A 199634-nucleotide genomic window follows, 5' to 3' on the forward strand; every position below is an offset into this window, starting at 1 on the left:
CGGTGCTCGCGATCGTGGGCGCGGGCACGTTGGCGATCCAGTCCCAGGGTGACCCGGCCAACGCGGAATACCGCGAGGCCAACATGTACCACGCGGTTTTCGACTCCATTGTGGACGGAAAGCACGACACGAAGGCCGACCTCGCCGCGCTCGGACTGCCGGAGTCGTTCGAGCAGTACGTCGGCACCGGCTGGTGGGGCGAGCGCGCGGCCTGGCACGACCCGCTTTACCCGCAGTACAAGGACAAAATCAGCCGCCGCAACGTGCTGCACTACTACGCGACACACCCGGCGCGGACGGCGGAAATCCTGCAGCAGGGCGGAGTCGACGCGCTCACCGCGCGTCCGGAAAACCTCGGCAGCTTCGGCGAACTGTCCGGACAGCCTCGGCTGGCCAAGGAATACCGGGTGCCGGTGTTCTCCGGGCTGGCCGCGCTGATCGCGCCGCTCGGGTTGTTCGCGCTGGTGCCGATTTGGGTGCTCGTCGGCTGGGCCGGGGTGCGCGCGTTCCGCCGGAATCGGCGCGAGTACGGGATTGTCGCGTTCCTGCTGGTGTTCTTCGCGGCAGGACAACTGGGACTGTCCGCGTTGGGCGAAGGCATTGAAGGCGTGAAGCACCAACTGCTGACGCTGTTCCCGACCGTGCTGGCGGTGGTGTTCGCGGTCCTCAGCCTGCTCCCCCGTAAGGAAACCGCACCGGAGCGCACTGAGGACCCGAGCGCCGAGGAAATCCCGGCCGCGGTCTAGGAATCAGCCCGCCTGCGAGGCGAGCCGCTCCTCCCGGTCGGCGGTGGCCAGCGCGTCCAGCACGCCGTCGAGTTCGCCGTCCAGAACCTGATCCAGGTTGTACGCCTTGTAATTCACCCGGTGATCCGAAATCCGGTTCTCCGGGAAGTTGTACGTCCGCACCCGCTCCGAACGGTCCACCGTCCGCACCTGCGAACGACGCGCGTCCGACGCCTTCGCCGCCGCCTCTTCCTCAGCGACCTGCTGAAGCCGCGCCTGCAGCACCTGCAGCGCCCGCGCGCGGTTCTGGATCTGCGACTTCTCGTTCTGGCACGACACGACGATCCCGGTCGGCAGGTGCGTGATCCGCACGGCCGAGTCGGTGGTGTTGACGCTCTGCCCGCCGGGGCCCGAGGACCGGAACACGTCGATGCGCAGGTCGTTCGGGTCGATTTCGACCTCGACCTCTTCCGGTTCCGGGTAAATCAGCACGCCGGACGCGGACGTGTGGATCCGGCCCTGCGATTCGGTGGCCGGCACGCGCTGCACACGGTGCACGCCGCCCTCGAACTTCAGCCTCGCCCACACGCCTTCGACGTCCGCGGTCTTGCTCTTGAGCGACAGCGTGACGTCCTTGTAGCCGCCGAGGTCCGACTCCGTCGAGTCGAGCACCTCGGCCTTCCAGTTGTGCCGTTCGGCGTAGCGCAGGTACATCCGCAGCAGGTCGCCGGCGAACAGCGCGGATTCCTCGCCGCCTTCGCCGGATTTGATCTCCATGACGACGTCGGAGCCGTCGTACGGGTCGCGCGGCAGGAGAAGTTCGGTGAGTTTCGCTTCGAGCTGCGGGATTTTCGCCGCCAGCTCGTCGGCCTCGGCGGCGAACGCCGCGTCCTCGGTCGCGAGTTCCTTGGCCGCGGAAAGATCGTCGCGGGTCTCGTCCAGTTCGCGCACCGCGCGCACGACCGGGCTCAGCTCGGCGTAGCGGCGGCCCAGTTTCCGGGCACGGGCCTGGTCTGCGTGCACCGCGGGGTCGGCGAGCTGCTGTTCCAGCTGCGCGTGCTCGTCGAGCAGCCCCTTGAGCGAACTCGAATCCACTTCGCCGTCTCCCTCTCGCGCACAAGCCCGGACAGAACGACGGCGCCCACCCGGGCGTGCGGGTGGGCGCCGTCGGACAAGCTACTTGGCGTCGGTCTTCTGCTGACGCTTGCCGTAGCGCTTCTCGAACCGGGCAACCCGGCCACCGGTGTCCATGATCTTCTGCTTGCCGGTGTAGAAGGGGTGGCAGTTCGAGCAGATCTCGACGTGGATCTGACCCGACTCCTTCGTGCTGCGGGTGACGAAGTTGTTCCCGCAGTTGCACGTGACGGTCGTGGTCACGTATTCGGGGTGAATACCGCTCTTCATGGTGTCCTCTCTCGTTGGCCCCGGGTCCCCAGTGCGGGGTGAACCGGTGCCGGACTTCAGCGGGTCATTCTGCCAGACGCGCTGGCAAGGGCTTCAACACACCCCGGTGACCAGGTATTCCACGGTCCGCCGCGACGGTGGGTAGTGAAGGACATTCGCATTGTACGGATTTTGTACCTGATGGCGTGAAGCTGGCCGAGTTCGTGAATCGCTCACTTACTGGAGGTCCGGACATGCGCACGACCGACCTGCTCACCCGGCTCGCGAAGCCGGCCGCGGTGCTGGCACTGGCCGCTTCCGCCGCGGTCTTCGCGCCCGCCGCGAATGCCGCCGACGGGATCACGACGGCGGACGTGAACCCCGCCGCGGGCACGTTCTCGGAGGTGTCCGAGGCGAACCTGACCGGTGCCGCGGACGGCACCCCGGCCGGTGCTGTCGCTTGGTACAAGGCGCACGCCGGAAGCACCGGGTGGGAGCACTACTGCGAGAAGGCCGCGGAGAATTCTTACGGCACCACGGGGGTTTGGGCGTCCGCCAACGCACATTGGAACGGGGCCAGCCCGAAGCACACCAGCGGCAAGCCGCCCGCCGGTTCGTTCGTGTACTGGAACATCAGCGCCTACGGCCACGTCGGCATCGCGGACGGCAACGGCGGTTTCTACGCCACCAGCGTCGGCGGCAAGATCGGCCACGGCAGCTCGACGAGCTACTTCAACAACTACCGCGGCTGGACTCCCGCCGCTGTCCCCCGCCACTGAGCTTTCTCCCCGCGCCACCTCCCCGGTGCGGGGAGAAAAGTCCGTGAAGGGCTCCTTGAGGGAATCTGATTCCCTCAAGGAGCCCTTCACGGACCAAAAGCGACCGGCCCGCCCCCGAGGTGATGGGGGCGGGCCGGTCGCGTGAAGCGAGACTCAGTCGTCGTCTCCGCCGCCGAGGGCGGTCTTCGAGACCTGCATCAGGAATTCGATGTTGGTCTTCGTCTTGCGCAGACGCGAGATCAACAGGTCGATGGCCTGCTGCGAGTCCAGCGCGTGCAGCACGCGGTGCAGCTTGTGCGTGACCGCGAGCTCGTCCGGCGAGAGCAGCAGCTCTTCCTTGCGGGTGCCGGACGGGTTGACGTCCACCGCCGGGAACACGCGGCGCTCGGAGATCTTGCGGTCCAGCTTGAGCTCCGCGTTGCCGGTGCCCTTGAACTCCTCGAAGATCACCGTGTCCATCGTGGACCCGGTCTCCACCATCGCGGTCGCGAAGATGGTGAGCGAGCCGCCGTTCTCGATGTTGCGCGCGGCGCCGAGGAAACGCTTCGGCGGGTACAGCGCGGTCGAGTCGACACCACCGGACAGGATCCGGCCGGACGCCGGCGCGGCCAGGTTGTAGGCCCGGCCCAGACGGGTGATCGAGTCGAGCAGGACGACCACGTCGTGGCCCATTTCGACCAGGCGCTTGGCCCGTTCGATGGACAGCTCGGCGACCGAGGTGTGGTCGGACGGCGGGCGGTCGAAGGTGGAGGCGATGACCTCGCCCTTCACCGACCGCTGCATGTCGGTGACCTCTTCCGGACGCTCGTCGACCAGCACGACCATGAGGTGCGCCTCAGGGTTGTTCGTGGTGATCGCGTTCGCGATGTCCTGCATGATCGTGGTCTTGCCCGCCTTGGGCGGGGACACGATCAGTGCACGCTGGCCCTTGCCGACCGGCATGATCAGGTCGATCACGCGGGTGGTGAGCTTGTGCGGCTCGGTCTCGAGGCGCAGCCGCTCGTTCGGGTACAGCGGGGTCAGCTTGGTGAAGTCGGGACGGCGCTTGGCCTCGTCCGGCTCAAGGCCGTTGATCGAGTCGACGCGCACCAGCGGGTTGAACTTCTGCCGCTGCTGCTCGCCCTCGCGCGGCTGGCGCACGACACCGGTGATCGCGTCGCCGCGGCGCAGGCCGAACTTGCGGACCAGCGACAGCGACACGTACACGTCGTTCGGCCCGGCCAGGTAGCCCGAGGTGCGCACGAACGCGTAGTTGTCGAGCACGTCCAGGATGCCGGCGACCGGCAGCAGGACGTCGTCCTCGCGGATCTCGGTGTCCGGCGCGCCGCCCTCGCGCTGGCCGCCGCCGCTGCCCCGGCGGCGACGGTCGCGGAAGCGACGGCCGCGACGGCCGCCTTCCTCGTCGTCGTCCTGCGGGCCGTTGTTCCGGTTGTCCCGGTTATCGCGGTTGTCCTGCTGGTTCCGCTGCCGGTTGTCGCGGCTGTCCTGGCGGTTGTCCTGACCGCCTCGGCTGTCCTGACCGCCTCGGTTGTCGCGGTTGCCGTCGCGGTTGTCCTGACCGCCGCGGTTGTCCCGGTTGGCGTCGCGGTTGTCGCGGCCGCCGTTGTCCCGGTTATCGCGGTTGTCCCGGTTGTTGTCGCGGTTGCCGCCCTGGCGGTCGCCGCGCTGGTCGCGCTGGCCGTCGCCCCGGTTGGCGCCGCCGCGGCGACGGCGGTTGCGGCCGCCTTCCTCGGACTGGCCGTCGGACTGCTGGCCCTCGGAGCGGTCGTGGCGCTCCGGGCGCTCCTGCGCGGACGGCTTCCCGTCCTGCGCGGTCTCCGCCTTCGGGGCCTCGGCCTGGGGAGCCTCCGCCTGGACCGGCTCGGCCTTGGGCTCCGCCTTGGGAGCGTCCGCCTTCGGCGCGTCGGCCTTGGCCCGGCGCGCGGGCTTCTCGGCCTTCTCCGCCTTGACCGGCTCGCCGACGCCGTCGAGCGGCAGCGTCTCGGCCGTCGCGGCGGCGCGCTTCTTGCTCTTGCCCTGGCGCTCGCGGATCGCGGCGATCAGGTCCCCCTTGCGCATGCCGGTGGTCTCGCCCACACCCAGTTCGCCCGCCAGCTGGCGGAGCTCGGCGATGACCATTCCGGACAGGCCCCCGGTGCGGCGCTTCGGAGCGGCCGCGGCCCCATTGGTCTCAGCGGCCGCGGCGGGGGTCTCCACGTCGCCGCTCAACAGATCGGTGTTGCTCACACATGTCCTTCCTGACCGATCCACGTTCCAGGTGGATCAGCGGACTGCCGCCGGTAGCGAGACGGCTTCTGCCTCCGATGCGGACGGCTCGCGCCCAGCCGTGCGAGACACAGCGAAGCGCCGCCAGCACAGGGTGTTTGCCCCCTCCGGACGGAGAAAGCGGAATTCGGCACCGCCGGAACCGGAAACCCGCCTGCGTCCCTCCGCCTCCCGCGTGCCGGGCGGTGCGGAATGGGCGGATCGACGAAGGATGCGGACCGGAGCCGCCGCTAAGGGCGAACAGGCCCGGCATCGGGTGCGGAAACGCACGGTGATCGAACGCCCCCGAGGGTAGACCGCGCCCTGTCCGGGTGCAACAACCACCCCCCGCGTGGCGCACGCTGCCGCCCGGCCTGTGACCAGGTCGTCACCTGGCCACAACCTGCACTCCATCGCGGTCCACCGGCAATTCGGCGACGTCGAAGCCCGTAACGTCCACGCCGGGCGGGAGTATTCCCGTCAGAGTGAGAGCGAGCACAGTCGGCCCGGCCCCGGAGATGGTCGCGGGCACGCCCTGGGCACGCAGCGTGCGCACCAATTCGGTGCTCGCCGGGTACGCCTCGGCGCGGTAATCCTGGTGCAACCGGTCCTCGGTGGCCGCCATCAGCAGTTCGGGCCGCTCGGTGACGGCCAGCACGGCGAGCGCCGCCCGTCCCGCGCTGTGCGCCGCGTCGGCGTGCGGCACCTGCGCCGGCAGGAGTCCGCGCGTCGTGTTGGTGGACGATTTCTCCGCGGGCACCGCGACCACCGGCCGGATCGCCGCGTTCGGCTCCACGCGCTCGGCGCGGAACCGGCCTTCCTCGGACCACGCCACCACGAGCCCGCCGAACAGGCTCGCCGCCGCGTTGTCCGCGTGTCCCTCGAACTCGGCTGCGAGCTGGAGCGCGTCCACGTCGAGCGGACGCTCCGCCAGCGCGTAGCCCAGCGCCACGCCGGTCACCACCGCGGCCGCCGACGACCCGAGGCCGCGCGCGTGCGGAATGCTGTTGTGGCAACGAAGGTGCAGGCCCGGGAGCCGGACGTCCAGATGCTCGCAAGCCCGCCGGAGCGCGCGGACCACCAGATGGGATTCGTCGGTCGGCACGTCCTCGACGCCGCCCGCTCCCGCGTCGAGCACCTCGATCTTCAGGCCGCCCTCGGTGACCTGCAGGTCGACCACGTCGTAGCGGGCCAGCGCCAGCCCGAGCGCGTCGAATCCCGGGCCGAGGTTGGCCGTCGACGCCGGGACCGTCGCGCGGAACGCGGGCAGCGCCGTCATCGGAGGTCCAGCGCCGCCGCCACGGCCGTCGGGTCGACCGCGAGCGGTTCCACCTCGACGTTGCCTTCCAGCGCCGTCGCCGGGTCCTTCAGGCCGTGCCCGGTGACGGTGCAGACGACCTTCGAGCCCTTCGGCAGCCGTCCGTCCGCCGCGGTGGCGAGCAGGCCCGCCACGCTCGTCGCGGACGCGGGCTCCACGAAGACGCCCTCGCGGCGGGCCAGCAGCCGGTACGCCTCAAGGATCTTCTCGTCGGTGATCGCTTCGAAGAGACCGTTGGATTCGGCGCGCGCGTGCACCGCGCCGTCCCACGAAGCCGGGCTGCCGATGCGGATCGCGGTCGCGATGGTGTCCGGGTCGGAGACCGGTTCGCCGTGCACCAGCGGCGCGGCGCCGGCGGCCTGGAAACCGAACATCCGCGGGGTGTTCTTGACCACACCGTCGGCCGCGTACTCCGAATAGCCCTTCCAGTACGCGGTGATGTTGCCCGCGTTGCCGACCGGGAGGCAGTGCACGTCCGGGGCTTCGCCGAGCACGTCGCAGATCTCGAACGCCGCGGTCTTCTGCCCGGCGATGCGCACCGGGTTGACCGAGTTGACCAAGGTGACCGGATAGTCCGCCGCGGTCTTGCGGGCGAGTTCGAGGCAATCGTCGAAGTTGCCGTCGACCTGGAGGATCCGCGCGCCGTGCAGCACCGCCTGGGCGAGCTTGCCCATCGCGATCTTGCCCTGGGGCACCAGCACCGCGCAGGTGAGCCCGGCCCGCGCGGCGTACGCGGCGGCCGAGGCCGAGGTGTTGCCGGTGGACGCGCAGATCACCGCTTTGAGGCCGCTGGCCAGCGCGTGCGTGATCGCCACGGTCATCCCGCGGTCCTTGAACGAGCCGGTCGGGTTCGCGCCCTCGACCTTCAGGTACACCTCGGAGCCAGTCAGCTCCGACAGGTGCGCGGCGGGCAGCAGCGGGGTGTTGCCCTCGCCGAGCGTGACCACGTGCGCCCCGTCGGGGACCGGAATCCGGTCGCGGTACGCCTCGATAATCCCCGGCCACGCACTCATGCTGCCGCCTCGATTCGGAGTTTCACCAAGCACATCAGCGAGGCGGAAGCATGAATATCCATGGTTCGCTTGCAAGCTGCGCTCACTGGTCTTCGCCTTCCACGCGCATCACACTGACAACCTCGTGCACCACATCGAGTTTCGCGATTTCGTCCACAGTGGACTGCAAAGCCGCGTCGGGCGCAAGATGAGTGACCACGACGAGGCTCGCCGTGTCGTTCGCGTCGCGCTGGCGCACCGCGGCGATGCTCACGCCGTGCGCGGCAAACGCTTGCGCCACCTGGGCGAGCACACCCGCGCGGTCCGCGACGTCGAGGCTCACGTGGTAGCGGGTCGGCGTCTGGCCCATCGGCCGCACCGGCAGCGCGGCGTGCGCCGATTCGCGAGGGCCGCGGCCGCCGAGCACCTGGTTGCGCGCCACCGCGACGAGGTCGCCGAGCACCGCGCTGGCGGTCGGCGCACCGCCGGCGCCCTGGCCGTAGAACATCAACTCGCCGGCCGCGTCCGCCTCGACATACACCGCGTTGAACGCGCCGCCGACGCCGGCCAGCTGGTGGCTGCGCGGAATCATCACCGGGTGCACGCGGGCGGACACCGATTCCGCACCGTCGTCCGCCGTCACCCGTTCGCAAATCGCCAACAGCTTCACCGTGCGGCCAAGCGTGCGCGCGGCGGCCAGATCGGACGCCGTGACGTCCGCGATGCCTTCGCGGTGCACGTCTTTCGCGGTGACCCGGGAGTGGAAGGCCAGCGAGGCAAGGATCGCGGCCTTCGACGCGGCGTCGTAGCCGTCGACGTCCGCCGTCGGGTCCGCTTCCGCGTAGCCCAGGCGGCTCGCCTCGTCGAGCGTTTCGGCGTAGCCCGCGCCGGTGGCGTCCATCGCGGAGAGGATGTAGTTGGTGGTGCCGTTGACGATCCCCATCACGCGGGTGATCCGGTCGCCCGCCAGCGATTCGCGCAGCGGGCGCAGCAGCGGGATGGCCCCGGCCACGGCGGCTTCGAAATACAAGTCGACGCCTGCCGCGTCGGCCGCCTCGAACAGTTCGGCCGAATGCTCGGCGAGCAGCGCCTTGTTGGCGGTGACCACGGATTTGCCCGCGTTCAGCGCGGTGAGCAGCCAGCTGCGCACCGGGTCGATCCCGCCGACCAGCTCGACCACGACGTCGACGTCGTCCCGCGCCACGAGCGCGGCAGCGTCGTCGGTCAGCAGTTCGGCGGGCAGTTCCGGGTGCTTGTCCGGGCGCCGGACCGCGATGCCGACCAGTTCCACCGGCGCGCCCGCGCGGGCGGCCAGCTCGCTGGCCTCTTCGGTGAGCAGCCGGGCGACCTCGCTGCCGACCGTGCCGCAGCCGAGCATCGCGACCCGGATGGGCGCGCGGTCCGCAGGAGACGGGCTTTTCGGAGACAGGCTTTTCGGAGACACAGTGGACACTTCTCAAACCTCCAGGCGCAGCATGTCGTCCGTCGTCTCCCTGCGCAGCAGCAGCCGGGCGGCGCCGTTGCGCACGGCGACCACCGCGGGCCGCGGCAGCCGGTTGTAGCCACTGGCCATCGCGTAGCAGTAGGCGCCGGTCGCCGCGACGGCCAGCAGGTCGCCGGGAGCCAGCGTGTCTGGCAGCCAGCAGTCTCGGACGACGATGTCGCCGGACTCACAGTGTTTTCCCACCACGCGAGACAACGCCGGGGTCACCGGCTCGTCGCCGTCGGAGGCGGACCGCGAAACCACGCGGCAGTCGTACACCGCGTCGTAGAGCGCCGTGCGGATGTTGTCGCTCATGCCGCCGTCGACGCTGACGTACCGGCGGGCGGTCTCGTCGCCGAGCGCGACGTCCTTGATCGTGCCGACTTCGTACAGCGTGAACGTGCCCGGACCGGCGATCGCGCGGCCCGGTTCGCCCGCGATGCGCGGCACCGGAAGCTCGGCGTACGCGCATTCCTTGCGGACGATCTCGCGGATCTGCGTGATCATCTGCGAGGGCGGCGGCGGGTTGTCCTTTTCGGTGTAGGCGATACCGAAACCGCCGCCGAGGTCGACGACGTTCATCTGCTCCAGCAGTTCCGGGCCGTGCTCCTTGGCCAGTTCCGCGAGCAGGCCGACGACGCGGCGCGCGGCCACCTCGAACCCGTCGGCGTCGAAGATCTGCGAACCGATGTGGCTGTGCAGGCCGATCAGCTTCAGCGACGGCGCGTTCAGCACCCGGCGCACCGCCTCGGCGGCATCGCCGGAAGCCAGCGAGAAACCGAACTTCTGGTCCTCGTGCGCGGTCGCGATGAACTCGTGGGTGTGCGCCTCGACGCCGACGGTCACCCGGACGAGCACCTTCTGCTCGACCTCGTGCGCGGCGGCGATTTCGGCGAGCCTGGCGATCTCGTAGTACGAGTCGACCACCACGGTGCCGACGCCGGCTTCGACGGCCGCGTCCAGTTCGGCGACCGATTTGTTGTTGCCGTGGAACGTGATCCGCTCCACCGGGAAGTTCGCGCGCTGCGCGACGGCCAGTTCGCCGCCGCTGCAGACGTCGAGGCTCAGCCCCTGCTCGGCCACCCAGCGGGCGACCTCCACGGACAGGAACGCCTTCGACGCGTAGTGCACGAGCGCCGGGTCGTCGAACGCCTCGGCGTAGTCGGCGCAGCGGGACTTGAAGTCCGCCTCGTCGACTACGAACAGCGGCGTGCCGTACGTCTGCGCGAGGTCGCGCACGTCGACGCCAGCGATCCGCACGACGCCGTCGGCGGCGCGGTAAACGTTGCGCGGCCACACTTTCGCGGGCAGCTGGTCGAGTTCGACCGCACTCGCGGGCGGGAACCCGGAGGCGTCGGCATGGGGGTAGACGTCGGCGTGGCGGGGGCCCGCGGGGTGCGCCATTGTTTACATCCGTTCCGGAGCGGAGACACCGAGCAGCGACAGGCCGTTCGCCAGTACCTGGCGCGCGGCTTCGCACAGAGCGAGCCGGGCGTACGTGAGGGGGGTGGCCTCCTCGTCGCCCTGCGGGAGGACCCGGCCCACGGTGTAGAACTTGTGGTACGCGCCGGCCAGTTCCTCGAGGTAGCGGGCCACGCGATGCGGTTCGCGCATCTCCGCCGCCCGCCGCACCACCGCCGGGAATTCGCCGATGGTGCGGATCAGGTCGCCTTCTGCAGGCAGGGTGAGCAGTCCGAAATCGACGTCGGTGCCGGACTCGCCGGACCCGTCGGCCTTGAGCCCGAGGTCCGCCGCGCCGCGCCGCAGCGACGACAGCCGGGCGTGCGCGTACTGCACGTAGTAGACCGGGTTGTCGTTGGAATGCTTGCGCAGCAAGTCCAAATCGATGTCCAAAGAGGAATCGACGGAGTAGCGGATCAGCTCGTAGCGGGCCGGGTCGACGCCGACCGCCTCCACCAGGTCCTCGAGCGTGATCACGGTGCCCGCGCGCTTGGACATCCGCACCGGCTTGCCGTCGCTGACCAGGTTCACCATCTGGCCGATCAGCACCTCGACCGTGCCCGGGTCGTCGCCGAACGCCGCGGCGGCCGCCTTGAGCCGCGCGATGTAGCCGTGGTGGTCCGCGCCGAGCATGTAGATGCACAGGTCGAAGCCGCGGTTGCGCTTGTCCTTGAAGTAGGCGAGGTCGCCCGCGATGTAAGCCGGGTTGCCGTCCTTCTTGAGGACGACCCGGTCCTTGTCGTCGCCGTACTCGCTGGACTTCAGCCACCAGGCGCCGTCGGCGAAGTAGAGGTTGCCGGAGTCCTTGAGCTGCTGCACCGCCGCGTCGACCGCGCCGGATTCGTGCAGCGAGTTCTCGTGGAAGTAGACGTCGAAATCGGTGCCGAACTCGTGCAGGCTCTGCTTGATCTGGCTGAACATCAGCTCGATGCCGATGCGCCGGAAAGTCTCGTGCCGCTCGGTTTCGGGCAGGCTCAGCGCGCTCGGCTCGGCCTTGATCACCTCGGCCGCGATGTCGCTGATGTACCCGCCCGCGTAGCCGTCCTCCGGCGCGGGCTCGCCCTTCGCGGCGGCGATCAGCGAGCGCACGAAGCGGTCGATCTGCGCGCCGGCGTCGTTGAAGTAGTACTCGCGGGTGACGTCCGCGCCCTGCGCGCCGAGCACCCGGCCCAGCGCGTCGCCGACCGCGGCCCAGCGCGTGCCGCCGAGGTGGATCGGACCGGTCGGGTTCGCGGAGACGAACTCCAGGTTGATCCGGGTCCCGGCCAGCGCGTCGCCCCGGCCGTAGGCCGCGCCCGCGGCCAGCACCTGGCGCACGACCTCGCCTTGGGCGTCCGCGGCGAGCCGGAAGTTGAGGAAGCCCGGCCCGGCGACCTCGGCCGCGCTCACGCCGTCCGTCCCCGCGACGACCTCCGCGAGCGCCTCGGCGAACTCGCGCGGCTTCAGCCCGGCTTTCTTGGCCACCTGCAGCGCGAGGTTGGTCGCGTAGTCTCCGTGGTCCGGGTTGCGCGGGCGTTCGATGGTCACGGTCTCCGGCAGCACGGCGGCGTCGACGCCGCGTGCGGCGAGGACCTGCTCGGCGGAGCTGCGGACCAGATCGGCGAGAGCGGCGGGAGTCACTCGCCGGATTCTAGGTGCGCTTCGGCCGCGCGGTCGCGGCGGTACAGGCTGGCGAGACGGCGGGCACACCGGAGGCGGATGTTCCGCTCGCCGGGGCGCCTCGCGGGTGTTCACGGTGATCGCACGCGCGGTCTCTACACTGGTCTACCGGCAGGGGTCCGTCCGGCTCCCTCCCCCGCTCTCACGAGGAGATCTCGGCAATCATGGCCAACGGGACCACCAAGAAGAAGGGCTCGGGCGCGTCCGCGGTCAAGGCGGCGAAGAACCGCTCGGTCGTCGCGGGCAAGCGCACGCCCTGGGGCACCATCATCGGCGTCGTCGTGGTGGTCGCCCTGCTGGCCGGCGTCATCGTCTACTACCTGCAGGCCTCCGCGCCCAAGCGCGACCAGGCCTCCCGGGACGAGGCCGCCGCCGCCTTCGCGCCGACCGCGAGCAATCCGGACCCGTCGAAGAAGATCCCCGGCGTGATCACCAAGCAGTACACCGGTTCGGTGCACATCCTGCCCACCGAACGGGTGGCCTACGACCAGAGCCCGCCGTTCGGCGGCCCGCACGACGGGTACTGGGCCACCTGCACCGGCGTCGTCTACCCGACCGCGGTGCGCAACGAGAACATGGTGCACTCGCTCGAGCACGGCACCGTGTGGATCGCCTACAACCCGGACCAGGTCAAGGGCGACCAGCTGCCGCTGCTCGAGGCGCGGGTCAAGGGCAAGCCGTACACGATGATGTCGCCCTACCCCGGCCTGGACAAGCCGATCTCGCTGCAGTCGTGGGGCCACCAGCTGAAGCTGGACAGCGCCGACGACCCGCGCATCGACCAGTTCATCGCCGCGCTGCGCACCAACCCGAACGGCGTGTACCCGGAGATCGGCGCCTCGTGCGACGCGCTCGGCAAGGGCATGTTCGACCCGAGCAACCCGCCAAAGTTCGACCCGAGCAAGCCGGGCAAGGACGCGAAGCCGATGGACTACAAGGGCAGCACCGGGGCCCAGAACGAGCAGCAGCCGGGCATGCCGGGAACGCCGCCGGCCGGGCAGTGACCGTGGGCCGCTCCGAAAACCACGCTGACCAGGCGGAGTCGGGCGGCGTCGAAGCCGTCCCGTCCTCCGCCGAGAGCGCCGAAGCCGCCGAGTCCGCTCCGGCGGAGCGGACCGGCTGGTCCCGGTGGGTGGTCATCGGCGGCACGCTCATCGCCGTGCTGCTGGTCGGAGCCGCGATCGGCGTCTTCGCGACGCGGCTCACCGACGGCAGCGACGCCGTGCCCGCGACGCCGGGCACGGGTTCGGTCGAGGTCGGCTTCGCCCAGGACATGTCGGTGCACCACCTGCAGGCGGTCACCATGGCCGGCTGGGCGCGCGACCACTCCACCGACCCGGAGGTCCGCCAGCTCGCGTTCGACATCGAGCGCACGCAGAACGAGCAGATCGGGCGGATGAAGGGCTGGCTCATGCTGTGGGACCAGCCGGAGCAGACGACCGGCGCGTACATGAAGTGGATGACCGAGCCGATGGGCCACGCGGGCATGCAGATGCCGACCAGCAGCGCGGCGGGCGGCGCGCCGATGCCGGGCATGGCCACCGACGCGGAGATCGCGAAGCTGCGCACGCTGTCCGGCCGCGCGCTGGACGTCGACTTCCTTCAGCTGATGCTGCGCCACCACCAGGGCGGTGTCGCGATGGCCGAGTACGCGCAGGACCACACGTCCAACAACGCGGTGAAAGCGTTGTGCCGCAGCATGTTGGTGTCTCAGGGCGCGGAAATGGACCAGATGAAGCTCATGCTGAAGGGGCGGAACGCGCAGCCGCTGCCCGCACCCTGACGCTCCTCGAAACCCTCCCAAAAGCTCGTGAGCGCCTCAGCCGCTCACGAGCTTTTGTATGTGGGTCGCGCCAGTTCCTTGATGTCGCCCAGCGTTCCCCACTCGTCGCGGCCCAGCCGGGACAGCGGGCGCAGCCGGTCGATCAGCGGGTGGTCGCCATCGAGGACGTCCTCGTTGACCACGAGGTGCACGACCCGGCCGAACACCACTGTCGAACGGCCGAAACCGACCGTGCTGTGCAGTTCGCATTCGAACGCCACCGGCGATTCCGCCACCCGCGGCGGGCGGACCTTGAGGCTCGGTTCGCGGGTCAGCCCAGCCTCGTCGAATTCGCTCAGTTCCGGCGGGAAATCCGCACCGGTCGCGTTGATCTGCTCGAACAACGGCTCGGGTGCGAGGTTGACTACGAACTCACCCGTCGACTCGACGTTGCGCAGGGTGTCCTTCCGCCCGACCGACGTGAACTGCAGGACCGCGGGCGCGGCCGAGGCGACGGTGAAGAACGAATGCGGCGCGAGGTTGTCGACCCCGGCTCGCGAGGTGCTCGACACCCAGGCGATCGGCCGCGGCACGACGGTCGCGGTCATGAGGTGGTAGAACGCGTTCGGGGCCAGCTGTGCGGGGTCGAAGTCCTTGCGCATGGTCTCCGGTCTACCAGGACAGCTCCGCGCATCTGCGGGCGCATTGCGGTCCTTCGACCTGAAGCGTCGCGTGTTTGATCTCGTAGCGGACCGACAGCAGGTCTTGCGCCTTGGTGAGCACAGTGGACTGTTCGGCGTCGGCCTTCACCGTCAAGTGCGCGGAGGCGACCTCCATGCCCGAGGTCAGCGTCCAGACGTGCAGGTCGTGCACGTCCGCGACCCCTGGCAGCGCGGCGAGTTCGGTGCTGATCTCGCCGACGTCCACCCCGGCGGGCGCGTGCTGGAAGAGGATCCGCAGCGCGCGGCGGGCGAGCGTCCAGGTGCGCGGCAGGACGAACAATCCGATGGCGACACCGATGATCGGGTCGGCGTAGCGCCAGCCGGTGGTGAGCGTGATCGCACCGCTGAGCAGCACGCCGACCGAGCCGATGAGGTCAGCCAGCACCTCGAGGTACGCGCCGCGGACGTTCAGGCTTTCCTTCGCGCCCGAACGCAGCACCAGGAAGGACACGATGTTCGCGACGAGACCGGCCGCGGCGGCGAGCAGCACCGGAAGACCGGGCACCTCCGGCGGGTCCGCGATCCGCCCGATCGCCTCGACCGCCACATACCCGGCGACGCCGAACAGCAGCACCGCATTGGCAAGCGCGGCAAGGACTTCCGCCCGGTACATGCCGAACGTGCGGCTGGGCGTCGGCCCGCTGCGGCGCGCGAGCACGATCGCGGCGAGCGCCATTCCGACGCCGAGGACGTCGGTGAACATGTGCGCGGCGTCGGAGATCAGCGCGAGCGAGCCGGTGGCGAAACCGACGACGAATTCCAGCACCATGAACCCGGCACCGACCGCGAGAGCGATCAGCAGCGCGCGGACGTAGCGGCCGGACGCGCTCGCCGGAGCGGCGGTGTGCCCGTGGCCGTGCCCGTGTCCCATCGCTCGCCTCCCAAGTTTCGGTGTCGAGAGGAATATATAGTGACATGCGCATATGTGCAATACAGGGTAGCCTAACTTCACTCTAATGCCTGGTGAAGGGTTTCTCCCAGCCCTGTTCCGCGAGGTGGGAAAGCTCAGCGCACGAGCCGGAAGAACCCGCGGATCTGCTCGACGAGCGAGGCCGGTTGTTCCATCGCCGCGAAGTGCCCGCCGCGAGGCAGCCGCTCGAACCAGCGCAGGTCGGTGTACTTCAGCTCCGCCTGCCGCCGCGACGGGCGGATGATGTCGCGCGGGTAGACGGAGACGCCGGACGGCGCCGTGACCAGATCGCCGAAGCTGCGGTAGCTCTCCCAGTACAGCCGCGCGGACGACGTCGCCGAGGCAGTGAACCAGTACGCCGAGATCGCGTCGAGGAGTTGCTGCCGAGTGACGGCGTCCTCGGGGTGCCCGTTGTTGTCGGTCCAGGCCCAGAACTTTTCGGCGATCCAGGCCGCCTGCCCCGCGGGCGAGTCGGTGAGGCCGTAGCCGAGCGTTTGCGGACGCGTGCCCTGCTGGCCCGAATACCCCTGGCCGGTGCGCCGGAACTCGGCCGCCGCCCGCAGGCCTTCGCGCTCCTCGTCGGTCTCGTCCTCGAATCGGCCCGGTGGCGCGGCCGCCATGTTGACGTGCACCCCCGCGACCCGCCCCCGCGCCACCTCGCCGAGCGCCCCCGAAACCGCCGAACCCCAGTCGCCGCCCTGCGCGCCGTAGCGGTCGTAGCCGAGCGAGACCATCAACTGGTCCCAGGCCTTGGCGATTTTCTGGACGCCCCAACCGGCTTCATTCGGCTTGTCGCTCCAGCCGTACCCCGGCAACGAAGGCGCCACGACATGAAACGCGTCCGCCGGGTCGCCTCCGTGCGCCCGCGGATCGGTCAGCGGGCCGAGGATGTCGAGGAATTCGAGCACCGAACCGGGCCAGCCGTGCGTGATCACCAGCGGGAACGCGTCCGGCTCCGGAGAACGGAGGTGGACGAAGTGAATCCCGAGCCCGTCGATCTCCTGCCGGAACTGCGGGAAGACGTTGAGCCGGCCGGCGAACCCGAAGTCGTAGTCCTCCGCCCAGCTGCGGCACAGCTCCTGGGCGTAAGCGAGCGGCAGCCCCTGCGACCAGTCGCCGACGGTCTCCGCCTCCGGCCACCTCGTGCGTCGCAACCGCGCCCGCACGTCCTCGATGTCCTGCTCAGCCACCCTGACCTGGAACGGCTCGGCGCGCACCGCCGCCTCCCTCCGTGTCGACGGTTCGACGCTACCGCGCTAAGCACCCTCTGTGCGCGGTCGTGAGGGGGCATGCGCTAGGCTTTGTTCAGTTCGCGCAAGCGAGCCCTCGTAGCTCAGGGGATAGAGCACTGCCCTCCGGAGGCAGGTGTCGCAGGTTCGAATCCTGCCGAGGGCACAGTACTGGCCGATACTCGAAACACCTTCACGGTGCGGGTATCGGCCAATTTCGTGTCCGCCGGACGACCTCACGCCGGGTGGATGAGGCGGCTTTCGTAGGCGAAGATCACCGCCTGGATCCGGTCGCGGAGTTCGAGTTTGTGCAGGATCCGCCCCAGGTGGGATTTCACGGTGGCCTCCGCAAGGTGCAGGGCGGCGGCGATCTCCGCGTTGGACCGGCCGGAGCCCACCTGGACGAGCACCTCGCGCTCGCGGGCGCTGAGCCTGCTCAGCCGTTCGTCGCGGGCGGTGGCGCCGGTTTCGGGGAGGTGGGGGCGGAATTTCTCCAGCAGGCGGCGGGTGATGCGCGGGGAGACGACCGCGTCGCCGGCGGCCACGGTGCGGATCGCGGCGAGGAGTTCCTCGGGCCTGGTGTTCTTGAGCAGGAAGCCCGAGGCTCCGGCTTTGAGCCCGGCGAAGGCGTACTCGTCCAGGTCGAAGGTGGTCAGGATCAGCACCCTGGTCCGCGGACAGCTTCGGAGGATCTGCCGGGTCGCCTCGATTCCGTCGGTCACGGGCATGCGGACGTCCATGAGGACGACATCGGGGCTCAGGTCCGCGGCCAGGCGAATGGCGTCGGCGCCGTTCGCGGCTTCGCCGACTGGTTCCAGGTCCGGCTGGGCGTCCACCACCATGCTGAATGCCATGCGCAGCAACGCTTCGTCGTCGGCGATCAGGATGCGGATCGTCATGCGGACTCCGCTGGGCTGCCGAAGACGAGACGGGTGTGCACGCCCCAACCGCCGCTGGGGAGCGGTCCGGCCAGCACTGTCCCGCCGTAGACGGCGGAACGTTCGCGCATGCCGGTGATGCCGTTGCCGGAGCGGGAGGCGGGGGAAACTGGCGGGCCGGTGTCTGTGACGTCCACGGTGACGGTGTCGGCGGCGCATGCGATCCGGACTTTTGCGTGGGTGCCGGTGGGGGTGTGTTTGAGAGTGTTGGTCAAGGCTTCCTGGACCAAGCGGTAGACGGTCAGTTGCGCGGTGGCGGGGATGTGCGCGTGGCTGCCGTCGATGTCGAGTTCGGTGGGGAGCCCGGCGGCGCACATCTGGCCGGCGAGGGTCTCCAGTTGCGCGATGCCGGGCAGCGGGTGGCGTGCCGCGTCCGGTTCGTCGGAGCGCAGGACGCCGAGCGAACGCCGCATGTCAGTCAGTGCCTGCCTGCCGGTTTCGGAGACCTGGAGCATCGCGGTGGTCGCTTTGGCCGGCGACGAATGCTGCGCGTAGACGGCGGCATCGGTGAGCGCGACCATGACGGACAGGTTGTGCGTGACGATGTCGTGCATCTCCCTGGTGATCCGGGCCCGTTCCTCAGCGACGGCCCGTTCCCGCACGGCTTCCAGGTAGGCGCGCGCGGTCCGGTTGTTCACCCCGAGGACGGCCGCGGCGACGACCATCGCGGTGAGTGCGGCGAACGGGGTCAGGAACGCACCGTCGCTCGCCCAGCGCAGGCAGGCGAGGACGGCCCCGATCTCCACCACGACAACAGCGACGAGCGTGACGCGCTTGCCCGCGTTCGCGGCCACTGTGTAGAGCGCCACCAGCAGTGCGATGTCCGCGGGCAGTTGGACTCCCACCAGCCATTGGACAGCGGCCGCGAGCGCCACCGCGCCGAACACCGCGAGCGGGGCCCGGCGTCGCCACACCAAAGGCAACGCGAGTGCGACGGTGAGCGCGGCGGCCACCGGCAACTCCGCGGGTGCCCACATGGTCAAGACGTGAAGCAGGAGAAGCGCGGGCAGCAGCGAATCCCATGCTGTGGTCTTCACAACGCAAGAGTAGGCCGACGGCTCGCCGCGCACATGCGCCTGCGGTCTGACCGAGGCGGACCGGATTGCGACTGCAGAAGGAGTCTCGATACCTCCTGTGGTCGTAGCCCGGCCGCTGTTCCCGGGTGCCGATTGCCACTGGAGACGGCACGGGAATCGCGCCCGGAGAGCGATGTGGCGGCACGGGCCCGGCACCGAATATGGCGAGATGAACCTGTCCCCGCTGGAAATCCTGACGTTGCTCGGTGCCGTCGCGCTGGTGGTCGCGCGCTGGCTGCCCTCCGCTGCTCGCCCGCGCGTCACCGTCGCGGCGGGAGTGGTGTTCCTGCTGTCCGCGATCGTGCTGTGCGTGACCGGGATCCGCTGGCAGCTGTTGCCGGTGCTGGCGGGTGGTGCCGTCGCCGCGCCGTTCGCTTTCTCCCCGCTGGTACGAAGCCGCGCTCGGCGGGCTCGTTGGTGGCTGGCGTTGCCGGGATCGCTGGCCTGTGTCTGCCTGATCGCCACCGGCCCCGTGACGGCGTGGGCCTTTCCCGTCCCCGTCTTCCCCACGCCTTCCGGCGGCTTCGCGATCGGCACCCGGGTGCTGCAGTGGACCGACCCGGACCGCCCCGAGACCTTCACCGCCGATCCGCACGACCGGCGCACGGTCGTCGCCCAGCTCTGGTACCCCGCGCAGAACAGCCCAGCTGACGTACAGCGTGCCCAATACCTCGGACGCACGGAAAACGAAGCGCGCACCGTCTCCGAAGCACTCGCCGGCGGAGTCGGCCTGCCGGGTTTCCTGTTCGACGGTGTTCCGCGCGCCCGTACGCACGCGATTCCCGACGCCCCGGTGGCCGTCCAAGGAGGACGGTTCCCGATTGTGCTGTTCTCGCCGGGGTCCAGCGGAGTGCGCACGCAGAACACCGCGTGGGCAGAGGAAATCGCCAGCCACGGTTACGTGGTCGTCGCGCTCGACCACCCGTACGACTCCGCCGCCGTCGTGCTCGCCGACGGCCGGACGATCACCAGCGCGACCGTCTCCACCGGCGACCGCGAGGAGGACGACCGGCTGGGCGCAGACTGGACCGCGATCCGAGCCGCCGACCTCAGCTTCGCGCTGACCCGGCTGGAGGGCCTCAGCGCAGACCCGCTGACCGGACGCCTGGACACCGGCCGGGTCGCCGTGACCGGGCATTCCATGGGCGGTGCCGCCGCACTGCAGGCAGCCAGGCGGGACCATCGCTTCGCCGCCGTCGTCAACCTGGACGGTTACCCTCGCGGTCCTCTGTCGCCCGGCCTCGATCAGCCGACGCTCGCACTCACCCAGACCGTCACCCCGGCTACCGATCCGCGCTACCTGCCTCAGCTCACCGAGGTGCTCACGCGCGGCACGGCGACGAACTACCGGCTCACCGTCCCCGGCGCCGCGCACCTCACCTTTACGGACGGCCCGTTGTATTTGCCGCCGGTGCCGTCGATCGTCGGCTCGCTGGGGCGCGCCGAGGGCCCGCGTGTGGTCGCCGCTGCCAGTTTGGCGTTTCTGGATTCGGTGCTGCGTAAGGGATCCAGCGATCTGGTGGGCGCTTTGTCTGCCTACGGCGAGGTTAGCGTGTTTCGCCATGGCCGATGACCGGCTCGTCGCGTCCTCCCGCTGCGCGGGGAGCGATTCGGCGGCTATCACCGCGAGCAACCGTTCAAGCTCGTCGCTGCGACCGTGCTCGGACAGCATCGCGGCCTCAGCTCGCGCGAGATAGCCAGCGTTCTCCTCGCCGCGGATGAAACCGAGGTCGCGCTGCCGGATTTGCTCGGTCATCGGCTCGCGATCGAGGAGCGCCGTCAAGAACGGCCAGCCGTCGTCGGCGAGACGGGCGGCCATGTCGCGCACGGCGACTGCGCTGTCCCGTCGTCCGGTGATCTCCCACCACACGTCGCTGCCGGGCCGCGTGCCGGTGGAGTGCAACCGTTTGAGGTAGAGGCCCAGCCTCTCGGCGATCGGCTTCGGCAGGCGGCCAAAAGTGCGTTCTTGCCAACAGCACGCAGGGCCTCGCGAAGCGCGATCTGGGCGGTCACAAAGCCGAACATGACAGACCGCTGTCCCGCCAGCTACGACGAACGGCGGTTGTCCCCCGCCCCGCCACCAGGTATTTCTATTTTTACAACGTTGTAACGAGTGGAGGCTGGTCTCCGTGCCGCTGAACCGCAGACACTTCGTCGCCGGGACCGTCGCCACTCTGCTCGCCACGGCGTCCGCCGGGACCGCTGAGGCCGGGCGCAGACGCGGCGGGTTTTACAGACCGAACGCGGCCCCGCTCTCCCCCACCGCGTTCCTCAAACTCCCGCCCGGCGCGGTCAAGCCGCGGGGATGGCTCGCCGGCCAACTGCGGCTCCAGCTCGACGGCCTCTGCGGCCACTACCCCGAGACGTCGCACTTCCTCGACTTCGACACCACCGGCTGGGTGCATCCCGAACGCGGCGGCTGGGAGGAGCTGCCGTACTGGCTGCGCGGGTACGTCGACCTCGCCATCGTGACCGGGGACGGCACCGCGCTGGCCTCCGCCCGTCGATGGATCGACGCGATCCTCGCCACCCAGCAGGCCGACGGCTTCTTCGGCCCGAGCGAACTGCGCACCAAGTTCCGGGGCGGACCGCACTTCTGGCCGTACCTGCCGATGATCCAGGCGCTGCGATCCTGGCAGGAGTACTCCGGCGACGGGCGAATCATCCCGCTGCTGAGCCGATTTTTCCGGTACATGAACGCGCAAAGCACCGACATCTTCGACGCGGACTGGCTGAACATGCGCTGGGGCGACGGCCTCGACAGTATCTTCTGGCTGTTCAATCGCACCGGCGACACGTTCCTCCTCGACCTCGCCGACAAGATCCACCGCTACGGGGCGAATTGGGTCGGCAATCTGCCGAGCCTGCACAACGTCAATGTGGCACAGGGATTCCGTGAGCCCGCGCAGTACGCGCTGCGGTCCGGCGACGCGAAGCTGATCCAAGCGTCCTATCAGGACTATGCCCAGATCATGGCTGTCTACGGCCAATTCGCCGGCGGCGGGTTCGCCGGGGACGAGAACGCTCGGCCAGGATACGGCGACCCGAGGCAGGGCTTCGAAACCTGCGGAATCGTCGAGTTCATGGCCAGCCATCAGCTGCTCACCCGGCTGACCGGGGACCCGGTGTGGGCCGACCGCTGCGAGGATCTCGCTTTCAATTCCCTTCCTGCCGCGCTCGATCCGGCTGGGCGCGCGGTGCATTACATCACCAGCGCGAACAGCATTGATCTCGACAACGTGCCCAAGACCGAAGGCCAGTTCCAGAACGGCTTCGCGATGCAGGCCTATCTTCCCGCCGTCGACCAGTACCGCTGTTGCCCGCACAACTACGGCATGGGCTGGCCGTATTTCACTGAGGAACTCTGGCTGGCCACTCCAGACAACGGTCTCGCGGCGTCGATGTACTCGGCGAGCAGCGTCACGGCGAAGGTCGGCGACGGCACTTCCGTGACTGTCGACGAGGACACCGCGTATCCGTTCTCGGAGACAATCACCTTCACCGTCCGGGCACCGAAACCGCTGAATTTTCCTTGGTACTTCCGGATTCCGGCCTGGTGCTCGACGCCGCGGCTCACCGTCGGAGGCGCACCGGTCGCGGTTCCGGCCGGGCCGACGTACGCGAAAATCCAGCGGGTATGGCGAAACGGTGACGTCGTCACGTTAACGCTGCCGCAGCGAACCTCCGTGCGAACCTGGCCCTCGAACCATGATTCGTTGTCAGTCGATCACGGTCCGCTGACGTACTCGCTGCAGATCGGCGAACAGTACGAACAGCTCGGCGGTTCCGCGCAGTTCCCGGAATACGCCGTGCACGCGACCACGCCTTGGAATTACGGCCTGGTCGGCGACGCTTCGGCGATGACGTTCGCCGCTGCCGGCGGACCGTTGCCGGACAACCCATTCACGCCGGACACCACGCCGGTCCGGATCACTGCGCCCGCCCGGAAAATCGCCGAATGGACCGCGGACGACCAGCATGTCGTGACCCCGTTGCAGCCGTCGCCAGCGCGCAGTACGGCGGAGGTCGAGTCGGTGACGTTGATCCCGATGGGCGCGGCGCGGCTGCGGATCACGTCCTTCCCGACAGCCGCACCTGACGGCACTCCGTGGTTGCCTGGCGGCGGCGGGGCCGGGTTCCGGATCGCGAATCTCAACTCCGGCAAAGTACTCGGGGTAGACCGGATGTCCACTGCAGACAGTGCACAGGTGGTGCAGTACACCGACAACAGCACCGCGGACCACCTCTGGCACCTGGTCCCCAACGGCGACGGCTGGTACCGGATCCGCAACCACAACTCGGCCAAGGTGCTCGGCGTCGATCTGATGTCCACCGCGGACAGCGCGCAGGTCGTCCAGTACACCGACAATGGCACCGCGGATCATCTCTGGCAGCTGATCGACAACGGCGACGGCTGGTTCCGGATCGTCAACCGCAACTCCGGCAAGGTGCTCAGCGTCGACCGGATGTCCACTGCGGACAGTGCCCGAGTGGTCCAGTACACCGACAACGGGACCGCCGATCATCTGTGGCAGCTAGTGCCGGACGGCCAGATCCGGATCGAGAACCAGAATTCGGCGAAGGTGCTCGGCGTCGACCGGATGTCGACCGCCGACAGCGCGCGGGTCGTCCAGTTCGGCGACACCGGCACCGCCGATCACCTGTGGACCTTCGAAGCGGCCGGAGGCTGGCTGCGGATCCGCAACGTCAACTCGGGCAAGGTGCTCGGCGTGGACCTGATGTCCACTACGGACAGCGCGATCGTGGTGCAGTACGCCGACAACGGCACTCCAGACCATGACTGGCGGCTGCTCGACGACGGCAGCGGCTGGTTCCGGGTCGTCAACCGCAACTCCGGCAAGGTACTCGGAGTGGACCGCATGTCCACTGCGGACAGTGCACAGGTCGTGCAGTTCAGCGACAACGGGACCGCGGACCATCGGTGGAGGTTGCGCTAGACCGGCCGGTCGGCCTTCCCGCTTTCGGCGACCCGCAGCAACGCCTTCCCGATCACCGCTGCCTCCTCGTCGCTGACGTGCGCCGAGAAGTGCCGTTCGATGCTTCGCAGGTAGACCGGCGCGGTCTTGCGCAGCGCGCGGACGCCCTCGTCGGTGATCACCGCCCAGCTGACCCGGCGGTCGTCCGGCTCCGGACGCTTCGTCACCAGCTCGGCGCGCACCATCTCGTCGACCAGCCGGCTCACCCGCGTCCGGCTGAGCACCACCCGGTCGGCGACCTCCGCCATCCGCAGCCCCTTCTTGCCGGCCGCGTTCAGTTCCAGCAGGACGTCGTACCAGGCCAAGGGCACGGTGCCGCCTCGTTGCACGTCGGTTTCGATGGCTCGCACCGCGGCGCTGTGCGCGAGCAGCATCGCCCGCCATGCCTCGAGGCCGATCTTCGGGTCGCTCACGCCTCCAGTGTAGGTCATTGCGTGCGGGCGCACCTAATGCGTAGAGTGCGTGCGTACGCACTTAAATTCTCCGAGGAGGACCGATGGTCCAGCCCATCACGCGGGACGAGGTCAAGCGGCGGATCGACGCCGGATCGGCGATCGTCGTCGAGGCCCTGCCCGCTGACTACTACGCGAAGGCGCACCTGCCCGGCGCGCTCAACCTGCCGGTGGACGACGTCGAGAAGCTCGCCCCCGTTCTGTTGCCGCACAAGGATTCCGCAGTGATCGTCTACTGTGCCGACTCGCCCTGCCAGAACTCGGGCACTGTCGCGAAGCATCTGTCGAAGCTCGGATACACCCAGGTTTTCGACTACGACGAGGGCAAAGCCGACTGGATCGCGGCCGGACTGCCGACCGAATCCGGCAATTGAAACCCTGGAACAGAAGGGACTGGAACACGACATGACAGACGCAACCCGCATGGTCGCCGGAAGGGAACTTCCCGCCGCGGGGACCTGGAAGGTCGACCCCGGGCACGCCGAAGTCGGTTTCGTGGGCAGACATTTCCTGCTCACCAAGGTCCGCGGCAGGTTCACCGGCGTGGACGCCACGCTGGAAATCGGCGAGCGGATCGAAGACACCACTGTCCGCGCGGTCATCGAGATGGCCACTGTGGACAGTGGAGATCAGACCCGGGACGACCATCTCCGGTCCGGCGATTTCTTCGACGTGGAACAGCACCCGCGAGCCACGTTCGAATCGGTTTCGGTCACGGTGGACGGCAGCACCGCGACCATGGTCGGAAACCTGACCATCAAGGAAGTCTCGCGTCCGGTCACCCTAGCCGTGGAGTATGTCGGGCACGCGCGCGATCCGTGGGGAAACGATCGCGCGGTGTTCTCCGCTCGCGGCAAGATCAACCGCGAGGATTGGGGACTGGTCTGGAACATGGTTCTGGAGTCGGGCGGCCTGCTCGTGTCGAAGGAAATCGAACTCGTGCTGGAGATCGAGGCGATCCGCGCCTCCTGATCGGGGCTCGCTCCATCGGAACCCGTGAAATGGCCGGGTTGGCTTCATCGCCAGCCCGGCCAGGCGGGGATCAGCTCACGTCGGCCAGCACCGCGGCAGCAAGCTCGAACTGCTCCCGCGCCGCCTCTTCCTCACCCCGAGCTTGCCGACAAGCACCCAACCGGTTCCGGACCTCGATCTCCGCCCACGGCGACATCTGGTCGGTCAACGCGCCCAGCGCACGCAGATGATACGAGAGCGCGAGATCCAGGCTCCCCGATTCCTGCTCCGCGGTGCCAAGCCTCGACAGCGAACTCAGCAGCAACAGCCGGTCGTCGACCCGCTCCGCCAATTCGACCGCCTCGCGCAAGGATTCCGCCGCTTCCGCGGACCGGCCCAGATGCAGCCGGACGCTCCCGATGTGGCTGGAAACCCGGCCCAGCATCGCCGGATTTCCCGTCGAGACCGCGACTTCCCGCGATTCGGCGAAACAGGCGAGCGAGAGTTCGTATTCGCCCTGCTTGAATTGCACGTAGCCAAGCCCGGACACTGCCCGCTCGACCAGCCAGTCGTCGGCTGCCTCGACTGCCAGCGTTCTAGCCTCGGTCAGCACCCGTTCCGCTTCGTCCAGCGGTCCGGCGAGCATCGTGACCATTCCCAGTCCGCACAGACCCCGCGCCGTTTCCCGGCGGTCGCCGTTTTCCCGGCTGATCCGCAGTCCTTCCTCGCACCAGTACCGAGCCTGGGCGGAATCGCCCAGCGCGAGATGCGCCCAGCCGAGCCCGAACCGCAGCGCCGTCGTCATCCGCCGGTCCGCCACGTTGTCCACTTCGGACAGGGCAACTTCCAGCAGGGCAACACATTCGCGATAACGGATGCGCCGCACGAGGTAGTCGACGGCGCCCTCGGCGATCCAGCACGCATAGTCCGGGTGGCCCGCGGCGACCGCGGACGAGACCACTTCCACCAGGTCGCCCGCCTGGTCCAGCCAGGCCGAAGCGTCCACCAGTCCGGCGAACGGCGAATCAGCGAGTTCCGGGCCGCTGGGGAAACCGGGTTCGCCCCATTCGCTCGCCGCGCGACAGGCGTGCAGGTACACCCCGAGCCCGCTGGCGACGTCGGGTTCGTCCGCGGCGAGGCGACGTGCGTAGACGGCGACCAGGTCGTGCATCCGGTACCGCCCCGCGGCGGGCGCCTGCACGAGGTTGGCGTCGACCAGGTCCTCCAGCATGCTTTCCGCCTCGCGCCGGGAGCAGCCGAGCATCGCGGCGAGCACCAGTTCGTCGAACTCGGGCACGGGCGCGCGGCCCAGCGCGCGGAAGGCGCACTGCGCGTCAGCCGGAAGCTGGTCGCAGGACAGCCGGAACGCGGCCTCGACGCTGCGTTCCTCGGCGGTCAGTTCGCCGAGCCGTCCGGTGTCGTCGGCGAGCCGGTCGGCCAGGTCGCGGAAGGTCCACATCGGACGGTTCTGCAGCCGTGCTCCCGCGATGCGCAGGGCGAGCGGAAGCCGTCCGCACAGGCTGGCCAGTTCGCGTACGGCCTCGCGTTCCCGGCCCGCACGAGCAGGCCCGACGATCCGGCTCAGCAAGCCGGTCGCGGCCTCGGACGTCAACGGCCCCAAGGAAATCCGGCGTTCAACGTCCAACCCGGACAGCCGGCGGCGGCTGGTGATCAGCACCCGGTTCCCGGTTCCGCCCGGCAGCAGCGGACGGACCTGCTCGGCGCTGACGGCGTCGTCCAGCACCAGCACCAAGCGCAGCGGAGCGGTCGCGGCGCGCCAGTTCGCGGACAGTTCGTCCAGGTCGTCCGGAATGTGCTGATCGTTGACGCCCGCCGAACGCAGCAACCGGCGCACCACCCGCACCGGCGCGAGCGGAGCCCGGCTGGTGCTGTGCCCGTGCAGCCCGACGAACAGGCAGCCGTCGGGATGTTCCTCGCGCAACAGCTGGGCCGCGCGCACCGCCAGCGCCGTCTTCCCGGCCCCGGGCACCCCGTCCACCGCGGACACCGCGCTGCCCGGCGAGGCGAGCCGGGCCAGTTCGTCGTCGCGGCCGGCCAGCTCGCCGACGTCGTGCGGCAGCTCGTCCCGGATCCTGGGCAGCGCGGCCGGTCGCGTCGCGACACCGAGTGCGCCGTCGTCGCCGCGCAGCACCGCTTCGTGCACGCGCCGCAGGTCTTCGCTGGGTTCGAGCCCCAGCTCATCGAGCATCCGGGCGCGGAACTCGCGCCAAGCGTCGAGCGCGTCGGTCTGCCGGCCGGCGCCGTAGAAGGCCCGCATGAGCAAGCCGGTCAGCGGTTCGCGATCCGGGTGCTCGGCGAGCAGCGCCGACACCTCGCCGATCGCCGATTCGTAGTCCCCCATCCGGATCAGCGCGTCCGTCCGGCCTTCGACCAGCCCGACACGGCGTTCGGCGAACCGGCGCCGCTCGCGTTCGGCGAACGGACCGGGCAGCCCGGCCAGCGGAACGCCCTCGTAGAAAGCCAGTGCCTGGCCGTATCCCTCCGCGGCCGCGGCGAGCACTCCGGACGCCGCCGCTTTCTTCGCGCGAGCGGCGATTTCCTCGACCCGCACGGCGTCCACCCCGACGCCCGCCCCGGCGAACCGGTAACCGCCAGGGTCCGTCCGCAGCACCGATTTCGCGTCCGCGCCGGCCGCGGCCAGGGCCTTCCGCAGCTGGTAGACGTAGCCGGGCACGCCGTCGCTCTCCGGAGGATGCTCGCCCCACACCCGGTCGACCAGCTCGGCCCGGCTGACCGTCACGTCCGGCCGCAGGAGCAGCGCGACCAGCATCGTCTTCCGCAGCACCGGCCCGAGTTCCAGCGGCTGCCCGCCGTACCAGCCGCGGACCGGTCCGAGCACGGCGAACTCCAGCCGGGACCCGGGCTCGCGCTCCGCCCCTGCCCGGCCGGTTCGCGCGGCACCCGATGACATACCGGGAGTTTAATGCAGCTCTTTCCGAGGCCCGGTGGATCCGCATGGTGTTCCTCGCCTCTTTGCCACGCCGGGGACAAGCCGCGGGCGCTCGATGCCGAGCAGCGGTGCGGCTACCCCTTGGCAGCCCATTCTTCCCGCGTCAACGCGTACTCGACCTCACCATGTTCGGTGCCCGGCAACGGATCGTCGAAGTGGACGTGGAACGTGCGTACGTAAGTCAGGCCCGCGCGTTCCATCACCCGCCGCGACGGGGTGTTCACGGCCATCGTCTGCGCCCACACCCGCCGCATGCCGAGTTCGGTGAATCCTTTGTGGATCACCGCCCGCGCGCCTTCCGTCGCGTATCCGCGGCCCCAGGACCCCGCCAGCAGCCGATAGCCGAGTTCCAGCTCCGCGGTGCTGCCGTCCTCCGGCGGATCCAGCGAAATCCAGCCGACGAACTCGCCGGTCGCCCGCTCGATCGCCGCCCACCGCCCGGCCGGCCCGCGTTCGTAATCGCCGAGGATCCCGGGCAGCACTTTCTGCTCGATCTCGGCGCGGGGCGTCGGCTCACCGGTGAGAAACCGCATCACCCGCGGGTCGCTGTCGAGCCCGACCAGGTTCTCGACGTCGGCTTCGGTGAACCGCCGCAACAGCAACCGATCCGTCTCCAGAAATTTCACCCGACCACCAATCCGGCCGCCGTCGCGATCCGGTCGCGAGATTCCAGCAGCCTGGTCCTGAGCTTCGGCAAATCCACTCCCAGCAGCCGGCCGTCCCGCTTGACCGCCTTTCCCCCGACGAAGACGCTGTCCACCAACCCCGCATGCGCGGCGGAGACCACTGTGGACACCGGATCGTTGACCGGAAACACCGACAGATCCTCCGCGTCGAGGAGGATCAGATCCGCGTCCTTCCCGACGCTGATGCTCCCCGCCCGGTCTCCCCGCCCACACGTCCGAGCACCGTCCACAGTGGCGAATTCGAGTACATCGCGCGCGACAAGGCCGCCGTCGAGGCCGCGCTGCGCGGCGAACGCCGTGCGCATAGCCGAAAACATGTCACCCCCAGCCGACGGACAGTCGTCAATGGACAACGACGGCCGGATCCCAGCCGCCAGCAGACGTCCGGTTTCCGGCCACCCGAACCCCATCTTCAGCTCGACGTCCGGGCTGATCGTCACCGAACAGCCCGCGTCCGCGAGGATCGCCAGCTGAGCGTCGGTGAGACCGTTGCCGTGAACTATCGTCGTCCGGTCGTCAAGCAGTTTTAGTTCGCGCATCTCGAGAATCGAGTCACGAACCGAGCGGTGGATGTGCACGCTCACCCTGAGCCCGAGTTCCCGCGCCAACGCGACATCGGCGGCCACGGTGTCCATTGTGGTCAAGATCGGCCCGCGCAGCCCGAAGGCCATTTCGTCACCGGTCAGCCGTTTCCGCACTCGGGCCGTGTCGGCCGGGTCCATCGCGCTGTAACAGAAGATCGACCTTCCGGGAGCCTCCTGAAGCGCGTCGATCGCCGCGTCGGCGTTCTCCGGCAGGTCGGAACAGTGGAACCAGTCGAGCATCGTCGTCACGCCCGAGTTCAGCGCTTCGAGCCGTCCCAGCAGATTGCCGAGATACACGTCCTCCGGCCGATAGTGCGGCCTGAGCCTGCCGTGCATGGTTTCGCGGTATTCGGCGAACGTCCAGTCCGCGCCAAGCCCGCGAAACGCCGTCTGCCAGGTGTGCCGATGAGTGTCCACGAACCCCGGCAGCACGATCTTGCCCGCCGCGTCGACGACCTCGGCGTCGGCTCGGATCGCGGGACCGACCGCCGCGATCCGCCCGTCCTCGATCAGCACGTCCCCGCGCGGGAGATCCCCGATCGCCGGATCGAGACTGACCACGATCCCGTTCTGGAGCAACGTCCGCATGATCCCTCCCCAGAGTTGATGCATCAACTGTAGTTGATGAGTCAACTCCCCAGGTACGATTCCCGCTCATGACCCCCGACGACTGGGAACTGTGGAACGCCTGGGTGCGCGCGCAACGCCTGCTCACGCGCGAACTGGACCGCGGACTGCAGCGGGAATGCGGCATCTCGAAGGCCGAGTTCAGCGTCCTCGTGACCCTGTGGCGCACCCCCGGCCACGAAGCGCGCGTCGCCGACCTGGTCGAAAATCTCGGCTGGGAGAAAAGCCGGGTCTCGCACCAGCTGACCAGGATGGAGTCGCGCGACCTGGTCGCCCCGACGCGCAGCGAACGCAGCGGCCGGCGCACCGGAATCAGCCTCACCGCCCACGGCCGTTCGGTGATTCAGGAGGCCTTGGTGGTCCACGGCAGCAACATCCGCCGCCACTTCCTGGATGGATTGACCTCCACCCAGGCCGAAGCCATTCGATCGTGGGCCGAGGGGACGATCGCGCGGATCGAGCCGGGCGGATGACGGGACGCTACCGTGTTCCGAAGATGACTACAGGTATCCGAAAGGTTGATGCCGGATGAGCGACGCACCGGGCAAAGCAGCGTCGCCGGCCGCGGACCGGACGCTGACCGTGCTGGAGGCCCTCGTGCGGGCCGAGGAGCCGCTGACGCTGACCGCGCTCGCGAAGGCCGCCGGGGTGCCGCTCGCCACCTGCGCGTCTATCGCGTACACGCTGGAGCAGCGGGGGTATGCCGTGCGGCGGGTCGTCGGACGGAGCCACTTCTGGCGGCCCACCCTGCGTCTCTACGGTTTGGCTATCGAACTGGTCCGGAAAGTCGACCTGCCTTCCCTGGTCCGAGCCGACTTGCGGCGGCTTGCGGAAAGCCTCGGGATGCCCGCGCATGTGGGGATCCTGGAGGACGCTTCGATCGTTTATGTGGCCAAGGCTTCTACGCCTGGGTTCGTGCAGTTCGATACCTACCGCGGGAAGGTTGCCCCGTTCGACCTCACCGCGCTCGGCCGGGCGATCGCTGCGCATCTTCCTGAGGCTGAGCTGAAGCCGTTGCTATCGCGGCTTTCGCGCGGGGTCGGGCCTAAGGCTGCCGCTCCTGACGCGGGCCAGTTTTTGGCCTTGCTGGCGAAAGTGCGGGCGGATGGGTACGCGGTGGAGAGCGAGGAGGAGCAGGCGGAGATCGCTTGCCTTGCTGCGCCGTTTTTTGACGCCGAGGGGGCAGTCGCCGGGGCTGTGGGGGTGACGGGGTTTGCGCGGCAGTTGGTTGGGGAGAAGAGGAAAGCTGCGGCGCGGGGCGTGGTGCAGGTGGGACAGGAGGTCTCTCGGCGGCTGGGGTTTGCGGTGTGAGCGTTCACCGGAGGCGGCTCTCCGCGGCACGTCAACAGCGGGGAGGCTGCCCGTTCGGCGCACCGCCGGCCAAGACTTGAACCATCGCCTGCTCCAGCCTCTCCCGTTCCCCCGCGTCAACCTCTAAGTCAATGCTCTGCCGGACCGGCAAGCCGAGGACGCTTGCCGCTTCTTCGCTGAGCGTTACCTTTACAGTGCTTCCGTCAAGCACGAATCCAATGATCCCGCCGTAGCACGTCGCGCCGTCTTCGGTCATTAAACAGTACGTGTCTTGCCCCAGTTCCACGTCCTGCTGGGAGAACTCGCCGAGCTGCCGTTGGATTAGAATACTTCTTCCCGATCCGTCGGCTTCTTCACCGAGGCCGACCGTGAGAATCTCGGACTCCTCGTCCAAGTGCACCACAGCCGATCTTGCCGTCCGCAAGCCTTCCTCCGATCACCGCCCGTGCCGCCCAAGATCATAACTCGCGAATGAATCTATTACCAGCGATCAACCCGTCGAGGCAGGACAGGAAGTCGCCGCCAAGCTCGCCGAATGCATCGTCAAAACCGCCGAACCAGCGACCGTCTTTCCCGGCCAATACGAGCAGGTGGCCTCGGCTGGCCTCCCCTACCGGCACCAACGCAGTCCCCGCGCGACCAGCGTAGATGGCGACCCACCGCGGGTCGAAATGCTCGATCAGCCGAGCCACGGACAACTGGAGGTCATCCGGGAAGCCGCCGCTCCTCGTCCAGCGCATGCTGAGTCCAGAGTATTCCCGGAGAAACTCGATCGCGCCAGGGAATACACCAATTCCAGCCCGCCCCAGGGCATGCACACAACCTGAAACGTCCACCTCACGGCCAGGAGTCCAGCCAGCTTTCTTCAGAAATTCTATCGAAGGCCGCTCGCCCATTTTTCACAGTTCCCCGGGCTTGCGCTGAACACCTTCCAGCGCCTCCCCCGCTAAATCTTTACCGTCATAGCTTCGCGCCGCCTTTTCCACTCGCCGCTGGAAGCGCTCGTCAGGCTCCCTGACATCCGCCCACGCCGGCGATTTATGGACAAGCAGTTTAGCCTCACCGAGCGACATTCCAGCAATCCTCGACACCACATCCATGCAGCCACCCTTAGGGCAGCCCATTGTGCGCAGCTCAGCTATCAACTCGTCGAGCTCAACACCCTGACCGAGCAAACGTCGCGCATCCTCGTCGTACTCGTAGAAGTCGATCTCTCTCATTTCAAAAAATCTGCCGCCTGCCATCGCCGCGTCCTACCTCTTGCCGCCGATGCAGGCGGAGACTGTCGCCGGAGCGGTCGGAGCGGAAAGCGAAAGCCCGGCGTTCCTTCACTCTTGCGCGTCAAATTTTCGAGCCGCTTTTTCTACTCGCCGGTGGAAGCGCTCGTCAGACCTCCGCACATCGGCCCACGCTGCCGAGTTATGGACAAGCAGTTTAGCCTCATTGACCGGCATTTCGGCAATCCTCGCCACGACATCGATGCAGCCGATCTTAGGGCATCCCATGCCGCGCAGTCCGGCTATCAGCTCTTCAAGAGAAGATCCTTGGCTGAGCAACCGCCGCGCACCATCGTCGTACTCATAGAAGTCGATTTCCCTCATTTCGTACAATCCGTCATCCGCCATCGCTTGCCCCTCATCTCTGTTCCGAAAATCGCGTCCCCCTTCGGGTAGACCACGAAATCCGACAATTCAATCGTCTTCTCTACGGTTTCGACAGTCGCCGTCACCGCTACGTCCCCCACATCAGCGCTGAAGATTTTATGGTACTGGTCATACCCCAAAACCGGACTCCGAGGACTCCTGCCCGCCGGAGCCTCCTCTCATCGGCGCTCCGGCGGCGGCAGGCTGGCGAGCAAAGACTCGGAGACTGACATGGACAACGGGCGGCGAGCGATTGTTCGCCATCACGCGGCCAGCCAACGGTTCGGAGCCCGCGTTGCGGGTGCTGAAGGATCCGACTGACCGGTAAGCCTGATCCGCACGTCCACGGCCCGGCCGCAGCCCCACCTGCGGCCGGGCCGCTTCTTGCCGTCCGGTCAACGGCATTGCTTCTCCTTCCTCGATCGACTATCTTTCTGAATCAGGAAGACTTCTACGAAATACCGGAAGATAGGCCAACCGGAGTATCGGGGAGACGTCGTGGGCGCACTGTTGCGCTGGGCGGAGGCCGACCGCGCCACGGTGCGCGGGGTGCTGTCCGAGGCGCTTGTCTTGGTGCCCATCGGCGCGACCGAGCAGCATGGGCCGCATTTGCCTACTGGCACGGACGCGTTTCTCGCGGCTGCCGTGTGCGAGCGCGCGGCCGAGGTGGCGGCGCCTCGGGCTGAGCGGGCGTTGTTGCTTGCGCCGCCGATTCCGTACGGGGCTTCAGATCACCATCTTCCCTTCAACGGCACGCTTTCTCTTTCGGCCCAGACCTTGTTGCACGTGCTTGACGACCTGGCGCGGTCGATCGCGGTCCAAGGCGGGCGGCGGATGGTGATCGTCAACGGGCACGGGGGCAACGTCGGCGTCTGCCACGCGTTCGCGGGAGCGGCGTCGACCCGGCATGGGCTTGCGGTGGCGCATACCGATTACTGGCGGGTTCTCGAAACCGAGGACATCGTTCCTGGGCATGCCGGCGAGTTCGAGACCTCGATGATGTTGGCGGTCCGCGGGGAGCTGGTTCAGGAGACGACTGCACGGGAGAAGCCGCCGCAGACTCGAGTGTCTGATGTGGACATCCATTCCGGACAGGTCTGGCAGGAGATTGACGGGTACACCGACCAGCCCGAGTTAGCCACGGAGAGTCAGGGGCACAGGTGGTTCGAGCGGATCGCCAATGGGCTCGCGGACCGGTTTGTGGCGCTGGCGAAGGTGTTGTGAAGCCATGATCGTGGACGTGCACACGCACACTCCGACCCACCAGGCCACGGTGCCGGAGGACGAGCGGCGCGTTTACGACGGGTGGCGGACCGACCGGGCTGTGGTTACCACGAATTCCTGGGACGACTACGACAAGGCCACTGAGGCGGCCGATCTGTCCATTGTGTTCAACATCGCGGTCGAGAAGCCGGAAGAGGCCACGGGGTTGCCGTATCGGGCGGAGGACACCAATACCGCCACGGCGGCGTTCGTGACAGCCGATCCGGAGCGGCGGATTGGGTTCATGTCGGTGAATCCGACCACGCTCGACGTCTTCGAAGAGGCTGACCGGTGTCGCGAACTGGGGCTGGTCGGGGTGAAACTCGGGCCGAACTATCAGAATTTCGACCCGCTGTCCCAGCCGGCGCTGGACTTTTACGGCTACTGCGAGCGGAACGGGTTGCCGATCTTGTTCCATCAGGGCGCGTCGCCGATTCGGCAGGCGCCGCTGCGGTACACGTATCCGCTGGTCACGGACGAGGTCGCGTTGCAGTTCCCGGAACTCCGGATTGTCATGGCGCACATGGGACATCCATGGGGTCGCGAGACGGTGGTGACCATCCGCAAGCATCCGCACGTGTACGCCGACGTCTCCTCGATCTATCTCCGGCCGTGGGTCTGTTACGAATCCCTGCTCGCGGCGCAGGAGTGGGGCGTGCCGCACAAGCTTCTCCTTGGCTCGGACTTTCCGATCGCCACTACCGCGGAGGCGATGGCGGGGATCCGGCGGGTCAACGACATCGTCGAGGGCACCAGGCTGCCCAAGATTTCCCCGGAGTTGATCGAGCGAGTCATTCACGCGGACGCGGTCGCCGCACTCGGCCTGGAGAGGAAACCGCGATGACGCCGATCCGGGGAGTGTCTCCCGTTCTCGAAGTGCCTTTTACCGATGACGGCGAGATCGACGTTTCCGGCTTTCGGCGCGTGATCCGGCATGTGCTCGGGACCGGAGTCGGCAGCGTGATGTTCCCGGGGTTCGCGTCGGAGTTCTACAAGCTGGCGGAGGACGAAAGGCAGACCCTGACTGAGGTGTTGCTGGCGGAGACCGCGCCACGGGCGGACGTCTTGGCCATCGTCGCGGTCCAGGACCATGCGACCCGGCTCGCGGTGAAGCGGGCTGCCGAGGCGGTGGCGGCGGGCGCTGATTTGATCAATCTTTTGCCGCCGCATTATTTGCAACCCTCCAGGAAGGCGTTGGTCAAGCACATTCGGGAGGTGCTTGACGCGGTGGCGCCGACTCCGGTGGTGTTGCAGTACGCGCCTGCGGAGACCGGCACCAGTCTTGACGCGGACGTCCTTCGCAAGATCGCGGCCAAGCACGCCAATCTGCAGCTGGTCAAGGTCGAATCCAGCCCGCCGGGGCCGTTGATCGCCGAGCTGGCCGCCGGGGATCCGCCGATTCCGGCGGTCGAGGGGTACGCGGGAGTGCAGTTGCCGGACGCGATCCGGCGCGGGGCCGTCGGGACACAGCCGGGATGTTCGTTCACCGAGATCTACGTGGAGATCTGGCGACGGTTCGAGAACGGCGACGACGCGGGCGGGGACGAGTTGCACCGCAGGCTGCTGCCCTACATTTCGTATTGGATGCTCGACACTGAGCGGATCATCGCGACGGAGAAGCTGATTTCGGTACGCCGCGGGTTCTTCGCCAGCCCGTACTGTCGCGCGCCCGCGCATCGGCTGGACGCCGAGGACATCCGGATGATCGACCGGTTTCTCGAGGAGTTCCGGGAGTTCCTGTGAATACGGTCGAAGACGTCGAGGTCGCCGCGATCAGTCCGGTCGTGCGGCCGGAACTCGTCGTGGCCGGGGCGCGCGGGACACATGATCATTCCGACTTCCTGCTGGTCCGGGTGACCACTTCGGACGAGACAACCGGGCTCGGCGAAGTCAGCGCGACGCTTCAGTGGAGCGGCGAAGACGCTGGTACGGCGGAGTATCTCATCAGAAAGGCGCTCGCACCGGCGATCCTCGGCCAGCCGCTCGTCCCGGTCGCCAGCCTTGAGCGGCGCATGGACGACGCGGCGGCCGGTGCGCCGTTTACCAAGGCGGGGATCTCGACGGCGTTGTGGGACGCGTACGCGCGCACGCTCGGCGTCCCGCTCGCAACCGCGCTCGGTGGTCCATTAAGGACCGAGGTACCGGTGAAGTGCTCCCTCAGCGGCAGCGGGCAAAGACTCCGCGACGTCTACCACGCAGCCTTCGATGCAGGTTTTCGCAGCTATAAGCTGAAAATCGGTTTCGATCCCGAAGAGGATTCCCGCCGTCTCGCCGATGCTCGCGCGCTCGTCGGGGCGGACACGTTCCTCGGTCTGGACGCGAACGGCGGCTACCGGCCTGCGGACGCGGCGAGAGCGGTCGCGTTGATGCGCGCCCAGGATCCCGCCTTTCTCGAGCAACCGGTCGCACCAGGGGATCTCGCCGGGATGCGAAGCCTGCGCGGACACGGACTGTCCATTGTGGCGGATGAAAGCGTGTTCGGCGTGGACGATCTCGTGTCAGTGATCCGAGCCGAAGCCGCGGACGCGGTCAGCCTGTACATCGGCAAGGCGGGCGGACCTGGTCGCGTGGTTTCGATGGCGCACCTCGCCAACGCGTTCGGGCTGGACGTCGTGCTCGGGTCCAATGGGGAGCTGGGCATTGGCGCGGCGGCGCAGTTGCACGCCGCGTGTGCCGCTCCGGGGCTGTCGGCCCGGATTCCCTCCGACATCATCGGCGCGCACTATTACGAGCGCGACATCCTCAAGACGCCGTTGGACAGCGACAGCCAGAAGGTCCGGCTCGGCGACGCACCCGGCCTCGGCGTCGAGGTGACCGACGACGTCGCCGCGGGGTTCAGAAGCGTCCGGTGAACCGGTCGAGCACGTTCGCGGTCACCGCGGAGACGCCGTCGTCCACCAGCACCGCGGACGTCCAGGTGATCGAGCCGACCGAAAAGACCTCGCCCCCGCTGGCCGTGCTGTACCAAGCGATCTCGCCGCCGCCGTCACCAGGGTTGAGGCCGCGCGCGATTACTTGAGTCCCTTGTGGACTGTACGGGCCGGTCTTGTCGGTTTCGTGGCCGGAAGCACCACCTGGACAACGTTCGTGCAGGCTCCGAACTCCGAACAAGTCCCCTTTGTCCAGTCCGGTACCGCGGAAAGCCCAGTGGCCGGGGTCGATCACTTCGTACGGCGCGCCGGTCATCGCACCAGCACTGGTGAACACGACGCCGAACAGCTCCGACGTCGGCCGGAACGTGCGGTGCATCCGGCTCTCGTACGGACCGGTTTCGATGGCCTGGGTACGGAATTGCAGCGCGTCAGCGGCGAAGGCCACTTCGCAGTCGGCGACGTTCCCGCCGAAGTTGGCCAGCTTCCCGCCGCGATCGTGCACCCACGAGTAGACGGCGGAGTACATCTCGCGGGACCAATATTCCGGATGCGTGCTCAGGACCAGCGCACGGTAACTGTCGAGAGGCAGGGTGCCGTCGTGCAGGTGTGCGTCGGAATAGAGGTCGTATTCGTAGCCGTTGCGCTCCAGCCAGCTGAGCAGTCGCCATTCCGCGGCGGCGAGGTGGCACGGCTGCCTGCCGCGGATCGGGTCCTCCGGCTGGACTTCGGCCTTGAGTTGGTTCAGCGGCTCCGGGCGTTCAAAGGACAGCGGCGGGTACGCGTCGTCGGGCAGCGCATGCTCGCTGAAGCTCGATTCGAGATAGCGGGGCATTTCCAAGCGGGGTACCAAAACTGGCACGGTCGGCAGCCCGGAAGCGTTGATGTAATTGCTGCGGCCGCCGAAGTTGTTGTAGGCGTTCCATGTGTTCGTGGAGGCGACTACGGCGATCGGCGCGGCCGGCTGGCGCGGCGCGACCACCCAAGGGAACGAGAATCGGGCGCCGGACTCGCCTTCGACGTGAAAGTAGTACAGTCCGCTGCGATCCGGAGCCGTGACGTACTGGCGGTGCGACGGATCGACGTAGCCTTTTTCGTTGAACCGCACGCCGGTTTGCGTGTAGTCACCGTCCGGCGTCACCTGCACCGTGGCGCGCGGGGCGTGTTCGTCGAACCAGCCGATCAGCGCCGTCTCCTCGGCCTCCGCGCCGTGTCGCCACAGGCTCAGCCGGTACGGCTCGGGGCTGTGGATCCGGAACTCTCCCTCGTCGCCGCCGCGGGCCCATTTCGGCCAGATATAGCCGAAAATCCGGTCGGACAGCAGCCGGAACTGGTGCGGTTCGCCGGATCCGAGTCCGACGTCGACGTGTTTGGCTCCGTAGCCGTCCTTGGCGAGGGTGACGCGATAAACGCCGGGCGAGAGGTCGGCGTGGATCGCGCCGGTCGCGGTGGAGCGGGCGGTCCAGTGCGCATCGCGGTCGCTGATCTCGACGGTCACGTCCGGCAAGGCGAGATAGCGTTCGTCGCTGACATATCCCAGCAAGGTCATACCGTCGCGGCTTTCGGTTCGACGGCTGGCTCCGGCAACGGTTGCCCGGAACGTTCGGGCAACATCAGCATCGCGACCGCGCTGAGCACGCAGCCGGCGATCACGTAGATGCCGACGCCCCACACCGCACCGGTCGCGCCGACCAGCCACGCGCTGAGGTACGGCGCGAACCCGCCGCCGAACACCGCAGTGAGTTGATATCCCAGGTTGACGCCGGTGACGCGCGAGCGGGTGTCGAACAGCTCGGACAGAATCGTCTGGGACAGCGCGGACATCGCCATCACGAACACCGAGAAGCCGAGCACCATCGCGACCGCCACGAGGACCGGGTTCTTCGTCTCGAACAACCAGAACACCGGGAAGATCGCCGCGGCGAGCCCGGCGCAGCCGCCGAGGAACACCGGTTTCCGGCCGATCCGGTCCGACAACGCACCCCAGGTCGGCGCGAGAATGATCTGCGCTCCGGCGGCGACCATTGTCGCGGTGAGTGCCACTGACGCGGGCATGCCGAGATCTTTTTTGATGTACGAAGCGCCATACGTGGTGATCACGTAGCCGCCGATGCTGTTGGCGAAACCGAACAGAACGCCGTAGATCAAATTGCGCGGACGGCGCAGCACGGCAACCAGCGGAATGCGCGCGCTGGGATCCTTCTTGCGGGCGCGCTCGAACTCCGGTGTTTCGCCCACCCGCAGCCGGATGACCAAGCCCGCGACCAGCAGCACGAAGCTCAGCAGAAACGGGATCCGCCAGCCCCAGGCCAGGAAATCCCGGTCGGGAAGCATCGCGAACAACGCCATCAAACCGGAGGAAATGAGCAGCGCCACGCCTGCCCCGGAAAGGAGCAACGCACCGTAGAGACCGCGTTTGCGCGGCGGGGCGTGCTCGACGGCCAGCGAGATCGCGCCGCCCATTTCTCCGCCCGTCGAAAACCCCTGCAGCAACCGCAGGATGACGAGCAGAATCGGGGCCGCGACGCCGATCTGGCGGTATCCGGGCAGCGCGCCGATGAGAATCGTGGCGATCCCCATCAGCACGATGGTGAGGATCAAGGCGATCTTCCGGCCGAACCGGTCCGCGATGTGGCCGATCACGACGCCGCCGACCGGGCGCAGCACGAACCCGACGGCGAAGGTGGCGAACGACGACAACTGCCCGGTGAGCGGGTCCGCGGACGGGAAGAACACGGCCGGGAACACGACGGCGGCGGCTAGGCCGAACAGGTAATAGTCGTAGTACTCGAGCAGCGTGCCGATACTGGAAGCCAGCACCGCGGACCGGCGCGCCGAACGAGGCGGGGCCGAGCCGGAGTCGTCCGAGTGAGAGCTGTCCGCGCCCATGACGCCCGCACCTCCTGATCCGATGGCGGATCAAGGCCGGTCGACCTCGACCCGACAACCCCCGAATCACGCATTTTCGAGATACCGTAGATACGTCTTCTATTTCGGAAAGATTAGTCTATGCTGGCGGCGTCGGACAAGGGGAATCTCGGGCGGGCGCCGGCGGGTTTCCGCAGCGCGCGGCGGGCCGCCGGGCCGTGGAGGGGTCGTCCATGACGTTGAGCCGTCGTCGTCTTTTGCAGTTGTCCGCGGTCGCCGCGGGCACGGCCGTGGTCGGGACTGCAACCGCGGCGGAGGCGGCCGAAAGGGAACCGGACTGGGCCGCGTTGCGCAGGCGGCTGCACGGCGCGCTGCTGCAGCGAAATCACGCTGGCTACGAGGAAATCCGCCCGCCGTTCAACATCCTTTACGACGACCGCTACCCGCCGGCGATCGCCCGGTGCGTCGACACCGACGATGTCCGGAAGTGCCTTGAGTTCGCCGCGGAAAACACAATCCCGTTCGCGGCTCGCAGCGGCGGCCACAGTTATGTCGCATATTCCACTCCGGGCGACGGATTGGTCGCGGACCTCAAGCTGATGAACCGCGTGGAGGTGCGCCGGAACGGCACCGCGGTCGTCGGCCCCGGCACGCGGCTGATCGACGTCTATCACGCGCTGGCCGCCGAAGGCCGCGCGCTGCCGGGCGGAACCTGCGGTTCGGTCGGCATCGCCGGGCTCGCGCTCGGCGGCGGAATCGGCGTGCTGATGCGGAAATACGGGCTCACGTGCGACCACCTGGCCGGCGCGAAAGTGGTGACGCCGCGCGATCTGCGGGTGCGTTCGGTCGACCCGGGTTCGGACCTCGGCTGGGCGCTCACCGGCGGAGGCGGCGGGAACTTCGGCGTCACCACCGAATTCACCTTCCGCACGGTGCCCGCGCCGCCGCGGGTCACGGTGTTCGTGGTGAACTTCCCCGAGGGATCCGGCACCGACGTTTACGGGGCCTGGCAGGACTGGATCACCGCCGTGCCAAGGGAATTCTGGTCGAATATCTCGGTGCTCGGCGGCCCGAACCCGGCCGCGGGCGTGCCCGGCTGCCTCCTCGGCGGCGAGCGGCAGGCGCGCGAACTCATCGCCGATCTGGAACGCCGCGCCGGGGTCAAGGGCACCGTCAGCGGTTTCCAGGAGACCGATTATCTGGGTGCGATGGATTTCTGGTCCGGAAACCTGGGGCGGCGTCGATTCATGGCCGCTTCTCGAGTCCTGGCACGGAAAGCTGATCCGGCACAGATGAGCGCGCTCGTCACCGGCGAGACCAAGATCGCGCTGGAAGTGAATCCGCTCGACGCCGCGGTTTCCGACGTCCGCCCCACCGACACCGCGTTCGCCCACCGCGGCGTTTTCGGCGACGTGCAGGTTTATCTGTCCGCCGACCCGGACGTCGACCGGGAGACCGCGAAGCACGAAGTGAACGACGTCCAGGCGCGACTGGCGAAATTCGCCACCGGCGGCGCGTATGTCAACTACATCAACGACGACCAAAAGGACTGGGCCACCGCGTACTACGGGGTGAATCTCGGGACGCTCCGGGCGGTAGCGGCGAAGTACGACCCGAGTGGGGTGCTCGCGTTCGAGCAGGGTCTCTCGCCGCGCCCGGTGTGAGAAGCCGGTCTGCGGCCGGCGCAGGACTCCGGCCGCAGACCGGCGGGCTAGGCGGCGACCTGCAGGATCCAGGTGACGCCGAAGCGGTCCCGGAGCATGCCGAACCCCGGAGCCCACTGGGACGGGCCGAACGCCTCGATGACCGTCGCGTCCTCGGACAGCTTCTTCCAGAACTCGCCGACCTCGTCGACGGAATCGCCGCTGACGGACAGGAAGAACTTCTCCGTGGTCATGGTCATCCCGTTCTCGCGAGTGGTCTCGCCGACCGGCGCGGCGGCGGCGAGGCCGGAGACGTCGTAGGCCATCACCCGGAACCCGTTCTCGCCGACGACCTGACCGAACACCACGCGGTCCGCGCCGGGCGCGTCCTTCGGCATGCCGAAATCGCCGTAGGTCGCGACCCGGAGGTCCCCGCCGAACACCGACCGGTAGAACTCGAGCGCCTCCCTGGCCTCGCCCCGGAAATTCAAGTGGGCGACGGCGTGCACTGCCATGATTTCGACTCCTCGATTCGAGCGCCGGACTCGTTCCCGCGCTGGAACCGAGACTCGCAGCAGTAGCGGTCAGGCAGTGGCCGCTACTTCCGGCATGATCGAAACCATGCGAAAGGTGACCGACGACGAGCGACGGGACCGCATCGGGCTGCGGCACGCATTGGCGACCGCCGCGCCTGGAGTGGAGGCCGCCGTATGCGCGGTCACGTGTTTGCACGCGACCGAGGCCAGCAGCATCTACCTGTCCGCGTACGCCCGGGCCCGCGCCGACCGGGAGTCCATTTCGGACGCATTGTTCGGCCGGCGCACGGTGGTGCGCCAGCTGGCGATGCGGCGGACTGTGTTCGCGTTCCCGGTCGATTTATTCGCTGCGGCAAGGGGAAGCGCATCGGCTCGCGTCGTCCGGCAACTGACCGCACGGCTGGCGAAGGATGCCGAACTGGCTGGGATCGACGATGGTCCGGCTTGGGTCGCCAACCGGTGCGCCGAGGCTCTCGCGGCGATCCGCGAAGAACCCGGCACCGCTTCCCAGCTACGCGCCCGGGTTCCCTCGCTAAGCACACGGATCGCCGCTGAAGGACGGCCCACGGTTCTCGCCCCTGTTGGGTCGCGCGTCCTTTCCGTGCTCGCAGCCGGCGGTTCGGTCGTGCGCGGGGACAACGCCGGTCGCTGGCAGGCGTCGCGTCCAGTGTGGACGGCGGTTGAGCAATGGCTCGGCGAGGATCCGGGTGTGCTGGACGAACGGGAGGGCTACCGGGAGCTGGTGCGGCGGTGGCTGTGGTCGTTCGGGCCGGGGACCGAGGACGATCTGGTGTGGTGGCTCGGCGCGACGAAAACCGCAGTCCGCCGGGCGCTGGACGACGTCGGCGCGACGCCCGCCCTGCTGGAGGACGGAACCCCGGCGTGGCTGCATCCCGACGACGAGGAGGAGGTCCGCCTCGACGGCGACTGGGCGGCGCTCCTCCCGACCCTCGACCCGACGACCATGGGCTGGCGCCGCCGCGACTTCTACCTCGGCGACCATGGACCGCACCTCTTCGACGGCGCGGGCAACGCCGGTCCGACCGCTTGGTGGAACGGGCGGATCGTCGGGACGTGGACGCAGCAGCCGGACGGCGTCGTGGAGATGGTGCCGATCGATCCGTTGCCACGGACCGCGGCGAGGGCGCTGGATGAGGAGGCCGCGAAGCTCACCGCCTGGTTCGACGGTGAGGTGGTGGCGACCGGTTACGTGCCGCCGCTGGTTCAGGGTCGGGTCAGTCGCGGCGGCGGAGCTTCGGGTCGGTAAGCGACGGCGGGGCATACGACACGTCGATCGGGCCCACATCGGCGCCCGGCGCGACGATCTCGTCGATCCGGTCCAGGACATCGTCGTCCAGCCGGGTCTCGGCACCGGCCAGCAGGTCGTCGAGCTGCGGCAATGTCCGAGGGCCGAGGATCGCGGACGTCACGGCGGGATGGTTGACCGCGAACGCCAGCGCCAGATGCGTCAGCGAAAGCCCGGCTTCCTCAGCCACCTTCGCGAATTGCTCGACCGCCGCGTGTTTGCGCTCGTCGCTCATGTGCCGTGGCACGAAACGCAGCTGCGCTTCCCGGAGCCGCTCGCCGCCGGGCCGGTAGCGACCGGTCAGCAGGCCCATCGCGAGCGGACTCCACACCAGGACACCCATGCCGTACCGGTCGCACACCGGCAGGATTTCGCTCTCGATCCCCCGGTTGAGCAGCGAGTACGTCGGCTGCTCGGTCCGCAGCCGGGCCAGCCCCGCGCGTTGCGACACCCATTGGGCTTCGACGATCTCGGACGCCGGGAAGTTCGAGGACCCGACGGCGCGCACCTTCCCGCTGCGCACCAGGTCGGTCAGCGCGGAGAGGGTTTCCTCCAGATCGGTGTCCGGGTCGGGATGGTGGAGCTGGTAGAGGTCGAGGTGGTCGGTTCGCAAGCGCCGCAACGACTGTTCCACCTCCGCGACGATCCAGCGCCGGGAGCTTCCGCCACGGCCCGGGCCCATCGAGCCGTTGACCTTCGTGGCCACCACGACCTCGTCGCGGCGGCCTTTCAACGCCGCGCCAAGGATCTCCTCGGACTCCCCGCCTGGTCCGTAAACGTCGGCGGTGTCAACGAAGTTGATCCCCGCGTCGAGCGCCCGGTGCACCATCCGGACGCACTCGTCGTGATCGGGGTTGCCGATCTTCCCGAATTTCATCGTGCCTAGGCAGTAGGCGCTGACCTTGATCCCGGTCCGCCCCAAAAGCCGCATCTGCATGTGCCGGTTACCTTTCCTGAGCAACGCCACGGTGGCAGGGGAAGCGGCCAGGAAGTGTCCGCTACCGCGCAGAATCTGCGAAGGTGCTCAGGTGACCGACGTCGTGCTACCGCCCCGAATCCGACGCGGAGACCGGGTACGGCTTGTCTCTCCGGCGAGCTGGCCGACTTAACGAGGCCTACCTCGATCCCGGCGTGCGCGCGGTCATCGCGACCCGCGGCGGGGTCGGGGCGTACCGGATCGCGGACGGGATCTTTCGCGGCCGTGCGCGCGGATCCCAAGCCGCTCATGGGGTTCAGCGGCTGCTGTTCGAGACCGAACCCACGACGCTGCGCCGCGACCCGGATTCGCTCACCGCCGCGGTCTCGTTTCCCGGCACCGCTCCGCTGTCAGTCCCGCTCGAAGCTGGACGCGGACACGCTCGCCGTCGGACCGGCGGTCAGCTAGGACCCCCAGCTCAGATGCCGGAAGTGCAGCCCGTTCTTCGACTCCTGCCATTCCCCGACGGTGTCCGGTTCGCGGCCGATCTCCGGCGCGTAGACGTCGCCCTCGAAGGACTCTCGGAGTTCGGTCACCTCGATCCGGTCGGCGAACGGCAGCGACTCCTGATAAATCCGCGCGCCGCCCATCACCCATACGTCACCGTCGGCGGCCGCAAACGCTTGCTCCAGGCCGGGGAACGTTTCCGCGCCGTCCTGCGGCGTGCGGGACACCACGAGGTTCCGCCGTCCCGGCAGCGGCCGGACGCGCTCCGGCAGCGACTCCCACGTGCGCCGTCCCATCAGCACCGTCGCGCCCGCGGTCACGGTGCGGAAGTGCTTCATGTCCTCCGGGATGTGCCACGGCAAGGCGTTGTCGCGGCCGATCACACGGTTCGCCGACTGCGCCCAGATGAGTCCGATCATCAGACGGCCACCGGAGCCTTGATGCCGGGATGCGGGTCGTAGCCCTCCAGCGAGATGTCCTCGTAGCGGTACTCGAACAGGCTCTCGGCCGGCTTCAGGCTCAGCGACGGGAATGGCCGCGCGTCCCGGGAAAGCTGCTTGCGCACCTGCTCGACGTGGTTGTCGTAGATGTGGCAGTCCCCGCCGGTCCAGACGAAATCGCCGACGCGCAGACCGACCTGGTCGGCGATCATGTGCGTCAGCAGGGCGTAGCTCGCGATGTTGAACGGGACGCCGAGGAAGAGGTCGGCGCTGCGCTGGTAGAGCTGGCAGGACAGTTCGCCGTTGGCCACGTAGAACTGGAAGAACGCGTGGCACGGCGGCAGCGCCATCTGCGGGATGTCCCCGACATTCCACGCCGACACGATGATCCGCCGCGAATCCGGGTTCTCGCGCAGAGTGCGCAGGACCTCGCTGATCTGGTCGACCTGCCCGCCGTCGGGCGTCGGCCAGGACCGCCACTGGACTCCGTAGACCGGGCCGAGGTCGCCGTCCGGGGCGGCCCATTCGTCCCAGATCGTGACGCCGTGGTCACGCAGCCAGGTGACGTTCGAGTCGCCGCGCAGGAACCACAGCAATTCGTACGCGATGGAGCGGAAGTGCACCTTTTTCGTGGTGATCAGCGGGAATCCGTCGGCCAGCCGGTAGCGCAGCTGGTGCCCGAAAATCGACCGGGTGCCCGTACCGGTGCGATCCCCCTTCCGGGCTCCCGTGTCGAGCACGTGCTGAAGCAGGTCTTCGTACTGCGTGTCCGGCATGGCTGCCGATGTTAGTCGAGACAGCGCCGTGTCAGCCGGATATCAGCCGCGGCGGTGACGCTGGTCGCACCACCACCCAGAGGGGGATCTTGATGACACGCCCGCCCGGCCTGCCGCTCGACCGCGACGCAGGCCCGTTCGCCCCGCCGTCCGCCATCACCCGGCTGCGGGAGATCCGGCCGGTGAGCCCGCTGAAGTTCCCGGACGGGCACGACGGCTGGCTGGTCACCGGCTACGACGCGGTCCGCCAGGCACTGGCCGACCCGCGGTTCAGCTCGCGCCAGGACCTCGGCCCGCTGCATGTGCCCTACGAAACGCCGAACATGTCCGAGACGCTGGACGCGCCCGTCGCGTCGCCCCAGACGCCGGGCGGGTTCGTCACGATGGACCCGCCGGACCACGCCCGGCTGCGCAGGAAGCTCACCGGCACGTTCACCGTCAACCGGATGAAACGGCTCGAGGAGCACATCACCGAAATCGTGGAGCGCCAGCTCGACCATCTCGCGGATCTCACGCCGCCAGTCGATCTGGTTGCGGAATTCGCGCTTCCGGTGCCGTCGCTGGTCATCTGCGAAATGCTGGGCGTCCCGTATTCCGACCGCGACATGTTCCAGAAGAACATCGCGCAATTCATGATCCGGGACCAGAGCATCGAGGACAAGACAATCGCCTGGACGGAGATCAATTCGTATCTCCGAACACTCGCGGCAGGCAAGCGCGCGAACCCCGGCTCCGACATCCTGTCCGACCTGGCCCACGACGACGACGTGAGCCTCGAGGAACTCGTCGGGATCGGCTTCCTGCTGCTGCTCGCCGGACACGAGACGACGGCGAACGTGCTCGCGCTCGGCACTTTCGCCCTGCTGGAAAACCCGGAGCAACTGGACGCGCTGCGCGCCGATCCGGATCTGATCCCCGGCGCGGTCGAGGAATTGATGCGCTATCTCGCGGTGGTCGACGTCCTGTTCCGCTACGCGTCCGAAGAACTCGAACTCGGCGGCGAAAAGATCCCCAAAGGGTCGACCGTTCTCATTTCGATCCTGGCCGCCAATCGCGATCCTTCGCATTTTCCCGAAGGCGATGCCCTCGACGTCGAGCGGAATGCCCGCACACATCTGTCTTTCGGCCACGGCGTGCACCAATGCCTCGGCCAGCAGCTCGCCCGGATCGAAATGCGTGCCGGATTCGCCAGACTGCTGCGCCGCTTCCCGACGCTCGCGCTCGCCGTCCCGCCGAGCGACGTGCCGCTGCGGACCGCCATGAACATCTACGGCGTTCACGAGCTGCCCGTGACCTGGTGAAACCGCATCGTCAACGGATCAGTTGACGCATTCGACGTCAACCTATACGTTGACGAACATGACCGACTCCGTGCAGGCGATGGCGACCAGGTACTTCCGGCAACGCGAAAACCCGTTCCTCAGCGAACTGGTGCGCACCGCGAGATCCGGGCGCCACCCCGGCGAAGACCTCAGCGCCGAGAACGCGGCGGGGGCGTTGCACCTGGTCCCGGACGTCCGAGACGACCTGGACCGGGCGGAGGTCACGCTGATCGAATCGGTTCTCGACCGCGGCTGGACCTGGGAACAGCTGGGGGCGGAGTACGGCAACCGGTCCAAACAGGCGATGCAGCAGCACTATCGGCGGCGCGGCGGGACCCGTTCCTGGCCGCCGAGGGAACGCCCGCCGCGCACCGAATCGCCGCACCGGCTGACCGACGAGGACCTCGACCCGGCCGACGTGGCGAACGTGCGCGAGGCGATCAGCGCCCTGCTCGCCACCGCGCACGACGTCGCCGAAACCCACACCGTCGACGGGGTGTGGACCGCGGGCGAACCGATCCTGGAGGAGATCTCGACGATCGGGCTGGATCCGTTGCCCCGCTTGGAAGTCGCGTGCCGCGCAGCGGCCGGGGCCATCTCGGACATGGTCGTCGCGGGATGGGAACGCCGCGATCCGGGACGGGAGGAGCGGCGGCGGCAGTCGTGGACGGTGCGGCTCGAGGACGAGATGCGGGACATGGCGTCCTGGCTCGACCGGGACCCGCAAGGACGGCTCCTCCCCCGCGTCGACCGCCCGCTGACCGTCGGGACGACCACCGCCGTACGGGCGGACCACGTCGAAATCGCCGCCGAGGACGTCGAGCAGGTGCAGGAGTCGATCAGCCTGACCCTCGACCGGCTCGAAGCCCACCGAGCGGTGTTCGACCAGGTCATCGACGAACTGCGGCGACGGCAGGCCGAACTGTCCTGAGTGGATTCACCGGGACTGCGGCCACTTGTCCCACGGCCGCTCCTTGTCCTTCGCGAACGGTACGTCCGAGAGCAGCCCGCGCGGGATGAGCACCAGCGCTTCGCCCGCGAAGCTGACCCCGATCGCGAGCTGATGCGGCCGCGCCTGTTCGTGCATGCCGAATTTCACTGCCAGCACAGTGAATCCGATCGACACGGCCACGCCGAGCACGAACAGCGCGAGGCTCGATTTCCGGTAGCGCTGCCACAACTCGCCCTTCTTCGCATACAGCCGGATCGTCGCACCGCGCGCCGCGCCGAAGGCGAGACCGACCGCGCAACTGCCGACGATCCACCACACGTCAGTGCCGGTCAGCCCGTTGAACCCAACCACGCCCGCGCCGCCGATGGCGATCAGCACCACCGGCGGCGCGACGGTGTCACGCCAGTTCAACGGCTCCCCGAGCATCCGGAACACCAGCATCACCACGGCGCCGACGACCAAGCTCACGAGCACCCACCCGCTCATCGCGGATCCCCCTCCGCCAAACGCCTGACCTCGTGAGTGCTCGCGCCGGTTAGAACCGGCACCGTCACGCACGAGCCCCAGCACCCCGTATTTAGCACCTTCATGCTAAATCCATCGTGGCACCACCGTGCTATAAACGCAACCATGCCCAAGATCGTGGTCCCGGAGGACCGGCGGAAGGCCGTGAGCGAAGCCGCGGTCCGGGTCGTCCGCCGCTGCGGCGTCGAGGGCGCGACGCTCGGCAACGTGGCCAAGGAAGCAGGCCTCGCGATCGGGTCGATCCGGCATTACTTCGCCGACCACGAGGCGATGATGCTCTTCACCATGGACCAGCTCGGCCGCCGGATCGGCGAGCGCGTCGCGGTCCGCGCGGACCTGCTCCTCAAGGCGAACACCGACCGCCGGACGCTGGTCGAAGACCTGCTCTCCGAGTTCCTCCCGCTCGACGACGACCGCCGGGACGAGGCGGTCGCGTGGCTGGCGTTCACCGTCGCCGCGCGCACCCGGCCGGCGTTCCGCGCGAGCGCCGACGCCCAGCACCAATACCTGCGCGACCTGATCACCCGGATCCTGCGCGAGGCCGCCGCGCTCGGCAGGCTCTCCGAGGAACTGGACCTGACCGTCGAGTCGGTCCGGCTTTCCGCATTGCTCGACGGATTGACCATGCAAGCGGTGCTGCACCCGGAATCGACGCCCCCGGAATTGCTCCGGAAAGCGCTGCGGCAAAGCCTGCCGTAATCCCGGTTCCCTTGTGGGCCAACATCCCCGCAGCGCGATTCATCGGGTGTGAACGCGCTGTGAATATTGCGAATTACCTGTCGCCGCGACGCGCGAAACCGCGGCGGTGCTAGCCGTTTCCCCGCGCAACCGGCTGTGAACACTCACACCGCGTGCCGGGGCCGTTGCTCTGCGGGAACGAGCGAGCACACAGTGATGCTCGGCCGGGTCACCCCGGCAAGCTCCCTTCCCCGTCTGGCACAAGGAGATTCGATGGATTACCGACCCACCCGGCGGACAGTCCGGATTACGGTGGCGACCGGGGCAGCCGCGCTTGCCGTGGCACTGCTGCCGGGCACCGCGCTGGCCCAGTCGACCAACGACGCGAATCAGCCGAACGGCCTCATCAAGACCGCCACGCACACCCAGGTGCGCGAAGTGCAGCCGCTCGGCGGGCACCTGAACCGCGCGGCGCTGCCCGCGTCGAAGCAGCTCACGTACAACCAGCAGGTACAGGAAAACGACCAGTGGTGCTGGGCCGCGGACGGCTCCAGCATCGAGCAGTCCCAAGGCGGCACCGCCTCGCAGGCCGATTTCTGCGCGGCGGGCAAGGGAACCCAGTCCGGGTACTGCCCGAACGAAGGCGGGCAGATCTCGGAGATCGTGCAGGGCTTCCAGGGCACCGGATTCTCCGCGGAGAGCGCCAACGGGCCGATCAGCTACGACTCGGTCCAGAACCAGGTCAACTCCGGAATTCTCAACCTGACCGGGATCTACTGGACCTCCGGCGGCGGGCACGCCGAGGTGATCTACGGATACGACAGCGCCAACAACTCGATCATGGTCGGCGACCCGTGGCCCAGCTACGAGCGCTACCAGACCTGGGACTACACCCAGTACCAGAGCAACGCCCAGTTCACCTGGAACGACACCATCGTCAACATCAAGAAGGGCTGACGAGCCGCCATGGGTGAGATCTGCCGGAAGTTCGCCGCCGGCGCGGCGATCGCGGTCGCGGCGCTCCTGTCCGCCGGTCCCGCCGAGGCCGCCGGGGCCTCGTGGGTCGCGCTGCCGTCGGAGCAGGACGTCGCGGCCGCGGTCAAAGCCGCGGAAACGGCGCGCGCGATCAGTTTCGCCACGTCGAACTTCCGGCAGGTCGGCCACGGCGAGCCCGGCCGGATCACGGTCGGGCACAAGGGAATCCCGGTCTACACGCTCAATCCCGACTTCGTCGCGGCGAAGCCGGGAGCCCCGGCCGGAGTGCTGCGGTCGATCGCGGTGACGGCCACCTCGGCCACCGGCGCGAAAGCCACCCTCCGCGCCGCGCCCGACCACGCCGCGCCGAGCGGCTGGTCGGTCGGGAACGTGTTGTCCGGCAACGACGAGGAGACGCTCAGCGCCCGGCTGCGCCCGGGTTCGGTGCTGCTGAACGAACCGCAGATCAACGGCTGGTACGACCTCGGCCGCGACGGCGTCGTGCTCCTGCAGGCCAGCCTTCCCCAGTCGCCGGTCGGCCAGTTCACGCCGATCGCCGACTACGAGCAGCAGGTGCATTCCCGCTACGCCGACAAACTGCCCGGCTCGAATTACCAGCGCGGCGGCGGAATCGGGTTCAAGCAGACCCTCCAGCGCGACACCGGGCCCGCCGGTTCGCTGACCGTCGGGCTGATCGTGCTCGGCTCCGCGGTGGCGGCGGGCGGCGCGTTCCTGTTGTGGCGCTGGACGAAACGGCGGATCAGTCCCAAATGAGATCGACCCCGGCGATGCCTACGCCGAGTTCCTCGAAGTAGGCGCTGACCGTGTTCCCCGGCCCGCAGAACAGCGGCTCGCGGACGAGCAGCTCCAGGTCTTCCCTGGGCCGGACGGTCCGCAGGCAGCGCGCGGGCAGCGCGGCCGGGTCGAAGCGCAGCCGCAGCAGGTACGCCGACATGCGGGAGCGCACGACCCGGTGGAAACTCCCCGGCCGGACCGAGGCGGCGGGACGCAGCGTGAACCCGAACGTGTGCGTCTCCCCCTCGGCGAGGCCGCGGTCGAAGAGCACCTCGAACACCATCCCCGCCGAGCGCATGCTGCGCCGCACCCGCCCGACCCGGCAGCCGTCGACCGCGATGATCTCCGTCGCCGTGACGTCGCTGCCGTCCTCGTCCTGGTGCGTGACCAGGAAACTGTCCGGACCGGATCTTCGGGCCCGCACCACCATGGTCGACGAGATCTCCTCGGTCCGGCCTTCCGCACCGAGGGTCAGCACGTCGACGACCGTCGCGACGTCCAGGTCGGCGTTCTCCTCGACGCCGGGCGTTCCGCTCAGCTCGTCACGCAGCGCAAACGTTTCCGCCCAGCTCTGCTGGAGTTCCGGCAGCGACGGCCTGCGGTCGGCGTCCGCGGTCCGATGCGGCCCGATCAGCACGACCAGGCTGTCCGGCGGCAGGTTCAGCACCGACTCCAGAGCGCGCACGACGTCGAGCGACCGTGGCGCGGACGGACTGCGCAGGCCGCGCTGCCAGTAACTCAGCGTGGACTCCGCGACCGAAACCCCATGCGCGGCAAGGTGCGCGCGAAGCCGCGAAAGGGACAGCCCGCGCCGGTCGACGGCCTCGGACAACGCGCGGTGAAACGGGCCGGACCGGACTGTTCGCGACGACCACCGGACCGCCAAGCTCTGCTGCTGCATCTGGCTTCCCCTGCTCGTGCCGAATAGCTGTTCAGCATGAGCAGTTCGTGACCGGGCAACAACCGCCCATGGTCGAGAATCGGACATTTCCCCCGGCCTGGGGAGGCTCAGCCGTCCTCGAGTGTCCGCCAGATGCCCGCCAGAAGGCGCAGCTGCTCGTCGTCCAGCCGGTCGAAGAACAGCGTCCGCAGGTCTTCGTGATGCCGGCGGCGGGCTTTGCGGATCAGCGCGCGGCCCTGCGCGGTCAAAACGGCGTCGAAGCTGCGGGCGTCCACGGCCGATTGGCGGCGTTCGATGAGACCACGGCTGACGAGGCGGTCGGCCAGCCGGGTGAAGCCGCCGGTGGACATCAGCCGGCGCTGAGCGAGGTCAGTCATCCGCATGCCCGCGTCGCCGGCCTCGGCCAACAGGGCTAGCACGCTGTACTCCGCCATGCTCACGTTCAGCGGCGCGAGCCCGTCCGCCAGCGCGCGCCACAGCCGCTCGTGCGTGAAGAGGAATCCGCTCCACGCCTCCTGCTCCAGGTCTCGCAGCCCGTCGCTCGCCATGGCGACACGGTAGCCGGGACCCGGCAAACGGGTGACCACGGCTGCCTCCGGAAATAGTTGTCTGCGCAGACAGGTTAATTCCGGCAGGCTCGGCCGCGAGGCGCGACCGGGCGCCGGAAAGGAGCACCGACCATGGCTGAACTGCGGACCGCCCAGGCCACTGAAGCGCGGCCGTTCGAAATCGGCATCCTGACCTTCGGAGAACTCACCCAAGACCCGGTTTCCGGGGCGCTCCCCTCGCCGCGGCAGCGGGCGCGCGAAACGATCGAGCAGGCGCAGCTCGCTGACCAGGTCGGACTGGACGTCTTCGGCGTCGGCGAGCACCACCGCACCGACTTCGTCGGGTCCGCGCCCACGATCCTGCTCGCCGCGGCGGCCGAGCGCACCGAGCGGATCCGGCTGACCAGCGCGGTGACCGTGCTGAGTTCCGAGGACCCGGTGCGGGTGTGGGAGCAGTTCGCGACCATCGACCTGCTGTCCGCGGGTCGCGCCGAGATCATCGCGGGCCGCGGCTCGTACACCGAGTCCTTCCCGCTCTTCGGCTACGACCTCGCCGATTACGCCGATCTCTTCCGCGAGAAGCTCGACCTCCTGCTGGCGATTCGCGAGCAGAACCCGTTGACCTGGAAGGGAAAGTTCCGCGCGCCACTCGATGCCGCCGACATCGCGCCGCGTGCCGACGGCCTGCCGATCTGGGTGGGCGTCGGCGGATCCGCGGCCTCGGCGGTCAGCACCGGGCGACGCGGACTGCCGATGGCGATGGCGTTGCTGCTGGGACCGTTGACGCAGCACGAGCAGACCGCCGCGCTTTACCGGCAGGCGGCGCGGGAAGCCGGGCACGATCCGGCGTCGATCAGCATCAACGTGCACGGGTATGTCGGGCGCACCAGCCAGGAAGCACGCGAGACCATGTATCCCTACTTCGCGCAGGGCATGCTGGAGAACAACCATCAGCGCGGCGAAGGGATGCGGCTGCCCCGGTCCGCCTTTGACGCGCAGGCCTCGCCCGGATCGGGGCTGCTGGCGGGAAGTTCGGCGGAGCTGATCGAGAAACTGCTTGCCTACCATGAGTTTTACGGTCTGAACCGGGTCTTGGTCCAGCTCGGTTTCGGCGGAATGCCGCAGAAGGAACATCTCGCGGCGATCGAACGGCTCGGCACCGAGGTCGCTCCGGTCGTGCGGCGGGAGATCGCGTCGTGAGCGGGCTGCGAGCGGCGGTCGTCAACGGGAGCCCGAGCCAGCCGTCCAAGACGATGGGACTGGTGGACGTCATCCTGGAAACCCTCGGCGAGCTGGTCCCCATGACGACGACCCGGATCGACGTCTACCGGCTGGGACTTGCCGGATCGATCGAGCGCGCGGACGTGCCGCCGGACGTCGAGGCCGCGTTGCGGACCGCCGAAAAAGCCGACCTGCTGATCGCGGCGACCCCCGTGTTCCGCGGCTCGTATCCCGGGATGTTCAAGCAGTTCTTCGATCTCGTCGACCAGTACGCGCTCGTCGACAAACCCGTCCTGCTGGCCGCGACCGGCGGCGGCGATCATCACGCGCTGGTGCTGGAACACGCGCTGCGGCCGTTGTTCGGATTCTTCCAGGCCCTGACGCTGCCGGTCGCGATCTTCGCTTCCGGCGGGGACTTCGACGGAACCGTGCTGTTGAATCCTCGCGTGCACGGGCGGATTCAGATCGCGGCCGAGTCCGCGGTCCGGTTCCTTCCGGTTCCTGCCTGAGCCCGAGTTCCCGGCGGCAGGAACGGCAGCAACGCAGCCAGTAAGGCTTCTGCCGTTCCGCCGCCGTTCAGCACGAGCAGTTCGCGACCGCCGTTCCTGGTCGGCAACCAGACATTTCCCCCGAGCCACCGGATGCCGCCACCCCTGCAGCGCACAGTCCGCGAACGCCGTCGCGTACTGTCCACCTGCGGCAATCCGCAGGCCCTGGCCAATTTGACACTGATACTTTTCACCTGTCAGTCTAGACTGACAGCTTGGACGAGGGGGTGGAACCTGACCAGCGAAGAGCTCCTCACCGTGCTCGCGGCGATCGGGCACACCCAGCGGCTGCGCATCATCGCGGAGCTGGCGAAGGGCCGCGTGCACGTCAGCGAGCTGGCCCGTCGGCTCGAGCTGTCCCGCCCACTGCTCTACATGCATCTCGAACGCCTGCAGAAGGCCGCCCTCGTCACCGGCAGTCTCGAACTGTCCGAGGACGGCAAAGCGATGAAGTACTTCGAGATCAAGCCCTTCGAGCTGACCCTTGACGTGGACACCATCGTCGCCGCGTTGGCCGAGGACGAGCACGACGGCGGAATGCCGGAAGGATCGGACGAGGTGAAGGGGGTGAGCACATGAGCGGCGGGTTGACAGCCCTCGCCATCGTGCTGGTGTCCATCGGGGGAGTCACCGCGAGCGTGGTGTCTTACTTCCGGTTGCAAAGACATCGGGCCGATGCGGTGGCACTGGCGGGGTATCGCAAACTCGCGCAGCAGGCGATCGCCAATCAGCAGGCGATCGAAACCCGGCTGACGCAGCTCGACGACAGGCTCTCGGAGGTAGAAAAGCTCCTCCGGAGCGTGGGGTGACCGCGACGGCGGACCGGCTGCGAACGCACCGCAATCCGTTCCGCACCCTCTTTTCGGCCAGCCCGTGGACAGCCACCGCCTACCTGCTCAGCTATGTGCCGGCGGGCACGGTCCTGTTCTGCGGGGCGACGGTCGTGCTGGTCGTCGCCTACGCCGCGAACATCACCTGGCTCGGCCTGCCGCTGCTGGTCGGAGCGGCCGGAATCGTCCGCGGCTGCGCGGAAATCGAACGCGCCCGGACCGCCCTTGTCGCCCCGCGCATCGAGGCGCGCTACCGGATCGTCCACGGCTCTGGAGTCTTCACGCAGATGAAGACCCGCTGGACCGACCCCGCGACCCTGCGCGACTGCGCTTATCTCGTCCTGCTCTACCCGGTTCTCCTGCTGCTGGACAGTGCCACGCTGCTGATCTGGCTCACCTCGATCGGCCTGATCACCGTTCCGCTGTGGTACTGGGCGATTCCGCAACAGACGGGCACCCCGCACGGTCTGATCGGCACCGGGTCCGGTGGCGTGTGGATCGGCGACCTGGCCAGCGCATTGCTTGTCGCCGCAGGAGCTTTCCTGCTCTCGACGGCAACTGTGTATCTGGTCATCGGCAGCGCCAAGCTTCATCTCAAGATCGCCCGCGCGATGCTCGGCAAGCCCGCGGACCCGCTCGCCGCGGCCCGGCGCATGCTGGCCGAACCGGGACCGCTGCCCGCGTTGCCAACCCGGTAGTCATCTTCGGCCTTTCTTTATTTGCGAATGACACAAGGTCGACGCCGAGGGATCATCTTCGGCGGGTCTGCCTTGCCGCATAAGGCTTTCCGCTCGGAGGGCCGACGGGCGGCCGCACGCACCCGCGGCGCGAGAAGGCCACCAACTGGCCCGGCCGAGCAACGCGAGCAGCGACGGCAGGATGAGGATCCGGACCACGACCGCGTCCAGCAGGACTCCGGTGGCCAGCGCGAAACCGGTCTGTTTGAGTTCCAGCAGGTGCAGCAGTACGAAGCTGACGAAAACCGACACCATGACGACCGCGGCGCTGGTGACCACGCTTGCCGAGCCGACAATGCCGCGCGAAACCGCCTGTCGCGTCGGCACTCCGTCGAGCACCGCTTCCCGGATCCGGCTGACCACGAAGATCTGATAGTCCATCGACAGGCCGAAAAGGATCACCACGAGGAACAACGGCACCCTGGACCCGATGAAGCCCACCGATTCGAACCCGAGCAGATTCTCCGCCCAATGGCCCTGGAACACCAGGACCAGCAGACCGAACGCCGCGGTCGCCGACAGCATCGTCAGCACGGTGCCGATGAACGCGATCACGAGCGAGCGGAACGCCACCAAGGTCATCAAGAACGACACCAGCAGAACGAAGCCGAGCACCCATGGCAATTGCTCGTCCTGATGCCGGACGTAGTCCTCGTTCTGCGCCACGTCCCCGGATACCCCGTACTCCGCCCCGGGCAGCCCGGCGAACGCCGCCGGCACGAACTGCCCGCGCAGCTGGTGCAAAGCCGCTGTCGCCTGCGGACTGCTGACGTTGTACGGCGTGCCGAGGTGGAGCGTGCCGGTCTTGCCGTCCGCGGACACCGCGATATTCGGGTTGTCGTTGCCCGCGAACAACGGGTTGTCCCGCACCGACGAGGCCAGGGAGTCCAGCGCGCCCTGGATTTGCTCACGTGTCGCGGTACCGGAGCGGACGGCGATCGAGTTGGTCGCGCGCTCGCTCGGGAACGCCTGGTTCACCCGGTCCGCCACCTGCAACGAGGGAATACTCCGGGAGTAAGTGTCATCGCCGGGCACACCGAGCTTCATTCCCAGCGCGGGCAGCGACAGCAACAGCATGCCGCCCACCGACAGGAGCAAGGTCAATCCGGGACGGCGCATCGCGGGTCGCAGCAACGCAGTCCACAGCCGGTGCTGCTCGCCGGTCCGGGCGCGCTTGCGGCGCCAGCGCAGCCGGCGGTCGACCCTGGTCCCGAGTTTGGCCAGCACCGCGGGCAGCACGGTCAGCGAACTGACCATCGCGACCATGATGACGATGACCGTGCCCGCGGCCAGCGACGAGAAAATCACGTCGTCGGCGAAGAACAAGCAGGCGGTCGAGGCGATGACGGCGAAGCCTGACATCACCACGGCGCGGCCGGACGTGGCCGCAGCCAGTTCGATCGCACGTTCGGCAGTGATCCGTCCTCCGGACGCTTCTCGCTCCTCGCGTTCTCGTTTGAGGTAAAACAGCGCGTAGTCCACGCCGACGGCCATTCCCATCATCAAGATGACCTGAGCGCCGACCCCGGCATCCGGGAAGATGTGCGAGACCAGGCCGTAAAGCCCGGTGGCGCCGGCGATCGACGTGATCGCCAGCAGCACCGGCACGCCTGCGGCCAGCACCGAACCGAACACCAGCAGCAGGATCACGAGCGTCACCGGCAGGGTGATCGCCTCCGACAACGCGAGATCGGAGCCGCGCTGGTCGTTGAGCCCCTTGCCGGTGGAGCCTTTCCCGCTTTCCTCGACCCGCAGCGCGGGATTCGCTTTCTGCACCTCCGCGGTCTGCGCGAGCAGCGGTTCGACGTAGAGAGACGCGTCCCGCTGGTCGCCCTTCATGGTCACCTTCACCATGACGGCGTTCCCGTCCGGGGCGACCTGGGGCGGTGCGACCGAAGCGACTTCCGGCAGCACGCGCATCCGGCTGGTCACCTCGGCGGCGGCCGCGTCGGCGGCAGTGCGGTCGAGCGGCCCCTGGTTCGACGTGATCAGCACGTTCTCGACCGCGACCGGGTTGAGCCCGCCGTCGTCGGCGATCTGCTCCATCTTCCCGGCCTCGCCGACGCGAAAGTCGGCGCTGGTGGCGCTGTGCGTGCCGATCATGCTGCCGGCCGCGAAGCACAATGCCACGAAGACGACCCAGCCGATGATGGCCCGCCACGGGTGCGCCGCGCTCCATCTCGCCGCCCGCATGGTGAATGTCCGTTCATGCACGGTCGCCATCCCCTTCTCGTTCCCTGACGAATCCCCTGGTCAGCCACCTGTAAGTTTACAATGACAGATGACAGTCCATGACGTCAAATGAAACATGCGACCGTAGTGCGTAGGCAAGGTGCGGCCGGCGATCACCCCGGCGACCAGGCTGAGCTACCGGCGATCGAGAGGATCGCGGCTCAGGACGCGAAGTAAGCCGTCGCGAACTCCGTCAATCGTTGTGCCGCAGCGGAAAGATAGGTATCCGCACGCTGCACCACCGTCAATGTCCGGTAGCAATCCGGGACATCCAGTCGCAGCCCGACGGCCGTCTCGTCCTTGGCTGCCTGTCGGGCGACCTCCGGTACCAAACCGATCCCCAGCCCGCTCGCGATCAGTTGTCCGGTCGCGCCGGGTTCGTCGCTCTCGCAGGAGTAGTGGGGTTCCAGGCCCGCCTCGGCGAAGAGGCGGTCGGCCAGGGTGCGCGGCCAGTAGCCGGGCCGGGTGGTGACCATGGGCTCGTTCTCAAGGTCCGCCATGCGCACGCGTTTGCGGCCCGCGAGCCGGTGCGTGCTGGGTACGGCTAGCAGCACCTCCTCGCGCAGCAGTTCCCGTGCTTGCAGGCCGGGTTGCAGCAGTGGCTGCGAGGCGAAGCACAGATCTACCTCGCCCGCGCACAGCTGCTGCGCCATGGTTTCCGCGGAGGATTGGTACAGCCGCAGCTCGATGCCGGGGTACTCCGCGCGGAAGGCGCTCATCAGACCGGTGAGCGTGAGCAGGGTTTCCGACGCGACGGCGACCCGCCCGTGCTCCAGGCCGGACAGGTCGACGAGCTCTTGGCGGGCGTCGTCGAGTTCGCGCAGGGCCCGGTCGACGCGGCGCAGGAACGTGGTGCCGAAGTGGTTGAGCCGCAGCCCCCGCCCGGCCCGTTCGAACAGCGGCACGCCGAGATCCGCCTCCAGCCGCGCGATCGCCCGGCTCAGCGACGGCTGCGCGATGTGCAGTTCGGCCGCCGCCTGGCTGAGGTGGCCGCGGTAGGCGACCGCCTGGAAGTAGCGCAGTTGCAGCAGGTCCATCTCATAGCTCCAGGGTCATGAGTATATGCCGAATTTGGTCTTGGACGGCATGAGAAAGGCAGCTTAGCGTCTGGTCGGGGGAAGAGTTACGCGCACAAGGGGGAACAGTGACCGAAGCGGCCCTTACACGCGGGCGGACATTGCTGGTGGTGATGCGGGTGTTCGTGACGCTCCACGCCGTCGCGATCCTCGGTCAGCCGGTGTTCGCCGGGCGGTATCTGATCGGCGATTACGGCATGCTGGCGATGCACGAACTCGGCGCGAACATCGTGTCGACGGTCGCGCTGGCGCAGCTCGTGCCTGCCGCGCTGTACTGGTGGCGGGGCGGCGTCCAGTGGCCGTTCTGGGCGAGCCTGCTGCTGGCCGCCGGCGAAACCGCGCAGTACTTCGCGGGTCAGGCAGGTGCTCTTGACCTGCACATTCCGCTCGGCGTCGCGCTGGTCGCGATCGCGCTCGGGACGTTGTTCGGCATCTGGCGGACCGGAGCGCGGCGATGAGCGGGATGTCGCGACGCCGGTTTCTCGGATTGGCGGGCGGTGCCGGAGTGGTGCTCACGGCTGGGTTCGTCACCCCGCGACTGTTCCGGACTGCTGCCGCCACCGGTGAGCTGTTAACCAGCGAAGTGCCGCTGCCGCAACCGTTTCAGGTTCCGCTTCCGCTCCCGCCCGTGCTGAAGCCGGTGTCCCGGGACGGCGGCGTCGACCGGTACGAGATCGTCCAGCGGGCGAGCACCGCGGAGATCCTGCCCGGACTGCGTACGCCGATTTGGGGCTATCAAGGCACTTTCCCCGGCCCGACGATCGAATCCCGCAGCGGTCGGACCACAATCGTCCGGCACCGCAACGAGCTTCCGGTGCCGACGGTCGTGCACCTGCACGGCGGACGCACGCCACCGGAGTCCGACGGATACGCCACCGATCTCGTCCTTCCCGCCGACGGCCGGTATCTGGCCGGTGCCGGGCACGGCCATGCGGGGATGACCGATCCGGACGCCGTCGTCACCACTGGCACCCGCGAGTACACGTATCCGTTGCGGCAGAAGGCCGCGATGCTCTGGTATCACGACCACCGGATGGATTTCACCGGCCCAGCGGTGTATCGCGGGCTCGCCGGGCTGCACATCGTCCGCGACGCCGAGGAAGACGCCTTGCCGCTGCCGCGCGGCGAGCGGGAGATCCCGCTGATGATCACCGACCGCGCGTTCGCTGAAGACGGATCGATGCGTTACCCGTCGCTCGACCCTTCTTTGCGAACCGTGCCCGGCGTCGAAGATGCTTACGCCGCAGGGGTTCTGGGTGACGTGCTGCTGGTGAACGGAGCACCCTGGCCGGTCGCGGAAGTGTCGGCGACCCGGTATCGGCTGCGCTTCCTCAACGGTTCCAATGCCCGCCGCTACGATCTCGCGCTCGACCCGCCGCCCCAGAGCGGACCCGCGTTCACGCAAATCGGTTCGGACCAAGGGTTGCTCGACGCCCCGCGCGGGCACGAACATCTGCCGATCGCGCCCGCCGAACGATACGACATGGTGGTCGACTTCGGTGCCTATCCGGTCGGCACCGAGGTGACACTGGTCAACCGTCTCGGCACCGGGACCACCGCGCAGGTCATGCGCTTCCGTGTCGTCCGCCGAGCCAAGGACGACAGCCGAATCCCGGCCGAACTGTCCGAAGTGGAGCGACTTGACCGGGCACAAGCGACAGTGACGCGCGAGTTCGCTTTCCGAAGTGGACAGTTCAACGGCAGGCACGGCTGGACCATCGGCGGCGAGGCCTTCAGCCCGACGAAGATCGCCGCCCGGCCGAAGCTCGGCGACGTCGAGATCTGGCGCTTCATCGCGGATCTGCACCATCCGATCCACCTGCACCTGGTGCACTTCCAGGTGCTTTCCCGCGGCGGCAAGGATCCCGCTCCGCACGACGCGGGCCGAAAGGACACTGTGGACCTTCAGCCCGGCGAAGCGGTCGAGGTGATCGCCCGGTTCGACGGCTATCGCGGGCGGTACATGTTCCATTGCCACAACGCCGAGCACGAGGACATGGGAATGATGGCCACGTTCAAGACCGTCTAGCAGGTGGCACGGTCACCGCGAACTCCGGCCGTTGGGCGTTCTCGTCACCGTGACCCCGCGCGGGCATCTTCCTACGCTGACCTCGACGGTTTCCTCTTCGATTCTGGAGGTACGGCAATGAGCTCCACAGCCCGATTGGCCGGTGCGGCGCTGGGGCTGTCCGCGGTGCTGGCCCTGACCGGCCAGACCGCCGCGACGGCCTCGCCCAGACCGGCGGCGAATTCGGTGACGTGCAATTCCGGTCCGCTGCAAGTGAAGTTCTCCGAGTTCCCCGGCTCCCCGCCGAACGTGTTCTGGTCGCTCGGCGTCTTTTGTTCCGCTCCGGCGCAAATCTCCCTGTCGTCCCGATTGACGACGGGGTTCGGCACGCTGGCCTTCGGCACCAATCCCAGTGCGTTCACCCAGCTGCTGTTCACCACCTCGCCCGGCAACAAGTCCGTGTCGGTCCCGACGGGCTTCCCGGTGGAAGCGCTGGCTTCGGCCACGATCGCCAACCGCACCGGAGGCATCGTGACCATCGCCGGCTCCGCGGGCGGAAATTGCACCCGGAACAATTCGGTGCAGGTGACGTGCAATTACGCCAGCGGTTTCTTCCGTCCCTGACCGGGAGGAGACGTCGAGTGCCGACGGCCGCGGCACTCGGCGTCACTGGCGCGCGGACAGCGCGGCGAGAGCCAAGTGCAGCAAATGCAGTTCGTGATATCCGCTCACCGACAGCCCGGTGCGCTGCTCGATGTGCCGGAGCCTGCGATCGAGAGGGTTGGGGTGAACGTGCAGCGCGGCGGCCACCCGCCGGCGGTCGGCGTTGCCGAGCACCCAGCCGCGCAAGGTCTCCACGAGCACCGGCGAATCGGCCAGCGGCGCGACCATTCCGGACAACCTCGTCGCGAGGTCCCGATCGGCCGACACCAGCCGATCCGCCAGCACATGCGACAAGTCGTAAAATCCGGCCGGATAGCCGCGACCGCGCACCAGCAGCCAGACTGTCACCGCTTCCCGGAAGGCAGCGAGAAGTTCCTGCGTGCGTCCCTTGGCCAACACCACCTGGACACCCGGGCCAAGCGCGCCGAGAGCCGGGACCAGCGAGTGTTCCGGCACCCGGATCCCTGATCCGTCGAAGACGGGCAAGGGATGCAGCAGAATGACGAAATTCTTGCGCCCCACCGCTAACGCACCGCTTTCGAGCAGTGCCCGCTCAAGCCGGGCGAGCTTGCCCGCGGTGTCGCCGTGCGAATCCGCGGGCGACACCAAAGCAACCAGATGCGCCGGAGCCCGCGAGCCCACCGCGGCGGCCGAACCGCTCAGCAGACCGCGGATCACCTGTTCCCGGTACCGCCCGGTTTCCGCTTGTTGCTGATGCCAGTCGAAGAACGCGCCCAGTTCGGCGTCCTCGGCCAGCGGGCCCAGCTGAGCCGACCACATCACCAGCGGCATCAGCGTGGCGCGGTCGGTCACCGACGCTTCGGCGAGCGCGATCCGCATCGCGGCGGTGTAGCTCGTGGTGACGCCGAGCCGCAGCGAATCCGCGGAAAACCCTCCGTCGGCCACTGTCTTCCCGAACTTTTCGTACGGGGAAAGGGTTTCCGCCTCGACAATCTGGTCCGCCCGCGTACAGTCGAAGGCGAGGTCCGCGCCGAACCGGATGAGTTCGATCGAGCGCGGGATCAGCGCGAGCGCCCCTGGCCCGTGCACGGCCATCGTGGCGTTCAGCTCGGTGCGCACCCCGGTCAGCACCCGGGGCAGCAGCCGTTCCAGAACAGCCCTGGTTTCTCCGCTTCGCATGGCGACGGTTTCCTTGACGGCGAGGTGCGCCCAGCATAGCGGCTGAGCCGGTCGCGCCGGAGCTCATTGGTCCAAACCCACAACCGGACGCGACGACGAAAAGCGAGCACGACGACCAGCAGCCTGCTGCCCGCGCTGAGAAGAACGGGGGTCCGGCCGAGCGGATTGCGCAACGCCCGAAGCATCGCGCCAGCCAAACAGCATATTCCGCAACAGACCTGGCTGACCAGCATGCTGAGCGACATGGTGCCGTCCTCCGGCCAGCCCGTTCCGCCACCGAGGCGGTCAAGCTGATCCGGCTCGGGAGGGACCGGTCCCGAGTGCTCAGGCAGACGCCAGCCGATACCCGGCTCGGAAGGGACCGGTCCCGAATGTTCAGGCAGACGCCAGCCGATACCCGGCCCCGGCGACCGTCTCGATCACCGGCGGGAGTCCCAGTTTCCGGCGCAACGTCATCACCGTGACCCGCACCGTGTTCGTGAACGGATCGGCGTGCTCGTCCCACGCCTTCTCCAGCAACTGCTCCGCACTCACCACCGTCCCGTCCGCGCGCATCAGGACCTCCAGCACCGCGAATTCCTTGGGCGACAGCGGCAAAAACCGGCCATCACGCGACGCCTGATGCCGCGGCAGATCCAGCACCAGCCCCGCCGCCTCCAGCACCGGCGGCAACGCCGGACGCGCCCGGCGGGCCAGCGCGTGCACCCTGGCGACCAGCTCCGCGAAGACGAACGGCTTGGTCAGGTAGTCGTCCGCGCCCAGGTTCAGTCCTTCGATGCGATCGGTGACGTCGGCGGCCGAGGTGAGCATCAAGACCCGCGTCTCGCCGCCCGCGCCGACGATCGCCGCGCACACCTCGTCCCCGTGGACGGTCGGCAGGTCCCGGTCCAGAACGACGACGTCATAGGCGTGCACGGCGACGCGTTCGAGCGCTTCGCCGCCGTCATAGCAGACGTCCACCGCGAGGGAATGGCGGCGCAGCCCCTCGGCGATCGAATCAGCCAGGAGCGGCTCGTCCTCGACAATCAGTACCCGCATTCGATCATCATGCCCTGAACGGCGATAAAGGCGAGATAAGGATCAAGCCGGCAGCCGGACGTCGACGGTCAGCCCGCCGTTCGGGTTGGCCCGCGCGGACACCTCCCCGTCGTGCGCGCGAGCGACAGAACGCACGATCGACAACCCGAGACCCGAGTGATCCGCCGCACCGGTCCGATCCGGCTTCCCGCGCCGGAACGGCTCGAACAGACCCGCGACGGCACTTTCGTCCACATTGGACCCCGAGTTCCGCACGCTCAACGCGGGGGTCGCACCGATCGTGACCGACACCCAGCCATCCGGAACGTTGTAGCTGATCGCATTGCTCACCAGATTCAGCACCAACCGCTCAAGCAGCACCGCATCGCCGATCACCGTCCGCGCGCGTAACCGGGTTTCGACCGTGACGCCAGCGTCTTTCGCCTGAGCAGCAGTGAGCTTCACGACCGAACGGACCACTTTGTCCAGCCGCACCGGTGCCCGCGCGCTGAGTCCGCGATCGCTGCGCGCGAGCACCAGCAGTCCCTCGATCAGCCGTTCGCTGCGTTCGTTGGTCTGCAGCAAATGCGCGCCCAGTTTGGTCAGCACCGGCCCGGCGTCGGGGTTTTCCAACGCGACTTCGATCAGCGTGCGCTGCACCGCGAGCGGCGTGCGCAACTCGTGCGAAGCGTTGGCCACAAAACGTTTCTGGCTGTCGAACGAACCGGCGAGACGGTCCAGCATGCTGTCGAAGGTGTCGGCGAGTTCCTTGAGTTCGTCGCGCGGGCCGTCGAGATTGATCCGCTGATCGAGCTTTCCGGCTTCGAGCCGTCGCGCGGTCGAGGTGATGGTGTGCAACGGCCGCAGCGCGCGGCCGGCCATGAACCAGCCGAACAGCAACGCCAGCGCTGCCGTGACCACCAGTGCGATCGCCGAGGCGAGGACCAAAGTGGACATTGTCGAGCTGCGGTAATCGGTGAGCACCGCCGTGGCCACCCGCTCCGCCGAAGCCGAAGCGGCATCCGCCGGGACCGCGCTCCAGGTCGCTGCTGGCAGCGGCTCGGCGGCCATCGCCTGGCCGAGTTTCAGCGAGACCCCGTCGCCGAGATACTGCGCGGGCGCGGGAAGTTCGTTGCTGACGACGATGTAGGTCACCACTACCAGCACGATTCCGGCCAGCAGGAAGAACCCGCCGTACAGCGCGGTGAGCCGGGTCCGCACGGACAGCCGCAGCGGCCCCCGGCGCGCGCCGGCGCTCTTCTCGGCCACGGATCCTCCCAGGTCGTCGCTGCTGAGGAGTCTGTCGGATCCGGGCATAAAGAGAGGATAAACAAGATCGCTTAACGGGCCTGTATCGCCGCGTCGGTACTACTGGGCCACCGGCGGGAACCGCCCGCTCGAGCGAAGGAGAATCCGATGCGGAAAGCACGTCTGGCGGCTGTCGGGGCCGGACTGGCGCTGACGCTGCTCACCGGGTGCTCGTCCGGGGACACCACGCCGCAGGTGCCGTCGATCTCCAGCCCGAAGGCCAGTTCGGAACCAGGAGCCGCCGCGGGGAAAGCGGATCCCGCCGCGGACCGGGACGCGATGCGCAACTACGCGAAATGCATGCGCGAGCACGGCGTCGACACGCCGGATCCGGGCGAGAACGAAGCTCCGACCATCAACTTGTCCAACGATCCCAAGACCACGGCGGCGCTCGATGCCTGCAAGAAGCTGCTGCCCGGCGGCGGCGTGCCGAAGAAGCTGACCCCCGAGGAGTTGGACAAGGCGCGCAAGGACGCCAAATGCATGCGCGAGCACGGCGTCGACATGCCGGATCCTGACGCGGAGGGCGGCGCGCGGGCGCTGCCGATGAAGGACGACGGAACCAAATTCGAGGAATCGCTCAAGGCGTGCGGAATGGGAATGGCCGGAAAGTGAGCGGAAAACGAGCACGCTGGTTCATCGCCGCGGGAGCGACCGTCGTCGTGGTCGGCACTACCTCGGCGGTCGTACTGACGCATGTCGCCTCCGGCGGCGAACCGGCCGCGGCGGCGAAGCCGGTGGCGACTGCCGAAGTGACCAAATCGGACTTGAAGGAAGAGGAGAACGCGACCGGAAAGCTCGGCTACGGCAAGGAATCCACGCTGAGCGGCAGGAAGAACGGCACGGTGACCTGGCTGCCCGCGCGCGGCGACGTACTTGCCCGCGGCAAGACGGCGTACACAGTGGACGCCAAACCCGTGCCGCTGTTTTACGGAAGCCTGCCGTTCTATCGCGCGCTGAACGACGGCGTGGACAAGGGCCCGGACGTCAAGGAGCTTGAGGAGAACCTGAAAGCGTTGGGGTACGGCGGTTTCGGGACGCCGGACGAGAAGTTCACCGCAGCGACCGCGACCGCGCTCAAACGCTGGCAGAAATCGCTCGGCCGGGAACAGACCGGGTCGTTCGATCCGGCTGACGTCCTGCTCGCTCCCGGCGAGATCCGGGTGTCGGCGGTGACCGGACAGCTCGGCGGCCCGGGAGCGGGCGAGGTCTTCAAGTACACCGGCACGGCACGCGTCGTGGAAGCCGAATTGGACGCGACCAAGCAGAGCGTCGCGGTCAAGGGCGCGAAGGTATCCGTCTCCCTCGATGGCCGCACGCTGACCGGCACCATCACCGACGTCGGCAACACCACCGCGGAAGACAAGGAAAACGGCAAGGCCAAGGTCACCGTCCAGATCCGGATGGACGACCCGGCCGTCACCGGCGACGTCATCGACGTCCCGGTCTCCGTGCGGTTCACCAAACAGGTCCACCGGGACGTGCTGGTGGTCCCGGTCGGCGCGCTGGTCGCGCTCGCCGAGGGCGGGTACGCCGTCGAGGTCGACGAGCAGGGCAAGCGGCGGCTGATCGGGGTCGAGACCGGGCTGTTCTCCGGCGGCCAGGTCGAGGTCAAGGCAGCCGGGCTGCACGCGGGCCAGCGGGTGGTGACCACGTCATGATCCCCGTCCTTGCCGCGTACCAGGTGTCGCGCACCTACGGCGGGAACGTGCCCGCGCTGCGGAAGGTCTCACTGTCCTTTTCGGACGGCGAGATGGCCGCGATCGTCGGGCCGTCCGGCTCGGGCAAATCCACGCTGCTGCAACTGATGGGCACGCTCGACCGGCCGACCGAGGGCCGGATCGAGATCCGCGGGCACGACGTCGCCCAGCTGTCCGACCGCAAACTCGCCGCGCTGCGCTCGCGGTGGATCGGGTTCGTCTTCCAGCAGTTCTTCCTCGACGACGGCGAAACCGCGGCGGGCAACGTGTGCGGCGGCCTGCTCTACAGCGGAGTCCCGAAGCGAAAACGCCGCGCGAGAGCGCTGGAGGCGCTCGACCGAGTCGGACTCGGCCATCGGGCCAGTCACCTGCCGGGCGAACTCTCCGGCGGCGAACGGCAGCGGGTCGCGATCGCACGCGCGGTCGTGAACACGCCGCCGATCCTGCTCGCCGACGAACCCACCGGAAACCTCGACACCGGAAACGGCGCGGCGGTGCTGTCCTTGCTCGCGGAACTCAACGCCTCCGGCACCACGGTCGTGCTCATCACGCACGACCGGGAGATCGCCGCCGGAATGCCCCGGCGGATCGAGATCCTCGACGGGGAACTGCGGCTCGACACCGGTGCGGCCGATCTCGCGGGAGCAGCACAATGATCGCGCCGCCCAGCCCGAACCGGCTCGGTCCCGCCGACCTGATTTCCCTTGGCGCACATGGCATGCGCACGCGCCCGCTGCGCGCGATGCTGTCCGCGCTCGGCATCGCCATCGGCGTCGCGGCGATGGTCGCGGTACTCGCCATTCCGGCCTCCGCGGACCAGGCGCTGCAGGACAAGCTCGCCGCGATGGGCACCAACCTGCTGCGCGCCGAAGCCGGTCAGACCCTCATGGGCGGTTCGGCGAAGCTGCCGGACTCGGCGGTGCCGATGGTGCGGCGGATCGCGCCGGTCGAGGGCGCGGTGGAGGTCGGCAAGGTCAACGCCAAGGTGTACCGCAACGACCGGGTCGGCAAGGACGATTCGGCGGGCGTCTCGGTGTTCGCCGCGCGGCCGGATCTGCTGCCGCTGCTCGGCGGCAAGGTCCGGACGGGAACGTTCCTCAGCCCGGCGAACCAGCGGTTCCCGGCCGTCGTCCTCGGCTCGGAAGCGGCGTCGCGGCTGGGGATCGACCGCCTCGATCCGGCCCGGCCGCCGCAGATCCTGATCGGCTCGTCCTGGTTCAGCGTCGCCGGGATTCTCGCCCCGATGCCGCTCGCACCGGAGGTCGAACGGTCGGTGCTGATCGGCTGGGACGTCGCCAAACAGGTCTTCGGCTTCGACGGCCACCCGAGCACGGTGTATCTGCGCGCACGGGAGTCGCAGGTCAACGCGGTGCGCTCGGTGCTCGCCGCGACGATCAACCCGGCCGCGCCGAACGAGGTGGCGATCGACCGGCCGTCCGACGCGCTCGCCGCGCAGCAGCTGACGAAGAACACCTACGGCGCGCTGTTCCTCGGCCTCGGCGGGGTGGCGCTGCTCGTCGGCGGCGTCGGCGTGGCGAACACGATGGTGATCTCGGTGCTGGAACGCCGGCGCGAGATCGGGCTGCGCCGCGCGCTCGGCGCGACCAGAGGCCAGATCCGCGGGCAGTTCCTCGCTGAATCGGTGCTGCTGTCCGGATTGGGCGGGCTCGTCGGCGTAGTCCTCGGGGTCGGCGCGACGGCGGGCTACGCGCTCAGCCAGGGCTGGCCAGCGGTGCTGCCGCCGGTCGCGCTCGCCGGCGGGGTGGCGGTCTCGGCCGCGGTCGGCGCGATCGCCGGGGCGTATCCGGCGATGCGAGCCGCGCGGCTTCCCCCGGCCCAGGCCCTCGCCTGAGTTCTCGGGCGGCCCGCACGGCCGCGTGAACGCCACCCGGTCGTGCGGGCAATTATCAACACTGGACTCCCGTCTAGTGCTATGGTTCAACTACGGTTACAAGTACTAACGTTCGATTGAGTTCTTAACTAACGCTGGCTGCCGAGGTACCGCAGGCGCCACCGCGGCTCGGCAGCGCGGGGGATCGATCCCGCGCGCCGAATCGCGGATCCTCGGCGGAGGCGGAGAACGCGGCGCTGCCGCCGGGAACGACTGGTCTGTGAGCTGACATGAGCGCATTGCCCGAACGAGTGGCGATCATCGCCAACGACCCGATCAGCGGCGAGGGCGCCGCCGCCTACCTGCGCGCCGCGCCGCGCTACGCCGTGATGGCTCCCGCCGAGGTCCCGCGCGCGGACGTGCTGCTGGTGATCGTGCCGGAGGTCCGCGAGAAAACCCTGCTCGACCTGGCGCGGATCCGCCGGACCACGCTCGCGCCGGACGTGCGCGCGGTGCTGGTCGCGGACCGGATCGAGAAGGCCGAACTGGGCAGGCTCGGCGGCTTCGGCCTGTCCGCGGTGCTGTACCGCGGTTCCGCGACCCGCGAGAAAATCCTCGACGCGCTGGCCGCCCGGGTGCCGGCGGCCGAGCCGGAGGAGGTCCGCGCGACCAGGCTGACGAACGAGTTCCGCGCCAGCGAGGGCGAGGCCCGCTATCCGCGGGGTTTCCTCGACCGGCACCGGCTGCAGAGCCGCGAGGTGGAAATCCTCGGCCTGCTCGCGGACGGCTTCGGCACGGTCGAAATCGCCGACCGGATGGCGTATTCGGAGCGGACGATCAAGAACATCATCAGCACCCTGCTGGTGCGGTTCGATCTGCGGAACCGTTCGCACGCGGTCGCGTATGCGCTGCGCACCGGCATCATCTGAGGCGTCTCAGATCGCGCCGTGGCGGAGTGCGTAGGCGACCGCGTGCGTCCGGTTGCGCAGGTCCAGCCGCTGCGACAGATCGTGGATGACCTTCTTCACCGCACGCTCGGAGAAGTTGATTTTCTCGGCGGTTTCGGCGGTGTCGAGACCGTCGGCCAGCAGGCGCAGCACATCGATTTCCCGTTGGGTCAGACCGGAACTGTGCTTCGGACGAGGATCCACCGGGCGGCGACAATGGCTGAGCAGCGTGCCCAGCGCCGCCGGAGGCAGGATTCCGCCGCCGCGAGAAGCGGTCAGCACCGCCGCGGCCAGCTGCTCGCTCGACGTGCGCTCGCGGTTCAGCAAGGCGACCACGTTGCACTCCACCGCCGTCAGCACCGCCGCGCCCGCGGTCTCCTCGTCGACGAGCAGAACGACCGGAGCGTCCACAGTGGCCTTCAGCCCGCGCAACGCCGATGTCGCCTCCACCGACAACAGCTCGGCCGCGACGATGATCACGTCCACCTCGTCGGCGACGACGGAAAACTCGGGCCTCGCCTGTAGCCAGCTCCGGATCCCCGTGTCGGTAAGCGGATCCGACGCGTGAATCAGCACCCGGACCGTTTCCTCGTGCACCGCCGCCCCGTTCATCCCACTCCCCCCCTGCCGCCGGTCCTCCCGGATTGCCGAATCTAGGGCCCCGGCGGGACGACCGGCGATCCCGCGCGGGGTAAAGATCAGGTACAGCCAGCTGTACCGCCCATGGTCCCGCGATACTGGGGAGGACGAAAGGACGCCGATGGCACGGACGGGACGCCGCCCCGGGCAGACCGAAACGCGCGAGGCCATTCTGGCCGCCGCGCGGGACCTGTTCGGCCGGAACGGGTACGAGGGCGCGACGATCCGCGCGATCGCCGCCGAGGCGGGGGTGAATCCCGCGCTCGTGCACCATTTCTTCGGCAGCAAGGACCAGGTGTTCGCGACCGCGCTGCACCTTCCGGCCGACCCCGGCGTCGTGGTCGCCGCGATCCTCGACGGCCCGCGCGCCGAGGTCGGCGAACGGCTCGTGCGGCTGTTCCTGACGCTCTGGGAAACGCCGGACTCGCGCGACGCGTTCTTCGGCCTGCTGCGTTCGGTCGCCACCACCGAACAGGCCGCGGACATGCTGCGCGGCTTCATCCAGGGCGCGCTGCTGGACAAAATCGCCGACGCCCTCGACATCCCGCCGCTGCGGGTCACCGGCATCGCCGCCCAGCTCGTCGGGCTCGCCATGGTCCGCTACGTCATCCAGGTCGGCCCCCTCGCCCAGGCCAGCCACGACGACGTCCTCGCGTTGATCGCGCCCGCCGTGCAGCAGTACGTCGACCGGCCCTGACCTGCGTCTCTCCGCTCCGGCGGAAGTCCGTGAAGGGCCCCTTGAGGGAATTAGATTCCCTCAAGGGGCCCTTCACGGACCTTGGCACGGGCAGGCCTCGCCACCTGCTTGACAGGGAAATTCCGCGCGCGCAGAATTAAACACATGACTAATTCCGCGGTGGTCATCGACGGCCTGCGGGTCGTCCGGGGTGGCCGGGATGTGCTGCGCGACGTGAGCTTCCGCGTCGAGGCCGGTTCGGTCACCGGGCTGCTCGGGCCGAGCGGCTGCGGGAAAACCACGCTGATGCGCGCTGTCGTCGGCGTGCAGCTGACGCACGGCGGCGCGGTGACCGTGCTCGGCGAACCGGCCGGAAGCCGGCGCCTGCGCAAGCGAATCGGGTACTCCACGCAGGCGCCGGCGGTCTACGCCGACCTCACGGTCACCGAAGCCCTGCGCTACTTCGCCTCGGTACTGGGCGCGCCGTCCCGGTCGGTCAAAGACGCGATCGAACAGGTCGGCCTCGGTTCGCACGCCGACGCGCTGGTCGGCAGGCTCTCCGGCGGCCAGCGCAGCCGGGCCAGCCTCGCCGTCGCACTGCTCGGCAAACCCGAACTGCTCGTGCTCGACGAGCCGACCGTCGGGCTGGATCCGTTGCTGCGCGAGCATTTGTGGAACCTTTTCCACCGGCTCGCCGCCGAGGGCACCACGCTTCTCGTGTCCAGCCACGTCATGGACGAAGCAGCGCGCTGCACCCGGTTGCTGCTGATGCGCGACGGTGCGCTGCTCGCCGACGATTCGCCGGATGCCCTGCGCGCGGCCACCGGCGAGCAAGACCTCGAACGCGCGTTCCTGCACCTGGTGAAGGCTCAGCGATGACTGTCTCGATCACTCTCGCCACCACCCGCCGGATTCTCGCCCAGCTGCGACACGATCCGCGCACCGTCGTCATGCTCATTCTCGTGCCGACGCTGCTGATGTTGTTGCTGCGCTTCGTGTTCAACTCGGCCGAAGTGTTCAGCCGGATCGCGCCCGCGCTGCTCGGCGTGTTCCCGTTCGTGATCATGTTCCTGATCGCCTCGATCACCACCCTGCGCGAGCGCACCGCGGGCACCCTGGAGCGGCTGATGACGATGCCGCTGCGGAAATTCGACCTGCTCGCCGGGTACGCGCTGGCATTCGGGCTGGTCGCGGTGCTTCAGGTGGCGGTCGCGGCGGCGGTCAGCCTGTGGTGGCTCGGGCTGACGGTGGCCGGTTCGGTGTGGTCGCTGCTGCTGATCACCGCGCTCGACGCGTTGCTGGGGATGGCGCTGGGCCTGTTCGTGAGCGCGTTCGCGACGAGCGAGTTCCAGGCCGTGCAGTTCATGCCGCTGTTCGTGCTGCCGCAAACGTTGCTGTGCGGGCTTTTCCAGCCGCGCGACGAGATGGGCTGGGTGCTGCACTGGCTGTCGGATGTGATGCCGTTGTCCTACGCCGTCGAAGCGCTGACTCAGGTGACGCACAGCGCGGAGTGGACGATGACGTTGACCCGCAACATTCTTATCGTTCTGGGATGCGCGGTACTGGCGCTGGGCCTTGGTGCGGCGACACTGCGCCGCCGTACGCCTTAGAGACGGCTCGCCGCTGCCTCGTAGGCCGCGCGGTTGCGGTTGAGCCATTTCGCGAAGTACTGGTCGGACTGGGAGTAGATGTATCCGGGCGGGACAAACAAAACGGCGAAGACCACGAAGGTGCCGAGCCCGATGATCGCCAGCTTCAGCTCAGCGTCTGGCGGCGGCGAGGACATAAAGGACAGTCCACAGACGACAGCAGCCAAGAGTCCCATTCCCGCTGCAGCAAAGAAAGCCCCGCGCACATTCCCCGGCGTACGACCGGCGGGCGGACGCGAATCGGGGTTCACCGCACGTTCGGTCGCGGGCCTGCCGCGCCAGATCAACACTCCGCCGAGCCACAGCACCGCGAAGAAAACGCCGCCGCCCGCCAGGCTGAAACCTCCCGCGGCGGAATGGGCCAGCACCCCGACCAGGAGCCCGCTGACACCGAAGAGCCCGGCGAGGCTGGCCGTCATCACCCGGTAGACCCGCCTTGTGGTGACGATCGCCTGCAGCCGGACGGTGTAGTCGCGCAGCCGTTGTTCGGGAGTGTCCGCGACCGCGCGAACCTGATATCCGCTCACGGCTTCCGCACGAAACCGGCCGCGCGGAGCTGCTCGGTCTCGCGGATGTCGAGGTGGGTGCGCACCCCGTTCCCCACGGTGGTGTCTCCGTTCAGCACGCCGAGCGCGATGATCACGAAACCGAGCGTGCGGATCAGCATCGCCCAGCCCGCCTTGCCGAGCCCGATCCGGCCGCCGTCGCGGAGCCGGACCAGGCGGATCCCGTTGAACAGCGCGCCGAGGCCGCGGCCGTTGCCGTAGAACCAGCCGTACAGCAGGGGCACCACGATCAGCCCCGCCACCCCGATCACGCTCGCCCCGACGGCGGCGTCGAAGGCGTTCGACTTGAAGTAGTACGCCGCCGCCGCGCCCGCGGAGACGCCGATGACCAGCAGGAAGTCGACCAGCCAGGCCCAGAGCGTGGAAGCGGTGCGCGCCTCGACGTACAGCTCGCCGTTCTCGAACGCACGGATCCGCGCCGCCGCGCCCTTGCCGAGGACGGGTTCGGCCTGCGTGCGGAGGCGGGCCATGACGTCTTGCTCAGTCTTCACGCCACTCTCGACGCCGCGCGCGAGCCACGGGTTCCCCCGGCGGGCGTAAATCACCCTCGGCTCAGGCGAAGCTGTAATCCTCCAGCGGGAACCGAGCCGCCTCCCGGTGCGCGCTGATCGTCGACGTCGGCCGCAGCAGGGTCGCCTCGCCGTGCTGGTTGAAGTAGTAGCTGTTGGCGGTCGCGCACTGGCCGAGCGCGAACACCGAGTGCCCGACCTTGTGTTTCATCCGGCCGAGGAATTCGTCGTTCGCCCGCTGGGTCACCTCGAATACGTCCGAGCCGCGGGCGCGCATTCCCTTGAACAGCCGGTCGAGGTGCTTCATCTGGCATTCGATGGTCGTGAAGTACGACAGCCCGCTGTAGGAATACGGGCTGTTGAGCGAAACCAGGTTCGGGAACCCGGGCACGGTCACGCCCTCGTACGCCTGGAACCGGTTGTCCCGCCACCATTTCCCGAGGTTCTTGCCGTCGCGGCCGATGATCTCGATCGCCGGGAAGTTCACGTCCCACAGGTTGAAGCCGGTGGCCAGCACGAGCGTGTCGATCTCGGTGCGCTTGCCGTCCGCGGTGACGATCCCGGTCTCGTCGATCCGCTCGATGCTGGTGGTTTCCAAGTGCACGTGCGGGCGGGTGAAGGCCGGGAAATAGTCGTTGGAGAACGTCGGCCGTTTGCAGCCGAAGGAGTAGTCCGGGGTGAGCTTGCGGCGCAGTTCGGGGTCGCGGACCTGGCGGTACAGGTGCGCGCGGCACCAGCGTTCGGCGATCCGGTTGGCTCCGCGGAACTGCTTGTACTGCACGACGCCGGAGATCATCATCAGCTCCAGCACCGAACTGCCCGCCAGCCGCACCGCGCGCTGCACCAGCGGCAGCTTCGCGAACGCCTGCTGCAGCGGCTTCGGCACGGCGTAGTCCGGCTTCGGGCTGACCCAGATCGGCGTGCGCTGGTAGACGGTCAGTTCCGCGGCGACCTTGGCGATTTCCGGGATGAGCTGCACGGCCGTCGCGCCGGTGCCGATCACCGCGGCGCGTTTGCCGGCGAGGTCGTAGCTGTCGTCCCACGCCGTGGTGTGGATGACCTTGCCCGCGAACCGGTCGATGCCCTCGATGTCCGGCATCTTCGGCTGCGACAGGAAGCCGGTGGCGGTGAGCAGGTACTTCGCGGTGACCGTCTCGCCGCCTTCGATGCTGACGCGCCAGCTGGAGCCGTCCCAGGTCGCGCCGGTCACCACCGTGCCGAAGCGCATCGAGCTCCGCAGGCCGTACTTGTCCGCGACGTGTTCGGCGTACTTCTTCAGCTCCGCACCCGGCGCGAACAGCCGCGACCAGTACGGATTGGGTTCGAACGAGTACGAGTAGGTGGACGACGGGATGTCGACGGCCAGCCCCGGGTAGCGGTTGACGTGCCAGGTCCCGCCGAGATCGTCCTCGCGGTCGAGAATCAGCAGGTCGCGGTAGCCGAGGCGGCGGAGCTGGATCGCCGCTCCCATCCCGCCGAAGCCCGCGCCGACGATGACTGCGTCGTACTGCGCGTCCATGTCCGACCTCTCGTCCGGAATTACTTGTCAGTAACGGAACGGTATGTCACTTCGGCGGGCTTGGCAATACACTGCAGTGCGTGACAGCCCAGGAGAGCGCCCGCACCACCCGAGCCGAGCGCAAGAAGCAGGAACTGCGCCGCGAGATCATCGACGCCGCCTTCGACTGCTTCGCCGACCTCGGCTACCACGCCACCGGCATCTCCGACATCGCCACGAAGCTCGGCATCGGGCACGGCACCTTCTACCGCTACTTCCAGAACAAGCGCGACATCGTCGACCACGTCATCGACGACCTGGTCGCCCGCATCGTCACCGCGCTCACCGCGGAGAACGCGCCGGACGCGGTGTCCACTTTGGACGCCTACCGCGAGCAGACCGCCCGGATCGGCGACGCTCTCGCGCAGATCTTCGGCGAGGACCCGCGCGTCCCGCGACTGCTGCTGTTCGAAGCCGCCGGTATCGACAAAGCGATGGCGGCGCGGGTGCTGGACTTCTTCGAGCTGGCTACCGAGCTGACCGCGGCGTATCTGTCGCACGGCGTGGAACTCGGCTACCTGCGCGCGGATCTCGACGTCGACAACAGCGCGCGGGCGATCAACGGAATGATCCTGGCGTCGGCGATCGCGTCGCTGCGCAACCCGGATCCCGACGAACAACGCCGGCTCAGCGAGGCCGTGCGGCGGATGATGTACGACGGGATCGCGGCTAGTCGAGAGTGATGCCGGTCAGCTTGTCGGGGTTGCGCACGAAGCACAGCGTCGACACGCCCGCCTCGCTCGCTCGGACCGTGACGGTGGTCGTCGCCTTGCCGTCCTGCAGGAAAACCGCGCCGGCGCTGCCGTTGATGAGGGCGGGCACGATCGTCACCTCCTCCATGGTGGAGATTCCCAGGAGGAACTGCGCGATGCGATCGGGTCCGTACAACGGCTTGCGCGCGGCCAGCACCTTGCCGCCGCCGTCGGAGTACAGCACCGCGTCCGGCGCGATCAACGCGGCGACCTTGTCGATCTCCCCGGACAGCACCGCTTCGGCGAGCTTCGCCAGTGCCTCGGCGTCGCGATTTCCCTGATCCGGCAAGGAATCGCCGATCGCCGAGGTCACCGCTCGTTGCGCGCGCGAGACGAGCTGCCGGGCCGCCGCGGGCGTCGTCTCCAGCACCTCGGCGACAGACAGGTAGTCGACGTCGAGGACCTTCCGCAGGACATACGCCGCAGCCTGCTCAGGGGTCAACGTGCTCAGCACGAAGTCGAGCGCCTGGCCCAGACCGTCGCGATGCAGCACCTCCCACTCCGGCGAATCCCCCTCGACCACCGGATCCGGCAGCCAGGGACCGGGGTAATTCTCGCGCCGGCGCCGCTGCGCGCGGACCACGTTGAGCGCCAGCCGCGACACCATCACCGACAGAAACGCGTGCGGGGTGCGGACCGTGTCGAGATCGACGCGGGACCAGGTCTCCCACGCGTCCTGCACGACGTCCTCCGCGTCGTAACGCGACCCGGTGATGTGGAAGGCGGCGGCGAGCATCGTCGACCGATGCGCGGTGAAGACGTCGCCGTGATCCATGCCGGCCAAGTCTAGGCGCCCGCCGGCCACGAGTAGCGGCCCGCCCGATCCCGCTCCTGCGTCAGCCATCGCACGGTCATCCGGCAGATCGTCTCCTTCACGAGCCCGCCTGCCCGGCCGTCGATCGCGAGCGCGCGTTCGGTGTCGTCCGAATGCAGGAACTGGACCCGGCCGCGTCCGCTGCCGAGATCCGTGCACTGGAGCACGTATCCCATCCGGAACGGTTTCCCGGCCCGTCCTTCGCGGCGCGCGGAGATGACGTCGGCGACATGGGCCCCCATCGGCAACGCCGTCGCGCACGCGGCTCGGAAGGAGCTGTGCACGGCGTCGCCCGCGCCGAGGATGTTCGGATGTCCGGGCACGGTCAGCTGCTCGTCCACCAGCAACCGGCCGAATTCGTCCACCGGGAGTCCCGAATCGGCGGCGAGGCTCGGCACGGTGAACCCGGTGGTGTCCACGACGAGCCCGTCGAGTTCGGCCGGGTCTACGCGGCCGACCTCGATCTCGACCCCTTGCTTGGCGAGAAACCGCAGGTGCGCCTGGATCGCGCGCCGGGTCGGAGCGGTGGAGACCAGCTTGACCGCACGCCCGGCCTCGCGGAGCGCTCCGGCGAGTTCGACCCCGGTCAGGCCCGCGCCGACGATGGTGACCGGAGCGTCCGGCGCCTCCGCGAGGGCGGCACGGAGCCGCTCGGTTTCGTGCTCGGAGACGATCCGGTAGGTGCCGTTTTGGTCGCTGGCCCCGGATCCGACCGCGTAGACGAGGGTGTCGTAGGGCAGGTTTTCGCCGGAGGCGAGCTGGACCTTGTCGTCGCCGATCTTGATCGCGGTGTCTGGGACGACCTCGACAGCGGGGTTGAGCACGGTGCCGAAGTCGAGCCGGGCGTTTTCCCGGAGGCCGGGTGCCACTCGGTGAAGCCGGATTCGCTCGACGAACCACGGATTCGGCGCGACCAGGACCACTTCCACACCGCGTCCGGCGAGCCGGTTCGCGGCCATGACCCCGGCGTATCCCGCGCCGAGCACTGTCGTCGTCATGCTGTCCTCCTCCGCTTTGGGGTCTTTCAGCGGATGGACACCGGCTGCGGAAAATCTGTGACAGCTTCAGATCCGCAAAGTCAGGTAGGTGCTGTTCGGGTCGTCCCGGTAGCTTCCGAACGGTGCGCACGGCGCGAAGCCCGCTCGCGTGTACAAGGCTCGGGCCGGGGCGAAGAAGTCCATGCTGCCGGTTTCCAGGGAGACGCGCTCGATGCCGCGGTCTTTGGCGTCCCGGAGCAGATGGTCCAGGAGCGTGCGAGCGATGCCTTGCCCGCGGCGGGCGGGGTCGGTGCGCATGCTTTTCAGCTCTTCGTGCCGCGGCTCCAGCGTCGCCAGTGCGGCGGTGCCGACGAGGTGCCGGTCGTCCCGGACAGTCCAGAGCCGGACGTGGGGACGCTGGAGCGCGGTCAGGTCGAGGGCATGCCTGCTCTCGGCTGGGGAGGTGGGCGCGAGGTCGTCCAAGTGTGCTTGCAAGAACCGCCGGAGCTGCGGGTCCGCGAAGTCGGCACGCTCGATCAGCAGGGACATGGCCCCAGACTGCCTTGCGGATGTTTCACCGCTGTTACCTCGCGCCCTCCGACCTTAAAGCTCCAATCGCGGCCAGGAAGCCGTGTCGCGCAACAACTGCCGGTCGTGTGTGGCCACCACCACTGCAGCGGGAGTCGACTGCAGGGCTGCGGTCAGCTCGTCGACCAGCGTTGCCGACAGATGGTTCGTCGGCTCGTCCAGCAGCAGCACCTGCGGCCTCGCGGCCAGCACCAGCGCCAGATCCAGCCGCCGCCGGGCTCCGGTCGACAGTTCGGCGATCGGACGGTGCCGGTCGTACCCGCTGAGCAGGCCCGGGTCGGCCGAGCCCGGGAACCGTTGTTCGAGCAGCTCGGCTGGCGTGCGGCGCGCGGGAAGGTCGGATTCCTGGCCCAGCCAGCCGATCCGTACCGACCTCGCGTGCGTGACCGTGCCCGACGTCGGCTCCAGTGCCCCGGCCAGCACCGCCAGCAACGTCGACTTCCCCGCTCCGTTCGGGCCGGTGACGACGAGCCGGTCCGCGCCGCCGAGGGCCAGGTCGACCGGGCTGTCCAGCCGCCCGGCGACAGTCACCCCGGCCGCCCGCAGCGCGACGGTTCCTTGGTGCTGCGGCAGTTCCGGCATGACGAACCGCGCCGGTGGCGGCGGAACAGCCACCACGTGCGCGCTCAGGTCCTCCTGCCGGCGATGGACAGCGCGCACCAAGCCGGGCGCACGGGTCGCGCGGGTGTGCTTGCCGTGGCCCTTTTCCGGACGCCAGTTGTCGCGCAATCGGTTCTGTGCGGCGGAAAGGTCGTCCGACAGCCGCTGCCGTTCCGCGAGTTGCTCGGCGTGCAGCGCCTCCCATCGGGCCCGTTCGGCCTGCCGAGCCTCGACGTACGCCGAATAACCGCCGCCGTAGCCGCGCGGACGGCCGTCGCTCGACGGGTCGAGGTCCAGTACCGAGGTCGCGACGTCGGCGAGCAACGCGCGGTCGTGGCTGACCAGCACGACCACACCCGGGTAAGCGCGCAGCCGCTCGGTGAGGTGCGCGAGACCGGAGGCGTCGAGGTGGTTGGTCGGTTCGTCCAGCAGCAGCACGGAATGCCCGGCGCCGAGCAGGCACGCCAACCGCACTCGATGCCGTTGCCCGACCGAGAGTGTCCCGAGTGGACGGTTTCGATCGTCGACCGCGTTCAGCGCGGCCAGCGAAACCTCGACTCGCCGGTCCGCGTCCCAGGCGTCGAGAGCTTCGGCGTCCGAGAGAGCGGCGGCGAACGCGTCGTCCGCGCCGGGTCGTCCTTCCGCAAGCGCGGTCGTCGCGGCTTCCAAGCAGGCCAATGCGTTCCGTACCGTAGCCAGCTCAAGATCGATCAGATCGCCGACGGTTTCCTGGTCTCCCAACGGAATCTGCTGATCGGCGACCCCGATCGTGCCCGCGCGGCGAACCTCGCCGCGGTCGACCGGCTGAGCCCCAGCCAGCACGCGCAACAGAGTGGTCTTGCCGCGCCCGTTCTCGCCGACGATGGCGACCCGGTCGCCTGCCGCGGCGATCAGGTCGACCCCAGTGAGCACCGGACGGGCGCCGAAGGAGACGTGGACGTCGGACAGCCGGACGTGCGCCGTGCGCACGAGCGCAGGCGAAAGCGGAGATGTCATGAGGGAATGCCTCCGAAGAAAAGTGATGAACAGCAAGGACGAGGGCCGGTGCCGCGAACGTGTGCGGTACCGGTGGAGGCGGTGATCCCTCAGAGGTAGAGCTGGTGCTGTATCACGATCGCCAGGATAAAGATCTTCCCGGCGGCGCGCATCCGAATTTCACGCCGCGAGCGACGGGAGTTTCGCGGCGGTGCCGGGATCGGCGGGCAAGCAGGCGAACAGCTTCCGGCCGGTGTCGTCCATGGTGGACAGCTTGACGTAGTCGAAGGCGAGCACCCCGGCCCGCGGATGGTCGAACACCCGCCGGTTCCCGGCGAACGGCGCGACGTCGTGGGCGGCCCACCACTCGCCGAACTCCGGGCTCGCCTCGCGCAGCGCCCGCACCAGCTCGGCCGCACGCGAATCCTCGGCCCGGTGGGCGGCGTCGGCACGGTACTGCGCGAGGAGATTCCGGGCCTGCCCCGGCCAGTCGACCAGCAGCGTGCGGATCCGCGGCACGGCGAACACCAGCCACAGCAGGTTCCGTTCGGCATCGGGCACCAGCGCCGGATCGCCGATCAACGCGGCCTCGGCGCGGTTCCACGCCACGAAGTCCCAATGCGCGTTGAGCACGTACGCCGGATTCGGGTCCAGTGCGTCGACCATGCCCTGCAGGGTCTGCGGAGCGGACTCCGGCACGCGGTCCGACGGTTCCTCGGCTAGGGCGAAGAGATGCTGCCGCTCCGTCTCGGAAAGCCGCAATTCCCGGGCAAGGCTTGCCAACACCTGTCGGCTGACAGTGATGTCCCGCGCCTGCTCGAGCCACGTGTACCAGGTGACGCTGACCCCGGCCAGCTGCGCGAGTTCCTCCCGGCGCAGCCCCGGCGCGCGCCGCCGCGGCCCGGCCGGAAGACCGACCTCGGCCGGAGTGAGCCGGTCGCGCCGCGAACGCAGGAAGTCCGCGAGAGCGCGTCGGCGTGCCGCGGATGACATGCGTTCCTCTCCGGTCCGGGTAGTGGTGATACCAGCATATTCGCCCGCTACCCCCGCGCCCGGCCCGCTGCCGACGATCAAGACATGCACACCGTTGTTCCCCGTACCCCGTGGCGCACGCTCTCGATCCTGCTCATCGGCGTCTTCATGGCTGTCCTGGACACGTTCATCGTGTTCGTCGCCGCACCCGCGATCCGAGCCGACCTCGGCGCCTCGCCCGCCGAACTCCAGTTGCTGCTCGCCGGCTACCAGCTCGCGTACGCCGTCGCGCTGATCACCTTCGCGCGGCTCGGCGATCTCCGCGGCCGCAAGCCGGTGTTCCTGGCCGGGCTGCTGCTGTTCACCGCCTCCTCGGCCGCGTGCGCCGCCGCGCCGGGAGCTGGTTGGCTGGTCGCCGCGCGGTTCGTGCAAGGACTCGGTGTCGCGGCGATGTTCCCGCAGGTGCTCGCGATGATCCACGTCGTGGTCCCCGGCCCGCGCCGGCCGCGCGCGTTCGCCGTGCTCGGCGCGGTCATCGGACTGTCCGGCGTCACCGGCCAGCTGCTGGGCGGGGTGCTGGTGACCGCGAATCTCTTCGGCAGTCCGTGGCGGCCGATCTTCTGGGTCAACGTCCCCGTCGGGCTGAGCGCCCTCGTTCTCGCCGCCCGGTTCCTGCCCCGGACCCCGCCGAACCGCACCGCCAGGCTGGACCTGCGCGGCACCGCGGTGCTGACCGTCGCCCTCACCCTGCTCGTCGTGCCGCTCATCACCGGACGGGAAGCGGGCTGGCCGCTGTGGTCCTGGTGCAGCCTCGCCGGAGGCACACTCGCGATGGCGGTTTTCGCCGCAGTCGAACGCCGGGTGCCCGCACCGCTGGTTCGCCCGGGATTGGCGCGGCAGCGGGAATTCAGCCTCGGCATGGGCCTCGTACTGCTCACCTACGCCGGGATCAACTCGTTCTTCCTCGTGCTTTCCCTTGCCCTGCAAGACGGTCTCGGCCTCAGCCCGCTCGGCGCCGCGCTGACGTACCTGCCCTTCGCCGCCGCCTTCCTCGCGATGAGCCTCCTCGGCGACCGCGTGCCCCGAGCGCCGCTGACCGGCGCGGCGACCGCCGGGGTCGGCTACGCCGTCCTGATCACGCTATCGGCCACTCTTGGCACCGGCTGGTCTTTTGTCCCCGCACTGGCGCTCATCGGCGCAGGTCAGGGCCTGCTCGTGCCGCCGCTGCTGAACCACGTCCTGGCCGCCGTCCCGCACGCAGACGCCGGGATGGCTTCCGGCGTGCTCGCGACCGGCCAGCAAATCGGCGGAGCACTGGGCGTCGCGGTGATCGGCGCGATTTACTACTCCGCGCTCGACGGGACGCCGCTGCACGCGCTCGCGCTCGCGTGCGGCGGAATTCTGGCTCTCACCGCCGGAGCAATAGTGGTTCTTCGGCTGCTGCCGTCGCGCCGATGAATGCTCGAACCCCCAGCACGATCGGGAGCGGAGTGCCGGTCTCAGCGAACCGGTCGAGAGTCAGACCGGCGTCGAGGAACCCGTTCAGCAGTTCGGGCAGCGGCCAGTGCGTGGCACCGACCTTGTCGCGAATTCCCTGATCAGTCCACGATTCCTTGGTCCAGTGCCCGTCGAGATAGCCAGGGCGGACGACCACCGCGGCCGGATCGCTGCGGTCGGCGAATCCTCCGCAGAAGCACGGATGGACACCGACGTGCACGAACACTCCGCCCGGCCGCAGCACTCTGGCCACCTCGCGCAACACGGCGAAGTACGCGGGCATGTCGGTGTGCACCAGCACCGAGACAACTGCGTCGACGCTGCGGTCCCGAACCGGCAACCGCGCGGCGTCGGCTTGCGCGATCGGCAGCCGCGCGCGGGCGTGCCACAGCATTCCGCCGGACAGGTCAACGCCGACCGGCGTCCAGCCCAGCTCCCGCACCGAGTCAGCGTGCACGCCAGTGCCGCAGCCAAGCTCCAGGCACACGCCGCTGCCCTCGCCGAGAAGAGCCCGCAACGCGTCGGCACCGGGGTTCACCGGCTGGGCGCGAAGAAACTCCTCCTCGTACCAATCCGCGATCTCGTCATAGGCCGCCACCGCTCCAGTGCACCACCGAACCGCGCCTGGCCGCCACCGATTACGCGTTAGGCGAAGAAACCTTGCGTGCACAGAGAATCGTGTCGTGCAATTCTCCGCCAGGAACCTTTCTGGTCCGGCTCTCGGCGACCGTGATCACCCACTGCTCGGCGTCCAGACCGATGTCGTGGACAGTGATCGTCGACTCCGGCGGATGCAACTCCCCATGGTGATGCCCCACCACCAGCAACGTCCCGCCCGGCGCGACCCATTCCGCCAACCGCTCGAACAGCGGGCCGGCAGCGTGCACGTAATGCGTGGCGACCAGCTCGAACTGTCCTTCCGGAGACCATTTCAGCAGGTCAGCACACACCCACTCGACCGCGCTCGACCGTTCCCGCGCGTGCCGCAGCACCTCCTCCGACAGGTCGACCGCCGTCACCTGCCAGCCGTTCTCGGCGAGCCAGACGGCCTCGTTGCCTTCCCCGCAGCCGGCGTCCAGCGCGCGTCCGGGCGGGAGTTTCCCCGCTTCCTCGACGAGCCTCGGATGCGGCCCAAGCCGCGCGTGCCCGGCGGCTCCGGCCCAGTGCTCGTCCCAATAGGACTGATCGAATGCATGCGGCACAAGGAGTTCCTTTCCTGCTTCCTTTTTCCAGCTTGCAAACCCTCCGGCAGGACTGGCAAGAAATCTTGCCAATCTGTCAAACTCGGAAGATGGACGACGACCAGGCATTGGACGCAGTCGGCCCGCGGCTGCGCGAGCTGCGCCGGAAACGGGAGGTCACGCTGGCCGAACTGGCCGCGCGGACCGGCATCGCTGCCAGCACGCTGTCGCGACTGGAGTCCGGCAACCGGCGGCCCACCCTGGAGCAACTGCTGCCGCTGGCCCGCGCGCACGGCGTGACGCTCGACGAACTCGTCGACGCCCCGCAGACCGGCGATCCGCGCATCCACCTCCGCCCGATCAGCTGCGCCGACGGCCTGACGATCCTGCCGTTGACGCGCCGCCCGGGCGGGATCCAGGCGTACAAATTCATCCAGCCCGGACAACGGAAACCGCAGGAACCCGATCCCAAAACACACGAGGGTTACGAGTGGACTTATGTCCTTAATGGACAGTTACGGCTGGTGCTCGGCGAGCACGACATGACGCTTTCGCCCGGCGAGGCAGCGGAATTCGACACCCGGGTGCCGCACTGGTTCGGCGCGGCTTCGGCGGAACCGGTCGAGTACCTGTGCCTGATCGGACGGCAGGGGCAGCGCGCGCACGTCCGGGCGGCGCCTAAGGCGTGACCGACGCGGGCAGCCCGAAAGCCGGGAAATGGTCCGCGCCGAGGAACGACGTGAGCTCGCAGATCAGGCCGCCGCGCAGGGTCAGGACGGTGATCGACCACGCCTCGTGCGGGAGAGCCGCCGAACCGCCGAGGTAGAACGCCACCGCGGGCTGGGCGTTCGCGCTGATCGGCCGGAACCGCCAGCTCGGGCAGCGCGTCATCGGGACCTGAACGGCGAACTCCACCACCGCGGCACGGCCGTGGTACCAGTGCGGCAACGGCGGCATCGACCAGGTGACGTCCTCGGTCAGCAGGCTCACCAGGCCCTCTACATCACCGCTGGTGAGGGCGGTTGCGAAGCCGGTCACCAGTTTCTGGAGGCGAGCGTCGCCGAGGGTGCGGAGCGTCTGCTGCTGAGTCCGGGCGGGGACGTGGGCCGAGATGGTCCGGCGGGCGCGGGCCAGGGCGGAGTTCACCGAGGTCACCGACGTTTCCATCATCGCGGCGATCTCGGCGGCGGAGAACCCGAGGACGTCGAACAGCAGCAGCGCCGCCCGCTGATTGCCCGGCAAATGGCGGCACGCGGCGACGAAAGCCAGCTCGATCGCCTCGCGTTGCTCGTAACTGGCCTCGGGGAAATCGGGGTACGGGCCCAGCCAGGCCACGTCGGTACGCGCAGCCTCGAACATCACCTGCTCGCTCGACGGGCCCAGGTCAACCGGCAGCGCGCGGCGGCCGCGTTGCTCGATGAGGTCCAGACAGGTGCGCGTGGCGACCGTGTACAGCCAGGTGCGCAGCGCACTGCGGCCCTCGAACCCGGGCAACCCACGCCACGCTCGCAGCAGCGCCTCCTGCACGGCGTCGTCGGCGTCGTGGATCGAGCCGAGCATCCGGTAACAGTGCGCACGCAGTTCCGCACGCAACGGGGCCACTTCTCGGGTGAACGCGGCTTCTGAAGAAAATTCCCCCACGACCGACGATTCTGCCGCATCCAGCCGGTCTCACCTGGCAACCGCTACCGAGGAGAACCGGAATGACCGCCACCTGGCCGCAGATCCACGCCGAACGCGCCGCGCTGGCCGACGACCTCGCCGACGCCCGATGGGACACGCCTTCGCTGTGCGAAGGGCTCTCCGTCCGGGAGGTGCTGGCCCACCTCACCGCGGGTGCGTCGCTCACGCCGTTGCGCTGGATGGCGGGCGTGCTCCGCTGCCGGTTCGACTTCGACAGGCAGGTCGCGATGCGCTTGGCCGAGCACCTCGGCGACAGCCCGGCCGACACGTTGGCCCGCTTCCGCCGCGTCGTCACGAGCACGACCAAACCGCCGCTGCCCGTCGTGGCGATGCTCAGCGAGACGGTCGTGCACGGCGAGGACATCCGCCGCCCGCTCGGCATCCGCTACGAGTATCCGCTCGACACTCTCACCACGGTGGCCCGCTACTACCTCGGTTCCGACCTCGTCGTGCTCGCCAAAGGGCGTGTCCAGGGCCTCCGTCTCGAGGCGACCGACAGTGACTTTTCCGGCGGCTCGGGACCCCTCGTGTCCGGCCCGACGCTCGCGCTGACCATGGCCATGACCGGCCGTTCCGCGTTCCTGGACGAGTTGGACGGCGACGGCGTCGAGGTACTGCGGCAGCGCTGACAGGCTTGCACTCCGCTGGCAAGAGTTCTATAACAGTAGAGACAGTTATAGAACTCTAAGGAGCTGCTCATGCGCACCCCACCCCAGGAAGGACGCTTCGGGGAGTACGGCGGGCGCTGGGTGCCGGAATCCCTGGTACCCGCCTGCTTCGAAGTCGCCGACGCGTTCGAGAAAGCCTGGGTCGACCCCGGCTTCCGCGAGCAGCTCCAGACGATGCTCGCCCGGCACGTCGGCCGGCCCACGCCGCTGACGCCCGCCGAGCGGTTGTCCGCCGAACTCGGCGTGCGCGTCGCGCTGAAGCGGGAAGACCTCACGCACACCGGATCGCACAAGATCAACAACGCGGTCGGCCAGGCGCTGCTCGCGCGGCGGATGGGCAAGCAGCGGCTGATCGCCGAGACCGGGGCCGGAATGCACGGCGTCGCGACGGCCACCGCGGGCGCGCTGCTCGACCTGCCGGTCACCGTGTTCATGGGCGAACAGGACGTCGAACGCCAGTCGCACAACGTGTTCCGCATGCGCTACCTCGGCGCGGAGGTGGTCCCGGTCCGCTCCGGAAGCCGCACGCTGAAGGACGCCACCAGCGAGGCGATGCGGCACTGGGTCAGTTCGACCGAGGAGGCGCACTACTGCCTCGGCTCCGTCGTCGGGCCGCATCCGTACCCGTGGATGGTGCGGGAATTCCAGCGCGTGATCGGCGAGGAAGCCCGCGAGCAGTACGCGGCGACCCCGGATTTCGTCGTCGCGTGCGTCGGCGGCGGATCCAACGCGGCGGGCACTTTCGCGGGATTCGCCGACACCAGCGCGCGGCTGGTCGGGGTGGAGGCAGTCGGCGGATCGGGCGCGACGTCCGGCCAGGCCGGGGTGCTGCACGGTTCGCGATCGCTGTTCCTGCAGGACGAGCACGGGCAGATCCTCGAAGCCCATTCGATCGCGGCCGGGCTGGACTACCCCGGCGTCGGGCCGGAGCACGCGCACCTGCGCGACCTCGGGCGGGCTCGGTACGTCGCGGTCAACGACGAAGCAGCGATCGCCGCGGCGGCGCAATTGGCTCGTACTGAAGGGATCATCCCGGCGCTCGAATCCGCGCACGCGCTCGCCTGGGTGGCCGAAGCCGCTGGTACACCGGATCTTCCGGCCGGCTCGACGGTCCTGCTCACCCTGTCCGGCCGCGGCGACAAGGACATCGCCACGCTCATCGCCCGTTCCGAGGAGGCGACCGCATGAAGACCGGCCGCAAAATCCTGATGCCGTACATCACCGGCGGAATCAATCCACAGTGGACGGAGTATCTTCCGGCGCTGGTCGAAGCCGGTGCGGACGCGATCGAAGTCGGCATCCCGTTCTCCGACCCGACTTTGGACGGTGTGACCATCCAGGAATCGTCGAATGTCGCCCTCGCCAACGGAACGACTCCGCAGAGTGTCCTCAACGCACTGCGCGAGACCACAGTGGACGTTCCGATCATCGTGAGCACCTATGCCAACTTGGCTGTCCGCAAAGGTTTCTGCGCACAGCTGAAAGAAGCCGGAGTGCAAGGTCTGATCGTGCCGGATCTCCCATTGGAAGAAGTGCCCGCGATCGAGGACGGGATCGAGTTGGCACTGCTGGTCTCCCCCGCGACGCCCACCGACCGCGCGCACGAGATCGCCGCCAGGAGCCAAGGTTTCGTCTACGCCGTCTCGTCCATGGGCACCACCGGCGAACGCGACCATCTCCCTGCCTCCGCGATCGACCTGGCCACCCGGCTGAAGGCCGTTACCGACCTGCCGGTCCTGGTCGGCTTCGGCATCTCCCAGCCGGCACACGCCACCGAGGCCGCGCGCGTGGCCGACGGCGTGATCGTGGGCGCGGCGATCATGCGGCGCGTGCTCGACGGCGCTGGTCCGGCGCGGGTCGGCGAGTACGTCGCGACCCTGCGAGCCGCGCTGGACTAGAATCCGCAGGTCAAGCCAGAACTGGACCAGAACGGACGCGCATGGCCCGATACCGAGCGATCGCCGCGGATCTCGCCGCGAAGATCCGTGCCGGGGAGTACGCGCCCGGCGAGGCCCTGCCGCCGCAGCGGGAGCTCAGCGCGTCCTACGGCGTCACGCTCATGACGCTCCGGCAAGCGCTGCGCGAACTCAGCGACGAAGCCCTGATCGTGCAACAACCCGGCCGCGGCACCTTCGTGGCGCCGACACCGGCCTCGTACCAGCTGGGTTCCTTGCGCAGCTTCACCGAGGACCTGCGCGATCAGGGTTACGTCGTGCGTACCGAAGTCGTCAGCCAGGCAGTACGGCGGCTGCCCGCTCGCATCGCGGCACGACTGCAGGCCCGCGCTACCGATTCCGGCCTGCGCCTTGAGCGGGTACGCGAGTTCGGCGGCCGCCGGGCGATCCATCAGGTGTCGTGGATCGCTCCCCCGCACGGAGAACGCTTGCGGGACACGGATTTCACCACAGTCTCGCTCTATACCGCACTGTCCGAACTGGACGTCGTGGTCGACCGGGCCGCCGAAACCATCCGCCCGGACGCCCTCGACGACAAACTCGCCCGCCTCCTCGACGAACCCGTCACCACTCCGGTGCTGGTCAGCGAGCGCACCACCAGCACCCCGGACGGCACGATCATCGTCATCGACCGCGCGACCATTCTCGGCAGCATGATGCACATCAGCACCGAACGCGCCGCCGACCGGCTGTCACTGCGCTGGGGCGCCGGAAGCTGAATCACGGTGTCCATGCGCCAAAACGGCCAGGTGCAACGAAAGCCGAGTGTCCGGATTAGACAGATCCGCCCCAAGCAACCGCTCCACCGTCGCCAACCGCGAATACGCCGCCGGACGACTCAAATTCACCGCCTTCGCGAACTCTGTCATCGAATAGCCCGCTTCGACAAACGCCCGCAACGTCGCGAACGCCCGGCTGGCCCGCGGTTCCGGCAACGTCAGCAACGGCCGCAACTGAGCCTCGGTGAACTCGTGCAACCGCGGATGTTCCCGCAACCACCACAACAATCCGCGCACGCCCAAGTCGCCAGCCCGCCGAAGTCCAGGCGCGCCAGGCGATTCGACATCCGCGACATGCACCGCCTCCTGCAGCGCCGCTGGTAATTCGCCAAGCCGGCGCACCGGCCCGGCCGCTCCGAAAGCCGCCGCCAGCCCAGCCGGAACACCGGCGACCACGCGCTCCAGCAACGCTTTCTCCGCAGCCGCCGAAGAACACGGGAATACCGCGGCCACCCGGCCCTCGGCCAGCACGCCGCCGATCCCGTCGCTGGTCAGCACGGCATCCAGCAACGCCAGCTCCTGCCCGGCGCGAGCCGGACGGCACACCAGTACCGCGTAGTACGCCGCCGAAGCCAGCCCTAACGCCCGAGCCCGCGCGCGGACCGAGCCCTCGTCCGCGCCATGCAGCAGATCCCGCAGCAAATCGCCCTGCGCCTCGATTTCCACCGACAGCGGCGAGCGTTCCAGCAGCTTCCCGACGGTCAGCGCCTCGGCCGCGCGTTCGAGCACCATCCACGCTGAGGGTTGCTCCGCCGACCTCGCGGGCACCACCAGCCGACCCCAGCGTTCGCGCGGCGGGCCGACCGGCGTGCACAGCCACCCCTCCGGACCGCCGGCCTCGGTCGCGGCGCGAAACGGGACTCGCCGGGACCGCGCCGGCCAATCACGCAGCAGCGATTCCGCCGAACCGACGCCGGCGAACGCGAGCGCTCGATGCGTCCGGTCCTCCAGCACGACCGGCAGCCCGATCAAGTCCGCCGCGTGCGCGAGGACCGCGTCCGGTGCCTGCGAAGCCGAACCGACCGTGCTGAACGCCTCGTGCGCGCGCTCGGCCAGCCGCAACCGTTCGTAATGCGCGTTGACGATCCGGGCGTGCACGATCTCGGTCACCTCGATGAAGCGGACCGTGCTGCGCAGCTCCACCAGCGGAAACCGGGCCGCCCGAGCGGCCTGCACCAACCCGCTGGGCAACGCCTTCGGCTGCTCCCACGGGTCCACGACCAGCCCGATCGCACCGGCGTCCCGCAGCGAACGCACGTACGCCACCGGGTCGAAGCCCGGCTCGGCGAACGCCCTCCCGATCGAGAGCACCAGAACGTCGCTGGTCAGCGTCCCGGCGACGTCGCTCAGCTCGCTCACGTGCACCGACCGCACCGGCACGTCGACCGCGTCCGCGGCCGAGCGCACGACCGGCGCCCCGGCGGCCATCACGGGCAGCTCGAGGACGTCTCGCAGGGTCAGGTCCACGACCGCAGCATAACCCGACGAAATGTAAAGCCAGCGGTCAACAATGTGACGATTCGTCGGTTACCCACGACCCGTCCGGGAGGGACCCTCAGAGGGCGAAGACCAGGAAGAAAGGTGGCTCGATGAGCGATTCCGTGCCGACGCTGTCCCAGTGGATCGCCGGCGGCGAGGCAGCAGGCGCGCCGGACGGCTACGGGGACGTCACGAACCCGGCGACCGGGAAGGTCACCGCGCGCGTACCGCTCGGTTCGGCCGCGGACGCCGAGGCCGCGATCGCCGCCGCGAAGGCCGCGTTCCCCGCGTGGCGCAAGACCTCGCTGGCCAAGCGCAGCCGGGTGCTGTTCCGGTTCCGCGAACTGCTCGACGCGCGATCGTCCGAACTCGCCGCGATCATCACCGCCGAACACGGCAAGGTGCTGTCCGACGCGGCGGGCGAGGTCGCGCGCGGCCTGGAGGTCGTCGAGTTCGCCTGCGGGATCCCGCAATTGCTCAAGGGCGCGGCGACGGCCAACGCGTCCACCGACATCGACGTCACGTCGCTGCGCGAACCGCTCGGCCCGGTCGCGATCATCTCGCCGTTCAACTTCCCCGCCATGGTCCCGATGTGGTTCTTCCCGATCGCGATCGCGGCCGGGAACACCGTCGTGCTGAAGCCGTCGGAGAAGGTGCCGACCGCCGCGAACTGGCTCGCCGAACTGTGGCGCGAAGCGGGTCTGCCCGAAGGCGTGTTCAACGTGTTGCACGGCAACAAAACCGCAGTCGACGCCCTCCTGCACAGCCCGGACATCGAAGCGGTCTCGTTCGTCGGCTCGACCCCGATCGCGCAGTACGTCTACGAGACCGGCACCGCGAACGGCAAGCGCGTCCAGGCGCTCGGCGGCGCGAAGAACCACATGGTGGTGCTGCCCGACGCCGACCTCGACCTGGTAGCCGACCAGGCAGTCAGCGCCGGTTTCGGATCCGCGGGCGAGCGCTGCATGGCGGTGTCGGTGGTGGTCGCGGTGGGCGACGTCGCCGACGCGCTGGTGCCGCGCATCGCCGACCGCGCGAAGACCCTGGTGACCGGCGACGGCACCCGCGGCTGCGACATGGGCCCGCTGGTCACCGAAGCGGCGAAGGACCGGGTGTCCGGCTACATCGCCGCCGGTGCCGAAGCAGGCGCGACGCTGGTGCTGGACGGCCGCGAGGGCGAGTTCGACGCGGACGGCAACGGATTCTTCGTCGGCCCCACGGTGTTCGACAACGTCCGCCCGGACATGCCGATCTACACCGACGAGATCTTCGGCCCGGTGCTTTCGGTGGTGCGAGTGGAGACGTTCGCCGACGCGATCGAGCTGATCAACGCCGGTCCGTACGGCAACGGCGCGGCGATCTTCACCAACGACGGCGGCGCAGCCCGCCGGTTCTCCGCCGACGTCGAGGCGGGCATGGTCGGCGTGAACGTCCCGGTGCCGGTCCCGGTGGCCTACCACTCGTTCGGCGGCCGGAAGAACTCGCTGTTCGGCGACACCCACGCGCACGGCGGCGAGGGCGTGCACTTCTTCACCCGCGCCAAGGTCGTCACCACCCGCTGGCCGGGCCCCGAGCAGGGCGGCCTCGACCTCGGTTTCCCGCAGAACGTCTGAGAGGGATCTGCAATGGACACTCAGTCGGCAGCAGCCCGGCACCTGTGGATGCACTTCTCCCGCATGGGGAATTACCAGGACTCGCCGGTCCCGGTGATCACCCGCGGCGAGGGCGTGCACGTGTGGGACGACCGCGGCCGTCGGATCCTCGACGGATTGGCCGGGCTTTTCGTCGTGCAGGCCGGGCACGGTCGCCGCGAACTCGTGGAAGTCGCCGCACAGCAGGCGAACGAGCTGGCGTACTTCCCGATTTGGGGCTATGCCACGAAACCGGCGGCGGAACTGGCCGAGCGGCTCGCGCATCTCGCACCGGGCGACCTTAACCGGGTCTTCTTCACCACCGGCGGCGGCGAGGCGGTCGAGTCCGCGTGGAAGGTCGCGAAGCAGTACTTCAAGCTGACCGGAAAACCCGGCAAGCACAAGGTGATCAGCCGCGCGGTGGCCTACCACGGCACGCCGCACGGCGCGCTCGCGATCACCGGCCTGCCCGCGATGAAGAAAGACTTCGAACCGCTCGCGCCCGGCGGCTTCCGTGTGCCGAACACCAACCTGTACCGGCATCCGGAGTTCGCCGACGACCTCGAGGCGTTCGGCCGCTGGGCCGCGGACCGGATCGAGGAGGCGATCCTGTTCGAGGGCGCGGACACGGTCGCCGCGGTCGTGCTCGAACCGGTCCAGAACTCCGGCGGCTGCCTCACGCCGCCGCCCGGATACTTCGAGCGGGTGCGGGAAATCTGCGACCGGCACGACGTGCTCCTGGTCGCCGACGAGGTGATCTGCGCGTTCGGCAGGCACGGCACGACGTTCGCCAGCGAGAAGTTCGGCCTCCAGCCGGACCTGCTGACCTGCGCCAAGGGGCTGAGCTCCGGCTACAGCCCGATCGCCGCGCTGATCGCGTCGGACCGGGTGATGGAGCCCTTCCTCGGCGGAGGAGTCGCCTTCCCGCACGGCTACACCTTCGGCGGGCACCCGGTGTCGGCCGCGGTCGCGCTCGCGAACCTCGACCTGATGGAACGGGAAGGGCTCAACCAGCGCGTACTGGACAATCAGGGCGCGTTCGAATCGACCCTGGGCAAGCTGCTGGACCTGCCGATCGTCGGCGACGTCCGCGGCGACGGCTACTTCTGGGCCGTCGAACTGGTCAAGGACAAGGCGACCCGCGAGACGTTCAACGCCGACGAACGGGAACGCCTCGTCCGCGGCTTCCTGCCGGGCGCGCTGTTCGACCGCGGCCTCTACTGCCGTCCGGACGACCGGGGCGACGTGGTCGTCCAGTTCGCCCCGCCGCTGATCGCCGGGCAGGCGGAATTCGACGAAATGGAACAAATCCTGCGGGATGCGCTGCTGGAGGCGCAAAAACTCGTCTGAGCCAGCTGGCGAGGGAGGAGGCCGGGACCGTCTGGTCCCGGTCTTCTTCCGTGCCGTCGCTTATCATGAGCGCCAAGGAATCCTGACCGCGAGGCGGCGCGCATGCCCGAGCACGAACCCGGCCTCGACCGCCGGCTGGCCGACGCCATCGAGCGGCTCGGGAACGGCCTGCGCGCGCTTTCCCAGCGCAGCGCCCGCACGCGGGGCCTTTCGCCGCTGCAACAACAGGCGGTGCTGTCCCTGTCGCGCCACCCCGCGCCGCGCCGCGAGGTGAACGCACTGGCCGCGGAATTCGACGTGACCACGCCGACGATGTCCGACGCGGTCAGCGCCCTGGAACGCAAGGAACTCCTCACGCGCTCACCCGGCTCGGACGGCCGGCGCCGCCTGCTGACTTTGACCGACCGCGGCTTTGCAGCCGCTGCCTCGCTGTCGGCATGGGATCAGCAACTGGTGGCGTCGCTGGCCGGGGTACCGGAGCCGGATCGGGCCACGACACTGAATACGTTGTTGCGGGTGATCGCGGACCTGCAGCGCGGCGGTGCGATCAGCGTGGCCCGGGTGTGCACGACGTGCCGATTCTTCGGACGGAACGAGCATGCCGATCCGAGGGCTCCGCACCACTGCCATTTGATGCGGAAACCGTTGGCACTGAACGAATTGCGCACCGATTGCCCGGAACACGAGCAGGCGTCCGCCTGACCTCCCGCGCCATAAGCCGGATCCGCGTCGACGCAGTTGTCGTTATTCCGCTCGACCGAGCAGCTATTCCCATCGAGTCAATTAGCGTTTCCGACCCCGCCGACGACCGTCCGCTCAATTCCGAACACCCGCGTCAGAACTGTCAGAAGCTGAAGATCTTCCAGTCAGTCCTCGCTGTCGCGCACCACAAGCGCGATCTGCACCCGGTTCACCACGCCCAGCTTCGCGAAGAGGCTGCTCGTATGCGCCTTCACCGTCGCCACGCTGATGTGCAGCCGTTCCCCGACCTCGGCGTTCGACAGCCCCTCCGCGATCGCCCGCGCGGTGTCCCGTTCGCGTTCGGTCAACGCGGCCAGCCGCGCCCGCGCCGCCTCCCGCGCGGTACGCCGGGTCTCCGACGACTGCGGCCCCATCGCCGCGGTGATCAACCTGCTGGTGGCCGCCGGGGACAGCGCCGGATTCCCGTCGGCGACCGTGCGCACCGCGGCCAGGATGTCCGGCGGCGGGGTGTCCTTGAGCACGAACCCGAGCGCCCCGGCGCGCAGTGCGCCGAGCACCATCTCGTCGGAGTCGAAGGTGGTCAGCACCAGGATCCGCGGCGGGTCCGGCCAGCCGAGGATGGCTTCGGTCGCGCTCAGGCCGTCGCGGCCGGGCATCCGCACGTCCATCAGCACGACGTCCGGCCGGATCCGGCGGACCTCGGCGATCGCGGCGTCGCCGTCCGCGGCCTCGCCGGCGACCTCCAAGTCGGCTTCGCCGTCGAGCATGAGCCGCAACGACATCCGCACCAGCTGATCGTCGTCGACGATCACGACCCGCACCCGGTCCACTCACTCGCTCCCTTCGCCGCGGGCAGGCCACGGCAGCCACGCGGTCAGCACGAACCCGCCGCCCGGGTCCGCGTGATGGTCAAGTTCACCACCGGCGAGCTCGACCCGCTCGGACAGCCCCAGCAACCCGAACCCGGCCGACGGCGGCGGCTTCTCTCCCCACGCCGCCCCCGAATCCCGCACAGTCACGCGCAGGCCGTCGCCCTCCCCGCCCTCCACCGTGACACGCACTTCCGCGCCAGGTGCGTGTTTCCCGGCGTTGGTCAGTCCTTCTTGGACAATCCGGTACACCGTCCGCGCAAGCAGATCCGGCGGCGTACCGATGGATTCCGGGGTGTACGCGACGTTGACCCCCAGCGCCCGAGCATCCGCGACCAGCGCGGGCAACGCCGCGAGCGACGGCTGCGGCGGCTCAAGCCCGCCCGGGCTCGCCCGCAGCACGCCGAGCACCTCCCGCAACTCCTCCAACGCCTGATGCGCCCCGTCAGCGATCCCCTTGGCCAGCAGCGACACCTGGTCGGGAGCCAGGTCCGTCCGGTGCCCCAGCACCCCGGCCTGCATCGCGACCAGCGAAACCCGGTGTGCGAGGACGTCATGCATCTCCCGCGCGATCCGGTGCCGCTCGACGATCCGCGCCTCCGCCGCCCGAGCGACCTGCTCGCGTTCCGCACTCTCCGCACGTTCCCGCAGCGACCTCAACTCTTCGCGGCGCGCCCCGACCGCCGCCCCGACCGCCACGACGATGCCGGTGATCAGCACGATGAGCGCCACCGACAACCACCAGGGGTCAGGATCCGCACCGCGCGGGTAAAGCCCTTCGGTCACCGCACCGGTCAGGACGCAGCCGATCCCGATCACCGTGGTCTCTAACGGCTTGCGCCGGGTGGCGAGCGACCCGAGCACGAGCAACGCGGCACCGCCGGCAGAGGTGGAAACCGCCGAGACGATCACCACGCCGGTGGCGACCGGGAGCGGATACCGCCGCCGCCACAGGCTCGCGACCAGGCACCCGGCCCCGATCACCGGGTCGCCGAAGATCAGCCACCCGATCCGCGGATCGTCGGACCCCTCCGGCAGCTGCGCGGCGACCGCGACCCAGGCGAGCAGGCCGACCAGCGCGGCCAGGACCAGCCGCCACCCCTGCTGCCACGGTTTGAGCTTGGCCTGCGCGACGGTCACCCGGCCATCCTCGCCGATCCGCCCCGGCCGTGCAGCAGCCCCGGGCACAGCGCGCACCTAGACCAAAGTCTTAACCGGACCCGCGCCCCGACTTTGGTCGGCCGCGAATCGCGCCCCAGGTCCGATGCGCGGCACGCGGCCCGCCCACAGACTGGAAACACCAACGAACCGGGGAGAACACATGAGCAAGGGCGGCTACGGAGCCGTGCAGGCGGTCGGCATGGTGCTCACGATCGTGTGCGCACAGGCCGTCATCCGCAGCTTCTTCGACCACGAGACCCACCAGCTGTGGGGCGCGTTCACCTGGGTGCCCGGCGGCTGGACCGGACAGCTGATCTCCCTGCTGGTGCTGGTTGCCGCCGGGCTGACGCTGGCCGGATGGGCGAACAACCGGGCCAAGGCGAAAGACCGGACCGACTGAACGAGTGTTGCCGCGCAACGGTTTCGCGCGGCGGGTTATGGTCGGGCCGACCGCCTCCCGAGGGAAAGCACGAGCCCATGGTCAGCCCGCCGGAAACCGGATCCGCTCCGCTCGACGCGTCCGTGGACGCGCTTTCCGACGTACTCGATTCGATCCGCCTGCGCGGCGGCGAGCTGCTGATCGTCCGCGCCGCCGACGGACGCGAGTTCCGGCACCGGGCCGGGGAACGAATCCTGCACCTCGTCGAGCGGGGCCCGGTGCACCTGCGGATCGCCGGGGCCGAGCCGCACACCCTCGAAGCGGGCGACCTCGCGCTGCTGGCCGCGGGGGCCGCGCACCAGCTTCGCGCGCCTGAGGGCGGGGTGTGGATGAGCGGCCGGTTCTCCGTCGAGGAGAACGTCGCCGCGCCGTTGCTCGCCGTGCTGCCGCCGTCGATCGTGATCCGCGGCGCGGACGTCGGCTTCGAGCGGGTCTCGCTCGGCGCCGGTCTGCTCGCCGCCGAGTTCGCCGACCCGAGCGCCGGGTCGCGGGTCATGGTCGCCAAGCTGCTGGAACTGCTGTTCATCCTCGCGCTGCGCGCGTGGGCGGCGGCCGAACGGACGCCGGATCCGGGCTGGCTGACCGCCGCGCTGGACCGTCCGCTCGGCCCGGCCCTCACCGCGATCCACCGCGACCCGGAGCAGGCCTGGCCGGTGGAGCGGCTGGCCGAACTCGCCGCGATGTCCCGCGCGGCGTTCTCCGCGCGGTTCGTCCGCCTCGTGGGCGAATCCCCGGGCCGCTACCTGACCCGCCTGCGACTGGCCCGCGCGGCCGAGCGGCTGTCGGCCACTTCGGACTCGGTCGGCTCGATCGCCCGCGCGGTCGGCTATACCTCCGAAGCGGCCTTCTCCCGGGCATTCACCCGGGCCTACGGACGCTCGCCAAGAGCCTGGCGAGCGTCCCCCTGACGAGCGGTTCGGCAAAGTACCCCAGCCAATCGGTCATGTAACTTGCCCGATCGTCCGCCTAGGCTGAATGGCGTAAGCCGCACTCAGCACAGATCGGACGGGCAAATGGAACAAGTCGCGAAGCCGGACACAGTCGTTCTGATCCACGGACTGTGGATGACGCCGCTGTCGTGGGAGCACTGGGTCACGCACTACGAACAGCGAGGCCTGAAGGTCCTCACCCCCGGCTATCCCGGAATCGAGCCGGGCACCGCGGGCGTCGAGGCGATCCGCAACGACCCCTCGCCGCTGGCAGGCCTCGGTGTGCGCGAGATCGTCGACCACCTCACCGAGTTCATCGCCGCCCTGGACACCAAGCCGATCATCATGGGCCACTCCTTCGGCGGCGCCTTCGTGCAACTGCTGCTGGACGCCGGTCTCGGCGCGGCGGGCGTGTCCATCGACGGTGCCGCGGTGAAGGGTGTGAAGGCGCTTCCGTTCAGCGAGATCAAATCGACTTTCCCGGTGCTGAAGAATCCGGCCAACCGAGACCGCGCGGTGCCGATCACCGAGAAGGAATTCCACTACGCCTTCACCAACAACCTGAGCGTCGAAGAGTCCAAAGAGGTTTTCGACCGCTACACGATCCCCGTCTCCGGCCGAATGCTGTTCCAGGGCGGTTTCGCGAACTTCACGCCGAACGCCTCGACCACCTACAATTTCGCCAACGACGACCGCGCCCCGCTCCTGTTCATCGCCGGCGGCAACGACCACATCCTCCCGCCCGCGGTGCAGCACGAGAACTATCAGAAAAACGCCAAACACTCCGAGGCCGTCACCGCGTACAAACTGTTCCCCGGCCGCAGTCACTTCACCTGCGGCGAAAAAGGCTGGGAAAAAGTCGCCGACTTCGCCCTGGACTGGGCGCTCGCCCCGACCGCCGGAGAACTCAGCTGACCTCCGGCCCGAGCGCCGCATACGTCTCCGGCCGCCTCCGTCGCAAGTAGACCGCCATCGCCAACCCCGCGACAATCAGAATCGGCAACAACCACGGCAACAGTCCGATCCACGCCGCGTCCGACCCGGCCATAGTCGGAAAGTTCAGCACGGCCAGCACAATCACGCCGATCAGCCCGGCCCCGCCGAGCCCAGGCGCGACGAACGTGCTCCACCAATGCGGATCGCGCCGCTGCCGGAAGAACACCACCACCGCGATCGACGCCATCGCCTGCAGCACGAGAATCGCCAACGTCCCGAACCCGGTCATCGACGACGTCAAGAACGCGACCGGGTCGAGCCCCAGCACCGCGAAGATCGCCGCGACCACGGTGGCGAACCCGATCTGCGCCGCGCTGGCGTTGCGCGGTGTACCAGAAACCGTGTGCCCCAACACCTTCGGCAGCACACCGTCCCTCGCAAGCGCGTAGATGTAGCGACTGGCGGAGTTGTGCAGCGCCAGCAAAGCGGCGAAAAGGCTGACCACCAGCAGGAGTTGCATGACATCGGTGAGCGCGGTGCCAAGAACGTCCTGCGAGGTGGCGAGCAACAGGTCACCCGCCGCAAGATGGTCCTGCGCCACGGATTTCGCGTTCTCCACCCCGATCGCACTCACCAACGCCAGCGACGTCACCGCCGCGAATACTCCGATCGCGATCACCGCGATGTAGGTAGCCCGAGGCACCGACTTGTTCGGGTCACGTGCTTCCTCACTGAACAGCGCTGTCGCCTCAAACCCGATAAAACACGTGGCAGCAAACAACAACCCCAGTCCGATGGACCCCGATGTCACGACCGCGGGCGACAACGCGCTGAACGAATACCCCGACTTCACGAGCACCGCGACGTCGAACACAACGAGGATGCTGACCTCGAGAATCAGCGACACAGCCAGCACTTTCGCCGAAACGTCAACCCCGCGCCTGCTCAACAGAAACACCGCGGCAACCGACAACCCCGCCCAGAACTCCCACGGCAGATCAAGGTGGAAGACCCGGTTGACGACACCCCCGGTCAACGCACCAGAGGTCCCGACCGCCCCCGCCACGAAACAGTTGTACCCAGCCAACGCGACGAACGCCCCGGAAAGCCCGGCCGGCCGTCCCAGCGCCGCGACCAGATACGCGTAGAAGCCACCGGCGTTGGAGACGTACCGGCTCATCCGCGCATACCCGATGCCGAACAACAACAGCACCACCCCAGCGATCAGGAACGACGCAGGCATCCCGCCACCGTTGCCCAGCGCGATCCCCAACCCCGCGATCACGACCATTCCCGTCAACGGCGCGACAGCCGCCAACACGAGAAACGCGATCCCGCCAGTGCCAAGCGCGTTAGCGCGAAGCTGCCCTTCGACGGCCTCCGGTGTCGACTGCTGTGCCATTCCAGGCCTCCCGATCCGCGCGGGGCTCCCGTTGCCCCGCAGCGCCCCAGTGTGCTTGCTCGAGACCTGATCGCCTTGTCGTCGCGGGCAGAGGTCTTGGCAATCCGCGCACCTCACCCCCCGGTCGCGCGTTCCGTGAGGGGAACCCTCACGGACTCAGATTCCCTCAAGAAGCCCTTCGCAGACCGCCCGAACCGCAGCCGATGCACCCAACGATCGAGGCACCCAGCCCCACCCCCGCACCCCGAACCGTCAGCACAATCAAACTTCGGGGCGCCCCACGCAACCACTCAAAAGCAATGTCGCCGCCAGGCGACGAGCCGACCTTCAGCCCAAAACCTCCCGCAACCGAACAGCGAACGCCTCCGGCTGCCCCGCATACCCGTTCTCCCCGCCGAGAAACCCCCCATGATGACTGGGAAACACAGTCACCTCCCGCCCGAGCAACCCAGCGACAGCCCGAACCGTCCGCCCGGTAAACGTATCCCCGGTCTCCTCCCCCACCGCCAGCACCAATCGATTCCCCGCGGCCTTCAACGCCTCGACATCCGGCACGTAATCAATAACCGGCCGAGACCGCGCAGACAACAACGGATCATCCCGCGCTCCGTCGTCCTCAACCGGCAACCCGAACTGCCCAGGATCGGCACTCGGCTGCGCGAAGTACTCCTCGGTGAACTCCCCGGCCCAACTGGTCATGGCGATAAACGCAGCCATCCCATGCCCCCACCCCTTGGCCAGATACCGCTCAGTCACCCCGTCGCACGCCCGCGCGGCAGCCGCCGCGTCCGGCAACGCCGAGATCGCCGGCGGCTCGTGCGCCACCAAGATCGCCACGTCCCCCGGATACTTCGCCACCAAGGCCAGCGCGGTAACCGCCCCGCCACTGCTGGCGAACACATCGACCGCCCCCGCCCCGAGCGCCTCGATCACCGCGTGCACGTCCTCGGCCTGCACCTCCGGCCGATTCTCCGTACTGCCGTCAGACCGGGTACTGCGCCCAAGCCCCCGCGGGTCGTAAGTAACAACAGTCCGCTCCGGAAACAACGACACGAGCGTAGTGAACCCGCTGGCGTCCATCGGCTGCCCGATCATCACCAGCGGCCGGTTCCCGTCCGAGACCGGCTGGTTGTGCACGTCGTAGACGATGTCCGCACCGTCGGTCTCAAGATGATGCGTGGGCATAGCGACACTCCCCGTGTCTCGCGAAAAACCTTTGCGCGCAGCCTACCCGATCGCCGCGGCCAAGGGTCCACAATGGACAAAGCAGCTCCCGCAACCGCATCGGCTATGCTGAACCCGTGGCAAATTCGGCAGGCAGCAAAGGAATGCCGCGCCCCGAACGGGAGCGGCTGATCCTCGACGCCGCCGTCCAGGAGTTCGGCGCCCAGGGCTACGCCCACGCCTCGGTAGCCGCCATCGCCCGCCGGGCGGAAATTTCCAAACCGCTCGTCTACGGCTACTTCGACTCCAAAGACGGCCTCTACCTGGCCTGTCTGCACCGAGGCGCGGCCCCGCTGGTCGACGCCGTCACCGAAGCCCAAACCGGCACCGGCCTCACCCGAGCCCTGGGCACCCTGGAAGCGATCTTCCGCACCCTGGAACCCCGCCGCCTGGACTGGGCAGTCCTCTGGGACCCCACCCTTCCCCCGAACTCCGCGGTAGACGAAGCAGCCCGCTCCTACCGTCGCAAACTGTCCGCACTAGGCGCGGAAGGCACCCAAGAAGCCTTGTCCACGGCCGGTTTCGCCGACCCGGCAGACGCGTCCCTGTTCGCCCGGATCTGGTACGGCGCGGTAGCAGCCACCGTCAACTGGTGGCTGGAACACCCGGAAGAACCCGCCGAAGTCACCACCCAACGCTGCGCGAGAATCCTCGCCTCCCTGCGCGGCTAACTTTCGCAATCCACCCACTCGAAATACCCGCTCCCCGACACCGGCCGCCGCCGAAACGCGCCGGAATACGTATACGCGCCGACATAACCGCGCCCATGCCCGTACCGCAACGGACTGTCCACAACGGCCTCCAACGCCACGACTTCCTCCGCCCCGTCCCGCACCGTCCACCGGAACCGCTCCGGCACCCGCATCTCCCGCCCCTGCGGATCAACCTCCGGTTCGGCCCGATAATCCACCTCGGCCTGGACCTCGCGAAACACCGCAGCGTCCCCGTCGAGCGTGCGCAGATGGGCAAGCCGGCAAGCCGTAGCCCCAGCCGCCCGGACATCGGTCAGCAACAACTGCGTCCGATCATCGAGATTGATTATTTGATAGGCAAAGAAGTCAATCGGCAGCTTGAACCGCTGAGGCAACGGGGTACGCCGAAGCGCTTGCGGCGAAACCGATCGCGCGTACTCAACAGTGCAAAGCCCGCCGATCTCAGTCTCACCAGTGTCGTCAGTGATCATTCCGGTAAAGGTGGCCAGCAGACTCAAGTGGTCATACGCGGGATTCCGCACGAACCAAGACACCTGAGGCGTGGCAGTGATCGCCAAGTCCGCCGAGAACCCGGTATAACGCGCATGCACCTGATACGACGGATGCGCCGCTTCGATAGCGAGATCCGAATCCCACTCCAGCCGCGAACCGTCCTCCGCGAACCGACATTCGGTGCGCGAATCGTAAGCCTGATAGTGATGATGCCCAGGCGCGGCAGTGGACGACAGGACAGTCGTAGTGCGGCGCGCATCGGAGGTAGCGAGGTAGTCGTTGTCGAAACAAACCGCGCCAGTGCTGCCGATCAGCGTCATCGTGTTGAGGTAGCGATGCGGCGCGGGCAGCTCCGGCACGAAGATGCCGTAATGCGTCCACGCCCAGGTCCGCGAATCCGGATGCGGCCGCAGCAGGCCGGGCCGGTCGAACGGCTTCGCGGACTCCTCGATCCGCTGGTCGAAGCGAGGGAGCACCCGGTTCACCACGAACGGCGCGGCAGCGGTCAGCACGCTCATCTTTCCTCCTCAGTGCCTATTACCCTAGAGTAAGTTACCCAAGGGTCAATTCGGAAGGAGCAGTCGGATGACACGGTCCTGGTGGGGTTGGGGCGACACTGCGGAAGCGCTGACCGCCGAAGAATCGAAAACGCTGGTCACGCGCACGTCCGCCGTCCTTCCCGCCCACGACTTCACCGACCACGCTCCTCCCTCGCCGGACGATCTGCCGGTGCCGCCGTCCCGGCTCCGTCCGCCCGCCGCGCTGGCCCGGCTGTGCTCGGCCGACCGGACCGACCGGCTGTCGCACGCGCGCGGCAAGGCATTCCGCGACGTCGTCCGGAACCTGGAAGGGCGGGTCGAAGCGGTGCCGGACGTCGTCGCTCGCCCAGAGTCCGAGCAGGACGTGCTCGACCTCCTGGATTGGTGTTCCACCAGCGGCACCCCGGTAATCCCGTACGGCGGCGGCAGTTCCGTCGCCGGCGGCATCGAACCGCGGTTCCCCGCGCCCGCGGTGTCGCTGGACCTCGGCCGCCTCGACCAGGTCGTGGAGATCGACAAGACGAGCCGCACCGCGCGCATCCAAGCCGGGGTGTACGGCCCCGCGCTGGAGGACCAGCTCCGCCCGCACCGCTTGACGCTGCGGCACTACCCCCAGTCGTTCACGCACTCCACGCTCGGCGGCTGGCTGGCGACCCGCGCCGGCGGCCACTTCGCCACGCTGGCCACACACATCGACGACCTCACCGAGTCTCTGCGCGTCGTGACTCCGGCCGGCGTCAGCGAGTCGCGACGGCTGCCCGGTTCGGGGGCCGGACCGTCGCCGGATCGGCTGTTCCTCGGCTCGGAAGGCACACTGGGCGTGATCACCGAAGCCTGGATGCGGCTGCAGGAACGTCCACGCTGGCAGGCGAAAGCGTCAGTGAGCTTCGCCAAGTACGCCGACGCAGTACGAGCGACCCGGGCGATCGCCCAGTCCGGCCTGTACCCGGCGAACTGCCGGCTCCTCGACGCGGCGGAAGCGTTCCTCAACACCGGCGTCCAGGCAGACGGCTTGCTGCTGCTCGCGTTCGAGTCCGCCGACCATCCGGTGGACGCGTGGCTGGACCGCGCGCTCGAACTCACCGCGGACCACGGCGGCACCGTCACCGCCCGCCGCGGCGAATCCGGTTCGGCGTGGCGATCGGCCTTCCTGCGGATGCCGTACCAGCGGGACGCGCTCGCCCGCCGGTCGATGGTGGTGGAGACCTTCGAAACGGCCTGCACCTGGGACGCGTTCGAGTCGCTGCACGAGGCAGTCACGACGGCCGCGAACGCGGCGATCGCCGAGATCTGCGGCGCGGGCGTGGTGACCTGCCGGTTCACCCACGTCTACCCGGGCGGCCCCGCGCCGTACTACGGCATCTACGCGACCGGCCGCTGGGGCAGCACCGTCGCACAGTGGGACGAGCTGAAAGCCGCTGTGTCCGAAGCGATTCTCGCCAACGGCGGCACAATCACCCACCATCACTCGGTCGGCCGCGACCACCGTCCGTGGTACGACCGGCAGCGCCCGGACCCGTTCGCTGCCGCCCTGTCCGCGGCGAAGGACGCCCTCGACCCGGCCGGAGTGCTGAACCCGGGCGTCCTGATCCGGTAGCCCTTACCGCCGCAGGTACCGCAACGCCCGCGCCGCCGCGTGACTGCCGCACATCCCGTGCGCGCCCGGTCCCGGCGGCGTGGCCGCGGAACACACGAAGTGCCCCGGCACGCCCACGTCGTACGGCTGCAAGGTCGCCCGCGGGCCGAACACCAGCTGTCGCACGTCTTTCGCTCCGGTAAGGATGTTCCCGCCGACGAAATTCGGGTTTCTCACAGCGAATTCCGCCGACGACGTGGTCACCGAGCCGATAATTCGTTCCCGGAAGCCCGGAGCGAATCGCTCGATCTGCGTGGTGATCGCCTCGGTAGCGTCGCCGGCGTATCCATGCGGCACATGCGCGTACGCCCACACCGGATGCACATCACCGACCGAACGGGACGGGTCGGCCAGATATTGCTGGCCCAGCAACACAAACGGTCGATCCGGCATCCGCCCATTGTGTACTTCACGCTCACCGGAAGCGACTTCCGCCGCCGATCCTCCCAAGTGGACAGTCCCAGCCGCCCGAGCTTCCGGCGACCGCCACGGAATTCCGTCCTGCACGGCGAAGTCCACTTTGAACGCACCGGGACCGTAGCGAAACCGCTCGTACGCCCGCCGGATCCGCGGCGGCAGCCGGTCGCCAAGCACCGATGCCAGTGCGCGAGGCCCGACGTCCCACACCACCACGTCCGCCCGAGGCAACTGCGAAACCGACTGCACCCGCACGCCGGTCTCGATCTTCCCGCCGAAGTCGGCCACCAGAGCGGCCAAGGCGTCGCTGATCGCCCGCGACCCGCCCTCCGCGACCGCCCAGCCATGCCGGTGACCAGCGGTGAGAATGCCGAGCCCGATCGCCGACGACAGCGGCCGGTCCAATGGCCGGAACGCATGCGCCGCAACGCCAAGCCACAGCGCACGAGCCTGTTCAGTGCGGAAATACCGGCCCAGCACGGTCGCCGGAGCGACCGTCGGCAGACCGAACCGGCCCAGCAACAACGGATGTTTCGGCACTCGCAGCAGCGGGCCGAGGATGTCCTCGCTCAGCGCGTCGTAGTTCTGCGCGGGCGACGAGAACAGCGCCGACCAGCGGCGTTCGTCCGAACCGAGCCCGGCTGCGGTGTCGGAGACCGAGCGCCGCAGGACCCCGGCGGTGCCGTCGTCGAGCGGATGCACGCAGTCGATCTCCGGCAGCCGCCAGCGCAGGCCGTACCGGTCGAGCCCGAGGTCGGTCAGCACCGGCGAGCCGACCGCCATCGGATGCGTCGCGGAGCAGTGGTCGTGCAGCAGACCGGGGACGATCGCCTCGTAAGTGCGGGTGCCGCCGCCGATCTCGTCGGCGGCCTCCAGCACCGTCACGTCGACCCCGGCGCGCGCCAGCACGGCCGCCGCGGCGAGCCCGTTGGGTCCGCTGCCGACCACCACCGCCGTAGTCATGCCAGCACGCTGCCGGTCTTGACCTGGTGAGCGGTCCAAGTGACGGTGAGCGGAATCGGGCCATTCGGCAGCCACGGCTGTTCGTTGACCGCGTCGGCCACCGTCCAGTGGCCGCGCTCGATCACGCCCAGCGCCGCGTCAATCACTTGGTAATGCTGCACCTTCGAGTGGATGGCCTGCGATTCGACCCACACCACGATCCACTCGCCGGGCGCGAACCCGATCCGCTTCTGCACCGCGTTGACGAAGCCGAGGTCGTGCAGGTGCCCGTCGCCGAAGTTGAAGCCGAGGATCGAATTGCAGCCGAACTCGGCCTCGCGCACAGTCCGCGCGTCGAGGTCCGGCAGGTTCTTCGCGAGCACCGAGAACAAACCGCGGCCCTGGCTGTGCATCGACCGCCAGGCGATCGTCTGCTGCATGGTGATCTCGGCGATTTCGGCCGGGTAGCCCATCGCTTGCAACTGGTCGACCTGGTTCTTCGTCGGCCGGTGCGGCAACGTGTTCAGCTTCGCCTCGGCACCCGGCGCGAATGCCCACAGCGCCGACGCCCAGTTGCCCGCGTACTGCCGCATCGACGGCAGGAACGACACCAGGTCCGGCCGCAGGTTGCCGAGAATCGGGAAGAACAGCAACGCGGCCGCGATCACGGCGGCGAGCCAGCCCGGCGTCATGTCGGCGACGCCGTATCCAGCGCTCGCCGGGAAGCCGAGGAACAGGAAGATCGCGAGGTAGCCGAAGAGGATGTTCCATTCCAGCGGCACGGCCAGCGGGAACGTGGACGTGATGAACAGGTGGAACACCACCATCAGCGCGACGCCGGCGAGCGTGACCCAGTGATTGGTGGAGAACAGCAGCACCAGCGGCGTAATGATTTCCACTGTCGTCCCGCCGACGTGCGCCATGAACGTCGCGAGCTTCGACGGCCGGATGTCGTTCGGGAAATCGCGGTAATGCGCCCGCTTCAGCCAGTTGAACGGCACACACGGGCTGTTGGACACCATCGGCGGCACCACATTGGTGAAGTGCTTGCCGAACTTCGAGACGCCCGCACCGATCCAGACCAGGCAGATCAACAGTTTCGCGGCGATGATCATGTTCACGAACGGAAGGAAGGCGAAGAACACCAACGCGGGCAGGTACTGTTCACCGCGCGCGGCAAGGAAAACCGTCTTGTCCCGCAAGCCATTCAGCACGTACAGCACGATCGGTGCGATCAGCAATGCCGGGCGCACGAGGCCCGAGGAGTTGTCCGGCAGCGCGGCCGACAGCGCAGCGTTCGGGACGCCGGGCAGCACGATAGCGGTCAGCAACGCGGCAAGGAAAGCCAGATACAGCAGCACATCGAAGCCGCTTCGCCGGTCGCCTTTGGTGAACGGGACACGCTTCCACGGCCGCAGCCGAATCGTGCCGGGGCGCGCCCAGAACAGGATCCCGCCGGTCATCGGCTTGAACTTGCCCGCGATCGGCCCCCAGGAACCGGCGACGCCGACCGCTTCCAGCAATACCGTCCACAGCACGAGCTTTTGGTAAACCACCGGTTCGCGCCACCACGCGGCGACGTCCCAGAACGGGCCGACGCCGGACGTCGCTGTCACCAGCGCCACCCCGGCCAGCACGTAAAGGAAGAGCAGCTTCACCACGTAGGTAGCCGGAATCATCTTGGGCGAGCCGAAGCCGAACTGGACCCAGTGCAGCGCGAGCGCTTTGGTCCGTTCGAACAATGGCTTCCGCAGGAAGGTTTCCGGATCGACCGGGGGAAAGTCGCCTGTCTTGAACCCCATTGTTCTCCGCCTTTCTCCGGGCAGCATCGACCGGACCCGCTGATGCGGGCACGGATTGTTTCGTTGAGAGCGGAATCAGCTCGCGGCGGCGAGTTCGCGGCGCAGCGCCGGTTTGTCGATCTTGCCGACCGGGTTCCGCGGCAGCGCGGGCACGATGTCGATCCGCACCGGCACCTTCACCCGAGCCAGCCGGGCGCGGCAATGGTCAAGCAACTCGGCCTCGCTCACGACCGCGGCCGGGTACAGCGTCACGGTCGCGACCGGCAGTTCGCCGAGCACCGGGTGCGGCGCGCCGACCACCGCGGCTTCCAGCACCGCCGGATGTGTGTGCAGTGCGTTCTCGATCTCCTTGGGGTAGAGGTTCTCCCCGCCCCGGATGATCATGTCCTTGATGCGGTCGACCAGGACGAGGTAACCGTCCTCGTCGAACCGCCCGACGTCGCCGGTGTGCAGCCAGCCGTCGACGATCGTCGCCGCGGTCGCCTCGGGCCGGTTGAGGTAGCCGCGCATCACGTTCGGGCCGCGGACCACGACCTCGCCGGGGCCGTCGGTCAGCCTGCCTTGCGGATCCATCAGCGCGACTTCCTGACCGGGCAGCGGACGCCCGACGGTGCCCGGTTTACGCGGCCCGGCCAGCGGATTCAGCGTCGACGCGCAGCTTCCCTCGGACAGTCCGTAGCCCTCGACGACCACCACCCCGAACCGTTGCTCGACCCGCTGGATCAGCTCAGCGGGCATCGGCGCGGCACCGCAAACCACCAGCCGCAGCGACGAAGTATCCGGCCGCACGGTGTCCGGGAGACCCGCCAACCGCGCGTAAATCGCTGGTACGGCGGAGAAATACGTCGGACGGACCCGTTCGATCGTGTCGAAGAAGCCGTCGGCGCGGAATCGCGCAGTGATGGTCGAGCGGCCGCCGGCGAGCAGCGGCGCGAGCACGCTGACCACGATTCCGTTGACGTGAAACAGCGGCAAGACCAGCAAACTGTGATCCGCTGGGCCGAGTTCGAGCGCGTCGACGATCATTCCGGTCATCGCTCGCACGTTGGCGTGGTCGAGCACCACTCCCTTCGGCTGTCCCGTCGTGCCGCTGGTGTAGATGAGCAACGCGACGGCATGCTCGTCATCAGCCACCGGCCCCTCGTCCGGCGCGGCGGTCGCCAGTTCCTCGAGCCGCACGGTCACCAAGCCCGAATCCCCTTGTCCCACCACCACTTTCGCTTCCGCGTCCGCGATCTGGAACGAGGCTTCGCCGTCGGTCAGCTCCGGGTTCACCGGCGTGACCGCGGCACCGAGCCGCCAGGCCGCGAACAACACCACCGCGAACTCGATCCGATTCGGCAGCAGCACCGCGACCACGTCGCCCGCACCGACCCCTCGGGCCCGCAACGCGGCCGCCGCGGTGCGCACCCGAACCGCGAATCCGGCGTTGCCGAGTTCGCCGTGTTCATCAGCGAGGCAAGGCAGGTTCGGGTTCCGCCGGGCTCGCTCTTCAGGCAGCGCCGCGAGGTGCATCGTCGAAGTCCTTTCCCAGGGCGGCTCAGGTGGGAAATGACGGTAAGGACGGGCCGTGACCCAAGCCATAGGCCGCAGAACCGAAGGCTGCGCCGGTCGTTGTGCCGGGGTCACAACCGCCTGCACCGAGGGGGTGAACGACGCCGCTCGCCTGTCGCCGGGGCGGTCCGGTGGCTACCCTGACCGCCATGTCCGACGCCGTCGACGCCGTCGTGGCCGAGATCGCGCACGCCATCGACGCCGACCTCGCCGCCCGCACCACCGAGCTCACCGACTGGTTCGTCGAGATGATCCCGGAGTTCCGGCACGACGAAACGGTCCGCAAGCTCATGATCGCCAGCACGTCGGCGAATCTGGTCGCGATCCTCGACATGCTGTCGCATTCCATCCCGCTCGACCGGATCACCGTCCCGCCCGCCGCGGCCGAGTACGCGCGCCGGTTCGCCCAGCACGAACTGTCGCTGGAGGCGCTGCTCCGGGCGTACCGGCTCGGCGAGCACCGGTTCGAACAGTGGGCGATCGAGGCGCTGGAGCGCCAGCCGAACATCGACACCCAGCTCGCGCTGGCCGTGCTCGCCGAACTGTCCCGGCGCACCAACCGCTACATCGACCAGGTCATCCAGGGCCTCATCGACATCTTCGAGACCGAACGCCGGCGCTGGACCAGCCGCACCGGAGCCGCGCGGGCGGCGCAGATCCGGCTGGTCCTCGATTCGGACACGCTGACCGAGGACGCCGCACAGCAGCTGCTCGCCTTCCCGATGCGGCAGTGGCACCGCGCGGCCGTCGCGTGGCTGCCCGCCGAGGGCGCGGGCGAACTGCAAGCCGCGGCCCGGTTGTTGCAGGAGGTGTGCGGACGCGGTCCAGCACTCACCATGCTGGCTGACGACCGCACGCTGTGGAGCTGGACAGTCAGCGCGGAACGCGACGACATCGAGGTCGACCGCCTCCGTTCCGGCGTCACCGACATCGGCGGCGGCCTGCGACTGGCCCTGGGCGCGCCCGGCTACGGACTGTCCGGATTCCGCGGTTCGCTGCGCGAGGCAGTGCGGGCTCGGGCCGTCGCGGAGACCAACGAGGACCAGAGCCAGAACGTGGTGCTGTTCGACGACGTCGCGATCGCCGCCCTGCTCACCGAGCAGTCCGACGACGTGTACCGCTGGATCGCGCGGGTCCTCGGAGACCTCGTCGCCGACGATCCGGGCACCGAACAGCTGCGCGAAACCCTGCGAGTCTTCCTCGACACCGACGGCAGCTACACACACGCCGCCGCCCGGCTGCACCTGCACAAGAACACCGTCCACTATCGCGTCCGCAAGGCCGAGGAACTGTGCGGACGACCGCTGGCCGAACACCGGCTGGAAGTGGAGGTCGCCCTGCGTGCGGCCACTTTGCTGCGCAAGCGGCTGCCGTGGAACGAACCCGGCTGACCCCGTATGTCCATTGTGGATTCTTTTGCCTTCCCGCGCTGCCGTGTTAGCCTGTCGCCGTGCTGCGCCTCATGACGTCCGAGCGACTCGTAACCCAGCGCGCCGGCTGAACCAGGCCGCCGGCGCGCATGCTGGCGTACGCCTTTTTTCTCCGGGACCTGGCCCTCTTCCCGCCAGAACCTCTTTCCTGGAGAAACGCCATGTCCCTGAGCACCTTTTCCTCGGCCCCGTACACCTCCGCCCCGGCCATGCTGGTCCGCCGCCGGATCGCGACGTACTTCGTCGGCGGCATCGACCAGATCCCCGGCCTGGTCGCCACGCTGACCCAGCACGGGAAGCTGATCCACGAGCTGTCCGTCGACGTCCGCGAGGGTGTCCGGGAAAGCAGCATGGTCAGCACGGTCCTGGTCAGCCCCGATGCGCTCGACTCGCTGCTGGACGCCCTGCGCGACCTGTCGTCGGTCGTCTCCGCTGAGCTGGCCTGATCTTTTTGGCCACCCCCTCGCCGACGGCCTGACGACGCACCCGCTCAGACTGGGGTCCCGACCAGCGAAAGGGCACCCCACATGCGATTGGCCGACAAGATCACCCTGATCACCGGCGCTTCAAGCGGAATGGGCCGGGCGGCCGCCCTCACCTTCGCCCGCGAAGGCGCGACGGTCGTCGTCACCGACGTCGAAGACGCTGACGGCGCCGCCGTAGCCGAGGAGATCCGCGCGCTCGGCGGCCAAGCCGAATACCGCCGCCTGGACGTCACCGACGAAGACTCCTGGGCGTCCGCCATCGCCGCTGTCCTGGACCAGCACGGAAAGCTGGACGTCCTGGTCAACAACGCTGGGATCAGCGGCACCTTCGACCCGGACTTGACCAGTACGGCGTTCTACGACCGCCTGCTGCAAGTCAACGCCCGCGGAGTGTTCCTGGGCATCAAACACGGCGCCGCGGCGATGTCCGGACGAGGCGGCGGTTCGATCGTGAACCTGACGTCGATCTCGGCCTCGATCGGCCAGGTCGGCGTGCACTTGGGTTATGCCGCCTCGAAGGGCGCGATCAAGGCGATGACGACCACCGCGTCGGTGCATTACGCAAGCGAAGGCATCCGAGTCAACGCGGTAGCGCCCGGCCTGCTGCCGCCGATGCGCACCTCCCGCGGCTCGACCGACCCGGTCTGGCGAGCGAAGCAGGTCGAGGGCGTGCCGATGGGCCGGACTGGTGAGGTGCAGGAGGTCGCTGACGTGATCCTGTTCCTGGCTTCCGGGGAATCGTCATACGTGACCGGGGTGGAGATCCTGGCCGACGGGGGTTATACGGCCCAGTAGGGCTCTGTCAGCTCCCTGAGGCTCTCGGGGACTCTCTGGGGCTCCGGGGGGGCTTCCTGAGTGGCTCCCGCGGAATTCGGCGGGAGCCCCAGGCGCCTCTATGCGTTCTCCGGCACGCATCCAGCGTTCTCCGGCCCGCATCCATCCGCTGTCGGCTCCTCATCCACCGCGTCCATCCGACGAACCCTCCCGATCCGGCCCCTCGAGCCGCCCTCGGCTATCCATCGGGCCCTGCAGCCGTGACCCCGGCTGCCTGGATCCACCGTCGCGATCCGCCCCACGCGGTACGTTCACCAAGCGCCGATCTTCCCGGCGGCGAGACGGAGGCGAAGCCGATGGAGCTGAGGCAGGTCGAACACTTCCTCGCCGTAGTCCGGCACCGCAACTTCACCCGCGCCGCCCAAGACGTGCACGTCGTGCAGTCCGCTCTCAGTGCGTCCATCCGGAAACTGGAAGCCGACCTCGGCGCGGAGCTGTTCGACCGCACGACTCGCCGGGTGACCCTCACCCCCGCAGGCGAGGCCCTGCTCCCGCTGGCACACCAAATCGCCGCGGACGTCGACTCCGCCCGAGGCGAGGTAGCCGCGGTGACCGGGCTCGCGCGCGGCCGGGTGTCGATCGGAACCATCCAGACCCTGACCGTCATCGACCTGCCCGCGAAGCTGGGCGAATTCCGCGCCCGCTACCCGGGAATCCGGCTGCGCGTCCGGGAAGGCACGATCCCCGGGCTGACCGCCGCGGTGTCCGACGGCGAACTGGATCTGTCCTATGTGGGCGGTCCGCTGCCGGAGGACTTGGCCGAATTCGCGAACTGGCAGCAAAACCTGGTCCTGCTCACCCACCCCGGACACCGCCTGTCGCCCCGCCGCCGAGTCCGGCTGGCGAAGCTCGACGGCGAACCGTTCGTAGATTTCACCGGCAGCGGCCTGCAAGCCCTGGTCGACCGCGCCTTCGCCGAAGCCGGAGTCCGCCGCGACCAGGTATGCGAGGCAACGAACGTCCCGCTGCTAGTCGACCTGGTCGCGGCCGGCCTTGGCGTCACCGTGGTACCGGAACAAGTCGCCGCGAGGTCCGGGCTGCCGTTCGCCCACCTCACCCAGCCGACGCTGGCCCGCACGATCTCCCTGACCGGCCGCTCGGCAAACCTCACCAACCCGGCGGCACGGGCGCTGCTGGCCCACCTCCTCGCCTGATGCCACCTCCTCGCCTGACCCCACGCACCGGCGCGAGCACCAGCGCAAACCCGACCAACCCCAACACCAACGCGACAGTCGTCAGCCCGGTAATCCCAGCGACAAACGCCAACGCGAACGCGCGCCCGCCGAACCGCCGCAGCAACCGGACAACGTCGCGAGTCTCTCCGTCGACCGACTCGACAACCGACTCGACATCGGGTGCCGGACTGACTCCGGCTGCCGATTTGACGCCAGCCGCCGAGTTGAGGCTCACGGCTGGCTCGACGCCCGCCACCGAATCGCCGCCCGCCACCGGCTCGGCGCTGGCCGCCGGATTAACGCGCGCCACCGATTGGACACCAGGTACCGAGTTGGGGCTCACGACCGGCTTGACACCGCGCACCGAGTTGCCGCTGGCGACCGGGCTGACGTTTGCCGCCCGGCCGACATTGGCAGAGGGCTCGGCGTTGGCCAACCGGTTGAGTCCGCCAGCCGAGTTGCTGCCCGCCACCGGGTTGGCGTCGGCCACGGCATCGGCTGCCGGGCTGACGCTGACCGCCGACTCGACGCCAGGCACAGAGTCGACGCTGTCCACCGGGTTCACTGCCACCAGGTTGACGGCCACCGACTCGGCGCTGGGCACCGCGTCGACACTCACTGCCCCGCCAACAACCGCCACCGACTCGGCACCGGCCGCCAAACTGACGTCGGCCACCGACTCGCCACTCCGCACCAGGTCGACACTCGCTGCCCCGAAAACACCCGCCATCGGCTCGGTCACCACAGGTTTGGCGTCGGTCACCGTGCCATCGCGCACCGCACCGTGAGCCATGCCGTCCTGTGTGCCCCGACGATCGTCCGCGCATCCCAGTGCGCCCAGGCCAGTCTCGGTGTCGGCGGACCGGTCCGCCGACACGTCACCGTCGAGGTGTCGGTCGTCGCTTCGGGCTGGGTTCTCGGCAGAGTCGCCAGGCGCAGACGTCATGGGCTGAGTATTGGCTTGCGCCGACCATCCAGTCCAACACCTGTTTTCGCTGCGATTCAGCGATAAAATCGATCGGCCTTGCGGAGGCGCGTCGACTCGGCAGTTGCCGCCCACTCGGCGGCACCGAGATCAGGCAAAGACCACCTCCTCGCTACCGACCAGCTTCACGCCTGCCGTGGACAGCTCCTCGTCCACCCGGGCGCTCTCCTCCGCGGCGGGGAGCTCGTCGTCGTAGGTGGCGTGGGCGTCTTGGACCAACGTGACCTCATGACCCCGTTTGAGAGCGGCCAAGGAGGTGGCACGGACGCAGAAGTCGCTCTGCATTCCGGCCACGACCAGCGGGGCTGACTCCGGAAACAGGGAACCCAACTGGGTACCTGCGAAGGAGTCGGGTGTCTGTTTGTCGACTAGGTGCTCGCCTGGGCGGACGTCGTGCACCAGTTCCCAGCCGGAGGTGCCGGGAACGTCGGGGTCGTCGCCGGTGCCGTTGTTCCGGATGTGCACTACCTGGGCACCCGCAGCTCGCGCACGTTCCAGGACACGCGCGATCGCGGGGGCGACTCGGTCAGCGTCGGGCACTGGGGTGGGCGGGAGAAGCATGTTGTTCTGGACGTCGATGAGAAGCAGCACGGGAACCATGCCGGAAGCATCTCAGCGGGCACCGACAGAAAACGGGACTCGGCGTTCGCCCACAGGGATGAACACTGAGCAAGCCTCGCGCAGTGTCCTGATGAGCTGGCAGCGTTGTACTGGAGCGGCAACGCCTCCGCTGAAGCGGATCTCCCGCCGGGTCCAGCTGCGGGTGAATCTTCAGGGTGCCTCAGTCGGAGCGCATCTTCGGCCAGGGCAAGTAGCTGCCGTTCTCGGCCGGGCATTCGGCGATCCACCCGCCGGAACTGCTCGCCGACAGGACTTCCGCGACGACCGTCAGGCCCCGCCGGGCTACGAGTCTCGCGGCTCCCCCGCGGAATCCTGCTGTGCCGACGGCCGGGGGTGGCGCACCGGGCGTTGCCGGGCGACCGGGTAGCGCGCCAGGGGGTGCGCCTCGTCGAGTCGGTGGCGGGCGCGGCGGGGCACGTCGTCTGACGGGGAGACCCAGCGGCGCATCGAGTCGTCCGGCGGGGAGGTCGGCGGAGGCTTCGGCGGCGGAACAGCGGAGCGACGCCGGGCGGCGCGGCGCAGGAACACCACGGCCAGCACCACGAACACCGCGGCGACGGCCGCCAGGAGCCACCAAGCTTGCATTCGTCCTCCCGTCGTGGGTGGGTCGCACGCAAGGGTGCCCGTTCGGCCCGCCGACAGCGCGATGTCCACACCGCCGGGTGTCACCGGAACGGGGGGTTGTTTGCTGGATAATCGCGGAGGGCGGGTGGGGCGCCGCGCAGGTACCGGCTACAACGTCGCTAGCAGGGGCTGTACGACGACCAGGCTCGCATTTAGCGCGAACGAAGGACACCGCTGACTGGATGCGCCGCGGAGCAGTACGGCGCGAAGCCGGACGGCGCGAAGCCGGACGGCGCGAAATACCGGGAGAGATAGTCGGAGCCGTCGTGCGTGGCGGGGAGCGATACCCAGAATCGCGCGACGCGGTGCGGCAGATCGAGAGCAGGATCCGGGACGGCGCCGCGAGGCAAAGAACACCGGGGCAACGGCTGAGAACCTTGCCGAGCGGCGAAGCACACCCCGAGGATCCCGTCGCGCGGCGCGGGACATCAGCGACGAGGCGAGAACCTCGTCGCGCGGGAGTGCGCACGGGGCTCAGCAGCAAGGACCTCGGCGTACGGCAATGAGAAGCTCACCGGAATCAATGCCCGCAGCGTATGGCGGCACCGACAACACGCTGGTGAAAGCGCCGCCGCGGCTCGCAACCAGATGCGCCCAGGAGTTGCCCGCCGGGCCTGCCAAAAAGACACCTCACCCCAAAGCCAACAGCACGGCAAAGTCGAACCTCACCCCGTCACCAGAACCGCCGAAACGAACCCCCCACCAAAGCACCAACCGCCGAAGGCCTCACTTCACCCCGTCCCGCAACGCCGACACCCGGTCCACCGCCGCGGTGAACTCCCCGCTCGGCAAAGATCCGTCCGACAACCCCGCGGCCAAGGCCGAAGCAGCCTCATCCCCCTGGCTCACATCCCGGGCGGAGGCCAGGATCAGGTCCATCCCCGCCTTCGCCGCCAGCACAGCGCGGTTTCCCGGCCCGCCATACGAATTCAACGCGCCGGCCTCCAAAGCATCCGTCACGGTCACCCCGGCGAACCCCGTGCCGTTGCGGAGTTCCTGCACAGCGGTCGGCGAGAGTCCGGCGGGGCGGGAGGCGTCCAGAGCCGGGTACACGGCCCACGAGAGCATCACCAGCTTCACCCCCGCATCGACGACCGGGTGGTAGGGAGCCTCGTCTTTAGCGCGCAACTCGGGCAACGGCACGTTCAACGTTACCGGCCCGACGTCTGTGTTGCTTCCGGCCGGGACGGCGCCAAGGCCGGGGAAGTGCTTGGCGGTCGCGGCGACTCCGGTCGACTGCTGGGCGGTCACGAAATCCCGGCCCAGTGCACCAGCCACCTGGGGATCCTGGCTATAGGAACGGCCGTACTTGTCGATGAAATTGCCCGGTTGGCGGTAGACGTCCAGAACTGGCGCGAGGTTCACGTTCATGCCCACCCCGGCGAGATTCTGGCCGGCGCCGGTGCCAGCGGCTTTGGCCGCCGCGGACGGGTTCGCGGACTGGGCTACCTGTTTCTCGGACAGGACCGGCTCGCCGGGCAAGCGGCGGACTTTCCCGCCTTCCTGGTCGGTCATCAGCAACAACGGCCGATGCACCGGGCTTTGCGCGTTCGCGTCCCGTAATTGTCGTATGACGCCGCTGATCTGCTGGGAACTCGAGATGTTCTCGCCGAAGAAGATCACGCCCGCGGCTTCTCCGGAGCGGATTCGCTGCAGCAGAGCGTCGGGCGGAGTCAGGCCGGGATAGGAGTAGATCACCCGCTGTCCGGCCAGTTGCCGCGGGGTGAGTTCGACCGGGGTGGCGGCGACCGTGCTCATCGCGAGCACCGTCACGCCGAGAGCCAGCAATGCCTTCCGACGCTTCATGGGGCCTCCGTTCGCGCGCGGGTCGTGGGACCACGCTAGACCCCGGCGGGCGGGCGTGCTCGGCCGGCGAACGGAGTCCTAAGTGGACATCAGACCCAGTAAGCGACCCGAGCCCGGTAATTGCGCAGCACCAGCAACGCCAGCGTCCAGCCGACCACCGTCACCACGCCTGCGACGAGCCAGTGCGTCCAGCTCTGCTGCTGCCCGACCAGCGGCGCGCGCACGATCTCGACGAAGTGGTACACCGGGTTGAGCTGCAGCAAATTGACCGCGACGGAACCGAATCCTTCGCGCGAGCCCTGATTCATCGCGCGCACCTGGTCCATCGACCACATGATCGGCGTCGCGTAGAAGAGCATCGTGATGAAGCTCTGGATCACCGGCGGGATGTCGCGGAACCGCGTGGACACCACCCCGAACAACAGCACCACCCACGCACCGTTCAGCAAGACCAGCATCAGCGCGGGCACGGCGAGCAGCATTCCCCAGCCGAGCCCGGGATGCAGGAGCGCGCCCGCTTTGTCCACCAGACGGTACGGCTGCGAGAGCTTGCCGAAGAAGATCGCCAGCACCACTACGTACACGACGAGGTTGTGCGCCAGGTACAACGCCTGCCGCCACACCGTGCGCAGCGCGTACACCGACACCGGCGCCGGCAGCTGTTTGATCATCCCCTCGTTCGCGATGAACGTTTCCGAACCCTCAACGATGCAGCCGTTCATGAAGTTCCACAGAATGAGCCCGGTGGTGATGCTGGGCAGCAACGTCGAAATCGAGGTACCGAACAACGCGGAGTTCACCACGCCCAGCGCGAGCGCGGTGACCGCCATCCCGACGGTGATCCACAACGGCCCCAGCGACGAACGGCGGTAGCGCTGCTTGATGTCCTGCCACGCGAGCAACGCCCACAGTTCCCGGGCACGCAGCCCGGCCTGCAGGTCGGCGAAGGCGCGGCGCCAGCTTTTCGGTTCCGCGTCGATCGCGGGCGGAGCGGTCATGACACCGAACCTAGCCGCGATCGCCGTTCCCGGCCAACACGCGACTACGGTGTGCCGGGTGAGCTTTTTCCTGTCCCGCGTCCTTTCCGCACTCCGCGACGGCGGCGATACCGTGCTGTTCCACTACGACGACACCACGATGACGTACCGGGCGGCAGCAGAGCTGCTGTCGCGGCTGCACAGTGGACTCGCCGAGGTGCGCGGCATGGTGGCGATCGACGCCGCCAACCGGCCGGAAGTGGTGCTCGCTCAGCTTGCCGCGCAACTGCGAGGGCTGGAAGTCGTGCTGATCGCCGCGTCCGCGAGCCGTCCGGCGCGCGCGGCGACGCTGGCGTCCACCGGGGCGACCTTGCTCACTGACACCGAACTCGACACGCTCGCCGCCGCGCGTCCGTCCATTCCGGACACACTGCCGGATCGCGTCACGGCGATCTTCCCCAGCGGTGGCACCACCGGAACTCCGAAGCTGATCCGGCACAGCGGCATTTACGACGGCGTGGCCCACATCTTCCAGCCGGACGGCACCAAAACCGCCCTCGTCACCGCGCCGCTCACGCATATGACTGGCAACGCCGCCGTCCTCGGCGCGCTCTGCTGCGGCAACACCGTGGTACTGCATCGGAAGTTCAACGCCGAAACGCTTCTGGCTGATGTGGAGCGTCATCGCATCACGACACTTTCCCTTACCCCGCCTCGGCTCGCCGCAGTGCTCGACCATCCGAATCTGTCCACAACGGACGTGTCCAGCGTGCAGCAGCTTTCCCTCGGAGCCGCGCCGTTGCCGCCCCGAAGGCTGGCCGAGGCGCTCAAGGTGTTCGGCCCGGTCGTCGGACAGGGTTACGGGCTCACCGAAGCACCGATGATCGCCAGCATCTCCGCGGACGAAGTCCTTGCCCGGCCGGAGCTTCTCGGCTCCGTCGGCCGCATCGTGCCGGGCATGGAAGCCCGCATCGAGAACGGCGAGGTAGTCGTGCGCGGACTGTCCATGATGGACGGATACCACGGGCAACCGCCGATCGGCGACGGTTGGCTGCACACCGGCGACCTGGGCCGCTTCGACGACGACGGCTACCTCTATCTGGAGGACCGGATCGACGATGTCATCGTCACCGGCGAGCACGGCACGAAGGTCTCTTCGACCACAGTGGAGCACGCGCTTCTCAGCCATCCCCAGGTGAAAGCCGCCGCAGTCGTCCCCGCAGCCGGGCCCGACGGAACCCTTCTGCACGCCGTGGTGGTCGCCGAAAACACCACCTCGAACGAACTGCGCGACCAGGTCCGCGAAGAACTCGGCGGCAAGCATTTCGTGCCGTCCACTGTGGAGTTCCGCGACGAGCTGCCGCTGACCCCAGTGGGCAAAGTGGACAAACAGCGGCTCAAGCGCTGACCGACGGCCCCAGCAGCCGTTCCCGGTGATGCTCCTCGTGCAGGTCTCGCCGACGGGCGTGCAGCAGTTGCGCCAACGTCACCTTGCCGAGCACCCGCGAGGGATCGTGCCGGTCGACCACCAACGCCTGCGTCGTATGCCCGAGCGCCAGTTCGTTCGCGACGTCGCGCAGAGTGTCGTCCGCGTACACGATGACATCCGCCGACATCTGCACATCCGGTTGGTGCGTCATCACTTCATGCACGAAGAACGTCTCAAGTGGATCAGTCGTGTACTCGCGAGTGAGATGCAACCGTCGTCGCGCGATCTTCTCGGTGAGCACGGAACGCTTGAGCAGCAACACCGAAAGCGCGTACGCCGAGAACGACGCGACGACGAGCGGCAGCAGGTAACTCCACGCGTGGGTCAGCTCCAAAGTGAACACAATGCCGGTCAGCGGCGACCGCATCACCCCGCCGACCACCGCGGCCAGCCCGCACGTCGCCCAGAATCCGGGCGCGACATGGGGAAGCAAACCGCCTTCCGCGGCACCCAGCGCGGCACCGATCATGAACACCGGAGCCAGCACGCCGCCCGAGGTCCCGGATCCCAGTGACAGCGCCCAGATCAGCGTCTTCACGACCAGGATTCCGACGATCAGCGACGCGGTCGCGTGCCCGGTGAGCAGCGTGTCGATCACGTCGTAGCCGACGCCGAGCGCGTGCGGTTCGATCAGGCCGCCGATGCCGATCACGAGGCCGCCGATCGCGGGCCACCACATCCAATGCACCGGCAAGCGCCCGAAAAGATCTTCGGCGAAGTAGACGAGCGCGGTCGCGGCGATCGCCAGCAACCCGCCGGTGAGACCGGGAATGAGAGCGAGACCGTCCGCGGCCGGGCCGGGGTTGGACCCGGTAAAGGGGACCCCGAAAACCGGTCCGGCGCCGAGCAGGAACCCGCGGCACACCGTCGCGACCGACACCGCGGCGGCCACCGGCACGAGGCTGCGCGGACGCCATTCGAAAAGCAGCAACTCGACCGCCAGCAGGACAGACGCGAGCGGCGCGTTGAACGTCGCCGCCATCCCGCCCGCGGCACCGGCGACGAGCAGCGTCTTGCGTTCGTCCGCGGACAGTTTCAGCAACTGCGCGAGGATCGAACCGACCGCGCCGCCGGTCATGATGATCGGTCCCTCGGCACCGAACGGGCCGCCGGTTCCGATGCTGACCGCCGCCGACACCGGCTTCAGCACCGCGACGCGCGGGGCCACCCGGCTGCCGCCGGTGAGGATCGCCTCGATCGCCTCCGGCATGCCGTGGCCGCGGATCTTCTCCGAGCCGTAGCGCGCCATCAGGCCGATCACGAGCCCGCCGACGACCGGCGCGAGCAGCACGAGCCACCACGGGTGATGCTGCGCGCCCGGCGCGACGAGATCCGTGGCGACGCGTTGGTAGAAGACCAGGTTGGTGATCAAGCCGATGAGCTTGAGCAGCGCGAACGCCGCCACCGCCGCCGCGCCGCCCACCGGCAGCGCGATCGCGGTGATCAGCAGCATCCGCGGATTGACTGCGAAGTCGCCGAGGTGCGCGGCCCGCGCTGGGATCTTCACAGCCGGCCCGGCCCGGCCGTCGGCACACCGGGTGCCGATTCCGCCGCCGCGACCAGGCCGCGGACCGCCGTCGAGACAGCCTGGCGCCGCGGGGCCGGCACTTCCGCCAGCAGTTCGGACAGCGCGCGGTGGCGTCGATCCACGACACCCGCGACGACCTCGCGTCCGGCAGCGGTGACCTCGATCGTCACCACAGTGCGGCGGTGCTCGTCCTCGCCGCGCACGACGTACCCGTGCGCCTCGAGCTTGTCGGCCAGCCTCGTGACCGAGGAGGCGTTGACGCCCATCGCCTCGGCGAGCCGCGAACACGGCACGCGTCCCAGGCTGTCGAGCACCACGAGCAAGCGCACCTGCGGGAACGTGACGCCGCGCGGGGCGGCATGCGCGCTGTCCCAGGCCACGGCCACGAGCACGCGAGTCAGCCGCTCGAGATCGGCCACATCGTCCGGCAAACCTTGCATAGTGCAAAAGTTGCTATAGACAACGCTCTGGGTCAAGGGTGTGCTCGGTCACGGGGGCCTTCTCCCTGCCGCCCGTTTTGTCGGTGATCTTGGCTAGGGTGGCGGTGAGCGACGCGGAGGTGAGCCGGTGGAAGACCACCCACTCCGGGGCAACCCCGGGGAGCAGCACGACACGTACCCACAGCGCCCCGCGCAGCGGCGGCACGCTCCGCGTGCAAGACAGCGCGGATGAACGGAGAACGAGTCGCCTCCGCGTCGCTCCTCGAACCGATGCCGGTGTGGCGCTGGCCGGTCGCCCGGTGGACGACGTTCGACGAATGCGCCGCGGCCCTCGACCTCACCCTCGGCGAACTGTCCTGGTTCGCCGACAAGCGCGGGTGGCACCGACGGTCGCGGCCGGTGCTGCGGCACTACAGCTACCGCTGGATCCCGACGTCCACCGGCGGCGCGCGGCTGATCGAACGGCCGAAGCCCCGGCTGGCCGAGGTGCAACGCCGAGTCCGCAGGCACGTGCTCGACGCGCTGCCGGTCCACGAGGCCGCGCACGGTTTCCGCCGCGGCCGCTCGATCCACACCTGCGCCCGCCCGCACGCCGGACAGGATCTGGTGGTGCGGCTGGATCTGGCCGGCTTCTTCCCGACGGTCTCCGCGTCCCGCGTGCGCTCGCTGCTCGATCTGGCCGGTTACCCGCCGGCAGTCGCCGCCGCCGTCGCCGGAATCCTCACCACCCGCACCCCGGTGGACGTCCTGCGTGCCGCGCCCGCTCGGTCGAGGGCGCTGAGCAACCTCGCCGGCACGCACCTCCCGCAAGGCGCGCCGTCGTCGCCCTCGGTGGCGAACGCCGTCACCAATCGCTTGGACCGCCGGCTTTCCGGCCTCGCCGCCGTACTGGGCGCGAACTACACCCGCTACGCCGACGATCTCGCCTTCTCCGGCGACGCGAGCCTGCCGCTGCACCGGCTGCTGCCCGGCGTCCGGCGGATCGTGACCGACGAGGGCTTTCGCCTGCGCGACGACAAGACGTCAGTGAAACCGGCTTACCGGCAGCAACGCGTCGCGGGCTTGGTGGTGAACGTCGCACCGGCCGTCGCCCGCTCCGAGTACGACGAGCTGCGGGCGGTGCTGCACAACTGCGTCCGGACCGGCCCGGCACCGCAGAACCGCGCCGGGCACCCGGATTTCCGCGCGCACTTGCAAGGCCGGATCGCGTGGGTCAGCGCGACGAACGCGACCCGCGGCGCGAAATTGCGCGGCCTGTTCGCCCGGATCGACTGGTCGTGAACGCGGCGGTTCAGACCGATAACAGGCTGAGATTCCGCTCCATCTCGGCCCACCATCCGGCCGCCGGAACATCCCGCGGCTGAATCAACGAGGCTTTGACCAGAATGTCGGGCCGGTTTTCTCGCCAAGCGTAGGAAAAAAGCTCGTCATAATGCGTCCGCGGAAGCCACCCCTGTTCCCGGCCCGCTTCCAATCGCATGAGCTGCCGAGCAAGATCCATGCTGCTTCGCTCACAACTGCGAAACGCGCTCGAAAATCGTTGCACGGCTACCGCGTCGCCCCGCAGAAACGCCTGGCAGGCAAGGAAAAGCAGCGTCACCGCGAGGACGTCCGACCGATGCACCCCGCCCTCCGCCGCCAGATGTTCCGCGAGCTGAAAACTGCGCTTCCGCTGTCCCCGGCGCACCATTTCCGCCAGCGCTCGCTGCTGACGAGTGAGATATTCGTCTTCCCGCAGGTACTGCACAGCGTTTCCTCCCCTGTGCCCGGTCCCGACCCAGGCCGCTTCCCGGTACAGGATGCTCCGCCAGGGTGACAGATACGTCGGCGACACTCAGCCGTTCGGAGCAAAATATCACCCAGGGGCATCGACAGTACCCGACCGCGCAAGCTCGGGAATCCTTGTGTGGACTGGGGAATCGGGGACTTCTACAGGGGTCGCGGGAGTTTGTGGCATGGGTCGGTTTCCGCATCGATTTCGATAGTTGGGTCGGGTTGCCGATGCGGATGGGGTGAGTTACTGCGGATTCCGCATCACGGGGGGACTGGCCCAAGTGGACACCCGGGGCTTGGAGGGAGGCGGCGGTCGCGAATCGCTTTCATGGCAAGGGGTTGTTCCAGCCAAACGGAGCGAGCCTCCGGGCGCTTCGCGCTTCGGCGGGCTTGGGCGGTGCGATATTCGAGTGTGTTTTCCGACGGTGATTTCACCCGTTCGGCCCAATCGGGGGCGTGGGATCGAGGGGCTGGTTGCTGTGGGGTGAGCAGTGAAGTGGGTGGGGCGGAGTCGACTCGCCAGGATGCGACTGGTCTTGGCCTAAGCGCTGCGCGGCCGGTCGGCTGGCCCGGGAACCGGGCGGCCTCTCTCAGTGAGGCCGTTTCTGCCAGCCAGGCCGGGTCCGCTTGCTCGACGAGTCATCCGCACGACCAGGTTCCCTTGACCCAAGGCGGGCCGCTGTTCGCCGCCACGTCAAACCACGGGGGGTGCCTGTCGGGTTAAGCGCTGGCCTCCGCTCTGAACCGGCTACAGTCTCGGCAAGCCGAGTTCTCGCCTCCGCACCGAACTTCGCGGCGGCACTGTCCGGCCAGACTCCACGGCAGCGTCGCCCGGCACCAGGATTCGTGGCAGCACCGCCGGACCACACTTCACGGCAGCACCATCCGAGCAGGCTTCACCCGGCACTGTCCCGCCACACTTCGCGGGAGCGCCGTCCGGGCCGGGATTCCCCAGCCCGCCAGAGCCGAAACTCCTTCACCGCACCCAACCTGCGCGGCCGCCCGTCAGGTTCCCCGGCCTGCCCCGGCTGAGCTACCCCGCCGGGACAACTCCACCATCAGAGCCGAACCCCCTCGCCAAGGCCAAACGGCCCGGCCGCCTCCGCAGCAGCCGAGCCGTTCAGCTCGTTATCGCTCAGCCGCAGCCATCCCGGCCCTCCCCAGGGCCAGGCTGGCGCGCAAGCTGACAAAACCCGCGACCGGTCCGCACTCCGGTCGCGGCGTGTTCTTCCCCCGAACGCCTCGAAACGGCCCGAGACTCCCCGGAACGCCTCCTGGCACTGACTCCTGGCACTGAACTCGTGACACCACGGACGGAACCGAAGTGCCTCAGGCGACCTCGGTCCGGCTGCCGCCCGGGGCGTGCAGCCCCAGCATGTCCAGCAGCACGGCGCATTCCTGCGCATCCTTGGCCCTGGACGCGACGGCCAGCGCCGCCTTGCGGCGGCGTTCCTCTTGCCGGGCCGCGTCCGTGTCGTCCACGAGGTCTGGCGCCGGGTGCAATCCGGTGGTCAGGTCTCGCATGGTGGCTCCTCCCCGATCGGCGTCGGCGCGGGTTTTCCGCGCTCGCTGCACACCCCTTCAACGGCCGAGCCGCACCGGATGTTCCGATGACTCCGATCACGTCGGCCAGTCGGGCCAGAATGGCACACAACGGGAGCGGCCGGTGCGGCGCAGGAAAACGGGGCGTGCGCTGGACGGGAGCGCCGACCGTCCTAAGTGGACACCAGGAAGAAGCGCCCATTCGGGTGGCATGACTGGCCTCACCCGGCTGGGCGAGTCACCATCCACGCTGTGCATTCCGACCGGCGCCCCGTGCGCACTGCTCTCGTCGGGATGACTGTGCTCGTCCTCGGCGTCCTCACCGCACTGCGAGCACCGGATCTGCCGATCATCGGCGACGGCACCGCGTATGCCGCCGAGTTCAGCGAAGCCGCTGGGCTCGCGACCGGCAACGACGTCCGGATCGCCGGGGTGAAAATCGGCCGGGTGTCTGAGGTTTCGCTCGACGGCGCGTCCGTCCGGGTGTCGTTCCGGGTGTCGGGGGCGTGGCTCGGCGACCGGACATCAGCCGCGATCCGGATCAAAACGGTGCTCGGACAGAAGTATCTCGCGCTCGACCCGATCGGCGCGGGGTCGCTCGATCCGGACACGCCGATCCCGCGCGACCGGACCACTGTTCCGTATGACGTCCTGCCTGCGTTCCGACAGCTGGCCACGACCGTCGACGCCATCGACACCGACCAGCTCTCTCGCAGCTTCCGCGCCATTTCCGAGACTTTCGCGCACACGCCGGCCGCCGTCCGGGCGACATTGACCGGGCTGTCGCAGCTGTCCGACTCCCTTTCGACCCGCGACGCGAAACTGGCTCACCTTTTAACGCAAGCACGCACGGTTTCCGCCACTCTCGCCGACCGCGACGCTCAGCTGACCCGGCTTCTCACCGACGGCAACCAGCTGCTGGACGAGGTTCAAAAACGCGAATCGGCCATTCAGGCTTTGCTCAGCGGAGCCCGTCAGTTGGGCGTCGAGGTATCCGGGCTCGTCGCCGACAACGACCGCGAACTCGGCCCGGTGCTCGCCCAGCTCGACCGGCTCACCGCGATGCTCGAACGAAACCGCACGGCGCTCGCCGAAGGAATCCGGAAAATGGCCCCGCTCGTCCGCTTCGCCGCGAATCTCACCGGCAACGGCCGGTGGATCGACGGTTACCTGTGCGGCCTGATCTTTCCCGCGATCAGACCGCTCAACGAGCACGGCTGCTTCAGTCCATGAGCCCGGGGCCGCCGGTGATCCGCACGGTGACCTGGTTGTCGTTGTACGTGTAGGCCTCGTACGTGAATTCGACGCCGGTCTTCTCGACGTGCTCGGTCCACGCCCGGTACTCGTGCCGTTTCCAGCCGGGGAAGTTGAAGAACTCGTCGAAGTGCACGATGCTGCCGACCCGCAACCGCGGGCCTACGTTGTCCAGCACGGTCTTCGCGGAGCTGTAGAGATCGCCGTCGACGTGCAGGAAATCGACCGGCCCCGGGTGCTTCTCCAGGAATCCGGGCAGGCTGTCGGAGAACAGGCCGACCACCAGTTCGGCTCCCGGCACGTCCGGCAGGTCGTCGCGAGCGAAGGCTCCGGCGGGCATGCCGTTGAGCCACGCCTCGGGCAGGCCGTCGAACGAATCGAAGCCGTACACCTGGGTCGCCCTGCGCGCGGCGGTGATGGTGCGCAGCGTATTGCCGGACGCGACGCCGAACTCCAGCGCCATCCCGCCGGTGGGCGCGAGGGAAAGCGCGTACTGCAGCGTTTCCTTCGGACTGCCGAAATGCCGCGCCCCGACCAGGCTTTCGCGCGCGAAGACGTTGCTCTCCAGCGCCGCGTCCTGGTCGCCGGCGTACACGATGTCGCGACGGCTGCGGATTTCGAACTCGACCACGCGGTCCAGCAGACGATCCCCCTGCCGGACGACTTCGGAACGCAGTTCCTCCCGCGTCCGCTCCAGTTCCGCGCGCAGTTCGGCGAGCTGGCCGGTGTGCGGATCGTGCAGCCGGGCCGCGGCCCGGCGCAGCACCAGGCCGGCCTTCCGGCGCAGCGCAGGGCCCAAAGTCCTTGTCGTCAGCCGATCTTGGCTTTCCTGGTTCATTCCGGGACGATAGCCGACAACCGGACGCCGCCCCGAACTGCCTGGTTTACCCGGGAGTAGCCGACCGCCGGACCACCGCGGATCCCTGCGCGGCCGCGCACAACGTCGAGTTCCCCTCACTGTCCACTGTGTACAGATCGCAGCGGCAGGTGGCCCGCGAACGACTCGCTTGGACGACTGTCGCTTCCGCGCGCAGCAGCACGCCGTCGGCGGGTACGAGGTAGTCGATGGAAAAGCCGCTCGTGAGCAACTGCGCGCCGAGCACTGTTCCGGCGGCGAAGGTCAGCGCGTTGTCCGCCGCGTAGGCGAGGACGCCGCCGTGCAGGTAGCCGTTCTGCTGCCGGAGGTCGTCGCGGACATCCAGCTCCAGCACCGCGCGGCCGTCGCCGAACTCCTCGACTCGCGCGCCGAGCAGGACGCTGAACGGTTGCGCGGCGAGTCCGGCGCGCGCGAAGTCAAGGTCCATTCCCAGTCCTCACTTCAGTAGTGAAGTACTTCAGTAGTGAAGTGAGGATGGCGGCGAGGAGAGAACACTGTCAAGATCCCCGCATGGCCGCCGACGAACGTCTTTTCTTCCTGCTGCAGAGCGCGGCGCACCGGCTGCGCGTCGAGGGCGACCGGCGCTGCCTCGCGGCGGGCGGCGTGACGACCGCGCAGCTCGGCGCGCTGTTCGCGGTGCACGATCAGCCCGGCCTCACCCAGCGGGAGCTGGCCGCGGAACTGGGCCAGCGCGAATCCGCGGTCACCGCGATGACCGGGCGGCTGATCGACGCCGGGCTGGTCGTTCGGCAGCCGCATCCGAAGCAGCACCGGGCGCTGGTGCTGGACCTGACCGCCAAGGGAACCGCGACGATCGCCCGGCTGCGGCCGGTGATCGAGTCGTTCAACGGGGAACTGCGCGCACTGCTCGGGGACGCGTTCGGGCCGACCAGCGAGGCGCTGCGGCAGCTGGCGGGCTGGCCAGGCTGAGGCGGCCGACCGCCTCGCGAGCCCTCCCCTGGCCAGCGGACCTCAGCCGCGATGCGGTTGTCCGTGAGGGCCACCTTCACGGACCCTGATTCCCGGAGGGTTCCCCTCACGGATGGCGGCTGTCTGTGAGGGGAACCCTGACGGACTCTGATTCCGTCAGGGTTCCCCTCACGGACAAGCAGCAGCCAGCCGTACGGGCGACGGCTGGTCGGAGCATTAAGGGCCAGCCCGGGTGCCGCGCCGGCCGCGGACCGGCTAGCTTGAACCGAGATGTCATCCACCACACCCGCCCCCGCCGCCTTCCGGCAACGTGCGGCCCTCACCATGTCCGGCGTGGCGATCATGACGGCCCGGCTCTGGTGGGCCTGGCAGACGGTCCGATCCGCAGGCGTCGCGTACCTCTCGGCTCAGCGTTCGGAGCCGTCCCCGCCCTGTTCCGCGAGGAACCGTTCGAACTGCGAGCCCAGCTCGTCCGCCGTCGGCATGTGCTCCTGCGATTCGGCGAGCAGGCTGTGCCCGGACGCTTCGGTGAACGTGTCGTACTGACGCTCCAGCGCGCGCACCACGTCGGCGGATTCGTCGGATTCCGCGACCTGGCGGTCGATTTCCGCCTTGGCCACCTCGGCCGCGGTGCGCAGTTCTCCGTCGGGAAGGCGCAGGCCGGTGGCCTTGCCGACGGACTCGAGGATCGTCAGCGCGGCGGCCGGGTAGGTCGACTGCGCCAGGTAATGCGGCACGTGCGCGGCGAAGCCCATCGCGTCGTGGCCCCATTCGCCGAAGCGGTACTCCAGCAGCGCGGCGATGCTGCCCGGGACCTGCATGCGATTCGGCAGCGGCTGGTGCTCGCCGACCAGGTGCTCGCGGGTCGCGTGCGCGGTGACGCCGAGCGGTCGCGTGTGCGGGGTTCCCATCGGGATCCCGTGGTAGCCCACGGTCAGCCGCACGCCCCAGCGCTCCGCCAGCTGCCGCACGGCGGCCGCGAACAGCTCCCATTCGCGGTCCGGCTCGGGGCCGGACAGCAGCAGGAACGGGATGCCGTCGTCGTCGTGCAGCAGGCGCACGACCAGCTCCGGGGCCTCGTATTCCTCCCAGTGGTCGACCGCGTAGATCATCGTCGGGCGGCGCGACCGGTAGTCGATGAGCCGGTCGACGTCGAACCGCGCGATGACCCGGTTCTCGACCTCGCCGGCGAGATGGTCGGTGACGAGGCGCCCGGCCGAGCCCGCGTCCATGAACCCCTCGAAGAAGTGCAGGAGCACGGCTCCGTCCAGGTCGGGGACGTCCGAGTCCACCTCGTACAGTTCCTCGGGATCGAGTCCCACCGGATCCTCCTGCTGCTCGCTTGCACGGACGTACGCGGTACAACGCGGCCCGGCTGCGAATCCATCCCGCGCGCGGCGGAAATAGTAACGCCCCGCACTCATCGGCCACCCGGATCGGGGCATCGTGACACTTGTCGTGGGCACCGGGGGATCCGATCGGGCACTCTAAGCAGGTGAACACCGAGGAATCCACCACTCTTCACCTGCGGCTGCGCCCGCCCGCACACCGGGTGAGCCGCCGGGCGATCGGCCATTGGGCGGCGTCGGCGGGGGCAGGCTGGCTGATCGTGCTCGCGGTGCAGGCGGTGGTGGTCGCGACCGCGGACGACCCGCCGTCGTGGCTCACGGTGACGCTTCTGCTCTCCTGCGTGCTGGCCCCGCTGCACCTGCTGGTCATGCCGCAGTGGCGCTACCGCGTACACCGCTGGGAAGTCACCGGCGAGGCCGTCTACACCCAGTCCGGCTGGCTGAAGCAGGAGTGGCGGATCGCGCCGATCTCGCGGATCCAGACGGTGGACGTCGAACGCGGCCCGCTGGAGCAGCTGTTCGGGCTGTCCCGGCTCACCGTCACGACCGCGTCGGCCGCCGGGCCGTTGCGCATCTCCGGGCTCGACCGGGAGGTCGCGGTCACACTGGCCGACGAGCTGACCCGCACCACCCAGGCCGTGCGCGGGGACGCGACGTGAACGCCACCGCACCCTCCCCGCCGGTCGCCGCCGAAGGCACCGGCGACGCGCCCTGGCACCGTCTCGACCGCCGGATGTTGTTGATCCGCCCGGTTCTCGACCTGGTGAAATCGCTTCCGGTACTCGTCGGCACGCTGGTGCTCGGCCACGGAAACTACTGGCAGTGGTTCGGTCTCGTGGCCACCGCGGTGACAATCGGCGTCGGCATTTCGCACTGTCTCACCTCGCGCTACCGCGTCACCGCGTCCCAGATCGAATGGCACACCGGGTTGCTGCTGCGCAAGCAACGCGCGATTCCTCTCGATCGAATCCGCGCCGTAGACGTGGTTTCGGAACCGAAACATCGGCTTTTCTCTCTTTCCGCGGTACGAATCGGTACTGGACGGCACGAGCACGGAAAGGGACCGGGCAAGGACCAGCTGGTGCTCGACGCGGTCACCCGCGCCGAAGCCCAGCGGCTGCGAACTCTGCTGCTGCACCGGAAACCGGCCGAATCCGAGGCGCCGCAACCGCCGGAATCGCTCATCGCCGAGGTCGACAAGCGCTGGGTGCGGTACGCGCCGTTCACGCTGTCCGGGCTCGCCGTGGTCGCGGCGATTCTCGGCACCGTCTATCACTTCGCGCACGAACTGCACTTCGATCCGACGAGTTTCGGACCGCTTCGCGACCTCACCGCCCGCGCGCTCGCACAGCCGGTGTGGCTCACCGTGGTGCTGGCGGCGGCCGGGCTGCTCGTGCTGGTGTCGGTGCTTTCGGTCGGCGGATACGTGTTGTCGTTCTGGAACTTCCGGCTCACTCGCGAACCGGGCGGGACGCTGCACATCCGGCGCGGGCTGATCACCACGCGGTCGGTGTCGATCGAGGAAGACCGGTTGCGCGGCGTCGAGATCAAGGAACCGCTGCCGCTGCGGATGGTCGGCGGCGCGAAATGCGTCGCGGTCGCGGCGGGTCTGCGCGAGGGCAAGGGCGCGGATCGCGGCGGCGGCCTGCTGCTGCCGCCCGCTCCGGCCTCGAAGGCCAGGGAGATCGCGAGCGAGGTGCTCGGCGAGGACTTCGCGAATGTCCCCCTCGTGCGGCATTCCCGGCGCGCGCTGACCCGCCGGATCACCCGCGCCGTCTTCGCCGTGCTGGCGCTGTCGGCCGCGCTGTTCGCGCTGGCCCGGCTCGGCGTGCTGCCGGAATGGCCGTGGCAGGCCGCGCTCGTGCTGCTGCCGTTCGCCGTACTGGTCGGCTTCGACCGGTACCGCTCGCTCGGCCACACGATCGCCGGCCGGTTCCTGGTGACCCGTTCCGGGTCGCTGGCAAGGGCGACGGTCGCGGTCCGGAGTGACCGGCTCACCGGCATCGTCGTGCAGCGGTCGCTGTTCCAGCGGAGGGCCGGGCTCGTGACCGTCATCGCGCCGGTCGCCGCCGGACGCGGGCACTACCGCGTGCTGGACGTAGAGGAGGGCACCGGGCTCGCGCTCGCCGACACCGCCTTGCCCGGATTGCTGACACCGTTTCTCGCGGTGCCGGAAAAACCGTGACCTGTGGTAATTTACCGACGCGTTCGTAACTGAATTCGGTGATCTCGCGAAGAGGCTTCAGCATGTCGGAACCTGGGCTCCGTCGCACGGCCGGCGCCAATAGTTCCCGAAAAGTGCTCCAGCTGCTGTTGTCGTTCACCGAACAGCGCTGGGAGGCCAGCGTCGCGGAACTCGCCGAGGTGATCGGCAGCCCGGTCGCCACCACCTACCGCTACGTGCAGCTGCTGAAAGAACTGCAGCTGCTCGAGGAATCGCGGTCCGGGCGCTACCACGTCACCAGCCGCGTCATGCCGCTCGCGCGCGCCGCCCGGCTCGCGAACGACCTGGCGCGGATCGCGCGGCCGACGATGGAGGAGGCCGCGCGCGAACTCGGCGAGACCATCCTGCTGTTCCAGCATTTCGGCGATTTCGCGGTGTGCAGCGACCGGGTGGAATGCGACCGCGCGATGCGCTTCACGTTCCAGCCGGGGCATTCGATCCCGCTCGGCGTCGGCGCGACCGGGAAGATGCTGCTCGCCCTGCTGTCCGACGGCGAACGCGAACGCCAGGTCGCCCGGATCGCCGACGAACGCGGCGCCGAGGTGCGCGACGCCCTCAAGCACGCGCTGGCCAACCGCTACGCGCAGAGCTGGGGCGAGATCGAGGACGGCGTGTGGGCGTGCTCGGTGCCGGTCGACGCGGACCGGCTCCGGCCGAGCGTGCTGAGCCTCGTCGGGCCGGCCACGCGCGTCGGCGACACGGAGCGCGAACGGGCGATCACGGCGTTGCGCGGCTACGCCGAGCAAATCGGAAAGGCGATTTCCGAATACTCGGTGTAGCCGTAAAATCGGGCCGGTGATCCGTCTCGCGACCCCTGCCGACCTGCCTGTGCTGCCCGACCTCGAACGCGCCGCCGGAGAACCGTTCCGGAGCGTCGGCATGGCCGAGATCGCCGACGACGCACCGCCTTCGGTCGAGGATCTCGCGGCGTTCCAATCCGAGGGCCGGTGCTGGGTCTGGGACGACGACGGGGTGATCGCGGCGTACGTGCTCGCCGAGGAGGTCGACGGTTTCGGCCACGTGGAACAGGTTTCGCTCCTGCCGAGCCACGCGCGCCGCGGCTTGGGCCGGGCGCTGATCGAGACGGTCGGCGCGTGGGCCGCGGAGCGCGGGCTGTCCGGGCTGACGCTGACGACGTTCGCGGAGGTGCCGTGGAACGCGCCTTACTACGAGCGGCTCGGGTTCCGCGTGCTGGCGGACGAGGATCAGGGTCCGGCACTGCGAGAGATCCGGCGGACGGAAATCGCGCGCGGGCTGGACCGGTGGCCTCGGGTGGCCATGGTGCGGGCTGCCGGGGTTTCCCTTGGGGCTTAAGCGGTTTCGCGGTCGTTCAGGTTGATGCCGCCAGGATCGTCCGGGCCTGTGTCAACGCGAAGCCCAGCAGGTTCAGCCCGCGCCACCGCGCCGGGTTCTCCGCGTCCGGATCGTCCGCGGCCAGCCCGATGCCCCACACCCGGTCAAGAGGGCTCGCCTCCACCAGCACCCGCTTCCCCGTGCTCAGCAGGAAACGAAGCAGCTCCGGGTGCTGCCCGAACTTGGCGACGCTGCCGGTGAGCACGATCTCGCCTCGGCAGGCCTCCCACTGATCCTCGTCGAAGCCCGCGACGCCGCGTCCCAGCTCCTTGGCCTGTCGCGGATGCCGGGCTTCCAGGATTCTCCCGGCATTCGTTTCGTCGCCGAACAGCACGGCCTTCCGCCACATCATGTAGTGCTCGGCCGTGGCGAACGTCCGGCCGTCCACCGCGAAAGGCGACGGCCACCACTGGCTCAGGCAGCCCCGCCCGGCGCTCCCGTCGTTCTCCGGCCGGTGCCCCCAGAAGAACAGGAACTTGACTCGTCGCCCGTGGCGCATCCGGTCGGCCAGCTCGGCGACATCCCGCGGGTTCTCCTCCATGAGACAACAGTCTCGCAGCGCCGATCCCTGTCCAGGAACTGATTTCGGCCGCCGCTCCGAGGCCATGGCCGCTCGGAACCGGCCGGGGTCGCTCGGGAGGGGGACCTGGATTGTCCAGCGAATCGAACACGTGTTCTACTGGTTGGGCCGGCCCCGGAGGGGGAAGCTCCGCGGGCCGGCACCCAGGCAGAACCCGTCCCCTCGATCGATCCCAGGAGGCAGTGTGGCGGTCAAGATCACCCACCTCGCCAGTGGTCAGCAGGTCCGCTTCGCGAACGCGGACGGCGCTCGCCGCTATGCCGAAATCATGGGCGGCGGCGTCGACAAATGGCGCTTCACGATCGTTCCCGGGGACAGCGGGGCTCCCGGCATGCCGGCGGCGGTCGTCAACGTGCCGGTGTGGCGGACTGTCGCCCGGTGACCGGTTCTCGTTGACACCGCGGTGATCGGCGCGGCGCGTAGCCCCCGTGCCGATCACCGGGACAACGTCACCTGCTGTTTGTTGCCTACTGCCCACGCCTTGTGCTCCACTGTCGATCACCCACTGCTGTAAGTCCCGCGACGCGGGACCGCCGCTTGTCAGCAGCGACCCACCTCGGCACGGCCCTGCACCCGTGCCAAGACGGACAGACAGAAGGAGCGGCTCCTTGCTTGCGCACCAGCGTGGAACACGTCGGCGTGGAAAAATCCGAGTCACTGTCGCGTTGTCGGTCCTCGCGCTCGCGGTCGGGGCCGGTGCGGCCCACGCGGCGCCGACGGCCACCCCGAAAGCCACCGCGTGGCCCGGCGGGTCGAAGGTGGCCATCGCCGACGACTCCGGGGTTTTCGGCAGCAACCTCAGCGGCGTGTCGTACGAATCGCCCACTGTGCTGTGGGCGGTGAAGAACGGCCCGAGCACCCTGTACCGGCTCGTCCAGGACGGCGGCAAATGGCGGCCCGACACCGCCAACGGATGGGCCAAGGGCAAGCCCATGCACTACTCCGACGGCAGCGGCGACCCGGACGCCGAAGGGGTCGTCTTCACCCCGGACGGCGTCTTCACCTCGACTGAGCGCGACAACGACGACGGCGACACGAGCAAGCCCGCCGTGCTCCGGTACGCGACCTCCGGGTCCGGCACATCGCTGAAAGCGACCGGGGAGTGGGACCTCACCTCGGATCTGCCGTCGGTCGAGCCCAACAAGGGCCTCGAGGCCATCTCCTGGGTGCCCGATTCGGCGCTCACCGCGCACAAATTCCGGGACGAGCACACGAAAGCCGCCTACGACCCGGCGAAATACCCGAACCACGGCACCGGCCTGTACTTCGTGGGGCTCGAGGCCAACGGGAAGGTCTACGCGTACGCGCTCGACCAGTCCGGCACTAAGTACACCCGCGTCGCCACCATCGACAGCGGGTTCCCGGCGGTGATGGATCTCGAGTACGAGCCGTCGACCGGCCACCTGTGGGCCGAATGCGACAACACGTGCAAGGGCCGCACCACCACGCTCGACGTCAACGCCAAGGGCGCGTTCGCGGTCACCGCGCAGTACGACCGCCCGTCCGGGATGTCGAACTACAACAACGAGGGCTTCGCGATCTCGCCGACGTGCGCGAACGGAAGCAAGCAGGTCGTCTGGTCCGACGACGACAACGACGACAACCACGCGTTGCGCACCGGAACGCTCGCCTGTAAGTAGTCCTTTGTAGACAGACGACCGCGGCGGCACCGGAAGCTCGGCGCCGCCGCGGTGTCGTCAGCTCTTCAGCAACCGGTCCAGCGCCCGCGGAACAGCCGCGGCCAGCAGGTCCAGTTCGGCTTCCTCGGCCACCAGCGGCGGCGACACCGCCATCCCCTTGCCGAGCGAGCGCACGATCACGCCCTCCTCGAGCAGGAACTTGTGCAACCGGCCGGGCGCGCCCGGGTCCGCGGCCAGCAGGTCCGGCGCGAGTTCCACCGCGGCCAGGAATCCCAGCCCGGCCCGGACTTCCGCCACCGCCGGATGCCCGACCGCGCCGGAAAGCGCGTCCGCGAGCGGCTTCTCCAGCGCCTTGCCGCGCGGGATGATGTCGTCGCGCTCATAGATGTCCAGCGTCGCGTTGGCCGCGGCGCAGGCGACCGGGTGCCCGGCGTACGTCGCGCCGTGGCGAAGGATCGGCGCGCCCGGGCGTCCGGTGAAGAACGGCTCCGCCACGTGCGGCGCGACCAGCAGCACGCCCAGCGGGATCGTCCCGCTCGTCACGCCCTTCGCCGTCGTCACCAAGTCCGGCTGCACCGGCCAGCGGTCGATGCCGTACCAGGTGCCGAGCCGGCCCCACGCGCAGATCACGCAATCCGCCACGAACAGCACCTCGTGCTTGCGGCAGATCGCCGCCACTTCCTCGATGTACCCGTCCGGCGGCAGCAGCACCCCGCCCGCGCCGATGACCGGTTCGCAGAAGAACGCGGCCACTCGCTGCGGCCCCACGCGGAGGATTTCCTCCTCCAGCGCCGCCGCGTTGTCATACGGCACCTGCGAGAAATCCGCGGCCGGCGGACCCCAGCCCTCCGCGTTCACCGGGATTCCCGCCGCGGCGGTGCCGAATCCGTGCGTGCCGTGGTAGCCCTGGGTCCGGCTGATGACGTGCGTCTTGTCCGGGCGTCCAGTGTGGACGAAGTAGGACCGCGCGATCTTCACCGCGGTGTCCACCATGTCGCCGCCGCCCGAGCCGAGGAACACCTTCGACCCCGGCACCGGAGCCAGCTCGGACAGCCGCGACGCCAGCTTCAGCGCCGGCTCGTTCGCGACGCCGCCGAACAGGTTGTACGCGTCGAGCTTCTCCAGCTGCTCGGTGACCGCGCGAGTGATCTCAGGACGGCCGTGGCCGAGGTTCGAGTACCAGAGCGAAGCGGAGGCGTCGAAGTAGCGACGGCCCGCGTCGTCCCAGACATAGGACCCCTCGCCGCGGGTCACCACGAACCGGTTCCCGTCGACCGCGCCCATGTCCGCGAACGGGTGCCACAGCGGGTTCGGCTGCTGGTCCGGCATTGCTCCTCCTCGGGGTCGGCTCAACCGGCCGGCGCCGCGGGGAGCGGCGACCGGCCGCCGCCGCCCTTTCTACCCGCCCGGCCGGGGATCGGCGAACCGCGACCCCTCGACGCGCGCCATCGCGGAACTCCGCAGTCCGGCGTCCCGATGGCTCCGATGGCGCTGTCCCCGGCCGGGCAGACTAGGTGCCGGCCGCCGCGACGGACGGCGGCACGCCAGCTCGCCCTTGAAGATCTCGGCGGCGCGGACCAGATCGGCGTAAGCCTCGACGTGGATCCGGTTGATCGCGTCGTGCGCGTCGCGGGCGGCCGCGTCGAGCCACGCGCAGTAGTCGCTTCGGGTCTGGGTCCGCATCGCGCGCCCCCGCTCAGACGTTTTCGACGGTGGTTGCCTGTGTGTTCGCGGGCGCGGAACTCAGTGACACGCCCTTCCGGTCCTTGACGAAGAAGCTCGTGACCAGGCCGATCACGGTCATCACGGCGAGGTAGCCGCCGACCGCGTAGACCGTTCCGGTGCTGGTCTGCAGTGCTTCGGCGATGGTCGGCGCGAACGCCCCGCCGAGCACCGCGCCGATCGCGTACGAGATCGCCGCGCCGCTGTAGCGGACGGTGGTCGGGTACATCTCCGCGTACAGCGCCGACTGCGGGCCGTAGGTGAGCCCGAGCCCGGCCGAGAACAACACCAGCGCGAGCACGAGCAGCCCGACGCTTCCCGTGTTGACCAGCGCGAAGAACGGGAACATCCAGACCAGCTGAAGCACGAACCCGATCCGGTAGGTGCGCACGCGCCCGATGCGGTCGGCGAGCCAGCCGCCGGCGAGCGTGCTCAGCAGCCAGGCGACGGCGGAGATCATCACCGCGATCAGCACCGTCGAACGGTCGAGATGCAGTGCTTTGGTCGCGTACGACTGCACGTAGCCGCCGGTGGTCATGTAGCCGACGGCGTTGTTGGCCGCGAACAGCAGCGCGCCCGCGACGACCAGCTTCCAGTGGTGCCGGAACAACTGCACCAGCGGCATGCTGGACCGCGCCTTCTTCTCGCGGACCTCCTCGAACACCGGGCTTTCCGCGACCCGGGACCGGATCATCAGTCCGGCGACGATCAGCACCACGCTCAGCAGGAACGGGATCCGCCAGCCCCACGCCAGGAACTGCTCCGGCGACGTCAGCGCGGTGACCAGCGCGAGAACGCCGTTGGCCAGCAGCAGCCCGATCGGCACGCCGATCTGCGGGAAAGCGCCGTACAGCCCACGCCGCTCGGCAGGCGCGTGCTCGACCGCGAGCAATGCCGCGCCGCCCCATTCGCCGCCCGCCGACAGCCCCTGCACGATCCGCAGCAGCACCAGGATGATCGGCGCCCACACGCCGATCGACGCGGTGTTCGGCACCAGGCCGATCAGCACCGTCGAGATCCCCATCAGCAGCAGGGTGAGGATCAGCATCGCGCGCCTGCCCAGGCGGTCGCCGAGATGTCCGGCGATCACCGCGCCGACCGGGCGGAAGAAGAAGCTGATGCCGACCGTCGCGAACGACACGATCAGCGCGTCCTTGCCGAGCACCGCGAAATACTGCGTCGCGAACACCAGTCCGGCGCAGATCGCGTAGATGAAGAAGTCGAACCATTCGATAGTCGTGCCGACCATGGCCGCCAGCACGACGCGGCGGTGCTCTCTGCTGATCCCGGTCGTGCGCGGCATCGCGCCTCCCCTGCTGCTGACGGTGAGCTAGGGCATAACAGCCGTGGCAGATCGTATATAATCAGTCGCCGCCTCGACAAGGCTCAATGAGGTAACTGATCAGGCTTTTTGCCCAGATGGCCCAGAGACGACCGCGAGGGCCGTTCTCTCGTTCGGCGTATTGCCTGGATTGAATGTATATTATTTAGCGCGGCGAACGGACCGGTTACCGTGGCCTGGACACCCCGCCCCGGCGGGGCTGTGAAGGGGAGGCGACAGGGATGTCCACAACACACGAGCAGGCCGGCGGGCTCAGCAAGAGCCAGCACACGTACCAGGTCCTCAAGTCCCGGATCACCGCGGGCGAGTACCCGGCGGGGCACCGGCTGGTCCTCGGTTCGCTGGCCAAGGAATTCGACGTGAGCACGGTCCCGGTGCGGGAAGCGGTGCGGCTGCTGCAGGCCGAAGGGCTGGTGCACTTCGAACGCAACGTCGGCGCGACCGTCGCGGCGATCGACCCGGTCGGCTACGAGCACACGATGCAGATGCTCGCGATCGTGGAAAGCGCGGCGACCGCGCTCGCCGCGCCGCACCTGAGCGCCGACGACCTCGCCGAGGCGGGCGAACTCAACGACCGGATGCGCGCCGGTCTCGGCCAGCTCGAACCGGTCGAGTTCACCCGGCTCAACCACGAGTTCCACGAGATCCTCTACACCCGCTGCCCCAACCCCAGCCTGGTCGACCTGGTCAAGAAGGGCTGGGCCCGGCTCGCCACGATCCGCGATTCGACATTCTCGTTCGTCCCCGCCCGCGCGCTCGCCTCGGTCGCCGAGCACGACCAGTTGCTCGATCTGATCCGCTCCGGTTCCGGCGCCGAATGGATCGAGCACTGCGCGCGGGCGCACCGGTCAGCGACGCTGGACGCGTTCCTCAGCTGGGAAGCGGACTCGCACCAGAGCTGACTTCACGCGGTCATGCGCGCGAGGATCGTCGCGAAATCCTGCTGCGGAATGGGAAACAAGCCACGGCGGAACGGCAAACCCCAATGCGTGGGGTCGGCGATGAACGACAACTGTTCGACAAGCGGCTTCGCATCCACGCGCTCGCAAGCGTGAAAGGAAGCCGCCAGCCGCCATGGCCGGAAGTCGTCACTGACGTAGGCCTGATAAGGCTTTTCGCCGGTAATGGTGGCCCACGCGGTGAACTGCCGGACTGGCTTGCCTCCCTGCAGGCTCGTGCGCGGCGAGTAGAAAATCATCTCGTCGCCGGGACGCGGCTGGCGAAGACGTTTTCCCGCACCGTGATCCGCTTGCGTGAAACCGCCTTCGCTGGCCGCTTCCACGTGGTCCAGAGTGACGGTGTTGATCCAGAATCGCTGGCCGGGAGAGCTGTTCACTTTGCCGTCAACCCTTCGACCAGACCAGTCGTCGGCCTGCCGAGAAGCCGGGAAAGATCATCACCGACTCGGGCGAAAGCCCCGGCGGCAATGGTTTCGTCGAGACTGACCAAGAAACCCGCCAGCCCGGCGTCCATTCCCGTGCCGAGGAGCATTGCTCGCAATTCCTCGGGAGCGACCGGCTGGTAAGCGACTTCCCGCTCCAGTACGACGGACATCGCTTCGGCGATGTCGGCGTAGGTGAAGTCCGTGTCGCCGGAGAGGTGGTACGTGACGTTGTCGTGGCCATCGGTGGTGACCACGACGGCCAGTGCCTCGGCCAGGTCTTTCCGGCTGGCTGCCGCGACGACCGCGTCACCGGTCGCGGCGGCGAGAACTCCGGTGAAGCGAGGGCCGGCCAGCGACTGGACATAGTTCTCGATGTACCAAGTGTTCCGCAGAATCGTGTACGGCACGCCGGACGCGATAAGGGCCTTCTCGGTCGCCCGGTGGTCCGCGTTGATCTCGAACCGGTCGTCGTCGGCGCGGACCCCGCTCGTGTAGTAGACGTGCCGGGCGTTCTTCGCGGCTTCGATGACCGACTCGTGCTGAGCAAGGCGATTCTCGTCGCGTCCCGAGATCAGCACGATGTCCGAGTGCCGCGCAACCAGTTCCGCGACGGCGGCCGTGTCCGACAGGTCGACGGCCGCGGCGCGGAACCCGGCGGAAGCGAGTTCCGCAAGGCGCGTGGGGTTCCGCCCCGCCGCGGTGATCGTTTCGGGGCTCAGGCCCTTGGCGGCCAGCGCGTCCAGGATGTGCTGGCCGAGTGCTCCGGTAGCCCCGAAAACCAGGGTGCCCGCCTCAGCCACGGTCGTGGAGGGTGACGTGGTAGCCGTCGGGGTCGGCGAAGGTGAACGTCCGGCCGAAGGGACCGTCGATCGGCTCGGAGACGATCGGGTGCCCGTCGGCGGCCAGAGCGTCGTGAATGTCCTGGACGTCGGTGGCGAGCAGCCAGATCGCGGCGCCGATGCCGGGCCGGGCGGCGGAGGCGAGATCGGTGCCGGGAACGACGTCGCGAAGCGCGAACGCGATCGGCTTCGTCTCGAAGACGACGGCGTGCGGGGGTCCGGCGGGCGAGCGGACGAGGCCGAGGTATCGCTCGTAGAAGGCTTGCGAAGCGTCCAGGTCACGCACCTGGAGCGAGAGGAAGTCGGGGCCGATGGCGGGCACGGTATTGCTCCTTTTCTTCGTGTCAGGTTTCTGACACGATCCAATCTATGTCAGAATCCTGACATGAGTCAAGACCGCGGCGGTGTCGACCTGAACAAGTCACTGGGCTACCTGCTGAAAGAGACGTCGAGCGCACTGCGGGCGGCCATGGAGGAGGTGCTGCGGCCGCTCGGGATGACCGTGACGCACTACTCCTGCCTCGAACTGCTGGCCCAACGGCCGGGCCTGTCGAACTCCGAACTCGCGCGGGGCACGTTCGTCACCCGGCAGTCGATGAATGTGCTGCTCCAAGCACTGGAGCGAGACGGCTACGTGACCAGGCCCGCCGAAGCCCCGGTCGGGAAGGCGCTTCCCACCCGGCTCACGCCGCGCGGACGGCGGAGCCTGGAGAAGGCGAGCGCGGCGGTCCGGTCCGTCGAGGTCAGGATGCTGGCCGGATTGTCCGAGACCGAGCAGTCGGAGGCGTTCCGGATCCTGCGGAGCATGGCCCGTTCCCTGCGCGACGGCGGATAGCTCAGCCGCGCGGTTTCCGGTACCACCGCGGCGAAGTGTTCAGCGGCGGCTTGAGCTTCGCGCGCACCACCAGCACGTTCGGCTCGTCCGATTCCACGAATTCGCTCAGCAGCCGGCGAAACGCGCGGCCGAAGCCGGACACCCGGTCCGCGTGCACGCCGAATGAACGGGCCAGCCCGACGAAATCCGGGCTGTCCCAGTCGACTCCGCGGTGCGGCAGGCCTTCCTGGTCCTGGTCGAAGCGCAGCATGCCGTAGCCGCCGTCGTCCACGACCACGACCGTCACCGGCAGCTGTTCCTCGGCGAGCGTCGCCAAATCCCCTACCGCGTAAAGGAAACCGCCGTCGCCGGTGACGCACAGGACACGACCGCCGCCGGTCGCCTCGGCCGCCGCGCCCGCGCCGAGCGACGCAGGGAAGCCGTAGCCGAGCGTGCCCCAGCCCATCGGGTACGCCAGCCGCCGCGGCGCGCGGACCCGGTGGAAGCCGCCGATCCAGTATCCGGCGACGCACATGTCCGTGACGATCGTCCCGTCCGCGGGGAGCACTTCCTCCAAAGTGGACAGAAAGTCGGCGGCCTGCGGTTCCTCGTCGCGGATGCGCCTGCGCACCCGGCGGCCGATGCCGGCCAGCCGCGCGGTGAGTTCGTCCAGGCCGGGCCGCGTTTCCGGATGCAGGGATTCGACGACGCGGCGGGCGTCGCCGACCAGGGTGACGTCCGGCCGGTAGTTCTTCGCCGCGTCGCCCGCGTCGACGTTGATCGCGATCAGCTTCGGCGGCGCGGGCATCTGCCAGTTCTGCGTCATCAGGCCATCGAAGTCGGTGCCGATCGCGAGCACCACGTCGGCTTCGTCCCACAGCTGCCCGACCTCCGGCGCGTGCACCGGATTCGGGGCCAGGCAAGGATGTTCGGGCGGAAGCAGGCCGCGCGCGCCGAACGTGGTGAGCACCGGCGCGGCCAGCCGCTGCGCGAGCTGCCCGATCGCTTCCCCGGCTTCGGAACGCAGCGCGCCGCCGCCCGCCCAGATCAGCGGACGGCGCGCGGACGCCAGCAGCTCGGCCGCGCGAGGCAGGTCCGGCAGGTCGAGCACGCGTTCGGCGGGAGGGGCGGGCGGTTCGCGCGGCGGCGTGGTTTCGCGGAGGAAATCGGTCGGAATGCCCAAATACACCGGGCCGCTCTGCGGCATCAGCGCGAGCCGGGCGGCGCGGTGCAGCGTCGTGGCGATCTGGTCCGCGCGGTGCACGGTGAACCCGGCCTTGGTGACCGGCGCGAACATCGCCTGCTGATCGGAAGTTTCGTGCAGCACCCCGCGCACGACACCCGGACGGCGCAGCGTCGACGGGATGTCCGTGGCGATCACGAGCACCGGGGCCGCGGACGCCATCGCCTCGCCGACCGCACCGAGCGTATTCGCCGCACCGGGGCCGGTGGTCACGAGCGCGACGCCGAGTTTTCCCGTCCTGCGGGCATAACCGTCGGCGGCGTAGCCCGCGGTCTGTTCGTGCCGGACGTTGACGAGCCGGATCCCGGTGTCCGCCAACGCCTCCCACAGCGGCAGGTTGTGGACGCCAGGCAGGCCGAACACCACCTCGGTCCCGAGAGCCGTGAGCGCGTCCCCCAGCTGCTGAGCTCCAGTCCGTCCTGCCACGCCAGCGATGGTATCCGTCCCCCGTAAGCAGCTGCAGACACGTCACCGGACAGGGTTTGTCATCGCCTTGTCCCCCACCTGGCCGCGAGATCTGAGAGACCGCCTTTTTCGTGCGTACACTCCGGGTGCCGGGGACGCCGAGGTCCCCGCGGCGGCGGAAAGGGGTGTCCGAATGCCGTTGATGCCGGTGACCGACTCGATGTTCCTGATGGTCGAGACCCGCGAGCACCCGATGCACGTAGGCGGGCTTCAGCTGTTCCGCAAACCCGAGGGCGCGGGCGAGGACTATCTGCGCGACCTCCGCCGCGGTCTGCTGGACTCGGACAACATGCGCAGCGTGTTCCGGATGCGGCCGAGCCGCCCGGTGAACACCGTCGGGCACGTGCGCTGGTCGCGCGACACCGATCTGGAGCTCGACTACCACTTCCGGCATTCCGCGCTGCCGCAGCCGGGCCGGATCCGCGAACTGCTCGAACTCACCTCGCGCTGGCACAGCACGCTGCTCGACCGGCACCGGCCGCTGTGGGAAACGCACCTCATCGAAGGACTGCGCGACGGCCGGTTCGCGGTGTACTCGAAGATCCACCACGCGCTGATGGACGGCGTTTCGGCGCTGCGGCATCTGCAGGGCACGCTGTCGGACGACCCGGCAGACCTGGACTGCCCGCCGCCGTGGGGTTCGCGCGAAAAGCCCGCCGCGAACCACAACGGCCGCGCCCCGGCGTCGCCGTTCGCCCTGGTGGGCAAGACGTTCGAGCAGGTCGCGGGGATCGCGCCGGCCGCAGCGAAGGTGGCCCGCGAGGCGTTCCGCGAGCACCGGCTCACGCTGCCGATGCAGGCGCCGAAGACGATGCTGAACGTGCCGATCGGCGGCGCGCGCCGGTTCGCCGCGCAGTCCTGGCCCCTCGACCGGGTGCGCGAGGTCGCGACCGCCGCGGGAGTGTCCCGCAACGACGTCGTGCTCGCGATGTGCTCCGGCGCGCTGCGGGACTACCTCATCGAACAGAGCGCGCTGCCGGACGCGCCGCTGGTCGCGATGGTCCCGGTGTCGCTGCGCCGCCGCGACTCCGGCGACGCGACCGGCAACAACATCGGCGCTCTGCTCTGCAACCTGGCCACCGACGAGACCGACCCGGCGCGGCGCCTGGCCGCGATCTCCGAGTCGATGTCGAACGGCAAGAAGCTGTTCTCGCAGCTGTCGCCGCTGCAGACGCTGCTGCTGTCCGGGATCAACGTGGCGCAACTGGGCGCGTCGCCGATCCCCGGTGTCGTCGGCAACACGCGCCCGCCGTTCAACCTGGTGATCTCGAATGTCCCCGGCCCGCGCAAGCAGATGTACTGGAACGGCGCGGCGCTCGACGGCATCTACCCGGCGTCGGTGCTGCTCGACGGACAGGCCCTGAACATCACGCTGACCAGCAACGGGGACAACCTCGACTTCGGTGTCACCGGGTGTCGGCGCAGTGTCCCGCACTTGCAGCGGATCCTGACGCATCTGGACACGGCGCTCGCCGAGCTGGAATTCGCGACGAGGGGGTAGGCGGTCAGTCGATGCCTTCCGGGCTGGCTCCGCCGACCGGCACGGCGTCGGCGACGATGCGGTCGATCTCGGCGAGATCGACCGGGGCGAGCTGGAGATCGGTCGCGCTCGCCTCGATGCTGGCGGGGCGGCGGGCGCCGACGATGGCGACGTCGGCCTTCGCCAGCGTCCACGCGATGGCCAGCTGGCTCACCGCCGCGCCGCGCTCCCTGGCGAACGCGGCGAGCCGGTCGACGATCTTCAGGTTGTGCCGCAACGAGTCGCCGCGGAAAGCGGACGAGCGCGAGCGCCAGTCCGACGGGGCGAACACCGTCTCGGCGGTCAGCGAGCCGGTGAGCAGACCGCTGCCGAGCGCGCTGTAGGCAAGCACGCCGATGTCGTTCGCGCGGGCGTACGGGAGCGGGTCGGCTTCCGCGCCGCGCCGGAAAAGGTGGTAGGGCACCTGCACGGTTTCCACCGTGTCGTTCAACGCGCTGAGCTGCGCGGCGTCGTAGTTCGAGACTCCGGCGTGGCGGATCTTGCCCGCGTCCACCAGTTCTTGCAGCGTCCCGGCGACCTCGGCGGCCGGCGTCCGCGAGTCGGGCCAATGAATCTGGTAGAGGTCGAGGTGATCGACGCCGAGCGCGCGCAGGCTGTCATCCACTCCTTGCGTGAGCCATTCGCGGCGCGAATCGCGGACGCGTTCGGAGCCGGGATGAGTCCCGCCCTTGGTGGCTAGCACGACGCTGTCGCGGCGATGGTCCAGTTCGCTGCGCAACGCTTTGCCGAGGAGCGCTTCGGCGGTGCCGTAAGCCCGCGCGGTATCGAAGAGCGTGATGCCGAGTTCGTGCGCGCGCCGGATCGCGGCGATCGCGGTGTCCTCGTCGAAGCTTCCCCACTGCCCGCCGAACCCGCCGGTGCCGAAGGCGATCCGGGACACTTCGAGGCCGCTGCGGCCAAGAGTCGTCGTCCGCATGAGCCGAGCACAGCACTTTTGCTTGCCCTTTGCCGAGCGGTCCCAGCTGCCGATTATTCGGTTGACAGTCAGAGGATGCTCGCGAGGTGAGCCTCCTGGAGCCGTTGCGGCACCGCAGTTTTCGCGCCCTCGCCGCTGGCCGGACGCTCGGCACCTTCGGCAACTCGGTCGCTCCGGTCGCGCTCGCGTTCGCGGTGCTCGACCGCACCGGGTCCGCGGTCGATCTCGGGCTCGTCGTCGGGGCCCGGTCGCTGGCGAACATCCTGCTGCTGCTTTTCGGCGGGGTGCTCGCGGACCGGCTGCCGCGCGCGGTGATCCTGCAGGGCACCGAGATCGCGGCCGGGCTCAGCCAGGCGGTGATCGCCGCGAGTGTCCTTTGTGGATTCGGTTCGGTCCCGTTCCTGATCTCGCTGAGCGTGGTCAACGGGGCGGTCGCGGCGATGTCGCTTCCCGCCTCGGCGGCGATCACCCCGCAGACCGTGCCGCGGGACCTGCTGGCTCCGGCGAACGCGTTGCTGCGTCTGCTGGTCAACGGCGGCCGCATCGCCGGGGCCGGAGTCGCCGGGGTCGCGGTGGCGGCGGCCGGATCCGGCTGGGCGCTGGCGGTGAACGCGCTGCTGTTCTTCGCCGCCGCGATCGCCTACCGCGACGTCCGGCTGCCGCGCGCCGAGCGGGTTGCGGGCGCACGGCCGATCGCCGATCTGGTCGCCGGATGGCACGAGTTCCGGTCCCGCGCCTGGGTGTGGGTGGTGGTGGCGCAGTTCGCCTTCGTCAACGCCGCCGGGCTCGGCACGCTCGTGGTCATCGGGCCGGTCGTCGCGGACGAGACGTTCGGGCGGTCCGGGTGGGGACTGGCGCTGGCGATGCAGACGGCGGGCGCGCTGGCCGGCGGGATCGTCGCCGCGCATTGGCGGCCGCGGCACGCGTTGTTCGCCGGGGTGCTGCTGGTGACGGTGGAAGCGCTGCCGGTGCTGACGCTCGGCTGGTGGCCGTCGCTCGTCCCGCTGCTGATCGCGATGCTGGCGGCCGGGCTGGCGATGGAGCAGTTCAGCGTCGCGTGGGACGTTTCGCTGCAGGAACACATCCCGCCCGACCGGCTCGCCCGCGTGTACTCCTACGACATGCTGGGTTCGCTCGCCGCGATGCCGCTCGGGCAGATCGCGGCGGGTCCCCTCGTGCAGCACTTCGGCCGGGAGACGGTGCTCGTCTCGTGCGGGGTGCTGATCCTCGTCTCGACCGGGCTCGCGCTGTGCAGCCGCGAGATCCGCCAGCTCACGAACCGGCCGACGGCGCCGGTCGCACCGACAGGAAGTTGACCGCGCTCGCGCTGAACACCAGCTCGTCGTCGCCGTTGAACAGTTCCATCCGGGTGCGCACGAGGCCGCGATCGGGCTTCGACTTCGACAGCCGCGCCTCGGTGACGGTCGCCCGCATCCGCAGCCGGTCCCCCGGCCGCACCGGACGCGGCCAGCGCAGCTCGTCGACGCCGGGGCTGCCGAGGCTCGCGACCGACGACAGGTAGTGGTCGGCGAACATCCGCATCATCAGGCCCGACGTGTGCCAGCCGCTCGCGATCAGCCCGCCGAACGGGCCCTCCTTCGCCGCCGCCGGGTCGACGTGGAAGCTCTGCGGGTCGTACTTTTCGGCGAACTCGATGATCTCCGCTTCGGTGACGGTCGTGTCGCCGAACTCGTACACCGACCCCTCGGGGTAGTCCTCGAACCAGCGGTCGTTGATGGGCGCGGTGAACTCGGTCATCCGCGACACCCTGCCACGGGCCGCGCGGGAATCACGGCGCGGCCCAGGGCCGGACCTCCTCCAGCAGCTTCGCCACCGCCAGCACCAGGTCGTCCGAATGCCGCGGGCCCACGATCTGCAGGCCCACCGGAAGGCCCGATTCGGTGCGCCCGGCCGGGACGCTGATCGCCGGCTGCTGCGTCATGTTGAACGGGTAGGTGAACGGCGTCCACTCCGGCCATTCGGTCATCCCGCTGCCCGGCGGCACGTCGTGGCCCGCCTCGAACGGCGGGATCGGGACGGTCGGCGTGAGCAGCACGTCGTAGCGGGTGTGGAACTCGCCCATCAGGATGCCGAGCGCGGCGCGTTCCGCGGTGGCGTCGAGGTAATCGCCCGCGGAGTAGGTGCGGCCCTTTTCCCACACGCGGCGCAGGCCCGGGTCGACCCGTGGCTCGCTGCCCGGCGGGAACGCGTCGAGCGACTTCGCCGCGCCTGCCGACCACAGCACGTCGAAGGCGTCCTTCGGATCGGCGAATCCGGGGTCGGCCTGCTCCACCTGCAGTCCGGCGTCGGCGAGCGACTGCACCGCCGACTGGACGATCGCGGCGACTTCCGGGTCCGCTTCGGCGAAACCGAGCGTCGGCGAGTACGCGGCGATCAGCCCGCGCACGTCGCGCCGCACCGCCTCGCGGTAGGCGCTGATCGGCGGCGCGAGCCCGGTCGGGTCGCGGTGGTCCGGCAGCGCGAGGACGTCGAGCAGCAACGCCGTGTCGTCCACGCAGCGCGCCATCGGCCCGGCGTGCGCGAGCGGGCCGAACGGGCTCGCCGGGAACAGCGGGATCCGGCCGTGCGTCGGTTTCATGCCGACGATCCCGCAGAACGACGCGGGAATCCGCACCGAACCGCCGCCGTCGGTGCCGACGGACAGCTCGCCCATCGCCGCCGCGACCGCGGCCGCGCTGCCGCCGCTGGACCCGCCCGCCGTCATCCGCGGGTTCACCGGATTGCGTGTGATGCCCGCCAGCGCGCTGTCGGTGACGCCCTTCCACGCGATCTCCGGCGTGGTCGTCTTGCCCAGCACGACCAGGCCCGCCTCGCGCATCCGCGCCATCACCGGGCTGTCGACCTCCCACGGCTGGTCCACGGGGATGCTCGTGGAACCGCGCAGCGTCGGCCAGCCCTGGGTGAGGAAGATGTCCTTGATCGACGCGGGAACGCCGTCGAGCGCGCCGATCGGATTGCCGTCGCGCCAGCGGGCCTCGGCCGCTTTCGCCTGGTCGAGCGCGCGTTCGGCGTCGACGAGGCAGTAGGCGTTGATCTCGCCGTCCCGGTCCTCGATGTTCTGCAGGGCGCTCTTCGTCGCCTCGACCGGCGACAGTTCGCCGGTGGCGTAGGCGGCGACGAGTTCGCTGGCGGTCAATTCCCGGTCGCCCATCCGGCGCCTCCCTGCGATTCGGACGGCACGTAGCCGAGCCGTTTGTCCACGACGTTCCACAGCGGTTCCCCGGCGAGCCAGCGCCGGAAGTTCCCCGCGAACACCTCGACCAGGGTCCGCCGCCAGCCGATGAAGTCGCCCGACATGTGCGGGGACAACAGGACGTCCGGCATGGTCCACAGTGGACTCTCGGCGGGCAGCGGCTCGGTTTCGAAGACGTCGAGCGCGGCCCCGGCGAGCTCGCCCGCCTGCAGGGCCGCGATCAGATCGGAGGTGACCACCAGTTCCCCGCGGCCGACGTTCACGAACCGCGCGGACGGTTTCATCGCGGCGAACGCGGAGGCGTCGAACATGCCCTTGGTCTGATCGGTGAGCGGCGCGACCGCGACGACGTAGTCGAACTCGGGCAAATACCGCGTCAGCTCGGCGGATTCGCGCACGACGCCGAAATCCGGGTCTCCGACCCTGGCGCGGCGGCCCGCCCCGGACACCCGCATGCCGGCCGCCCGCAGCATCCGCGCGATGGCCCTTCCGATCGGTCCGGTGCCGACCACCAGCACCTCCCGCCCGGCGATCCGCTCGCTCTCGCGGTGCTTCCACGTGCCGGCGCGCTGCAGGTCGAGCGACCGCGCGAAGTCCTTGGCGAACGCCAGCACGACGCCCAGCACGTACTCCGCGATGGCGTCGTCGAACACCCCGCGCGAGTTCGTGAGCACGACGTCGCTGTCGCGCAGCCCCGGGAACAGCACCGGGTCGACGCCGGCGCTCGCGATGTGCAGCCACCGCAACCGGTCCGCCGCGGGCCAGGCCCCCGGAACGGCTCCGGAAAGGAAATCGTAGACAAAAAGCGCGTCGGCTCCGGTCAGCGCAGCGGCGAGGCCGCGCTCGTCGGTGTAACGAACTACCGCCGCGTCTTCGATAGCGGCCATGTCCGGTGGTTGGTCTGCCCCGCAGAGCACTGCCAGTACGGGGGTTTCCGGGGCGATCACGATTGACACGGTAAAAGTGGCTCGTATGATTGTCAACAATCCGAGGACCACCCCCGGAGCACCGGACGGGCATCGGCACAGCGTATTCCGGAGGCTGAACCTTGGATCTGGACTTCCTCGCGTTCGAGGGCCCGCTAGCCCAGCGCGGCATCGGCGTGATCGCGCCGTTCGACCTCGCACTCGAGCGCGAACTGTGGCGCTGGGTGCCGATGGAGGTGTCGCTGCATCTCGCCCGCACCCCGTACGAACCGGTCCCGGTGAGCATGGAGATGGCCCAGCTGGTGAGCGACAGCCGGCACCTCGCCACGGCCACGCGCGACGTGCTGCACGTGGAGCCCGAGGTGGTCGCGTACCTGTGCACGTCCGGCAGCTTCGTGAACGGCATCGACTACGAACGCTCCCTCACCAAGGCGATCTGCGACGCGGGCGCGCCGGACGCGGTCACCACCTCCGGCGCTCTCGTCGAGGTGCTGCACCAGCTCGACCTGCGCCGGGTCTCGGTGCTCACGCCGTACGACGCCGACCTCACCGGCAAACTCCACGACTTCCTCGCCGAGGTCGGCGTGGACACCGTGTCCAGCGACCACCTCGGGCTGGGCGGCGGCATCTGGAAGGTCAGCTACCGCACCATCGCCGAGCGGATCCTGGCCGCGGACCACCGCGAGGCCGAGGCGATTTTCGTCAGCTGCACCAACCTCCCCACGTTCGACCTGATCGAACCGCTGGAGAAGGCGCTCGGCAAACCCGTGCTGACCGCCAACCAGCTGACCATGTGGGCCTGCCTGCGCCGGATGCGGCTGCCCATCGTGGGTCCCGGCCAGTGGCTGCGGGAGGTGTCTTGACCGCCCCCGTTAATATTGTCGACAATTTGCGCATCCCGGAGGTTTCGTGACCACGATCGGCTTCATCTACCCCGACCACGCGGCCGAGGACGACTACCCGCTCGCGGAACAGCTTCTCGGCGGCCCCGAAGGCGACATCAGCCTGCCGGTCGCCCACATTTACGGCACTGACCTGCACGCCGTGCCGGAACTGCTCGACCTCGGCAGCGAAGCCCGGCTCGCCGAAGGCACCCAGCTGCTCGCGAAGCACCAGCCGGAAGCGGTGGTGTGGGCTTGCACGTCCGGCAGCTTCGTGTACGGCTGGGACGGCGCGCGCAACCAGGCCGACCAGCTCGCCAAGGCCGCCGGAGTGCCGGCTTCGAGCACGTCGTTCGCCTTCGTGCACGCGGCGAAAGCCCTTGGCGTGCACCGGGTCGCGGTGGCCGCGAGCTACCCCGACGACGTCGCCCGGCTGTTCGTGGACTTCCTCGCCGCCGGAGGGGTCGAGGTGCTCTCGATGTCGAGCGCCGACATCGACACCGCCGCCGAGGTCGGTCAGCTCGCGCCCGAGGCCGTCGTCGATCTGGCGGTCAGCCACGACCACCCGGAGGCCGACGCGGTTCTGGTGCCCGACACCGCGATGCGCACACTGGGCGAGATCACCGCGATCGAGGAGAAGCTCGGCAAGCCGGTGCTGACCGCCAACCAGGTGACCGTGTGGGAGGGCCTGCGCCTGACCGGCTCGAGCAGGCTGGTGCGTTCGCTGGGCGCGTTGTTCCGGACGAGGGGCTGACCCGTGGTCGCACTCCCTGACATAGAACCGGTGAGCCGGGAATCGACCGCCGCGGTGATCGCGCGCCAGCTGCGCGACGCGATCATGACCGGCGCGCTGCCGCCGGGCACCCAGCTCGGCGAAACCGACCTGGCCGCCCGCTTCCAGGTCTCGCGCGGCCCGCTGCGGGAGGCGATGCAGCACCTCGTGTCCGAGGGCTTGCTGCGCAGCGAACGGCACCGCGGCCTGTTCGTGATCGACCTCGAACCGGCTGATGTGTTCGACATCTATCTCGCCCGTTCCGCGGTGGAAAGAGCCGCCCTGCTGTGCGCGTTCCGCGGCGACCGCGAGGCGGTGGCCGCCGTGTTGGAGCAGAACGTCGCCGATATGGCTGCCGCCGCGGACGATCCGGCCGCGTTGTCCGAGGCGGACCTCCGGTTTCACGAGGCGCTGATCAACGCTTCCGGCAGCAAGCGGTTGATGCGGATGGCCCGGACGTTGCTGATCGAGACGCGGATGTGCCTGACGTTGCTGCAGAGCACGTATCAGGGCGTGGAGGATCGGCTGGAGGAGCACACGCGGATCATCGAAGCCCTGCGCTCGGGCGACGAGGAGACGGCGCTGCAGTTGCTGGACGCACACATGGAGGACGCGATCAGCCGGCTGCTTCCGGGGAGGAGCTTGAAGGACGGCGTCGCCGCGGCTGGGTGAGGCTGGGGGTTTCGTCTCCGCGGCGGCTGGGTGAGGCTGTGGGGGTTTCGTCTCCGCGGCGGCGGAGACCAGCCGCCAAGGAATCGCGATCGCGGCGCGGAGGAATGCGCTCGACCAACCGGCCCGGGTCGCGATCCAAGACCCGCGGGACGGAGATTCGCCCCGCGCGGCACCCGGTAGCGACATCGGCTTCCGCACGAGCGGCACGATCACGGTGCCGGACAACGTGATCGGCCACCCGGCTCTGGTCGCGCCTCAAGGCTGTCGGAGGCTCACAACCCCAGCATCTCCGCCATCGTGCCGCCCAGGACGCGAGCTCTCAGTTCTCCGGGCGGGGTCACGCGTTCGATCGTCGTGCGGGACAGGACCGGGTCGCCGTACGGCGCGTCCGAACCGAACATCGTGCGGTCCGGGAGTTCGGCGATCGCCAGCCGGACCGCGAAGACGATGCTCGCCGTTGACAGTTCCAGGTAGACGTTCGGCGTTTCGCGGGCCAGGTCGATCGCGGTGAGCCAATGCGCGCCGCCGAGTTGGCTGATCACCAGCGGCACAGCCGGGTAGCGGCGGGCCAGGGCCGCCAGGGTGGACAGATCTCCTTCGGTGGTCGGGGCGGAGCCGTGCACTACGACCGGAAGTCCATTGTGGTCGGTGGCGGCCCGCAGGACTGGCTCGATCCGGGCGGCCGCGCCCGGAGGCGGGGTCAGTTCGCCGATTCCGTGGAAGCCTCGGGCGACCACCTCGACGTCCGCGGCGAGTTGGTCTTCCGGCTGGTCCAGCCGGACCGAGCGGAAGCCCAGGAAGCGGTCGGGGTGCTCGGCCAAGGCCGCGTCGAGTTCTTGCCAAGCGGACTGGTAGCCGTCGCCGGACTGGCCGCTGAGCGCGGCGTCCAGCACGCTCATTTCCCGGCGGAACGAAGCCAGATCGGCGGCTCGTTCGGGGTGCGGCCTGGTCGCGAACAGCACGGCGCGGTCGGCTCCGGCTTCGTCCAGCAGGGCGAGATGCTGGTGCACGGGGTCGTGAACGTGGCTGTGGGCATCGATGATCAACGAGGACTCCCGGGTCAGGTCGGGCGCGCGGAATGCGGCCGCCGGGACCAGTGTTGAACGTTGACACCATGCCAAGGTCAAGCTGAGCGGAGGGGCGATGCGGATCGGGCAGCTGGCCGAGCGCACCGGAACCAGCGAACGGCTCTTGCGGTACTACGAACGCGTCGGGCTGCTGACGGCGGACCGGCGGCCCAACGGCTACCGCGACTACGCTCCCGCCGCCGAGCAGACCGTGCGGCAGATTCGCGCGTTGCTGGCGGCCGGGTTGCCGACCAGTCTGATCAAGCGAATGCTGCCGTGCGCCGACGCGGACGGTTCGTTGCGACCGTGCCCAGGAGTGCTGGGTGCGCTGCGCACTCAGCTCGCCCGACTCGACCGCCGGGCGGAGGACATCGCCCAGGCCCGGCGGACGCTTCGCGAAGCGATCGCTGTTACGGAACGCGCCACCTAACCCGCACCCTCGCCTTGCCCGATGCCCGGACAGGCACCCGAAATCCGAGCCATGCGCCGCACCTGGCCTAGGGCGACCTGCTCCCCTCCGCGCCTTTCCCCGTGCGTTGCCCCGGTGGCGGCGGGAACCGCGCGGTGGTCCGCTTCTCGCGGGAGTACTGGCGTAATACCGGCAGGCCGAACGCCATCCGACCGGGTTCGGCGGCTCGACCCCCTACCGCGTTCTCGGAATAGGAAGCGCCCTCCCAGAACAGGAGGTCCCTTTCTCCGGACTCGTCTCCCGCCCGGCCGATCCGTACGGCGCTCACTTTGCCACAGGCCACGAAGCCGGAGCCGAAAGTGCCGCCGGTCAAGGTGAGCAACAGCAACGGTATGGCTGAGTTGTCATTGAGGTCGCCGTGGCTCGGCACCGGCGCGATCGTAAGACCTCCGGTGAAGCGAGTGTCGAGTTCCCACCGCTCCACCGCGGTGAACAGAATCTCCACCTGCTGCTCGTAACTGCGCAGCCACAACAATTTGTGCCCGATGACGTACCGGATCGGCACGAAATCGCCGTCAGCGGAGAAGGGAAGCCCACCCATGGTCTCCACTATGCCAGGAACAACCGGCCCTGCTGCCGGTCCGAAAGCACCCCAGGCGAGGTGGCTCAGCTCGGCGAGGGCTTGAGGGTGATCCAGTACCTCCGCACCGGCCCGTGATCGGTCTGGCGCACTTCCTCCAGCACCCCGCCCGCGCGTTCGATCGTCTTGGCGGACGCCAGATTCTCCCCCGCGCACACCAAGAGCACCCGGGACAGGTCCCGAGCCTCGGTCAGCATCTCGCGCAATGCCCAGGAAGCCAGACCCCGGCCACGCGCCGACGGGCGGACACCGAAACCGAGGTGCCCTGCCCACGATACGTACTCCGCCGGGCCGGAGCGCAGCGCGATTCCGCCGAGCACTTGGCCGTCCTCGACCAGCCAGCGGTACAAGGCGCGGTCCCGCAGCAACGCGTTGACCCAGGCGGCGAAGCCAGCTGGCGAATAGACCTCGTCCGAGGCCGACAGGCCGAAGCCGTCTTCGTGCAGGCCTGGGCCCCATTCGGCGTGCGCTTCCAGCCAGGCGCGATGCAATCGTACGGTGGGGGCCAGGAGCTCGGGCATGATCCGATTCTACCGGTCCAACGCGCCGAAAACCGTGGCGCAGCAGGAAGAACTCAGGCATGACGCACCCCCAGCACGGGCTGTCCGCCGAGGCCGGAGTTGTACTGCGGCGACCACGGGAACCGGCCCTCGGAGTCGGCGTAGACCAGTTGCATGGCTTCGATTCCCGTGCCATAGCAGCAAACCGCGATGTGCAGGTGCGTCGCGGGGGCTCCCAGTTCGACGACTTCCAGTTTGGGCAGCCGGGGCAACAGCCACTGTTCGCCGGGCTCAGGCGGGCCGGTGTGCAGCGAATGTTCGGCCGCGGTGTTGAGCACGTACACCGCTTCGTGCAACGACAATCCGGTGACCACCAGCTCCGGCAGGCCTTGCACGGTCAGGCCCGCGGTGTACGCCCAGGGCGGCCGGGAACCTGGCCCCAGCACGCCCTGGACGCACCATCCGTACTCCCTGATCCGGTCCAGCACCTCGATCAGGTACCGCTCCTCGGATCTTTCCGGCTCCTCGCACATCTGGCACATCGGTGCCCTCCTCCCCTCGGGGACCCAGTGGCGGGTCAGGGAAGAGTGAACCTCGCGGCACCGACGAAAAATCAGCGGAGCGAATCAGCCACCGCGGTGCCGAGCGCGGTTGTGGTAGCGGTTCCGCCGAGGTCGGGGGTGAGCGTTTCGCCCGCGGTCAGCACATCGTCGACCGACGCTCGGATCGCTTGTGCGGCAACGGTTTCCCCGAGGTGGTCGAGCAGTATCGCCCCGGCGAGGATCTGGGCCACCGGGTTCGCGATGCCCTGTCCGGCGATGTCCGGAGCACTGCCGTGGACCGCCTCGAACATCGACGGAAAGTCACCTGATGGGTTGATGTTTCCGGACGGTGCCATGCCCAGTCCGCCGGTGATCGCGGCCGCGAGGTCGCTCAGGATGTCGCCGAACAGGTTCGACGCCACCACCACGTCGAGCCGGTCGGGGGCCTGCACCATCCGCGCGGCGAGAGCGTCCACGTGGCACTGTTCCGCGCGGACGTCCGGGTACCGCGCCGCCACCTCGGCGAAAATCTCGTCCCAGTACGGCATCGAGTGGATCAGCCCGTTGGACTTCGTCGCCGACGTGACGTGCCGCGAACGCGTGCGCGCGAGATCGAAGGCGTACCGGATGATCCGTTCCACCCCGACCCGCGTGAACACCGACTCCTGCAGCACGAACTCGTCCGGCCGCCCGGCGTTGTGCCGACCGCCGATCTCCGAGTACTCGCCCTCGGAGTTCTCCCGGACGATCACCATTTCCAGCTCGTCGGCCTTCCGCCCGGCCAGCACCGAGGACGTCCCCGGCAGCAACCGGACCGGCCGCAGGTTGACGTACTGCTGGAACGCCCGCCGCAACGGGATCAGCAGGCCCCACAGCGAAACGTGGTCCGCCACGCCGGGGAAGCCGACCGCGCCGAGCAGGATGCCGTCGAAGCCCGACAGCTGCGCGACACCGTCCTCCGGCATCATCGCGCCGGTCTTCGCGTACCGCTCGCAGCTCCAGTCGAATTCGGTCCACTCCAAGGAGAATCCGTACTTCGCCGCGGCCGCGTCGAGGACCCGGCGCGCCTCGATCGTGACGTCGACCCCGATCCCGTCGCCCGGGATGCTCGCAATCCGGTGTGTCACAGGCTCACCGCGATGTACTTGGTCTCGAGGAACTCGTCGATGCCGACCGTGCCGCCCTCGCGGCCGAGACCGGACTGCTTGACGCCGCCGAACGGGGCCGCCGGGTTCGACACGATGCCCTGGTTGAGGCCGATCATCCCGGCCTCCAAGCGTTCCGACACCCGCAGCGCGCGCTTCAGGTCGCTGGTGAACAGGTAGGACACCAGGCCGAATTCGGTGTCGTTGGCCTTCTCGACCGCCTCGTCCTCGGTGTCGAACGGCGTGATCGGCGCGACCGGGCCGAAGATTTCCTCGCTGGCCAGCCGAGCGTCGACCGGCACGTCGGTGAGCACGGTCGCCGGGTAGAAATGCCCCGGGCCTTCGACCCGCGAGCCGCCGGTGAGCACCCGCGCGCCCTTGTCCGTGGCGTCCTTGACCAGTTCGGTCACCTTCTTCACCGCGGCCTCGTCGATGAGCGGACCGACCACGACGCCCTCGTCGGTGCCGCGGCCCATCGGCAGCGCCTGCATCCGTTCGGTGAGCCGGCGGGAGAACTCCTCGGCGACGCCGCGCTGCACGTAGAACCGGTTGGCCGCGGTGCACGCCTCGCCGATGTTGCGCATCTTGGCCTGCATCGCGCCCTCGACCGCGGCGTCCAGGTCCGCGTCGTCGAACACGACGAACGGCGCGTTGCCGCCCAGCTCCATCGACGTGCGCAGCACCTTCTCCGCGCACTGCTCCAGCAGTTTGCGCCCGACCCCGGTCGAGCCGGTGAACGACAGCTTGCGCGCGCGTCCGTCGCGGATCAGCGGCTCCATCACGCCGCCCGCGTCCTTGGTGGTGACGACGTTCAGCACGCCCTCGGGCAACCCGGCGTCGGCGAGGATCTGGGTGAGCGCGAGCATCGACAGCGGCGTCTGCGCGGCGGGCTTGATCACCATCGTGCAGCCCGCGGCGACGGCCGGGCCGATCTTGCGCGTGCCCATCGCCATCGGGAAGTTCCACGGCGTGATGAGCAGCGTCGGACCGACCGGCTGGCGCGTGATCAGGAACCGGCCCGAGCCGTTCGGGGCCACCGCGTAGCCGCCGTCGATCCGCACGGCCTCCTCGGCGAACCAGCGGAAGAACTCGGCGGCGTAAGTGATTTCGCCGGCGGCCTCGGCCAGCGGCTTGCCCATCTCCAGCGTCATCAGCAGCGCCAGTTCGTCCCGGCGCTCGATGAGCTTGCTGTACGCGCGGCTCAGGATCTCGCCGCGCTCCCGAGGCGCCACTGCCGCCCAGCCTGCCTGTGCCGCGACCGCCGCGTCGAGCGCCGCGAGACCGTCTTCCGGCGCGGCGTCCGCGACCTGGCACAGCACCTCGCCGGTGGAGGGGTCCTGCACGTCGAAGGTCTTCCCACTGCGCGCGGAGACCCACTTGCCGCCGATGAAGAGTTCCTTGCCGACCGCGCCCACGACGCCGTTCTCGGTGATCCCGCTCATCCAGCTCGCTCCTGTTCCTGTTGTCCCGAACTCATGCTATGGATATTGTCAACAATCGACAACCGTCTCCACCCGCATCCCAGGAGGGCGCCGCATGGCCCAGCTGTCCCCGCTGCTCAAGCAGGCAACGCCCGTCGTCGTCGACCACGGTGAAGGGGTTTACCTCTACGACGTGGACGGGAAACGTCATCTCGACTTCACCGCGGGCATCGGGGTGACCAGCACCGGCCACTGTCACCCGCGAGTGGTCGAAGCCGCCCGCGAGCAGATCGGCAAGCTCGTGCACGGCCAGTACACGACCGTCATGCACAAACCGCTGCTCGAACTGACCCGCAAGCTCGGCGAGGTGCTGCCGTCCGGGCTCGATTCGCTCTTCTACGCGAACTCCGGCAGCGAGGCCGTCGAGGCCGCGCTTCGGCTTGCACGGCAGGCGACGAAGCGGCCGAACGTCATCGTGTTCCAGGGCGGTTTCCACGGCCGTACTGTCGCCGCGGCGACCATGACCACCTCCGGCACGCGGTTCACCGCGGGCATCTCGCCGCTGATGTCCGGCGTGCACGTCGCGCCGTTCCCCTACGCCTACCACTACGGCTGGGACGAGGAAACGGCCACGAAGTTCGCCCTGCGCGAGCTGGACTACCTCTTCCAGACCGTCTCCGCGCCGAACGAGACGGCCGCGTTCTTCATCGAGCCGGTGCTCGGCGAGGGCGGCTACGTCCCCGCGAACACCGCGTTCATGGCCGGGCTGCGCGAGCGCGCCGACCGGCACGGCATCCTGCTGGTGCTCGACGAGGTGCAGGCCGGCTTCGGCCGCACCGGCAAGTTCTGGGGCCACGACCACTTCGACGTCCACCCGGACGTCGTGCTGATCGCGAAGGGACTCGCCAGCGGCTTCCCGCTGTCGGGCATCGCCGCTTCGGAAGAGCTGATGGCGAAGGCGTACCCGGGTTCGCAAGGCGGTACGTACGGCGGCAACGCAGTGTCGTGCGCGGCAGCCATTGCGACGCTCGATGTCATTCAGGACGAAGGCTTGGTCGAGAACGCCGCGGAGCGCGGGCGTCAGCTTCTCGAGGGCGCGCGCGTCATCGCGGACAAGACGCCGGCCATCGGCGACGTACGCGGTCTCGGGCTCCTCGTGGGCACTGAGTTCACTACTGCGGACGGCGAACCGGACACGGCCACCGCGCAGGCTGCGCAGCAGGCAGCTGCCAAGAGCGGGCTGCTGTTGCTCACCTGTGGTGCGTACTCGAACGTCGTGCGCATGGTGCCGCCGCTGGTCGTCAACGCGGAGCAGGTCGACGACGCGCTGCGCATCTGGGGCGAGGTCGTCACGTCGGTCACGGGGAGCTGAGGCATGGCGCGCTACATCACCATCAGCCTCGACAAGCGCGGCGTCACCTGCCGTGCCCGGCTGCTCGACGACGAAGCACCGCGCACCTGCAAGGCGGTGTGGGACGCACTGCCGCAGAGCGGTTCGGCCTATCACGCGAAGTACGCGCGCAACGAGGTCTACACGCTCGTGCCGCCCTTCGCCGAACCGAAGCCGGGCCGCGAGAATCCGACCATCACGCCGATTCCCGGCGATGTTGTCTACTTCGGATTCGAGGCGTGGGAAATCGGCAATCCTGCGTACGGCTACGACGACGGCAGCGAGGCCCACAGCGACCAGGGTGCCACGGATCTCGCGATTTTCTACGGCCGCAACAACCTCCTGATCAACGGCGACGCGGGCTGGGTTCCCGGCAACGTGTTCGCGACGATCGAGGAAGGCCTGTCCGAGATGGCCGCGGCCGCGCAGGATCTGTGGCTGCGCGGCGTGGAGGGCGAGACGCTGTCGTTCGCCCGCGCTGACTGACTGTCGCTTCAGGGCCGGTTCCTCCACCTCGGAGGGACCGGCCCTTTTCATTGCCCAATCGGGCCAGATTGTTCCGCCAGAGTGAAGCCGGGTTAACCCTCCGCAATCACCGCCAAGGCCCGGGATCTCCTGCCCGACAAGGGATCCGGCCCCGATGATCACCCGGCGGTGTGAACCTCGGCAACTCACCAATCGTGGCTTCGCATTCACCGGTTCGAGGGGCGACGCCGCCCGGTTGCCGCAGTGCGCGTCTGCTACCCAGGGTGATCGGACCCGGCGTTCGCTACGAACCGTGGCGAAGAGTCCACAGTGCACCCCCGGCGACAAACCCGAAAGCCTTACATGTTTAACATGGGAAGATTCTCCGGCCGCCGATCCCTTGCCAGCACAGGGAAAACCGCGTTTTGACACCGCGAGCGCGCCGATGGAAATCTGCGTTGGCTCCTCGCGAGAGCACCAAGGAAGAACAATCCGAACAAGGAGCCCCTCAATGCAGATGTTCACCCAGCACGTGCACCACGGCCACGACCTGATCTCGGGTCTGCTCGCGCACCTGGCGCACGTGCTCGGCTGGCTCGTCTGACCGGCACCGAGGATTAACCCAGGGGCCGGCCTGTTGGCGCGGGCCGGTCCCTGCTTGGGTTCTCCCCCTCCTGACCACGCGCGCGGCGTGGCCTTTTTTGTGCGCGCGACAGCTAACGTGAAAACTATTCATGGCCAGCCTCGCGGCAGAACGGCTAGGCTTCGGCCACGACGTAGGCGCGCGCACGAGGGAGTGGCATGAGCGAGATCGCAACACAGCTGGCAGGTGCCGTCGGAGCTGGGAACCTGCTGACCGGTGACGCGATTTCCGACGATTACGCGCACGACGAGGCACTCAGCACGCCCGGCCAGAAACCCGCGTACGTCGCGAAGCCCGCCACGGCCGAAGAGGTCTCCGCGCTGCTGAAGATCGCCTCCGCCGAGGGCGTCCCGGTGACCGCGCGCGGGTCCGGCAGCGGCCTGTCCGCCGCGGCGCGGCCGGTCGAAGGCGGGCTCGTCGTCTCGTTCGAGAGGATGAACTCGATCCTCGAGATCGACACCGGCAACCACGTCGCCGTGGTCCAGCCGGGCGTCACGCTGGCCGAACTCGACGCGAAGACCGCCGAGCACGGCCTCACCTACCCCGTCTATCCCGGCGAGCTGAGCGCGAGCGTCGGCGGCACCGTCGGCACCAACGCGGGCGGCATGCGCGCGATCCGCTACGGCATCACGCGCGGCAACGTCTCGGGTCTGCAGGCGGTGCTCGCGACCGGCGAGATCATCCGCGTCGGCGGCCGGATGTCGAAGATTTCCAGCGGCTACGACCTCACCCAGCTGATCATCGGCTCGGAGGGCACCCTCGCGCTGGTGACCGAGGTGATCGTGAAGCTGCAGCCGCGGCTGCCGCACGGCGCGACGGTGCTGGCCCCGTTCGACGACTTCGAGCAGGTCATGGCGGCGGTGCCGAAGATCGCCGCGAGCGGTCTCGCGCCGCAGATCCTCGAGTACATCGACAACATGACGATGGCCGCGATGGTCTACAACGACAAGCTCGAACTGGGCGTCCCGGCGGAAATCCGTGACAGGACCCAGGCGTATCTGGCCGTGGCGCTGGAAAACCGAATGGCCGACCGGCTCGGCGAGGACGTCGAGGCGCTCGGTGAACTGCTGGTCGAGCTTGGCGCGATCGACGCGTACGTGCTCGAAGGCGGAGCCGCGCGCAAGCTCATCGAAGCCCGCGAAAAAGCCTTCTGGAACGCCAAAGCCGCCGGTGCGGACGACGTGATCGACGTGGTGGTGCCGCGCACCGCGATGCCGCAGTTCATGACCCGCGCCCGCGAGCTGGCGATGGCGACCGGCGGCGGCGCGATCGGCTGCGGGCACGCCGGCGACGGCAACGTCCACCTGGCGATCTTCTGCAAGGATCCGGACACGCGCTCGAAGCTGCTGACCGACATCTTCGGCTACGCGTACGAGCTGGGCGGCGCGATCTCCGGCGAGCACGGCCTCGGTCGCACCAAGACGAAGTACTACGAGAAGCTGGAAGACCCGGCGAAGCTCGATCTGCTGCGCCGGGTCAAGGACAGCTTCGACCCGGCCGGGATCCTCAACCCCGGCGTTCTGTTCGTTCCCACCGGAAAGTGAGCACAGTGAGCACGCTCAACGGCGCCCAGTCCCTCATCCGCACGCTCGTCGAGAGCGGGGTCGACGTGTGCTTCTCCAATCCCGGCACGTCGGAGATGCACTTCGTCGCCGCGCTCGATTCGGTGCCGGAGATGCGCGGCGTGCTCGCGCTGTTCGAGGGCGTCGTGACCGGTGCCGCGGACGGGTACGCGCGGATCGCCGGCAAGCCCGCCGCGACGTTGCTGCACCTCGGCCCTGGCTTGGGGAACGGCTTGGCGAACTTGCACAACGCGCGCCGCGCGCACACGCCGGTGGTCAACGTGATCGGCGACCACGCGACCTATCACAAGCAGTACGACGCCCCGCTGGAGTCGGACATCGACGCCATCGCGGGCACGCTCGAAGGCTGGGTGCGCCGGTCCGGACACACGAAGGACGTCGGCGCGGACGCCGCGGCGGCGGTCGCGGCGGCGCAGGACGCACCGGGCCGGGTCGCGACGCTGATCCTTCCCGCCGACGCGTCGTGGGGCGAGGGCGGTGAGACGTGCGAGCCGATTCCGCCGCGCGTGCCGCAGACGGTCGACGCGACGACCGTGCAGAAGATCGCGGACGTACTGCGCAGCGGCGAGCCGGTGGCGTTGCTGATCGGCGGATCCGCTTGCCACGAAGCCGGTTTGCGCGCGACCAGCCGGATCGCCGCCGCGACCGGGGCGAAGGCGCTCGCCGAAACCTTCCCGGCGCGGCTGGAGCGCGGTGCCGGTCTGCCGAACATCGAACGGCTGGGATATCTCGCCGAGCAGGCCAAGTACCAGCTGGACGGGATCAAGCACCTGATCGTCGCGGGCACGCGGGCGCCGGTGTCGTTCTTCGCCTACCCCGGCATGCCGAGCGAGCTGACCCCGGAAGGCGCGGACGTCCACGTCCTCGCGACCGTCGGCCAAGACGTCTCCGCCGCGCTGGAAGCGGTCGCCGCACTCGTCGCCGCGGACACCGAGCCGGTCCTGCAGGAGGCCGGACGGCCCGCGCTGCCGAGCGGCCCGCTCACCGTGCAGAACTGGGTCGACGTGATCGGCGCGCTGCTGCCGGAGAACGCGGTCATCGTGGACGAGGCGAACACGTCCGGTCTCATGCTCCCCGCCGCGACGGCGGGCGCGCCGCGGCACGACGTGCTGACCCTGACCGGCGGTGCGATCGGCTACGGCATGCCGGTGGCCGTCGGCGCGGCGATCGCGGCTCCGCAGCGTCCGGTGATCAACCTCGAATCCGACGGCAGCGCGATGTACACGATCTCCGCGCTGTGGACGCAAGCGCGCGAGAACCTCGACGTGACCACGGTGGTGCTCAACAACAACGCGTACGCGATCCTGCGGATGGAGCTGCAGCGCGTCGGTGCGTCCGGCGACGGGCCGCGCGCGAAGGACCTGCTGGACATCGGCCGCCCGGACCTGGATTTCGTGAAGATCGCCGAGGGCATGGGCGTTCCGGCGACCCGCGCGACGACGGCGGAGGAACTGGCCGAGCAGTTCCGGCGCGCGGTCGCCGAGCCGGGGCCGCACCTGATCGACGCGACGGTCCCGCCACTGCTCTGACTCGTGAGGCTCTAGACCCGGGCGAGTTCCGGGCTGGCGGCACGGAATCGCGGCACCACCGCGGTCAACGCCAGCCCGGCCACCGCCGCCACCGCGGCGACCGCGAACGTGGCGCGGAAACCGGCGAGCGAAGGCACCGTGAACGAGCCGACGGTGATGGTCAGGTGGGCCAGCATCGTCGCCATCACTGCGCTGGAGGTCGAGGTGCCGACGGAACGCATGAGCGAGTTGAGCCCGTTCGCCGACGCCGTTTCGGTGACCGGGACCGCGCTCATGATCAGCGCGGGCATTGCGGCGTAAGCGATTCCGACGCCCGCCCCGATGATCACCGACGCGATGATCAGCTCGATCGCGTTGGCCATCAGGAAAATCGCGAAGACGTAGCCGACCGCGATCACGGTCGCGCCGGTCATCAGCGTGACGCGGGCGCCGTAGCGGTTGGTCAGCCGCGCGGACACCGGGGACAACGCCATCATCACCAGTCCGTTCGGCGCGAGGCACAGACCGGCTTCCACCATGCTGAGCCCGAGACCGTAGCCGGTCGCCGAAGGAGCCTGCAGCAACTGCGGGAACGACAACGACATCGCGTACATCGCGAAGCCGACGAGGACCGACGCGAGGTTCGTGAACAGCACCGGCCGCCGCGCCGAAACCCGCAGATCGACCAGCGGGTCACGACGGCGCAGCTGGTACCAGCCCCAAGCCGCGAGCACGACCACGGCTGTCGCGGCGAATCCGAGCGTTGCCGGGCTGCCCCAACCCCATTCTCCGCCCTTCACGATCGGCAGCAACAGGCTCGTGAGGCCGACGATCAACCCGAGCGTGCCGAGGAAATCGAACGGCGCGGGCGTGCGGACCGGCGATTCCGGGACGAACCGCAGGATCAGCAGCGCGCAGCCGAGCCCGAGCCCGGCCGCGCCCCAGAACAGGACGTGCCAGTCCGCGTGCTCGGCCACGATCGCCGCGACCGGCAGCCCGATCGCGCCGCCGACGCCGAGCGTCGCGCTCATCAGCGAAATCGCGCCGCTGACGCGTTCCGGCGGCAGTTCGTCGCGCATGATGCTGATCCCGAGCGGGATGACGCCCATCGCGCAGCCCTGCAGCCCGCGGCCGACGATCATCAGCGCGAGCGAACTGGTCAGCGCCGAGACCACGGACCCGGCGATCAGCACGACGAGACTCACGAGCAGCACGCGGCGCTTGCCGTAAAGATCCCCGAGCCTACCGGCGACCGGGGTGCAGACCGCCGCCGCGAGCAGCGTCACGGTGACGACCCACGACGCGTCCGTCGGCGTGGTGTTCAGCAGTCTCGGAAACGCCGGGATCAACGGGATGACCAGCGTCTGCATGAACGAAGCGACCAGCCCGCACGAGGCGAGCACCACGATGATCGGCCGCGCGCCTGCCCGTGCCACCACGTCCCCCGTTCCGTATGCCGTACCGGATTCGCACGCTACCGGGCGGGGCGGGCGGAACGGGCGGTTCGTGATCGATCCGACTTAGCGGACTGGTCCGTTTGGCCCAGCGCTTGCTTGGGCCGGCGGGTTCAGAGCCATTGCTTGACGCCGCCGTGGCGCGAGCAGGTGCCGGAACGGTGCTGGCTGTAGCTGTAACTGCCGTCGTTGCACTGTGCGGTCGCGCCGGAGGGGTTGGAGTCCGGGCGGTGGACGCAGTTTCCGGAGGAGTTGCGGTAGTAGTCGGAGCCGCACTCGGCGGGCGCGGCTGCCTGGTCCGGCACGTCGGCCTTGGGCGTGGTGACCCGTGGCGCGGACTGGGTTTTCGGCGTGACCTTGGGCTTCGCGACCGTGGTCGGCGGCGCGACGGGCTGCTGCGCGACGGGCTGCTGCGCGACCGACGTCGAGGGAGCTTCCGAGGACGTCTCCGGCGCGCTGTAGGTGGTCGTCGGCGCGTACTCGCTGCTCGACACGACCGGTGCCGGATTCCCGGCCGGAGTCGGGGCCGCCCCGCAACCGGCGAGCAGAACCCCTGCGGCCAAAGCCGTCCCCAGTTTTCGCAACATGCGAAACCTCCCTCGTGATCCAGACAAACGAGGAGGTCGCGAACCCGCGGAAAACTGTTACAGGGGTTGCCCAGCCCATCCGTTCGGTGACGGAGAGAGCACGAAATCGGTCTTGTCGAGCCAGCGAAGGGGGTGCCTATCGCCAGAACGCCGCGGATTCAACCGTTCGCGAGTCGTGCGATCGTCGCCAGCAACCTCCGCACGCCGAAGACGTGGCCTCCGCTCCCGATGACGAGCAAGCGGTAGCCCGCCCCCGTCACCCCGGGGAACCGGGCCCGGCTCTCGGCACGGACCACGGTCTGCCCGGCGGAGACGGATTCGAGCCGGAACGTGAGGCGGTACACGGAAAACTGGTGCCGTCCGGCCAGCGCGAGCTGGTGCGGCGGTTCGGCGACCGCGACCCGGAAGCCGGGGACGGTGGAGCCTTCCGCCAGGGGGCGGGGACCGGACGCTTTCCACTCGGCACAGCGGACCGCCCAGGCGTAGGCAGTGGCGAATCGGCCGGAGAAGCTCTCGGCGACCTGATTGACTGCGCGCCAAGTTGTTTCGGCGTCGGCGGACACGGTGACGCGATGTTCGTCCAAGACGGGCAGTTGCTCTTCGGCAGTCATTGGCGCCTCCGCGGGAATCGTCTCACGCGCCCGCGAATCGGCAGCCTCGGCTCAGCCGTCCGCCGGGCACCACGGGTCCGGCGTGCGGAGGACCGACCTGCCGCAGAAGGCCTGCAGTGCCGGGTCGACCTCTCCGCCTTGGACCTGCAGTACCGCGAGCGGTTTGTCCTGCGGGATGTGCCTGCCGATGTCGCCGCCGTAGTCGATGGTTCCGCTGACTCCCTCGATGTATTTGTTGATCTGGTTCGCGCCCGGCCGCGAGGTGTGGATCGCGGCGATCTCTCGCCATACCGAACCGGGTGTCACCGGGATTTTCGACGAGGTTTCCCGCAGGTATGCGGTCGCGGTGATCATCACCAGCGCGGCGTCGTAGGACAACGCGGCGTGGCCGTCGAACGACCGGCCTTTTTCGGTGTGTTCGAAGGAGAACTTGGCGTTGAGCGTGGTGTAGAACTCGCTTGCGAGGCCTTTTGCTTGCTTGGCAGGGGCGCTCGCGAGCGCGAGGTAGTAGTACGGCAGCGCGCGGTTGTGCTCCCGGGCAACAGTATCCGCGACATAGCGGGAGACGTCGTCGTCGCCGATGATCGTCGCCGTGCTGTAGCACCGCGCGGCTCCGATGAGGAACGATCCGAAGTCGGGGACGCCCCGGCCGGCGAAGAACGCGTAGCCGTCGTAAGAACAGGTGTCTCGTCCGGCGGCGCCGGCGTTGCCCACGGACCGGTCGCCGTACTGCAGGTGCGCGGGCTGACCCGCGCGGCCTTCGTCCGGGTCGAATGCTCGCGCTTCGACGGTGAAACCCTTTTCCTTGAACGCTTTCAGCACGTCCTCCCGGAGGTTCGTGCTGTAGAAATCGTTGTCGTCGTCGGAGTAGTAGACGCGAAGCGCCCGAGGCCCTGGCCGCTGGGCGGCGAATGCCGCGGCCACCGCGGCCTCCCTGCGGTTCTGCGGCGCGACCTGGAAGTAGATCGGGCTCTGGTCCGCGAGCTGGTCGGCGGTCAGCGTCGCGGCGACCACGGGAATGCCCGCGTCGCCGAGCGCCTGGATCGTGGCGGACGTCGGCTCGCTGCTCATGTCGAGTCCGACGACGCCGACGATGCTGGGATCCTGTTTCGCCATCTCCAGCAGCGTCTTCGCGACCGCCGCCCCCTGGTGCATTCCTTTGCCGCCGTTGGCGATCAGCATGCGCACGATCGGATCAGCCGCCGCCGTCAGTTCGAGCTGCCGCAACTGTGCGACGGCGAATCCTTCCAGCGATTCCCGTTCCGCGGTGAGCCCCTCGGCGGTGCCGTTCGACGACGTCAGCGCCTCCAGGTCGACCAGCGTGATGTACGGCCGTTCCGGATGCTGCCGGTGCAGCTCCTCGGCCTGCCGGTTCTGGTCCGCGATCACGGCTTCGACCTGCTTGATCGTCCCCTCTTTGTCGACCGGGGAGAACAGGGTGAAGGTGCCGTCGGAGACCCCGACGCACTGGCCGTCCACCCGCGTCAGCCACTCGCTCGAGGTGCCGCAGTGACTGTCCAGAAAGGACTGATAGCGCACCACGACGAACCCGGCGACGAGTGCCAGCACCACCGCGGGCACCCCGGCGCGGACCCAGCGCGTCGTCCACCACGCCGCCCGGGCGCGTCCGCCGGACAGGTCGTAGTGCTCGCCGAGGGCCAGCATCCGCTTGCGCACTTCGGTTTCTTCGACCTTGGTCTGCGGCGCGTCGAGCCCGATCGGCAGATACCACGCGGTGGGGCGGCGGGCGCGCCGGTCCGCGCTGAGCCGGTTCTGCCACACCCGGTACGCGCCGGCGGCATCGGTGGCGTGGTACTTCGGCCGGTCCTCGCTCGGCTCGGCGTCCGGCGGCGGCGCCTGGCTCGCGCTCACCACGAGCAGCGGGTCGAAGACGCCGACCTGGTTGCGGACGTCGTTCATCAGCCGCAGCAGCCGGTAGCCGCCGTTGGCGGGGCCGACCTCGTCGAGCAGCAGCACCGGATAGGTCATCCGGCGCCGCCGCCAGAACTGCCACGGCCGCAACCGGTACTCGCGGCGCAGGTCTTCCAGGAACGCGTTGACCAGCAGCCGCGCGACGTACTCCGGCGATTCCTTCTGCCATTCGCCGTCGGTGAGCCGCAGCGCGAAGCGCACGAAACTGCCGGACATCTCCGGCGCGAGGTGCGGCTGGCGCAGGAACCACCGGTACCGCCCGGACAGCCCCGGCACGCGTCCGGTGACCGCGAGCCGGAAGGTGCCGAACGTCAGCAAGCGCAGCAGCAGCAACGGAAACCGCCACGCCGGATGCTGCGGCACCAGCTCGCGGCTGACGTTGTCGATGGCCGAGCGGAAGCGGACGAGCAGGCCGTTCTCCTGCAGTTCGCGCAGCAGGGTGCGCTCGGGATCGGTGTCGTCGTCCGGAAACTGCTTCGCCATGAGCTGATCGACCAGCGTGAACAGCCGGAACCGCAACCGGCTTTCCCGCGTGCGGCCGCTGCGGACGAGGTTGTTGCGGACGTGCCACAGAAGATCGCGCACGGCGTCGACACTGTCCTTGGTCGCCTCGCCCGGAGCATCGGTGTCCGGCCGATCGGCGAGCGGCAGATAGACCGACCGCACGGTGCCCGCCGGTTCCGCGTTCTGCAGCCGGGAAGCCAGCTCCTTGAGCACTCCCTCGCGCGCGTCTCCCACGAGGCACACCATGGGCAGCCCTCGCCGCCCGGCGCGCTCCCGGTGATAACCGGGACGCCATTCTCCGTCGTCCTGCAATTCCCGCGGCCGATCGCCACTGCGGGGCCGCTGGTACAGCGCCCCGATGAGCTTGACGAGTCGATCCGCACCAGCGAACGCGAGCTGCTCCCCCGCGACGGCCACCGTCTGATCCATGCCGAAGTATGCCACGCGGCCGAGGGGAGGGGTCCCGGAATTATGCCGTCATGCCAAGGGTTTCCGCCCTCGGCCAGCGGCCATTCGAGTAGCCCGGGTTCAGCCGTTCGCCTGGCCCGCGCTCACGCACAGCGACCGCCGATCCTCGCCCCTTGATCAAATTACGAAAACAGCAGAAATAATTCTCGATAATCATGAAAACGGGGCCGCCCCGGAAAATCCGGAGCGGCCCCGCGAAGAATATTCCTTTATTCGTAAATCTCGCCCTTGGCGGCCTTCTCCACCAGCGACTGCGGCGGCTCGAAGTGGCTGCCGTACCGCGCCGCCAGTTCGCGGGCCCGGTCCACGAAGCCCTGCAGCCCGCCCTCGTACTGGTTGATGTACTGGATCACGCCGCCAGTCCAGGCCGGGAAGCCGATGCCGAAGATGGACCCGATGTTGGCGTCCGCGACCGTGGTCAGGACGCCCTCGTCGAAGCACTTCACCGTTTCCAGCGCCTCGGCGAAGAGCATGCGCTCCTTGAGGTCCTCGAACGGCACGTCCGCCGAACCCGAGTTGAACGCCTCGCGCAGGCCCGGCCACAGACCGGTGCGCTTGCCGTTCTCGTCGTACTCGTAGAAGCCCGCTCCGGTGGAACGGCCCTTGCGGTCGTACTTGTCGAGCATCGTGTCGATGACGGCCTCGGACGCGTGCGGCGTCCAGGTGCCGCCCTCGGCCTCGATCGCGGCGCGGGTTTCCGCCCGGATCTTGCGCGGCAGCGTCAGGGTCAGCTCGTCCATCAGCTGCAGCGGCGGCGCCGGGTAACCGGCCTGCGAACCCGCCTGCTCGATCGACGCCGGCTCGACGCCCTCGCCCAGCGCGGCCACGGCCTCGTTGATGAAGGTGCCGATGACCCGCGAGGTGAAGAAGCCGCGGCTGTCGTTGACGACGATCGGGGTCTTGCGGATCTGCAGGGTGTAGTCGAAGACCTTCGCCAGCGTGGCCGGCGACGTCTTCTCCCCGCAGATGATCTCGACCAGCGGCATCTTGTCCACCGGCGAGAAGAAGTGGATCCCGATGAAGTCCTCGGTCCGCTGCACGCCCTCGGCCAGCGCGGTGATCGGCAGGGTCGAGGTGTTCGAGCCCAGCACCGCGTCGGCGTTGACGATGCTCTCGATCTCGCCGAACACCTTGTGCTTCAGCTCGACGCTCTCGAACACGGCCTCGATCACGAAGTCGACGCCCGCGAAGTCGGCCGGGTCGGCGGTCGGCTTGATCCGCGCCAGCAGCGCGTCCGACTTCTCCTGCGTGGTCTTGCCGCGCGAGAGCGCCTTCTCCTCGAGCTTGACCGCGTAGCCCTTGCCCTTGTCAGCCGCCTCCTGCGAGACGTCCTTGAGGACCACGTCGATGCCCGCCTTCGCGGACACGTAAGCGATCGCCGCGCCCATCATCCCGGCGCCGAGCACGCCGACCTTCTTGGCGGTGTACTTCTCGAACCCGTCCGGACGCGAACCGCCGGAGTTGATCGACTGCAGGTCGAAGAAGAACGCCTTGGTCATGTTCTTCGAAACCTGCCCGATGGCCAGGCTGACGAAGTAGCGCGTCTCGACCTGGATCGCGGTGTCGAAGTCGACCTGCGAACCCTCGATCGCGGCGGCCAGGATCGCGCGCGGCGCGGGCATCGGCGCGCCCTTGAGCTGCTTGCGCAGGTTCGCCGGGAACGCGGGCAGGTTCGCCGCGAAGCTCGGGTTCGAGGGGGTGCCGCCCGGGATCTTGTAGCCCTTGACGTCCCACGGCTGCACGCCGCCCTCGGGGTTGGCCTTGATCCACGCCTTCGCGGCGGGCACCAGCTCGTCGACGGTGTCCACGACCTCGTGCACCAGGCCCAGCTCCAGCGCCTTGCGCGGCTTGAGCCGCTGGCCCTGCAGCAGCACGTTCAGCAGCGCGCTCTGGATGCCGAGCAGCCGCACGGTGCGGACCACGCCGCCGCCGCCGGGCAGCAGGCCCAGGGTGACCTCGGGAAGGCCGATCTGGCTGCCCTTGACGTCGGCCGCGATGCGGTGGTGCGTCGCCAGCGCGATTTCGAGGCCGCCGCCGAGCGCCGCGCCGTTGATCGCCGCGACGACCGGCTTGCCGAGCTGCTCGAGCCGGCGCATCTGGCCCTTCATCGCGGTGCTGGACGCGGTGATCTCGGCCGCGTGCTCCGGCTGCGCCTGGATCAGGTCGCGCAGGTCGCCGCCGGCGAAGAAGGTCTTCTTCGCCGAGGTGAGCACGACACCGGCGATGTCGTCCTTCTCGGCTTCGAGCCGGTCCACGGTCGCGGCGAGCGACTCGCGGAAGGCCTGGTTCATCGTGTTGGCCGACTGGTCCGGGTCGTCCAGGGTCAGCGTGACGATGCCGTCGGAATCCTTGTCCCAGCGGATGGTCTTGCTCTCGGTCATTCGGTCCTCACACCCGCTCGATGATGGTCGCGACACCCATGCCGCCGCCGATGCACAGGGTCACCAGGGCCCGGCGCGCCTCGCGGCGTTCCAGCTCGTCGACCACGGTGCCGACCAGCATCGCGCCGGTGGCGCCGAGCGGGTGGCCCATGGCGATCGCGCCGCCGTTGACGTTGATCTTCTCGTCCGGCAGGTCGAAGTCCTTCTGCCACTTGAGCACGACGGACGCGAACGCCTCGTTGAGCTCCCACAGATCGATGTCGTCCGGGGTCAGGCCCGCGGTCTTCAGGACCTTTTCGGTGGCCGGGGTCGGACCGGTCAGCATGATCGTCGGCTCGGAGCCGATCGAGGCGGTGGCGACGATGCGCGCCCGCGGCGTGAGACCGGCCCGCTTGCCCGCTTCCTCGCTGCCGACCAGGACGATGGCCGACCCGTCGACGATGCCGGACGAGTTGCCGCCGGTGTGCACGTGGTCGATCTTCTCGACCTGGTGGTACTTCTGGAGCGCGACGGCGTCGAACCCGCCCATCTCGCCGATCGTGGTGAAGGCGGGCTTGAGCTTCGCCAGACCCTCCACAGTGGACCCCGGACGGCGGTGCTCGTCGTGGTCGAGGATCGTGACGCCGTTCATGTCCTTCACCGGCACCACGGACTTCGCGAAGTAGCCGCCGGACCAGGCCGCCTCGGCCTTCTCCTGCGAGCGGACCGCGAACGCGTCGACGTCTTCGCGGGAGAAGCCCTCCATCGTCGCGATCAGGTCCGCGCCGATGCCCTGCGGGGCGATGTACTGGTCGTACGCGGTGGCCGGGTCCATGAACAGCGCGCCGCCGTCCGAACCCATCGGCACCCGCGACATGGATTCCACGCCGCCCGCGATGACCAGCTGGTCCCAGCCGGAGCGGACCTTCTGCGCCGCGACGTTGGTGGCTTCCAGCCCGGACGCGCAGAACCGGTTGAGCTGCACGCCCGCGACCGTCTGCGGCAGGCCCGCGACGAGCGCGGCGGTGCGCGCGATGTCCGCGCCCTGCTCGCCCACCGGGGACACGACGCCGAGCACGATGTCGTCGATCGTCTGCGGATCGAGGTTCGGGTGGCGGACCTTCAGCTCCTGGATGAGGCCGACCACCAGGTCGACCGGCTTGGTGCCGTGCAGGGCACCGCCCTTGTTCTTGCCCCGGGGCGTGCGCAACGCCTCGTAGATGTAGGCCTCGCTACTCACTGAACAACTCCTCCGCGAAGCGGCATGGATGGACACTGCGGTGTATCTCGCCGTCGACTATACCGGCCAGTAGGTGCTAATGGCCATTAACATAAGCCCGATGAACCCCATGGTGTCAATGGGTTGCCGTAGTTTCGATTCACGCTATGGTCAGTTCACCATGAGTACGTCTCCCTCCCGCGGCACGCGGCCTCGCGACCGCAAGGCCCAGCTGGCCGCCGTGGCGGCCGAGCTGTTCCGGGCGCGGGGGTTCCACGGCGTCGGGATCAACGACATCGCCGCGGCGGCGGGCGTGACCGGACCCGCGCTGTACCGGCATTTCGCCGACAAGCAGGCGATCCTCGCCTACGTCGTGCTCGCCGGGATCGACGACATGGAGTCGGCCACCGCGGCCGCGCTCGCCGATTCCGCGCCGCCGCTTTCCCAGCTGGACGCCCTGCTCACCGGCCTCGCGACGCAGGCGGTCGAGCGCCGTGAGATCGCCGCGCTGTGGCGCTGGGAAGGTCCGCACCTGCCGCGCGAGCAGCGCCGGGAGATCCGCCGCCGGTCCGGCGCGGTGCTCGACGCGTGGACGAAAGCCCTGCTCACGCTGCGTCCGGAGCTGTCCGTGGACGAGGCCGAACTGCTGTGCTGGGCCGCGCTGTCGGTTTTCGGGAGCGTCGCGGTGCACCACACCTCGGTGGCACGCAAACGCTTCGTGCCGCTGCTGGTCGAGCTGGCGCTGGAGGTGCTCAACGTCTCGCTCCCGGTTCCCGCCGAGCCCGCGCCGCCGGTCGCGAGCAGCCTCGGCACGCCGTCCCGCCGCGAGCAGGTCCTGACCGCCGCGACCGGCCTCTTCGCCGAACGCGGCTTCCACACGGTGAGCATGGAAGACATCGGCGCGGCGGCGGGCATCGCCGGGCCGAGCGTGTACCGGCACTTCCCTAGCAAGGGCGCGCTGATGGTCGCAATCGGACACCGCGCGGCGGACCGGCTCGCACTCGCCGCCGAGCAGGCGCTGCAGGCTCCCGACGAACGGTCGGCGCTGGGGCGGCTTGCCGCGTCGTATGTGCACATTCTGCTGCGCACGCCGGAACTCCTGGTGTCGTTTACGGCCGACCGCGTGACCATGCCGGAGCGGGACAAAGCCGATCTGCGCCGCGTCCAGCGCGACTACGTCGATCAATGGGTTTCCTTGCTGTGCGCGGTGTTTCCGGAGCTTCCGGCGCGCGAGGCGAAGATCCGGGTGCACGCGGCGCTGACGATCGCGAACGACCTGAGCCGGACCGGGCGGATCAAGAGCAGGCCGCATCTGCAGACCGAGCTGACGGCGGTGCTGCACGCGGTTCTCGGACTCGACCGCACGCTCTAGGCGAAACCGCCCCTCCCGCTCCCCCGGACGTGTAAGCATCTGCCGTGCCCACGAGACGGTTGCATCTGGTTCGCGCGGACGAAGGCCACCGCGTCACGACCATCGAGCTTTTCTTCGACCTGGTCTTCGTCTACGCCATCACGCAGACGACCGAGCTGATGTCCGGGCACCTGAGCCTGCTCGGAGTCGGCGAGGGGCTGCTGGTGCTGATGGTGCTGTGGTGGTGCTGGTGCAGCTACGCGTGGCTCGGCACGACCGTCCATGTCGACCACGGCATCGCGCGGCTGGCGATGTTCGGGGCGATGGCGGTGATGTTCCTTGTCGCGCTCGCAGTGCCGCAGGCGCTCACCAACGAGCCGGGCGGGCTCGACGGCCCGTTGCTGTTCGTCGCCTGTTACGGCGTCGTGCGACTGCTGCACATCGTCGCCTACTTCGGCGCCGCTCAGCACGACGCCGAACTGCGCCGGGTGCTGCGGCTGATGCTGCGCGGGCTCCTTCCGAGCCTGGCTTTGCTGGCCGTCGCCGACGTCGTGGGCGGTCTGTGGCAACTGGCGTTGTGGGTGGTCGCGCTGCTGGTGGACTACATCAACGTCTATCTCTCCGGCCCGACAGGCTGGCGAGTGCACTCGCCGGCGCACTTCGCCGAGCGGTTCGGGCTGATCGTGATCATCGCGCTGGGCGAATCGGTCGTGGCGATCGGCATCGGGATCGGGCACGTGCCGATCACGTGGCTCATCGCCGGGTCGGCGATCTGCGGGATCGCGCTCGCCGCCGGGATGTGGTGGACGTACTTCGACCTCGTCGCGCACGTCGCCGAACGCAAACTGGCCCGCGCCCACGGCATCGCGCGCGCCAAAATCGCCACCGACTCCTACACCTATCTGCACCTGCCGCTGATCGCCGGGATCGTCCTCGTCGCGCTCGGGTTGAAGAAGACGTTCCTCACGCTGTCCGACGGTGTGCACCACAGCCCGGCCGACGCGCTGCACGGCGTCGCACTGTGGGCGCTGACCGGAGGGCTCGCGCTGTACCTGGTCGCGCTCAGCTCGCTGCGGCGGCGCAACGTCGGCACCTGGAACCGGCAGCGTCTCGTGCTCGCGGCGGCTCTGCTCGCGCTCACCCCGCTGCTCGGACACGTCCCCGCGGCCTTGCTGTTGCTGATCGTCACGGCCTCGGTCCTGCTGCTCATCGCGTTCGAACGCACCTCGCTGGCCCGGCGGCCAGTAGTCGAGTGAGCCGGGCCGCACTGGCGGATTCCGCGTCGCCACGTTAACCTACTCGTGAGTAGGTAACGCGAGGGAGATGCTGCATGGCTGCGCCAAGGAAACGAGACGCGATGGGCCTCGGCCTGGCCGCGCTCACCCGGTTGGCCGGGAGCAAGGCGATCGACCGGGTCGGGCTGCGCGGACCGGTGCAGAACCTGGTCAAGACGGGGACCCGGAGCGGTTTCCGCGCGGCGGGGGCGGCGACCAGGTCGTTCACCTCGGTCCAGCGGCTGGGCAAGCCGGCCCGGCTGGCGAAGCCGGACGACCGCGGGCTGTTCGACCTCACGCCGGACGAGGACCAGAAGCTCATCGTCGAGACGGTCAGCGAGTTCGCCGCGGAGCAGCTGCGCCCGGCCGCCGCGGACGCCGACGAGAAGCTCGCCGCTCCGGAGGGTCTGCTGAGCCGCGCGGCCGAGCTGGGCATCAGCCTCGTCGGCATTCCGGAGGAGCTGGGCGGCGCGGGCACTGAGCGTTCGGTCGTCACGAACGCGCTGGTCGCGGAGGCGCTCGCGCACGGAGACCTCGGACTCGCGGTGGCCGTGCTGGCCCCGTCCGCAGTAAGCACCGCGCTGGTCGCGTGGGGCGACGAACAGCAGCAGGCCGATTACGTGCCCGCGTTCACCGGCGAGCAGGTGCCCGCCGCGGCGCTCGCGCTGCTGGAGCGGACGCCGCTGTTCGACCCGTTCAAGCCCGCCACCAAGGCGAAGCGCACCCCGAAGGGCTACCAGCTCGACGGCGTCAAGTCGCTCGTCCCGCGCGCGGCGGAGGCCGAACTGTTCCTCGTCTCGGCCGACCTGGAAGGCCGCGGACCGGCTCTGTTCCTGGTCGAATCGTCCAACGCGGGCGTGACGATCGAATCCGAACCCGCGATGGGCCTGCGCGGCGCGGCGACCGGAAAGCTGCACCTGGAGAAGGTTTCGCTGCCCGCGGGCGCACTGCTCGGCGGCGGCAAGGCGGACGTTTTCACCGAGGTGGTCAGGCTTTCCCGGCTCGGCTGGGCGGCGCTCGCCGCCGGCGTCGGCAAGGCCGTGCTGGACTACGTCGTGCCTTACGTGAACGAGCGCACCGCGTTCGGCGAGCCGATCAGCCACCGGCAGGCGGTCGCGTTCTCGGTGGCGGACATCGCGATCGAGCTGGAAGGCCTGCGCCTGGTCACGCTGCGCGCGGCCGCCCGGGCCGAGCAGGGCAAGGAGTACGCGCGGGAAGCCGCGCTCGCCCGGAAGCTCGCCACCGACAAGGGCATGCAGATCGGCAACGCCGGCGTGCAGTTGCTGGGCGGGCACGGGTTCGTGAAGGAGCACCCGGTGGAGCGCTGGTACCGCGACCTGCGGGCGATCGGCGTGATGGAAGGCGCCGTCCTCCTCTGATCCTTTTTCTTGCTCCGAAAGGCAACTCATGATCAACCTGGAAGCTCCGAAGAAGGCCGGCGCGCTGATCAACCAGGCGTACCAGGCCGCGGCCGAGGTGTTCCGGCCGATCTCGCGCAAGTACGACCGCGCCGAGCACACCTACCCGTCCGAATTGGACATGTTCGCCGCGCTGCTGGACGGCCTGAACTCCTCCGGCGAGGGCGGGGCGGGCGCGGCCGGCGTGCGACGGTCCGAAAAGGACGACGGCCCCAAGGGAAACCGCAACGGCGCCAACCTGAACGTGGTGCTCGGCACGATCGAAATGTGCTGGGGCGACGTCGGCCTGCTGCTGTCCATGCCGCGCCAGGGCCTCGGCAACGCCGCGATCGGCTCCGTCGCGACCGACGAGCAGCTTGAGCGCTTCAAGGGCTTGTGGGCCGCGATGGCGATCACCGAACCCGGCTGCGGTTCAGACTCGGCCGCCATCACCACGACGGCCACCGAGGATGGCGACGACTACATCCTGAACGGCGAAAAGATCTTCGTGACGTCCGGCCAGCGCGCCGACGCCGTCGTGGTCTGGGCGACGCTGGACCGCACGAAGGGCCGCGCCGCGATCAAGTCGTTCGTGGTGGAGAAGGGCACGCCCGGCTTCGAGGTCGTGCGCGTGGAGCACAAACTGGGCATCCGCGCGTCCGACACCGCCGTGCTGCGCTTCGAAAACTGCCGAGTTCCGCGCGAAAACCTCTTGGGCACGCCGGAAATCGACACCGCCAAGGGTTTCGCCGGGGTCATGCAGACCTTCGACAACACCCGCCCGCTGGTGGCCGCGATGGCGATCGGCGTCGCGCGTGCGGCACTGGACGAGACTCGCCGCGTCCTGACCGAAGCCGGTGTGGTCATCGATTACGACCGTCCGGCTTTGACGCAGCACGCCGCGGCCGCGACTTTCCTGCAGCTGGAAGCGGACTACGAGGCTGCGTATCTGCTGACGCTGGAGTCGGCGTGGATGGCGGACAACCGTCAGCCGAACTCGCTGCAGGCGTCGATGGCTAAGGCCAAGGCTGGTCGGACTGTGGTCGACGTGACGCTGAAGTGTGTGGAACTTGCTGGGGCGTATGGGTATACGGAGGAATCGCTGCTGGAGAAGTGGTCCCGGGATGCCAAGATTCTGGATATTTTCGAGGGGACGCAGCAGATTCAGCAGTTGATCGTGGCTCGACGGATCCTCGGGAAGACCAGCGCACAGCTGAAGTAATTGCGGCATAAGAGAAACCCGCCCGTCCGATGTCTCCCCACCAAGAGACAGCGGTCGGGCGGTTTCCGTTTCAACCGCCCAGTTTGATTGCCCGGCGTACGTCGTCGGCATACGCCACAGGCTGTTCCCAGGCTGCGAAGTGGCCACCAGCAGGGTGTTCCACGTACTCGCGGACGTTCACGAACGCCTCGGCATAGCTCCGCGGCTCCGGTTTGGTGTCATGCGGGAACACCGAGAGCACGGTCGGCGTGTCGATCCGGTCGGGGACGGTGGCCGGTTCGGCGTAGGTGGCGAACGAGGTGCCGATCGTGCCGGTGGCCCAGTAGGCGGTGACCCAGGTAAGAAGCTCGTCCGTGGTGAAAGCTGGCCCGTCGGACCAGGACTCCAGCTTCTCGACGATCCACGCCGCGAGGCCGGCGGGCGAGTCGCCGAGGGCGACCGCGAGCGTGTCCGGCCGCGTCGACTGCATCGCGATGTACCCGCCCTCGGTCCGGAACCATTGCGCGGCCCGGACGAGGTAGTCCTTCGCGTCGGGCGCCAGCTTCGCCGGGTCCGCCGTGAATGCGTGCTGCGGGGCGATGTTCGTGAGATGCAGGGCAGCCACCCGATCCGGATGTTCGGCCGCGAGGAGTTCCGCGACGGTGCCGCCCACGTCGCCGCCGGACACCGTGTAGCGCGGGTAGCCGAGTTCCTCGAGAGCGTCCGCGACGATCCCGGCGATCCGGTTGACCGACATGCCGGGCCCGGTGAGCGGAGCCGCGAACGGGAAGCCCGGCAGCGCGGGCGCCACCACGTGCGCGTCCGCGAGCAACGGCAGGACGCGCTCGAACCGCAACACCGAATCAGGCCAGCCGTGCAGCAGCACGACCACCGGGGCATCGGGATCCGCGGACCGCTGGTGGATCACCCGCAGCTCGGTGTCGCCTGTCTGCACCGTTTCCCAGGGAAACTCGCCGATGCGGCGCTCGTGCACGCCCCAGTCGTACCCGTTCGCCCAGCGTTCGAGCAGTTCGTCAAGGCGGGCGCCGCCGATGCCGCGCGTCCCGTCGGCACTCCACGGGCTCGTGACACGCCGCGTCCGCCGGAGTCGTTCCCGCATTTCACCGTCCATGTGTATGAGCGTACACAAGATGTGTACGCTCATACACATGACTTCGCGCAATGCCGCCGCCACCCGGCAGCGGATTCTGGAGCACGCCCGACGCCAGTTCGCCCGGCACGGATACGCGGCGAGCACGGTCAAGGGCGTGGCCGACGCGGCCGGGGTGTCCCCCAACCTCATCACGCGTTATTTCGGCGGCAAGGACGGCCTTTTCCTGGCGGCGACCCGGGTGGAGATCCCGGTCCTGGATTCCTTCGACGGCAACCGTTCAGCGCTGGGTTCGCGTCTCGCGGCAAGCATCGTCCAGCGCTGGTTCGGTGCCCCGGGGGAGGATCCGCTGCTCGCGCTGCAACGCGCGTCCGGCGAACGCCCGGAGGCGGCGGAGGCGCTGGCCGCCTTTCTCGACACGAACTCGCTGGAGCCGCTGCACCGCTATCTGCGCGACAGCGGCCTGGACGACGCGGACGCCCGCAGCCGAGCCGCGGCGATCGACGCCTTCGTGCTCGGCGTCTCGACCCGCCGCCGCGTCCTGCGTTCCGAACTCGGCGACCCCGCCGATCTCGAGGCCTGGCTGAGCACCACCATTCAACGCCTCGCCGACGGGTGACGCACCGGTCATAGCGGGCCGGGGAAGACCGAACTGATCCAGCCGCTATTCCATTTGCTTCTTCCCGGTGGATTGCCCGAAGAAGTACCCCAGCACCAGCAGGAAAGCACTGGACAGCACCTGGTTGATCTCCACGCGAGCGAACATCGCGGCCACCACGGAGAGACACATCACCAGCAGGATCGCCGCACCGACGTAGGTCGCGACGGATTCCTTGGCGAGGAAGTTCTGCCACACCTTGGCTTTCCGCTCGTATTTGTCGATTTCCGCGGCCATCGCCGCTGCCTCGACCTCGGCGATCTTCCGGCTGGTTTCCTTCAGCTCCCCGCCGATCTTTCCGGTCTTGCTCTCGAACTCGCCGAGCAACTGGTCGAATTTCTCCTTGGTTCCGGCGTCGTCGACCACGGACACCGCGTTTCTGAGCTTGCCGATCTCCTGCCCGACGGTCAGTCCGTTGATCAGCTCAAGGATCTGCTCGCGCCGCTCCAGGCAAAACTTCAGGGCGCTGCGACTTGAATTCACTTTGCGAGCGACGTCCGAATGCCCTTTCGTCACACTCTCCGCCGCCAGCGCTTTCTTGTTCTGAGTGAGCTTCTTCCGCTGCCGAACGGTCACCGCGTCGAGCCGCTCCAACGACGAGCGAAGTTCCTCGACGGACTGCGCCTCGAGCGAGGAGAGGTCCAGCCCGTCTTTGACGAACTCCAGCTCCATCCGCCGTCTCAACCGGCTGTGCTGGTGGTCGGCTTCTTCGAACTCGACTACGCCGCGATCTTCTGAAACGCTCATGGTATTTTCCGTTTGATGGAGTGCGTAATTTCGGAACCGAGGGCGCGCCGTCAGCGGCGGTATACTCGCCCCCTGGATCACGATCGGCCTCCCCTCTGCCGACTGCAGTGACCTGCGGATCGCTCGCGAGGGCTCCCTTGTTGCAGCCTGTCGTCAGCCGACGCCGTTCCGAACCCGAATCGTGACCACTAGAGCAGACGCAGCAATTACGAAAAGCGCAGCAAAAGCAGATCGGCGCAAATGAAAACGCGGCACAGAGATGATCTATCAGCCATTCTGGGAGGCTGAATCCAGCGCTTCAAGAACCGCGTCCCCGTTCGCCCGTGCCCACTCCGTCAAGGTGTGGATCGGCTCGATCAACGTCGCTCCCAACGGCGTCAGCTCGTACTCCACCCTCGGCGGAGCCTCCGCATACGCCTCACGACGAACCAGCCCGTGCGCTTCCAGCCGGCGCAGCGTCTGGGTGAGCACCTTCCGGGAAATGCCGCCGATCAACCCGGCCAGGTCGCCGTGCCGCACCGGGCCCTCGCAGAGGCCGGCGAGCACGACCACCGTCCACTTGTCGGCGATCAGCTCCACCGCGAGGCGCGCCGGGCAGTCGGCGAGAAAGAGCCCGCCGGGACCGTAGTCGCTCATGGGATCAAAGGTACCCGCTGGTACCTATCGGAATCCTAGCCTGGTTTTCGTTCCCCTCCAGAAACCAGGAGAGTCATGCGAGTCATCACCCAGCAGAAGCTCGGCGGTCCCGAGGTGCTCACGATCGTGGACGCGCCCCAGCCCCGGGCAGTGCCGACCGAGGTCCTTGTTCGCGTCAAGGCGATCGGGCTCAATCCGTTGGAAGCCCGGCTGCGCGCCGGCGAATTCCCGTTGCTCGGCGAGCCTCCGTTCATCCTCGGATGGGACGTGAGCGGCGTGGTCGAAGAGGCGTTGACCTGGCGGTTCCGGCCCGGCGACGAGGTGTTCGGAATGCCGCTGTTTCCCCGCGCGGCCAACGCTTACGCCGAAGTCGTGGCTGCTCCGGCATTGCATCTGGTGCGCAAGCCGGAGGCGCTTTCGCACGTCGAGGCCGCGGCGTTGCCGGTGGTCGGGCTGACAGCGTGGCAGGGGCTGGTCGACCTCGGCGGCGTGACAGCGGGCGACCGGGTGCTGATTCACGGCGGTGGCGGCGGAGTCGGGCACGTCGCGATCCAGCTTGCGAAAGCCCTTGGCGCGCACGTGATCGCGACTGCCAGCGAGAGCAAGCGCGAGTTCGTCGAGGGGCTCGGCGCCGACGAAGTCATCGACTACCAGAAGGTCGACTTCGCCGAGGTGGTCCGCGACATCGACGTTGTGCTCGACACTCTCGGCGGCGACACCGTCGAGCGGTCGCTCGGAGTTCTCCGCGATGGAGGACATCTGGTGACGGCGGTAGCCGACGAGGACACGGAGCTGATCGCGAAGTTCGAGGCAGCGGGGAGGCGCTTCAGCGGTATCGGGGTCGATCCGGATCCGGTCGGTCTGCGCGGGCTGGTCGCGCTCGTCGAGCAGGGCAAGCTTCGGGTCCACGTGCAGGAGACGTTCCCGTTCGAGCGCGTCGCCGACGCGCATCGGCTGCTGGACGGCGGCCATCTCCAGGGAAAAGTCGTTCTACGCCTGCCCTAGACCGTCAGCACAATCCGGCCTCGCGCCTCGCCTGATTCCAGCAATCGGTGCGCCTCGGCGGCCGACGACAGGGGCAGGCGAGTGCCGACCCGGGGGCGAAGGATTCCGGTGGACAAGGCCCGGTTGATGACGCGGGCGGCGGAACCCAGTGCGGCGACACCGGCGTTGCTGATCGCGAAACCGCGAATGCTCGCGTCGCGCGTGTACAGCTCGCCGATCGGCAGCGTCGGGGTCGACTGCATTCCGGCCATCGCGACGATGCGGCCGCCACGGGACAACAGCGGCACTGCCGAGACCAGATCGTGTTGGCCTGCATTGTCCCACAACAGATCCACCGCGGGGAGTTTGCGGTAGAGGTCGGGATCGGTGTAGTCGAAAACTTCGTCGGCACCGCACTCCCGGCACCATTCCGCGTCGTCGGCGCGGGCGGTCGCGATGACGCGCAGGCCCGCCGTGGAAGCAAGTTGGACGACCGCGCTGCCGACGCCGCCGCCCGCGCCGAGCACCGCGATCGTCTCGCCGTAACCGGCGTCGGCGTGCTCGAAAAGGCCCAGATACGCGGTGGCGGCGGTGTGCAGGACGGCGACGGCGTCGTCGGAAACCCCGTCCGGCAAGAGATACAGCCGGTCCTCGGGAACCGCGCAATACTCGGCGAAGGAACCCTGCCGGCCGTCGTGGCCGAGGCTGTTGCACCACACGCGATCGCCGGGTGCGAAGCGGTTCACCGGCGAGGAAACAACGGTGCCGATCAGATCCCGGCCGATCACGAACGGGAACGAAACGTCGGCGGGATACGCGCCGGAACGGATGAAGGTGTCGACGTGGTTCACCGCCACCGCGGAGACTTTCACCAGCACCTCGCGCGGCCCCGGTTCAGGGTCCGGGAGCTGGCCGACCTTGATCTCGGAACTGTCGCCGAGCGACGTCACGTAGGCAGCGATCACCGGCCCACGGTACCGCCGGTTTTTTTACCGGCTTCGCGCGGATCTCGGATTGATCTCCGGTATCGGAAAAACCTCGAAAGCGCACGGAAATGCCCTAATCTGCCCGGCATGACCGCTCCGGTGGCGCCGGCCGACCTCAAACAGGCCCGCATCTTCCTGTGGATCCAGGTCGCGCTGAGCGCGATCGGGCCGTTGCTGCTGGCCGGGATGGCCGGCGTTTCGCTGGTCGAGCTGATCAGCCTCACCCAGCTCTACATCGTGATCACCTACGCGACCGCCATCGCGCTGGCGGTGTGCGCGGTCGTATTGCCGAAGCGCCAGCAATGGGCCTACGTGACCGCCGCGGTCATCGAAGGCCTCCTGGTGCTCAACAGCCTGGTCACGCTGCTCAGCAAGGGCCTGCCCGGCATTCTGCCGCTGATTTTCGCCGGGCTCGCGCTGCGCGCCCTGCTCACCCGCGACGTCCGCACCTGGTTCTTCCCGCAGCAGCCCTCGGTCAGCTGACCCGGTCGTCCAGGAATTCGTCGAGGTACCGCCAGGTCGTGCCCCGGGCGCGGCGGCCGGTGAGCACGCCGAGGTGCCCGCCCGGCGCGGTGCGGAACCGGACCTCCGGCGCGTTTTCCAGCAGCTGCACCACGCGTTCCACCGACGCGCGCGGCGCGATGGTGTCGTTTTCGCCCGCCACCACCAGCATCGGCACCTTCACGTCGGACAGTCCGATCTTGCGCCCGTTCAGGTCGACGGTGCCCTCGGCAAGGTCGTTCGTGCGGAACAGGCGGTGGTACAGCTGGCCGAACGTCCGCCCGGGGTAGGCGTACATGTTGCCCATGAAGTGGTCCACCGCCTCGATCTGCGCGAGGTAGTCGCGGTCGTCCAGGTTTTTCAGGATCGCCAGCGGTTTCGTGATTTCCTTGGAGATCCCGGTGGCCCGGAACACCCGGGTGACCAAATAGGACGGTGCGCCGCCGAACACCCGGTACACCGGGGTGAGCAGATGCCCGCCGGTCAGGTCCACGAGCGGGCGGAACGGCGCGACGATCGGGATCGCGGTGAAATCGACCGGCGAGCCGACCGCGGTGATCGATTCGATCGGCAGGTCCGGCTGATCCGCGCTGACCAGCATGGAGAAAATCCCGCCGAGCGACCACGACACCAGGTGCACGCCCTGTCCGCCGGCGTCCTCGCTGACCTTCCGGATCGCCCTCGGCAGCACCTCGTCGATCCAGTGCTCGATGCCGAGGCGGCGGTCGGAGAACGCGACCATGCCGTAGTCCACCAGGTAGGTCGGCCGTCCGCCGTCCACCAGGTGCTCGATGAGGCTGCAGCCGCGGCGCAGGTCGAAGCACAGCGCGGGCGCGGCCAGCGGCGGCACCAGCAGCACCGGCGGGCCCGACGTTTCGGACGAGCCGTGCGTCATCCGGTACACCGACCGGTTCGGCCCCTGGTCGATCAGCACCCTCGGCATCGGCCGCAGATCGGCGACCCCACCCTGGAAAACCTTGCCCACGACATTGGCCGCCGCGGCAGCCAACCGGGCCGGTGGGGAAACCATTCAGCGCCTCCTGGAACTTGTCGTCTGCCGGGCATCTTGCCGTGCGCGCGGGCGCGGCATCAACACGCCACTCCCGCAAGCACCCGGCAAGCGCATGTCCACATCAGACGCTCCCACCAGGCGGGACGGACGACGGCGCGCTCCGGGCGGCCCGGCTCTCGTACTCGGCGCGCTCGGGCGAATGCGCGGCGGAGGCCAGCAGCTGATCGCCGCCGAGCGCGCGCACCAGCCATTCGCCGAACGCGCGCGGGAACAGCCGGGTGACGCGGCCGGTCAGATCGAGCGATTTCGGTACGAATACGTCGAACTTCGGCCGCTCCAGCGCATCGACGATCGCCGCCGCGACATCCTCGGGACCGACCGACTTGATGAACCGCGCTTCGCCCAGCCCCGACGCGAGTTCCGTGCGCACCACCGCGGGCATCACGCACGACACCTCGACGCCGGTGCCGCGCAGCTCCAATCGCACCGCCTCGGACAGCCCGACCACCGCGTGCTTCGTCGCGCAATATGTGGCCGCACCGGCGAATCCGGACTTTCCGGCCATCGATGCCACGTTCACGATGTGCCCGCGACCGCGCGGCTTCATCCGTTTGACGGCCTCGCGCGTGCCGTGCACGACCGCGTGCACGTTGATCTCCAGCAGCCGCCGCGTGGCCGCGTCGTCCTCCTCGTCCAGCGGCGAGAGCGGCATGATGCCGGCGTTGTTGATCAGCACGTCGATCGGCCCGATGGTGCTTTCGACGTCGTCCAGGAACGCGGTGAAGGCGGCTGTGTCGGTGACGTCCAGCGGCGACGCGACCACGTCCGAACCCAGCTCACCAGCGGTTTTCTCGGCGCGGACCCGGTCGAGGTCGCCGAGCACGAGCCGCGCGCCGCGCCGGTGCAGCGCGGCGGCCGTAGCTGCCCCGATGCCCTGCGCGCCGCCCGTGACGACGACGACCTTTCCGGAGAGCGACTGCCTGGCCATCGGACTCCTCTCCTCTATTGACACTTAGCCAATATCGTCCTCCGGGTCAGTCCACGCCGCTATCCCCCAACTCGTTGCTCGAGGACCTGACCGAGCCAGCCGTCGACGGTGAACTGCTCAGTCGGCTTGAAGCCCTGACTCTCGTAGTAGCGCGGCAGATCGCCGTCGCCGCCCGCCCAGCAGTCGACGCGCACGAGGTCGATCCCGCGTCGTTTCGCCTCGTCCATCGCATGCTGCAGCAGCCGCGAGCCGACCCGATGCCCGGTGAACTGGCGGGAAGTGATCAGCAGCCGGACGTACAGCTCGGGCTCGTCGACCTGCGGCGCGTACGGCATGGCCTGCCCGAGGATCAGCGCACCCGCGGGTTTTCCGTCGATCTCCGCGATCCGGAGCTCGGGATCGGCCGCGTACTCGCGCACCCGTTCGGCCCGCTTCGGGATCTTGCTCCACGGCTCGGTGCCCCATTGGCCCGCGCTGCCCCGCGCGACCAGCCATTCGACGGCGGCGTCGAAGAACCCCAGCAATACGTCTGCGTCTCCGGCAACCCCAGGCCGGATAGTGAACTCCATATCCCCACAATAGGGACAACTGAAGCAGCGCCGCCGGGACTCCGCCCGGACGTCCCGGCGGCGCTGGGTCTCAGGCGCCGACCCCGAGGTGGCGCGCGATGAGCATCCGCTGGACCTCGCTGGTGCCCTCGCCGATTTCCAGGATCTTCGCGTCGCGGTAGAAACGGCTGACCGGGAATTCGTTCATGAAGCCGTATCCGCCGAAGATCTGCGTGGCGTCGCGGGCGTTGTCCATCGCCGCGTTCGAGGCCACCAGTTTCGCGATCGACGCTTCCTTCTTGAACGACTCGCCGCGCAGCATCTTCGACGCCGCTTGGTAGTACGCCAGCCGCGCGGTGTGCGCGCGCACTTCCATGTCCGCGATCTTGAACTGGATCGCCTGGTACTCGCCGATCCGGTGGCCGAACGCGACGCGGTCCTTCGCGTACTTCAGGCATTCGTCCACGCAGCCCTGCGCGAGACCGACGCTCAGCGCGGCGATCGCCACCCGGCCCTCGTCCAAAATGGACAGGAACTGGGCGTAGCCGCGGCCCCGCTTTCCGACCAGGTTCTCGGCGGGCACCCGGACGTCCGAAAAGGACAGTTCGTGGGTGTCCGAGCAGTTCCAGCCGACCTTCGAGTACTTCGGGGCCACCGCGAAGCCCGGCGTGCCGGACGGGACGATGATCGCCGAGATCTCCTTGCGTCCGTTCTCCATCACGTCGGTGACCGCGGTGACGGTGACCAGTCTCGTGATGTCGGTGCCGGAGTTGGTGATGAACGCCTTGCTGCCGTTGATGATCCACTCGTCGCCGTCGAGCCGGGCGCGCGTGCGGGTGGCCCCGGCGTCGGAGCCGCCGCCGGGTTCGGTCAGGCCGAATCCGCCGAGCGCCTCCGCCGCGGTCAGCATGGGCAGCCAGGTTTCCTTCTGCTCCTGGGTGCCGAAGCGGTAGATGGGCATCGCGCCGAGCGAAACCCCTGCCTCCAGCGTGATCGCGACCGAGGAGTCGACCCGCGCCAGCTCCTCCAGCGCGAGGCAAAGGGCGAAGTAATCCCCGCCCATGCCGCCGAATTCCTCCGGGAACGGCAGGCCGAACAGGCCCATCTCGCCCATCTTGGCGACCAGCTCGTACGGGAATTCTTCCTTCTCGTACAGCGGGCCGATCACCGGCGCGACCTCCGCCTGCGCGAAGTCCTCGACCGTCTTGCGGAGCGCTTCGTATTCCTCGTCCAGCCGGAAGTCGATCACTGCTTCTCCTCTGCTGCGCTCACGACGGCAAGCGTCTCGTCGAGCGCGACCTGCTGGCCGACCCGCACCGAAAGCTCAGTCACCACACCGTCGATCGGCGCGGTCACGGTGTGCTCCATCTTCATCGCCTCGACGACGAGCAGCGGCGTCCCCGCGCTCACGACGTCGCCTTCGGCGGCCTTCACCACCAGCACCGTTCCCGGCATCGGGCTCTTCACCGGACCAGCACCCGCCGCCTCGCCGCGCGAGGACAGCGTGAATTCCTGGTCTGCGAACGCGAACGACCGGCCTTCGCGGGCCAGCCACACTGTCCGTTGTGGACCGTCGGCGCAGCGGTACCGCTCCACGCCGTTGGCCCGACGGACCTCGAGCAGATCGCCTTCACGGCGAGCGGAAACGCGCACCGGCTCAGCGTCGTCCACCTGCACCGCAGCGTCCGACGGCGTGCCCTCGACCCGCACTACGGCCTGGTTTTCCCCAGTGCGCAAGCGGAAAGTGATCCCGCCGGGACCACTGAGCCGCCATCCGCTCGGGATGTCCCACGGGTCCACGACCGCACCCGTCGGCTGCAGCGAGAGCAGCCGATCCATTGCCGCGGCGACGAAAAACCCGGCCGGGACTTCCGAGGAGACCAAATCGGACAGTCGGCGGTCCACCAGTTCGGTGTCCAGCCGTCCGGCGCGGACGTCCTCGTCGGCGAGCAGACCGCGCAGGAACGCGATGTTCGTGCCGAGGCCGAGCAACGCGGTGTCGGCCAGCGCGCGGTCGAGTTTCTGCAGCGCCGACGCCCGGTCCGGGCCGTGCGCGATGATCTTCGCCAGCATCGGGTCGTAGTTCGACCCGACCACCGCGCCGACCGACATCCACGAGTCCACTCGCACGCCGTCGCCGGAGGGCTCGTGCACGGCCAGCACGGTGCCGCCGGTCGGGATGAACCCGCGCGCCGGATCCTCGGCGTAAACCCGGGCTTCGACCGCGTGTCCGTCGAGGCGCACGTCGTCCTGGGTCAGTCCGAGTGGCTCCCCTGCCGCCACCCGCACCTGCCAGGACACCAGGTCGAGGCCGGTCACCATTTCCGTGACCGGGTGCTCGACCTGCAGCCGGGTGTTCATCTCCATGAAGAAGAACTCGTCCGGATTGTGCGCGGACATGATGAATTCGACCGTGCCCGCGCCGACGTACCCGACCGACCGCGCGGCTTCCGCGGCCGCCGCGCCCATTTTCGCCCGGGTGGCCTCGTCGAGCAGCACCGACGGCGCTTCCTCGATGATCTTCTGGTGCCGCCGCTGCAGGCTGCACTCGCGTTCGCCGAGGTGCAGCACGGTGCCGTGGGTGTCGGCCAGGACCTGGATCTCGATGTGCCGCGGCGTGGTGACGAACCGCTCCATCAGCAGCGTGTCGTCGCCGAACGAACTCTTCGCTTCCCGGCGCGCGGACTCGATCGCAGCGTCCAATTCGGACTCTTCGTGCACCAGGCGCATGCCCTTGCCGCCACCGCCGGCGGACGGCTTCAGCAGCAGCGGATAGCCGACTTTCGCCGCTGCTTCGGCGAACCCGCCTTCCGGAATGTCCACATCGGACGCACCGGGCACGACCGGAACACCGGCCGCGGACACCGTGGCCTTCGCCCGGATCTTGTCGCCCATCTTGTCGATCGCTTCCGGCGGCGGGCCGATGAACACCAGCCCGGCCTCCGCGCAAGCCCGCGCGAACGCGGTGTTCTCGGCGAGGAAGCCGTAGCCGGGATGCACCGCCTGCGCGCCGGTTTCCTTTGCCGCCGCGACAATCGCCGGGATCGACAGGTAGCTCTTCGCCGCTTCGGCCGGGCCGAGGCGCACCGCGGTGTCGGCCTCGCGCACGTGCCGGGCGTCGGCGTCCGCGTCGCTGTACACCGCGACCGAACGGATCCCGAGCGCACGCAGCGACCGGATTACGCGAACCGCGATCTCCCCGCGGTTGGCAACGAGAACAGTGTTGAACAAAGAACCCTCGACCATGTCCCATTCACATCCGGAAGACGCCGTAGTTGACCTCGGGCAAGGGCGCGTTGGCCGCCGCCGACAGCGCGAGGCCGAGCACCGTGCGGGTGTCCGCCGGGTCGATCACGCCGTCGTCCCACAGCCGCGCGGTGGAGTAGTACGGGCTGCCCTGTTCCTCGTACTGCTCGCGGATCGGGTCCTTGAAGGTCTCTTCGTCCTCTGTGGACCATTCACCGCCGCGACTCTCGATGGCGTCGCGGCGCACCGTCGACAGCACCGACGCCGCCTGCTCGCCGCCCATCACGGAAATCCGCGCGTTCGGCCACATCCACAGGAACCGCGGCGAATACGCCCGGCCGCACATGGAATAGTTGCCCGCGCCGAAGGAGCCGCCGATGATCACAGTGAACTTCGGAACGCGTGCGCACGCCACTGCGGTGACCATCTTCGCGCCGTGCTTGGCGATGCCGCCCGCCTCGTACGCGCGGCCGACCATGAACCCGGTGATGTTCTGCAGGAACACCAACGGAATCGAGCGCCGGTCGCACAGCTCGATGAAATGCGCGCCCTTCATCGCGGACTCGGCGAACAGCACGCCGTTGTTCGCGATGATGCCGACCGGGTGGCCGTGGATGTGCGCGAAACCGGTGACAAGCGTCGAGCCGTATTCCTTTTTGAACTCCGCGAACCGGCTGCCGTCGACGACGCGGGCGATGACCTCGCGCACGTCGTACGGGGTGCGCGAATCCGTCGGCACCACGCCGTACAGCTCGCGTTCGTCCACAGCGGGCGGCTCGATCGCCTTGACCTCCCACGGCCGCGGCGTGCGCGGACCGAGCGTGGAGACGATGTCGCGGACGATGCGCAGCGCATGCGCGTCGTCGTCCGCGAGGTGGTCGGTGACACCAGACTGGCGCGCATGCACGTCGCCGCCGCCCAGTTCCTCAGCAGTGACGACCTCGCCGGTCGCGGCCTTCACCAGCGGCGGGCCGCCAAGGAAAATGGTGCCCTGATTGCGCACGATGACCGCTTCGTCGCTCATGGCCGGGACGTACGCGCCGCCGGCGGTGCACGAGCCGAGCACGGCGGCGATCTGCGGAATCCCGCGCGCGGACATGGTGGCCTGGTTGTAGAAGATCCGGCCGAAGTGCTCGCGGTCCGGGAAGACCTCGTCCTGCCGCGGCAGGAACGCGCCGCCCGAGTCGACCAGGTAAATGCACGGCAAGTTGTTGTGCAGTGCGACTTCCTGCGCCCGCAGGTGCTTCTTCACCGTCATCGGGTAGTACGTGCCGCCCTTGACCGTGGCGTCGTTGGCGACGATCACGCATTCGCGGCCGGACACCCGACCGATCCCGGTGATGATGCCCGCGGACGGAGCCTCGTCGTCGTACAGCCCGGCGGCAGCGAGCGGCGAAAGCTCCAGGAACGGCGATCCCGGGTCCAGCAGCGTGTCCACCCGGTCGCGGGGCAGCAGCTTGCCGCGTTCCACATGGCGGGCGCGCGACTTCTCCGGCCCGCCGAGCCGCGCGGCGGCGAGCCGCTTGTGCAGATCCTCGACCAATTCGCCGTGCGAGGTGACACTACGGCTGAAGGTGTCGCTGCTGCGATCCGCTGAACTGCGCAGTACCGGCGTGTCCATGACTCTCCGTCGAGACGTTAGCGGTCGTTAACTCCGCCGGAGATGTTAGTGCTCGTTAACCGCCGTGTCCAGTCCAGCCCGCCGCGGTGTTCTCAGGGCCGGATGCGCAGGACTTTCACCCGGTCGTCGTCGAACTGCTCGAACCGGAACTTCAGGCCGGCGAAGGGGCTGCCCGGGAAATCTCCGGTGATCGTGCAGGTCACGACCAGCCCTTCGGCGGCAGGTTCGACGTCGGTGATCGCGTACTCGACCCGGGGGACCTCGGTGCGCCAGGCGCGGATCGCGTCGATTCCCGCGTATTCCTTGCCTTCGTCCTCCACGAGGGCGTCGTCGGCGAACAGCGCGAAGTACGCCTCGGCGTCCTCCGCGGGAGCGAGCGCGAAGTAGCGCCGGACAATCCGGGGCACGGCGGCGGTGGTCATGATGGTTCTCCTGTTCAGGCTGGGCGGATCACACCGTGGGGACGGTGCCGCCGTCGATGACGTGCTCGGCGCCGGTGATGGCCGAGGCCCGGTCCGACACGAGGAAGGCCACCAGTTCGGCGACCTCTTCCGGCTCGGCCGGGCGGCCCAGCGGGATGCCGCCGAGGGAATCCATCAGCGAGGTCAGCGCGGCTTCGGTGCTGATGCCCTGCCCCTCGGCGATCCGGTCGATCAAGGCTTCGGCCGCGCCGGTCCTGATGAATCCCGGCGACACGGTGTTGACCCGGACGCCCTTGGGCGCGACTTCGTTCGACAGCCCCTTGCTGTACGTCGCCAGAGCGGCCTTCGCCGCGGCGTATCCCAAAGTGGCGTTGTGGAGCGGCATCGCGCGCTGGATCGAGGTCACGTGCACGACGGCGCCCTTGCCGCGGTCGACCATCGCCGGGATCAGGCCGCGGTCGAGCCGCACCGCGCCGAGCAGGTTGAGGTTCAGTTCCTCCGCCCAGTTTTCGTCGGACAGCGCCGCGAAGCCGCCCGACGGAGAGCGCGAACCGCCGACGACGTGCACGAGGATGTCCACGCCTCCCTCGCGCGTCACCGCGCCCACCACCGCTTCGACGCCCTCGACGGTCGACGTGTCCGCGGCGACGAAGGGCTCCCCTTCCGGGAAGTGCTCGGGCTTGGATCGCGCGGTGACGATCACCGTGGCCCCCGCGTCGCGAAGACGTTGCGCGACAGCCGCACCCGCCCCTTTCGTTCCGCCCGTGACCAGGGCACGCCTGCCGAGCAAAGACCCGTCGGCCACGATCGCCCTCCTGACTGCTAAAATAGAACCCAGTGACTTCGACATTAGCAGTGACTAGAAGGGCAGGCAACCCCGTGGCGCCCAAGATCAAACCGGAAGACCGCGAATGCCCGCTGTCGACGGCGCTGAGCTATGTCGGCGAATGGTGGACGCTGCTGCTTCTGCACGACTGCTTCGACGGCTACCGCCGCTTCGACCAGTTCCAGGCCAACCTGAAGATCTCCACCAGCATGCTCACCAGCAGGCTCAAATCCCTGGTGGAGAACGGGATCCTGGAGAAGAAGCCGTACCAGAGCAACCCGGTCCGGCACGAGTACCTGCTCACCGAACTGGGCCGGTCGCTGCGTCCCGTGATCGTCGCGCTCGCCGCATGGGGGAATTCCCGGCTCGACCCGGCCGAGCGCAGCATGATCCTGGTCGACGCGGCGACCGGCGAAGAGGTGGAACCCGTTCTCGTCGACCAGGCGACCGGACGGCGAGTGGACGGCGACGGCTTCGTCTTCACCGCCGGCCCCGCCGCCAGCGCCCCCTTCCGCGACCGCTACGCCGACGCCCGGCGCTCAATCAGCGGATCGACCACACCCGCCTAACCGCCCCCGCACGGAAAGCACCGCGACAGCGGGAAAAACACGTCAGCCCGCGACGGCGTCGGAGATCCAGCCGGCCACCGGCAGATCCCGTTCGAGGCATTCGACCGACAGCCGGATCGTCCAGCGCAGCGCCTGCAGCAGAAGGCTGTCCACTTCGTTCGGAGCGGCGCTCGCCAACGCGATCTCGACCTGCTCGCGAGCGGCGGCGGTATTGCCGTGCACCTCGGCGAGCAGCGTGCGAACGGCGGTGCGGACCGGCGGATCGGCTTGGTCGATCGAAACCTCTTCGCCCGCCTCGTCGAAAACCTGCACCTTGACCGGGGCGGTGCCGCCGTCACCGAGCGTGGACACCATCGCGCTGCATTCGCCGAAGAGCAGCAGCATCAGCTCTTTGGTCTCCTCGTCGCGTTCGCCCGGCTCCCGCGACGAGGGCGTGACCTCTTCCAGCGCCTCCGTGTCCTCGCCAAGACTGATGGCGACGAGCGCGCGCTGTGCCTTCTCGACGAGCCGCTGCTCGCCCTCGCTCCGGTCCGCGGTCACGTGCCTATCAAACACCAGACCGGCGGTCGGCGGGATACCCCGGATCGCGGCCTCAGCCCGCCGCGGAAAGCGCACCCAGCGCGAGACGGCACAGCAGATCGGCGAGTGCGCTGTCACCGAGATGGCGGTTGTAGGGCGTCGAGTTGATCAAGCCGAACACGGCGTGTGCCGCCGACCGCGCCTGGCGTTCGCCGAGACCGGGCACAGCTTCGCGAATCGCCCGCACCCACACCTCGACGTACTGCCGCTGAAGCGCGCGCACCTGCTTGCGATCACCGTCGGTGAGATTCGCGAGATTGCGCTCCTGCACGGTGATCAGCGCCGGGTGGTCGAGCGCGAAGTCGACGTGGAACCGCACGAGCGCGGCCAGCAGTTCGTCCGGGGTGCCGCCCGCCGCGGCGCGCTGGGTGCCGCCTTCGAGCAGGTAGTGGCTGATCGAGTTGAGCATTTCCCCGAGAATCGCGTCCTTGCTGCGGAAATGCCGGTACAGCGCGGGACCGGAGATGCCGACGGCCGCGCCGATGTCGTCGATGCCGACGCCGTGGAAACCGTGGTGGGCGAACAGCTCGGCGGCGGCGGTGAGGATCTGTTCCCGTCTGTTCGGCTTCGCGCCGTTCACCAGTGGGAGGGAATTCGCCGACATCCGCACATAGTAGGTCCCTCGGTTAGCGAACGCTAACTTCCGGTGCTACTTCCTGCCTGGGCCAAGTGGACGCACCCGGATTTCAGGGGTGTCTCGTGGGGATTGCACCTGGTAAAGCTTTACCGCGTCAAGCTGTCACGACAGGAGTGACCCATGGCTGCAAACACCCGTCAACCATCACGACGCATCCTTCGGATGTGCGCGGCCCTGGGGGTCGCTCTCGCTGCCTCGCTCGGCTTCGCCACCGGTGCGAGCGCTGCGTCGCAAAACTACGTCGCGCTCGGCGACTCCTACTCCGCCGGAGTGGGCGCCGGGAGCTACGGAGATTCCGGCAGCTGCAAACGCAGTGCCAACGCGTACAGCCAGCTGTGGGCCAACGCCCACTCCGGCACCAATTTCACCTTCCTCGCCTGCTCGGGCGCGAGGACCAGCGACGTGCTGAACCAGATCAGCTCGATGCCGTCCAACGCCACCTTGATCACGCTCACCGTGGGCGGCAACGACGCCGGCTTCACCGACGTGATCAAGACGTGCACGCTGGGAAGCGACCAGACCTGCGTGGACCGGGTCAACACCGCCAAGACCTACGTCCAGAACACCTTGGCCGGCTTGCTGGACAAGGTGTACTCGGCGGCCAAGAGCAAGGCTCCCGGGGCTCGGCTGGTCGTGCTGTCTTATCCGCGGTTCTACACCGTGCCCGGATCGTGCAGTGTCGGCTTGAGCGACACGAAGCGGTCGGCGATCAACTCCGGCGCGGACACGCTCGCGTCGGTGGTGTCGTCCCGGGTTTCCGCGGCCGGCGGGCAGTTCGTGGACGTCCGGTCGGCGTTCGACGGGCACAACATCTGCTCGGCGGCCAGCGATTACCTGCACAGCTTGACCTGGCCGGTGGACGAGTCGTACCACCCGACTGCCGCTGGGCAGCGGGGCGGCTACTACGCGCCGCTGACCTCGGCGATCGGCTGACGTTCGGATTCGTGAAGGCCGCCTTGAGTTCGCTCGAGGCGGCCTTTCCCGTGTTCAGCCCAGCAAAGTCTTGGCCAGTGCGGAGATCTGCTCGGTCTCGATGAGGAACGAGTCGTGGCCGTACGGCGAAGACAGCACCGTGGCCGCACCAGCCTCGCCGCCGACCCCGCCGACCCCGCTGGCGATCTCGTGCGACTGATACGGCGGATAGAGCCGATCGCTGTCCACCGCAGCGACCACCGTGCGTGCGGTGACCCGGCCTAACGCAGCGGCGACCCCGCCCCGGCCGCGGCCGACATCGTGGGTGTTCATGGACTCGGTGAGCACCACGTAGGAACCCGCGTCGAACCGATGGACGAGCTTGTCCGCGTGATGGTCCAGATAGGACTCGACCGCGAATCGTCCGCCGGCCAGCGGATCCTCGTCCTGCTGCGGCCGGTTCCCGAAACGCGTCTCCAGTTCGGGTTCGCACCGGTAAGTGACGTGCGCGATCCGCCGGGCCACGCCCAATCCGCGGTGAGGGCCTTCGGCGGCGGAGTAATAGTCACCGCCGTGCCAGGCCAGATCGCCTCGGATCGCGTGCAGTTGCGGTGCGGCCCAGGCGATTTGCTCGGCTGACGCGCGGGCGGTCGAGGCGAGGACGAGTGCGGAGGCAACACGATCGGGTTGACTTACGGCCCATTCGAGAGCCCGCATCCCGCCCATCGAACCGCCTGCGACGGCCGCCCAGCGTTCGATGCCGAGCGCGTCCGCGAGTGCCGCTTCGGCGTTGACCTGGTCTCGGACGGTCAGGGCCGGGAATCGGCTGCCCCACGCCGCACCGTCCGGAGCGAGCGAAGACGGGCCGGTCGACCCCTGACAGCCGCCGAGGACGTTAGGGGCCACGACGAACAGCTCGCCGGTGTCGAAAGCCTTGCCGGGGCCAATCAGTCCGTCCCACCATCCGGGACTCGGATGCCCGGGTTCCGCGGGTCCGGCGGCGTGGCTGTCGCCGGTGAGAGCGTGCTCGACGAGGACGGCGTTGGACCCGTCGGAGTTGAGCGTTCCCCACGTTTCGTACGCGAGGGTGTAGCCGGGCAGGCTGGCGCCGGCCTCCAGCGCGAGTGCGCCGGGGCCGGTGAACCAGTGCCGTCTGCCGGGTGGGTCCCCCGCCCGCCACGCGCCGGTGACGGGCGGAAGACTCGCGCCGGGATCGGTCACAGCGCCGCCTTGGCAGCTCGGAAGCCTGCCTCGAGGTCGGCCTTCAGGTCCTCGATTCCTTCCAGCCCGACCGCGAGCCGCACGAGACCCGGCGTGACGCCGGCGGCGACCTGCTCCTCGGGGCCGAGCTGGCTGTGCGTGGTCGACGCCGGGTGCACGATCAGGCTGCGCACGTCGCCGAGATTCACCAGCTGGCTGTGCAATTCCGTGCCGTCGACGAACTTCCGGCCCGCCTCGACCCCGCCGCGCAGCTCGAACGACAGCACCGCGCCGACGCCGCGCGGCAGGTACTTCTGCGCCGCGGCGTGGTGCGGGCTCGACGGCAGTCCGGCGTAGTACACCTTCTCGACCTCGTCGCGTTCTTCGAGCCATTCCGCGAGGGCCTGCGCATTGTTGGAGTGCCGCTCCACGCGCAGCGACAGCGTTTCGATGCCCTGCAGGATGAGGAAGCTGTTCAGCGGGGCGATCGCCGCGCCGGTGTCGCGCAGGATCTGCACGCGTGCCTTGGCCGCGAACGCGCCCGGGCCGAGCGCCTCCCAGTACTTGAGACCGTGGTAGCTCGGGTCGGGCTCGTTGAAGCCCGGGAAGCGCGACGGGTCCTTGCCGAAGTCGAACGTGCCGCCGTCGACGAGCACGCCGGCGACCGTCGTGCCGTGGCCGCCGAGGTACTTCGTCGCCGAGTGCACGACGACGTCCGCACCGTGCTCGATCGGGCGAACGAGGTACGGCGTCGGCACCGTGTTGTCCACGACCAGCGGGACCCCGGCCTCGTGGGCGACGTCGGCGACCTTGCGGATGTCGAGCACGGCGCTGCTCGGGTTGGCCAGCGTCTCGGCGAAGAACAGCTTCGTGTTCGGCCGGACCGCTGCCCGCCACTGCTCCGCGTCGTCCTGATCGTCGATGAAGGTGACCTCGATGCCGAGCTTCGGCAGCGTGTAGTGGAAGAGGTTGTAGGTGCCGCCGTACAGCGACGGGCTGGTGACGAAGTGGTCGCCCGCGTTGGCCAGGTTCAGGATCGCCGCGGTGACCGCCGCCGAACCGGAAGCGAAGGCGAGACCGGCGACGCCGCCTTCGAGCGTGGCGACGCGCTGCTCCAGCACGTCCTGGGTCGGGTTGTTGATGCGTGTGTAGATGTGGCCGGGCTCGGCGAGGCTGAAGAGATCGGCCCCGTGCTGAGTGTCGCGGAAGACGTACGAGGTGGTCTGGTAGATCGGCGTGGCGCGAGCGCCGGTGGCCGGGTCGGGCGCCGCCCCCGCGTGGATCTGCTTGGTCTCGAAGGACCAGCTCGTGGTGTCTTCCGGCATGTGCTCGCTCCTAGCGGTCGTGGACGGGTCGGCTGGGCGCCGACGCTAACCAGGCCGGACGAAACGCCCAACCGCTCTCACGAGATGAGAGTCCTACGCACCCGGACGTAGGAACAAGTGCCGAGCGCTGACGGACGACGCGACGGTGGTGTACAGCGCACCCTCGGGCGCATGGACTGGAGAATGCGCCCGGCGACCCGGAAGTGGTTCCTGTTCGGCCACGTCGTCACGTCGGTCGGCTGGATCGGAGCCGAACTCGCGGTGCTGATCTGCAGCATTCTCGCGATCGCCGGCTTCGATCCGGTGACCGCGCGCAGCGCGAACGTCATCGCCGGGATTCTCGCCGGCGCGCTCTATTTCCCGGCCAGCCTGCTCGCGCTGGCGACCGGTGTCGTCCTCGGGCTCGGCACGAAGTGGAAGCTGGTGCGCTACCACTGGGTGCTGTGGAAGCTGCTGGCGACGCTCGCCCTGTTCGGCGGTGGAAACCTGCTGGTAGTCCCGTCTTTCGTCGCGCATGGCGAGCAGGCTTCGCGAGGCGAGATCGTCGGTGCGAGCGCGGTGGCGGGCACCGGGGCGATGAGCGTCGGGCTGACGCTGCTGCTGGGGGCGACGCTGGTGTCGTACTTCAAGCCGTGGCCGAAGGTCGGTCGCGCTAACTAGTGCCGCGGGTGGCGAAACCGGTGCAGTCTTCTACCGTTCCAGCAAGAACGTCAGGAGCACTGGAGGTAGCCGTGGTTTCGGTGCGCAGCGTCGTGGACCGGGTCGGTCCCACGCTGCTCCACGCGCTTCTCGTGCCCGAAGACTGTCCCGCGGTCGGCGACGTGGTGATCGCCGAGCCGGGTGCGGAGTCCGCCATCGCCGCGGGTGACCTGGTGCTCGGCGTCGCCACGATCGAGTCGGCCGACGCCGCCGCGCTCGTCCGGGTGAGCGCCGGGCGCGGCGCGGCGGCGGTGCTGTTGAAACCGCCGTTGGCCGCGAAACAGTCGGTGCGGCGCGCGGCGAAGTCGGCCGGGATCGCGTTGATCCAGGTGCACGCGGCGACGTCCTGGGCCCAGCTGGTGTGGCTGTTGCGCACGGTTCTGGACGCGCTCGCCGACGAATCCGAAGCGCTCGAAGAGGGCGGAGACCCGGGTTCCGGCGACCTTTTCCGGCTCGCCGACGCCGTAGCCGCGGTGGTCGACGCGTCGGTGACGATCGAGGACACCAACTCGCGCGTACTCGCGTACTCCGCGCGCCAGGACCTCACCGACCCGGCGCGCGTCGCGACGATCATGGGCCGGCGCATCCCCGACGACGTGCTGGCCCGATTCCGCTCGCGCGGCGTTTTCCGCGAGCTTTCCCGTGGGCGACAGACGATCTTCGTCCCAGCCCAGCGCGACGGCACCCTGCCGCGGCTGATCGTGCCCATCCGGATGGGCGGCGAACTGCTGGGCTCGATGTGGGCCGTCGTCCCCGGCCCGGTTTCCGAGGAACGCGCGGCGGCTTTCGCGGACGCGGCCCCGGTGGTCGCGCTGCATCTCCTGCGACGGCGTGCGCACACGGACGCGCAGCGCCGGGCTTCCGCCGAATTGTTGCGCGCGGTCTTGGAAGGACAAGTCCCGCCGCGCCGGGTGGTCGCCGAACTGGATCTGTCCGACGAGCCGCACCGGGTCGTCGTGGTGGACGTCAGCGGCGGCGACAGCCGGGACGCCGAAGGGCTGTTGCTGGCTTTGCTGGAACGAATTTCGCAAGGTTTCGGACGCCGTCCGGTCGCGGCTGAACTGGGCGGGTTGCTGTACGTCGTGGTGCCGGACCGCACCGGCGAGGGCGGCTGGCCGGAACTGCGGGACGCGCTGCTCGCCCAACCCGCTTCTCGCCGGGGCGGACTGCCTCGCGCGGCAGCGGGTGCGCCGGGCGACCCGACTGCGCTGGCCGCGTCACGAGCCCAGGCGGACGAAGCGCTGGGCCTGCTGCGGGCAGGGCTGGTCGAGGGTCGCGTCGTGGCGTACGACGAAGCGTGGACCGCGCTGGTCCTGCACCGCGCCGCCGCCGGAGCAGCGGCGGCGCAGGTGTCGGAACTCGGCCCGCTCGGCGTGCTGCGCGCACACGACGAGACGAGCAACGCCGGGTACGTCGACACTCTCTACGAATGGCTCCGGCACCCCGGCGACCCGCGCGCCGCCGCGGAACGGCTGCGGATTCACCCGAACACGTTGCGGTACCGGATGAAACGGCTGCTGGAACTGGTCCCGCTGAACCTCGACGACCCGGATGTCCGGCTCGCCCTGCTCACCCAGCTGATCGCGCTTCGGTGGAGCTGACTTTGCCGGTCCGGTAGCTGAGGTCGTTGGCCCGCAACGATTCCGGCCGCACGGCCCCGCTCCCGCAAAGTCCGTGAGGGGAACCCTGAAGGAATCTGATTCCCTCAGGGTTCCCCTCACAGCCCTAAACCGGCACCGCAGCACCCAACCAACAATGCACCCATACTCCCCCGCACCCCGATACGAAGCCAAAAACGCGGCGCGGGGGGGGTTTTTCCCATGCTCCTTTCTCCCCGGTAAACAACCCCTCCACTGCGTCCCCCCTCCCCTTC

General features: G+C 68.8%; 197 protein-coding genes and 1 tRNA gene (1 of these 198 running past the window's edge). 90 read left to right on the forward strand and 108 right to left on the reverse strand.

What is annotated here, in order from left to right:
- On the forward strand, nt 1–746 hold the 3' portion of the coding sequence (wsfD, locus tag ACZ7OI_RS22235; protein WP_470266098.1) for a glycan biosynthesis hexose transferase WsfD. It extends 682 nt beyond the left edge of the window; 746 of the gene's 1428 nt are visible here — the last part of the coding sequence; the start codon falls outside the window, past its left edge; it ends in the stop codon at nt 744–746.
- Nucleotides 747–749: 3 nt separating this feature from the next.
- Here the strand turns inward: wsfD and prfA are convergent, their stop codons facing one another.
- Nucleotides 750–1820, reverse strand: coding sequence for a peptide chain release factor 1 (prfA, locus tag ACZ7OI_RS22240; RefSeq protein WP_470266099.1), 1071 nt, complete (start codon nt 1818–1820; stop codon nt 750–752).
- Between the two features lie 81 nt (nt 1821–1901).
- Complete coding sequence (gene rpmE, locus ACZ7OI_RS22245) at nt 1902–2129, reverse strand: 50S ribosomal protein L31 (protein ID WP_043832086.1); 228 nt, start codon at nt 2127–2129, stop codon at nt 1902–1904.
- Between the two features lie 233 nt (nt 2130–2362).
- On the opposite strand from rpmE, the gene ACZ7OI_RS22250 reads away from it, so the two are divergent.
- Nucleotides 2363–2887 (forward strand): CHAP domain-containing protein, encoded by a 525-nt coding sequence (locus ACZ7OI_RS22250; RefSeq protein WP_470266100.1) that lies wholly within the window; start codon nt 2363–2365, stop codon nt 2885–2887.
- Nucleotides 2888–3040: 153 nt separating this feature from the next.
- Here ACZ7OI_RS22250 and rho read toward each other — a convergent pair whose 3' ends face one another.
- From rho to argS, 6 genes are all read right to left on the reverse strand, one after another.
- A complete protein-coding gene (gene rho / locus ACZ7OI_RS22255) occupies nt 3041–5113 on the reverse strand; it encodes a transcription termination factor Rho (RefSeq protein ID WP_470266658.1) in 2073 nt (690 codons plus the stop codon).
- 406 nt (nt 5114–5519) lie between these two features.
- Nucleotides 5520–6410, reverse strand: coding sequence for a homoserine kinase (gene thrB / locus ACZ7OI_RS22260; protein ID WP_470266101.1), 891 nt, complete (start codon nt 6408–6410; stop codon nt 5520–5522).
- Nucleotides 6407–7462 (reverse strand): threonine synthase, encoded by a 1056-nt coding sequence (thrC, locus tag ACZ7OI_RS22265; protein WP_470266102.1) that lies wholly within the window; start codon nt 7460–7462, stop codon nt 6407–6409. Before thrC ends, thrB begins: the two co-directional genes overlap by 4 nt.
- 82 nt (nt 7463–7544) lie before the next feature.
- Nucleotides 7545–8885, reverse strand: a complete 1341-nt coding sequence (locus tag ACZ7OI_RS22270; protein ID WP_470266659.1) for a homoserine dehydrogenase — start codon at nt 8883–8885, stop codon at nt 7545–7547.
- A 12-nt stretch (nt 8886–8897) separates the two neighbouring features.
- Nucleotides 8898–10328 carry a diaminopimelate decarboxylase gene (gene lysA / locus ACZ7OI_RS22275; RefSeq protein ID WP_470266103.1) on the reverse strand — a complete coding sequence of 477 codons (1431 nt, stop codon included), beginning with the start codon at nt 10326–10328 and terminating at the stop codon, nt 8898–8900.
- A gap of 3 nt (nt 10329–10331) precedes the next feature.
- A complete protein-coding gene (argS, locus tag ACZ7OI_RS22280) occupies nt 10332–12005 on the reverse strand; it encodes an arginine--tRNA ligase (protein ID WP_470266104.1) in 1674 nt (557 codons plus the stop codon).
- 203 nt (nt 12006–12208) lie between these two features.
- On the opposite strand from argS, the gene ACZ7OI_RS22285 reads away from it, so the two are divergent.
- Nucleotides 12209–13048: a DUF3105 domain-containing protein gene (locus ACZ7OI_RS22285; RefSeq protein WP_470266105.1), complete on the forward strand. Its 840-nt coding sequence runs from the start codon at nt 12209–12211 to the stop codon at nt 13046–13048.
- Nucleotides 13049–13176: 128 nt separating this feature from the next.
- On the forward strand, nt 13177–13827 hold the full coding sequence (locus ACZ7OI_RS22290; protein WP_470266660.1) for a DUF305 domain-containing protein: 651 nt from the start codon (nt 13177–13179) through the stop codon (nt 13825–13827).
- Nucleotides 13828–13871: 44 nt separating this feature from the next.
- Here ACZ7OI_RS22290 and ACZ7OI_RS22295 read toward each other — a convergent pair whose 3' ends face one another.
- From ACZ7OI_RS22295 to ACZ7OI_RS22305, 3 genes are all read right to left on the reverse strand, one after another.
- Complete coding sequence (locus ACZ7OI_RS22295; RefSeq protein WP_470266106.1) at nt 13872–14468, reverse strand: flavin reductase family protein; 597 nt, start codon at nt 14466–14468, stop codon at nt 13872–13874.
- Nucleotides 14469–14478: 10 nt separating this feature from the next.
- Nucleotides 14479–15399, reverse strand: a complete 921-nt coding sequence (locus ACZ7OI_RS22300) for a cation diffusion facilitator family transporter (RefSeq protein WP_470266107.1) — start codon at nt 15397–15399, stop codon at nt 14479–14481.
- 134 nt (nt 15400–15533) lie between these two features.
- A complete protein-coding gene (locus ACZ7OI_RS22305; RefSeq protein ID WP_470266108.1) occupies nt 15534–16655 on the reverse strand; it encodes an alpha/beta fold hydrolase in 1122 nt (373 codons plus the stop codon).
- Between the two features lie 105 nt (nt 16656–16760).
- Between ACZ7OI_RS22305 and ACZ7OI_RS22310 the strand changes: the two genes are divergently transcribed.
- A tRNA-Arg gene (locus tag ACZ7OI_RS22310) sits at nt 16761–16833 on the forward strand.
- 70 nt (nt 16834–16903) lie between these two features.
- On the opposite strand, the gene ACZ7OI_RS22315 is transcribed toward ACZ7OI_RS22310, so the two are convergent.
- Both ACZ7OI_RS22315 and ACZ7OI_RS22320 read right to left on the reverse strand, forming a co-directional pair.
- Nucleotides 16904–17566 carry a response regulator transcription factor gene (locus ACZ7OI_RS22315; protein ID WP_470266109.1) on the reverse strand — a complete coding sequence of 221 codons (663 nt, stop codon included), beginning with the start codon at nt 17564–17566 and terminating at the stop codon, nt 16904–16906.
- The gene (locus ACZ7OI_RS22320; RefSeq protein WP_470266110.1) at nt 17563–18642 is read right to left on the reverse strand and encodes a sensor histidine kinase; all 1080 of its coding nucleotides are present in this window, start codon (nt 18640–18642) and stop codon (nt 17563–17565) included. The genes ACZ7OI_RS22315 and ACZ7OI_RS22320 overlap by 4 nt, the downstream gene beginning before the upstream one ends.
- Nucleotides 18643–18850: 208 nt before the next feature.
- On the opposite strand from ACZ7OI_RS22320, the gene ACZ7OI_RS22325 reads away from it, so the two are divergent.
- Together ACZ7OI_RS22325 and ACZ7OI_RS22330 are read left to right on the forward strand one after the other, a co-directional pair.
- Complete coding sequence (locus tag ACZ7OI_RS22325; protein ID WP_470266111.1) at nt 18851–20254, forward strand: alpha/beta hydrolase family protein; 1404 nt, start codon at nt 18851–18853, stop codon at nt 20252–20254.
- Between the two features lie 556 nt (nt 20255–20810).
- On the forward strand, nt 20811–23639 hold the full coding sequence (locus ACZ7OI_RS22330; RefSeq protein ID WP_470266112.1) for an RICIN domain-containing protein: 2829 nt from the start codon (nt 20811–20813) through the stop codon (nt 23637–23639).
- Here ACZ7OI_RS22330 and ACZ7OI_RS22335 read toward each other — a convergent pair.
- Nucleotides 23636–24091, reverse strand: a complete 456-nt coding sequence (locus ACZ7OI_RS22335) for a MarR family winged helix-turn-helix transcriptional regulator (RefSeq protein WP_470266113.1) — start codon at nt 24089–24091, stop codon at nt 23636–23638. The genes ACZ7OI_RS22330 and ACZ7OI_RS22335 overlap by 4 nt on opposite strands.
- Nucleotides 24092–24174: 83 nt before the next feature.
- Between ACZ7OI_RS22335 and ACZ7OI_RS22340 the strand changes: the two genes are divergently transcribed.
- Entirely contained in the window at nt 24175–24504 is a 330-nt protein-coding gene (locus ACZ7OI_RS22340) for a rhodanese-like domain-containing protein (RefSeq protein WP_470266114.1), read from the forward strand.
- Nucleotides 24505–24535: 31 nt separating this feature from the next.
- Complete coding sequence (locus ACZ7OI_RS22345) at nt 24536–25102, forward strand: YceI family protein (RefSeq protein WP_470266115.1); 567 nt, start codon at nt 24536–24538, stop codon at nt 25100–25102.
- A 70-nt stretch (nt 25103–25172) separates the two neighbouring features.
- Here the strand turns inward: ACZ7OI_RS22345 and ACZ7OI_RS22350 are convergent, their stop codons facing one another.
- The 3 genes from ACZ7OI_RS22350 to ACZ7OI_RS22360 all read right to left on the reverse strand — a co-directional run bounded on the left by ACZ7OI_RS22350 (nt 25173) and on the right by ACZ7OI_RS22360 (nt 29910).
- The gene (locus tag ACZ7OI_RS22350; protein WP_470266116.1) at nt 25173–28013 is read right to left on the reverse strand and encodes an AfsR/SARP family transcriptional regulator; all 2841 of its coding nucleotides are present in this window, start codon (nt 28011–28013) and stop codon (nt 25173–25175) included.
- A 113-nt stretch (nt 28014–28126) separates the two neighbouring features.
- Nucleotides 28127–28678: a GNAT family N-acetyltransferase gene (locus ACZ7OI_RS22355; RefSeq protein ID WP_470266117.1), complete on the reverse strand. Its 552-nt coding sequence runs from the start codon at nt 28676–28678 to the stop codon at nt 28127–28129.
- On the reverse strand, nt 28675–29910 hold the full coding sequence (locus tag ACZ7OI_RS22360) for an amidohydrolase family protein (protein WP_470266118.1): 1236 nt from the start codon (nt 29908–29910) through the stop codon (nt 28675–28677). Before ACZ7OI_RS22360 ends, ACZ7OI_RS22355 begins: the two co-directional genes overlap by 4 nt.
- A gap of 68 nt (nt 29911–29978) precedes the next feature.
- On the opposite strand from ACZ7OI_RS22360, the gene ACZ7OI_RS22365 reads away from it, so the two are divergent.
- Together ACZ7OI_RS22365 and ACZ7OI_RS22370 are read left to right on the forward strand one after the other, a co-directional pair.
- Nucleotides 29979–30422, forward strand: coding sequence for a MarR family winged helix-turn-helix transcriptional regulator (locus tag ACZ7OI_RS22365; RefSeq protein ID WP_470266119.1), 444 nt, complete (start codon nt 29979–29981; stop codon nt 30420–30422).
- A 55-nt stretch (nt 30423–30477) separates the two neighbouring features.
- Entirely contained in the window at nt 30478–31260 is a 783-nt protein-coding gene (locus ACZ7OI_RS22370) for an IclR family transcriptional regulator (RefSeq protein ID WP_470266120.1), read from the forward strand.
- Between the two features lie 31 nt (nt 31261–31291).
- Here the strand turns inward: ACZ7OI_RS22370 and ACZ7OI_RS22375 are convergent, their stop codons facing one another.
- The 4 genes from ACZ7OI_RS22375 to ACZ7OI_RS22390 form a co-directional block, all read right to left on the reverse strand.
- Entirely contained in the window at nt 31292–31663 is a 372-nt protein-coding gene (locus tag ACZ7OI_RS22375) for an Imm10 family immunity protein (protein WP_470266121.1), read from the reverse strand.
- A gap of 55 nt (nt 31664–31718) precedes the next feature.
- Nucleotides 31719–32156, reverse strand: coding sequence for an SUKH-3 domain-containing protein (locus ACZ7OI_RS22380; RefSeq protein WP_470266122.1), 438 nt, complete (start codon nt 32154–32156; stop codon nt 31719–31721).
- 3 nt (nt 32157–32159) lie between these two features.
- Nucleotides 32160–32480, reverse strand: a complete 321-nt coding sequence (locus tag ACZ7OI_RS22385; protein WP_470266123.1) for a hypothetical protein — start codon at nt 32478–32480, stop codon at nt 32160–32162.
- Nucleotides 32481–32588: 108 nt separating this feature from the next.
- Nucleotides 32589–32861 (reverse strand): hypothetical protein, encoded by a 273-nt coding sequence (locus ACZ7OI_RS22390; protein WP_470266124.1) that lies wholly within the window; start codon nt 32859–32861, stop codon nt 32589–32591.
- A gap of 540 nt (nt 32862–33401) precedes the next feature.
- Here ACZ7OI_RS22390 and ACZ7OI_RS22395 point away from each other — a divergent pair.
- Genes ACZ7OI_RS22395 through ACZ7OI_RS22410 form a run of 4 tightly spaced genes read left to right on the forward strand, consistent with a single transcriptional unit; the run spans nt 33402 to nt 37018 of the window.
- Nucleotides 33402–34127, forward strand: a complete 726-nt coding sequence (locus tag ACZ7OI_RS22395; RefSeq protein WP_470266125.1) for a creatininase family protein — start codon at nt 33402–33404, stop codon at nt 34125–34127.
- Nucleotides 34128–34131: 4 nt separating this feature from the next.
- Entirely contained in the window at nt 34132–35010 is an 879-nt protein-coding gene (locus ACZ7OI_RS22400; RefSeq protein WP_470266126.1) for an amidohydrolase family protein, read from the forward strand.
- Complete coding sequence (locus ACZ7OI_RS22405; protein WP_470266127.1) at nt 35007–35909, forward strand: dihydrodipicolinate synthase family protein; 903 nt, start codon at nt 35007–35009, stop codon at nt 35907–35909. Before ACZ7OI_RS22400 ends, ACZ7OI_RS22405 begins: the two co-directional genes overlap by 4 nt.
- Entirely contained in the window at nt 35906–37018 is a 1113-nt protein-coding gene (locus ACZ7OI_RS22410; RefSeq protein WP_470266128.1) for a mandelate racemase/muconate lactonizing enzyme family protein, read from the forward strand. The genes ACZ7OI_RS22405 and ACZ7OI_RS22410 overlap by 4 nt, the downstream gene beginning before the upstream one ends.
- Here ACZ7OI_RS22410 and ACZ7OI_RS22415 read toward each other — a convergent pair.
- Together ACZ7OI_RS22415 and ACZ7OI_RS22420 are read right to left on the reverse strand one after the other, a co-directional pair.
- Complete coding sequence (locus ACZ7OI_RS22415; protein WP_470266129.1) at nt 37002–38585, reverse strand: N,N-dimethylformamidase beta subunit family domain-containing protein; 1584 nt, start codon at nt 38583–38585, stop codon at nt 37002–37004. The two genes, ACZ7OI_RS22410 and ACZ7OI_RS22415, sit on opposite strands and share 17 nt — an antisense overlap.
- The gene (locus ACZ7OI_RS22420; RefSeq protein ID WP_470266130.1) at nt 38582–39925 is read right to left on the reverse strand and encodes an MFS transporter; all 1344 of its coding nucleotides are present in this window, start codon (nt 39923–39925) and stop codon (nt 38582–38584) included. The genes ACZ7OI_RS22415 and ACZ7OI_RS22420 overlap by 4 nt, the downstream gene beginning before the upstream one ends.
- Nucleotides 39926–40137: 212 nt before the next feature.
- On the opposite strand from ACZ7OI_RS22420, the gene ACZ7OI_RS22425 reads away from it, so the two are divergent.
- Entirely contained in the window at nt 40138–41568 is a 1431-nt protein-coding gene (locus ACZ7OI_RS22425) for an FAD-binding oxidoreductase (protein WP_470266131.1), read from the forward strand.
- 47 nt (nt 41569–41615) lie between these two features.
- Here the strand turns inward: ACZ7OI_RS22425 and ACZ7OI_RS22430 are convergent, their stop codons facing one another.
- Complete coding sequence (locus tag ACZ7OI_RS22430; RefSeq protein WP_470266132.1) at nt 41616–42062, reverse strand: VOC family protein; 447 nt, start codon at nt 42060–42062, stop codon at nt 41616–41618.
- Between the two features lie 106 nt (nt 42063–42168).
- Between ACZ7OI_RS22430 and ACZ7OI_RS22435 the strand changes: the two genes are divergently transcribed.
- The gene (locus ACZ7OI_RS22435; protein ID WP_470266133.1) at nt 42169–43350 is read left to right on the forward strand and encodes a winged helix DNA-binding domain-containing protein; all 1182 of its coding nucleotides are present in this window, start codon (nt 42169–42171) and stop codon (nt 43348–43350) included.
- On the opposite strand, the gene ACZ7OI_RS22440 is transcribed toward ACZ7OI_RS22435, so the two are convergent.
- The 3 genes from ACZ7OI_RS22440 to ACZ7OI_RS22450 form a co-directional block, all read right to left on the reverse strand.
- Nucleotides 43319–44326, reverse strand: coding sequence for an aldo/keto reductase (locus ACZ7OI_RS22440; protein ID WP_470266134.1), 1008 nt, complete (start codon nt 44324–44326; stop codon nt 43319–43321). The two genes, ACZ7OI_RS22435 and ACZ7OI_RS22440, sit on opposite strands and share 32 nt — an antisense overlap.
- A 443-nt stretch (nt 44327–44769) precedes the next feature.
- Nucleotides 44770–45231, reverse strand: coding sequence for a dihydrofolate reductase (locus ACZ7OI_RS22445; RefSeq protein ID WP_470266135.1), 462 nt, complete (start codon nt 45229–45231; stop codon nt 44770–44772).
- On the reverse strand, nt 45231–46028 hold the full coding sequence (locus tag ACZ7OI_RS22450) for a thymidylate synthase (protein WP_470266136.1): 798 nt from the start codon (nt 46026–46028) through the stop codon (nt 45231–45233). The genes ACZ7OI_RS22445 and ACZ7OI_RS22450 overlap by 1 nt, the downstream gene beginning before the upstream one ends.
- A 92-nt stretch (nt 46029–46120) precedes the next feature.
- On the opposite strand from ACZ7OI_RS22450, the gene ACZ7OI_RS22455 reads away from it, so the two are divergent.
- Nucleotides 46121–47329: a cytochrome P450 gene (locus ACZ7OI_RS22455; RefSeq protein ID WP_470266137.1), complete on the forward strand. Its 1209-nt coding sequence runs from the start codon at nt 46121–46123 to the stop codon at nt 47327–47329.
- Nucleotides 47330–47387: 58 nt separating this feature from the next.
- Entirely contained in the window at nt 47388–48281 is an 894-nt protein-coding gene (locus tag ACZ7OI_RS22460) for a hypothetical protein (protein ID WP_470266138.1), read from the forward strand.
- Between the two features lie 6 nt (nt 48282–48287).
- On the opposite strand, the gene ACZ7OI_RS22465 is transcribed toward ACZ7OI_RS22460, so the two are convergent.
- Complete coding sequence (locus tag ACZ7OI_RS22465) at nt 48288–48788, reverse strand: DUF1453 domain-containing protein (RefSeq protein WP_470266139.1); 501 nt, start codon at nt 48786–48788, stop codon at nt 48288–48290.
- A gap of 144 nt (nt 48789–48932) precedes the next feature.
- Here ACZ7OI_RS22465 and ACZ7OI_RS22470 point away from each other — a divergent pair, with 144 nt between their 5' ends.
- The 3 genes from ACZ7OI_RS22470 to ACZ7OI_RS22480 all read left to right on the forward strand — a co-directional run bounded on the left by ACZ7OI_RS22470 (nt 48933) and on the right by ACZ7OI_RS22480 (nt 51254).
- The gene (locus tag ACZ7OI_RS22470) at nt 48933–49526 is read left to right on the forward strand and encodes a TetR/AcrR family transcriptional regulator (RefSeq protein ID WP_470266140.1); all 594 of its coding nucleotides are present in this window, start codon (nt 48933–48935) and stop codon (nt 49524–49526) included.
- 252 nt (nt 49527–49778) lie between these two features.
- Nucleotides 49779–50462 (forward strand): papain-like cysteine protease family protein, encoded by a 684-nt coding sequence (locus ACZ7OI_RS22475; RefSeq protein WP_470266141.1) that lies wholly within the window; start codon nt 49779–49781, stop codon nt 50460–50462.
- A gap of 9 nt (nt 50463–50471) precedes the next feature.
- Nucleotides 50472–51254 (forward strand): hypothetical protein, encoded by a 783-nt coding sequence (locus ACZ7OI_RS22480; RefSeq protein ID WP_470266142.1) that lies wholly within the window; start codon nt 50472–50474, stop codon nt 51252–51254.
- Here ACZ7OI_RS22480 and ACZ7OI_RS22485 read toward each other — a convergent pair.
- Nucleotides 51241–52176, reverse strand: coding sequence for a helix-turn-helix domain-containing protein (locus ACZ7OI_RS22485; protein WP_470266143.1), 936 nt, complete (start codon nt 52174–52176; stop codon nt 51241–51243). The genes ACZ7OI_RS22480 and ACZ7OI_RS22485 overlap by 14 nt on opposite strands.
- Before the next feature lie 107 nt (nt 52177–52283).
- Nucleotides 52284–52724, reverse strand: coding sequence for a MarR family winged helix-turn-helix transcriptional regulator (locus ACZ7OI_RS22490; RefSeq protein WP_344271278.1), 441 nt, complete (start codon nt 52722–52724; stop codon nt 52284–52286).
- 132 nt (nt 52725–52856) lie between these two features.
- Here ACZ7OI_RS22490 and ACZ7OI_RS22495 point away from each other — a divergent pair, with 132 nt between their 5' ends.
- From ACZ7OI_RS22495 to ACZ7OI_RS22515, 5 genes are all read left to right on the forward strand, one after another.
- Nucleotides 52857–53924, forward strand: a complete 1068-nt coding sequence (locus tag ACZ7OI_RS22495) for an LLM class flavin-dependent oxidoreductase (protein WP_470266144.1) — start codon at nt 52857–52859, stop codon at nt 53922–53924.
- A complete protein-coding gene (locus ACZ7OI_RS22500; protein WP_470266145.1) occupies nt 53921–54454 on the forward strand; it encodes an NAD(P)H-dependent oxidoreductase in 534 nt (177 codons plus the stop codon). The genes ACZ7OI_RS22495 and ACZ7OI_RS22500 overlap by 4 nt, the downstream gene beginning before the upstream one ends.
- 297 nt (nt 54455–54751) lie before the next feature.
- Nucleotides 54752–55072, forward strand: a complete 321-nt coding sequence (locus ACZ7OI_RS22505) for an ArsR/SmtB family transcription factor (protein WP_470266146.1) — start codon at nt 54752–54754, stop codon at nt 55070–55072.
- The gene (locus ACZ7OI_RS22510) at nt 55069–55302 is read left to right on the forward strand and encodes a hypothetical protein (RefSeq protein ID WP_377872068.1); all 234 of its coding nucleotides are present in this window, start codon (nt 55069–55071) and stop codon (nt 55300–55302) included. Before ACZ7OI_RS22505 ends, ACZ7OI_RS22510 begins: the two co-directional genes overlap by 4 nt.
- The gene (locus ACZ7OI_RS22515) at nt 55299–56021 is read left to right on the forward strand and encodes a sensor domain-containing protein (protein ID WP_470266147.1); all 723 of its coding nucleotides are present in this window, start codon (nt 55299–55301) and stop codon (nt 56019–56021) included. Before ACZ7OI_RS22510 ends, ACZ7OI_RS22515 begins: the two co-directional genes overlap by 4 nt.
- Here the strand turns inward: ACZ7OI_RS22515 and ACZ7OI_RS22520 are convergent, their stop codons facing one another.
- Together ACZ7OI_RS22520 and ACZ7OI_RS22525 are read right to left on the reverse strand one after the other, a co-directional pair.
- On the reverse strand, nt 56022–58283 hold the full coding sequence (locus ACZ7OI_RS22520; protein WP_470266148.1) for an MMPL family transporter: 2262 nt from the start codon (nt 58281–58283) through the stop codon (nt 56022–56024). It lies immediately after the preceding gene.
- A 170-nt stretch (nt 58284–58453) separates the two neighbouring features.
- A complete protein-coding gene (locus ACZ7OI_RS22525; protein ID WP_470266149.1) occupies nt 58454–59329 on the reverse strand; it encodes a LysR family transcriptional regulator in 876 nt (291 codons plus the stop codon).
- Nucleotides 59330–59436: 107 nt separating this feature from the next.
- On the opposite strand from ACZ7OI_RS22525, the gene ACZ7OI_RS22530 reads away from it, so the two are divergent.
- The 3 genes from ACZ7OI_RS22530 (at nt 59437) to ACZ7OI_RS22540 (ending at nt 62000) form a co-directional block, all read left to right on the forward strand.
- Entirely contained in the window at nt 59437–59826 is a 390-nt protein-coding gene (locus tag ACZ7OI_RS22530; protein WP_470266150.1) for a hypothetical protein, read from the forward strand.
- Complete coding sequence (locus ACZ7OI_RS22535; protein ID WP_470266151.1) at nt 59823–61397, forward strand: multicopper oxidase family protein; 1575 nt, start codon at nt 59823–59825, stop codon at nt 61395–61397. Before ACZ7OI_RS22530 ends, ACZ7OI_RS22535 begins: the two co-directional genes overlap by 4 nt.
- A 117-nt stretch (nt 61398–61514) precedes the next feature.
- The gene (locus ACZ7OI_RS22540; protein ID WP_470266152.1) at nt 61515–62000 is read left to right on the forward strand and encodes a hypothetical protein; all 486 of its coding nucleotides are present in this window, start codon (nt 61515–61517) and stop codon (nt 61998–62000) included.
- Between the two features lie 42 nt (nt 62001–62042).
- Here ACZ7OI_RS22540 and ACZ7OI_RS22545 read toward each other — a convergent pair whose 3' ends face one another.
- From ACZ7OI_RS22545 to ACZ7OI_RS22555, 3 genes are all read right to left on the reverse strand, one after another.
- The gene (locus ACZ7OI_RS22545; protein ID WP_470266153.1) at nt 62043–63179 is read right to left on the reverse strand and encodes a PucR family transcriptional regulator; all 1137 of its coding nucleotides are present in this window, start codon (nt 63177–63179) and stop codon (nt 62043–62045) included.
- Nucleotides 63180–63554: 375 nt separating this feature from the next.
- Nucleotides 63555–64217, reverse strand: coding sequence for a response regulator transcription factor (locus ACZ7OI_RS22550; protein WP_470266154.1), 663 nt, complete (start codon nt 64215–64217; stop codon nt 63555–63557).
- A 42-nt stretch (nt 64218–64259) separates the two neighbouring features.
- Nucleotides 64260–65513 carry a sensor histidine kinase gene (locus tag ACZ7OI_RS22555; RefSeq protein WP_470266155.1) on the reverse strand — a complete coding sequence of 418 codons (1254 nt, stop codon included), beginning with the start codon at nt 65511–65513 and terminating at the stop codon, nt 64260–64262.
- A 99-nt stretch (nt 65514–65612) separates the two neighbouring features.
- Between ACZ7OI_RS22555 and ACZ7OI_RS22560 the strand changes: the two genes are divergently transcribed.
- From ACZ7OI_RS22560 to ACZ7OI_RS22580, 5 genes are all read left to right on the forward strand, one after another.
- On the forward strand, nt 65613–66119 hold the full coding sequence (locus ACZ7OI_RS22560) for a hypothetical protein (RefSeq protein ID WP_470266156.1): 507 nt from the start codon (nt 65613–65615) through the stop codon (nt 66117–66119).
- Nucleotides 66116–67165 carry a peptidoglycan-binding protein gene (locus ACZ7OI_RS22565; protein WP_470266157.1) on the forward strand — a complete coding sequence of 350 codons (1050 nt, stop codon included), beginning with the start codon at nt 66116–66118 and terminating at the stop codon, nt 67163–67165. Before ACZ7OI_RS22560 ends, ACZ7OI_RS22565 begins: the two co-directional genes overlap by 4 nt.
- Nucleotides 67162–67860 (forward strand): ABC transporter ATP-binding protein, encoded by a 699-nt coding sequence (locus ACZ7OI_RS22570; RefSeq protein WP_470266158.1) that lies wholly within the window; start codon nt 67162–67164, stop codon nt 67858–67860. The genes ACZ7OI_RS22565 and ACZ7OI_RS22570 overlap by 4 nt, the downstream gene beginning before the upstream one ends.
- Nucleotides 67857–69056 carry an ABC transporter permease gene (locus tag ACZ7OI_RS22575; protein ID WP_470266159.1) on the forward strand — a complete coding sequence of 400 codons (1200 nt, stop codon included), beginning with the start codon at nt 67857–67859 and terminating at the stop codon, nt 69054–69056. Before ACZ7OI_RS22570 ends, ACZ7OI_RS22575 begins: the two co-directional genes overlap by 4 nt.
- 269 nt (nt 69057–69325) lie before the next feature.
- Nucleotides 69326–69964, forward strand: coding sequence for a helix-turn-helix transcriptional regulator (locus ACZ7OI_RS22580; protein WP_470266160.1), 639 nt, complete (start codon nt 69326–69328; stop codon nt 69962–69964).
- Between the two features lie 6 nt (nt 69965–69970).
- Here the strand turns inward: ACZ7OI_RS22580 and ACZ7OI_RS22585 are convergent, their stop codons facing one another.
- Nucleotides 69971–70594, reverse strand: coding sequence for a response regulator transcription factor (locus tag ACZ7OI_RS22585; protein ID WP_470266161.1), 624 nt, complete (start codon nt 70592–70594; stop codon nt 69971–69973).
- Nucleotides 70595–70742: 148 nt separating this feature from the next.
- Here ACZ7OI_RS22585 and ACZ7OI_RS22590 point away from each other — a divergent pair, with 148 nt between their 5' ends.
- From ACZ7OI_RS22590 to ACZ7OI_RS22600, 3 genes are all read left to right on the forward strand, one after another.
- Nucleotides 70743–71318: a TetR/AcrR family transcriptional regulator gene (locus ACZ7OI_RS22590; RefSeq protein WP_470266162.1), complete on the forward strand. Its 576-nt coding sequence runs from the start codon at nt 70743–70745 to the stop codon at nt 71316–71318.
- Between the two features lie 144 nt (nt 71319–71462).
- Nucleotides 71463–72176, forward strand: coding sequence for an ABC transporter ATP-binding protein (locus tag ACZ7OI_RS22595; RefSeq protein ID WP_470266163.1), 714 nt, complete (start codon nt 71463–71465; stop codon nt 72174–72176).
- Complete coding sequence (locus ACZ7OI_RS22600) at nt 72173–72907, forward strand: ABC transporter permease (protein WP_470266164.1); 735 nt, start codon at nt 72173–72175, stop codon at nt 72905–72907. The genes ACZ7OI_RS22595 and ACZ7OI_RS22600 overlap by 4 nt, the downstream gene beginning before the upstream one ends.
- On the opposite strand, the gene ACZ7OI_RS22605 is transcribed toward ACZ7OI_RS22600, so the two are convergent.
- The 3 genes from ACZ7OI_RS22605 to ACZ7OI_RS22615 all read right to left on the reverse strand — a co-directional run bounded on the left by ACZ7OI_RS22605 (nt 72904) and on the right by ACZ7OI_RS22615 (nt 75540).
- The gene (locus ACZ7OI_RS22605) at nt 72904–73473 is read right to left on the reverse strand and encodes a hypothetical protein (protein WP_470266165.1); all 570 of its coding nucleotides are present in this window, start codon (nt 73471–73473) and stop codon (nt 72904–72906) included. The genes ACZ7OI_RS22600 and ACZ7OI_RS22605 overlap by 4 nt on opposite strands.
- Nucleotides 73470–74003 (reverse strand): RDD family protein, encoded by a 534-nt coding sequence (locus ACZ7OI_RS22610; RefSeq protein WP_470266166.1) that lies wholly within the window; start codon nt 74001–74003, stop codon nt 73470–73472. Before ACZ7OI_RS22610 ends, ACZ7OI_RS22605 begins: the two co-directional genes overlap by 4 nt.
- 61 nt (nt 74004–74064) lie before the next feature.
- Nucleotides 74065–75540: a flavin-containing monooxygenase gene (locus tag ACZ7OI_RS22615; protein ID WP_470266167.1), complete on the reverse strand. Its 1476-nt coding sequence runs from the start codon at nt 75538–75540 to the stop codon at nt 74065–74067.
- Nucleotides 75541–75620: 80 nt separating this feature from the next.
- On the opposite strand from ACZ7OI_RS22615, the gene ACZ7OI_RS22620 reads away from it, so the two are divergent.
- On the forward strand, nt 75621–76262 hold the full coding sequence (locus ACZ7OI_RS22620; protein WP_470266168.1) for a TetR/AcrR family transcriptional regulator: 642 nt from the start codon (nt 75621–75623) through the stop codon (nt 76260–76262).
- Here ACZ7OI_RS22620 and ACZ7OI_RS22625 read toward each other — a convergent pair.
- The 5 genes from ACZ7OI_RS22625 to ACZ7OI_RS22645 all read right to left on the reverse strand — a co-directional run bounded on the left by ACZ7OI_RS22625 (nt 76249) and on the right by ACZ7OI_RS22645 (nt 81278).
- On the reverse strand, nt 76249–77106 hold the full coding sequence (locus tag ACZ7OI_RS22625; RefSeq protein WP_470266169.1) for a sigma factor: 858 nt from the start codon (nt 77104–77106) through the stop codon (nt 76249–76251). The two genes, ACZ7OI_RS22620 and ACZ7OI_RS22625, sit on opposite strands and share 14 nt — an antisense overlap.
- A gap of 11 nt (nt 77107–77117) precedes the next feature.
- Entirely contained in the window at nt 77118–78143 is a 1026-nt protein-coding gene (locus tag ACZ7OI_RS22630; RefSeq protein ID WP_470266170.1) for an NAD(P)/FAD-dependent oxidoreductase, read from the reverse strand.
- A gap of 66 nt (nt 78144–78209) precedes the next feature.
- Nucleotides 78210–78671 carry a GNAT family N-acetyltransferase gene (locus ACZ7OI_RS22635; RefSeq protein WP_470266171.1) on the reverse strand — a complete coding sequence of 154 codons (462 nt, stop codon included), beginning with the start codon at nt 78669–78671 and terminating at the stop codon, nt 78210–78212.
- A gap of 54 nt (nt 78672–78725) precedes the next feature.
- Entirely contained in the window at nt 78726–80306 is a 1581-nt protein-coding gene (locus ACZ7OI_RS22640) for an ABC-F family ATP-binding cassette domain-containing protein (RefSeq protein WP_470266172.1), read from the reverse strand.
- Between the two features lie 159 nt (nt 80307–80465).
- On the reverse strand, nt 80466–81278 hold the full coding sequence (locus tag ACZ7OI_RS22645; protein ID WP_470266173.1) for a helix-turn-helix transcriptional regulator: 813 nt from the start codon (nt 81276–81278) through the stop codon (nt 80466–80468).
- 84 nt (nt 81279–81362) lie between these two features.
- Here ACZ7OI_RS22645 and ACZ7OI_RS22650 point away from each other — a divergent pair, with 84 nt between their 5' ends.
- Nucleotides 81363–82715: an MFS transporter gene (locus ACZ7OI_RS22650; protein WP_470266174.1), complete on the forward strand. Its 1353-nt coding sequence runs from the start codon at nt 81363–81365 to the stop codon at nt 82713–82715.
- Here the strand turns inward: ACZ7OI_RS22650 and ACZ7OI_RS22655 are convergent.
- The gene (locus ACZ7OI_RS22655; protein WP_470266175.1) at nt 82666–83352 is read right to left on the reverse strand and encodes a class I SAM-dependent methyltransferase; all 687 of its coding nucleotides are present in this window, start codon (nt 83350–83352) and stop codon (nt 82666–82668) included. The genes ACZ7OI_RS22650 and ACZ7OI_RS22655 overlap by 50 nt on opposite strands.
- Before the next feature lie 40 nt (nt 83353–83392).
- Nucleotides 83393–83956 carry a class I SAM-dependent methyltransferase gene (locus ACZ7OI_RS22660; protein WP_470266176.1) on the reverse strand — a complete coding sequence of 188 codons (564 nt, stop codon included), beginning with the start codon at nt 83954–83956 and terminating at the stop codon, nt 83393–83395.
- Between the two features lie 89 nt (nt 83957–84045).
- Here ACZ7OI_RS22660 and ACZ7OI_RS22665 point away from each other — a divergent pair, with 89 nt between their 5' ends.
- Entirely contained in the window at nt 84046–84624 is a 579-nt protein-coding gene (locus ACZ7OI_RS22665) for an XRE family transcriptional regulator (protein WP_470266177.1), read from the forward strand.
- On the opposite strand, the gene ACZ7OI_RS22670 is transcribed toward ACZ7OI_RS22665, so the two are convergent.
- Nucleotides 84614–85576 (reverse strand): sigma-70 family RNA polymerase sigma factor, encoded by a 963-nt coding sequence (locus tag ACZ7OI_RS22670; RefSeq protein WP_470266178.1) that lies wholly within the window; start codon nt 85574–85576, stop codon nt 84614–84616. The two genes, ACZ7OI_RS22665 and ACZ7OI_RS22670, sit on opposite strands and share 11 nt — an antisense overlap.
- Nucleotides 85577–85638: 62 nt before the next feature.
- Between ACZ7OI_RS22670 and ACZ7OI_RS22675 the strand changes: the two genes are divergently transcribed.
- From ACZ7OI_RS22675 to ACZ7OI_RS22690, 4 genes are all read left to right on the forward strand, one after another.
- On the forward strand, nt 85639–86247 hold the full coding sequence (locus ACZ7OI_RS22675; protein WP_470266179.1) for a maleylpyruvate isomerase family mycothiol-dependent enzyme: 609 nt from the start codon (nt 85639–85641) through the stop codon (nt 86245–86247).
- A 69-nt stretch (nt 86248–86316) separates the two neighbouring features.
- Nucleotides 86317–87474, forward strand: coding sequence for a tryptophan synthase subunit beta (gene trpB, locus ACZ7OI_RS22680; protein ID WP_470266180.1), 1158 nt, complete (start codon nt 86317–86319; stop codon nt 87472–87474).
- Nucleotides 87471–88184 carry a tryptophan synthase subunit alpha gene (trpA, locus tag ACZ7OI_RS22685; protein WP_470266181.1) on the forward strand — a complete coding sequence of 238 codons (714 nt, stop codon included), beginning with the start codon at nt 87471–87473 and terminating at the stop codon, nt 88182–88184. The genes trpB and trpA overlap by 4 nt, the downstream gene beginning before the upstream one ends.
- A 41-nt stretch (nt 88185–88225) precedes the next feature.
- On the forward strand, nt 88226–88960 hold the full coding sequence (locus tag ACZ7OI_RS22690; protein ID WP_470266182.1) for a GntR family transcriptional regulator: 735 nt from the start codon (nt 88226–88228) through the stop codon (nt 88958–88960).
- Here the strand turns inward: ACZ7OI_RS22690 and ACZ7OI_RS22695 are convergent.
- On the reverse strand, nt 88934–90487 hold the full coding sequence (locus ACZ7OI_RS22695; RefSeq protein WP_470266183.1) for a PucR family transcriptional regulator: 1554 nt from the start codon (nt 90485–90487) through the stop codon (nt 88934–88936). The genes ACZ7OI_RS22690 and ACZ7OI_RS22695 overlap by 27 nt on opposite strands.
- Nucleotides 90488–90609: 122 nt before the next feature.
- Between ACZ7OI_RS22695 and ACZ7OI_RS22700 the strand changes: the two genes are divergently transcribed.
- The 3 genes from ACZ7OI_RS22700 to ACZ7OI_RS22710 all read left to right on the forward strand — a co-directional run bounded on the left by ACZ7OI_RS22700 (nt 90610) and on the right by ACZ7OI_RS22710 (nt 94182).
- Nucleotides 90610–92112 carry a CoA-acylating methylmalonate-semialdehyde dehydrogenase gene (locus tag ACZ7OI_RS22700; RefSeq protein ID WP_470266184.1) on the forward strand — a complete coding sequence of 501 codons (1503 nt, stop codon included), beginning with the start codon at nt 90610–90612 and terminating at the stop codon, nt 92110–92112.
- Between the two features lie 12 nt (nt 92113–92124).
- Complete coding sequence (locus ACZ7OI_RS22705) at nt 92125–93480, forward strand: aspartate aminotransferase family protein (protein ID WP_470266185.1); 1356 nt, start codon at nt 92125–92127, stop codon at nt 93478–93480.
- A gap of 102 nt (nt 93481–93582) precedes the next feature.
- A complete protein-coding gene (locus ACZ7OI_RS22710) occupies nt 93583–94182 on the forward strand; it encodes a MarR family winged helix-turn-helix transcriptional regulator (protein WP_470266186.1) in 600 nt (199 codons plus the stop codon).
- Between the two features lie 164 nt (nt 94183–94346).
- Here ACZ7OI_RS22710 and ACZ7OI_RS22715 read toward each other — a convergent pair whose 3' ends face one another.
- Complete coding sequence (locus ACZ7OI_RS22715) at nt 94347–95012, reverse strand: response regulator transcription factor (RefSeq protein WP_470266187.1); 666 nt, start codon at nt 95010–95012, stop codon at nt 94347–94349.
- Nucleotides 95013–96191, reverse strand: coding sequence for a sensor histidine kinase (locus ACZ7OI_RS22720; RefSeq protein ID WP_470266188.1), 1179 nt, complete (start codon nt 96189–96191; stop codon nt 95013–95015).
- Between the two features lie 181 nt (nt 96192–96372).
- On the opposite strand from ACZ7OI_RS22720, the gene ACZ7OI_RS22725 reads away from it, so the two are divergent.
- The 3 genes from ACZ7OI_RS22725 (at nt 96373) to ACZ7OI_RS22735 (ending at nt 98495) form a co-directional block, all read left to right on the forward strand.
- Nucleotides 96373–96612 carry a hypothetical protein gene (locus ACZ7OI_RS22725; protein WP_470266189.1) on the forward strand — a complete coding sequence of 80 codons (240 nt, stop codon included), beginning with the start codon at nt 96373–96375 and terminating at the stop codon, nt 96610–96612.
- Between the two features lie 77 nt (nt 96613–96689).
- The gene (locus ACZ7OI_RS22730; RefSeq protein WP_470266190.1) at nt 96690–97559 is read left to right on the forward strand and encodes a helix-turn-helix domain-containing protein; all 870 of its coding nucleotides are present in this window, start codon (nt 96690–96692) and stop codon (nt 97557–97559) included.
- A gap of 105 nt (nt 97560–97664) precedes the next feature.
- Nucleotides 97665–98495: an alpha/beta hydrolase gene (locus tag ACZ7OI_RS22735; protein WP_470266191.1), complete on the forward strand. Its 831-nt coding sequence runs from the start codon at nt 97665–97667 to the stop codon at nt 98493–98495.
- On the opposite strand, the gene ACZ7OI_RS22740 is transcribed toward ACZ7OI_RS22735, so the two are convergent.
- On the reverse strand, nt 98488–99918 hold the full coding sequence (locus tag ACZ7OI_RS22740; RefSeq protein WP_470266192.1) for an APC family permease: 1431 nt from the start codon (nt 99916–99918) through the stop codon (nt 98488–98490). The two genes, ACZ7OI_RS22735 and ACZ7OI_RS22740, sit on opposite strands and share 8 nt — an antisense overlap.
- A gap of 327 nt (nt 99919–100245) precedes the next feature.
- Nucleotides 100246–101103, reverse strand: coding sequence for an alpha/beta fold hydrolase (locus ACZ7OI_RS22745; RefSeq protein WP_470266193.1), 858 nt, complete (start codon nt 101101–101103; stop codon nt 100246–100248).
- 116 nt (nt 101104–101219) lie between these two features.
- On the opposite strand from ACZ7OI_RS22745, the gene ACZ7OI_RS22750 reads away from it, so the two are divergent.
- Nucleotides 101220–101813 carry a TetR/AcrR family transcriptional regulator gene (locus ACZ7OI_RS22750; RefSeq protein ID WP_470266194.1) on the forward strand — a complete coding sequence of 198 codons (594 nt, stop codon included), beginning with the start codon at nt 101220–101222 and terminating at the stop codon, nt 101811–101813.
- On the opposite strand, the gene ACZ7OI_RS22755 is transcribed toward ACZ7OI_RS22750, so the two are convergent.
- Nucleotides 101810–102865 carry a DUF6670 family protein gene (locus tag ACZ7OI_RS22755; protein ID WP_470266195.1) on the reverse strand — a complete coding sequence of 352 codons (1056 nt, stop codon included), beginning with the start codon at nt 102863–102865 and terminating at the stop codon, nt 101810–101812. The genes ACZ7OI_RS22750 and ACZ7OI_RS22755 overlap by 4 nt on opposite strands.
- Nucleotides 102866–102932: 67 nt before the next feature.
- Between ACZ7OI_RS22755 and ACZ7OI_RS22760 the strand changes: the two genes are divergently transcribed.
- The gene (locus ACZ7OI_RS22760) at nt 102933–104483 is read left to right on the forward strand and encodes an FAD-binding oxidoreductase (RefSeq protein ID WP_470266196.1); all 1551 of its coding nucleotides are present in this window, start codon (nt 102933–102935) and stop codon (nt 104481–104483) included.
- Between the two features lie 3 nt (nt 104484–104486).
- Here ACZ7OI_RS22760 and ACZ7OI_RS22765 read toward each other — a convergent pair whose 3' ends face one another.
- The 3 genes from ACZ7OI_RS22765 to ACZ7OI_RS22775 all read right to left on the reverse strand — a co-directional run bounded on the left by ACZ7OI_RS22765 (nt 104487) and on the right by ACZ7OI_RS22775 (nt 109198).
- Nucleotides 104487–105902 carry a phytoene desaturase family protein gene (locus tag ACZ7OI_RS22765; protein WP_470266197.1) on the reverse strand — a complete coding sequence of 472 codons (1416 nt, stop codon included), beginning with the start codon at nt 105900–105902 and terminating at the stop codon, nt 104487–104489.
- The gene (locus ACZ7OI_RS22770) at nt 105899–107683 is read right to left on the reverse strand and encodes a DUF3556 domain-containing protein (protein WP_470266198.1); all 1785 of its coding nucleotides are present in this window, start codon (nt 107681–107683) and stop codon (nt 105899–105901) included. The genes ACZ7OI_RS22765 and ACZ7OI_RS22770 overlap by 4 nt, the downstream gene beginning before the upstream one ends.
- Before the next feature lie 75 nt (nt 107684–107758).
- On the reverse strand, nt 107759–109198 hold the full coding sequence (locus tag ACZ7OI_RS22775) for a class I adenylate-forming enzyme family protein (protein WP_470266199.1): 1440 nt from the start codon (nt 109196–109198) through the stop codon (nt 107759–107761).
- A gap of 188 nt (nt 109199–109386) precedes the next feature.
- Here ACZ7OI_RS22775 and ACZ7OI_RS22780 point away from each other — a divergent pair, with 188 nt between their 5' ends.
- The 4 genes from ACZ7OI_RS22780 (at nt 109387) to ACZ7OI_RS22795 (ending at nt 113140) form a co-directional block, all read left to right on the forward strand.
- Nucleotides 109387–110628, forward strand: a complete 1242-nt coding sequence (locus ACZ7OI_RS22780; RefSeq protein WP_470266200.1) for a PucR family transcriptional regulator — start codon at nt 109387–109389, stop codon at nt 110626–110628.
- 200 nt (nt 110629–110828) lie between these two features.
- Nucleotides 110829–111113: a hypothetical protein gene (locus tag ACZ7OI_RS22785; protein ID WP_344271141.1), complete on the forward strand. Its 285-nt coding sequence runs from the start codon at nt 110829–110831 to the stop codon at nt 111111–111113.
- Between the two features lie 81 nt (nt 111114–111194).
- Complete coding sequence (locus tag ACZ7OI_RS22790; protein WP_470266201.1) at nt 111195–111947, forward strand: SDR family NAD(P)-dependent oxidoreductase; 753 nt, start codon at nt 111195–111197, stop codon at nt 111945–111947.
- A 335-nt stretch (nt 111948–112282) separates the two neighbouring features.
- Nucleotides 112283–113140: a LysR family transcriptional regulator gene (locus tag ACZ7OI_RS22795; RefSeq protein WP_470266202.1), complete on the forward strand. Its 858-nt coding sequence runs from the start codon at nt 112283–112285 to the stop codon at nt 113138–113140.
- Here ACZ7OI_RS22795 and ACZ7OI_RS22800 read toward each other — a convergent pair.
- The 5 genes from ACZ7OI_RS22800 to wzm all read right to left on the reverse strand — a co-directional run bounded on the left by ACZ7OI_RS22800 (nt 113094) and on the right by wzm (nt 118195).
- Nucleotides 113094–113924: a hypothetical protein gene (locus tag ACZ7OI_RS22800; RefSeq protein ID WP_470266203.1), complete on the reverse strand. Its 831-nt coding sequence runs from the start codon at nt 113922–113924 to the stop codon at nt 113094–113096. The genes ACZ7OI_RS22795 and ACZ7OI_RS22800 overlap by 47 nt on opposite strands.
- A 312-nt stretch (nt 113925–114236) precedes the next feature.
- Nucleotides 114237–114746 (reverse strand): isochorismatase family protein, encoded by a 510-nt coding sequence (locus ACZ7OI_RS22805; RefSeq protein ID WP_470266204.1) that lies wholly within the window; start codon nt 114744–114746, stop codon nt 114237–114239.
- 303 nt (nt 114747–115049) lie between these two features.
- Complete coding sequence (locus ACZ7OI_RS22810) at nt 115050–115352, reverse strand: hypothetical protein (RefSeq protein WP_470266205.1); 303 nt, start codon at nt 115350–115352, stop codon at nt 115050–115052.
- A gap of 765 nt (nt 115353–116117) precedes the next feature.
- Complete coding sequence (locus ACZ7OI_RS22815; protein WP_470266206.1) at nt 116118–117197, reverse strand: glycoside hydrolase family 3 N-terminal domain-containing protein; 1080 nt, start codon at nt 117195–117197, stop codon at nt 116118–116120.
- 89 nt (nt 117198–117286) lie between these two features.
- On the reverse strand, nt 117287–118195 hold the full coding sequence (gene wzm / locus ACZ7OI_RS22820; RefSeq protein ID WP_470266207.1) for a galactan export ABC transporter permease subunit Wzm/RfbD: 909 nt from the start codon (nt 118193–118195) through the stop codon (nt 117287–117289).
- Nucleotides 118196–118253: 58 nt separating this feature from the next.
- Between wzm and ACZ7OI_RS22825 the strand changes: the two genes are divergently transcribed.
- On the forward strand, nt 118254–119582 hold the full coding sequence (locus ACZ7OI_RS22825; protein ID WP_470266661.1) for a class I adenylate-forming enzyme family protein: 1329 nt from the start codon (nt 118254–118256) through the stop codon (nt 119580–119582).
- Here the strand turns inward: ACZ7OI_RS22825 and ACZ7OI_RS22830 are convergent.
- Both ACZ7OI_RS22830 and ACZ7OI_RS22835 read right to left on the reverse strand, forming a co-directional pair.
- Complete coding sequence (locus ACZ7OI_RS22830) at nt 119572–121170, reverse strand: chloride channel protein (protein ID WP_470266208.1); 1599 nt, start codon at nt 121168–121170, stop codon at nt 119572–119574. The two genes, ACZ7OI_RS22825 and ACZ7OI_RS22830, sit on opposite strands and share 11 nt — an antisense overlap.
- Nucleotides 121167–121631 (reverse strand): MarR family winged helix-turn-helix transcriptional regulator, encoded by a 465-nt coding sequence (locus ACZ7OI_RS22835; RefSeq protein WP_470266209.1) that lies wholly within the window; start codon nt 121629–121631, stop codon nt 121167–121169. The genes ACZ7OI_RS22830 and ACZ7OI_RS22835 overlap by 4 nt, the downstream gene beginning before the upstream one ends.
- 228 nt (nt 121632–121859) lie before the next feature.
- Between ACZ7OI_RS22835 and ACZ7OI_RS22840 the strand changes: the two genes are divergently transcribed.
- A complete protein-coding gene (locus tag ACZ7OI_RS22840) occupies nt 121860–122912 on the forward strand; it encodes a reverse transcriptase family protein (protein WP_470266210.1) in 1053 nt (350 codons plus the stop codon).
- Between the two features lie 10 nt (nt 122913–122922).
- Here ACZ7OI_RS22840 and ACZ7OI_RS22845 read toward each other — a convergent pair whose 3' ends face one another.
- Nucleotides 122923–123378 carry a hypothetical protein gene (locus ACZ7OI_RS22845; RefSeq protein ID WP_470266211.1) on the reverse strand — a complete coding sequence of 152 codons (456 nt, stop codon included), beginning with the start codon at nt 123376–123378 and terminating at the stop codon, nt 122923–122925.
- Nucleotides 123379–124733: 1355 nt separating this feature from the next.
- A complete protein-coding gene (locus ACZ7OI_RS22850; protein ID WP_470266212.1) occupies nt 124734–124928 on the reverse strand; it encodes a hypothetical protein in 195 nt (64 codons plus the stop codon).
- Between the two features lie 312 nt (nt 124929–125240).
- Between ACZ7OI_RS22850 and ACZ7OI_RS22855 the strand changes: the two genes are divergently transcribed.
- Nucleotides 125241–126179 carry an MCE family protein gene (locus ACZ7OI_RS22855; RefSeq protein WP_470266213.1) on the forward strand — a complete coding sequence of 313 codons (939 nt, stop codon included), beginning with the start codon at nt 125241–125243 and terminating at the stop codon, nt 126177–126179.
- On the opposite strand, the gene ACZ7OI_RS22860 is transcribed toward ACZ7OI_RS22855, so the two are convergent.
- Both ACZ7OI_RS22860 and ACZ7OI_RS22865 read right to left on the reverse strand, forming a co-directional pair.
- Nucleotides 126169–127038, reverse strand: a complete 870-nt coding sequence (locus tag ACZ7OI_RS22860) for a class I SAM-dependent methyltransferase (RefSeq protein WP_470266214.1) — start codon at nt 127036–127038, stop codon at nt 126169–126171. The two genes, ACZ7OI_RS22855 and ACZ7OI_RS22860, sit on opposite strands and share 11 nt — an antisense overlap.
- A gap of 46 nt (nt 127039–127084) precedes the next feature.
- Nucleotides 127085–127504 (reverse strand): PaaI family thioesterase, encoded by a 420-nt coding sequence (locus ACZ7OI_RS22865; RefSeq protein ID WP_470266215.1) that lies wholly within the window; start codon nt 127502–127504, stop codon nt 127085–127087.
- A gap of 83 nt (nt 127505–127587) precedes the next feature.
- On the opposite strand from ACZ7OI_RS22865, the gene ACZ7OI_RS22870 reads away from it, so the two are divergent.
- The gene (locus tag ACZ7OI_RS22870; RefSeq protein ID WP_470266216.1) at nt 127588–128007 is read left to right on the forward strand and encodes a MarR family winged helix-turn-helix transcriptional regulator; all 420 of its coding nucleotides are present in this window, start codon (nt 127588–127590) and stop codon (nt 128005–128007) included.
- Between the two features lie 407 nt (nt 128008–128414).
- Here the strand turns inward: ACZ7OI_RS22870 and ACZ7OI_RS22875 are convergent, their stop codons facing one another.
- Nucleotides 128415–129329 carry a proteasome assembly chaperone family protein gene (locus ACZ7OI_RS22875; protein ID WP_470266217.1) on the reverse strand — a complete coding sequence of 305 codons (915 nt, stop codon included), beginning with the start codon at nt 129327–129329 and terminating at the stop codon, nt 128415–128417.
- Nucleotides 129330–129460: 131 nt separating this feature from the next.
- On the opposite strand from ACZ7OI_RS22875, the gene ACZ7OI_RS22880 reads away from it, so the two are divergent.
- The 4 genes from ACZ7OI_RS22880 to ACZ7OI_RS22895 all read left to right on the forward strand — a co-directional run bounded on the left by ACZ7OI_RS22880 (nt 129461) and on the right by ACZ7OI_RS22895 (nt 132894).
- Nucleotides 129461–130015, forward strand: a complete 555-nt coding sequence (locus ACZ7OI_RS22880) for a PH domain-containing protein (protein ID WP_470266218.1) — start codon at nt 129461–129463, stop codon at nt 130013–130015.
- 74 nt (nt 130016–130089) lie between these two features.
- A complete protein-coding gene (locus ACZ7OI_RS22885) occupies nt 130090–131541 on the forward strand; it encodes a PH domain-containing protein (protein WP_470266662.1) in 1452 nt (483 codons plus the stop codon).
- A gap of 113 nt (nt 131542–131654) precedes the next feature.
- Nucleotides 131655–132359, forward strand: a complete 705-nt coding sequence (locus ACZ7OI_RS22890) for an IclR family transcriptional regulator (RefSeq protein ID WP_470266219.1) — start codon at nt 131655–131657, stop codon at nt 132357–132359.
- A gap of 16 nt (nt 132360–132375) precedes the next feature.
- A complete protein-coding gene (locus ACZ7OI_RS22895) occupies nt 132376–132894 on the forward strand; it encodes a GNAT family N-acetyltransferase (RefSeq protein ID WP_470266220.1) in 519 nt (172 codons plus the stop codon).
- 16 nt (nt 132895–132910) lie between these two features.
- Here ACZ7OI_RS22895 and ACZ7OI_RS22900 read toward each other — a convergent pair whose 3' ends face one another.
- Entirely contained in the window at nt 132911–133474 is a 564-nt protein-coding gene (locus ACZ7OI_RS22900) for an NADAR family protein (protein WP_470266221.1), read from the reverse strand.
- Between the two features lie 223 nt (nt 133475–133697).
- On the opposite strand from ACZ7OI_RS22900, the gene ACZ7OI_RS22905 reads away from it, so the two are divergent.
- Entirely contained in the window at nt 133698–133895 is a 198-nt protein-coding gene (locus ACZ7OI_RS22905) for a hypothetical protein (protein WP_037715481.1), read from the forward strand.
- 283 nt (nt 133896–134178) lie between these two features.
- On the forward strand, nt 134179–135153 hold the full coding sequence (locus ACZ7OI_RS22910) for an esterase-like activity of phytase family protein (protein WP_470266222.1): 975 nt from the start codon (nt 134179–134181) through the stop codon (nt 135151–135153).
- Between the two features lie 57 nt (nt 135154–135210).
- On the opposite strand, the gene ACZ7OI_RS22915 is transcribed toward ACZ7OI_RS22910, so the two are convergent.
- From ACZ7OI_RS22915 to ACZ7OI_RS22925, 3 genes are all read right to left on the reverse strand, one after another.
- Nucleotides 135211–136482, reverse strand: a complete 1272-nt coding sequence (locus ACZ7OI_RS22915) for an aminotransferase family protein (protein WP_470266223.1) — start codon at nt 136480–136482, stop codon at nt 135211–135213.
- A gap of 69 nt (nt 136483–136551) precedes the next feature.
- The gene (locus tag ACZ7OI_RS22920; protein ID WP_470266224.1) at nt 136552–136836 is read right to left on the reverse strand and encodes a hypothetical protein; all 285 of its coding nucleotides are present in this window, start codon (nt 136834–136836) and stop codon (nt 136552–136554) included.
- Between the two features lie 13 nt (nt 136837–136849).
- Nucleotides 136850–138178 carry an MFS transporter gene (locus tag ACZ7OI_RS22925; protein WP_470266225.1) on the reverse strand — a complete coding sequence of 443 codons (1329 nt, stop codon included), beginning with the start codon at nt 138176–138178 and terminating at the stop codon, nt 136850–136852.
- A 260-nt stretch (nt 138179–138438) separates the two neighbouring features.
- Here ACZ7OI_RS22925 and ACZ7OI_RS22930 point away from each other — a divergent pair, with 260 nt between their 5' ends.
- Nucleotides 138439–139119 carry a GntR family transcriptional regulator gene (locus ACZ7OI_RS22930; RefSeq protein ID WP_470266226.1) on the forward strand — a complete coding sequence of 227 codons (681 nt, stop codon included), beginning with the start codon at nt 138439–138441 and terminating at the stop codon, nt 139117–139119.
- 2 nt (nt 139120–139121) lie between these two features.
- On the opposite strand, the gene ACZ7OI_RS22935 is transcribed toward ACZ7OI_RS22930, so the two are convergent.
- Genes ACZ7OI_RS22935 through ACZ7OI_RS22945 form a run of 3 tightly spaced genes read right to left on the reverse strand, consistent with a single transcriptional unit; the run spans nt 139122 to nt 140762 of the window.
- Nucleotides 139122–139553 (reverse strand): EVE domain-containing protein, encoded by a 432-nt coding sequence (locus ACZ7OI_RS22935; RefSeq protein WP_470266227.1) that lies wholly within the window; start codon nt 139551–139553, stop codon nt 139122–139124.
- The gene (locus ACZ7OI_RS22940; protein WP_470266228.1) at nt 139550–140401 is read right to left on the reverse strand and encodes an NAD(P)H-binding protein; all 852 of its coding nucleotides are present in this window, start codon (nt 140399–140401) and stop codon (nt 139550–139552) included. Before ACZ7OI_RS22940 ends, ACZ7OI_RS22935 begins: the two co-directional genes overlap by 4 nt.
- Nucleotides 140394–140762 carry a VOC family protein gene (locus ACZ7OI_RS22945; protein ID WP_470266229.1) on the reverse strand — a complete coding sequence of 123 codons (369 nt, stop codon included), beginning with the start codon at nt 140760–140762 and terminating at the stop codon, nt 140394–140396. Before ACZ7OI_RS22945 ends, ACZ7OI_RS22940 begins: the two co-directional genes overlap by 8 nt.
- A gap of 63 nt (nt 140763–140825) precedes the next feature.
- Here ACZ7OI_RS22945 and ACZ7OI_RS22950 point away from each other — a divergent pair, with 63 nt between their 5' ends.
- Nucleotides 140826–141275, forward strand: coding sequence for a MarR family winged helix-turn-helix transcriptional regulator (locus ACZ7OI_RS22950; protein ID WP_470266230.1), 450 nt, complete (start codon nt 140826–140828; stop codon nt 141273–141275).
- 1 nt (nt 141276) lies between these two features.
- Here the strand turns inward: ACZ7OI_RS22950 and ACZ7OI_RS22955 are convergent, their stop codons facing one another.
- On the reverse strand, nt 141277–142923 hold the full coding sequence (locus ACZ7OI_RS22955) for a thiamine pyrophosphate-binding protein (RefSeq protein ID WP_470266231.1): 1647 nt from the start codon (nt 142921–142923) through the stop codon (nt 141277–141279).
- 172 nt (nt 142924–143095) lie between these two features.
- On the opposite strand from ACZ7OI_RS22955, the gene ACZ7OI_RS22960 reads away from it, so the two are divergent.
- Nucleotides 143096–144463: a WS/DGAT/MGAT family O-acyltransferase gene (locus ACZ7OI_RS22960; RefSeq protein ID WP_470266232.1), complete on the forward strand. Its 1368-nt coding sequence runs from the start codon at nt 143096–143098 to the stop codon at nt 144461–144463.
- Nucleotides 144464–144467: 4 nt separating this feature from the next.
- Here ACZ7OI_RS22960 and ACZ7OI_RS22965 read toward each other — a convergent pair whose 3' ends face one another.
- On the reverse strand, nt 144468–145418 hold the full coding sequence (locus ACZ7OI_RS22965) for an aldo/keto reductase (protein WP_470266233.1): 951 nt from the start codon (nt 145416–145418) through the stop codon (nt 144468–144470).
- Between the two features lie 86 nt (nt 145419–145504).
- Between ACZ7OI_RS22965 and ACZ7OI_RS22970 the strand changes: the two genes are divergently transcribed.
- On the forward strand, nt 145505–146734 hold the full coding sequence (locus tag ACZ7OI_RS22970) for an MFS transporter (protein ID WP_470266234.1): 1230 nt from the start codon (nt 145505–145507) through the stop codon (nt 146732–146734).
- On the opposite strand, the gene ACZ7OI_RS22975 is transcribed toward ACZ7OI_RS22970, so the two are convergent.
- From ACZ7OI_RS22975 to ACZ7OI_RS22985, 3 genes are read right to left on the reverse strand one after another with little or no spacing between them, the layout of a single operon-like run.
- Entirely contained in the window at nt 146691–147176 is a 486-nt protein-coding gene (locus ACZ7OI_RS22975) for a MaoC family dehydratase (RefSeq protein WP_470266235.1), read from the reverse strand. The two genes, ACZ7OI_RS22970 and ACZ7OI_RS22975, sit on opposite strands and share 44 nt — an antisense overlap.
- 31 nt (nt 147177–147207) lie before the next feature.
- Nucleotides 147208–148590: an amidase gene (locus tag ACZ7OI_RS22980; protein WP_470266236.1), complete on the reverse strand. Its 1383-nt coding sequence runs from the start codon at nt 148588–148590 to the stop codon at nt 147208–147210.
- A complete protein-coding gene (locus tag ACZ7OI_RS22985) occupies nt 148572–149519 on the reverse strand; it encodes a D-2-hydroxyacid dehydrogenase (protein WP_470266237.1) in 948 nt (315 codons plus the stop codon). The genes ACZ7OI_RS22980 and ACZ7OI_RS22985 overlap by 19 nt, the downstream gene beginning before the upstream one ends.
- Nucleotides 149520–149680: 161 nt before the next feature.
- On the opposite strand from ACZ7OI_RS22985, the gene ACZ7OI_RS22990 reads away from it, so the two are divergent.
- Genes ACZ7OI_RS22990 through ACZ7OI_RS23000 form a run of 3 tightly spaced genes read left to right on the forward strand, consistent with a single transcriptional unit; the run spans nt 149681 to nt 151883 of the window.
- The gene (locus ACZ7OI_RS22990; protein WP_470266238.1) at nt 149681–150421 is read left to right on the forward strand and encodes a maleate cis-trans isomerase family protein; all 741 of its coding nucleotides are present in this window, start codon (nt 149681–149683) and stop codon (nt 150419–150421) included.
- 46 nt (nt 150422–150467) lie between these two features.
- Complete coding sequence (locus ACZ7OI_RS22995; RefSeq protein ID WP_470266239.1) at nt 150468–151193, forward strand: maleate cis-trans isomerase family protein; 726 nt, start codon at nt 150468–150470, stop codon at nt 151191–151193.
- A gap of 3 nt (nt 151194–151196) precedes the next feature.
- Nucleotides 151197–151883, forward strand: coding sequence for a GntR family transcriptional regulator (locus tag ACZ7OI_RS23000; protein ID WP_470266240.1), 687 nt, complete (start codon nt 151197–151199; stop codon nt 151881–151883).
- A gap of 272 nt (nt 151884–152155) precedes the next feature.
- Here ACZ7OI_RS23000 and ACZ7OI_RS23005 read toward each other — a convergent pair whose 3' ends face one another.
- Nucleotides 152156–152929 carry an amidohydrolase family protein gene (locus tag ACZ7OI_RS23005; protein ID WP_470266241.1) on the reverse strand — a complete coding sequence of 258 codons (774 nt, stop codon included), beginning with the start codon at nt 152927–152929 and terminating at the stop codon, nt 152156–152158.
- A 97-nt stretch (nt 152930–153026) separates the two neighbouring features.
- On the opposite strand from ACZ7OI_RS23005, the gene ACZ7OI_RS23010 reads away from it, so the two are divergent.
- Entirely contained in the window at nt 153027–153380 is a 354-nt protein-coding gene (locus ACZ7OI_RS23010; protein WP_470266242.1) for a MerR family transcriptional regulator, read from the forward strand.
- A gap of 67 nt (nt 153381–153447) precedes the next feature.
- On the opposite strand, the gene ACZ7OI_RS23015 is transcribed toward ACZ7OI_RS23010, so the two are convergent.
- From ACZ7OI_RS23015 to ACZ7OI_RS23035, 5 genes are all read right to left on the reverse strand, one after another.
- Nucleotides 153448–153960, reverse strand: a complete 513-nt coding sequence (locus tag ACZ7OI_RS23015; protein ID WP_470266243.1) for a hypothetical protein — start codon at nt 153958–153960, stop codon at nt 153448–153450.
- 65 nt (nt 153961–154025) lie between these two features.
- Nucleotides 154026–154520 (reverse strand): GNAT family N-acetyltransferase, encoded by a 495-nt coding sequence (locus tag ACZ7OI_RS23020; protein WP_470266244.1) that lies wholly within the window; start codon nt 154518–154520, stop codon nt 154026–154028.
- 53 nt (nt 154521–154573) lie between these two features.
- On the reverse strand, nt 154574–155041 hold the full coding sequence (locus tag ACZ7OI_RS23025) for a DUF4262 domain-containing protein (protein WP_470266245.1): 468 nt from the start codon (nt 155039–155041) through the stop codon (nt 154574–154576).
- A 71-nt stretch (nt 155042–155112) separates the two neighbouring features.
- Entirely contained in the window at nt 155113–156168 is a 1056-nt protein-coding gene (locus ACZ7OI_RS23030; RefSeq protein WP_470266246.1) for a tartrate dehydrogenase, read from the reverse strand.
- Complete coding sequence (locus ACZ7OI_RS23035) at nt 156165–157628, reverse strand: NAD-dependent succinate-semialdehyde dehydrogenase (RefSeq protein ID WP_470266247.1); 1464 nt, start codon at nt 157626–157628, stop codon at nt 156165–156167. The genes ACZ7OI_RS23030 and ACZ7OI_RS23035 overlap by 4 nt, the downstream gene beginning before the upstream one ends.
- Nucleotides 157629–157722: 94 nt before the next feature.
- Between ACZ7OI_RS23035 and ACZ7OI_RS23040 the strand changes: the two genes are divergently transcribed.
- From ACZ7OI_RS23040 to ACZ7OI_RS23055, 4 genes are all read left to right on the forward strand, one after another.
- A complete protein-coding gene (locus ACZ7OI_RS23040) occupies nt 157723–158979 on the forward strand; it encodes an aspartate aminotransferase family protein (RefSeq protein WP_470266248.1) in 1257 nt (418 codons plus the stop codon).
- A 3-nt stretch (nt 158980–158982) separates the two neighbouring features.
- Nucleotides 158983–159483 (forward strand): DUF3830 family protein, encoded by a 501-nt coding sequence (locus tag ACZ7OI_RS23045; RefSeq protein WP_067576183.1) that lies wholly within the window; start codon nt 158983–158985, stop codon nt 159481–159483.
- Nucleotides 159484–160263: 780 nt separating this feature from the next.
- A complete protein-coding gene (locus tag ACZ7OI_RS23050) occupies nt 160264–161649 on the forward strand; it encodes an FAD-binding oxidoreductase (RefSeq protein WP_470266249.1) in 1386 nt (461 codons plus the stop codon).
- Nucleotides 161650–161654: 5 nt separating this feature from the next.
- On the forward strand, nt 161655–163217 hold the full coding sequence (locus ACZ7OI_RS23055) for an acetolactate synthase large subunit (protein WP_470266250.1): 1563 nt from the start codon (nt 161655–161657) through the stop codon (nt 163215–163217).
- An 11-nt stretch (nt 163218–163228) separates the two neighbouring features.
- Here ACZ7OI_RS23055 and ACZ7OI_RS23060 read toward each other — a convergent pair whose 3' ends face one another.
- The 6 genes from ACZ7OI_RS23060 to ACZ7OI_RS23085 form a co-directional block, all read right to left on the reverse strand.
- The gene (locus tag ACZ7OI_RS23060) at nt 163229–164632 is read right to left on the reverse strand and encodes an MFS transporter (protein WP_470266663.1); all 1404 of its coding nucleotides are present in this window, start codon (nt 164630–164632) and stop codon (nt 163229–163231) included.
- Between the two features lie 131 nt (nt 164633–164763).
- Nucleotides 164764–165237: a DUF3761 domain-containing protein gene (locus ACZ7OI_RS23065; RefSeq protein WP_470266251.1), complete on the reverse strand. Its 474-nt coding sequence runs from the start codon at nt 165235–165237 to the stop codon at nt 164764–164766.
- 158 nt (nt 165238–165395) lie between these two features.
- Entirely contained in the window at nt 165396–165848 is a 453-nt protein-coding gene (locus ACZ7OI_RS23070) for a hypothetical protein (protein ID WP_470266252.1), read from the reverse strand.
- Between the two features lie 51 nt (nt 165849–165899).
- Nucleotides 165900–168713 (reverse strand): ABC transporter substrate-binding protein, encoded by a 2814-nt coding sequence (locus ACZ7OI_RS23075; protein WP_470266253.1) that lies wholly within the window; start codon nt 168711–168713, stop codon nt 165900–165902.
- 248 nt (nt 168714–168961) lie between these two features.
- On the reverse strand, nt 168962–171133 hold the full coding sequence (locus tag ACZ7OI_RS23080) for a 3-hydroxyacyl-CoA dehydrogenase NAD-binding domain-containing protein (RefSeq protein WP_470266254.1): 2172 nt from the start codon (nt 171131–171133) through the stop codon (nt 168962–168964).
- Nucleotides 171134–171140: 7 nt separating this feature from the next.
- Nucleotides 171141–172352: an acetyl-CoA C-acetyltransferase gene (locus tag ACZ7OI_RS23085; RefSeq protein ID WP_470266255.1), complete on the reverse strand. Its 1212-nt coding sequence runs from the start codon at nt 172350–172352 to the stop codon at nt 171141–171143.
- A gap of 160 nt (nt 172353–172512) precedes the next feature.
- Here ACZ7OI_RS23085 and ACZ7OI_RS23090 point away from each other — a divergent pair, with 160 nt between their 5' ends.
- The 4 genes from ACZ7OI_RS23090 (at nt 172513) to ACZ7OI_RS23105 (ending at nt 177575) form a co-directional block, all read left to right on the forward strand.
- Entirely contained in the window at nt 172513–173703 is a 1191-nt protein-coding gene (locus ACZ7OI_RS23090; RefSeq protein ID WP_470266256.1) for a TetR/AcrR family transcriptional regulator, read from the forward strand.
- 44 nt (nt 173704–173747) lie between these two features.
- Entirely contained in the window at nt 173748–174938 is a 1191-nt protein-coding gene (locus ACZ7OI_RS23095) for a low temperature requirement protein A (protein WP_470266257.1), read from the forward strand.
- 101 nt (nt 174939–175039) lie between these two features.
- A complete protein-coding gene (locus tag ACZ7OI_RS23100; RefSeq protein ID WP_470266664.1) occupies nt 175040–176335 on the forward strand; it encodes an acyl-CoA dehydrogenase family protein in 1296 nt (431 codons plus the stop codon).
- Between the two features lie 28 nt (nt 176336–176363).
- Nucleotides 176364–177575, forward strand: a complete 1212-nt coding sequence (locus ACZ7OI_RS23105) for an acyl-CoA dehydrogenase family protein (RefSeq protein WP_470266258.1) — start codon at nt 176364–176366, stop codon at nt 177573–177575.
- A gap of 70 nt (nt 177576–177645) precedes the next feature.
- On the opposite strand, the gene ACZ7OI_RS23110 is transcribed toward ACZ7OI_RS23105, so the two are convergent.
- Complete coding sequence (locus ACZ7OI_RS23110; RefSeq protein WP_470266259.1) at nt 177646–178686, reverse strand: alpha/beta fold hydrolase; 1041 nt, start codon at nt 178684–178686, stop codon at nt 177646–177648.
- Between the two features lie 37 nt (nt 178687–178723).
- Between ACZ7OI_RS23110 and ACZ7OI_RS23115 the strand changes: the two genes are divergently transcribed.
- Complete coding sequence (locus ACZ7OI_RS23115; RefSeq protein ID WP_470266260.1) at nt 178724–179284, forward strand: TetR/AcrR family transcriptional regulator; 561 nt, start codon at nt 178724–178726, stop codon at nt 179282–179284.
- 45 nt (nt 179285–179329) lie between these two features.
- Here the strand turns inward: ACZ7OI_RS23115 and ACZ7OI_RS23120 are convergent, their stop codons facing one another.
- A complete protein-coding gene (locus ACZ7OI_RS23120; protein ID WP_470266261.1) occupies nt 179330–180070 on the reverse strand; it encodes a hypothetical protein in 741 nt (246 codons plus the stop codon).
- 267 nt (nt 180071–180337) lie between these two features.
- Nucleotides 180338–180706, reverse strand: coding sequence for a winged helix-turn-helix transcriptional regulator (locus ACZ7OI_RS23125; protein ID WP_470266262.1), 369 nt, complete (start codon nt 180704–180706; stop codon nt 180338–180340).
- A 75-nt stretch (nt 180707–180781) separates the two neighbouring features.
- Between ACZ7OI_RS23125 and ACZ7OI_RS23130 the strand changes: the two genes are divergently transcribed.
- Nucleotides 180782–181711, forward strand: coding sequence for an NADP-dependent oxidoreductase (locus ACZ7OI_RS23130; RefSeq protein ID WP_470266263.1), 930 nt, complete (start codon nt 180782–180784; stop codon nt 181709–181711).
- Here the strand turns inward: ACZ7OI_RS23130 and ACZ7OI_RS23135 are convergent.
- Nucleotides 181708–182655, reverse strand: coding sequence for an NADPH:quinone reductase (locus tag ACZ7OI_RS23135; protein ID WP_470266264.1), 948 nt, complete (start codon nt 182653–182655; stop codon nt 181708–181710). The genes ACZ7OI_RS23130 and ACZ7OI_RS23135 overlap by 4 nt on opposite strands.
- A gap of 108 nt (nt 182656–182763) precedes the next feature.
- On the opposite strand from ACZ7OI_RS23135, the gene ACZ7OI_RS23140 reads away from it, so the two are divergent.
- Nucleotides 182764–183159, forward strand: coding sequence for a hypothetical protein (locus tag ACZ7OI_RS23140; protein WP_470266265.1), 396 nt, complete (start codon nt 182764–182766; stop codon nt 183157–183159).
- On the opposite strand, the gene ACZ7OI_RS23145 is transcribed toward ACZ7OI_RS23140, so the two are convergent.
- From ACZ7OI_RS23145 to ACZ7OI_RS23180, 8 genes are all read right to left on the reverse strand, one after another.
- On the reverse strand, nt 183152–184207 hold the full coding sequence (locus ACZ7OI_RS23145) for an alpha/beta hydrolase (protein WP_470266266.1): 1056 nt from the start codon (nt 184205–184207) through the stop codon (nt 183152–183154). The two genes, ACZ7OI_RS23140 and ACZ7OI_RS23145, sit on opposite strands and share 8 nt — an antisense overlap.
- A 103-nt stretch (nt 184208–184310) precedes the next feature.
- A complete protein-coding gene (locus ACZ7OI_RS23150) occupies nt 184311–185177 on the reverse strand; it encodes an SDR family oxidoreductase (protein ID WP_470266267.1) in 867 nt (288 codons plus the stop codon).
- Between the two features lie 59 nt (nt 185178–185236).
- Nucleotides 185237–185746: a GNAT family N-acetyltransferase gene (locus ACZ7OI_RS23155; RefSeq protein WP_470266268.1), complete on the reverse strand. Its 510-nt coding sequence runs from the start codon at nt 185744–185746 to the stop codon at nt 185237–185239.
- 70 nt (nt 185747–185816) lie between these two features.
- Nucleotides 185817–186974 carry an acyl-CoA dehydrogenase family protein gene (locus ACZ7OI_RS23160; protein ID WP_470266269.1) on the reverse strand — a complete coding sequence of 386 codons (1158 nt, stop codon included), beginning with the start codon at nt 186972–186974 and terminating at the stop codon, nt 185817–185819.
- Nucleotides 186971–188956 carry an acetyl/propionyl/methylcrotonyl-CoA carboxylase subunit alpha gene (locus ACZ7OI_RS23165; protein ID WP_470266665.1) on the reverse strand — a complete coding sequence of 662 codons (1986 nt, stop codon included), beginning with the start codon at nt 188954–188956 and terminating at the stop codon, nt 186971–186973. The genes ACZ7OI_RS23160 and ACZ7OI_RS23165 overlap by 4 nt, the downstream gene beginning before the upstream one ends.
- 22 nt (nt 188957–188978) lie before the next feature.
- The gene (locus tag ACZ7OI_RS23170; protein WP_470266270.1) at nt 188979–190592 is read right to left on the reverse strand and encodes a carboxyl transferase domain-containing protein; all 1614 of its coding nucleotides are present in this window, start codon (nt 190590–190592) and stop codon (nt 188979–188981) included.
- Between the two features lie 92 nt (nt 190593–190684).
- A complete protein-coding gene (locus ACZ7OI_RS23175; RefSeq protein WP_470266271.1) occupies nt 190685–191014 on the reverse strand; it encodes a nuclear transport factor 2 family protein in 330 nt (109 codons plus the stop codon).
- Between the two features lie 28 nt (nt 191015–191042).
- The gene (locus ACZ7OI_RS23180; protein ID WP_470266272.1) at nt 191043–191819 is read right to left on the reverse strand and encodes an SDR family oxidoreductase; all 777 of its coding nucleotides are present in this window, start codon (nt 191817–191819) and stop codon (nt 191043–191045) included.
- Nucleotides 191820–191893: 74 nt separating this feature from the next.
- Here ACZ7OI_RS23180 and ACZ7OI_RS23185 point away from each other — a divergent pair, with 74 nt between their 5' ends.
- Complete coding sequence (locus tag ACZ7OI_RS23185) at nt 191894–192409, forward strand: winged helix-turn-helix transcriptional regulator (RefSeq protein WP_470266273.1); 516 nt, start codon at nt 191894–191896, stop codon at nt 192407–192409.
- A 42-nt stretch (nt 192410–192451) separates the two neighbouring features.
- Here ACZ7OI_RS23185 and ACZ7OI_RS23190 read toward each other — a convergent pair whose 3' ends face one another.
- Both ACZ7OI_RS23190 and ACZ7OI_RS23195 read right to left on the reverse strand, forming a co-directional pair.
- Nucleotides 192452–192949, reverse strand: a complete 498-nt coding sequence (locus ACZ7OI_RS23190) for a hypothetical protein (protein ID WP_354747361.1) — start codon at nt 192947–192949, stop codon at nt 192452–192454.
- A gap of 52 nt (nt 192950–193001) precedes the next feature.
- Nucleotides 193002–193592: an SACE_7040 family transcriptional regulator gene (locus ACZ7OI_RS23195; RefSeq protein WP_470266274.1), complete on the reverse strand. Its 591-nt coding sequence runs from the start codon at nt 193590–193592 to the stop codon at nt 193002–193004.
- A gap of 195 nt (nt 193593–193787) precedes the next feature.
- On the opposite strand from ACZ7OI_RS23195, the gene ACZ7OI_RS23200 reads away from it, so the two are divergent.
- Nucleotides 193788–194558 carry an SGNH/GDSL hydrolase family protein gene (locus ACZ7OI_RS23200; protein ID WP_470266666.1) on the forward strand — a complete coding sequence of 257 codons (771 nt, stop codon included), beginning with the start codon at nt 193788–193790 and terminating at the stop codon, nt 194556–194558.
- A gap of 54 nt (nt 194559–194612) precedes the next feature.
- Here the strand turns inward: ACZ7OI_RS23200 and metX are convergent, their stop codons facing one another.
- Both metX and ACZ7OI_RS23210 read right to left on the reverse strand, forming a co-directional pair.
- Nucleotides 194613–195758 (reverse strand): homoserine O-acetyltransferase MetX, encoded by a 1146-nt coding sequence (gene metX, locus ACZ7OI_RS23205; protein ID WP_470266275.1) that lies wholly within the window; start codon nt 195756–195758, stop codon nt 194613–194615.
- Nucleotides 195755–197062: a bifunctional o-acetylhomoserine/o-acetylserine sulfhydrylase gene (locus tag ACZ7OI_RS23210; protein WP_470266276.1), complete on the reverse strand. Its 1308-nt coding sequence runs from the start codon at nt 197060–197062 to the stop codon at nt 195755–195757. Before ACZ7OI_RS23210 ends, metX begins: the two co-directional genes overlap by 4 nt.
- A 171-nt stretch (nt 197063–197233) precedes the next feature.
- Between ACZ7OI_RS23210 and ACZ7OI_RS23215 the strand changes: the two genes are divergently transcribed.
- A complete protein-coding gene (locus tag ACZ7OI_RS23215) occupies nt 197234–197722 on the forward strand; it encodes a hypothetical protein (RefSeq protein WP_470266277.1) in 489 nt (162 codons plus the stop codon).
- 71 nt (nt 197723–197793) lie between these two features.
- Nucleotides 197794–199362, forward strand: a complete 1569-nt coding sequence (locus tag ACZ7OI_RS23220) for a PucR family transcriptional regulator (RefSeq protein ID WP_470266278.1) — start codon at nt 197794–197796, stop codon at nt 199360–199362.
- Nucleotides 199363–199634: the final 272 nt, after the last annotated feature.

Source organism: Amycolatopsis sp. NPDC114503 (assembly GCF_055633655.1).

Coding starts and splice junctions, on each gene's coding strand:
- ACZ7OI_RS23170 (WP_470266270.1), bottom strand. CDS start 190,592: ATGGACACGCCGGTACTGCGCAGTTCAGCGGATCGCAGCAGCGACACC.
- ACZ7OI_RS22550 (WP_470266154.1), bottom strand. CDS start 64,217: ATGCGGGTACTGATTGTCGAGGACGAGCCGCTCCTGGCTGATTCGATC.
- ACZ7OI_RS22345 (WP_470266115.1), top strand. CDS start 24,536: ATGACAGACGCAACCCGCATGGTCGCCGGAAGGGAACTTCCCGCCGCG.
- ACZ7OI_RS23115 (WP_470266260.1), top strand. CDS start 178,724: ATGACTTCGCGCAATGCCGCCGCCACCCGGCAGCGGATTCTGGAGCAC.
- ACZ7OI_RS22810 (WP_470266205.1), bottom strand. CDS start 115,352: ATGCAAGCTTGGTGGCTCCTGGCGGCCGTCGCCGCGGTGTTCGTGGTG.
- ACZ7OI_RS23020 (WP_470266244.1), bottom strand. CDS start 154,520: ATGCCCGAGCTCCTGGCCCCCACCGTACGATTGCATCGCGCCTGGCTG.
- ACZ7OI_RS23045 (WP_067576183.1), top strand. CDS start 158,983: ATGGCGCGCTACATCACCATCAGCCTCGACAAGCGCGGCGTCACCTGC.
- ACZ7OI_RS22250 (WP_470266100.1), top strand. CDS start 2,363: ATGCGCACGACCGACCTGCTCACCCGGCTCGCGAAGCCGGCCGCGGTG.
- ACZ7OI_RS23120 (WP_470266261.1), bottom strand. CDS start 180,070: ATGAGCGTTTCAGAAGATCGCGGCGTAGTCGAGTTCGAAGAAGCCGAC.
- wzm (WP_470266207.1), bottom strand. CDS start 118,195: ATGACCGCTCCGCCCGCGATCGACGCGGAACCGAAAAGCTGGCGCCGC.
- ACZ7OI_RS22925 (WP_470266225.1), bottom strand. CDS start 138,178: ATGCCGCGCACGACCGGGATCAGCAGAGAGCACCGCCGCGTCGTGCTG.
- ACZ7OI_RS22645 (WP_470266173.1), bottom strand. CDS start 81,278: ATGTCATCCGCGGCACGCCGACGCGCTCTCGCGGACTTCCTGCGTTCG.
- thrC (WP_470266102.1), bottom strand. CDS start 7,462: ATGAGTGCGTGGCCGGGGATTATCGAGGCGTACCGCGACCGGATTCCG.
- ACZ7OI_RS22545 (WP_470266153.1), bottom strand. CDS start 63,179: ATGCGAAGCGGAGAAACCAGGGCTGTTCTGGAACGGCTGCTGCCCCGG.
- ACZ7OI_RS22950 (WP_470266230.1), top strand. CDS start 140,826: ATGAGTCAAGACCGCGGCGGTGTCGACCTGAACAAGTCACTGGGCTAC.
- ACZ7OI_RS22805 (WP_470266204.1), bottom strand. CDS start 114,746: ATGGTTCCCGTGCTGCTTCTCATCGACGTCCAGAACAACATGCTTCTC.
- ACZ7OI_RS23105 (WP_470266258.1), top strand. CDS start 176,364: ATGATCAACCTGGAAGCTCCGAAGAAGGCCGGCGCGCTGATCAACCAG.
- ACZ7OI_RS22490 (WP_344271278.1), bottom strand. CDS start 52,724: ATGGCGAGCGACGGGCTGCGAGACCTGGAGCAGGAGGCGTGGAGCGGA.
- ACZ7OI_RS22435 (WP_470266133.1), top strand. CDS start 42,169: ATGCGAAAGGTGACCGACGACGAGCGACGGGACCGCATCGGGCTGCGG.
- ACZ7OI_RS22360 (WP_470266118.1), bottom strand. CDS start 29,910: ATGCGGACGTTGCTCCAGAACGGGATCGTGGTCAGTCTCGATCCGGCG.
- ACZ7OI_RS22885 (WP_470266662.1), top strand. CDS start 130,090: ATGTTGTTGATCCGCCCGGTTCTCGACCTGGTGAAATCGCTTCCGGTA.
- ACZ7OI_RS22430 (WP_470266132.1), bottom strand. CDS start 42,062: ATGGCAGTGCACGCCGTCGCCCACTTGAATTTCCGGGGCGAGGCCAGG.
- ACZ7OI_RS22370 (WP_470266120.1), top strand. CDS start 30,478: ATGAGCGACGCACCGGGCAAAGCAGCGTCGCCGGCCGCGGACCGGACG.
- ACZ7OI_RS22495 (WP_470266144.1), top strand. CDS start 52,857: ATGGCTGAACTGCGGACCGCCCAGGCCACTGAAGCGCGGCCGTTCGAA.
- ACZ7OI_RS23010 (WP_470266242.1), top strand. CDS start 153,027: ATGCGGATCGGGCAGCTGGCCGAGCGCACCGGAACCAGCGAACGGCTC.
- ACZ7OI_RS22985 (WP_470266237.1), bottom strand. CDS start 149,519: ATGGCCGCTATCGAAGACGCGGCGGTAGTTCGTTACACCGACGAGCGC.
- ACZ7OI_RS23200 (WP_470266666.1), top strand. CDS start 193,788: ATGTGCGCGGCCCTGGGGGTCGCTCTCGCTGCCTCGCTCGGCTTCGCC.
- ACZ7OI_RS22745 (WP_470266193.1), bottom strand. CDS start 101,103: ATGCCCACGCATCATCTTGAGACCGACGGTGCGGACATCGTCTACGAC.
- ACZ7OI_RS22485 (WP_470266143.1), bottom strand. CDS start 52,176: ATGCAGCAGCAGAGCTTGGCGGTCCGGTGGTCGTCGCGAACAGTCCGG.
- ACZ7OI_RS23035 (WP_470266247.1), bottom strand. CDS start 157,628: ATGAGCGGGATCACCGAGAACGGCGTCGTGGGCGCGGTCGGCAAGGAA.
- ACZ7OI_RS23150 (WP_470266267.1), bottom strand. CDS start 185,177: ATGGCCAGGCAGTCGCTCTCCGGAAAGGTCGTCGTCGTCACGGGCGGC.
- ACZ7OI_RS22415 (WP_470266129.1), bottom strand. CDS start 38,585: ATGACCTTGCTGGGATATGTCAGCGACGAACGCTATCTCGCCTTGCCG.
- ACZ7OI_RS22420 (WP_470266130.1), bottom strand. CDS start 39,925: ATGGGCGCGGACAGCTCTCACTCGGACGACTCCGGCTCGGCCCCGCCT.
- ACZ7OI_RS22325 (WP_470266111.1), top strand. CDS start 18,851: ATGAACCTGTCCCCGCTGGAAATCCTGACGTTGCTCGGTGCCGTCGCG.
- ACZ7OI_RS22595 (WP_470266163.1), top strand. CDS start 71,463: ATGACTAATTCCGCGGTGGTCATCGACGGCCTGCGGGTCGTCCGGGGT.
- ACZ7OI_RS22385 (WP_470266123.1), bottom strand. CDS start 32,480: ATGAGAGAGATCGACTTCTACGAGTACGACGAGGATGCGCGACGTTTG.
- ACZ7OI_RS23100 (WP_470266664.1), top strand. CDS start 175,040: ATGGGCCTCGGCCTGGCCGCGCTCACCCGGTTGGCCGGGAGCAAGGCG.
- ACZ7OI_RS22835 (WP_470266209.1), bottom strand. CDS start 121,631: ATGCAAGGTTTGCCGGACGATGTGGCCGATCTCGAGCGGCTGACTCGC.
- ACZ7OI_RS22640 (WP_470266172.1), bottom strand. CDS start 80,306: ATGACATCTCCGCTTTCGCCTGCGCTCGTGCGCACGGCGCACGTCCGG.
- ACZ7OI_RS22850 (WP_470266212.1), bottom strand. CDS start 124,928: ATGCGAGACCTGACCACCGGATTGCACCCGGCGCCAGACCTCGTGGAC.
- ACZ7OI_RS22615 (WP_470266167.1), bottom strand. CDS start 75,540: ATGGACGCGCAGTACGACGCAGTCATCGTCGGCGCGGGCTTCGGCGGG.
- ACZ7OI_RS22475 (WP_470266141.1), top strand. CDS start 49,779: ATGGATTACCGACCCACCCGGCGGACAGTCCGGATTACGGTGGCGACC.
- ACZ7OI_RS22350 (WP_470266116.1), bottom strand. CDS start 28,013: ATGTCATCGGGTGCCGCGCGAACCGGCCGGGCAGGGGCGGAGCGCGAG.
- ACZ7OI_RS22975 (WP_470266235.1), bottom strand. CDS start 147,176: ATGACCGAGTTCACCGCGCCCATCAACGACCGCTGGTTCGAGGACTAC.
- ACZ7OI_RS22865 (WP_470266215.1), bottom strand. CDS start 127,504: ATGGACCTTGACTTCGCGCGCGCCGGACTCGCCGCGCAACCGTTCAGC.
- ACZ7OI_RS22815 (WP_470266206.1), bottom strand. CDS start 117,197: ATGAAGCGTCGGAAGGCATTGCTGGCTCTCGGCGTGACGGTGCTCGCG.
- ACZ7OI_RS22960 (WP_470266232.1), top strand. CDS start 143,096: ATGCCGTTGATGCCGGTGACCGACTCGATGTTCCTGATGGTCGAGACC.
- ACZ7OI_RS22730 (WP_470266190.1), top strand. CDS start 96,690: ATGGTCAGCCCGCCGGAAACCGGATCCGCTCCGCTCGACGCGTCCGTG.
- ACZ7OI_RS22840 (WP_470266210.1), top strand. CDS start 121,860: ATGAACGGAGAACGAGTCGCCTCCGCGTCGCTCCTCGAACCGATGCCG.
- ACZ7OI_RS22340 (WP_470266114.1), top strand. CDS start 24,175: ATGGTCCAGCCCATCACGCGGGACGAGGTCAAGCGGCGGATCGACGCC.
- ACZ7OI_RS22400 (WP_470266126.1), top strand. CDS start 34,132: ATGATCGTGGACGTGCACACGCACACTCCGACCCACCAGGCCACGGTG.
- ACZ7OI_RS22470 (WP_470266140.1), top strand. CDS start 48,933: ATGCCCAAGATCGTGGTCCCGGAGGACCGGCGGAAGGCCGTGAGCGAA.
- ACZ7OI_RS22980 (WP_470266236.1), bottom strand. CDS start 148,590: ATGGGCGACCGGGAATTGACCGCCAGCGAACTCGTCGCCGCCTACGCC.
- ACZ7OI_RS22445 (WP_470266135.1), bottom strand. CDS start 45,231: ATGATCGGACTCATCTGGGCGCAGTCGGCGAACCGTGTGATCGGCCGC.
- ACZ7OI_RS22700 (WP_470266184.1), top strand. CDS start 90,610: ATGAGCGATTCCGTGCCGACGCTGTCCCAGTGGATCGCCGGCGGCGAG.
- rpmE (WP_043832086.1), bottom strand. CDS start 2,129: ATGAAGAGCGGTATTCACCCCGAATACGTGACCACGACCGTCACGTGC.
- ACZ7OI_RS22540 (WP_470266152.1), top strand. CDS start 61,515: ATGAGCTCCACAGCCCGATTGGCCGGTGCGGCGCTGGGGCTGTCCGCG.
- ACZ7OI_RS22465 (WP_470266139.1), bottom strand. CDS start 48,788: ATGAGCGGGTGGGTGCTCGTGAGCTTGGTCGTCGGCGCCGTGGTGATG.
- ACZ7OI_RS22425 (WP_470266131.1), top strand. CDS start 40,138: ATGACGTTGAGCCGTCGTCGTCTTTTGCAGTTGTCCGCGGTCGCCGCG.
- ACZ7OI_RS23210 (WP_470266276.1), bottom strand. CDS start 197,062: ATGCCGGAAGACACCACGAGCTGGTCCTTCGAGACCAAGCAGATCCAC.
- ACZ7OI_RS22860 (WP_470266214.1), bottom strand. CDS start 127,038: ATGAACCAGGAAAGCCAAGATCGGCTGACGACAAGGACTTTGGGCCCT.
- ACZ7OI_RS22735 (WP_470266191.1), top strand. CDS start 97,665: ATGGAACAAGTCGCGAAGCCGGACACAGTCGTTCTGATCCACGGACTG.
- ACZ7OI_RS23070 (WP_470266252.1), bottom strand. CDS start 165,848: ATGACTGCCGAAGAGCAACTGCCCGTCTTGGACGAACATCGCGTCACC.
- ACZ7OI_RS22965 (WP_470266233.1), bottom strand. CDS start 145,418: ATGCGGACGACGACTCTTGGCCGCAGCGGCCTCGAAGTGTCCCGGATC.
- ACZ7OI_RS23050 (WP_470266249.1), top strand. CDS start 160,264: ATGAGCGAGATCGCAACACAGCTGGCAGGTGCCGTCGGAGCTGGGAAC.
- ACZ7OI_RS22690 (WP_470266182.1), top strand. CDS start 88,226: ATGGCCCGATACCGAGCGATCGCCGCGGATCTCGCCGCGAAGATCCGT.
- trpA (WP_470266181.1), top strand. CDS start 87,471: ATGAAGACCGGCCGCAAAATCCTGATGCCGTACATCACCGGCGGAATC.
- ACZ7OI_RS22675 (WP_470266179.1), top strand. CDS start 85,639: ATGACCGCCACCTGGCCGCAGATCCACGCCGAACGCGCCGCGCTGGCC.
- ACZ7OI_RS22900 (WP_470266221.1), bottom strand. CDS start 133,474: ATGGAGGAGAACCCGCGGGATGTCGCCGAGCTGGCCGACCGGATGCGC.
- ACZ7OI_RS22440 (WP_470266134.1), bottom strand. CDS start 44,326: ATGCAGATGCGGCTTTTGGGGCGGACCGGGATCAAGGTCAGCGCCTAC.
- ACZ7OI_RS23215 (WP_470266277.1), top strand. CDS start 197,234: ATGGACTGGAGAATGCGCCCGGCGACCCGGAAGTGGTTCCTGTTCGGC.
- ACZ7OI_RS22295 (WP_470266106.1), bottom strand. CDS start 14,468: ATGCGCAAGGACTTCGACCCCGCACAGCTGGCCCCGAACGCGTTCTAC.
- ACZ7OI_RS22795 (WP_470266202.1), top strand. CDS start 112,283: ATGGAGCTGAGGCAGGTCGAACACTTCCTCGCCGTAGTCCGGCACCGC.
- ACZ7OI_RS23110 (WP_470266259.1), bottom strand. CDS start 178,686: ATGGACGGTGAAATGCGGGAACGACTCCGGCGGACGCGGCGTGTCACG.
- ACZ7OI_RS22560 (WP_470266156.1), top strand. CDS start 65,613: ATGCGGAAAGCACGTCTGGCGGCTGTCGGGGCCGGACTGGCGCTGACG.
- ACZ7OI_RS23140 (WP_470266265.1), top strand. CDS start 182,764: ATGACCGCTCCGGTGGCGCCGGCCGACCTCAAACAGGCCCGCATCTTC.
- ACZ7OI_RS22460 (WP_470266138.1), top strand. CDS start 47,388: ATGACCGACTCCGTGCAGGCGATGGCGACCAGGTACTTCCGGCAACGC.
- ACZ7OI_RS22315 (WP_470266109.1), bottom strand. CDS start 17,566: ATGACGATCCGCATCCTGATCGCCGACGACGAAGCGTTGCTGCGCATG.
- ACZ7OI_RS23155 (WP_470266268.1), bottom strand. CDS start 185,746: ATGGAGTTCACTATCCGGCCTGGGGTTGCCGGAGACGCAGACGTATTG.
- ACZ7OI_RS22590 (WP_470266162.1), top strand. CDS start 70,743: ATGGCACGGACGGGACGCCGCCCCGGGCAGACCGAAACGCGCGAGGCC.
- ACZ7OI_RS22580 (WP_470266160.1), top strand. CDS start 69,326: ATGAGCGCATTGCCCGAACGAGTGGCGATCATCGCCAACGACCCGATC.
- ACZ7OI_RS22775 (WP_470266199.1), bottom strand. CDS start 109,198: ATGCACCTCGCGGCGCTGCCTGAAGAGCGAGCCCGGCGGAACCCGAAC.
- ACZ7OI_RS22630 (WP_470266170.1), bottom strand. CDS start 78,143: ATGACGACGACAGTGCTCGGCGCGGGATACGCCGGGGTCATGGCCGCG.
- ACZ7OI_RS23040 (WP_470266248.1), top strand. CDS start 157,723: ATGGCCCAGCTGTCCCCGCTGCTCAAGCAGGCAACGCCCGTCGTCGTC.
- ACZ7OI_RS23145 (WP_470266266.1), bottom strand. CDS start 184,207: ATGGTTTCCCCACCGGCCCGGTTGGCTGCCGCGGCGGCCAATGTCGTG.
- ACZ7OI_RS22930 (WP_470266226.1), top strand. CDS start 138,439: ATGTCCACAACACACGAGCAGGCCGGCGGGCTCAGCAAGAGCCAGCAC.
- thrB (WP_470266101.1), bottom strand. CDS start 6,410: ATGACGGCGCTGCCCGCGTTCCGCGCGACGGTCCCGGCGTCGACGGCC.
- ACZ7OI_RS22285 (WP_470266105.1), top strand. CDS start 12,209: ATGGCCAACGGGACCACCAAGAAGAAGGGCTCGGGCGCGTCCGCGGTC.
- ACZ7OI_RS22770 (WP_470266198.1), bottom strand. CDS start 107,683: ATGGGGTTCAAGACAGGCGACTTTCCCCCGGTCGATCCGGAAACCTTC.
- ACZ7OI_RS22365 (WP_470266119.1), top strand. CDS start 29,979: ATGACCCCCGACGACTGGGAACTGTGGAACGCCTGGGTGCGCGCGCAA.
- ACZ7OI_RS22520 (WP_470266148.1), bottom strand. CDS start 58,283: ATGGCGACCGTGCATGAACGGACATTCACCATGCGGGCGGCGAGATGG.
- ACZ7OI_RS22780 (WP_470266200.1), top strand. CDS start 109,387: ATGTCCGACGCCGTCGACGCCGTCGTGGCCGAGATCGCGCACGCCATC.
- ACZ7OI_RS23080 (WP_470266254.1), bottom strand. CDS start 171,133: ATGACCGAGAGCAAGACCATCCGCTGGGACAAGGATTCCGACGGCATC.
- ACZ7OI_RS23195 (WP_470266274.1), bottom strand. CDS start 193,592: ATGTCGGCGAATTCCCTCCCACTGGTGAACGGCGCGAAGCCGAACAGA.
- ACZ7OI_RS22585 (WP_470266161.1), bottom strand. CDS start 70,594: ATGAACGGGGCGGCGGTGCACGAGGAAACGGTCCGGGTGCTGATTCAC.
- ACZ7OI_RS22450 (WP_470266136.1), bottom strand. CDS start 46,028: ATGCCGGACACGCAGTACGAAGACCTGCTTCAGCACGTGCTCGACACG.
- ACZ7OI_RS22480 (WP_470266142.1), top strand. CDS start 50,472: ATGGGTGAGATCTGCCGGAAGTTCGCCGCCGGCGCGGCGATCGCGGTC.
- ACZ7OI_RS23130 (WP_470266263.1), top strand. CDS start 180,782: ATGCGAGTCATCACCCAGCAGAAGCTCGGCGGTCCCGAGGTGCTCACG.
- ACZ7OI_RS22855 (WP_470266213.1), top strand. CDS start 125,241: ATGACTGTGCTCGTCCTCGGCGTCCTCACCGCACTGCGAGCACCGGAT.
- ACZ7OI_RS22920 (WP_470266224.1), bottom strand. CDS start 136,836: ATGCGGACCCAGACCCGAAGCGACTACTGCGCGTGGCTCGACGCGGCC.
- ACZ7OI_RS22760 (WP_470266196.1), top strand. CDS start 102,933: ATGACACGGTCCTGGTGGGGTTGGGGCGACACTGCGGAAGCGCTGACC.
- ACZ7OI_RS22650 (WP_470266174.1), top strand. CDS start 81,363: ATGCACACCGTTGTTCCCCGTACCCCGTGGCGCACGCTCTCGATCCTG.
- ACZ7OI_RS22785 (WP_344271141.1), top strand. CDS start 110,829: ATGTCCCTGAGCACCTTTTCCTCGGCCCCGTACACCTCCGCCCCGGCC.
- ACZ7OI_RS22525 (WP_470266149.1), bottom strand. CDS start 59,329: ATGGACCTGCTGCAACTGCGCTACTTCCAGGCGGTCGCCTACCGCGGC.
- ACZ7OI_RS22405 (WP_470266127.1), top strand. CDS start 35,007: ATGACGCCGATCCGGGGAGTGTCTCCCGTTCTCGAAGTGCCTTTTACC.
- lysA (WP_470266103.1), bottom strand. CDS start 10,328: ATGGCGCACCCCGCGGGCCCCCGCCACGCCGACGTCTACCCCCATGCC.
- ACZ7OI_RS23075 (WP_470266253.1), bottom strand. CDS start 168,713: ATGGATCAGACGGTGGCCGTCGCGGGGGAGCAGCTCGCGTTCGCTGGT.
- ACZ7OI_RS22570 (WP_470266158.1), top strand. CDS start 67,162: ATGATCCCCGTCCTTGCCGCGTACCAGGTGTCGCGCACCTACGGCGGG.
- ACZ7OI_RS22665 (WP_470266177.1), top strand. CDS start 84,046: ATGGACGACGACCAGGCATTGGACGCAGTCGGCCCGCGGCTGCGCGAG.
- ACZ7OI_RS23015 (WP_470266243.1), bottom strand. CDS start 153,960: ATGGGTGGGCTTCCCTTCTCCGCTGACGGCGATTTCGTGCCGATCCGG.
- ACZ7OI_RS22380 (WP_470266122.1), bottom strand. CDS start 32,156: ATGGGCGAGCGGCCTTCGATAGAATTTCTGAAGAAAGCTGGCTGGACT.
- ACZ7OI_RS22635 (WP_470266171.1), bottom strand. CDS start 78,671: ATGTCCCTGCTGATCGAGCGTGCCGACTTCGCGGACCCGCAGCTCCGG.
- ACZ7OI_RS22915 (WP_470266223.1), bottom strand. CDS start 136,482: ATGCCGGACCAGCAGCCGAACCCGCTGTGGCACCCGTTCGCGGACATG.
- ACZ7OI_RS22740 (WP_470266192.1), bottom strand. CDS start 99,918: ATGGCACAGCAGTCGACACCGGAGGCCGTCGAAGGGCAGCTTCGCGCT.
- ACZ7OI_RS22755 (WP_470266195.1), bottom strand. CDS start 102,865: ATGAGCGTGCTGACCGCTGCCGCGCCGTTCGTGGTGAACCGGGTGCTC.
- ACZ7OI_RS22455 (WP_470266137.1), top strand. CDS start 46,121: ATGACACGCCCGCCCGGCCTGCCGCTCGACCGCGACGCAGGCCCGTTC.
- ACZ7OI_RS22725 (WP_470266189.1), top strand. CDS start 96,373: ATGAGCAAGGGCGGCTACGGAGCCGTGCAGGCGGTCGGCATGGTGCTC.
- ACZ7OI_RS22710 (WP_470266186.1), top strand. CDS start 93,583: ATGCCCGAGCACGAACCCGGCCTCGACCGCCGGCTGGCCGACGCCATC.
- ACZ7OI_RS22600 (WP_470266164.1), top strand. CDS start 72,173: ATGACTGTCTCGATCACTCTCGCCACCACCCGCCGGATTCTCGCCCAG.
- ACZ7OI_RS22390 (WP_470266124.1), bottom strand. CDS start 32,861: ATGAGGGAAATCGACTTCTATGAGTACGACGATGGTGCGCGGCGGTTG.
- ACZ7OI_RS23090 (WP_470266256.1), top strand. CDS start 172,513: ATGAGTACGTCTCCCTCCCGCGGCACGCGGCCTCGCGACCGCAAGGCC.
- ACZ7OI_RS22535 (WP_470266151.1), top strand. CDS start 59,823: ATGAGCGGGATGTCGCGACGCCGGTTTCTCGGATTGGCGGGCGGTGCC.
- ACZ7OI_RS22765 (WP_470266197.1), bottom strand. CDS start 105,902: ATGACTACGGCGGTGGTGGTCGGCAGCGGACCCAACGGGCTCGCCGCG.
- ACZ7OI_RS22625 (WP_470266169.1), bottom strand. CDS start 77,106: ATGGATCACGGCGACGTCTTCACCGCGCATCGGTCGACGATGCTCGCC.
- ACZ7OI_RS22705 (WP_470266185.1), top strand. CDS start 92,125: ATGGACACTCAGTCGGCAGCAGCCCGGCACCTGTGGATGCACTTCTCC.
- ACZ7OI_RS22555 (WP_470266155.1), bottom strand. CDS start 65,513: ATGCCCGGATCCGACAGACTCCTCAGCAGCGACGACCTGGGAGGATCC.
- ACZ7OI_RS22510 (WP_377872068.1), top strand. CDS start 55,069: ATGAGCGGCGGGTTGACAGCCCTCGCCATCGTGCTGGTGTCCATCGGG.
- ACZ7OI_RS23175 (WP_470266271.1), bottom strand. CDS start 191,014: ATGACCACCGCCGCCGTGCCCCGGATTGTCCGGCGCTACTTCGCGCTC.
- ACZ7OI_RS23025 (WP_470266245.1), bottom strand. CDS start 155,041: ATGTGCCAGATGTGCGAGGAGCCGGAAAGATCCGAGGAGCGGTACCTG.
- ACZ7OI_RS22575 (WP_470266159.1), top strand. CDS start 67,857: ATGATCGCGCCGCCCAGCCCGAACCGGCTCGGTCCCGCCGACCTGATT.
- trpB (WP_470266180.1), top strand. CDS start 86,317: ATGCGCACCCCACCCCAGGAAGGACGCTTCGGGGAGTACGGCGGGCGC.
- ACZ7OI_RS22870 (WP_470266216.1), top strand. CDS start 127,588: ATGGCCGCCGACGAACGTCTTTTCTTCCTGCTGCAGAGCGCGGCGCAC.
- ACZ7OI_RS23125 (WP_470266262.1), bottom strand. CDS start 180,706: ATGAGCGACTACGGTCCCGGCGGGCTCTTTCTCGCCGACTGCCCGGCG.
- ACZ7OI_RS23065 (WP_470266251.1), bottom strand. CDS start 165,237: ATGTTGCGAAAACTGGGGACGGCTTTGGCCGCAGGGGTTCTGCTCGCC.
- ACZ7OI_RS22300 (WP_470266107.1), bottom strand. CDS start 15,399: ATGGGACACGGGCACGGCCACGGGCACACCGCCGCTCCGGCGAGCGCG.
- ACZ7OI_RS22790 (WP_470266201.1), top strand. CDS start 111,195: ATGCGATTGGCCGACAAGATCACCCTGATCACCGGCGCTTCAAGCGGA.